The following is a 230,686-nucleotide window of genomic DNA, read 5'->3' on the forward strand; positions in this document are numbered from 1 at the left end:
ATAAAAGATGGCATAGCTTTTTTCTACGATGGTCGTTGCGATATCCATAACACCCTCACAAAATTAAACAGATATGTATACCAATCGGTATACTACTCATATATACTGTTCAGTATACCAAATATTATTATAAAAACTTTAGGTTACTTCCTTATTGAATGAGTTTGAGTTGTTCAATTTGTGTTTTTCAATAAGGGGTTTAAAACAGTTTGAGGACACTATGATGCCGTTTATAAATTGGAATAAATTGAAAGGTCAATCTGAAACCTGTCCAAAACGTTTGCCTGTATGGATGATAGCGACTGCTTGGTTAGGAGGAACGATAGCAACCGCAACGCTTGCTTTGGTTGGTAATTGGACGAATGCTATCATGATTTTAGGCTCATTCGGGGCAAGTTGTTTGCTACTATTTGCCTACCCTAAAAGCCCTTTTGCTCAGCCAAGAAATGTCATAGGCGGTCATTTTATAGCAACATTAACAGGGTTAGTCTTTATGGGATTGTTCGGTATTCATTGGTGGAGTATGGCGTTCGCTGTCGGTACAGCCATTGCGTTCATGCTTCTATTAAGAGTACCGCATCCTCCAGCGGGTTCAAACCCTCTCATCGTTATGCTTGGCACTGTTCACTGGCAGTTTTTAGTTACCCCGACATTGATTGGCTCGGTTATTCTGGTCTTAGTCGCTCTTATTTATAATAATTTAGGTAAGGGTAGGCAATACCCTACTTATTGGTGGTAGTCATTCAAGCGTTAGCGGGATCGAGGAAAGTAGTAGCGAAGGGTTTGATTATTCTTCAAACCTCAAATAGGTTCAGGAAAAACGTAAGCCACCTTTTTATATGCCATAAAAATGACACTCATTCTATAATCTAACGTACATTATAGTATGAAAAATATGTAGCGTGCGGTGCAGCGGCGCGAAACCCACGGTTTAAGTTTAGACTATTATACTTAGACTATTATACTCAGAGTATTACTATATCTATTTGGTGGATTACACTTCGCTAACATCACCCTACAAAACGTACAAAAATATGGAAGCAAGTGTAGCGTGCGTCCCACGCATCAAAGGTATATGAAATATCTTTCAAGCCCGCTTCGGGGTGGATGCCTATCGTTGACATTTAATAAAGTAATAATAGAGTATTACCACGATAAATATCTATAAGAACTCGATGTTACCGCTAGCCCTGACATGAGCGGTATCCTGACGACGTCAATGGCGATGCAGACTGTGGCTTGAGGCAGTGTCGAGGTAACAGCAATGACTCAAGACATGATAGTCTGCACGCCATTGGCTAGGCAGATACAAGCGGTTGGCAGGAAGTGCTACTTTATTATGTTCCGTCTTCTATAGTTAAACCTGAGTTATAAGAGACCTCTAAAAATCCGTGGGTTACGCTTCGCTTCACCACACGCTACAACTATTGCCCATTAAAATACAGTGTTGACTATAGCTATTTTATTAATCTAGAGACTTAGCTGTCTACGTTCTCTTTGATTAAATTTAAATCCGGTAAAGGTGGTAAATCCTCTAACTTTTCAAGACCAAATGCGTCCAAAAACTCAGGCGTGGTGTGTAATAAGGCAGGGCGACCAAGTGTTTCTCGATAACCTTTTTCTATAATCCAGCCTTTATCAAACAATTGTCTAAGAATGTTACTAGAGACAGTCACACCGCGAACTTGCTCGATATCACTACGGGTCACGGGCTGTTTGTATGCGATGACGCTCAGGGTCTCAAGTAACGCTTGGCTGAGGTGCTCAAGACGTTGCGGGAATACTTGCTGAATTAATCCACTAAACTCACTGCGAATTTGCAATCGATAACCGCTGGCCGAGTGATTAAGGGTCAATACACCAGTGGTCAGTCGTTGCTCTAGCACAATAAGTGCGGTTTCAAGCTCCTGTTTTGATAGCGTCAAATACTTTTTGAGTTGGTTGGCGGTCAGCGGGGTTTCTGAAGCATGTAATAACACCTCGATTCGTCTACTTAGCTGGTCATACCGGTTAAACTCTGTGATTTTAAGGTCAAATGTGTCAATGCTTGAATCATCAGCGTGTTCAGCAATGGGTTCAGAGTTCTGTTGATTCTGTGGCTCAACATCAACATTGAGGGCTGAGAGCATTTGTTCAGTGTGGTCGTTGGACGTATTGTGATTGGACATACTCATCCCAAATCTATTTGTAAAATCAGTTTCCATGATTTCTCATGGCTTTTTATAACTTTTTTTAGTTTTCTAAAAATTTCATAATGGTAGGTAAGCTAACTTAAGCCACCCACTGTAGTTTTAACGTAGAAAAGGTATATGTCGTTTCAGTTGTGAACGAAAAGTCGATATCTTCTGCGAGATTTGTGCTATTACTCTTGTTTGCATTGTGGTTTGTATCGGTTTTTTCTGTGGTTTCGTTTCCTAAGATTGCTTTTTCGTCTGTTTCTTGGCCGGTTGTCTCGGGTACAATATCGATTAAATGCCGTTTCATCAATTCTAATACGGCAACAAAACTAACCACTACCCCAAGCCGACCTTGTTGGCTGTCCAAAAGTTCAATAAATGACTTCTCTCCGGTTTCATTTAGCTGCCGGCTAATGCTGGCAATACGGTCGGATAAAGGTACGGGATCTATTTTAATATTGTGGGTCTGGTAGTCTGGCTTCAGCTGCATTTTAAGTAGACTTTCTACCAATATTTCAACAGGGTAGCTTGGTAATTCAGCGGCCATAACGTCAGAGTCCGGCAGACTTGCCATTGCTAAAAAGACATCACGTTCTAAGCGTAACAAAGTATCCAAACGCTTACTAGCTTCTTTGATTTGAGAATAGTCCTCTAAACGTGAAATCAACTCAGCTTTGGGGTCACGCGCATCTTCCACCTTTTCTGGCGCTGGGAGTAATAGCTCAGTTTTAATGGCAATTAGAGTGGAAGCCATGAGTAAATAATCGCCCGCTAATTCGAAATGATCGGCATCTAATTCATTGATATAGGTAAGATACTGCTCAGTAATGGGCAGAATAGCGGTTTCGGTAATATCAAAATTGTTCTTTTTGACCAAGTACAATAAAAAGTCAAGCGGCCCTTCAAACTGCTCTAACCAAATGGCAAAAGCTTGAGGCGGAATGTACAAGTCATCAGGCAAAGTTTGAACAGGCGTGGTGTAGATGCGAATGCTAGCGTTGTTTATGGCATCCGAATTGACCTTTGCATTAACTTCATTAGATGAAGTTGCGGGCGAAGTTGTACTGGGAGCTTTGATATTTTGTAGGTAAAGGTTCAATTGCTAGTTCCGCTACTTTAGCTTTGCTAGAGGCCGAATACCTATAGCTCGGCGGGTTTTATCCAATTGGTTACGGCTATGTCGACGGGCTTTTTCCGCCCCCATTTGTAGTATTTCTTCTAACTCTTTTGGGTTAGCCATAAGCTCAAAATAACGCTCACGGAATGGGGCAATTTCGCTGTTAATTTTCTCGAACAAAATTTGTTTCGCGTCTCCCCATGCAATGCCCGCTTCAAACTGAGCTCTAAAGTTAGCCACTTCTTCTATATTAGCAAAGGCTTTGTAAATCTCAAAAATAACCGAGTCATCTGGATTTTTGGGTTCTTCTGGTGCTTGCGAATTAGTAACGATTTGCATCACTGCTTTACGTAACTGCTTTTCGGGGTCAACCTGTGGGTTGTATTCACCGAATAGGGGAATGGTATTGCCGTAGCTTTTGCTCATCTTACGACCATCAAGCCCCGTTAATAACGGCATATCATCGTCAACTACGGCTGATGGTAAGGTAAATAAGGGTTTATATTTATGGTTAAATGAGCCAGCGATATCACGGGCCATTTCGATATGCTGAATCTGGTCACGCCCAACAGGAACGTGCGTGGCGTTAAACATCAAAATATCGGCTGCCATTAATATGGGATAGCCAAATAGCCCCATGGTAATATTGTGATCCGCATCCACATCTTGTTTTTCAAGATTGGCATCAACTGCCGCTTTGTAGGCGTGAGCTCGGTTCATTAAGCCTTTTGAACATGAACAGTTTAAAATCCACGCTAACTCTTGAATTTCTGGTACATCAGATTGACGATAAAATACGACTTTCTTAGGATCTAAGCCACAAGCCAGCCAAGTAGCGGCAATGGCTTTAGTTGATTCATGAATTTGTTTCGGATCAAAGCATTTAATGATCCCGTGATAATCCGCCAAAAAGAAAAACGTTTGATCGTCATTATTAACGCTATCTAGTGCCGACTTAATGGCAGGTCGTATTGCCCCAACATAGTTGCCTAAATGGGGCGTACCCGTGGTGGTTACTCCCGTTAAGATGCGCTTCGGCAGTGCTTTTTCTTGGGTATTATCTTGTTGGGTATTGTTTTGAGCTATGTCACTTGTCATACGTTTCTCGATGTCTTAAAAGAAGTTATTAAAGTATAAAAATATATAGGGTTTCAAGATGCCGTTAATGGTTTAATATGATTGTTGCATCATTATTCAGCGAATATTTTACCGGCCATCATAGGACATCTGAAAGGTTAAGCGAATTTAGCTAGGCAAATCAGCCAGCCAAAAAAAGATAATTATAACAAAAATCCCTGCTTATCGATTTATCCAATCTAGGTTTATTAAATTAGGTTCTTGTTAATAGACCTTATTTATAATAGTCTGTTGTGCCAGTTTCATTATTTTTGTAACGCTTATGAAACCACATCCATTGACTAGGGTCGATGCGAATAAGTCCCTCAAATAACTCATTAATTCGCGTGGCATCGGCAACTTCATCTGAACTTGGATAGTTTTCTACCACAGGGGTAACGGTCACGTGGTAATGCGGGCGTTTGCCCCGTGGTAGGTTATCAGGGGTTTGGCGGTAGGTATGCAGCGCCATAACTGCGGGTGGATTTGATTTTTTACCGAGCTTAGCGAGCCGTCTTGGTGCGGTAATAGTAGCAGCGGGAATACCAAAAAAAGGTGCCATTACGCCATGTTTGAGTCCATAATCTTGATCAGGCGAGTACCAAATTACCTTTCCAGATTGAATGCGACTGACCAGCTTACGCATGTCCCGATGTTCAATTTGCTCATCAAAAATATGGCGACGCCCATTGAATATAAACCAATCAATAAGTGGGTTATTTTGCGGCCGATAAACACAATCCACAGGGGTAAACTGGGTCATTAACCGTCCGCCCAAATCGAGCATCGTGTAATGGGCACCTAATAATAGCACCGCTCGGCCTTCTTTTTGTGCTGTGATAAGGTGTTGTATACCTGAAATAGACAGGGTGCGGGTAAACACATTTGGTCGATACCACGCACATAAGGTTTCAAATAAACCGATACCTTGATTGACAAAAACTTGCTTTGCCAAGCGTACTCTGTCTTCATCTGACTTTTCTGGGAAAGCGAGATTTAAATTTACCAAAGCGATGTGTTGGCGACTTTTTGATAAATGGTACACTAAAATGCCCAGTTTACGACCTAGCCAAAACTGCCATCGCAGGGGTAGATATATCATTGGTAATAAAATAGCAGCAACCAGCCAAATTGCCCAAAATTTAGGTAATAAAAAAGCAGGTTGAAAAGGTTTTTTTTGTGACTTTGAGGTTTGCTTGTGATTCTCCGTAATCGTCGGCATGCCTTTAGGGACAGGTTTAGAGTTAGCGGTGGTTTGGTAGGTAGAGGCTACAGATGGAGTAATGGTTTTAGTTGTTGGCTTAATAGAGGGATCTATAGCAGGGGTAATAGCCAGATTATCAGACCTTGGCTGCGGTTTATATTGTTTAACAGAAGAGTCGTTTTTTGGATTATTTCTTGGGTTGGGTTGCGACTGTGAGGTGTTATTAGTGTCTGACATAATAATCTGCTTGTTAATTACAATTGAGATGGTGTGCCATAAGACTGCAATTGATATAGGTACTGCTGCCGGATAGGTGTTGACGCATATTAAAACAAATACTGAACGGCTAACCTTAATAGCTACTAAAACTTACGATTAAAACAGAATAAAGAGTAACGTTTAGATAGAAATTAAGCTAGGGCGTGTCCTCATTTTGAAGATGGAGATAAAAATAAGATAAATCGCAGTCAGACAAGGAAAATAATAGGTAAATATCGAGATATTTCCCCGTTATTTGACGTTGTATGACAAGATTTAACTATTTTTAGCCCATTTAAATGCAATTGTACGAATTGAGAACACGCCCTAATTAAAACCCTATCATAGCATTGAATTTAAAGGTCAATGCTATGAGTTTTTGAGGATATGAATATTGGAGACAATTTAAATATGTAAAATAGCTGTTTTTTTCACTGTAGAAAAGAGGCTAAATTTTACGTTGCTAGCTATCGGGTATTAATTGTCTAGCGCATCCCAGCGTTCAAGCTTTTGCATCATCTCTTTATCAATTTCAGTCAGTCGTTCACTGGCTAGTGTTGCGGCTGCTAAATCTTCAGTAAACCATGATCCATCAGCCAATTTTTCTTGCAACTTAGCTTGCTCTGCTTCTAAGTCAGCAATCTGTTGCGGTAGGGCATCAAGTTCACGCTGTTCGTTATAACTCAGCTTCCGTTTGGCTGCTGGGGCAGATGTTTTCTTATGTGCCGCTGTTGTTTTATCGCTATTAATATTGCTATTTGATGGTTTACCCGACTTAGCATGCAGACTTTCTTCACGTTTTCTTTGCATTAAATAATCTTGGTAACCACCCACATATTCTTTAACAATGCCGCGGCCTTGGTCATCTTTATCAAATACCCAAGTCGAAGTAACCACATTGTCCATAAAGGCACGATCGTGACTAATAAGTAAAATGGTACCATTAAAGCTGGCTACTGACTCTTCAAGTAATTCTAAAGTCGCCATATCCAGATCGTTGGTTGGTTCATCCAGAATTAATATATTAGCTGGTTTTAATAGCTGCTTAGCTAATAATACGCGGTTACGCTCACCACCAGAGAGAGCTTTCACAGGCGTGCGAGCACGCTCAGGTGCAAATAGAAAGTCTTGCAGATAACTCATAATATGGGTTTTGCGACCCCCAACTTCTACAAAGTCAGAGCCTTCAGAGACGTTTTGCGCCACACTGGCTTCTAGATCAAGTTGATCACGTAACTGATCAAAAAATGCGATTTGTAAATTCGTACCAAGCGTCACACTACCTGTTTTAATGATTTCATCATCAGACTGGTCTAAAATTGCTTTAATTAAGGTGGTTTTGCCGACACCATTTGCGCCAATAATACCAATCTTATCACCTCGAATAACAGTGGTGTTAAAGCCATGTACCAGAACATCACCATCGTACTCAAGATGCAAGTTTTTAACCTTACACACCAGTTTGCCACTTTTCTCGCCACTTTCCATAGTGATATTAACGTTACCCACTTTTTCACGGCGCGCCTTACGTTCTTCACGCAGTTGTTTTAACTCACGCACACGTCCCTCATTGCGGGTACGGCGGGCTTTAATACCTTGGCGTATCCAAACTTCCTCTTGAGCGAGTTTTTTATCGAAGTTAGAATTGTTTTTCTCTTCTGCTAGGAGCTGTTGCTCTTTTAACTCTTGATAGCGGGCGTATCCTGTGGCGCCTTGAGTCACGTCATAGCTGGTTAGCTTACCTCTATCAAGCTCAATAATACGGGTGGAAAGCTTGTCTACAAATGCTCGGTCATGGGTTACGAATAATAGGGTTAACCCTTGCCAATCTTTTAAAAACTGCTCAAGCCATTCAATACTATCAACATCTAAATGGTTGGTTGGCTCATCAAGGAGTAAAATGTCTGGTTTAGTGACTAAGGCTCTAGCCAGTAGAACACGACGTTTACGTCCACCAGAGAGCGAGGATAAATCGTCCTCTGGATCTAGCCCCATTGTGGTAATAAGCTGACGGGCTTCACGCTGTAAATCCCAACCATGCACCGCATCAATATCATGTTGCAAATCTGCCATTGCTTCGCAGGCAGTCATATCGCCGTTTGCACATTCATCTGCTTTTTTATCATAAGCGATAAGCAATTCCGCGGTCTTTTTGTCTCCACCCATGACAATATCTAAAATACGCCCATTACTTTCTGGAACGTCTTGCTCTAGCATCGCTATTTTAACGCTGCTATTGATAATAACTTCACCACTATCAGGCGAAATACGACCGTCAATTAGCTTAAATAGGGTAGACTTACCCTCGCCATTACGTCCTATTAAACAAACCCGCTCACCTGACTCAATACTAAGGTCAATACCATCGAGTACTGGCGCAACGCCAAAAGCTAAGTGGATGTCTTTTAAATGAATGAGTGCCATAAATTTCTTATTACCATTGTTATATAGATCAATATATGAAAAGCGATATGCTAAAATTTGCCACAGTATATCATGGAGGTGGCAAACCATCAGATGAGATTGTTAGTACCTGTTGCTTAGACTTAATTTTGCCATTAATTAATAAAGAATACATCTTAATAAAAAAGAGACCATCATATGAAAAATAATTTTGACAATGACATTGCTGATCTGCAATCTAAAATTGCTTATCTTGAGATGACGGTAGACAGTTTAGATTTAGTAATTGCCAAGCAAGATAAGCGTTTGCAAGAAATGCAGCGTCAATTGCAATTGGTATATAGGCACATCAATGCGCAAAGCGATTCTGAAATAATGCCCTTTGATGTCTCATCAGAGATACCTCCTCACTTTTAGCAGGAGCTACGCTACTACTCGCAGGGGTTACCACCTCATTACCAAAAGTGACTACTAACCTGTTTGTGACTACTAACATTGTTTTAGAAAGTATTGAACCTAGAACTTTTAAAGAATATTGAAATGACCAGTCATCTTAAATGATAAGTTTTTTATGGGTTAATGTTTATTATCAAACAGTGCTATATAAATTAACGCTTTAAAACCTAATGTTTAATAAAACACTGTCTAACAAGTATTTAGCATTTATGTGTGCTAATTGCCATATTACGTTTCTGGAAAAAATAAGTTATTTCAAGGTGTTGCGTTTATGTTGACACTCGATTAATATTGGCGAATCTAAATCATTTAAGGTTAAGCGTAATAAATACTATGCAACTTTATCGATAGATTTTGATTCACTTATTATATCACCCTTTATTTATATTCCCATAAATGGAATTTCGGAGAATCTAATGCGTTCAACTTTCTATATAAAACCTCTGGTTACCGCAATGACTGCATTATCCATTGCTAGTATTACTCATGCTGCTGGCCTTGATCGTTCAGGCCAAGATGTCACGGCGTTTTTACAAGAGGGTACTTATGCTGAAGCGACTTACACTTATATTGATGCTGATGTCACTGGTGTCGATAGTAGCGGTAATAAAATTGATGATATCGCTGAAGAATATGATTTCTTCCGCTACGGTGTTAAAACTGATGTGAACGATACCTTTAGCGTTGGTGTTCTATATGATGAGCCGTGGGGTGCAGCAGCAGACTACCTAGGTAATAACGACTTCATGGGTCCAAATAATGTTACCTCAGAAGGCGTTATTAAAACAGTTGCTGATACAGGTGTGAAAAACGTAACTAATAGTATCGGAGCAGTAGAAAGTTTATTAGCGAGTACGAACAATCCTGTTGAGCAAGGTGTATATCAAGCTGCATTAGACACATTAAATAGTTCACTTAAAAAGTTTTCAGATCTTCAAGTGAATCCAGATGCCACAGAGTTACAAACTTTTGTTCAAAGCAGTCAAGGCAACCTAGCAGGCTTAGATGCTAAGATAAGCAGTTTAGAAGGAGCAGGTTTATTGTCAGCAGAATCAGCTACTACTGCGAAAAAGTTATTAGAACAAACCAAAGAGGGTTTAGCAACAGCTGGAGCTGGTTCTGCATATGCACAAGGACTTGCTCAACAAAATCAAAATGCTGATATTGAAGGTACAAACGTTGAAGTACGTTCAAACAGCCTGTCTTTAATTGGCGGTGTGAAATTTGGTTCTAACAAAGAGTTTCAAGTATATGGTGGCCCAGTAGCACAGCGTATTCACGCTGATGTGAAATTAAGAGGTCCTGCTTATAAAGCAGCGGGTGGTTATACTGCTCATTTGCCAGCTAATCAAGACTATGGTTTTTTAGCTGGTATTTCTTATAGTAAGCCAGAAATTGCTTTGAAGGCAGCTTTAACTTATCGCTCTGAGATTGATCATGATATGAATCTTGCCGAAACTCTACCAGGTGCTGTTGTCAGAGGCAAAAACCCAACTGCTAGTAGTAAATTTGAAATAACTACACCTCAGTCAGTTAATCTTGACTTTCAAACAGGGGTTACCCCGACAACTTTAGCTACTGCTAAAGTACGCTGGGTACCGTGGAGTGATTTTGCTATTACACCTACTTTATACAATGATGTTTCAAACTTGAACTTAGTGGATTACAGTGATGATCAGTGGCAAGTCGAATTGGGCTTGGCTAAACGACTTTCACCTAAACTTGCGGTTTCAGGTAATGTTGGTTGGGATAGCGGTGCAGGTAACCCAACAACATCACTTGGTCCTATCGAAGGGTATTACAGTGTTGGCGCAGGTGCTAAATACAACCTTGACGAAAACTGGGCAATTTCTGCCGGTGGTAAATATCTAATGTTTGGTGATGCTGATGGTGCTCTACCTGATCGTAGCGTAGCTAGTAAATTTGAAGACAACGACGGCTTTGTGCTTGGTGTAAAACTATCATATCAAGATAAATAACTTATTGGCTATATTCTTATATAGATATAGTTATCCTATAAACTGGCTTTTAAGCAACCAACATCAAAGTGTTGGTTGCTTTTTTATTGCTGATGATCAATATATATAAGTAAAGTTGAGTCTTACTGGAAATACGCTTGTTGGTATTGAATATTTAGCTAAAACATACATTTATAGTCGTTGCCATTAACTTCTTAACAACGTCTTTACCCTTCTCGAGGCTCTAATATACCCCTAATATCTAAAAAAAAGACCTTGCATTGCAAGGTCTAATATTTATCAAATAAAGTCAGAACTTAACTATTATTTCAGGTTGAGTTCCATCTCTTTAAACTTCGCTTTAATTTCTTTGCTCGGCTCAGCGGTTGCCAAACTGACTACTACGATAGCAATTGAGCTTAAGACAAAGCCAGGAATAATGGCATATAACCAACTGTTTAATGCTGTACCATCGGCAGTTTCAAAGCCACCATATACCCAAACAATGACCGTTAAAGCCCCGACAATCATACCAGCTAATGCACCATTGCGGTTCATACGGTTCCAGATTAGACTTATGATAACCAGTGGGCCAAATGCTGCACCAAAGCCTGCCCAAGCGTTAGATACAAGTCCTAGAACGGAACTATCTGGGTCAGATGCTAACAGAATAGCAACCACTGCGACAAGAACGACTGAAATACGCCCAACAAATACTTGACGGGTTTCTGAAGCTTCGCGGTCAAAGAATAGCTTGTAAACATCACGAGTCAGTGAGCTTGATACCACTAATAGCTGCGAAGAAATTGTGCTCATAATAGCGGCAAGAATAGCGGCTAATAAAAATCCAGACACTAATGGATGGAACAAGAAGTCAGTAAATACTAAGAAAATGGTCTCAGGATCATCAAGTGTCATGGCTGTTTTCTGTACATAAGCCCGACCAGCAAACCCTGTCATTAAGGCACCAATAAGGCTCACAATCATCCACGCCATACCAATATTACGGGCAGTAGGCACATCTTTTACCGATCGAATGGCCATAAAACGAACAATAATGTGGGGTTGACCAAAGTAGCCTAATCCCCATGCCATCAATGAAATAATACCTAAAAATGTCATACCGCTAAATATATTTAGCATTTCGGGGTCAATATTGCGAATGGCATTTGTGGTCGCACCAACACCGCCAAGGTCTGTAAAGGCGACAATAGGAACGATTATCATAGCAAATAACATGATAATACCTTGCACAAAGTCAGTGGTTGATACTGCTAAAAACCCACCGAATAAAGTGTAGGCGACAACAACCCCTGCAGTTACCCAAAGACCTGTGCTATAACTCATACCAAGCGCACTATCAAACAGTTTACCGCCACCGACTAAGCTTGCAGCAGTGTATACCGTAAAGAATAAGATAATAACAATTGCAGAGATAACTCTAAGAAGATGTGATTTATCCTCAAAGCGATTGGCAAAGTAATCAGGTAAGGTAATGGCGTTGTCTGCCACCTCAGTGTAAATACGAAGTCTTGGCGCAACAATCAAGTAGTTCATAAATGCACCGATGGTTAAGCCGAGTGCAATCCAGATACTAACCACACCCGAGCTATACATATAGCCAGGTAGACCAAGTAACAGCCAGCCAGACATATCTGATGCACCGGCTGATAAGGCGGCAACACCTGGGCTTAGGTTACGTCCACCCAGCATGTAGCCTGATGTATCTTTATCTTGTTTAAAAAAAGCCCAAATACCAATACCAATCATTAATAGAAAATATAAGCTGAGCGATATGAGCACGCCTGTTGAAATCCCATTCATAGTGAATATCCTTAAATTGCGAATTTTGCGAACAAAAAAACCATTATGTTTATATAGGCATAATGGTTTTTGTATAAAATAAATGAGTTTAAACGAAAGTTTAAAACGATATAGCACCAACCCTATAAAAAAATGGCAAATTTTACCGCCTTTTACCTGCTCAATATTAGCAACCACATTTGGTAACTACATACTGTAACTTTCGGAAATATCCCAGTATTATAAAGCAAAAAAATACAAAATACGAATGACTAACAAATATGAAGATAACTTATCAGTCAATTTAAAATAAGTAAGCACTCAAACTATTTAATGATTTTACTAAAAAAGGATGTGGCTGACATTCTCCTATATAGCATTGGGATAATACTCGATTATTTATACGCCGTTAAACTAGATGCATTTAGTCCATATATATTTAAGTTAGGTACATTAAAGATTAAAATCTAACTCCCTTACCGATGACCATTTAAAGTATAGAGTTAATCAATAGGAGATAACAGTTGCATCAAGGCATCTACACTAGCAGAGCGAGTTAGGCTTGGATTAATAACTACTCCTAAATAGCGCTGCAATTCTAGACTGTCGTCTGCCATATCGATACATGATATTTCTTGATTAATTAAAGTTTGTGGCAATACGGACCAACCCAAACCAACCGATACTAACATTCTAATGGATTCTAATGGATTGGTTGTCATGGTGGCGTAAGGTTTTAAATTTTGTTTGGCAAACTCAGCCAATGTAATCTGACTAGTAAACGTATTGGCAGCAGGGAGTATAGCGGGGTAGTGGGCTAGCTGTTCAAGGGTTACCTCGGTTTTGTGCGCTAAAGGGGATAATGTACCTGTTACAAAATATAAGGGGTCAGACCACAAGGTATGATAGGTCAAACGCTTGTCATATACTGGAGGAAGCGTTAAAAAGGCAAGTGATAATTCGCCATCTAAAACCGCTTTGTGTGCCGTTTCAGAGTCAACAAAGTGAACTTCCAATTGAACAGAAGGATAAGCCTGAATAAATTGCTTTAACACTGGGGGTAGATGGTGTAAGCCAATATGATGGCTAGTGCCAATGACCAGTTTCCCTGAGATGGTTTGTTGTGAGTTTTGAATATTTATCTTGAAATTATCATAGTCATCGAGCCAGCGTTTGGCATGAGGTAATAGCTCGTTAGCGGCTGCCGTTGGTACAATACCACGACCAAGCGTATCAAACAGTGTCACTTTAAACTCGTCTTCTAAGTTCTTGATACGTTTGCTAACGGCAGGTTGGGTAATAAATAGTTTTTCCGCCGCACCGGAAATGCTACCAGTTTGCATGACGGTTATAAACGTTGTTAAATTTGTAGTATTCATGATTAACCCAGAATTTGTGAGTTGGAGTTTGATAAAATAAAGTTTAGCTATAGATAAAAATCATCAATTATTATTATATAACTTAGCTGTTATAATCTCAATAGAATGTAATATCAGGGTTATAAAGAATTTTGAATGTCACATTAATGACTATTATGAAACAAAATAATGACTTTTGTGGTCTTTAAAAAGAATTATTTAATAGCCTCAATATATTCTTAATTGAGCACTAAATCTTGGCTATTCATAATTCTATTTAAAACTTAGTTTTTTAATATTCTAACTAACTCGTTTCTTGTTACCCTTCAAGCTAACTTTTTTAATAAAGCTTTAAACCCTATTGAACAAATTACAAGTGATAGGTAAGTTACAAGTGATAGGTAAGTAAAGTAACAATATCTTTTGATAAACAGTCTATTAATAAAAAATACCATATAGCTTTGTGCATTTCTTTGCCGTGTTATGTGAGTTAATAAGGTTGCTTTAAAGACAGTCTTTTTCAATCTGACTTTTCAACTTAACGTTCCATTTAATCAGATACTCAATTACGTTTATAGTCTGTAGTTTTTTAAATCATAAAAGCCAGCAAGGATAGTTTTCATGTCAGCAACAACTTCGACTACGCCAAAAACTCTTTATGACAAACTTTGGGATGCGCATCTCGTTAGTAAACGTGATGATGGTTCAAGCTTAATTTATATTGACCGTCATCTGCTACATGAAGTGACTAGCCCTCAAGCATTTGAAGGTTTAGCATTAGCAAATCGTGATCCATGGCGTTTGTCAGCTAATATTGCAACGCCTGATCATAATGTGCCGACAGTTCGCAAAGAGCGACTAGAAGGTGTGAGTGGTATTAAAGATCAAGTCTCACGCTTGCAGGTAAAGACCTTAGATGATAACTGTGCCAAATTTAATATTGCTGAGTTTACGATTAATGATGTGCGTCAAGGTATCGTGCACGTTGTAGGGCCAGAACAAGGTTTAGTATTGCCAGGTATGACAGTAGTATGTGGCGATTCACATACCGCAACTCACGGGGCATTGGGCTGTTTAGCGCATGGTATCGGCACGTCAGAAGTTGAACATGTCCTTGCTACCCAGTGTTTAGTGCAGAAAAAATCAAAAAATATGCTCATTCGTGTCGATGGTAAGCTGGGTGTAGGTGTTACTGCTAAAGATGTGGTACTTGCTGTTATTGCTAAGATAGGCACTGCAGGTGGTACGGGATATGCAATAGAATTCGCCGGAGATGTATTTGAGAACATGAGCATGGAAGGTCGTATGACCGTGTGTAATATGGCGATTGAAGCGGGCGCACGTGTGGGAATGGTTGCGGTAGATGATACGACTATTGAATACGTTAAAGGCCGCCCATTTGCGCCAACCGCTGAACAATGGGAACAAGCAGTTGCCTATTGGAATACGCTTCATTCTGACGAAGGCGCTCATTTTGATGCGATTGTTGAAATTGATGGTAGCAAAATTGCACCTCAAGTATCATGGGGTACTTCTCCTGAAATGGTAGTCGATGTGACGGACAAAGTACCGACATTAGCTGAAGCCCAAGATGACGTGCAGCAAGAAGCTTGGGAGCGTGCGTATGAATATATGGGCTTAAAAGAGGGGCAACCGATTACAGATATCAAGCTTGATCGTATTTTTATTGGGTCATGTACCAACTCTCGTATTGAGGATTTACGCTCAGCAGCTTCGGTTATTAAAGGACGTAAAGTCGCTGAAAATGTGAAAGAGGCGATAGTAGTAGCAGGTTCTGGTCAGGTAAAACAACAGGCTGAGGCTGAAGGCTTAGATAAGCTCTTTATTGAAGCAGGTTTTGAGTGGCGTGAGCCGGGGTGTTCAATGTGTTTGGCAATGAATGCAGACAAACTTGAGCCACAAGAGCACTGTGCCTCAACCTCAAACCGTAACTTTGAAGGACGTCAAGGTAATGGCGGACGCACGCATTTAGTCAGCCCTGCGATGGCGGCTGCAGCAGCGCTGGCAGGTCACTTTGTAGATGTGCGTAGCTTTTGATTAGAGGTTTTAAACGCATTGATAGCTATAACCGTTAACCCCTTTCTCGTCCAATTTAAGGAAAAATTATGCAAGCCTATAATACTCAAAAGGGCATCGTTTGCCCACTTGATCGCTCCAATGTGGATACGGATCAAATTATTCCAAAGCAGTTTTTAAAATCAATTAAACGTACAGGTTTTGGTGTTAATTTATTTGACGATTGGCGCTATTTGGATGAAGGCGTACCTTCTATGAATGGGGCTCAAGATCAAAGTAAACGTCCTATTAATCCTGATTTTGTATTAAACCAGCCACGATATCAAGGGGCGACAATCCTATTGACTCGCAAGAACTTCGGCTGTGGCTCCAGCCGTGAGCATGCACCTTGGGCTCTATCAGAGTATGGGTTTCGTACTGTCATTGCGCCAAGTTTTGCTGATATTTTTTACAATAACTGTTTCAAAAATGGCATGTTACCAATCGTATTGCCAGAGGCGCAAGTGGACAGCTTATTCGAAGCCTGTTTTGCTAATGAAGGCTATGAGCTAACTGCTGACCTTGAACGCCAAGTGGTCATTACGCCAGAGGGTATAGAGTATCCTTTTGAGGTTGATGAATTCCGCAAACATTGCCTATTAAACGGGTTAGATGATATAGGTTTGACACTTCAACAGAGCGATGCGATCAAAGCTTATGAAGAAAAAATGCAACAAAAAACGCCTTGGGTATTTAAAGAAGTAAAGGCTTAGGTAGCAAGATATTAAAATTAACATATAGCTATTAAGGTTATAGCAATTAAGTTTATATTAGAAGTTTATGACATAAATTAAGTCGAATTAGGGTAATAATATGGCCACTGTACTAACGCTAGCGGGTGATGGAATTGGCCCAGAGATTATGACACAGGCTGTTAATGTGTTAAAAGCTGTGAATGATAAATTTGATTTAGGAATGACTTTAGAAGAAGGAGATTTGGGAGGGGCAGCTATCGATAGAGCTGGTGTTCCGTTACCTGATGATACTTTAGAAAAAGCACGAGCTGCCGATGCAGTTCTATTAGGTGCAGTAGGGGGTCCAAAATGGGATGGGATTGAGCGTAGTATTCGTCCTGAACGTGGTCTTTTGAAAATTCGTGCTGAGTTAGGTCTATTCGCAAATTTGCGCGTGGCAAAGCTCTTCCCGCAGTTAGTGAACGCCTCTAGTATTAAGCCTGACATTATTTCAGGTCTTGATTTGTTGATAGTACGTGAATTGACAGGGGGTATTTATTTTGGGGAGCCACGTGGCATTCGTACCCTAGACAATGGTGAGCAGCAAGGTTATAACACCATGGTCTATAAAACCTCTGAAATTGAGCGCATCGGTAAAGTAGCGTTTGATTTGGCACAAGTTCGCGCCAAAGTACATGGAAAACCTGCAAAAGTATGCTCAGTGGATAAAGCCAATGTATTAGAAGTGACAGAGCTTTGGAAGCAGACCATGACTAAACTGCAAGAGTCTCAGTATTCAGATGTCGCTTTAAGCCATATGTATGCTGATAATGCTTGCATGCAGCTTATTAAAAACCCAAAACAGTTTGATGTGATGGTAACCGGTAATATGTTTGGTGATATCTTATCTGACGAAGCTGCTATGCTAACGGGTTCTATTGGAATGTTGCCTTCTGCCAGTTTGGATGAAAATGGCAAAGGTATGTATGAGCCGTGTCATGGTAGTGCGCCTGATATTGCAGGTCAAGACAAAGCCAATCCTTTAGCGACTATCTTGTCAGTGGCAATGATGCTGCGTTATACCTTTAAACATGAAACGTCTGCTACCGCAATTGAACAAGCCGTTAGTGATGTTCTAGATGATGGTTTACGCACGGGTGATATTATGGATAAAGATGCCACAGGTCTTAAAGTCGTTGGCTGTAAAGCAATGGGTGAAGCGGTTCTTGCCAAATTGAGTTAAATATTCGTATTTGGTTTTTTGAGTATAATCTCGCAATGATAACTTTACTATAAGTGGAATTAGAAGCTGGAATGAAAAGCTCGACTCTTTGGGTTTGGGCTTTTTTAATAGTCCTGTTATATTTGCCCAGTTTATGAGTTTATCTATTGCACCTGACTTTATTATTGTAACTTCTATTGTGCTAACCCAATAGGAATTAAACGATATAGTGAAGAATATTCGTGAATCAAAGTAAGGCTATACGATTACAAGGTTATCCTCGTTTGCTGTACCCGCCTCAAAATACATAGATGATCTACCTAACCTCGGTTGCCTTTTAATTATTTTAGTTTAGACTAGCTCGATAATAGTGCCCCAGTCTATAACATTCCAACTGATTAGGAGAAGAGATGTTCACTCAGTCGCCTGTAACAGACTTTATTAAAACAAATAGTAATCTAAAATCTAAGTTACGCCATACTAAACTGACAGGTATTGTGGTAGTGATATTAATGACAGGCATGGCTTGTTCAGATACAAGTGGTAATGTAAGTGCACAAGAAAATGCACAAGAAAGTGTCGATGCTAACGTGCAAGACTCAGCCCAACAAGTTGATGCCACTCAGCCAGTAAATAAGCAAACTGCTGGGAATCAAGCATCTGATAAACCGGAAACAAAGGATCAGGGCAGCACAGGTACCATCAATGCAACATCAAATAATGTATTACCTACACTGGAGTACTCTACAAGCAATTTGTCTGAAATTTCGCAGAAAGTAAACAGCAGTGAGTGGCAGGCTGGAAGTGAGATAAATCAAACGATTGGGACTAAACTACAGGCCTTATTAAACTGGAACAATCACGGTGTTGGGGCAGTGGATGGAAAGTGGGGTAAAAATACACGCAAAGCCATGCAAGCATTTCAAAAGGCTAAAGGTTTAAACGTTACCGATACTTTGAATCAAGAAACTTGGGATGCGTTAAATGAAAATAGTAATTTGGTTAATCAGCCAGTTTTAGTGAACTACACGCTCAAAGACGCAGATGTGAATATAAAAACGACTAAGATTCCTACAAGTGCTGAAGCAAAGGGAAAACTTGAAGGCATGTATTATGAGAGTGTACCAGAAGCAATAGCCGAGAAATTTCATATAGATTTAGACTACTTAAGACAGCTCAATCCAAGTATTAAGTTTAAGTCGGGCGAGACCATTACCGTCTATAATCCAGGTAATCCAAACACCACACCAATCAACCGTGTGGTAGCGGATAAAAATAGTGAAACGTTATTTGCCTATGATAAATCGGATAATATGGTTGCCAGTTATCCCACAACAGTTGGCAGTACTGCGACACCATCGCCTAGCGGTACTCATAAAGTGAAAGTGAAAGTCCATGAGCCTAATTATACTTATACGGCAGATGATGGCAGTCAAACTATCCTTCCGCCTGGTGCAAATAACCCAGTTGGCTTGGTGTGGATAGGGCTGACAAAGCCATCATACGGCATTCATGGTTCGCCAGATCCTGAGCGTATTAGTCGTCAAGCGTCATCGGGCTGTGTGCGGTTAACTAATTGGGATGCTTTGGCGTTATTTGATGTTATCGATGATAATGCGACCGTAGAATTTAAATAGAATGTAAATAATATAACCGCCAGACCAAAAAACCGCTAATTAATTTAGCGGTTTTTTAATGGTCTAGACAAGTGATATGAATTAGATTAGGTTTTACCACGATAAGTAATGCGACCTTTAGTCAAGTCGTAAGGAGTCATTTCGACTTTAACTTTATCACCTGTCAAAATACGAATGTAGTGCTTGCGCATCTTACCAGAGATGTGAGCCGTAATTTCATGCCCATTCTCTAGGCGAACTTTAAAAAGCGTGTTAGGAAGGGTGTCAATGACTTCGCCTTCAAATTCAATAATATCGTCTTGTTTTGCCATAACTGTGTGGGTGTACCCATAGTAAGAAATTTGTAGGTCTAAATTATACGCCATGCGCCTTTATTAAGCAAATTGCTTATGTTCTAAACCTGGGCTAATTGGTTAGTTTAAATTGGCAAGTTTAGCCATTGCGGAGTTAGTGGCATCTTAGGAAGTAGACTTTGAAAGCGATCTGGGTAGTAGGCATTAATAAAATACAAACCATCAGGTGAAGCAGTGGGCGGGGCAATAGTACGGTCGTGAGCATTTAAAATACGAAGATAGTCATCAGGCTTTAATTCGCCCTTTCCAATAGCGAACAAAGTGCCCATTAAGTTGCGAACCATATGATGTAAAAAGCCATCTGCTTGTATGTCAAAGACAATAAACTGCCCATGCTCAAATAAAGTAGCATGATGAATATTGCGAATAGGCTGGTTGGATTGGCAGGCAGCGGCTCTAAAGCTTGTAAAATCGTGTTGACCGACAATATACTGAGCGGCTTCTTGCATTTTTAGCAAATTAAGAGGTTCATGAATGTGAGTAACGTGATGGTATAGCATGGCAGGGCGTTGCGGCTGATTTAAGGTAATGTAGCGGTAACGACGAGCAATTGCGCCGAAACGAGCATGAAACTCATCAGGCATAGGCTTTATCCATCGTAGCGAAATATCAAATGGTAATAAACTATTTACCCCACGCAGCCAGTTATAGACAGTTCTAGAAGCGGTAGTTTTAAAGTGCGCGAGCATGTTACCCGCGTGTACGCCAGCATCAGTACGACCTGCAGCCACCACTTCAATGTTTTCATTGGCAATCTTACTAAAGGCCTGTTCAACCACCGCTTGGACGCCCAATACTTCTTTCTGCCGTTGCCAACCTCTATAGTTAGATCCGACAAACTCAAGTCCGATCGCATAGGTCGTCGATTTTTTCTCAGAGTCATTAGCATGAGTGGCTGTCAGATGGGTAGATTGGCCGTTGTGTGGGTCGGTTGTCATAAATAGTATTCTTAGGTCGCAAAGTTTAAGGGGGTAACAGTATAGTCAAAGGCAAGGTAAAGAGTGACAATGTAGACCTAGCTAGATGTACTCAATGAGGTGGGGCGCCTTCTACCTCAATTATCTGCTTCCAACTATAGACTATAGATAAGTATTTTAGATAAATAGTTTAGATGCAGACCCTAGAAAGTATTCATTTAGATAACCCTATATTCGTTTTACTAATGCTATAAGTCCAGCGTTGGCGCCGCCGGGTAGGAGTATCATACGCTAAGTGCAACCAAAGTAAACGAGCATAGATAGCGGGAATGGTTAAACGACCCGCTGAGAATACATGATGTTCATATTGCCAGCTGCCAGCCGCATAAGCATCGCTGACACCGCCATAAGGGCATTGAGTGGTCGTAACCAGTATATGCCCATTTTTGTATAAGGTATCCATTGTCTTGGCTATACGGTCATTATAAGGTAGATTTCCAGCGCCAAAGCCGATTAATATAATGCCGGTCGCTGGTAATTTAGCTAGTGTCTCAAGTTGGGTAACAAACCAGTCTGGATTGTTAGGCACACAATAAATAGTAGGGATAATGGCTGTTTTAGCCGTCAATACTATATCAGGTAGTTTGGTTTTTTTATCATTTATCCAGTGCTGTCGTCGAGTATCGGGCAGTGATTTTAGGTAGCTATTAGCGGGGTAGCCGGCTCGGTTATGTCCCGTAAATGCCATCAAATCATGACTATGAATCTTTTGAACGGTTTGTGCAGGCCAAACTTCGCCAGCAAAAGCAATGTGAACACCTGACTCGCCATAAGCGGCAATACCTAATGCATCCTTTAAATTTACCCAAGCATCACTATGTTCGTCAATGGTGTAGTCATGAATGTCATCAGCATTAAAAAGCGGTTTCATACTACCAGTCAATACAATGCAAATATCTGAGCCTGAAAAAGCTTCAGCTAAAAAAGCCCCTAAATAACTCAAGGTATCAGTACCAGTAATAATTATAAACTGTTTATAGCGTTGACTGTATTTTGATAAAATTAACTTAAAAAAATGTACAAAATCTTCAGGCGTGAAATGGCTACTGTCTTTGACAGCCGTGTTGTCTAAGATATCGACTTGTTGCGAAATGCGTTGCCGCATGAGTTTTAAAAGCAGGGGGGTAAATGTTGGCGCAGGTAAGGTAGATAATGGTTTACCATGACTGCCAAAAGTGCCGCCTGCATATATCAGCTGAACCGAAATTAAGTCTTGATGTGACAAGGATATTGGTGTACTTACTTGATGTGCATTGGTCATATTTGAGTTCTATATTTTCAATATTTGACGATATGATGTGGCTGTATGTAGCTGTGTTCTAAACATATGGGCTGGATTTTTAGTAGCTGCTTTTTAACAATAGTATAGCGCTTCTATTTCATCGCGAATACCAAAATTAGCAATAAAGAAATGCTAAACAATTACCGTATTAACTTGACGTTGTATACCCGCTTTAATAAATATAATCTGACTAATGTTAGAGCACTAACTAGGTCGGTACTCTGACTAGACACAAGACTATATAGACTGTAGTCTCGCTCTTTGTCATAAGTTTACATCGAGCGTCTCTGCTCGCTAGCCTCGCGCTCATTATTCTAGAGACTTTAATCATGCGAATAGTGTAGTATTTTAGATATTGTTAGAAAAAGAGATATTTTAAATTTAATATCGACGTTCCTAAAAATAAAAGGTATAAAGCAGCAACTCTATACCTTTTTTAAGCTAACGTCTTTGATTTGTAGTTATATAGTTTGTAGTTATCTATAGTGTACTCAGTGTTAGTACCATTGTACTGTTTTTTGATTAAAAAAGATGATGGAATTCGCCAGACTTGCTGAGGGTTAACGGCATTATTTTAGCTAGTAATGTATTCAATGTAATCTATAAAGTATCCGTTATGCCAGTTATTGAATTAGCTCTACGCACACATACAGAATACAATAGATTAGTTCATGCGAGTCAAAATATCTTCAGCAAGTGTTTTTTGGGTGATACTGGCGTCACTTTGCAAAATCTCGTTGATTAAACGTTTTGCACTATCGTATTCACCAAGTTCAAGATATTGCTGCGCTAAATCTAGCGTAATTTGGGAGTTGTCTAAGTCCTGTACAAAATCGAAAACCTTTAAGAAATCAGCATCATCAATCTCTTTTACAAAGGATGCTTTATCTGCAACTGCACTATCATTATTTTCTAGCGTTAAATCAGTAGGCTGGCTTGACTCTTGTGCATGCACCTCTAGACCCATATCTTTGTCTGGCTTTTGTGCAAGCTTAGATATTGAATCAGCCTCCTGACCCTCATATTGAAAGTCTAATCGGTGGTTGTCATTAAGCTGAGAGCGTGGCGCAGATTTTGAGCTTTCAAAATTTGTGACATTTGTCTCACTATCTAACCCATCACTATTAAATCTATCATTATTCAATCTATAAGAGGGGTTATGAGTTTCCTCATCAAAATTTAGTGAGTCATCTTTATTATCATTGCCAAGACTCAGACTATGTGCATCTTTGATAAGGTTGACTGCATTATGATTTGCCTGAGCAGTATCAATAGGCGTTGATAATTCAGTATCTGAAGCATCATTCTCCAATGAGAATGCAAACTCATCAGCGTTTGAAGAATGAGGTTCTAACGTGTCGAGAATTGACAGTTCAGAGGTTAATTTGTCAGCTACTAATTTATCAGTTACTAATTTATCAGAGCTGGGCGTTTCAGGCTCGCTAAGGTGAAGCTTAGATAAGTCTTCAATCTCAAGTTCAAAATTATGACTCAAATTTGTGTCAGATTTTGCGTCAGGGGTAACAAGATTATCAGCATTGCTGTTATCTAGCTTTTGTATAGAGCTGCTACTTAAGAGAGTGTTTGAATCCTTTACAGCGCTTACAGAAGGATTAGTAATATTGTCGTCAGTTAGAAATTGCGACTCAAGATCATCAAATGATAAGCTGGATTCTTCGGCATCCGCATGGTCTATAGAAGCCAACACTTCAAAGTTGTTTAACTCTGAATCTGCGGTAAAGTCTAAAGACGATTCAGGCTTTACTTGTTCATTGGCAAAATGCGGTATAGCTTCAGAGTCTTTGAGATTTGCTTGCAGGTTAGCCTCTTCATCAAGCATAACCTTTAGATTTTGGGCTTGTTGTAGCGTCACTGCATCCGCTTTTAACAGAACCTGATCATATAGTTTGTTGAATTGATCAATATTATTAGTGACAGCATATACATTTAATAGCTTGAGCATTAAGGCGCTGTTGTCAGGTTGCTTTAAAAGTCCAGCTTTTAATTCTTTAATAGCATTATCGTAGCGTTGCTGATTTATGAAATCTTGAGCGATAACTAAGTGATCAGCTTGTTGTTTGATCTGCGGTTTTAGCGTCTCGTGCTGCCTCTTTACATGTACAGGGTTTGACGCTGGTTTAGTTGGTCTAGTACGTCGTGGCATTGGTTTTGGTGTCGCTTTATTATTCTGGCGCACACGAATTAATAAAAATACCAAAAAAATAAGCAAGGCTATCAACACGTAATTTGAATTCATAAGAGCTCCCTCGTCGAGAAATAGAAAAAGCAACTGGTTATATTCTTTTCGACGAATTTTTATTATAAATAGTGTAGAACTAGGTTGTGAAAACTTGAAATATAGAAATGTTTATATTTATAGACGCTATGAGCCTTTTACTAGCTGTTTATAAGTCTAATTGTTTGTTTTTAATTATCATGTGGACTTAACCCTTATCTACAGATTCTTTAACGTTTAGTAGCCTTGTGTTATTTATAGACACCTTGCAGGCGGGTCATAAAACACCTCCAGTGCTGTGTTTAATACCTGTATCGATAGCACTAGTTTCGTTATTACCTCTATTGTCAGTTGCAATAATAGCATTACCGGATAGCACCTCTTTGATATAGTCATCAGTATTTATTTGCGTTGATAGAGATTTAGCGTTACCAGCATCCGTTTTTTTATTTAAACCATCATCGCCTCTTACACTATGACTATGATTTAAAATATTACGGTCTTTTAAATCATAAGTATTTTCTGCAAATACCGTGCCACTTATTGGCTTAATTCGGCGAGTGACTTGCACATTTAAAGTTTTTGAAGATATTTCTTCACTGGACGGTTTTAGTGCAGACATAACCTCAACTGCTTTAGGAGCAAAAATAGTGACCATATTCTCATTTTGGCTATAGCTACTCATAGAAGGCGTAGGGTGCTGGTTCAAACTTACACTATTTGATACTCGTCTATTTTTATTAACTGTTGCTTTATTACGCGACTCCTCTTTGATTGATTCATATTGAACTGCGTTTGCTTTAATAACAACCTTATTACTTGGCTCACCATTCACTTTATGATGCAGATCATCAATACTTGAGAAAAGTCCACTATCAGTGTCTAAGCTCACAAAAAGGTTGCTAGGCGTTTTTTCTGTAGCAAAATCTAAACGTTTATCCAATGGCTGAATGGGTAGGTGTGTTAGCGTATTTAAACTGTTTATGTCAGCCGGCGATGCTTTTAGATTTTTAGCATTCGCTGTAATAACTGTGCCGACTAAGCCGTCCGAACTAAATTTACCTAAGCTAACGTTACCTGATTTAAATAAAGGGTTAGGTACGGTTTTTAATACCTGCAATTTTGTTGGTACAGAGTCTGGTTGTAAGTGCTTGAAAAATTTCGTTTTATTATGTTCGTCTAGTGATATCGCTTGATGTTTTCGACTTTCAAGACTTTCAAGTAGTGACACAGATTCTAAAGCATCGACTTTAAGGGACTTTACTTTTGGTGGCTTTATTAAGGGTTTCGTCTTTGCAACAAGCATGGGTTGCACATGTTTTTTATTGTCAACTGGAAGCAAAGAAGGTGGTGCCATTTTTTTGACTTCAAGCTTTTTGACTTGAAGATTGGCAAATTGGGACGGTACATTTTTTTTCTTACCACTGTTAACCTTCAGTTGTTTTGCCGAAGAAGGCTTGAAAGACTTAGCTAGTTCTTGCGAAAATGTAGATGACTTTAGAAGTGGCGATTGCAATAGAAGCGGCGATTGCAACTTGGGTAAGGATGCAATCAGTAAAGGTTGAGGTTTAGATAAACTCGTCTTATTCGTTAGGCGCGGCAAAAGAGTTTTTGGAACGAGTTGTAGTCTTCCATTATCATTTAAAACCAGAACAACATCTGCAAAGGGCTTAGATATAGGCGTGGAGGTAGTCAACACCAGTCTCCCAGCATGTTTTGAGCTGGCTTCAAAATGAGCACGAATAGGTAGGTCGTACTCCATTTGTAGCTGCTGATATAGAGACTTATCAGCAATAGAGACAGAAAATTTATCAAGCGTGATGTCACTGACCTCAATACTTGCTGAAAGAGGCTCATATTGCTTGGAATAAATATTGGTATGACCAATAGTGGCAGCAAATGTAGACTGAGCCATTAGCAACACTGAAATAGATACGGAGAGTGTTGCAAGACGAGTCTGTAGTGTTGTTTTACGAACCATTAAGTGCCTCTTATCTTGACACTTTAAAACTAAAGTGCTCATCCAAATAGTTAAATCCATTAGGATTTAAAAATGAAAATAGTGAATCGTTAGTATCCACCGTATAGTTATAACAAAATAGGCATTTGTTTACTATTAAAAATGTAAATCGAAGCTATATTATAATTTTAAGGATAAAAGACGATATTAACCGACTAATATTTGGTTGCAGATAGTTGTAGAGAATTGACCCACTTAATTGCAAGTTTAGGGCACTCTAAGTTGGCTCAATTCTAGGGTTAAATCCTAATATAGTTAGTTCAGCTTTAGATCATTCTAGCTTTATTTACTGTAGATATCGTTGCTTTACACTTACTTATTATAAATAAATTCTGACCATCAAAAATGTCTTTTGTATTAAAAGGACAGATTCATGTGTTGAGATGCCACCTAAGCCAGCGTCGATGATATAATCCATATCTATATATTACAGTAAGACGCCATTATATTAAAATTTAACCCCTGTGGCTTAATCTTCTAACCTCTTCAATCTGAGTTAATGCTATGCAATTTACCCTACATAAGACCGCAACGGGCGAATCTCGTGCGCGCCGAGGCACCGTAAAACTTGCTCACGGTGACATAAGAACCCCAGCCTTTATGCCAGTAGGCACCTACGGTACAGTAAAGGGTATGTTACCACGCGACATTGAAGCCATTGGCGCTGATATTATTTTGGGTAACACCTTTCATTTATGGCTGCGTCCAGGCACTGAGGTTATCGACAAATTTGGCGGTTTGCATCAATTTATGAACTGGAATAAGCCAATTCTCACTGATTCTGGTGGCTTTCAGGTCTTTAGCCTAGGCGCAATGCGTAAAATTAGCGAAGAAGGCGTCGCGTTTAAATCACCTATTGACGGGGCAAAGGTCTTCTTATCGCCTGAAAAATCGATGCAAATTCAATACTCTTTAAACTCCGACATCGTCATGCAGTTTGACGAATGCACCCCCTATCCTGCCAGCTTTGGGGAAGCACAAAAATCACTGGAGTTATCTTTACGCTGGGGCAAACGATGCGTAGAAGAGCATAACAAACTGGGTAACAGCAACGCTTTATTTGGCATTGTACAAGGCAGTATGTATGAAGACCTGCGTCGTCAATCAATGGATGGCTTACTCAAAATAGGCTTTGACGGCTATGCCATTGGTGGCTTATCAGTAGGTGAACCCAAAGACGAAATGATAGGCGTGCTCAACTATATGCCAGAGCTTATGCCAGCGGACAAACCTCGTTATTTAATGGGTGTGGGCAAGCCAGAAGACATCCTAGAAGCCGTGCGCCGTGGCATAGATATGTTTGACTGCGTCATGCCGACCCGTAACGCGCGCAACGGTCATTACTTCGTCACTGGCAACCCTGAAAACCAAGGTGTGGTGCGTATTCGCAACAGCCAATACCGTGAAGACGATACGCCACTAGATCCAGAATGTGACTGTTATACCTGCCAGAACTTTAGCCGAGCTTACCTATATCACCTCAACAAATGCAAAGAAATGCTTGGTGCCCAACTTGCTACTATTCATAACCTACGCTACTACCAGCGCTTAATGGAAGGCATTCGTGACGCTATAGATAACGATACCTTTGATGAATTTGTGGCTGATTTTTATCACAAACGCGGTCAAGAGGTTCCGGCTTTAGAGCTTGAGTAATCGTTTACAGTTAGCCTGACTGTTTTCGAATAAGTCTAGAGCAGTGGTTGACTTGTCGGAGCCAATCCCGCTTTCGCTATTATCTTGGTTTACACTGTGGCGTGCGCTAATGGCAAGTGCCGTTCCTGCTGTCACGATATCGCCACTTACCAAGCGCACGCCACAGTGTAAACCAAGGATATCCGCTACAATCGGGGCTAAACCGCATCTCAAATCAACCATCCTCAATCTATAGTCAGCGAACTACTAAACGGTTACAGTGTTAACCTCGTTTAGCCTACTCGCGTATCATATTGCTACTTGCACTCGGTTGCCTTGTAACCATTTTAGACTTCTTTGACTATATTTAAATGTAAAGCGTACTCAAGCCGAGCGCCCTAAGAACTGTTTAATATCATGACTTTAGGTCTCTATAAAATCATACCTTTCTATAAAACAGCCTATCTTTGTAAACCTTTTATTTGTGACATTTGCACTCGTTTTCCTCGATAGACTAGGTTATATGCTTTCTATTATTTTAATTTTTCCTTTGATATTTTAAATATTATGTTATAACATAACTAAATGATAAGCATTCTTATCTATTCAAAAATAGCCAATAATAGGTTGTGAATACAGACTTTAAATTTAAATTATTAAAGGTATACCATCATGCAAGTCTTAAGCTCATTAAAATCCGCAAAAAACCGCCATCCGGATTGTCAAGTCGTCCGTCGTCGTGGACGGGTATTTGTCATCAATAAGACAGATGGGCGTTTTAAAGCAGTGCAAGGGAAGAAAAAGAAATGACTACAAGATTTCAAGAAAATTGCCATGCGTGCTGAGAATACATACGGATGACTCATTTGCTGCTAATATCTACTTAGCTACGACCTTGATCCATTTGCGGTAATTGTCAACACACCCTAAAAGAATTTGATTTGTTTGTTGATTGTAAGGTAAAACCAAAGTTAATCAATCAATAAGCATATAATGATGAAATTAATTAATACTATGCTAATTAGTACCTTTAGTGTATGTATGCTGACTGCTCCAGCTTTTGCGAAAACTTATAAATATACCGCTCAATGTAATATCCAAGTGATTAACCCTAAGATTGCTCCAAATCCACCTCCTTTGCGTGTAACAGGTTCAGGTACTGGGAATACATCAGATGGAGCTTGTTAAGCTGTCAAAAAAGATGCAACTCAAAAAACTCCTCGTGGCACATATGCTAGACACTGCAAATGCACTCCTGCATAAAGGATTAGAAAAATGATAAAATATTATGAAATTGTAAAAAGTATAATTATCGCTCCAATTTCAATTCCAAATGATGAGCTGAATTTTAAACTTGATGTATTACATGACAAAGAAAATGGTTATTTTAGTCGCTTATACCGCTTAGAAAATTATAATTTAACCCCATCTTTTGAAAACAAAGATTTAACTGCTACTGAAGCTATATATGTTTTAGATAATCATTCAATCTTAACACTAGATAATAAGTATCATAGCGAAGTAGAAGATTGTTTAAACTTTTCCCTCCAAGAAATTAGTAAAACATTTGCTAATTAATTATTTAAACCGCCAAGCATGGCGGTTTTTATTGGTTAATAATTGTGTTACATACTTATGCCTCTATCTTGATTTGGGTTTATCTCATTTTGGATTTCCCTAACAGTTTGGTAAGTAAATCGTTCTGTTGTTTGTTGGTGTTCTGATAGGTTTCGGCTTTCGTCCCTTTCTTGCTCGCTATGTAAATCTCGCCCTTTTCTTCTAGGGCGTGTTGACATATAGCAAGAAATTGATAACTATATTTAATATGAATAGACTAATATTAAGTGATGCCCAATGGGCAAAGATAGCCCCACATTGTGCAGGTAAAGACACTGACCGAGGTAGAACAGCGGCAGATAACCGACTGTTTATCGAAGCCGTTCTATGGATCATCCGTACTGGCAGTCTATGGTGAGACTTACCGCCTGAATTTGGTAACTAGAACAGTGTCTATAAGCGCTACCGTAGATGGGTAAAAAGTGACAGGTTCAGCAGCTCTAGAGGCGGTATGACGACTAAAATCATGGCAATGGTTTATGCGTTAGGCAACCTCGTTGATTTTACCCTATTAAGAAGACAACAGCATGACATGGCTGGTGTTGAACCCTTAATCAAACACAAAGAGTTTGGTACATTAATTGCCGATAGAGCCTCTGATGCCAATTGGTTACTAGTTGAATTAGAAGCTCGTGGTAGCAAAGCTGTCATACCTCCTAAATGCCCTCGTTTAAAGCAACGAGATTTCGATAAAGAGAGGTACAAATGGCGTCATTTGGTTGAGAACTTCTTTTGTAAACTTAAAGATTTCAAGAAAATTGCCATGCGTGCTGAAAAGACGGATGACTTGTTTGCTGCTAATATTTACTTAGCTACGACCTTGATCCATTTACGGTAATTGTCAACACACCCTAAAAAAATTTGTTTGTTTTCAAGAAATATGATTCAATCCCTTCGTTTTTTTGAGTAAATCTCCAGCAATCTAAATTGATATAAATGTAACCTATTTTTAATTCTTAGAATGGGAGTGATAATCTATGCCAGGAAGTGAGTTAACAAAAGGTATGCCGCCCAACCCTAATAATAGCGGGAATGGTGGTGGCTCGCGGATGCAGGGCTTTTTAAAAGGTGTTGAATGGTTGGGGAATCTATTGCCTCATCCTGTTATTTTATTCATTTGGATGTCTGTACTCTTGTTAGTACTTTCTGCAGTGTTATCTTATTTTGGCGTATCTGTCATTGACCCACGTCCAGAAGGAACTTCTGGACGTAGTGAAGAGGGTATGATTTATGTGGTCAATTTGCTTAACGGAGAGGGTTTAGCCCGTATCGTTGAAAATCTAGTTACCAACTTTACTGGGTTTGTACCTTTGGGTACAGTGTTAGTGGCGTTACTGGGCGTTGGTATTGCTGAACACTCAGGTATGATATCAGCCGCTCTACGTGGGCTGGTAATGAATGCACCTAAAAAGGTCGTCACAATAACGATTGTGTTTGCAGGTATCATGTCAAACACCGCTGCAGAGCTTGGCTATGTGGTACTTATTCCTTTGGCAGCCATGATTTTCCATTCACTCGGTCGTCATCCATTGGCCGGTCTTGCAGCAGCTTTTGCTGGTGTTTCTGGTGGTTATAGTGCCAACTTGTTATTAGGTACAGTAGATCCGTTACTGTCAGGTATTACTCAAGAAGCAGCACGTATTATTGATCCTACCTATACAGTTGGCGCAGAGGCAAACTGGTATTTTATGATAGCAAGTACTTTTTTGATTAGTGGAATAGGTTACTTCGTTACAGATAAAATTGTTGAGCCAAGTTTAGGGAAGTATAATCCTAATGATGCCGATGATAAGTCAGTGCTAGAGACTCATATTGAAGAAGTCAGTTCAGTTGAGAAAAAAGGTCTTATCTGGGCAGGGCTGAGCATGTTGATATTTTGTTTGTTATTGGCGTGGACGATTGTGCCCTCTGACGGTATCTTAAGAAACCCAGAAACAGGTCTGGTATCAGGATCTCCTTTTTTACATGGCATTGTGGTATTTATCTTTGTTTTCTTTGCGCTACCAGGTTATATATACGGTAAGATAACTGGCAGTATAAAGTCGAATCAAGATGTGGTTGATGCCATGAGTAACGCAATGAGCTCGCTGAGTATCTATATTGTATTGGTGTTTTTTGCTGCGCAGTTTACCGCTTTTTTTAAGTGGTCAAACTTAGGATCGGTCATGGCTGTATCTGGTGCGACATTTTTAAGTGATATTGGCTTAACTGGCCCATTATTATTGATTGGTTTTATTATTATTTGCGGCTTTGTGAACCTGATGCTTGGTTCGGCTTCTGCACAGTGGGCTGTTACCGCACCAATCTTCGTACCTATGCTGATGTTGACAGGCTATGCGCCTGAGATGATACAAGCTGCTTACCGTATTGGTGATTCTACAACAAATATTATCACACCGATGATGAGCTATTTTGGTCTTATTTTAGCGGTAGCCATGCGCTATAAAAAAGACACTGGCGTGGGGACATTAATGGCAATGATGTTACCTTACTCACTGTTGTTTCTCATAGGGTGGACAACGCTATTCTGCATTTGGGTCTTTGTGCTGGGTCTTCCAGTGGGTCCAGGATCCGAAACTTTCTACCCAGCACCTTAGTCAAGCCATCATACTCATCACTGCATGTAGTTGATTGAATGAGTAAGGTGTCGGCATAGATGGTAACTATTAGCTACGGTTACCAGTCTTTATTTATTCATAATATTAAAGCCCTTACAGCGATCTGTGAGGGTTTTTCTATATTTTCTTCCTTCTTATTCTACTCACTATCACTTTGTAGCAGGACTTATAACTTAGGTTAGGTATAGGTATCTTAGTTAAAATTTATCAGGAGTGTATACTGGGATTGAGTTTCAATATATTGACCCTATATAAATTCTACACAGTTAGATAATCAGGTTTAGTTTAATTTAAATATCTAACTGGATTTGAATTATTTTTATGAAAAATTTCCTTAAATACTAATACTAATACTCATATTAATATTAATACTAAGCTTAAAACCGATACTTAACGAAAAGTCCTACTTTACCTCGTATAACGTATAATGCTGTGACTAGACATAAGACAGCTTAGCCAAAAGAATGACAAGCTTTCTAAGGAGAGTAAGATGGAGAGTACCAAAAACAACTCTAATGAAAATAAGGCTAAAGGCGATGATCTTAAAATTACAGTGACACCCCGTCATCCGCAGAGCCGTTTGGATTCAGATTGGCTGTTTTTGTATGAGAAACTGCCTCCCAATCAGTGGTACTCCTCTGACTACGCCTATAAAACGTCGGGGTGGCTCAATGTGCATACTAATATTCGTAAGCGACAGCGTATATTAAGGCAGCTCAGTGAAGAGTATTTAATGGGAGCATTGAATTGGGACAATTACCGTGCACAGATTTTAGAACGAATTGGCATTCATGTGCTGAAATTACACCAACACCATAGTGTCGAAGATCATGGTTTTTTCCCTGAGTTTGTGAGCAGTTATCCGCAATTAAAAACAGGTTTTGAAATACTGGAACGAGATCATGTGAGGTTAAATGCCCTGCTCGATGAGCTACAAGGTTTGAACGATGAGCTGGTTAAAGCTAAGGTTGAAGACAAAGCACTGGCTGATCGATTGCATCAAAACTTAATAGCCGGCACTAATTTTTTATCACAGCATCTAACAGATGAGGAGGATTTAGTTGTGCCTATACTGGCTCTAAGAGAGGGTTAATGACTCCATATATGGTATGAATAATTCTTCTCTATAAAAGCCCTGCACTGTGCGGGGCTTTTTATGTTTGGATAAATTTAGTTTAGCTTTTCTAAGAGCATGGCATCACCGTAACTAAAAAATCGGTATTGTTGTTCGATAGCGTGTTGATAGGCTTGCTCGATATTGTGCTTACCTGCAAAGGCAGAAACCAGCATGAGCAGGGTGGATTTTGGCAGATGAAAGTTAGTCAGTAGGCTATCAATAACGCCAAATTTGAAGCCAGGGTAGATAAAGATATCGGTGTCGCCCGCCCACGCTGAGATTTGTCCGTTAGAGGTGGCTGTTTTTTGATAAGCAGTCTCTAGTACTCGAGTAACCGTCGTGCCAATGGCGATAACTTTATGGCCATTTTTATGGGTTTGGTTTATTAAGTCTGCGGTATCCTGAGGTAGATTGGCATATTCACTGTGCATGGTGTGATTGAGTAGATTATCAGTTTTAACAGGCGCAAAAGTACCGGCTCCCACATGTAGCGTAACAAAGGCGGTATTGATACCTTTGTCTGCAAGCTCAGTCAATACCGCATCGTCAAAGTGCAGACTGGCAGTTGGTGCGGCGACGCTTGCAAGCTTGGCGGGGTCATGAAATACAGTTTGATAGCGCACGTTATCCGTTTCATCTGCATGACGCTCGAAGTAGGGCGGAATGGGTAATTCGCCGTATCGCTCTAAGTCCGCTAAAATCGAGTTTTTGAAACTTAAGATAAATAAATTCTCATGACGACCAATCATCTGACATTCGATGTGACCATCAGCCAGTAGTAAGGTTTGCCCAAGTTTAGGGGCTTTACTTGCTCGCACATGACATAACGCGACATTTTCAAAAACGTGACCTTCGTCATTTTTTGTATAGTCATCTTCATCGGTTAAACGCTCGACCAGAACCTCTACCTTACCCCCAGTATCCTTTTGACCAAACAATCGTGCCTTCATTACTTTGGTATCATTAAAGACAATCAAGTCACCTGCATTCAATAAGTCTGGTAACTGGGCAAATTGCTTGTCTTGAACTTCAAAGTGGGGTAAGGGATTGGCAGGTAGGTACAACAATCGAGAGGCACTGCGCTGATCAAGCGGGTAACGAGCAATTAACTCATCTGGTAGGGTGTAATCGTAGTCGTTAACACTGAGGAAGGTTTCATGTTGGACGGAGCTCTGTTTAGAGTTTTGATCGTTGGATTGGTCATTTGTCTGGGTCATAAGCGGTCTATAAATACGGTTGAATATAATCAAAATTAGGTTAAATTTGTGGTAATGGATCAGCGTTAGTTTAACAGAATTGGGAGGTTTTTGAGGGAGGTTTGAGCGAATGCTGCTCAGTTTCCAAGCTTTTAACTTTTGATATTACTTTACTATAGAGCTCCTTAACTATAGAGCTACTTAACCATGGAGCTACTTCAAGATAGAGCTTAAATTAATTTCAGTATGGGGCGTTGGAGAGTAAGGGTATGTTGGAAGACTACAATCCAAACAAATCCGGTTGAGTTTTAATATCATCAAGGGCGGTCAGATTAGAATAAGTGACGCCAACTAAGCGGATAGGTAGATGACGGGGCACATCATCCAGCAGCTTTGCTAACCAATAATGAGCAGATTCGGCAGTTGGGAAAGGAGTGTGCAGGGTGTGCGAACGGGTAATCTGCTGGAAATCGGAATATTTAATTTTTAAAGTAATGGTATGGCCACAGCGTCCTTTTTTACTCAGTTGAGCGAAAGCATCGGCATTTTGCGCAAATATCTGTTCAAGTAAGGTAGCTGTGTCACTAATATTGTCACGAAACGTGGTTTCTGAACCCACAGATTTGTGCTTGCGTTCAGCTTTGACAGGGCGAGAATCTTGACCATGAGCAATCTCAGAATAGAATCTGCCCCGTTTACCAAATTTTTGCACTAAGGTTTCTACTGACGCTGCTTTTAAATCAGCCCCATTATGTATGCCTACATCATGCAATCGTTTTGCGGTTGCCCTCCCTATTCCATGAAAACGCTCAATAGGCAATGCGTTAATAAAGTTTTCTGCTTGCTCGGGTGTAATGACAGCGATACCATTGGGTTTATTAATATCAGAGGCAATTTTGGCGAGCATTTTATTAAATGAAATGCCGGCGGATGCTGTGAGCTGGGTTTGCTCAAATATCTGCGACCGTAACCAGTTAGCCATTAACGTAGCTGATCCATGATGTGATTTTATGCCAGTGACATCAAGATAGGCTTCATCAAGTGATAATGGCTCAACCAAGTCAGTGAGACTCAGCATTATTGCTCTAATCTGCTGACTAACACTACGATATACTTCAAATCGTGGGCGCACAAAAACGGCTTCTGGGCAGCGTTTTTTAGCCTCATAGCAGGACATCGCAGAACGTACGCCAAACTTACGTATCTCATAACTTGCCGCTGCAACTACCCCACGACCATTCGGGTTACCTCCTACTACTAAGGGTTTTCCTCTAAGTTCGGGAAAGTCCCGCTGCTCAACACTAGCAAAAAAGGCGTCCATATCAAGATGGATAATTTTACGCTGTGGTTGAAACGGAACATTGGGGAGTGAGAGACGATGTGAAGAGGTTGATTCGGTCATATAAACATCATAAATACTTAGCAGAAATAACGCCAATTCTATGTAGTAATACTGTGTTAAGAACTTCGATATTCATTATATTTCACGATATTTATAATGATACATTTTTTCCTTCAATACATTATCGTAACATAAGATAGTGCTAAATTTGGGTAGTGAAATTACGACCTATATCGTATAAGAATTTATCCCATAGGTTATATGTTTTTAACCAGATAAATAAGCTTATATGATAAGAAAGCTTATGTGATAAAGGTTATAAAAAAGTTAATATGACATACCTATAAAGTCTTATCAACAGGGTAAGTTTATCTATACTCGATTCGGTAAAACTCCATTCAATGCCTAGGGCACCTTATTAAAAGAGTCTTACTGACAAGGCTGCAATGATAGATGGTTCATTATAAAGGCCTTAGTTATCAGCTTAGAATCCTAAGGCCGTATATTAACGGATAGTTGATAGTAGTTAAATAATAAGCCGGTTGACCCGTTAACTTGGTAATGAAATTGCTCATGAAGCAACTGATCAGATTGGTAATTAGTCGCGCTGGCTACTAATTACTTTACCTGTATTAGCATTCACTAAAGCGACATACTCACGTGCGGTTTTAACTACTTTAATTTTATAGACGGGGGTTGTTTTAATAACATCGAACTCTGCCTCAATAACATCCCCACTTAAACTTCGAGCAGCAATGTCTATAGCCTTATAAAGATTAATTTTGGTATTTTTTAAGGCATTATATTGTCGAATGTCTTCCTTATCTAACTTATCTTTATCAACACCAAGCACCTTACCGGTAAGAGCGTTAATTTTGACCTCATAGCTTGTGTTATTAGATAAGAACTGTATCTCATATTTAGCCGCATCATCGTCAAAGTCAACACTGTTAAGGTAGCCTTTAGCACTTTTCCTAGCAATATTAATAGCTTCGGTGAGCGTAATTTTGCTACTTTTTGATACGCCTTGGGCAGCATTTACTTTAGGTGCAGTAGACGCTGCTAAGCTTGGCGTTGCCAAGATAGACATTAAAAAGATTGAGCTAGCAAGTACCGTTAAGAATTTCATAATTAGGCTCCTCTATAGATAATCAATTGTAATGAGGGAAAAGCTTGTCTAGTGCAAATGTAAATCTGGAATATTAGCCATCTTTGTTTCAGTAATCAGAATTTAGGAGAGGTTAAATTCATTCAGAGCTGAATAGTAATTAGGCTTTTTTTAATATCAGTAAGCTTTGATATTAGCAAGTAACTAGAAATGATAAAGTATGTTTTACCAGCATTTTTGTTAACAATCTGAGAAGAGTGTAACCATGAGACCAGAAGGACCAAAAGATATCTCTTTATCGTTAACGAAGCACCTGAATTTAAGCTTTTATCTTACGTCAAAATTATCAAAATGCATGCCAAGTGATCAATATCGATGGGACCAATAGTTAATATGATATTAGTGTCTCACAATAAAAAACCCTCACAGAATATATTCTGTAAGGGTTTTAAATATTGGTACCAGTGGTCGGACTCGAACCGACACGCTTTTAAAGGCAACGGATTTTGAATCCGTCGTGTCTACCAATTCCACCACACTGGCATGTAGGGTTAGTACCTGTTTACATTAGAACAAATCAGGACACTAATAAGTCATCAAACTATAAAACAAGGGACTATAGAATAGAACTATAGAACATGAAACGGTGTAGGAGGCGTATTATAACAACTTATTAGATTCGGTCAAGCAATTTTGACAAACTGCTACCTTAACTTATAAGCCTCAACCGACAAAAGCACGTTCAACCACATAATCGGCTGGCTCGCCCATACGTGGTGATACCGTTAAGCCATATCCCTCTAAAATCTTAGAAACATCATCATTAAATGGCATGCTACCGCATATCATGACTCTATCATCTTTAGGATTCATTACCGGTAAGCCGATATCTTCATACAATTTACCAGACTTCATCAAGTCGGTAATACGGCCCGTGTTACGAAAATCCTCACGTGTCACTGTAGGATAGTAGATAAACTTTTCACTGAACCATTCGCCAAATATTTCATCGTTTGGTAAGGTTTCTTCAAACAGCTCACGGTATGCTAAGTCACTAACTCGGCGCACCCCATGACATAAGATGATCTTATCAAACCGCTCATAGACCTCTGGGTCACGAGCTAAGGATAAAAAAGGAGCAAGCCCTGTGCCTGTTGCAAGCATGTATAAGTGTTTACCTGGCAATAGGTCATCAATAACTAACGTGCCTGTTGGTTTTTTACTAATTAATAATTCATCACCCACTTGAATGTGTTGCAATCGCGAGGTTAGTGGTCCATCTTGTACCTTAATCGAAAAAAACTCTAAATAATCTTCATAATTGGCACTGGCGATAGAATAAGCACGGCTTAACGGACGTCCATCTACCATGATACCAATCATGGCAAACTCGCCATTCCTAAAGCGCAAACCAGCATGGCGAGTGGTTTTAATAGTAAATAATGAGTCGTTCCAGTGGTGCACATAGGTAACTGTTTCGGTTAAAAATTTAGACATGTGGGCCTCAATAAATAATGATCGCAAAGTCGAATCATGAATTAGCGATTAAGTGCTTCAATAACTTTAAAATATATATTAACAACTTTAATAAGTTGTACTCAATAATGCGCTATACCTTAGAGTGGAGATAGAGCAGTATAATGAGAATGATAATTATTCTTAATATAAATATTGCATATCATAACAAATTATTACTTATAATAACCTCTATAAGGATAAAAAAGGAGTGTCAATATCATAATAAAATGGAATAACTTTTGATAAAGAAACCATAAGCAAGTAATCATTAAATAATTTACCCATAGTAGAAAAAGAAGCTCTTACTATATTCATGAACATTAAAGGTGTTAATGAATATAGCAAAATTTATTTAACTTAGAATGATATAGCTTTGCTTCTCTATGGGTCTGATCTGCATTTATAAGTCCAACCTACTATAAGTCCAACTTACGTGCAGGCAGGCCCCATTGATTGGTGTTTGGGTGCGTATCTTGACACGTCCAGAATAAAATTATAAGGCTACCAATCAAAGGTATAATCGATATTAAATACCACCATCCAGATTTATTAATATCATGCAAACGTCTTATGGTTACTGCAATGCTGGGAATGGCAAAGATAATACTAACAATACTGACGATAACTTCGTCCATATCAAAAATAGTATCAATAACTGCGGCCACCAATACAAAACAAGTGGCGACTAAGGTAAAGTACCAATACTCTTTACGGCGAGCACGACCGCTAAAATTTGTAAAGTTTCTCAACGCTTTTTTAAACCAATCAAATATTGAGTAACGCTCTTCTGTTGCCCATTTTTCGGTTGCAGCGTTAAAAGCAGGGTTTAGTGGTGGTGGAGTCTGAGGGTTATGATTCATAGGGTTTATCTCTCACGCTTAATAAGTTTATGATTAATATGACATTATATATATTTGGATATAAATTATACTATGTAACTTGCGTATTCTTGCACATTAATGTTGTCAAACTATCATACAGACCACAATATAATTTATGCTTAATGAGAACATAGATTACCCTGCCAAAGCGAGCAATAATGTCAAAAACCGCCGCCAATCCTACTATAAGTAGCATTGTAGTAAATAGCGAAAAAAGTAATATGGGAGAAGATAGCATGGAAGAAGAGAAAGTTGAGGCAGGTGTTTATAGCCCTGTTATCGGTATTCATCTCTCCCCTTTATCCCAAAAGTTTGGTATACCGCGACAGTCAAATTTGGTCGCTGTACCGAGCTGTATTAAAATATATGCCCCCTACGATACGCCTGAGGCATTTATTGGGATTGAAGGCTTTAGTCATCTGTGGATTACTTGGCAGACGCACCATAATAGAGTACAAAACAGCTTTAAGCCTTGTGTTCGTCCGCCCCGTCTAGGAGGCAATGATAAGCGGGGGGTATTTGCGACCCGCAGTACGTATCGTCCCTCCAGTCTAGGGCTTTCTGTGGTAAGACTCACTAAGGTAGAAGTAATTAATGGCAGTGTTATTCTATATATCAGTGGCGCTGATATGGTGGATGGTACGCCCATTATTGATATCAAACCCTACGTGGCTTATAGCGATATAATAGCAAATCCTGTTAGTGGGTTTGCAGCGGATAAGCCGATCAATAAAAGGGTACAAATTAGCGACATGGCTCAAGCACAGTTTGAGGCGTTAACTGCAAAAATTCTGCAAAAAGGCAGCAACAAGCATAGTTCCAGCAGCAAAAACAACCTTAATAATAGCATTTTGCAAAGCGACTCTAACTATACATCTCAGCTTTTGCCGTTTGATATGAAGATGATTTGTCAGCTCATCTCTCAAGATCCACGTCCAGCTTATAAGCAAAACGATACTGGGCGCGTGTATGTAATGCGGTATAAAAACGTCGATGTTCACTTTAAAATGGATTATGATGCGAACGGTAATGAGCGAATGCTGATTTTAGCGGTTTGTGAGTTGAATGAATTAACAGAAGCATCACGTTAATAGAGTTTACCTGGTGGATTTGAGCTAATATTTAATACTGTCATCTTGTTTTATTGAATGAAGACAGTGCATTAGGAATATTAAACGTTATTCTAGAGTGGATATTCAAATCGCAATTAATTTATCTAACCGAATCATTAAAAACCGGTTATGCGACTCATATTGAAAAGCAGAGTTCAAAAGAAGAGTAAAAAAAATTAGTAAATACCAACATCAACCTCTTAACTTAATAAAGTTGCCTATATGCCCATTCCTAATTTTTCATTGACAGTTGATTTACGCTGGTGTTTGGACGAGCTTCTGGCAGATGGGGTTATTGATCAACGCAGTTATAATCTTGTGATGACCAGTGGTCGTTTTAAACAGGGTAAAAAGGGCAGACACCCATTACAAGTGATTGCTGAGTTTTCTTTACCCAATAATTTAGATGGCTCTATAAATAAACCGAAAAATCTTGATTTACCTTGGCTTGATAGATGGCTTGCCGCTAAAGCAAATATGCCGTTAGTGCGTATTGATCCTTTGAAGATTGATGTGCCAAGTGTGACCAAAATTATGTCATACGAATACGCCCGCAGTCAGCATATTTTACCTATAGAGGTATTAGAGCACTCTGAAGAGAGCGTTAATGGAAAATCAGGGGAGGTGGTCATAGGGACTGATCAACCTTTCTATACTGACTGGCACAAAAATATTGCTCATATTTTAAAACCCAAAACATGTCGCACAGTTTATGTGAGTCCCGCTCAGATTAATCGTTTTCGCCAAGAGTTTTATCATGTGACGCATGCTATTGCTGGTGCCAACGATGCCAATAAGCGAACTGCTTCTAATATCTCTAATGTAGAGGCGCTACTACAATTAGGAGATAGCACCAATACAAATCATGATGCAAATGATCAACACATTGTTAAAGTAGTTGATTGGTTATTGCAATATGCCTTTGAGCAACGTGCGAGTGATATTCATTTGGAACCGAGACGTGATATAGGCAAAGTGCGCTTTCGTATTGATGGTGTGTTACATACAGTTTATGAGATGCCAGCCGTAATTATGACTGCAGTAACAGCACGTATTAAAATTTTGGGTCGCTTGAATGTCGCTGAAAAACGCAAGCCTCAAGATGGGCGATTAAAAACGCGAACACCACAAGGCATGGAGACCGAACTTAGACTATCCACTTTACCGACAGCCTTTGGCGAGAAGTTGGTTATGAGGGTGTTTGATCCCGAAGTATTGGTTCGTAGTTTTGCTCAATTAGGGTTATTAGGTAAACAGTTAGAGACATGGGAGATGTTAACGGCTAGTCCTAATGGTATTATCCTAGTCACTGGCCCCACAGGATCGGGTAAAACCACGACGTTATATAGCACGCTGAAACAGCTCGCAACCGAGCAAGTCAATGTGTGTACTATTGAAGACCCTATTGAGATGATAGAACCGGCATTTAATCAAATGCAAATAAATACAGGAATTGATCTGCATTTTGCTGATGGTATTCGATCCCTAATGCGTCAAGATCCTGACATTATTATGGTTGGAGAAATTCGTGACCATGAAACAGCAAATATGGCGGTTCAAGCCTCTCTTACCGGCCATTTAGTGCTTTCAACCCTCCATACCAACGATGCCCCAAGTGCGCTGACACGTTTGCATGATTTGGGTGTACAGCCTTTTTTAACCTCAGCAACTATCTTAGGCGTGGTGGCACAGCGCTTGGTAAGAACGCTCTGCCACCATTGCAAAACCAGTCGTGTAGCCGATGAAAATAGTGAACTTGCGATCCAATGGCGTGAGCTGGTAAGCCCTTGGAAGGCAGAAATGCCCTCAAGGTTTTATCATTCTGTAGGCTGTGAGCATTGTCGAAACACAGGGTATCAAGGTCGTGTCGGTCTTTACGAAATGATGCCAATGAGTCACGAACTGAAGAAGTTAGTCGCAGATGATGCCAAGTTAAGTGATATTAAAAATCAGGCTTATAAAGAGGGTGTACAGCCATTAAGATTAGCTGGCGCAAAGCGAATATTAGAAGGTGTTACGACGATGGAGGAAGTCATGCGAGTTGTTCCTTTGAATTAGTTACAAAATTTTTAATTATTTATAAAGTTGGTCAGCTATAGCACTTTTATTTTTGTTTCCTTTATTTTTACTTCCTTGATTTTTTACATAATAGTACCGATTATTAAATTATCTACTCATTATCTTGCTAATTAATAATGTCTATTGAGCTATCTTGTTTAAGTCCTATTGATAAGGTAGTTGTTCATTAACAATGTCAAGATAACCGTATTTTAAGTTAACTGCATAAAAAAGAGTTCCTATGTTTACAGATAGCCACTGCCATTTAAATCGTCTTAATTTGGACAAATATGAAGGTCAAATCGAAGGTGCGATTACGGCCATGATTGATGCAAAGGTAAGCCGCGCCATGGCAATCATGTGTGATTTTAAAGAGTACGACGAGATTTATGACATCATTACTGCTTATGACAATACTGATGGTAAAGATACGTTGAATCTTGGTATGAGCGTGGGTATTCATCCTTGTGAGGATATAGAGACGTTAAAATCTGCGACAGTGGAGCGCATCGTTGAGATGGCGAATCAAGCGCATGTTTGGGCAATTGGCGAGACTGGATTAGATTATTATTGGAGTGATGAGAATATCAAGGAGCAGCAAGCTAGCCTTGCTAGGCACATTCATGCCAGTCAAACCCTTAAAAAACCGCTTATCGTTCATACACGTGATGCAAAGAAAGATACCATTGATATTTTAAAGTCTGAAAAAGCAGAACATGGCATTATCCACTGTTTTACTGAAGATTGGGAAACGGCTAAAAAAGCACTTGATTTGGGTCTCTACATCTCATTCTCTGGTATTATGAGCTTTAAAAATGCCCAAACTCTGCGTGATGTGGCGCTTAAGGTGCCGAAGGACAGACTGCTTATCGAAACAGATAGCCCTTATCTTGCGCCAATGCCTAATCGAGGAAAGCCTAACGAGCCTGCCTATGTGCCGTACGTTGCTAGTTGCTTAGCAGATTTATTCAAAATGGATGTTGAAGAGGTGGGGGTACTGACCACAAAAAACTTTGAAGAATTACTAGCACAAGTTTCATAAAATAGGTATTCTATGTACGTATGACCCAACAGTCATACCCTTTTGTGTTAGGGGGTATGACATTCACTTAATTTTTTTGAAACCAATAATTGTCAGATTCGTTTTAAAGGGCATTAAGATCTAGGAGATTGCATGAGCAGGCAGCAACAATTTAAAATACGTGAAGAAAATATCTTAGCTACTGCTGAACAACTCTTATTGGAGGCGGGCAGTGGCGATATTACTCTTGACAGCCTTGCTGATCAACTGGACCTAGCTAAAGGTACCTTATACAAACACTTTTCTAGTAAAGATGAGTTGTATCTGCGTATTATTATTCGCTATGAGCAGCAGTTATTTGAAATAAACAAAGTTGACGACTGTGCTGCTGCTGGTGTTTCCCGTATGATTTTGCAGCAGCTATTAAATCCGCAAAAAGCATTGCTATTTAACCAGATAGAAGAGCGATTAGCAGCATCGGCGACAGGTTTGAACCGTATGTTTGGCGAGTTATATGAAGTTAGACGGGCACGGATGAAACGTTTGATAGATATCATTAGTGACTACTTAAACAGTCAAAATAGCGGGCTGACTACTCGAGATTACCTGTCAACTATTTGGGCAATTGGTCAAGGGGGAGCTAGCCTTTTAAACTCTAGTTTTTACCAGCGTTACCTCGGCCGTCGTGACACCCTTCGCCTTGCTTTAATTCAGCAAATCCTTGATCTACCCAAACAATATCCTAGCCGTAATGAAGAAGATAGTGATAAAGCAGATTTTGTGCAACAGCTAGACTCAGAAACCACCGCACATCGCGAGTTAAGTAAACAGTCGTATTAGTTATCGTCTTGGTTAATTGCCTATAAACCGACCCATTTCTATCGCCTCACAAGTGCTTTTCCACTGTTTATATAACATTTATATAGACAGTCAATAAGTGCAAAGGTACATGATGTGAAAACTGTGAATAACTCTAATCTCATACAACCCATATCAGAATCAATTCGAAAGCCGAATCGGCAATCAAGTCAACAATCAAATCAAAAAGGGTTTACCTTAATTGAAATGATGGTGGTTGTGGTTATATTATCTATTTTTGCAGGCATGATGACATTGTCAGTTGGAAGCACTGAATCTCGTAAAAACCGTGCATTTTATGAGCATATGATTGATAGCTTAGAATATGTTAGGTTATTGTCTGCTGAGCGAATGCAGCCAATGGGATTGGTTCTTCAGGCAGATAATCAAGGTCAGGCACACCCTGTTATTGTTAAATTAGATAACGCTTATGCTACCTTTGATTCTGCAAATAATACGCGTACTTCAGGCGGCTTAAGTGGCGACGCAACACCAAAAAATAGCATGGAATTATCAGCAATGTCGTCAGGTGTGACTAAACAACCACTCCCAACTTGGCAAGTTGCTGAAGATATCTCATTACCTGAGCTACCTCCCGAAGTGTCTATTGATATCACGAGATTAGACGTGTCTTCTTCAGGTCTGGCCAATCAAAACAGTAGCGAATCTAACCAACCATTACAGCCTTGGTTTATGGGAAGTGAGGTACCGCAAGCGTTATGGTTTGGCACTGGAGAAGCGGCGCCTGTAACAATTGAGATGAGGTACAACGATCGGTTGATTGGCGATGCCATTACTTTATTACCAGATGGTAGACTTAGCATAGGCGAATAAGCTATCGTCAGCAGACTTCTAAACCGCTACAAGGCAAAGTGGGCGCAAGTACTACAGTTGAGGCTTAGAGAGCTTCAAGCTGTAACACCTAAAGAGTGGTTCGACTATATTTAGAGCATGTTATATATCGAATTATGGCAGTGCCTATTTGTGAAAGTTCATCTTTGTGAAAGTTCAACATGTCTAATTATATAGTGATACAGCTGCTATTTTAATGCAGCGCTAATCATTCATTAGACAGTAACTAATAAGGTAATAACTAATAAGGCAATAAATGTGATGCCTCTAAATGTAAAATATGACTTAAAACAGCAAAGTGGCTTTACGTTAATAGAGGTAATGGTGGCACTGGCTATTTTAGCAATGGTTGCTGTGGTTGCCAGTCAAGCCAGTGGCACCTATCTGCGCTCTGTTGATAACCTCAAAACACGTACATTGGCACATTTTGTGGCACAAAATGCAGCCGCTCAATTACAAATAAATCCGCAATGGCTGCAAACACCTCAGCAGTCCACAGTGACAGAACAAGGTAGACAGTGGCAAGTTACTGTGACACCCAAGCCAATCTCTGACGTGATCGGGAAGGGAGTTGCTAGCCCATATAGTACATTGCAAGATATAGTTAGACCTGTTCTGATTCAAGTTGCACCGCTAGATAGTGAAACTAATAAGGTGCAACACTCAGTGACCGATTTGACCATATTACTCAGTAACCCTGAGGTAATAGGACTTAATGAAACGGCACTGCCAAAAAGTGGGCTGAGTGATGATAATTAGAGTAAAAGGTAGGGGTTTTGATCGAGCTCAAAAGGGGTTTACCCTTTTAGAGCTCATGGTGGCAATGGCAATATTTGCGATATTGGCTGTCGCAGGCTGGCAGGTTTTTGACAGTATTAGCCGCAGTAAAGAGCGGGCACAAATGCAGGCAGATGTATTGACGGATCTACAGTATGCCTACCAGCAAATGCAAAGAGATATGACACAGGTGGTGGCGTATCAGTTGGTCAATACTCCGCTTGGTACTACCATGGCGGATAATGCTATTGGCATGACTGAAGATTCTCAAGCCTCCGCTATCAACGGCTTCACTTTACAAGACAATAGGTTAAGTTTTATACGCTTTGCTGACCCAGATCCTCGTTATGTGCAGTCGGCAATTCTAGAACGTGTGGTTTATAGTTTTAGCGATGGCAATTTAGTACGTGAGCGTTATAGGAATTTAAATAGTGGCATTGATGACATGGATAGTAATCTTAATAGAGGCTCTAATCTAAGTAGTGAACAGCCGCTAAAAAGTATTATTTTACAAGGTGCTAGTGCCGGTCAATTTCAAGTCCTATTACCACAGCCGGCGAGTCAATATCCTCATACTGATAAAATCAGTGGTAATCCGCAAGTTGTTAATACCAAAACAAATGATGACAATAATGAGACTCAAAGAGAGGCTAAAATAGAAAGCTCACCTGCCCTTCCTAAGGGTGTTAGTGTGAGCTTTAGCACAATAATAGGCAATGTTGACGCACCAATACATTGGGTCTTTGCTCTAAGTAATGCACCACCCTCTACCGATCCTATAAAATCAAATAATCAGTAGTTTTTAACACCATGATTGACACCTTCAGCTCAAATTTATTCCAATATGCCCAAAAACGTTCGCAAACTGTCATAATTAATTACGCAGTAAAAGTTTATGCTTATTAAATCGCTCCAAATTCAGACCGGCAAATATGGCCCTACTAGGCAAAGCCAGCAAGGCGTTGCGTTATTAACCATATTGCTTTTGGTAGTGGCTATAACGGTTGTGGCAGGGTCTATGGTTGCCAGTCAAAGAATATCAATTCGTCAATATGACTTATTAAAAACTCAAGATCAGATATTGCAGGATGTCAGAGCAGGGGAGAGTTTGGCAGCTGCTTTGATTGCTGCAGATAGCAAAGTAAATATGAATGATAGCTTATTGGATGCTTGGGCTCAGCCTTTGCCCACCACCGCTTATGGTCAGCATAATATAACCCTACATATCCAAGACGCGGCAGGGCGGTTTAACCTTAATAATCTTTATCATAACGGTAGTGTGGATGTGGTGGCAGTTGACATATTTAAGCGTCTGTTAGTACAACTCGGCCTAGAGCCTGAGTTAGCTTATGCCGTTGTTGACTGGCAAGATCCAGACTTTGAAACCTCAGCGGAAGGAGGGGCAGAGTTAGACGCCTATAAAAATATAGGGGGACTGGCTGGAAGTAATGTTTCATCAAGCGGTTCAGGGGGGCAAATAACAAGCACACTTGCCACTATCAGCAACCAGCCGTTTATAAGTACAGAAGAAATTATGTCTGTTCGTGGTTTTAATTCAGAAAAATTTAAAAAGTTACAGCCTTATATTACCGCTGTTCCTTATTATTTACCAATTAATGTTAATACCGCTAGCCCTCTGCTATTAAGTGCCTTGTTTAAAGAAGCTCAGTTAGAAGCGCTAGATGAATTCCACAAGCAAATTCAAGTAACCCCTGCGACAAACATTGAGGAGGCATTAGAACAGCAGCCTTGGTCAAGTATGTCTAAAGAAGAGTTAGATAAGGTGAAGCCTATGTTGGATGTTAGGAGTCGTGCATTTAAAGTGTTAATTGATGTTGCGGTTGAAGACACGGGAAAAAACAAGGGGAATGATAACAACCAACGTTCACACAAACATCGTTATGCGACGACTACCATTAGCAAGATAGACTTAAATCAGAGCGTGCAACAGGACTCACAAGCAGGTGGAGAGGAGGCTAAAGTAGAAGACAGTAAGCAGAAGGAGCCAGATATTGCAGACAATAGTAAATTGAGAATTGGCGTATTTGGCACTAGACTATTGACCTACCATCCCGTATTTTAAGTGATGCTCTTTGTGAAAATATCCTATCTTTGTCAAAACGGCTTCATTCTTTTTATCAACTCTCTAATGCTAACGCAATACTGTAAAGCTATTGAAGATTGCCTTATTCATCTTTAAAGCGAGTTTCTTCTGTTGAACGCCAGTTTTCAGCCCCATAAAATAACATTTGCGCCTGCCTAGCACATTTAGTTAACATCTCTTGTTTTTTAGCTTCTAGCGCATTGACATCAATATCTTCATCGTGTGTTTGCGAATAAGTTAAGTCTAACCAGTCAATTATCCAGTTTAAGAATAAGTTTAGTCCTGCTTCCGCTAAAAGACGTCGGTCATGATCGTTAATGTGCTGAAAGGCAGGTTGTAATCCTAGGTCTGCTCCCATGATTTGTGCAAATAGAGACACTTGAGCTTTAATGGCATTGCGTACTGCTTCAGAGCCACCAAAGCGTTCACTGACTAAAAAATGCCAGTAGCGGGGATGCTCGTCTATTGAAGCAAAAAACAGTTGAATACTGGTTGCTATCTGGCGGTCATAGCTACGGGTACGCCCCATATGTAACCCAGTACGCAGAGTAGATAAAGCTTCACCTAGCTCTTCTTCAACTAAGCATCTACCTAGTACTTCCATGTCATCGAAATGACGATAAAAGGCAGTTGGAACGACCCCAACTTCTCGGCTAACTTGGCGTAAGCTGATGGAGGCAAAGGATTGACCCATCATACATAAATCAAGTACCGCATCAAAAAAAGCTTCACGGGTTTTTTGTTTTTTCTGTTCACGGGTATTCATTGTCGTGCTCATAGAAGTTTCATCTTTATTTAGTCAGATATTTTTTATTCAGATATTTGAATATGACACCCCATTAGATATCAATGCACTGGATATCGATGAAAGTGTAGAATAAATCAAGCGCATATTCTTGGCGTTACAATTATTATAGATATTAGTTATAGGTATTAACTCATTTTTTAATATTGGTAAAAAAGCGAACACTAAACGTAGGCTCGCCTATGTATTTTAAAAAAAAGTAGATAGGTTACCATACTCCGCCACCAATTCCATTTAAATCTTGAGCAAGTTTATAGGCTTCATGATCATTCATACCTGTGATGTAGTCTAATATATTTAAAGCATTATCATAGACGTCGTTATTAAGCTCACGGTGCAAGGTATGCATATGCTGATTAAGCAATTGTATCAAGTGTTTTTGCTCAAAGTGTGGTGGCTGATTGTTAAGAGGGAGCAATGCTAAGGGCATAAAGGCATCAAGTAAGGTCTGTAGGCAACGATTTGCCATGAGCTCCATACGAATTTTGCTAGGATGTGCAAAAATTTGCTGTGACGCCATTTTTTTGGCTTGCGAAATACCATCCCTTACGCTGGGTTCACAATGATCAAATAGACTGCCTTGCAGCTCTCCTGCTAACATAGCGTCAGCATGTGTTATGAAGGCTTGGGTCACTTTATCCACTAATCGCATCATTGCACGACCTCGTAAGGCCGCTAATTTTTGGGCGATAGGTGCACCTCTGGTCACTTCTGGTGGTGCGCCGCGGTTGCCGATTAACTCAAGCATCAAGGGTTCGACATCTCGATATTCCAGCATATTTAGATGAATACCATCTTCTAAATCAATTAATGCATAGCAAATATCGTCTGCGGCTTCTAATAAATAGGCTAAGGGGTGTCTAGCATAGCCTTCATGACTCGGAGAGTAAGGTAGTTTCAGCTGACTTGCCAACTTATCTAGTAGGTTGGCATCGTTGCTAAAGCACCCGTACTTTTTTACTGATAGGGTGCTTATAGGTGCTTTTGTTAGATATGGCCTATCATCGGTTGTTATACGCTGAGCTGAGTGCTGATGAGTAGATTCAATAGTATTACTATGAGCCGCCAACCAAGGGTACTTCATAAACGCCCCAAGTGTTGCACAGGTAAGGCGCATACCACCTCGATCAGGGTGGTGCTCATTGCGAGTTATGATTCTAAAACCTTGGGCATTGCCTTCGTAGCCTTGTAAATCTAGGCGTTGTTCAGGAGCCATCAGTGCTAGATATTGATTCTGGTTGGGATGATTGAACCAATCACGTATGGCATATTCCCCAGCATGACCAAACGGTGGGTTACCTATGTCATGGGCAAGGCAAGCAGCTTGTACAATGACCCCAACATCCCCAATAGTGACACCACGCGGTAGGCCATCGGATAATTTTTCTTGTAGCCTTTCAGCTGCCATCATACCCAGTGAACGTCCAATACAAGAGACCTCAAGTGAATGGGTAAGACGGGTATGAATTCCCATTTGCTTGGTTAGTGGATGCACTTGGGTTTTTTGGTTTAACTGGCGGAATGACTGTGAAAATATAAGCCGATCATAGTCTTTATGAAAGGGTGTACGAGATTTCTCATGCGATCTATCTTTTCTAATATTACCCAAGCGGCGGTCGGTTAATAGATATGACCAGTGTTTATTGGATGGCAGCGTGGCTGGATTGAGCTCATTGATTTTATTATTTAAATAGAGGCTGGGTTGAGTCATAAGGCACCAAATTGAACTGTTTCTATTATCTTTATAGTATTTATGTTGATTAGCATAACAGAAAACTGGCAACCAGCCTATTAACACATTTTGTTAACGCAGGGGTTAACTCAATAGGAATATGAGTTCTTTAACAACGCCTATCTGACAGATAGGCATCATAAATGAACTAATGACAAACTATAAGACATAAGATTAAGATGCCTTATGACACTTGTGTAAGATTTCTTTGCTGTCTAAGGTAATGTTTCCAGTAGCTTGGGCAACAGGAACTGCTGATAAAAGAGCAGTGTCATTATCTATCTGCCAAACTAAACCATGACCATCATCAAGACCAATTTCGCTGACAAAAGTATTTTGTGTTGAATCGGTATCTATTGCGGATAAGTCATATTCAATACCCTCTATTAAAAGGTGTGCTGTTTTTGGCGTACTGTCGTCATGATAAAACGCAGAGATCTCCAATTCAGGCTCGCACTTAAACTTAATGCGATTATCATCATGATGATGACCTGCATGATCATGGCTGTCATCAAGGTGCTCTTCACCTTCATGATGATCGTGCTCATCATGCATATGCTCTTCATCTTCATGATGTTCGTGCTCATGATGCTCACTAAGTTCATGACCCTCCTGCTCATTACTCTCAGTAGGTGTTGTGGGTTGGCATCCTATTAAAGCCATCGTCAGTGCTGTACCTAATAAAGCAGTGCGCATTGAACAGACTATTTGTGTGGATTTAATCATACGGTAATTCCAAGTTAAAAGAGTATATTAAAGGTATGTTATAATATAACAAGTCAATCATAAAATAAAGCCCATGTTATTTAGCTTCTTATTGCTCAACATGGGCTTTATAAAAAATGGCTTTGTAAAATGTTAGAAATGTACGTCACAGCTATACGTTAAATCTAAAGTGCATCACATCGCCGTCTTGCACGATATATGTTTTACCTTCTAGGCGAGATTTACCCGCTGCCGCAGCTCCCTTTTCGCCGTTATATTCTATAAAATCTTCATAAGCGATAACTTCCGCGCGAATAAAGCCACGTTCGAAGTCCGTATGAATGACCCCAGCAGCTTCTGGTGCAGTAGCCCCCACCTTGACTGTCCACGCGCGCACCTCTTTTACCCCAGCGGTAAAGTAAGTTTGCATGTCGAGTAACTTATAACCAAGTCTGATCACTTGATCTAAACCGGCTTCTTCCATCCCCATATCATCTAAGAAGTCTTTTTTGTCGTCGTCGTCGAGCTGGGCAATCTCTGCTTCAATTTGATTGCAAAGAGGCAAAACTATGGCATCATCAGCTTTAGCATAGTCGCGAACAGCATCAAGATATGGATTGTTTTCAAAGCCATCTTCGCTAACATTGGCAATATACATGGTCGGTTTTAAGGTAATTAAACCATAGCTTTTGATAAGCTTTTTTTCATCTTCATCAAGGTTTGCTGCACGAGCTGCTTTACCTTCTGCTAAAAGAGGCTCGATTTTATTAAAAACATCTAAAGCAGCCTTAGCGTCTTTATCATTACCTTTGGCTTTTTTGGATAAGTTAACGATGGCGCGCTCAACCGCTTCTAAATCCGCTAATGCAAGCTCAGTATTAATGGTTTCAATATCATCAATTGGGCTAACTCGACCGTCAACGTGTACAACGTTGTCATCATCAAAGCAGCGAACCACATGAGCAATGGCATCTGTTTCCCGAATATTAGCTAAAAATTGGTTACCCATACCTTCGCCTTGCGATGCGCCTGCCACTAAACCGGCAATATCTACAAACTCCATAGTCGTTGGCATTACCCTTTCAGGTTGAACGATCTCAGCCAATTTATTTAGACGAGGGTCGGGGACTGGCACGATACCCACGTTTGGATCTTTTGTACAAAACGGAAAGTTTTCGGCAGCAATCCCCGCTTTAGTGAGTGCATTAAATAGGGTTGATTTCCCTACATTAGGTAGGCCGACGATGCCGCAATTAAAGCCCATGTTGTCTCTCTCTTAAATAATATGTTGATATAAATTAAAGCTTAAAAGGTCATATTTCGGTTTTAGCAAAACAATATGGCCTAAAAATATGTCGTATTGTAGCAAAATTAACTTGAGGCGTGTCTTCAATTAGGGGGTGTGAATAGAGGGTGTGAAAATAATCGTGATGTATGTCTATATCATTCGTCTCTATTTTAAAATTTTAAAGGTAAAACAGATCTTTTTAATATTGACACAGACTTTAAGTTTAGACAAAGTTTTAGGGGCGAATTACAGTTTTTCTTTTTGGTAAAAGTCAGCTACCAACGGCTATTCCTAAATGAGAAACAGCCCAAGCTAGAGCGGTCATTGAATGCAAGTTTAAATCTTGAAGTTCGGTCAGTTGGCTATTTTATATAAGTTAAGTTTATACGTTAAATTAGATTTAACTTCGATTTAAATTGGATGCGAGCTAATTTGCATCAGTTTTACTTTCTAATAGATTATCTTCTACTACCTTGTTTTCTATGAGACCAATCATGACTCCCATGTTTTTATCGTCCTTTTTGTTAATATCAGGGGCATATAACGCAGAGGCAACGCCGCCATCTAAAAACAAGGCATTGGGGCAGTTTAATTGTTCCTTAAAGTAATGTGCAAACTGGTAAAAGTTAACCAGCTCACTGCTGGTCACAAAGCTCACGTTACCGTCATCACAAACCCCAACACCGTTACGTATTTTTTTTGAGGCGCTATTAGGGTTGAACTTTGGATGAATCATGCCATCTATTACCAACATAGGTCCAGATTGAGTGGCATACAAGGGGCGAGCTACTTTATTATCAAGCATGGTATGCAGTGTATTGCTTTCAGTAATATATACTTTGCCAGTTTTATCCCACCACAGTACGCCATTTGGCATCATATGAAAGTTACCCGCACCTTGATTTAAGTTTAACGATAATATTTGTTGACCATTAATCACTGTGTAGCCAATTGGGGCAAACTCGCGGTTATACATGCCCGCATTAGTGGCAAATTTAAGCTGAGTATCTGACTCTAAATCCTCTATCAGTTGATCAAAGGTATAAAGTGGCTTCAGTGTTTTATCAATATCAAAGGGTGCTCCATCCATTTTCCACTTGCCAGATTTCCAAAATAGTTTTAGCGACAAAGGGCTTTTTGATTTACTTAAATTACTTTGTGATATTGTGCATAGCGAATGTTCAAATGGCACAGACTTAGATTGACAATACTGCTCTACGCTTTTTGACTCATCATCTTTAATCGCTATTTTGACAAGTCTGTTAACTTTTGTATCATTACAGCCTGTTAGGATTAATGTAGCGTTAAACAGTAGTGTCGCACTTAACAAACAGAAGCGACCCCTTTTGGCTAGAGGGTTTCGCTTAGTTTTTCTGGCCATTAGTTGTTTCGTTTTGACACTGAATTCGATACTATGCATAATTTTTCAGGCCATCGTCAGGATCTTTGTTTTGGTCACGGGAGTCTTCATTATAAGCCACATAGGCTTCGTTGTCGGCATTAAAACTATTAGGATCGGCCATTACCCACATTTGATTATAAATATTGGCGCGTGCACTGGTGTTTAGTAGGGCCCCTTCATCCATAAAGTAGAAGAATTTCGAGAGCAGTTTAATGGTGCCATCATTCATGCGTCTTGCCACATGATAGGCATGCAAATCGTCTGGATGTGATAGTCCCACTGCGCCCACAATATTGGCCAAAGATTTAAGTGTATTGTGATGAAAATTGGCAACACGCAATGATTTGTCAGGCACATCTAATGCTATTTGCCGATAAGGATCTTGAGTAGCGACGCCAGTTGGACAGGTATTGGTATGACATGATCGTGACTGAATACAGCCAACAGCAAACATAAATCCTCTCGCTGAGTTACACCAGTCCGCGCCAAGTGACAACATCTTGGCAATATCGAATCCTGATACAATTTTGCCGCTGACTCCTACCTTAATTTTATTGCGAATGCCAGCACCTACAAGCGTATTATGAACAAATAAAAATCCGTCGATAAGTGGCATTCCGACACTGTCCATAAACTCAACAGGTGCGGCACCTGTGCCCCCTTCTGCACCGTCCACCACAATAAAATCTGGATAATTATCTTCTTCAATCATGGCTTTAACAATAGCCATAAACTGCCAAGGTTGTCCGATACATAGTTTAAATCCGACAGGCTTGCCACCTGACAGCTCCCGAAGCTGTTGCCAAAAATGAACCAGCTCACGTGGAGTGTTAAAAGCGGAGTGGTTAGCCGGCGATATGCAATCTTCTGCCATAGGAATACGCCGAGTTTCAGCTATTTCTTCGGTTATTTTCTCTTTAGGAAGCACGCCGCCCTTGCCTGGTTTTGCTCCCTGAGATAGTTTGATTTCGATCATCTTGACTTGGGGTTCAAGCGCATGTGTCTGAAATAACTTAGGATCAAATTTTCCAGTATTATCGCGGCACCCAAAATAGCCAGTGCCAATCTCCCAAATTAAATCGCCACCAAATTTGCGATGATAAGGGCTAATAGCGCCTTCTCCAGTATCGTGAGTAAAGCCACCAAGCTTTGCGCCGTGATTTAGCGCCATTATTGCATTAGCTGACAAGCTCCCAAAGCTCATGGCTGAGATATTAAAGACAGACATCGAATAAGGCTGCTTGCATCGCTCCCCGCCAACAGTAATACGAAAGTCGGTATTTTCAAGTTTATGGCTGGTTTGTGATTGTAAAAACCACTCTTTATCGGCAGCATATAAATCATCCAAGGTACCAAAGGCATTGGTATCACTGATATCTTTTGCACGTTGATAAACTAACGCGCGCTGCTGCCGAGAAAATGGAACCTGCTCTTTATCGTCTTCAATAAAATACTGACGGATCTCTGGGCGGTAATCTTCTAAAAAGTAGCGAATATGTCCTGCTATGGGGTAGTTAGACAGGACGGCATGTGTGGATTGAGCGATATCATGAATACCAACGGCCACTAAAAAACCACAGAAAATCGCAAGCCACCATTCAGCAAAGATAACACCCACCACTAAGCCAATAACAACTGCAAAAAATAACCCGTAGCGTTTAAAAAAGCTAATTTGATAGGTACGTTCGCTATTATTCATGCTGTCTTGTTTTGGGTTTAAATCGGTACGTGATTTAGGCATGATTTATCCTTAACTCTCTCAAATCAAAAGGTAGTGGTGACTATTTATTTTAATAAAATATATTTCAAAAAATGTGTGCCATTAAAGATGCAGGTCATTCAAATAAGACGGTAGCAGTAAGGCGCTTATTAAAAATCTTTCAAAAAAACGGAATTAAAAAGACAATGAAATGTGTCTAAAATGCATACTTTACCATCATGATTTAAAAACTTTAGTATGATAATGTTTCGGATTAGACTATGTAAGCAATTTTTTCCTATCATTTATAGGCGATGAACCGTTATAATAAGCCTCAGTTTGAAGACACCGTTTAAAACCTATCTTAAGTAACCGTTTTGAGGCATAAGGTAGAGCAGCTGTTTGTGATGGATGTTATTACTTTCGTTACTATTTTATTTAGCAACGGCTGATAATCTGGCACTTAACTTTTAATCTAGCACTTAACTCAATGATAGGTAATAAGTTCCTCTCAACTATTTAAACAATAATAATCTTGATTCATTTATCTTATAGGAGCATAGCATGGCTATCGAACGTACTCTTTCAATTATCAAACCTGATGCAGTGGGCAACAACAAAATTGGCGCTATTTACAGCCGTTTTGAAGAAGCGGGTCTAAAAGTCGTAGGCGCTAAAATGCTACACCTTGATGATGAAAAAGCAGGCGGTTTTTATGCGGAGCATAAAGAGCGTCCATTTTACAATGATCTAGTGTCTTTTATGACTTCAGGTCCTGTTGTTGTGTCTGTTCTTGAAGGCGAAAATGCCATTGCTAAGCATCGTGAAATCATGGGGGCAACTAACCCAGCCGAAGCTGCCGACGGTACTATTCGTAAAGACTTTGCTTCAAGTATCGATGAAAATGCAGTACATGGCTCGGACTCTGCAGACTCTGCAAAGCGTGAAATTGCATACTTTTTTAATGATGACGAAGTTTTAAACCGTACTCGTTAATCTTATAGCTTGCAAAATGACATATCTTTGTATTATTTGTAAAGTGCAGTTTGCATAAATTAAATGAACCGCATCAAACTTGCGTAGTTTACTACTAATTAAGTTTACTACTAATTAATAGGTATTGGGGGCGCACTTGTTTTTTGTTGCTCCTTTCGTTTCTATACTCAGTATTTTGGGCAAGATATTTTGATAGGGTATAAGGTTGTTTTTAGAACGGCTAAGCAGTTGCTTAGCCGTTTTTATATGTTTACTGTTAATCCAGTCAGCTTGTTCTATAACAGTCAGCTTGTTTTATAAGTAGGTATCTTAGTTTGTATACAAGGGTTTGTTGCCATTTATATGATGAAGAGACAGCCTATAATTTCTTGTATGGCGTATAAATATAAAGAAATTATGAAATTATAAAGAAACATAGTCTTGTATAAAGCTAACTATGCTAACTATAAAGAAACATAGTATGGTTATATGCGATATAATATGTTCTTAACATTTAGTCTTTCAGTAAACGGGTTAGATAATTTATCATGACCAAAGTAACAAAAATAAGCACAGTATCTCTTCCGGATAGAATGAATGATGACGGCAGTGAGGCTGTAAATGTCATTAATCCACAAGACAGCAGAGTCAATCTACTGGGTATGGGTCAGGCAGAGCTGAGCGAATATTTTAATACGCTTGGCGAAAAGCCATTTCGTGCTACCCAAGTAATGAAGTGGATTTATCAGCATGGTATTACTGACTTTGATCAGATGACCAATCTATCAAAAGGGCTAAGAGAAAAGTTAAATCAGAGTGCCAAGGTAACGCCTCCTGAAGTCGTGCATAAACAATACAGTGAAGATGGTACTCGTAAATGGGTATTCAAGGTAGCAGGTGGGTCATTAGTTGAAACTGTACTAATCCCAGCAGATGACAGCAAAGTAAATGGCCGGAAAACATTGTGTGTATCATCTCAAGTTGGCTGTGCGCTAGACTGTCGTTTTTGTAGTACTGGCAAGCAAGGTTTTGAGCGTGATCTGACTGCGGCTGAAATAATTGGTCAACTTTGGGTGGCTAATGCATCGTATATGGAAGGGGTAAATAGTACTGAGTGGCAAAACTCTGTGACGAACGTCGTCATGATGGGTATGGGCGAGCCCTTGCTAAATTATCAGCCTGTTGTTAGTTCAATGAGTTTAATGCTATCAGATCATGCGTACGGTTTATCCAAACGCCGAGTAACCCTCTCTACTTCTGGTGTGGTACCAAAGATGTACGATCTTTATAAAGACATCGACGTTGCATTGGCGATCTCTTTGCATGCTCCCAATGATGAATTGCGCAATGAACTTGTGCCGATTAATAAAAAATACCCATTGAGTGAGTTGATTGCTGCTGCCAAGGCCTATGTTCATGATAATAACCCACGCCATAAAAAGCATGTAACCATTGAGTATGTCATGCTAGATGGCATTAATGACACTGATGAACATGCCTTACAACTTGTGGATTTGTTACACGAGCTACCTAGCAAAATTAATCTTATACCTTTTAACCCGTTTCCGCATGCACCATATGAGCGCTCCAGCAACAACCGTATCCACGCATTTAGTAATATTTTAAACAATGCAGGGTTTGTATGTACTATTCGACAAACGCGTGGCGATGATATTGATGCCGCCTGTGGTCAATTGGTTGGGCAAGTTGCTGATAGAACCCGTCGTTCACAAAAATGGCAGGAGAGCATTGAAGCTCGCAAGCTGACACTCAATGAGTAATTATCATTAAATATGCATGACTAAATTAGGTAATCAATGCACTATATACTCTCTGTTTATTTGATAATAATGGCTAAGCTCAAAACATTGGTACTATTTTAGTTATAATCTTTAGTAAACTAGGGTTGCAACACTAAGTGTGCTTAGATTAAGATGATTTGATTTGTAGCTATAGTGGAAGATAGCAGTTTCAATATAGTAAGTTTAATATAACAACAGAGTATGTCCTTAAAATATAGAACAAAAGTATGTGTAAGCATTCTTAAGCATAGCAGGTCTAAAGGATTATTATTTTAGAGTTGGTATAATAAAAAAGGTGTTAAAAAGATAATGATGGGTTCTACTGACAATAAGAGTAGTAGTAAGCTAGGCCTAGCTCTCTCCAATCAGGATGCGGCTAGAGTCAACCACATGATCATGGTCGTATTGTCGTCACTGAGCGTGGGCTTAACAGCGTGTCAGTCAGCCCCTAGTGTTGACGCAAAAAGCTTAAGCAACATAAATTATTCTGTGGGTAATGGGCAAAATTCAGGTTTTAAGGCAACCGATCCTGATAAAATTGCTGAAGTTCGTACCCGCATGGCCGCCCAGTATATTCGTGATAATGAATTAGATGCAGCGCAGAGACAGTTAGAAAAAGCATTTTCAGCCAATAATCGATATGCACCCGCTTATGATATGATGGGCGTTTTGCTGCAAAAGGAAGGCAGCAGTGTCAATCTTAAAAAGGCGGATTCGTTTTTCAAAAAAGCACTGGCTATTGACCCTGATTTCATGCAAGCACGTAATAATTATGGCGTTTATTTATCGCAAGTTGGTCGAAATGAAGACGCTCTTAAGCAATTTGAACTAGCAGGGGCGGCGCTTGGCTATGAAGGCCGTATTGGCGCACTGGAAAATCTAGGACGTACTGCGCTGAAGGTAGATAATAAAACTTTGGCTACCCAAGCTTTTGTGCGGGCACTTGAAGGTAATCGTAACAGTTTGGTCGCTCATATTGAACTGGTAGATCTATTGATTGATAGTAACCGTATTGAGCAAGCACAAGACTTGTACGATGAAACACTCATCCTGCTTGCAAAGGATGCCAATAAAATACCCCGTATTCTATTGCAAGGCATTAAACTTGCCCATGCACAAAATAATAGATATACCCAAGAAGAACTATCGCAACAGCTTTTGGCTGACTTCCCACTGAGCGAGGAAGCAACTCAGCTAAAAGGCTGGATTCGTAACCCAGAGGCACCATGGAAATAAATAATCGAGCGTCATTAACTCCCAAACATTCCGACACAATCAAATCAGCTACTGACTCTTTTGGACAGCAGCTTAAGCAGGCTCGGGTTAGCAAAGACTTGAGCCTCGATGATGTGGCAGGCGAATTATTTATTTTAAAACGCCACCTTGAAGCCATTGAAAGTGAAAGCTTTTCCGAGCTACCTCAGCTTGCCTTTGCTCGGGGCTTTGTGGTGAACTATGCTAAATTCCTAGATTTAGATCCAGATCAAATTGCGGAGAGTTTTAATCGTGCTTATCCAGATAACCTGAAAAAGAAGAGCGTTAACGATATTGAGTCGCCGCTTAGACCAATGGGTACATTGCAACGAGAGGGCAGGCGCTCTATTCGTTTTAATCCATTATTGGTTATCGGTTTGGTTGCATTAATTGCTTTGGCTGTCTTTTTGATTCGTACGGTAACCAGTGCTGAAGATGCCAATGCGGTCAAAGGTAATAGTGCCGCTTTAGTGGATGATCTATCAGATACTGAACAATCGGCAGGTGCAGCGCTTAGTACAGGAAGTGCAGTTAATTTAGACAGTAGTGGCTCGGCATTGAATCTGAATAATAGCGAAAGCAATGTGGAAAAAAATGCTGAAGCTAATGGCACAAATATCAGCAGCAATACTACCAATGATGATCAAGCAGTCAATGCTGATGAAGCCAATTTAGAATTTTGGATTATGGGTAATACTAACGTTAACGTTACCGATGCCGATGGCAACCGTCTGTTAACGGGTCAACAAACTCGCGGTGCCTATAATTTATCTGGTAAGCCACCTTTTAAAGTTCAGATTGATAATGTTTCTAGAGTGACCCTTAATCTAAATAAACAGCCTATCCAGCTGAATAAGTTTGCTAAAGACAATAAAGCCGATTTTACGTTAGCACCTTGATAATTTAGAGATCAATAACTTTTTACTAACTTATCACTTAGTAATTAAAGAGGGTAACGACATTAATCAGTTCTTGAGTTAATCGGAACTTAAAAGGTTAAGGTCGTCACTTGATAGCTCTTATAATTAATGGCGCTTATTGAAGTTTGTATGTAGCACTTATTATATTTATAGCGCTTATGAAATTAGTATATTTTTATACAACGCAGTCAACAGGGCATAATAAAACCCCCCAACCTAATTTTCAGTCAACTGAGAAGCATTATGTCAACATCCTCTCCTATCAAACGTCGTAAAACCAAAAAAATATATGTTGGTAATGTCGCCGTTGGTGGCGATGCGCCCATATCTGTGCAAAGTATGACCAATACAGACACTTGTGATGTCGATGCCACAGTGGCACAGATTGAGCGATGTGTGGACGCTGGTGCCGATATGATGCGAGTGTCTACCCCGACTATGGAAACGGTAGAAGCTTTTGCAGAAATTCGAAAGCGCAGCAGTGTGCCATTGATTGCGGATGTGCATTTTGATTATAAAATAGCCTTGGCTGTTGCTAAGGCAGGTGCTGATTGTTTGCGTATCAACCCCGGTAATATTGGTAATGACGCAAAGGTTCGGGAAGTGGTAGCCTGTGCCCGTGACCACAATATCCCCATTCGAATTGGTGTTAATGCCGGCTCACTTGAAAAAGATATCCAGCGTAAATATAAAGAGCCAACAGGTGAGGCGATGGTAGAGTCAGCCATGCGCCATATTGATCTTTTGGAACGCTTAAACTTTGATCAATACAAGGTATCGGTTAAAGCCAGCAATGTGTTTTTGACATTAGATGCTTACCGCTTGCTTTCACAAAAAATTGATAATCCATTACATTTAGGGGTAACCGAAGCGGGTATATATCGTACTGGTACGGTTAAATCTGCTATTGCACTTGGTGGTTTATTGCTAGATGGTATTGGTGATACCATTCGTATCTCTTTAGCGGCCGAGCCTGAAGATGAGATCAAAGTGGGTTTCGATATTTTAAAGTCGCTTAATATTCGTGCTAATGGTATTAACTTTATTGCTTGTCCTAGCTGTTCACGTCAAGAGTTTGATGTCATTCGAGTAATGAATGAGCTTGAGGCACGATTAGAGGATGTACGTATTCCAATGGATGTATCGGTTATTGGTTGCAAAGTAAATGGGCCAGGTGAAGCTAAAGAGTCAGACATCGGAGTGGTAGGTGCATCGCCAAACTCATTGGTTTATTTAGAGGGTGAAAAGAGTCATTTAATTGATACGACGACGCTTGTAGAAAATATTGAAAAAATGGTGCGTGAGCGGGTAGCACATGCAGAAGCAAAAGCTGCCAGTGAAATATTAAGAGTAGATGGTAGTTCAGGCTTATAATTCAGTAACGTACTAAGCTGGATAAATTCAAACTAAGCTGGATGGATTCAAAGGTGGACAGACTTTAAGCTGTACATGATTTAAGATAGATAAATACTAAGATTGATAAATTATTACCTTGATAGATCTGGAATTAGTTAATGTTAAACCATCTATTATTATTTAATGACATAGTTTGACTACCTAATAGTGTAAAAATAGACCTATATATCTAAATAAAATACACATAAGATTTTAAAATTAAAAACTGAGTAAGAAGTATGATTAAGTCAATTAAAGGCTTCAACGATATTCTCCACATTGAAACATCAGCTAGCCGCCCTAGCAGTGAGTGGCGACGGTTAGAAACGGTACTGCGTGGTGTTTTAGACCAATACGGCTATGAAGAAATGCGTCTGCCAATAGTTGAAGAAACACAGCTATTTGCACGGGCTATTGGCGATGCGACAGACATCGTAGAAAAAGAGATGTTTAATTTTACGGATAAGTCTGATCCACCCACCCATATTGCATTGCGTCCTGAAGGGACAGCTGGTGCAGTGCGTGCCGTCATCGAACACAACTTATTGCGAGGTGATACACCCAAACTTTGGTATATGGGGCCTATGTTTCGTTATGAGCAGCCACAAAAAGGGCGCTATCGTCAATTTCATCAGCTTGGTGTAGAAGCATTTGGTAGTGAACATGTCGATATAGAAGCCGAATTGATAGCGATGAGCTATTTAATGTGGAAGCGACTGGGCATAGATCATGAGTTGACTCTACAAATAAATAGTTTGGGTGAGTTGGATGAAAGGCGGGCGTATCGCACGGCATTGGTTGAATATCTAAAGGATAGAAAGGATGATTTGGATGACGATAGCAAACGCCGTCTAACCACTAATCCCCTACGTATTCTAGATAGTAAAGATCAAAACACGCAAGCGCTACTCGCAGCTGCACCTCGTTTAGATGACTATTTAGGTAATGAAACCGCCGAACATTTCGAGCAGTTAAAAAGCTATCTTGATGCTTTAGGCATCCAATACGAGATTAACCATAACCTCGTACGTGGATTAGATTATTATAATAAAACGGTATTTGAATGGGTTACTGATAAGCTTGGCTCTCAAGCTACCGTATGTGCTGGCGGCCGTTATGATGGACTGATTGGTCAGTTGAAGTCTATAGGGAAACCGAATGATACATCCAAACCTGTAAAATCAGAGCCTGCCGCAGGTTTTGCCATTGGGCTTGAGCGCCTGTTATTATTAATCCAAGCTGTTGCGCCAATGGCTCCCACTACACCATGTGATATCTTTGTAGTAGTGCACCCTGAAGTATATTCAGAGGGTCTGCAATATGCGCAATCTCTAAGAGAGGCGCGTCCAGAGCTACGTGTAAAAATGGCGAGCGCCACAAGTCTCAAATCACAGATGAAAAAAGCAGATAAGTCTGGTGCTAAACTGACAGTGATTTTAGCGCAAGATGAAGTTGCAAATCATCTTATTAGTGTTAAAACAATGGAAACAGGTGAGCAGGAAAGCCATGCTACCCTATGGCTACATAGCGCTGAAAATTTTGTACTTTAAAAGGCCTAACTCAAGTCTTTTTTAGTGGTTTTAATAATTGTTTCAATATCGTTTAAACAATGATGTAGTTTGTATATTAGGTTAGGTAGAGTTATGGCTAAAAGTCCAAATCCCGTATCGCCACAACGTGATGCAAATGTCGATCAACAGGCTATGCAAAAACTGAAGCAAAGTGCTGGCTACATTATCGGTGCCATTGCTATTGCATTAGCTGGGTACTTTGGATGGGTTTATCTGCAAAGCGCTAATGTAGATCCAGATACCGTTGCTGCAGAAAAATATGCATCTATTGAACAGTCTAATGAATCGATACGATTGGCTCAAGATCCCAGCGTGCCCTTAGATGCTGAAACGATTAAGCAATTAAATAAAGATATTGATGCTTTAGTGGCAGAACACGGCTCAACGGTATATGCATGGCAAGCGCTGATGCTTAAAGCAAGAAATGCAACAGATAGTAATGACATGGATGTGGCAATAGCAGCTTTGAAACAAGCGCTTAGCATTGATCTAGATGATCCAGGGTTACACGCAATTACTCAGCTACGCTATGCTACTGTTTTGCTTGGTAGCGGAAACATTGAGGAAGCAATGAAACAAGCCTCAACGGATGTACCGTTATCATTTGAGGCTAGCCAGCAAGAGTTGCTGGGTGATATTTATATGGCTAAGAATCAAAAGGATGACGCCATTCGTTCTTATAAAAATGCTTGGAGTATGCTAGTAAAGCGCCAAGAGGAACGTCCTACACTTCGTCTAAAGATTGAAAGCTTAGGCATTACACCTGAGTCAATTGAACAACCACCCAGTATAGTTAATCAAGCAGAGTTGCCAAACGTTTCTGACGCTGCTAATGCTAATGTAGATGCTACAGAGTCTGAAATGAATTAGCAGTAATTGTGCTTGCCTAGACAAGATTGTTCATTCCCCCCTTAACTATCTTTTATTTGTACTATTATTTAAGTGAATGAGAGTTAATGATTAGGATATGCCGTAGTATATAACGCTAATTTTTAATTTAACCCATCTGATCCTTATTGTTATTTATTAAAACAGAGCCGCATATGTATAAAGACAAAACTAAAAAATCGCCTAACCATGTTGCCATTCAAGCTTTTAAGATAGCCTGTTTATGTGGTGCCATTGCTTTAGCCAGTGGTTGTGGTAAGACCATAAAACCAGAAGTTAACAAGCCAACCAAGCTGATGCAGCTTGAGCAGTCTTTGAATATTGTGGCGCCTGTTGTATCCACCTCTGTTAATGGAAGCTCTAAACTAGCAGACGTTGATCGATTTGAAGTTGGATTTAATGGTCAACAGATTGTAGCGGCATCTGGTTCGGGTAATATTGATAGCTATAATCTTTCAGGTAATAAGCTATGGAGTGTTAATATTGATGAGGATATCGTTGGTGGCGTAAGTTTTGACGATGCCAGCAATACGGCCATAGTGTCAACAAAATCTGCACGTGTCATTGCCATTAATACCACTGATGGCAAAATTAAATGGCAAGCTAAGCTCGATGGTACAGTACTTGCGCCAGTACTGATTCATAATAATCGTGTCATATTGTCTGGTAATGATGGCAACATGCATGGCTTATCATTACAGAATGGTAATCCGATATGGCAGTTTTCTACCCAAACGCCTAGCATTAGCGTGCGTGGCAGTGCGAAACCAGCTCTACTTGATGCTCGTACAGCTGTCTTAGCAAGTGCGGATGGTCGTTTACATGCGGTGGATATTGAGACAGGTATTCCTAAATGGTCTCGCCGCGTTGGTATTCCATCAGGAGCTAGTGAAATTCAGCGTATGACAGACATTGATGGTACCCCAACCGTCCAAGATGGTCAGTTATTCGCAGTTACTTATAGTGGTCAGTTAATTGGTTTTGATTTAAATAGTGGGCAGGTGTTATTTTTACAAGATACTGCCAGTAAAAATAGCTTGGCCGTGGGTGGCAATGCTGTCATTTCAACTACCCTCGATGGAATGGTTCAATCGCACAATCGTCAGACTGGTCAGTTAATATGGAAAACCGATGCGTTAGCCTATCGCCAGCTGAGCAACCCTGTTTTCATTGGTAATTATATCGCAGTTGGTGACTTGGAAGGTGTTGTGCACTTCCTTTCTCCAGAAGATGGTCGTATTGTTAGCCGCATAAGTACGAAAGGTGCTATCAATCAGTTACAGGCTGAGTCGGGTTATTTATTGACCCAAACTAAGTCTGGACAAGTCAATGTTTGGCGTTTAGTGCGTTAATCTAGCCTATAAAAACTAAGTTCTTGTCAATGATGAGCACATACCCTCGTATTGCAAAAAGATGAACGCCTCAGAATGATTTCTGGGGCTTTTTAAGCTTTGATTTTAAGCTTAATTATTGTACGCAAGACTTTTGTAGAAAATCATAATTGAATGAGGCAAGATTTAATTACCTTCCGCTTTATCAATGACCAACACCACAGGCTCTAAGTCATTCATATATAAGTTGGTATCTAAGTCATCAAAGGTTAAGGGAGCGTGAGGCCAGTTCTTAAAATGTTTGTCTTTATTTTGTGTTGAATGATATAAGGAGTTTGGGGGCAGGCTTATTTGCGGTACTGTAGTCATTGCCCCTTTCGCAGTAAGAAAGTTAGCATTATAAAAGGGTCGCACTGTGAACCATTCAATGTAATGAGCCGGTCTTAAATTTGGCATATTCAGATGTACAAAGTCACTGGGTGTTTTTATAACGTGCCATTGGTGTATGGGGAAGCTGTCCGTTAACCAAGTGGGTTTTACGAATGTTTGATGGGATGAGCTATTTTCTGGTTGAAAAAATCTACCTTTTAAAATGACAAAGCGTTTATCGATTTTAACTGTCTCGTGGAAGTCCATATCAACCCAGATACTACGAAATTGCTTGGTTTGCATATGAGTCATCTTGCGTTCAAGATTGTCTCGAGAGTTGATACCTACCCAATTGACGAAGTCGTAAGGTGGCGACCCTAAGTAAAACTTTATCGTCAGTTCCCAGTGCTCTACCTCGTTAGTATCATGATTGCGTAGGATGAAGTCTAACTCGCCAGTGGTTTGTTTCTCACGGTATAGCTGTATGTTGTGTGCGAGAACCTGATAGGGATGTCTGTTTAATCGATAACCATCTTCTAACCAAAAATGTAGCAAACCCTCAAAATGAAAACCAAGACGATAGGGGCTTGGACGTGACATTAGATATCGGGTTAATACCTTGTATTGCTTTGTATTGTCTAATTCTTGTAAACGGTTTTCATAATTTAGATAGTTTTGCTGCCAAAAGCACTCTTTATGTACCTCTATATTAGGAGAAGGCGTATTTGGATTAGGCGAGATCCAATGGCGTAAGGCATCAGGACATGCGATGGCAAAAGCTAAGTCTCTAACAAACGGGCGTTTGTACTGGAGCCAAGGTTGCTGCGGAGCTGTATTCATATTGGCATAGCTTTGTTAAGGTTAAGCTATGAGTATAACAAGAGAGTCGCTATACACAATAGCTATACCTTGTATGAAAACAACTGAAAATAATCAAACTTAACCCATTAATGCCAATACAGTCTAAATATTATGTCAGAAAACGCCACCAATCCCAGTGCCATCAATACCATCACAACGAATGCCAATACTACGAGTGCCTTTGCTCTAATCATTGATACTGAAACTGATCAAGGGCGTGATCCACGACCTATACAAGTGGCGACAATAGAGGTGCATAGCGGTTATGAATGGATGTCTTACTTCAATAGTGGTCGCCCTATATCGCCTTTTGTCACTAAAATCCACGGAATTACTAACGAAGATGTGGCTGGTATGGAAGCCTTTGATTTGAAGAGATTCACGTTGGCAAACTATCTCATAGGCCATAATGTGCGCTTTGACTGGGGGGTAATAGGGCGACCGAACGTTAAGCTGATCTGTACGGTTCGTTTGGCGAGAGCAGCCTTTCCTGGATGGCAGGGGTATTCACAGTCTAAGTGTATTGAACAATTAATGGGTAAAGATAAAGCGGCTGCCATGACTGCGGCGGCGCACGATGCATTGGGAGATGCGCGTATGTGTTATTTGCTATATAAAGCTTGCTGTGAGCGTTTGCAGTTTGACTATACAGATTTTGAGACCGCACACAAAATATCCAATACTGCTAATCCAATCATTAAAATGCCCTTTGGTAAATATAAAGGGCAATTGATTAGTAGTGTACCCCTCAGTTACGTAAAATGGATGCTAGCTAATATTGATAACCTGACACCTTCTTTATATTCTGCTCTACAAAAGAGGGTAGCGGATGAGAAGGCAAACGACCGTTAACCGATATAATTAAATGATAAGGCTGAGAAAAGGAGATAACCACAGGTTGTTATAGATTAGGACTGTTTCAAATTGTTTTTTTATGATAGTTAATTTAGCTTATTGACCATGATTTTCTATCCAATCAGTAACCATACCCCATAGTTTAGGTGCTTTGGCATAGGTTTTACGACTAAAAAAGGTCATGTGCCCTATATGCGGTAATCCTAATGCCTTAGGATGTATCCTGTGTTTTTCAACCGGCATAGCGGGAAACACAGCTAGCATATCGTCTACGTTTTTAGCATTGGCAATATCATCGTCAGTAAAGTTTAGCCATAGTGCAGGTGCTGAAAACTCATCATAATAATGGGTGAATATCGTTTTGCCAAATGCCGTTTTCACATAACCTTTACCATTGCACCAGTCTCTCCACTCCTTGGCAACCCCTGAAGGTAGCGGTTCGCCCATACCAAATTTGTCAGATGGGGTATAGCCAAGTAGTAGGTTGCTTATAGGAATAGCACATTGCATGAAAAACAGAGCTTGTGCCTTGAAAGGGAAGTCCATATTTTTAATACGCCCTGAAGAGCAAGCAATATTTACAACAGAGGTTATGGCTTGATAATTAGGCATGAGGCCAATGAGTTGTCCTCCAGCGCTGTGACCGATCAGATGATATTTTGCATTTGGGAATTTATCTTGTAGTGCCTCTAAGATAGCCGTTTCATCATGACGACCCCAGCTGATTAATGTGGCATCACATTTAGATAGTGGACAAGTCAAGGAGTCGCCAATGCCTTCGTTGTCATAAGTAATGACACCAAACCCTTGGCTCGCTAGATAGGTAGCAAAACTATTATAAAATCCACGTTTTATTCCGGTTGCAGGTGCTATCATGATGACATTTTTAATGTGGTCACTTTGAGACTCTTTGGGCAGATATAAGGTTGCCGCTAAAGGTTGATTACGTCCAGTTATGACGGTTAACTGAAAGTTGTCTACCTCATAACTGATAGGTTTCTCTTTGATTTTGGCCATGCTAATTTCCTTCTAGCGGCTGCATACAATTAAAATTATCTGGTCTAAGTGTCGTTAATTCTAGTCAGTAGCCTAGTTGTTGTTAAACTGAACTATAGTTGGTTAACGTTTAAACCGCTACGGTGTTACCTAGATGTACTACGTATATTATAGTCGCTAGGTCTCCTGCTAGCGAATTTAGAATCCCTTGATTATAAACATTCAGATAGATAAATGTGACAACCACTACCTGTGTTATTATAATTAGTCATTATTTTGAACGACCAAGCAATTAGAAAGACCTATTCCATTTAAAATAACTGTCTGAAAATAAGTCAAACTAAAAATAATTTTAAAACTCAATTAATGAAGGTAATTTTTATATATGGCAAAGATTTCTAAAACAGCTGCCAACCCAGTTGAAAATAAAGCGATTACCAGTAAAGATGTTGAGCGTGTAGGAGAGGTAGTGGATAAAGCCTCGATCAATCAACGTCTGGTTGCGGTGTACTGTGGTTCTCGTATTGGTAATAATCCAGTATATGAAGCATCAGCTAGAGAGTTAGGCGCTGCTTTAGCAAAAAATAACATGGGACTGGTCTATGGCGGTGCCAGTATTGGTCTAATGGGTGCAGTAGCTGACACGGTTATTAAAGGCGGCGCCAATGCAGTAGGCGTAATACCTACCTTTATGCTTGATTACGAAGTGGCACACGAGGGGCTCACGAGGCTACATCTTACTGATACTATGCATACGCGCAAAGCCATTATGGCAGAATACGCGGATGCTTTTATAACCCTGCCTGGAGGATTAGGGACATTAGAAGAAATCATGGAAATTGCCACTTGGCGCCAGCTTTATCAACATGAGAAGCCAATGATTATATTAAATATCAATGGATTTTATGACCGCATGATTGAGCACTTAAAGCATACGGCTGAGCAAGGATTCATGAAGCCTGAAGACTTAGAAAGGTTGGTGGTATGCAATGATATAGAATCTGCAATAGGTTTATTAAATAAGTATGTGAACATTGAAGACTCTATAGATATTGACAAGATTTAATGTTATATCATAGCTAGGGTTATATAGATAAGTTGACATATTATAGCCCTCTTTTAGTTGATACGTTGTCATGTGAAGTTACCACTCTGGACATAGCCTGTGGAAAGTTACGCTCAAGGGCCAGGGTCTTAGATAACTTATCAATATCGGCTTTGGTCGTATACTGTAAGTACTCCCAGTTATGCCGCTGTCGGGCAGGCTCAAGTGTCGCATTAGAAGGCAATAAATTTTGCTTGTTAAATTGATTACATATGTAATCAGCGGCCAATAGTGCAGAGGACGCTTTTACGTTTTCTGCACGAGCATAGTTCATATCAGGGTAGAGGCTGACATCGGCAACTCGCAACGTATCATTTTCTCCAGGAATTTGCTGCCCACCATATAATGCATTGTTAGTGGGTTTTGCCGTCGCAAAGTTAGGAACGAATTCACTGACTTGGTTAATTGCACGTTGACTACGTTCATGCAGTTTTTCAATATCCCAGCCTGCTTCAATATAATCCAGATAGGTAGGTTTGAGTTTGGGCTGAGCATCGTTTTGTTTAGTGGTCACTAGACCATCATCAAATAAAGTGACATCTTTGCCCATGCTATGAATTTGATAAAAACCATCAGGGTAAGGGGTAAGCTGTACCATCCCATTGGGTGTGCCCCGTTTACCGTGGATAATAATTTCTGGAAGTCTCATAGAGCTATTGACCCTATTATCTTCTTTAGCGTGCTCAGAGTTGTCCCAAAATGCAACATAAGAAGCTTTAAACTCCACCATGCGTTTGGCTGGGACTCCCACCATATTATCAATCTCGCCTGTTCTAAATCCGCAAGCATTAATAAGGTAATCAACAGTTATGCTTTGTGGCTGATTATTTGCAGGCTTGACATAAAAACTATTATCTTTCTCATGTGTTTTTAGATAGTTAATTTGCCATTTTGAGCAGGAGTTTTTCGAATCCTCTCCTTGAGCACGCACACTGGTTACCCGTGCATTTAATAATATTTTTGCATTTGAATAATGGCTTAACGCAATATGAGCAGAGGCAGCTAGTCGGAATATATTCCATCCATATTCTCTGACAGCCACAACTGGATATTTAAGTTTATCTAAGTCTAGTTGCCGTGCTGCCGCAGCTACCCACTCATCCGTTTCATGAGGGTGGGTATTACTTGTTAAAGGTATGTCAGGGTTTATTAGCCTCTCTAAGTCCTGGCGTTGATATAAGCGAAAGTAATCTTCAGGATTACCTAGTACTTTATTATCAGGGTCAGTAGCAATCATTTGACGATATACATCAGTCAACAAATGCAGACGGGGTAGTAGATCTTCAGGGTTACCGTTGTCGCGTAAGGGGATAGCGATAATCGTTGGCCTTACGTCTATACTATAAGGATACATGCGTAACATATCGACTGATTGTTTTAACAGCTCGATGCAATCTTCATCAGGAATTTCTCGATATAGGTTTCCACCTGCATGTAAGTGGCACATAGGCGGGCCATCGATTAAACTGGCTTTGGTTTCGAATAAGTAGGTTTGAACCCCCAAAGCTGCTAAGCGAATAGCAATGGTAGACCCAGCAACACCGCCACCAATAATACCTACCGTAAAAGGATGGTTACTGGTGTTTTCAAATGAGTGGGGCATATTATTAGAGTTATTCAAAATTTTATCTATCATTATAGTTGAGTCAGTGCAAAGGTTTAAGGTGTCATTAGGATAACAAAAATGGATTAATATAACTGTTGCTACATAGTAGAGTACGATTGATTAATGGTGGCATATATAGTGATATGCAAGCGCTACTAAAGTATAAAAAATAGATGTAATAGTTTTATATTTCAATGAGATGATGATGAAAAAAAAGATTACAAGACGATCTCGAAGGCAGATTAGCTTTAAAGATAAACAGAAAAGTCAGTTAATCATTGGTCTAGGTTTCTATGTCGTGCTTGCCATTATGGCAATGACTGGCAATCTTACATGGTTGATAGTGGGTTGGTATGCCTTTATTGGCGTAGTAACTTATGGGGTATATGTAAAAGATAAAAGAGCAGCAATACATAGCAAGTGGCGTACACCAGAAACGACTTTGCATCTATTGAGTGTGCTTGGAGGTTGGGTAGGAGCAATGGTTGCGCAAAACATACTGCATCATAAGACCCAAAAGTCTGAATTTCGTCTGGCCTATTATTTGACGGTAATTATTAATTTAGCAGGCCTGCTTTATATTACTGTTGACGGTAATATCTCCCGTTTTTAATTATTTTTAAATAGGTTGAGCCTATTTTAAGTAGATTAAGAATAAGTAAAGCCCGTGTTAAAAACGGGCTTTATATCTTGGATAAAATATAAATCAGTAGTCTTAAACTTGCAGGGCCTACTATTTATCATACTTGTACTTATTTTTGCTAACTACTTTAATGTTTGCATTTTGTATCGCTTATTCAATAGGGCTCTTTGCTAACACTGGTTTTATAAGATTGTTATAGAACTTTCATAGCACGGTTAGATTTTAGACTCAAAATAAGCGCTTGTCGTAGGCAGTTTAAGAGTAGCCCTTATGTATGGCATTGCGCTTACCCTCTAAAAATAGCATATCAATAACCACAAGCGCCACCCCCAGCACAATACCCATGTCCGCAATATTGAAAATAGGATAGTGCCAGACGTCGGCATAATGTACATGAATGAAATCAACTACTTTGCCAAGGCGTATGCGGTCAATTAAGTTACCAATAGCGCCGCCCAAGATTAAAGCAAGACCAAGGTTCAAGAGCTTGGCCTGACGAGGGGCTTTTCTTAGATAAATAATCAGAAAAATCGACATTATCAGTGCCAGACCAGCGAAAAACCACTTTTGCCAGCCGCCTTGGTCAGCTAAGAAGCTAAAAGCGGCCCCATAGTTATATGCCAGTGTCCAGTTTAGAAAAGGCTCAATAATGGGTACAGGCTCATGGAATGTGAGTTTGCTTTGAGCAATCCACTTTGTCCACTGGTCAAAACCGATAACGATAAGCGATAGCACATACCAGAGCAGTGCTCCACTATGGTTTGGCACCAGTTTAGATTGCTTAGTCAAGCTTGGCGACCCTGTTGCATAGGCAGGCTTTGGGTCTGTATTATTAGAGCTTGATGTATTAGGCCTAGTAGTCTTACTAGGCTCTATAGAATTAGGCATAATGACGAACCTCTCCAGGACCTTCGATATTGCTGACACAACGTGTGCAAATCTCAGGATGGTTGCTGTCATTACCCACATCATCACGCACATGCCAACAGCGGATACATTTGATGCCTTGTGCTGAACTAACGTCTACGCGAAGATTATCTAAGTCAGTTTCATCTCCAGACAGCTCATCAGAAAGCTTATAGAGGCTTGCAGAACTGGTAATTAATACAAAGCGTAACTCATCTTCAAGTTTAGCCAAGCTGTTATATACGTTGCCAGCTGCATGAATAGTTACTGCTGCTGATAAGTTGGCATTAATGCGTTTTTCTTCACGTGCCGTTTCAATCACTTTGTTGATAGCATCTTTGGCTTCTAAGATTATTGCCCAGTCTGCTTCACTGATCTTATCCATGGTAAAGTTAGGTAATTGATACCACTCTTGGGTAAACACATAAGCGTTATCGCCTGTCGCTGTGTCTTTAAGCAAGGCTTCCCATGCTTCTTGAGCTGTAAAAGGCAAGATGGGCGCAATCCATCGTAATAAAGCATGAGTGACGTGATACATTGCGGTTTGAGCGGAGCGGCGTGGTTTGCCATTTGTCATAGTCGTGTATTGACGGTCTTTAATAATATCTAAATAAAATCCGCCTAAATCTTGTGAACAGAATGCCGTCACTAATTGAGTCACTTGATGGAAATCCATCGCATCATAAGCGGCAATAATGTCCTTTTGCACTGACTGTGCGCGCAGCATAATATAACTGTCAAGACTGACTAGCTCGTCCATAGGTAGGCTGTCTGTCTTTGGATTAAAGTCATCAGTATTGGCGAGCAAGAAGCGTACTGTGTTACGAATACGGCGGTACATGTCTGTCGCACCTTTGAAGGCCTGTTTACCGGCATTCATCTCGTAGCGATAATCGCTTGATGCGATCCACATACGCAGCATATCGGCACCAGTTTTATTAATCTCATCTTGCGGGTTGATGATATTACCTAGAGATTTACTCATCTTACGGCCGTTTTCATCAACGACAAAGCCATGTGTTAGCACTTGTTTATAGGGTGCTCTGCCATACATAGCTTCTGAGGTCAACAGCGAGGTTTGGAACCATCCTCTGTGCTGGTCTGAACCTTCTAAATACATGTCAGCAGGATGGGCTAAGGCGTCATCTTGTTCAAGTACGGCAAAATGAGTGGTTCCTGAATCAAACCACACATCTAAGGTGTCCGTAGATTTAACATATTGTTTGGCATCCTCACCAATAAATTGCTCAGCATCGGCATCAAACCAAGCTTCAACGCCACCTTTCTCAATAACTTGCGCGATATCTTCCATCAACTGCAAGGTATTGGGGTGTAGCTCATCGGTTTCTTTATGGATGAAAAATGGGATAGGCACGCCCCAAGTACGCTGGCGTGAAATACACCAATCAGGACGGCCCTCTACCATAGATTCAATGCGGTTTTGCCCCCATGCTGGTGTCCAAGTAACATTAGGAATGTCCTGCATGGTTTGCTGTCTTAGCGTGCTGCCACCGTCACTGACTTCATGGTCCATACGGATAAACCACTGAGGCGTCGCACGGAAGATAATCGGTGTTTTATGACGCCAGCAATGCGGATAGCTGTGTTCCATTTTATAATGTTTAAGTAGCAGTCCGCTTTCATGCAGTGTCGCAATGATTTTTGGCTGCGCTTTATAGATATGCTCACCGACGAAGACTTCGGCGGTATCTAAATACACACCGTTACCCCCGACAGGATTCACAATAGGTAGGTTATAACGTAAGCCTACAATGTAGTCATCCGCACCATGTGCAGGCGCTGTATGCACTAGTCCTGTACCACTCTCAGTCGTCACATGATCTCCAAGAATAATCGGTACTTGACGCTCAGCAATAAGAGGATGTTGCGCTTTAATTAACTCGAGCCTATCACCCTTTAGAGTGGTAATAAAACCCTCATTAGTTAGACCAAACGTCTCTAACGCCTTGTCAACTAAATCAGTGGCTAATATTAAATTGCCTTTACTGGTTTTAACAATACTATATTCAACGTCTGCACTGACTGCAATGGCTTGGTTAGCAGGCAGCGTCCAAGGGGTAGTAGTCCAGATAACGGCAAACGTCTGCTCAGTATTGCCGTCCGGTAATAGCTGCGATGGGTCGACTATCTCAAATGCTACATAGATAGCATCCGAAGTTTTATCTTCATATTCAACCTCCGCTTCTGCAAGGGATGAGCTGCAATCAAGACACCAGTTTACAGGTTTCATACCCCGTGTAACGTATCCGTTAGCATAGATTTTTCCCAGAGCGCGCACGATATTAGCTTCTTGATGAAAATTCATAGTGAGGTAGGGGTTTTCCCAATCACCAAACACGCCAAGACGTTTGAAATCAGCCATTTGTAAGTTAACTTGGCTGCGCGCATATTCGCGGCATAAGCCTCGAAACTCAGTAGCAGATACTTTCTGACCCACTTTACCGACCTTAGCCTCTACTTTTTGCTCAATCGGTAGACCATGACAGTCCCAACCAGGCACATAAGGTGCATCATAGCCTGAAAGTGTTTTTGACTTAATAATAATGTCCTTTAGAACTTTATTGACCGCATGACCCAGATGGAGTTGCCCATTGGCGTAAGGAGGGCCATCATGCAAAATATATTTGTCACGGCCCGCTTTCGCTTTACGAATTTTGCCATAAACATCATCAGCTTCCCATGCTTTCAACCAGTTAGGCTCACGTTTGGCTAAATTACCTCGCATTGGAAAAGCGGTATCGGCAAGATTTAGGGTATCTTTGTAGTCTTTGGTTGGCGCATCAGTTTTATTGTCAGTCATAGTACGGTCTTATATATTTTGATTAATTGATTAAAATTAGGATAAGGTAGTTAGCTGTCATAATATTAAAAGCTATGTGCAAAACAGTCATAGATATTCATAATATCAAGATTGTTTCTCAACTTGCCGCATATAGCTATAAAAAAAATGGAAAAGGCATTATAAAATAAAACCCTAGCTAATGGGGTGTTAAGAGTCAACAATCTCAAAGTGTGATTTATTGCTAAGTGTCATTTATCGCACTGTAATATGTTCTAATCATGAGTTATTTCATAATGATTACTCTCTTATGATTCGGCTGTCTTTATTATCAGGATGACCATCAATTCTTAGCCATCTACCCATCACTTCAGCAAGTTCCTCTATGCCTTCTTTTTTGAGTGAGGAAAATAACTGAATGGAAAACGATAGGCCTAATTTGTCCATTTCACGTTTGGCATTGAGTAATACATTTTTTGCTGGTCCGTATTTAAACTTATCAGACTTGGTCAATAAAACATGAACGGGTAGGTTACCTGCTTTTGCCCACTGTAGCATTTGTTGATCAAAAACTTTTAACGGGTGACGGCTATCCATCATTAGGACTAAACCTGCCAGACTTAAACGTGATATCAAGTATTTTTCTAGTTCAGTTTGCCACTCAATCTTCATTTTCTCCGGTACGGCAGCATAGCCATAGCCAGGCAAATCAACGATGCGAGTATCAGGATTACCAATACTAAAAAAGTTTATCATTTGCGTGCGTCCTGGAGTTTTAGAAGAACGCGCCAGTTGACGTTGATTGGTTAAAACGTTAATAGCAGATGACTTTCCCGCATTTGAACGCCCGGCAAAAGCCACTTCGTACCCTAAGTCTGGCGGGCACAATTTGAAGGTAGGTGCTGACAGCATAAATTCGGTTTGCTCTAGGCGTTTTCTAGGCGATAAATGAGAGAGATCCTGTTCTATAGTGTCTGGTTGGGTATAGTCTGGTACTTTGGTCATAAGGGGTCTCAAATTTCATGGGCTTTGATGCTGGAAGATCGATGCTGCGATTATGAGCAACTTGTTTTTTATGGCAGACCATTACTATTATAACGAGTCTTGCGCCGTAATGATAATATAGTCAACCATATCGAAAACTATTGTAGACGATCCTGTTTGCTGATCATTTTATTTAACGATTTTAAATAGCGATAGGTCTTTCAGTATGTTTTTGATTTTAATTGTATTAACGTTGACTTTTTTTTCGGTACCGGGTGTGAGATATATCACAGATATTTATCACACCTTATCAAAATGTCACAAACTCATCACATCATAGACATTGAAATTACATTAAATGATGCCATAATCTTAATAAGAATGAGTTTATAGTTGTTTACTGAAAAATGGTTAACTTAAATAGAATTAGCGCTTTAAACTTTTCACTCATTTAAGCTTTAAATATATCCACTTAAATTTAATGATCTCCCTCACTTAACAACTCTAAGTTTTACCTAACCTAAATTGGTTATAACGTATAGACTCTAGCCATTAATGTTTAGAAATATAATTTTAATAGATCAGGAGGATAGCCATGTTATCCGAAAAAAAGCTACCTGTATTGTTTGCAGGTCTCCTTCTAGCGACTCCTTTGCTGGCAAATGCTAATATTGCACAAAAGTACGAGGAAAGCTGTGCGACCTGTCACGCCACTGGTGCGCTAAACGCTCCAAGAACGGGTGATACTGCCTTGTGGAAAAAGCTTAAGTCTCAAAAAGGGATGCCTGCGCTCGTTAGTTCAGTGAAAAATGGTATGCCTCAAATGCCGGCAGGTGGGTTATGCAGTGATTGTAGTGATGCTGATTTTCGGGATTTAATTGAGTATATGTCCAAATAGATAGATTTGAAACTATATTGTTAGATATTTTTGGACATTGATTTCATTAACAAAAGCCCTGATAATATCAGGGCTTTTGTTAGTTATGCTTATTATGCAACGGTTTTAGACTGTATATTCAACAAAAGCCTCGGATTAGTGTTACCTTAAGGTAGCTATTTTTACTAAACTATTGCTATAATAAAGTCCTTAATTATTCTTTGTGGGTAGTTATAACCTTATTGATTATCGTCTATTGAGCGTTAAGCTTAAGCCTAAATGATGTTTTTTGTTATTTTTAGCTGAATAGACATTAAGTTTTAACTACTAGCTACCGCCTTAAAGATTTTAGTAGGATTAGACTACGATGAAAAAATTGCTCGCTGCCACCAGCCTATTTTTTGCCAGTCTCAGCGCCCATGCGGTTATTGCTGTTCCACAGTATGACATTGAAGCAGGTCAAAAAATTGTGGAGACCAACTGTGCTGCATGCCATGGTTTAAATGGCATTAGTATTGTACCGTCACAGCCTAACTTAGCGGGTCAAAATGTACGTTATTTGTATAAGCAACTGACAGAGTTTAGAACAGGTGTGCGTATAAACGGCATTATGGCTGCACAGGTTTCTGGCCTTTCTCAGCAAGATCTAGCTAATGTAGCCGGCTACTATGCGGCCCAAAAGCCTTGGGGAGCATTCGCTGGCAATCCAGCTACTACTGCGGAAGCAACTAAGATTTATTTAGGTGGTGATGGCAAGCGTGGGGTCATACCCTGTTCAGGTTGTCATGGCCCTAAAGCTGGTGGTAATGCTTATGCAGCCTTTCCACGTTTGGGTGGACAGCATGCAGAATATCTGGGGATTCAGCTAAAGATGTTTCGTGCTGCTGGTCGTGAAGATGATGCCACAGATGCACAGAAGCGTGTTAATGACACTGCGGGCATGATGCAGACGGTTGCTTCTAAATTATCAGACCGAGATATTAGAATTCTTTCTGAATATTTAAGTGCCGTTCATTAATCGATTGCTGTTATGAATAAGTTATTTGTAGACGACGCTTTTATAATATTGGCTGAGTTTATAGATAGACAAAAACCCCGTTAATCGGGGTTTTTGTTATTATGTTTATCATACATATATAAACTTGTAAATTGACTGGTTTACAATGAACAAAATAGCAGCCAATCCATACCCAATAACTTGTATAACAAAACAGCTTTGATGAAAATATTTTCAATTAAAGGGCACAAAATCAAGCACTAAAAATAGGACTAAAGTTCGTAGACTTAATGTGTTGAGTCGTGCGACTAAGGTTCTTGTGTAAGGTATCCCTATTACAAAATTTTATAGCAGTGGATGTTACCATGCATAACCGTATAGCTTCTCTTTTTATAGCCGCGCTTCTACCTTTATTATTATTTGGTTGGTTTACACCCACATCAACCGGTCAGATTGACTTTTGGCTCATGTGGTTAGTGGCCATGTTTGCCGTAGGTTTGCCATTATTATATGCCGAGCTCGGACTTGCATATCGTAGTCAACAAACCCCAGCTATCGGGATTCAAACTTTAACGAGGCAGGCAGACACCAGTACCGTTTGGCGTAATTTTGTTTGGTTAACTGTAGTGATGGCTTTAATAATCTCTGCACTGAGTATAGACGCTGTTGCCAGTAATTTATTAGACACTATGGCTAAGATAGGCATTGTTATGGAAATGCCAGATTTTGCTTTATCATTGGCTATGGTGGTTATAGCAGGAATATTGAGCCTAATCGGCGTGTCAACCTTGTTCGCAGCAGTGTTACTTCTTGCCTTATCTTTTGTCATTGCTGCTGTGACTAACATGCCAGATGTTGCTTTTAACATGACTGAAGCAACTTTAGGAGAGTGGGCTAGAGCAGTGATACTAGCTTTAGTTAGTGTGGGCGTTGGCACGGGATTGTATTGGTTTAATAGCCCGCTAGTAGGCTCTCTGAACCAAAGAGAGGAGACAACGCCATCAAGTCGTGTTCAACAAATTGCCTCAAAAAGCGTTTTTCCCATTTGGCTAACACAGCTGGTCATCGGTAGCATTGCATTGGTATTTACCAAAGCTGCTTTGTCCCCAGTAGCGATGCTAACTTATGCTCTTGGCGTGCTCGCATCGGCAGCGTTTTTGATGCATTATGCCAATACACAGTTGGCAACTCGCTTTGGACGGTTTGGTATTTTTATAGCCGCTATTATAAATATAGTGATTACCATGATATTAGTGGTGGCGGCCAAGCCGTCTATATTGAGTCTTTTGTTGGTTTTCATTAGTATAGTAAGTGCGCTTATCTTGGCTATATTTTCAGGTTGGAAGATGAAGATTAGCCATATGCGTAAGTCTTTAAACTTCGGTTCTGAAGTAGTTTACAACCTTTGGCGGGTGGCCATTCGAATTCTGGCACCTCTACTTATTATTGTGGCAGCTATTGGATGGCTTATCTCATGAGGGATACTAAGGTCGAAAAAATACCCATAAGTTTGGCTTATGCACCAACTGATCACGAACATCTTTATATAGAGTGTGAGGTTAATAAAGGTACACAGCTAATGGATGCATTAACCCAAACCGGTTGGTTGGCCCAGTATCCTGAGTTGGCAAAGTGGTGCGAAGAAAATAAAAATGAAGGCAAGATTGATAACAAAGCGTGGCGAGTGGGTGTTTTTTCTTATAAAAAGCCTTTAAACTATGAACTTCAATCACATGATAGAGTTGAGGTATACCGTCCCTTAACTATAGATCCGATGCGTAAGCGTAAAAAAAGAGCGACTCAGCAATAGCAAAAAGTCTGCTCTTTTAGAGCTTCTCATCAATCTTAATTGAACCCTAGCATCCTATGTTTATTCACACTGGATGCAGATGCAAGTGAACAAGACCACGTCAGGCAACATTATTGGCTTAATTAAGTCTGGAGCACCATAGGCATAATTTTGTTAAACGATAGGTTATTTAGATGTAGGAAGGGTTTCAATCCCTTCCACTCGTGTGACAATTTTGGTGTCATCAAAGTAAATAATTAAATGTTGGCTTGCATTTTGAACGGCTTCTTTGCCGTCTCGCTTGCCATACGTACCAGGGGTATAATCATAGATATAGTCCCAGCGGTTTGGGGCAAGAGTATCGCGCATAGCAGGGCTACCTAGTAGGTATAACACTTGATTTTGTGACATGCCCACTTGTATTTTCTGAGCCTGAGTTTGTGTGATAGGGGTGCCTTGAGGTAAATCAATTTTATATACACCAAAAACGGAACAGCCAGATGCTATTAATGCAAGAGACAACGTGGTTGAACAGAGTGTTAATTTTAATAGTTTCATAATTTTATTTTCTTAAATATACAAGTTTATTGATATTAACGTAAAATTTCAACAGATAATATATGTGATATATCACGATGAAAACATTATTGGAGAAGCAATTACATCTCGTGATTGATAAGGTAGTGTCAAAAATTGTGTAGAAGCAAATCATACGTCAATTACTTGCAATTGCCTACCATTTGCGACATTATTTATTAAATTCTAACATTAAATATTATTAAGCCCAAAACCAAAACCAAAAGATAGGGATTATAATGAATACAAAGTTTACTAATCAAGATTTACGTAAGGCAGGCTTAAAGGTTACGCTGCCACGTATTAAAATACTTGAGCTGCTTGAAAGTGCTGAACATCACCATATGAGTGCGGAAGAAATTTATAAAGCACTTATTGAGCAAGGTGAGGAAGTGGGTCTTGCAACAGTTTATCGAGTTCTAACTCAGTTTGAGCAGGCGGGTATTGTTGAACGTCACAACTTTGAGAATAATTTATCTGTCTTTGAAATTACTCAAGACGACCATCATGATCATATAGTATGTGATATTTGTGGCAAAATTGTAGAATTTCACAATGAAATAATTGAAGAACAACAACTTAAAGTTGCTAAAGAAAATGGGTTTAAATTATCTGCTCATTCACTTGTGCTTTATGGTATTTGCAATAGCGAAGAATGCCAAGCTTCTGTTCAATAGTGTAGTGAAGCCGTTTAGAGGAAGATAAATAACGATATAGATGTTATAGCCCATTCATATTTGCCGTTATATTGCAGTAGCGGTTTTATAGCTGTCAGTGGGCTTATAACCTTTAAGTTGCGGGGGCAGAAAAGAGATTCTAATTTAGTAGTAGATTCAGGCCTTCTCAATCAACCACACAATTAAATGCTGTTATTTTTAGTATTTGTAGGCATTATCATAGGCATTTAAATGTGGGCACTAATAGAATATTAGAATCCAAGGTTTTGACTGTTTTTAATGTATATAATTTTTAATGTGTATAATTAAGAGAAAAGTTATCCTCATCTTCACTACTTAAGCTTTCAGCGCGTTTACTCTCTAATTTAATTTTTAAGCGTAGATCGTTGCTAGAATCTGCATATTTAATCGCATTCTGGTATGAGATACTGCCATCTTCAAACAAGTCAAATAATGCTTGATCAAAGGTTTGCATACCGCGTTCACGTGAACGCGTCATCAATGCTTTGATCTCGTGGATTTCCCCCTTACGTATATAATCACTGATAAGCTGCGAGTTCAACAACACTTCAACGGCTGCACGTCTGCTATTGCCTTCCACAGTTGGAATAAGTTGCTGTGCAACAATAGCCCGAAGGTTTAATGATAAATCCATATACAGTTGACTGTGTCGATCAGAATCAAAAAAATGAATGACTCTGTCAATAGCTTGATTCGCATTGTTAGCATGGAGTGTGGCAAATACTAAGTGGCCCGTTTCAGCATATTGTATGGCATAATTCATGACTTCACGATTACGAATCTCGCCAATGCAAATGACATCTGGTGCTTGACGTAATGTGTTTTTTAGTCCAGTTTCAAATGAGTCAGTATCAATGCCAACCTCACGCTGAGTAACGATACAACCTTTATGCTCATGCACAAACTCGATAGGATCTTCAATAGTAATAATATGGCCACGTGAATGCGTATTGCGATACCCTATCATTGTCGCTAGCGTGGTTGATTTTCCTGTACCAGCTCCCCCCACTATTAATACAATGCCTCGTTGCTGCATTGCTATATCATTTAAAATAGACGGTAAATGGAGTGTTTCAGTCGTTGGAATGTGCGTCTCTATTGTTCTCAGAACCATGCCGGCAAGCCCACGTTGGATAAATGCACTTACCCTGAAACGCGCCGTATTTTGTAGAATGCTAATGGCAAATTGACACTCCTTGGTTAGTTCAAATTCCTGAATTTGGTCGTCTGACATGATGCTTTTAATAAGTGTCATGCACTGGTTGCCCGTTAAGGGCTGCTTACCCACAGGGGCAATTCTTCCGTTAATTTTAATAGAAGGTGGTACACCAGCTGTGATAAATAAATCAGAACCTTTTTCATTTATCATTAATAGTAAGAGTTTTTCAAGATCCATAAAGTGTTTTCGCAAAATTCAGTAAAATGTTTAATAAAAGGTTCAGTAAAAAGTTTACGGTACTAAATATCGCTAGGTCGCCTATATATTTCACAAGATAATATAGTTAAAGCTATGTAGTCAACAGTGATACGATACGGTTGCTTTGCGAAAAGATATCATGTGAAAAGTTCGGGTTGTTTAGCGTATCTTCTAGCGGTTTCTTTGGTAACCACATCTCTTAGCACTAGGTTTTTTAGAGTTTGATCCAACGTTATCATACCATCGCTTGCACCTGTTTGAATACTTGAGTACATTTGAGCAATTTTATTTTCGCGTATTAGGTTACGTATGGCTGGCGTACCAAGCATAATTTCGTGAGCAGCCACACGACCTCCGGTTTTTCTTTTTAATAACGCCTGTGATACAACAGCTTGCAATGACTCCGATAACATGGCTCGAATCATATCTTTTTCAGAGGATGGGAAAACATCGATAATACGGTCAATAGTCTTGGCGGCAGAATTGGTATGCAACGTACCAAATACAAGGTGGCCTGTTTCAGCCGCGGTTAGTGCCAGACGTATGGTTTCCAAGTCCCGAAGCTCGCCTACTAAAATAACATCAGGATCTTCACGTAACGCTGAACGTAATGCGGCATCAAATCCTAATGTATCCCTATTAACTTCACGTTGGTTGATTAAGCTTTTATTAGGGTTGTGAACAAACTCAATAGGGTCCTCAATGGTTAGAATATGTTCTTTCCGGGTTTTGTTAATATAGTCAATCATCGCAGCCAGTGTGGTTGACTTACCTGAACCAGTAGGGCCGGTAACTAAGACCACGCCATTTTTGAAATTGGATATAGTTTTAAAAATCTCCCCCATTTCAAGCTCTTCCATGGACAACACTCTGGAGGGAATTGTACGGAATACCGCCCCAGCGCCACGGTTTTGATTAAATGCATTAACCCTAAACCTTGCCAGTTTAGGAATGTCGAATGAAAAATCAATTTCTAAATACTCTTCATAATCTGAGCGTTGTTTATCATTCATAATATCGTAAACCAACCGACGCACAAGCTTATGATCCATAGCGGGCATATTTATTCTTATCATTTCGCCATCGACACGAATCATAGCAGGCATGCCAGCTGAGATATGTAAGTCTGATGCATTATGCTTATAGGCGAAGCGCAGTAAGTTTTCAATACTGACTGAATCATTAATGGACATACAGGCGTTCCTTTTTATGGTTATAATTCAACAAGTATTTATAATATAGTCAGCGAACTACTAAACGGTTACGGCATTAACCTCGTTAAGCCTACTCCAGTAGTACTTGCACTCGGTTGCCTTGTAATCATTTTAGACTTCTTTGACTATACGATTTAAGTTACGGTCAACTAAAGGGTTTTTTATATTAGCTTATAAAGGGATAAGGTTGGTCATATCTGTGCTAAATTAACTAACGCTCTATATCCTAGCGATTAAACTCTTTAGTCTCCTGCATCATGAAAGAGCATTCGCCTTATCACGCTTTTTTATCATATCAAGCTTGGTTTTTTTTGTCAGATAGTTTTTAATATAAAGCGGCTTGAATGTGGTTGTGATGCACGACATTATTTTTTAAAAACATAATCTAGAGAGTAAGGATATTCATGTTATTAAAGATATGGACAGACATAGATTTCAAATTTAGTACAAACTAATTAACTAGTTTTGTTGTTATGGGATCATTTTCTCATCTTATTGAACGGGTTGACTTAGCGGCAGAGTAGTAGGTAGCGTGTTAATTATAGTGAATTGTATACAAATATTGACACTATTTGATAGATAGATAAAGCCGCTTTCATGTATCTTGATGATTTAACGGTTAATTTGGGGTATTAAATGTCTGATTGTGAGCTGATTAAAAATTGGAACTTAGTGCGTGAGAAGGTCAAACAGGCAAGTTTGGCTTCAAATAAGTCGGACGTTACGCTACTTGCTGTGTCAAAAACCAAGCCTGTTGAAATGATTGAGACACTTTTGCGTGCGGGGCAAACAGATTTCGGAGAAAATTATTTGCAAGAAGCGCTAGGTAAAATCGCTGCTTTAAATACTATGTTAGAAGATGACACTAATGATAAAAATCACGTAGTGTGGCATTATATTGGTAAGATTCAGCGTAACAAGACACGAGATATTGCTGAAAATTTTCATTGGGTACACACCATTGAGCGAGACGTTATTGCCAAGCGTTTAAATGACCAGCGCCCTGAACATTTACCTAAGTTGAATGTATTGATTCAAATCAATATTGATAATGAAGAGAGCAAGTCAGGCTGTAGGCCTAACGAGGTAAACGCACTAGTAGACGCTATTAAAAGCTATGATAAACTTAGCTTAAGGGGACTAATGATTATCCCCTCTAAAAGTGGTTTAGGTGTTAATAACAGTGCATTTGAACGGACCAAACAATTATTTATGGCTATTGCGGATAACCATCCTGAGCTGACCACTTGGGACACCTTAAGTATGGGTATGAGTGCTGATATGCAAGAAGCCATAAATTATGGGTCAACTATGGTTAGAGTCGGTAGTGCGATATTTGGTGCAAGAGTCTAAGCTTAGAATACATGAAGCGCTTCATAACATAATCATAAATAGTCCAAAAAAATAAATCGCCCACAAAAAGTAGTCCAAAAAAAGAGCCTAGCACAAGCTCTTTTTTTATGAACTATTCAGGGTAAGTGCTAATCTTCAATCGTCCATCCGTTAACCAATGGGTAGCGGCGTTCACGCCCAAACGCTTTATGGCTGACTTTTGTGCCTATAGCGGCTTGGCGGCGTTTGTATTCGCTATTATCGACTAAAAGGATGATTTGACGAACGATGTCGGCATCGAAACCTTTGTCAACAATTTCGTTATAGCCTAAATCTTCATCGACATAGTGCTTTAGAATAGTGTCTAAAGTATCGTAATCTGGTAGGCTGTCTTCATCTTTTTGGTCTGGACGCAGCTCAGCAGAGGGTGGTCGGGTAATGACGCGTTCAGGAATGACGTCAGTGTCCTCTAAGCGGTTACGATAGTTGGCAAGGGCATATACTTGAGTTTTATACACATCTTTTAATACATCAAATCCGCCAGCCATATCGCCATATAAAGTGGCATAGCCAACTGCCATTTCTGACTTATTGCCAGTAGTAATAACCAGATGGCCAAACTTGTTTGATAGGGCCATGAGCACCATACCCCGGGCACGAGCTTGAATATTCTCTTCTGTCGTGTCTGCTTTAGCTTTATTAAATAAAGGCGCTAAGGTATGGCGAATACCATCTACCGCATCATGAATAGGGCACACAGTATATGAGACATTTAGCCTACGAGCCTGAGCTTGAGCATCTTCAAGGCTGATTTGCGAGGTATATTCGTATGGCATCATGACCGCATAGACTTTGTCGGCCCCCAAAGCATCCACTGCAATACAAAGCGTCAGTGCTGAATCAATACCACCTGATAGTCCTACTAATACACCCTCGAAACCAGAGTGATTAACATAGTCACGTAGCCCCACCACTAAGGCTTGATAAGTCTCAGACTCCGCACTAAGATTAATAGGTGCTTTAGATTGAGTGTCAAAACTCCCTTGATTAATATTATAGGTGGCATATAAAATATGTTCTAAGAATCTAGGGGCTTCGTGTGCAATGTTACCATCTGCTTGCATAACCAAAGAACCGCCATCAAATACCAAGTCATCTTGTCCGCCCACACAGTTAACGTAGATGAGTGGCAAGGCATTACTCTTAACCCGTTCTTGTAACATAGCTTTACGGATATTTTGCTTATTCGCTTCATAAGGTGACGCATTTATAGTAATGACTAAGTCTGCACCTTGATCTTTCAATGCTTTGATTGGCTCTTCTTGCCATAAATCTTCACAAATTAATAATCCGATAGTTACGCCTTGATAGTCAAATAAAACCTGATTACGACCTTTATCAAAATAGCGACGCTCATCGAATACCCCGTAATTCGGTAAATACTGTTTGTGATAAAACCCTTTTTGATGACCATTGTGTAAAATGGCAGCAGAATTAAAGGTACCGTGATAATCTATATGTGGGTAACCGACAATCATTACAATATCGTTGATATCACTTAGTGAACTTAAGGCAGACTTTACCCGATCAGAGAGGCTGGGACGTAATAATAAGTCTTCAGGTGGATAGCCAAGTAGTGATAGTTCGGGAAAAATGATGACATCAGCACCCTCTTTACGAGCTTGAATAGCCAGTGAACGCATTTTTTTTACATTCTTGTCAATGTCGCCCACCATAAAATGGGATTGAGCTAAAGCAAATTTTAGTGAATCGCTAGCATTAGCAATGTTGTTATCATTAAGCATTATGAAATCCTGTTAATTTTAAGCGCTAAATAATCAAATCACTTTATATAGTTTTTTTTGAGCAATATTAATATTAGAGTTAATAGCGCTGTATTGATGAGATAGAATAATCGTTATATACAAATATAAAAAATAAGCGGCGAAACATACGCCAAACACAGTCTAATCAAGTACATTCCAATCAAATATAGTCCAATAATGTCATTATAATATTGAATTTTTTAGCTTATTTGATACAAAATGTCTTGCAATAAACGAGATATACCTCTTTAGTATAACATCAAAATTTTCATATACATCCAGTGACTGTCTACTTATAGGGCTAATTATAGCCAGTTTTAAGTGAACATAAAGCAATAGTGTATGTTAAGGCTAGATATAATAAGCTGACGAATATAATTTAATATAGCCTTATCCTTTACCTTAGTTTGGCGGTTTAAGGGTTCTATTTATATTGTTTTATTTTAACTGGCCATTTTAGTAGTGCTATTTTGACAGACTATTTTCAATGATTTTATGCTTATCAAAATGATGTTAAGAGAACTATACACATTTTAACCCTATAAATTGGTTAAAGATTTAAGGAAACAAATATGCTGCCCTTTATAATTACCTTATTAATGATCTGGTTTATCATGTGGGCATTTTTTAAATTTATGTATCCTAAACCGCCTAAAGCTTTTATGCCAAAAGAAGGTGATGTCGTGATACCTAGAGAGTGTGATTACTGTGGTTATCCACTGGCTGAATACCGTGGGGTTTTAGAGACTAAACCTGATACCAGTATTACAACAGAGAAACGCACTGAGTTAAAGAGACTAGATGAAGAATTGAAAAGCTATGCAGCAAAGAGTCTGGGGGCTAACGAAATTAAAGCCGCTATGCTAAAAGGTAAAAGCCGAAAACAAAAGAAAGAAATAAGATTGGCTCATGAGCAAAGACAAAAACAGCGATTTAAAAAAGAGCAAGAAATTAAAAAAATTACCTCATGGTTTTTCTGTAATTATGAGCACCAAACTAAATATCATGAGTCCAAAAGGCGGACTGATAATACCAACACCTATGCCAATGCCAATATTAATGAGAGTGACAACCAACACAACCCTAGTAGATAATAGGCATTATTAAAAATCAATATATTTAATATTTGGCTGTTTAGTTTAGATTGGACTGTTTAGCTGTCTAATAGTGTACTAATTTTTCTGTGATTGAACAGCCTAAATTAGGCTGATAGGGTGGCTTTAATCCTTTAGTTCTTTAATCATCTTATCGATAAGGTAATTGGCCTGCCTGTTAATCTCTTTCTCATTTGAGCCTTCTTTTTTAGATTGCCGTAGTTGTTCAAAAAGATTTAGACAGCAAAGTACTAATAAATTTTCATGTGATAAATTAGGAGCTTGTTGGCGTAGACCACTAATAAACTCATTAATATGGTTTGACGCTGTTTTTAACTCATTCTCTTCACCGGTGGGGCAGTTAATAGTATAGACTTTACCTGCGATAACGGTGTCAATAGCTACAAATTGAGACTTGGATTCTGGTTGATTTTTTAAGGGGCGCTGGGGTGTTGAGTCTACTGATTCGATTTTGACCTCAGACTTTAATGATGATTGGATGATATCAGATGTTTTGTTCGATTCGGTCTGGGGTCTGACTATCTGAACATCATTCTCTAATGTTGTATTAGCATTAGGGTTGTTAGACTGATTAGAATTTGACGGCTCAATCTTATTTAATTCTGAATTTGACATAGGGTTCTCTTTAAAAGGTAAAAAACTGAATAGCTTGAAATTTATAGTTTGGGCTCTTTAGTTATTAAACTTATAAATACTTAAATCTGTCATTTTGAATATTACACTCTATTTAAAAAATAATTTAGCATTATCTGAACAGCTAAGCCCAGATATAAGATATAACCAAGATATAAATACTATAGTCAGCGAACTACTAAACGGTTACAGTGTTAACCTCGTTAAGCCTACTCTAGTAGTACTTGCACTCGGTTGCCTTGTAACCATTTTAGACTTCTTTGACTATATGGAAGTGTTTTCACTCAATGTACACTGGTATAAATTTCATAATACTTGTATAAATAATAATATAGGCTTTTTGAAGTGGTCTTAAGCGTTTGGATTGAGCTTTAAATCAGTGAATGAGTGTATTGATCATTTAAAATGACAACCACGCTGTAACCAAAAATTAATCTGTTGTTTGATCAATGCGAGTCAATCGCTCTAAAACTACTTTAGTATGCTCTGCTGCAGTACGATTCTTTTCAAGTAATACTTCATTGGCTTGTTCTAATGCGGCACACTTTTTTACCAACGCGCTATGCTTATCATTTAAGTTATGATGTGCTTCTGCTAAAGTTTGGTACTCTCGATCAAGCGTGGTCAGTTTTTCTTTTAAAGTGTCGCATTCTTGAGCACTGTGTTTATATTGACTATTTATGTCAGACAGTTGCTGTTTAACGTGGTTGAACTGGGCAATATTTACTTTAGGTTGAGACTTAAAAGTCTTAAGTTCATTCTTGGTGCTTTCATACTGCTCACGCAAATTTTGTATGGTGGCATTAAGAGTTTGTAACTTGGTAATTAATGAATCAGTCATGAGGCAATCGCTTATAAGTTGTTCTGTTTAAATCTTAATTAAAGTTTATAAGTATCTTCCCTTTAATAATGCCACAGATGCCCGCATCATATCTAGCGTTAGATGTTAATGAATGTTTATTATTGAGTCAAAACGAAACAATTTATATAAATGCAATTTAGAAGAAGATAAGCAGGTAGTGTTATAAACTGACATAGACTTGCAAAATGGAGTGCCAAACTTATCAATTCACAAGAGCCTATAACTATAGGCTACATCATTCGTTTATCGAATAATCAGAAGAGCGGGTAAGTTAGCAACTTATTACTTTATACAGCATATTAAAAAATTTAGGATAAATAATGCGATGAATGACAATATATCTGGTTGGAATGATTGGACAATAGCGTTTGCAGATTGGTCAGATGCTAGCATAAGTGAGTTACACGGACTGATGACTGGGCTGATGACAGTTTGTCAAGCACCCACTAAAAAAGAAGATTGGGAACGCTTATTAAGTGAGCTTAGCTTCACTTTGCCAAGTGATGAGGCTATGATCCTATTGACTGAAGAGGCGGAAGATACGTCATTTCAGTTACGTGATAAGGATGATGCCTATCAATACTTGCCACTGGTACCTGACGATGAACATGATTTATATGAGCGTATTATCTCACTTAAAGAATGGGCAAATGGTTTCATGACAGGTTTTGGGGTTACAGATTGTACGCTGACCGAAGAAGAAAATACTATATTGTCAGATTTAGCACACATCTGTAGTATTAGAATGAATCCAGATGAAGAGTTTGAAGGGGGTGAGGAGTCTTTCTTATATTTATACGAGTTTGCCCGTATGGTCCCGGTTAGTCTTGCCACGCGGCCTCGTAAAGTTATGTTAGAGTTACCCTTGATTGCTGGATTATCAGTCAACTCTAAAACGGCCTTCGAGATTGAGAAACAAGGTGTTAAACCAAAACCAAGACCACATGTTATTGAGGCGATGAATCGCAATAACCCCTCATGATTGTTTGCTATAAAACTATTTTACTGATCTGTTTATTAGTCTAGCTTTATTTAATTAGAAATTTGGATTTTTGAAGTTGATATGCATTTTCGAGATTAAGATATGAGTGATCCCAACCAAACGATACGACCATTCAACAGCCGTGTAAGTGCGGATATACCTCGAAAAAGTATTGACTGGCTGACTCGTTTAATCGCCTTTGATACCGTCAGTCGTCACTCTAATTTGGCGCTTATTGAGGACGTGAAATCTTATTGTCAACAACTAGGTCTAGCACCATTATTAACCTTCAATCAGGACAAAACCAAAGCGAATTTATTCGTGACAGTTCCTGCTGGCGATGACGCTACTATTATTAGTGGCGGCATCGTGTTGTCTGGGCACACCGACGTCGTACCGGTTGAGGGGCAAGCGTGGCAGTCTGACCCTTTTAGTGCAGAAATTCGGGGTAATAAACTCTATGGCCGCGGTGCATGTGATATGAAGGGGTTTATTGCTTGTGCATTACATCTACTTCCTAAAGCAGTGTCGTATTCTCAAGCAGGTAGGCTGGTTAAGCCTTTACATTTGGCTTTTTCATTTGATGAAGAAGTAGGGTGCTTAGGTGCGCCATTACTACTTAAAGACATCAGTGAGCGCGGTATAAAACCTGATTACTGTATTGTTGGTGAGCCTTCATTAATGAAAATGGTAGTGGCACACAAAGGAATCAATGTGTTTCGTTGTACTATACACGGAAAGTCTGTGCATTCATCGCTTACCCCGCAAGGGGTTAACGCCATTAGTTATGCGTCTCGTTTGATAACATTTATTGATGAGCTAGCGACTCATTTGGCGGTAAATAGGCAAGATGCTTCTTGGTTTGACGATCAATTTGATGTGCCATTTTCAACCTTGTCTATTGGGACTATTAAAGGCGGTACGGCTACTAATATAGTGCCAAATTTATGCGAGTTTACATTTGATTACCGTAACCTGCCCACCATGAATACTGACGATATACTGCCAAAGATTAAAGCAAAAATTGCTGAGTTAACTGAGCAGATGCAAATGGTCGATGTCCAGACCGGCATAGAAATTGAGCATCTTGAAGATGTACCTGCTATGCAAGAAAAGGATAGCGCTGCTCTACAAGCTCTGATTGCAGGTTTGGTGCATGAGTCTGCACGCCATAAGGTGGCTTATGCTACTGAGGGCGGTCAGTTTACTAATGTGGGTATTCCAACGGTCATTTGTGGCCCAGGCAGTATTGAGCAGGCTCACAAGGCAAATGAGTTTGTTGAGCTAGAGCAGTTAGATCAGTGTGACGAGTTTTTGCATAAATTACTTGATACCCTAACGTTGAGCTAATCATGATTCTTTATTAGAGCATTAAATGCACTTATTAAGCAGATAGCTTTTTAAGTAGATACCTTTGGTAATCCAGCGATAAACTTATCTTTACTATTTCTATAAGGCGATGCTTTATGAGCTTAGCCGTTTTTTTGGTTTTCTTTTTTAGTACCTTTTTGATATCAGCCACTCCTGGCCCGAATATGTTATTGGCTTTTCAACAGGGGCTAAATTATGGTGTTCGCTATACTATTTGGACTTTAGGTGGACTAAGCTTTGGTCTATTTATTCTGCTTTTGTCTGCGCTATTAGGTATTGATATTATTAGTCGACAGTTTCCTTGGCTTCTCATTGTCATTAAGGGGGGTGGTGCACTTTACTTGGTGTATTTAGGTATTCAAGCTTGGCTTCATGCATCAGATAATGTTGGTTTTGATATCTCATCAAAGTCGGTTGCAGCCAAACTGTTGAAAACACCATGGCAAAGATTTCGTCGCGGGGTCTGGGTGTCATTATCAAACCCAAAAGCTATCTTGTTTTTTGCTGCCTTTTTTCCAAAGTTTATAAACTTCAATGCGCCTTTATTGCCACAATATGCCCTGTTGACTCTAGGCTTTTTTGCCAGTGAAACCAGTTGGCAGATTGCTTATACGGTAGGTGGTAAGAAGCTAGCGAATTGGTTTGGCAGTGGCTCGCGGTTATTGTGGTTGAATCGAATATGTGGCATTATTTTTATATTCATTGCAGTCGCTATGTTCTGGGAAGTGGTTGTAGATATTGTTTGATAGCTTACTTGTTTAATAGCTGATGCTCTGTATAACCAATCCAATTTAAAGACTATACAGAGTATAAGCTGAGAGAGCAAAAAGGGAGGCGTCAAATAGATTCACAGTCTATCAGTCGAAACATCAATCTATGTTTCATTTATGAGTCCTACGAGTCGTATTTAATTGGCACAGACTAGCCTAAAACATCTATTAGCTCGCCACGTACCATATGTGGGCTGACATATTCGGTAATATTAACCGTAACCAGCTTGCCCATTAACTCTATTTTTTGTTGTTCTGTCGTAGTAAACAATACAGAACGTGTATTATCCGCTGTACCCAGCAATTGGTCGTCATAACGGTCTGCAACATCTTCAACTAGCACTCTTACGGTTTTACCCACCATGTCTTGCGTTTTTTTCAACGTGGATTCTAAGATAACTTTTTGAAACTCTGCTAAGCGTTGCTTTTTAGTTGAAAGGCTCACATCATCTGGAAGTTCAGAAGCTGGAGTGCCGGGGCGTTTAGAATAAATAAAACTATAAGAATGATCAAAATCTAATGCTTTGGCAAGATTTAAAGTATCTTCAAAGTCGTCTTGAGTTTCGCCTGGAAACCCAATAATAAAATCACTTGATAAATGAATATCGGGACGTACTTTCTTCAGTTTATTGATTTGATTGATATAGACATCAATGGTATGGTTGCGCTTCATCGCCGCCAATATCTTATTTGAGCCACTTTGAACAGGAAGATGTAAATGTGAAACCAACTGTGGCAATTTCGCATAAGCATCGATAATATCATCAGTAAACTCAAGGGGATGACTGGTGGTATACCGAATACGCTCAACACCATCAATGTGGGCTACATAGTGCAGTAGTTCAGAAAAACGGCAGATACTACCATCGTCTTTTTCGCCACGGTAGCCATTTACATTTTGACCCAATAGGTTGATTTCTCTGACACCTTGTTGAGCGAGACTGTCAATTTCAGTTAATACATCATCTAAAGGGCGTGATAATTCCTCTCCGCGAGTGTAGGGCACAACACAAAAAGAGCAGTATTTTGAACATCCTTCCATGATAGAGACAAAGGCTTTAAAGCCGTCAACTTTAGGCTCAGGTAAAAAGTCAAACTTTTCAATGCTAGGGAAAGACACATCGACGGTACCAATACGGTTTTTCGGCTTGATATTTTTTTGCTTTTTTGATTGATCATATAGTTCTGGCAAACGGTGTAACGTTTGTGGTCCAAACACCATATCAACATAGGGTGCGCGCTTCTGAATATTATCGCCTTCTTGCGAGGCAACACAGCCGCCCACCCCAATCACTAAATCAGGATTTTTCTCTTTTAATTTGCGCCAGCGCCCAAGTTGCGAGAACACCTTTTCTTCTGCTTTTTCGCGTATAGAGCAGGTGTTCATTAAAAGCACATCTGCTTCGTTGATATCATCAGTCACAATCATATCGTGAGACTCGCCAAGCATATCCCCCATCTTTTCAGAATCATAGACATTCATCTGACAACCTTGAGTTGCAATGAACACCTTTTTCTTTGGTAGCCCGCTTTTTCGTACAGGCATACTTTCACTATTAATATAGTCAGACTTAGCGTTAGCCTCAGTTGAATTAGTGATAGTTTTAGGGTCAAATAGGGTAGCACTCATATTAAGCAGTCCAAGGTTATGCATTGATTTAAATGACGTTGATAAGTGGGGTTTATATAAGTTGATAATAAGCTACGGTCACATTAAAGTTAATATAAGTCTATTCTTTAAAATGTGTTTAGTGGGCATAGTTATGTCACTAACCATTATACCATAAGCCTAACGACATAGAATGTATCGCTCGATATACTACACCTGAAAAGTAAAACTTAGTTTTTAAAACACAGAGTTTTATTTTTAAAAAGCAAACAGCAACATCAGCTTACATAAAGCATTTTGGTGTATGATGGTTTGTTGCCTATAATCTATAGAGTACGTCCACAATTTAACCAATTATTTTAAATTATACTTATCAAACTCATCTAAACTCATAATAAGACTGTATTTATGTCAAAAATGAATCCATTATCTAATAATTACCGATTATCTAAACGTATTGGTAATGTCGCCGAATTCAGCATCTATGGCGCTAATACATCAAAAATCAACTTTAATAAACAATCTTTTTATCACAGTCAAGCTGCTTATCTAACTTCCCACCTAAACTTAAATGCTTACCTAAAAGAGGCGGGGCGTTTGTGTGGTTATATGGCCATGACGATGGCGTGCTTAGGAACAATAGGCGCCACTCAACTTGCTCATGCAGAACTAACCTTTGGGTCTTCTAGCAATCAAGAAAGCAGTAGCCGCTCGCAAACGGCCTATCCGAGCTCATATTCCAGTTCAAACTCAAATGCTTATCAAGGTTATGATAATACTAGTAGCAATACTGGTATTGGTTACTTTAATGAGGCCTATGATGCTGCTAAACAAAGTGATACCAGTGCGCTTTATAGATATGAGCAGATGATGAGTGGCGGTTTATTTGCGATGTATCCTGCCTATTGGCGGCTGGATAAGGACTTATCTACTTTAAACCCTGGTGTGGTATCCGGCTTTGCTCGCCAATATAGGGGTAGCGTGATGGCGGAGAAGTTGGCAGCAGATTATGCCGAAGTTAAGGCACAAGCAGGCGATTATGCTGCGGTGCGTCAAGTGGCAAACTTAGTCGCTAATGCAGATGGCAGCGAGAAATGTGCCATTGCTTTAGGGTTTAATAACGGCGGCGATGCCATAAGGGCGATATCTTTAAAATCTGATGTGTGGCTTGCAACAAAAAAACAACCCGCTCTATGCTCTCAACTCGCATCGGAGATGAATAATAACCCCATGATCAGTAATACAGATCGTAAAGAGCGCTTGATTCGGATGTTGAGAGAAGGGCGTACTGGAGACATTATTAACCTGTCTCGATCTTTAGGGGTTGCAGTGGATTATGCCACCTTAGGCGAGATACAACGTAATCCAAATTCTTTTTTAAACCGTTATGCGAATGAGCCTTATAGCGAGTTAAATCAATATCTATATTTGTATACGCTCGGACGCATCGCTGATAAGTCCTATCGCGAAGCTGCTATTCAGCTAGATTATGACTTACGTCAAGATAATCAGCGCCCACAAAAATTATTAAGTGACTCAACCCGCCGCTATGCTTATCGTATATTGGGTGTAAAGCGGATGAATTATAATACTGATGATGGGTTTAATGATGAGGCGGTAACTTGGTTTCGCAATAGTCTAGGGGAGTCATTTAACTTCGAAGAAGCCGAAGATTATGCTCATGCTGCTATTCGCTTTAGCCAATGGGATGATTTAATCAATGCCATTGGTAGTATGGATGCGGCTACTCAAAAGGAGGATATTTGGCAATATTGGTTGGCACGTGCCTACGAATTATCAGCAAAAAATAAAAATAAAAGTTTGGCACGTAAAATCTACCAACGTTTGGCTAACAATAATGACTATTATGGCTTCTTAGCTCAAGATAAAGTCGGACAGCGGTTCAATGTTGCTAAAAATAGTGCTAATACATTGCCGAGTGTATCAAATAGTGACACCAGCCGTATGCTTAAAGATCCTCATTTTGCGCGCGCCTTTGCTTTATATAACTCCAGTGCAGATCGTAGTTTTGCAAATAGAGAATGGAACTGGGCCGTTAAGGTAGCTCGTGACAACCGAGATACGGGTATGATAGTAGCAGCTGCTAAACACGCTCATGATATGGGCTGGCTAGATCGTGCTATATATGCCATAGACAATACCGATAGCGTTTATAATTATGCACTGTCACATCCAATGCCGTATCAAACATCTGTTGTTCGTTATAGCCGTCAGGTCGGTATTGATCCAGCTTGGGCTTATGGCATTATGCGTCAGGAAAGTCGATTTGTAAGCTCAGCTCGCTCTGGAGTTGGTGCCAGTGGCTTGATGCAAATTATGCCAAATACTGCCAAGTATATTGCTCGTAACTTAGGCGAATCTTACAGTTCTTCACGTGCTAATAGTGGTGATACCAACATTCGTTATGGCACATGGTATATGAGCGATATTATGAGCAAGTTAAACAATCAACCGGTATTAGCGACTGCTGGGTATAATGCTGGACCGAATAAGGCAAAACGTTGGCAACCTGTTTATGGTTCAATGGCAGCAGATCAATATGTCGAAACCATTGCCTATCCAGAAACTCGGGACTACGTCAAGAAAGTAATGGAAAACGCAACTATTTACGGTAGCTTACTTGGCTCAGCGACACCTATTTCCAAGCGTATGGGGGCAGTACCAGCAAGTTACTGATAGAGGCTTATAGTTATGCTTTAAGTTTGGTTTGAGTGATTGGTTTGAGCCGATATCTGAAAGGTGCTACACTTTTAGAAATGTTATGATATCTTAATGTTTTAGTACTAAGAAATTTTTAGTATTAAAAACATTGTACTACTAATATTCTGCGCCTCCTATGAGTGATCTATAAGTCTATCTATAATAGATTATGCAGAAATAGTTTATGACGATATGGGCTCCTTATATCAAGTATAAACTCAGTGATTTTAAGCGAGCGAGTCTGAGCACGCTTAGATTATTTAGTGCTTTTATGATTAACTTAATGATATATTACGACTGAAAATTTAAGGCTTACAAGCTTTAATAAGACTTTTAGAAAAGAAGTTATGACAAGAAAGTATAAAAACTACCTGATCATATATTAACTTTTCTTAACCTACGAGTTTTAACCCACTAGGAGAATTACATGAAACAACCTGTTCGCGTTGCCGTAACTGGTGCTGCTGGTAATATCAGCTATGCTATGCTATTTCGTATTGCTTCAGGCGAAATGCTTGGTAAAGATCAGCCCGTTATTTTACAGCTTTTAGAAATTACCCCAGCACTTGATGCTCTTAAAGGGGTAGTTATGGAACTTGAAGACTGTGCTTTCCCACTGCTTGCTGGTATTGTACAAACTGACGATGCTAATGTCGCTTTTAAAGATGCAGACTATGCATTACTCGTTGGTGCCCGTCCTCGTGGGCCTGGTATGGAACGTAAAGACTTATTAGAAGCTAACGCAACTATTTTCTCCGCTCAAGGTAAGGCACTAAATAGTGTTGCTAGCCGTGATGTAAAAGTATTGGTTGTTGGTAATCCTGCAAATACAAATGCTTTAATTGCACAGCGTAATGCGCCTGATTTAGATCCACGTAATTTCACAGCAATGACTCGTCTGGATCATAACCGCGGTATCGCTCAGCTTGCAGAAGAAACCAATAGCACGGTTAATGATATTAAGAAAATGATCATTTGGGGTAACCACTCTTCTACCCAGTATCCAGACCTCAGCCAGTGTACAGTGAATGGTAAGCCAGCACTTGACCAAGTTGATCGTGATTGGTATGAAAACAGCTATATTCCAGACGTTCAAAAACGTGGCGCTGCTATTATTGCTGCACGTGGTGCGTCTTCAGCAGCTTCAGCGGCTAACGCAGCTATCGCTCATATGCGTACTTGGGCTTTGGGTTCTGAGGAGAATGATTGGGTATCAATGGGTGTTTACTCAAATGGCGAGTACGGTATTGCTGAAGGCTTAATCTATTCATACCCTTGTACTTGCAATAACGGCGATTGGAAAATCGTTGAAGGTTTGGATGTATCATCTGATTTTTCAAAAGATAAAATGCAAGCAACGGAACAAGAGCTTACTGAAGAGCGTGATGCAGTAGCACATTTGTTGCCTTAGTAAGTAAAAGTAAATAGATATTAAAAGTTTTTCATAGTAAAAGAGCCTGCGTAATTGCAGGCTTTTTTTAATAAACTTAACCAATCTTAAGCTTATTCTATTACTACATAGCTGTAACACAAACCTAAACTATTTCATCATTTAAAATAGGTTTTTTTTGCTAAGATTAAACCAGTTCAGCTAGTCATTTTAATTTTAGGCATTTTAATTTTTGAAGGAGAGCAACATGTTAGGTGAGCCTGACTATACGATTAATGATTTATTTGCACAACTTGGCTTAGATAGCTCGGATGATGCAATCGATAAATTTATAGCCGAACACCCACTGGATAAGGATCAAGAGCTAGTAAAGGCAGATTTTTGGACTGAAAAACAACGTGCGTTTTTGCAAGAGGAGTGGACACTTGATGCGGCTTGGGTGGAAGTTATTGATGAGCTAAATGTACGGCTGCATCCTTCCGCCTAACTATAGTAATGCTTAGTCTATTAAGGCGGCTAAATTTAGCTATGCAGTTTTATAATCAAGCCAATCAATCCCATTGACCTTACTAGACTAGGTTAATAATAAAGTTAAAAAAAGCCCTCTCCTATGTGAAAGGGCTTGGAATTTCTGACTTTATAAGTGTTAATTTCAAAATATACAATATCAAGGTTAGTGTTAATTCAGTTAAAACTTCATTACTTGAGTAGAGTGTTGAACATTCAAACATTGAATTGATGGCGTCTGTTTTTTAGGCAATATGCAGTGGGGTTTTGAATGCTCAACAGACTCTAGTTATAGTTGCTACTGGTACCGAAAGAAATAGTGCCCCCATTTAAACTAGCGCGCTCAATCGTAACGTTGTTTCCAGAAACTGAGTTTACTGATGAGACATTTAAAAGGTTCGCATCATTTTTATAAAGTGAGTTATAACGTCCTAATACTTTTTTAACATAATTTTTAGTTTCTCTAAATGGTGGAATGCCACCATATTTATCAACGTTACCTTCGCCAGCATTATATCCAGCGACTACGTACTCAACTTTGCCTTTAAACCGTTTGGTAAGCCACGCTATATATTTGGCAGCGCCTTCAATATTTTCGCTAGGATTCCACGCATTGCTGACGTTAAAGCGACGGGCTGTTGCTGGCATCAACTGCATTAAACCTTGTGCGCCTACTGGAGAACGAGCATTTGGGTTGAATGCTGATTCTGTGTGCATCATTGCTTTCATTAATGCTGGGTCAACCCCATGCCTTGCAGCGGAAGCACGAATAAGATGGTCGTAGTTATTACGGTTAGAGCTAGGACTTGGCGAACCAAAACCACTATAATGAGCAGGGGCATTTGCAGAGTAATTAGAATTTGATTGAGCTTCGGAGTTTGGGTAGTAAGTTACTTTAACTTTTTGAGTGAATTTATCAAAGTTGCCAGAAGGGTTCACATTGGTAAGTAGAACCTGACCAGAGTTATCTTTGTAAACATACATATTACCTGCATAGGCAGGGATAATGATAGTTGAAATTAGGATACTGCCAAATGTTAAACGGCTCAAGCGGATGCTAATTTGGTTCAATAAATTCGTCATAGTCACGTGATAAAACCTCAAAATATAATTACAAGCTAAGTACCACACAATCATCAATGTAATGAGAAGATAAATTAGTTTTTCAAAATAGCTGATTTTTTTACTATCACACTATTTTTCTTACTATTACCCTATCATGATGGTGTGGAGTTGCAATATAACATAATTACTTATACTCAATCTAACCATTGAAATAATCTGTATCTTATCTCATTCATTTTAGCAAGATTCTGTAACATTAATAAATTGCCGCATTAATGAATTATCTTTGATTAAACATCTTATAAAGTTTGACAGACTAATATGACAATTTAGTTTTAAACATGTGCTGATAATGCATTTGGTTATAAAAAGTGATTTTATAAAATTGCCGCTAAAAACAGAGGTACCCACACAGCTGTCACTAGACCATTAACTGCCAGTCCGAATGCTGCATAACGACCCGCAGTGTGGCTAATTTGCCATGCTTCAACCGTACCAAATGCATGAGCAGCCAGACCCAAAGCTAATCCTTTGGCTCTATCATCTTCTACATGCTTAAATAAGGTTTTAGCGACTGCTCCACCGAGTAGACCTGAAACAATAATAATTAAATTAGCCATTGCCAATGGTGCTTGAATGATTTCAGCAATGCTCAAACCAATTGGTGTAGTCACAGAGCGACTGGCAAACGCTAAAATAGTATCGTGACTTAATGAAAACCCATAAGCCATGCCCATAGGTAGAAGGGCGCCTATGACACTAGCGATAATCACGATTAGGGTTAGCTTTTTAACAGGTAAGCTTTTAAAGTTCATTGTGGCTATCGGGATAGCAAGTAAAACAGTTACATAGCCCAATAAACGGTCGAATACGGGTTTAGAGACGGCATAATAGTTATTGTAATCCCAATTTAATATAAACAAGAAAGCATTAACCAAGACTAAGGCGGTAATTACCATGGGTAAGCCAGAAATACGCTTAGCCAAAATACGTGCAATAACGTGGGCAAAAAGCGTCAACAAAATTGCAGCGAATAGCACAGTATAAGTTGTGGAATTGGGCATCTGTACAATAGCGTTCATAGTAAGGCCCCTCTCTATTGATTGTTATCTAAGGTGGAGTTAGAGGGAAGCTCATCATTATTATCTTGCCGCCCTAACCAAAGATTTGCAAGTTTCGCCAGTCCCCATAGGGGTAGTAAGGTACTAACAACCATAGTAATTAGGATGCCCCAAAACTCGTTACCCAAGGCAAACAGCAGTAAACCAGCACCAGCAGAGACAGGTAAGAACGCAAACCCACTGTCTACTAACAATGTATTACTGGCCTGAGTAATCCAATGCGGTAGACCAAAAATAAATCGCCAAATAAGTAGAATGATGAACATGGCTATCATGCCAACAATATTTGCGGCACTTGCATAGCCCAATGCCTGACAAACTAACACTGCACCCTCGCGTACCACAATAACCATAGCGAGTGTCAATAAAATAGCAAGAGACAGTGCCATAGGTTTTTTTGACTTTGATGGTTTGTCAGATGGCGTTGATTGTTGAGTATCTACAGAGTTATTTGAGCGGGTTGCATTCGTCATAACCCATCCTTAAAAGAGTGGTATATGTTTAAGATTAATGACAAAGTAAGTCCTATATCATAGTGATGCTTATTGAGCTTAGCAATAGTTATAGAGTAGTGAATGATTTAGTTTCGAGGTTATTCTGATAATTTATTGACTAATAATACAGTATGATACACTACTATGATGCTGTTATTGTCCAGATCATTGGTTAAGACTAACTGCCTATATCAGGTTTTTTATTGACTCCTCTTTAATAATCTTAATTATAGTCTTGATTATAATGCTCATTGAACTAGGGTATACCCTCATAATATAAAAGAAGATATACCCTAGTTTGTGCTTATCTGCTTTAAGATATTTCGTTTTATTGTGAATAGCGAGTTAATATGGATACTGCTTAAAAGATCACTTAAAAAATATCGTAAAAAAATACAGCGAGCAATTTTATTGCTCACTGTACTACTCAGGTTGAATGTTAAGTCAGATTGAATGTTAAGAAGTAGATTGAATTTAAAGGGGGTGTTATAGAAGATATTAGTTTAATAGTATATCTAGCTCTTTATCTTTAAATGCTATTAGGTTTAATAATTTTTCTTCATTTGCCATCCATTTTCAATCATTGTTAACACATATTAATACATAGATAGTTGTAAGTTACTCTAGGCTAAGGTCTGTATCGCTATCTTTGTCTGCAATGTTAGCATTATCTAACTGAGGCAGGGTAGGTACTGCTTTTTTAGTTTCATCAGCATTTATTCGCTTTTCAAAAGGCTCTAGTAACGGCATCAATAACTGTGCCTGAGCTTTTGGTAACACCTCCAATGGGTCAATATTGGCTTGACCTAATAGCAGTTGCAGGGCTTCTTTAGGCAATCTAAGCGTAAGTAGTTCATGACCCTCTTCATCATAACCTTCCTGCTCAACAACGTCGAGTTTATAGAGCTCATTTTTGAGATTACCTGAATTAAAAGGTAGTGTCAGCTCAAAGGTGTGCAGTTTACCGGTTAATAGTTGCTGGACAGCGGTATGTAGCATGCTCATGCCAAGGTCTTCTTTGGCAGAAACATATACTCGGCTAGGAACTCCCGGTTTTATATAATTGATACGAGCAGGCTCATCGGTCAAATCAATTTTATTATAAACATTAAGAATAGGCACATCATTACCAATTTCGGCCAGAACTTCTTTGACGGCGACAATTTGCTCATGCATATCTGGACTTGAAGAGTCAATAACATGAAGCAATAAATCTGCTTCAAGCGTTTCTTCCAAAGTAGCATGGAAAGATTCAACTAATTCATGAGGTAAGTGACGCACAAAACCAACGGTATCAACCAGTACCACACGCCCAACACCCTTCCAGTCTAAGCGTCTTAGTGTTGGATCTAGAGTGGCGAATAATTGGTCAGCTGCATAAATCTCTTCATCACATAATTTATTGAATAATGAAGATTTGCCTGCGTTAGTGTAGCCAACCAATGAGATAGTTAATACATCAGATTTTTTACGTTTGGAGCGCCCTTGAGCACGAGTTTGCTTTACTTTATCGAGTCTGGATTTAAGTTGGTTGACTCTAACTTGTAGTAAACGACGATCCGTCTCAAGTTGAGTTTCACCAGGCCCACGCAAGCCAATCCCTCCTTTCTGACGCTCTAAATGCGTCCAACCACGTACTAAGCGAGTTGCAAGATGATTAAGCTGCGCAAGTTCAACCTGTAGTTTACCTTCATATGTGCGGGCTCGTTGGGCAAATATGTCTAAAATAAGGCCGGTACGATCTAACACACGGCACTGGCATATTGATTCAAGATTTCGCTCTTGAGAGGGGCTTAAACTGTGGTTAAAGATAACAATATCTGCGTCATGCAGGCGCACTTGCTCAGCGATCTCTTCTGCCTTACCAGAGCCAACAAAATACTTAGCATCTGGTTTTGATCTTGAGCCACCAACGATGGCTAACTGATCTGCGCCTGCTGAATCTACCAACAGTTTAAATTCTTCTAAGTCATCTGGATCCGCCAATTGTCTAATTTCTAAATGAACCAATATGGCTCGTTCTCCACCTTTGTGTCTTTCAAAATACTCCAAAAATATTCACCTATTTTTCATGTTTTATGGGTTAGTCTATTAGTATAGATACTATTTTAATTGATTGGTAATACAAGCCCTCAGTTTACAAATTGTACTTTATTGCGTTGCAATTTAAAGTGCTGAGGGCTATATCAAAGCATGACATACTGCCTAGAAGCTTATAACTTATTAGCCTACTACCTTAATAGCTTTATTAGCATTTATTAAGCTAAGTGTCTAATACATTAAACAGCGACTTAGACCAAACAGTTACTAATCACTAAGGTAGTTAAATAATTAAACAGAAACTAAGCAGGTTATGCAATGCTAGATTTTATTAAATCATTGTCTCTTTATGCAGGCTTTTTGAATTTATTAAAAGGGCTATTAAATAAATCGATACAAAAGTAATATAAAAATGAGTGAACGACTGGGAACTGAAATGCTTTTTTTGTTATACTTTTTTCTCAAAAAAATTTGCACCCTCAAAGAAATCATACGAATTAGTGCATTTGGAGATGTCAATTGTTTAAGGTTATCGGTAAGCCGTTTAAACGGGCTAAAGTTATTTCGGGTATCGCGGGTACTTTGATTGGAGGGTATAGGGCTGCTACTAAGATAGACGGTTGGAAAGAGCCACGCCGTGACATATTACCGAAGTATATTCAGGCTTTTTGTCGCAACGGTGCTGGGGCATTCGGAGTCAAAATAGTAGAAGTGGAGCCGGTGCCAAAAACTCATGCTTTATGGGTATCAAACCATATTTCCTGGATGGATATTCCGGTAATTGGTAGTGTTAGTCCTGCTTTTTTCTTATCCAAGGCAGAGGTTGTCAAAATGCCTGTTTTTGGGCCACTCGCTAAAGTGGCGGGCACGTTATTTATTCAACGTGGGTCTGGAGATGCAGGGTCAGTTGCCTCGCAAATGGCAGAATTTTTGCAAAAAGGCTATTCGGTTGTATTCTTTCCTGAAGGAACAACGACCGACGGTACGAAAGTTAAGAGAGTTCATGGAAGATTGCTGCAAGCCTCTATTGATACAAATATTCCAATTCAACCGATAGTCATCTGTTATTTAAATGAGGACGGGCAGCTTGATGATCAAGTCCCTTATTTTGGTGGTATTGGTTTGAAAGAGAGCTTATTTAAAGTAATGGATAGCAAACCTATAACAGCATATGTTCTACCACTTGAGCCCATTTTACCTGAAGGGAAGACATTTCGTGACCTAGCTAAAATATTGCAAGAACGTATGAATAATGGCTTAGCAGATCTACATAGCCGTGTGGTTAATAAACAGTAGCCTCTATTAATAATAGATTTAGTAAAAAAGCTTTAGTAAAAAGAACTAGATGCTTAAGCGTTTTTAAACTTAAAACCCTGATCAAAACATTTGAAGCTTTTGACTTTCAATGCTTTAGTTGATGAGGTTGTCCCAATATAGATTAAAACCTCGCTTGAAATAGGTAGCGAGGTTTTAATTTTACGTAAGAAGCTGACAATACCGTATAAATATACGCTATGGCGAAGGATTGGGTTGCTGCTTATGAATGTCATCAATAGCATCTAGTATATCTTGAGTTAATTCAATATTTATACTGTCAATATTGGCTTTAAGTTGCTCAATATTGGTCGCCCCAATAATGTTACTGGTTACGAAGTGACGTGAGTTAACAAAGGCCAGTGCCATTTGCGCCATGTTTAGGCCGGCCTCTTTAGCAATTTTGGCATATTGTTCAGTTGGCCATTGTGCCTCATCGGTAATATAGCGTAAATAGTTGTCGTAAATGGTTAAGCGTGCCCCTTCAGGCCGACGACCACCGAGGTATTTACCCGATAGCACCCCAAACCCTAGGGGAGAGTAGGCCAGTAGTCCAATATTTTCTCGATGCGATATTTCAGCCAACCCAATTTCATAGATACGGTTTAGAAGGCTGTATGGGTTTTGAATCGTTATCGGAGCTTTTAAGCCATTTTTTTCAGCCTCCCATAAATAGCGCATAACGCCCCAAGGGGTGTCATTAGACAAACCGTAAGCTCTGATACGACCTTTTTTAATTTCATTATTTAATGCTTCAATGGTTTCTAAAAAAGGCGTCAATTGGCTTAAATCTTGATCCGCCATGTCTTGTGTATAGCCACGTTTGCCAAAGCAGTTGGTTCGACGTTCTGGCCAATGTAGTTGGTAAATATCTATATAATCGGTTTGTAATCGTTTGAGGTTGCCCTCTATTGCTTCACTGATATGTTTGGCGTTAAAACGAGTTTGACCTTCCCTTAAAAAACTTAAGGGAGATATTTTGCTGGCGAGAACGACATCTCTGCGTTTTTGTGTTTTGGCAAACCAAGTGCCCATAAAGCGTTCTGTATCTCCAGTTTTTTCTTTGTCTAGTGGAGAGGGGTACATCTCAGCAGTATCCCAAAAGTTAACCCCATTTTCTAGGGCAAAATCCATTTGTTGATGAGCGTCTGCTTCTGTGTTCTGTTGACCCCAATTCATAGTGCCTAGGCAGATCTTAGAAACGTTATCGCCTAATTGAGGTAAAGTGGTGTATTTCATATCACAATCCTATTTCTTAGTTACTGTCTATTTTGAAGTATAGACGAAATCCTAGAGGAGTTGAAAACCTACATAATTTGTAGGCCAGTTTGACCTGAGGGGGTTACTCTGAAAATCTGCACTTTAAACAAAATGGATTGGCCGGCTAAGGGATGGTTAAAATCAACCTCAATATCGTCTTCATTCACTTTACTGACAACCCCTGGCAAGGTGTTTTTTCCTTTATCTTCAAACTCCAGCATCATACCAACTTCTGGTTCAGCATGGGTCGTCACAAATTGAGCCTTACTGAAGATTTGCACATTGTCTGCATTCCACTCCCCAAATGCTTGTTCTGGTTTGAGATGAGATGTGCGCATATCGCCCGCACGTAAGTTGTTTAGCACCTTTTCAAACCCTGGTAGTAAACTACCATCGCCGATAGTGAGACTTACTGGCTCACTGCGCATAAAAGTGGAATCAATAATAGTCCCATTTTCGAGCGAAACTTCGAAGTGCAGTACTACTTTACTCCCTGTGGTAATTCGGATGTCTTCACTTGGGGTTACAAAGTTAGTATCTTCATTATTAGAGGAAGGGGTACTAGAAGGATTATTAGACAGTGAGTGGCTCTGCTGCTGCTCTAATTCATCTTTGTCGTCAGTCATATTAATATCGCTTATGGTTAAACAGTTACAAAAAATTTTGAAAAATACTTTGTTGATTAAACTAAGTTTATCACAAACCTAATGATTCATAGGGTTATCAGGACATAAAGATATCCTGCCATAAGGGTACTACTCTCTAGCCCTTGCTAATTAAAGTTTAAAATCAAACTTAAGTGTCCATCAAATAGATTTAAATTGCTTTAAGCATAGAAGTAAATCTAGGAACACCTACAAAGAAAACGGATAATAAGCAGTGCCCTTATCCCATTACGAAGAACTAATTATGAAGAACTAGTTTGAACCTCACTTTAATGCAATTTAACGGTAATAAACTAGCCAAAATTTATATGAATATGTTATCGAGTGTCATGTATGATAGTTAATAACTGTGCTAGTTTAACTGTGCTAGTTAATATTAATTAACAGGCTATTGATGATAGTGAGTAATTTTTCGGGATACCTTTTTATTTATACGTTATACCAAATATGTTATATCAAACATGCATTCGCATCCGCTATTTTTAAGATTAGTTAAATAAAAGTTTGTTTGTCGCTCATAATGCATATGAAATTATGAATAAGGGTTACAGCATATTTTAACCACAAAACAAAAGTATCATGCACTTGAATATTTTAGTTAAAGTCTATAGAATGTAGTGTCCGAAAATTGGGGATACCGAAGCTTAAAATAAGCATGTCGTTTTATTTAAAACGTAGAATATATGCCATTTTAAAGCTGAGGATGTAATGCCCATTTTTTTGTATTTAACAAACGGGAGAAGGATGCCTTATGGCAACAACTAACCAATTGATTCGAAAGGGTCGTAAAGTATTAAAGGAAAAGTCTGGCGTTCCTGCGCTACAAGCTTGTCCTCAACGCCGCGGTGTATGTACTCGTGTCTATACCACCACACCTAAAAAACCAAACTCAGCCATGCGCAAAGTATGTCGTGTCCGTTTAACCTCAGGATTCGAAGTATCGAGCTACATTGGTGGTGAAGGTCACAACTTACAAGAGCATAGTGTTGTACTAATCCGTGGTGGTCGTGTAAAAGACTTACCTGGCGTACGTTACCATACGGTTCGTGGTGCACTTGACTGTGCAGGCGTGAAAGACCGTAAGCAAGGTCGCTCAAAGTATGGTGCTAAGAAGCCAAAATCTTAATCAGCACATCAACTATTATTATGCATAGGTTTGGTGTGGCATTAGCTCACATACCACTATGCAGTAAGGCTGGCTGGTAACCTTTATTAGTAATAATGAATAAGTTAAATCATGACTAATGAATAGTGTTATGAATGCCAGACAACCCTGAAGACAAGGAAATTTATTATGCCAAGACGTCGCGTCGTCGCTACCCGTGAGATCCTTCCAGATCCTAAGTTTGGTAGCCAAACTATTGCTAAATTCATCAACCATGTAATGAGTCATGGTAAAAAATCTACTGCTGAACGTATTGTTTACGGTGCATTAGAATTGGTTGCTGAAAAGCGTAGCATTGAAGATCCAGTTGCATTCTTTGAAGAAGTGCTTGAAAACGTTCGCCCAATGGTTGAGGTTAAAGCTCGCCGTGTTGGTGGTGCTACGTATCAAGTTCCTATGGAAGTACGCCCCTCCCGTCGTACTGCTTTAGCAATGCGCTGGCTTGCTGAGGCTGCTGCTAAGCGTTCTGAGAAATCTATGGCACACCGTTTAGCCGGTGAGCTTGCTGATGCTCATGAAGGTAAAGGCGCTGCTATGAAGAAACGTGATGAAGTTCACCGTATGGCTGATGCTAACAAAGCGTTTTCTCATTATCGCTTTTAATTTGAAGCTTAATCAAATCTTAACTAAAGTTTTGATTAACAGTAAGTCCATGTGTTGCTTAGGTTTTGTTAACTAAGCAGCACATATTTAAGATCATTTTACAAAATTAGCTGTTGATAGTTTAGTATTATTAGCAGCCATCTTATCATTACATTACCAGTCGGTTTATTATCCTGCCTTTTTGGTAAACTGAATATTTCGATGGTAATGTGAGTAGCTGAAACTTAAGTAGCTAAGATGTATATAGCAATGTAATAAGTAGCTAAGTAGCAATAAGAGTTAGGATATTAAGTGTAATTAAAGAGTTTGCGTAGATGAATAACTATCATAAAGTTAAGCTGGCATTAAGTTAAGTTGGTTGACTTAGATAATCTGGCAAGACTACGAATAATGATAACGAGTCAGTACTTGATAATTCAGTGATTGACAATAAAGTTAGCCGGTTATCGTAGCTATTAAAGCGGTCATAAAAACGTCATCCTAAAACGCTATTCTAATAAATTACATATTAATAAATCTTGATACGAAATAAATTTATAAAGACATTCCATTAGGAAACTATTATGGCACGAACAACCCCCCTAAACCGATATCGTAACATTGGTATTTCGGCCCACATTGATGCTGGTAAAACGACAACTACAGAACGTATTTTGTACTATACTGGCGTTAGCCACCAGATTGGTGAAGTGCATGATGGCGCAGCCACAATGGACTGGATGGAACAAGAGCAGGAACGTGGTATTACCATTACATCTGCTGCAACAACATGTTTCTGGTCTGGAATGGCTCAACAATTCCCTGAGCACCGCATCAATATCATTGACACCCCAGGTCACGTTGACTTCACGATCGAAGTAGAACGCTCGATGCGTGTGCTTGATGGTGCGTGTATGGTTTATTGTGCGGTTGGTGGTGTGCAGCCTCAGTCAGAAACGGTATGGCGCCAAGCAAACAAGTATAAAGTACCTCGCTTAGCTTTTGTGAACAAAATGGACCGTGTTGGTGCGGACTTCTATCGTGTAGTTGAGCAGGTTAAGACACGTCTTGGCGGCAATGCTGTACCAGTTGTTATCCCAATTGGTAAAGAAGATAACTTTGAAGGTGTGGTTGATTTAATCACTATGAAAGCTATCTACTGGGATTCTGAATCTCAAGGTATGAAGTTTGAAGAGCGTGATGTTCCAGATGAATTAATGGATAAAGCTCTTGAATGGCGCAGTAACTTAGTTGAAACTGCTGCTGAAGCCAACGAAGAATTAATGAATAAATATCTAGAAGGCGAAGAGCTTTCAGATGATGAGATTTATTCGGCGATTCGTCAGCGTACTATTGCTAACGAAATTATTCCAATGCTTTGTGGTACCGCCTTTAAAAACAAAGGTGTACAAAAAATGTTAGATGCTGTTATTCGTTATATGCCAGCACCTCCTGATGTTCCTGCTATCGCTGGTATTCTTAACGATAAGGATGAAACTGAAGGCACTCGTGAAGCCTCTGATGAAGCACCTTTCGCTGCACTTGCATTTAAAGTTATGAATGACAAGTTCGTGGGTAATTTAACGTTTGTACGGGTTTATTCAGGTGTTATCAAACAAGGCGATAGCGTTTACAACCCTGTTAAGATGAAACGTGAACGTATTGGCCGTATTGTTGAGATGCATGCAAACTCTCAGAAGACACTTGATGAAATACGTGCGGGCGACATTGCTGCTTTAGTTGGTATGAAGGATGTTGGTACGGGCGACACTTTGTGTGATGAAAAAGAAGCCATTACCTTAGAGCGTATGGAGTTCCCAGATCCAGTTATTAGCCTTGCAGTTGAACCAAAAACCAAAGCTGACCAAGAAAAAATGTCTACAGCCCTTGGTCGTTTGGCAAAAGAAGATCCATCATTCCGTGTGCATACGGATGAAGAGTCTGGTCAAACCATTATTAGCGGTATGGGCGAGCTTCACTTAGAAATTCTTGTTGACCGTATGAAGCGTGAATTTAAAGTAGAAGCTAACATCGGTGCACCGCAGGTTGCTTATCGTGAAACAATTCGTGCAACTGTTGAGCAAGAAGGTAAATTTGTTCGTCAGACAGGTGGTCGTGGTAAGTTCGGTCATGTTTGGTTAAAACTTGAGCCACTTGATCTTGATGGCGATGTAGATTATGAATTCGCTGAAGAGGTTGTTGGTGGTGTTGTACCAAAAGAATTCCATGGTGCTGTTGATAAAGGTATTCAAGAGCGCATGAAGAATGGTATTTTAGCGGGTTATCCAATTGTTGGTGTTAAAGCCACATTGTATGACGGTTCTTATCATGATGTGGATTCTGATGAACTATCGTTCAAAATGGCAGGTTCTATTGCATTCAAGAAAGGCTTTATGAATGCTAATCCTGTCTTACTTGAGCCCCTTATGAAGGTGGAAGTTGAAACACCTGAAGAATATATGGGTGATATCATGGGCGATTTAAACCGTCGTCGTGGTATGGTTCAAGGTATGGATGACTTACCAGGTGGTACTAAACAAATTCGCGCTGAAGTTCCTTTAGCGGAAATGTTTGGTTATGCTACTAACCTTCGTTCGCAGTCTCAAGGCCGTGCTACATACTCAATGGAATTCCAGAAGTATGCAGAGACACCTAAGTCTGTCGCAGAAGAAATTATGAAAAAATTCAATGGTAAAGATGACGACGACTTGTAGTCACTAATTTTTAATGTAGGCGAATGCGTATAATTTGAGTTAGTTAAGTTCCTGATCTTAATGTATGATATTTAAATTGATTTATATTTTTATAGCTAATTAAGTATCAGGGGCTTGTTATTTAACCCTATTTTCTTATATTATTTGCCTCTACTTTTATATTTAGTAATACTTAGTTTTATAACTATTAAATCAAACAGACGTTTTTTAGTCTATTCAGTTCTAATCTATTTAAGAATTTGATTGCTAAAACTAGTCTCAATTATATTTAGATTTTAAGAGGACACACTCATGGCAAAGGCCAAGTTCGAACGAAACAAACCACACGTAAACGTAGGTACAATCGGCCACGTTGACCACGGTAAAACGACCCTAACAGCCGCTATAGCAACCGTAGCAGCAAAAACATCAGGCGGCGAAGCAAAAGACTACGCAGCTATTGACAGTGCCCCAGAAGAAAAAGCACGTGGTATCACAATTAACACCTCACACATCGAATATGACACAGAAGCACGTCACTACGCCCACGTAGACTGCCCAGGTCACGCAGACTACGTAAAAAACATGATTACCGGTGCAGCACAAATGGACGGCGCAATCTTAGTCGTATCAGCCACAGACGGCCCAATGCCACAAACCCGTGAACATATCTTGTTATCACGTCAGGTAGGCGTACCATACATTTTAGTCTTCATGAACAAATGTGACATGGTAGACGACGAAGAACTATTAGAACTAGTAGAAATGGAAGTACGTGAACTACTATCAGACTATGACTTCCCAGGCGACGATACCCCAATCATCAAAGGCTCAGCCCTAGAAGCTCTAAACGGTGGCGACGGCCCATATGGCGAACCAGCCGTACTAGAACTACTCAATACCCTTGATACCTACATTCCAGAACCAGAACGTGACGTAGATAAGCCATTCCTAATGCCTATCGAAGACGTATTCTCAATCTCAGGTCGTGGAACCGTAGTAACCGGACGTGTTGAATCAGGTATCGTAAAAGTAGGCGACGAGATTGAAATCGTTGGTATCAAAGACACTCAAAAAACCACCTGTACAGGTGTAGAGATGTTCCGTAAGCTACTAGACGAAGGTCGTGCAGGCGAGAACTGTGGTGTACTACTACGTGGTACTAAGCGAGAAGAAGTACAACGTGGTCAAGTACTAGCAAAACCAGGTTCAATCACACCGCATACCAAGTTTGACGCAGAAGTATACGTATTATCAAAAGAAGAAGGTGGTCGTCATACTCCATTCTTAAATGGATACCGTCCACAGTTTTACTTCCGTACGACTGACGTAACTGGTGCCATTCAGTTAGAAGAAGGTACAGAGATGGTTATGCCAGGCGATAACGTAGAGATGGGCGTAGAGCTTATCCATCCCATCGCTATGGACAAAGGTTTACGCTTCGCTATTCGTGAAGGTGGCCGTACGGTTGGTGCTGGTGTTGTATCTACTGTTAAAGACTAATAGTAGAATCGCTAGTCCTCTAGCATAAGTATGATGAAACCGCTTCCTTTGGAGGCGGTTTTTTTATGAGTTCTGCTGTCTGTTATAAATCCATTTAATTAGCGAGATAAGAGTTGATAGAAGATAGGGTCGCTTCTATCAATGGCATAGTTTAATTATATACATTCTAAAGTCTGGAAAAGTCTTTCAAAAACGTAAATTAAGTTTACTCTCTAGAAGAGCATTAAATGAGCAGATATAATGAATAAGATTTTTAGCATAGGCTTGCCATCATAATATCACTGCGCATTAAACATGTTTCATCCATTATTTCTACTATATTGAGTGGGGTATTTTTTCGCTATTGTAAAATAGATAGAGTTGATTCAATGTAAACTGACCAACATTATGCATAGTGTCTTTGCCTTAATGTTTCATACATGCAAAGTGCGCCAGCAATAGCCACATTCAAACTTTCTTGTCCATTTGGTTGGGGTAGAGCGACTGGTGTAGCAGATTGCATGATGGCATCGCAAACGCCTTGGCCTTCATGCCCCATAACCCATGCTACAGGACGGTTTAGATTCTGATTATAAATAATATTATCAGTATGTGAGCTCGTCGCATAAACCGGTAGACGCAGATAAGACAGCACCTCATCTTCTTCAATTCCTTCATAGATGGTTAGGCCAAACTGAGCACCCATACCTGCCCGCATGGTCTTGGGCGACCAAGCTTGAGCACCTCCTTTGGTACAGATGACTGTTTTAATGCCAACAGCTGCGGCGGTACGCAATAGGGTTCCAACATTACCATTATCTTGTACATCGTTTAGTATTAAACAATCAGTTGTAATGGGCGACTTAAGTGCATTAAGACTGTGCTGAGGTACATTAACAACAGCCATAATTTCAACACCATTGCCTAAATTTGAAATACTTTGATACACACTATCACTAACAACTGTTAACTTTCTGTCAATATTATAGGTGGCTAATGAGGACAATAGTGATTGCACGTCAGGATGTGACAAACCCGTATATGAAATAACAATATGTTCAGGAAAATGTTTGGCTTGTAGAGCAGCTTCTATTAAATGAACGCCTTCTAAGACAGTTTGGTTTTGCTTTTTTCTTTGTCGAGATTGGGTTAACAGTGCTTTAGCAAGTTTAACGGTGGGGTTTTTATCGGAAGTAATGACAGGGTTATTCGAAAACTTATTTGTCAGCTCGTTAATCATTATTCAATCCTATAGGTAGATATAAACACTTTTTATTAAAATAATCTAACGTTGGCAAACTCGCAAAACTTAATATTTATAGCGTTTTTACTCGTTTTTCACGTTATTTTAATTATAAGAATCGATACCAAATTGGTGTAAAAAAGACCATGAAAACAGTCATGGTCTTCTAAGAGGTCCAGGGGCGATGTTTTTGTCAGCTAATTATTTTGTCAGCTAATTATTTTGTCAGCTAATGACTTTGTTAGCTAATGACTTTGTTAGATAATTATTAGGGCAGTTATTAATGAATACGATCATGAGTGCCAACAATCTGAACACACATATGAATTCAATTGTCAGTACACTCATTGGTAGTAGAATTAAAGGTTAATGAGTATTTTTATGAAGCTCTTTGACACGATTTACTTCATTTTTGGCACCCAAAACTACTGGTACACGTTGATGAATATTATTTGGTTCAAAGTCCATAATGCGCATGACGGCATCTGTAGAAGCACCGCCAGCTCGTTCAATCAGTAAACTCATAGGGTTTGCTTCATACATCAAGCGTAGCTTACCGGGTTTACTAGGATCCTTTGTATCGTAAGGATACATGAATATACCACCTCGACAAAGAATTCGATGCACGTCGCCAACCATTGCGGCAACCCAGCGTGTATTGTAATTTTGCTTTCTTATGCCACTTTTTCCGGCGACCAGTTCATCAATGTACTGCTGCATTGGCTTTAACCAAAAGCGGTAGTTAGAGGCGTTGATGGCATACTCTTTTGTATCGACATCAATACTGATGTTCTTTTTAACCAATATAAATTCTGATGTTGTCGGATCAAAACTAAACATGACAACACCGTCATCTTTAGTCTCGGCACTATCATTATTTTTATTGGCAAAAGTAAATACTAACATAGCTGAAGAGCCGTACAATACGTAACCTGCAGCAATCTGTTCGGTTCCTTTTTGCAGGAAGTCTTTATTTTCAGCCACTTTACCTTTATTGTTGTAAGGTAGGATTGAAAAAATAGTTCCTGTCGGCATATTAATATCGATGTTTGAAGAGCCATCTAAAGGATCAAACAAAACCAATAATTGACCGTCTTTGTTTGCAGCAGTAGCATCATCTAGTTCCTCACTCGCCACACCAGCACAGTTTTCATTAGCAGTGAGTGCCTGTAATAATAGATCATTGGCGATGACATCTAACTTCTTTTGCTGTTCGCCTTGTACGTTCTCAGCACCTGATTCGCCATGTATATCCGCTAAGGCACCTTTACGCAGTAGCTCAGTGATTTGAGTACCAACTTTGGTAATCGTAGAGATAACATCAATAACCGCTTTCGTTTGAGCTAAGTTGTCTTGTGAAGTGGTTCGTTTTTTTTCCTCAAGCAACTGATTAAAGTATTCGTTAAGCGTGGTCATTAGTAAGTCCTTAAAATTATTTTAGTCGGGATATGGAATCTGCAATGTAGGTAGACAACTCATAGGATAGTTTTTATAACGTTTTATAAATAGGTTAGCGCAATAAATTTGTTGCATTTACTTTTTGAATGCTCTTAAATCCGCTAAACTATATCAGATTAAACTAATATTTATAATGTGTAGAGTTTATCAAAAATAAGCTTGCTTTACTCGTAAAGCTTATGAATATTCTAGTCTTTCTCCATGACGTCATTATTAATTGCAAGCTGACATAGGATACCTCTCATCGCCATGACTGACTTAACAGATATTGCCACCGATAATAAAATCCAAAATACCTTTGATGCGACGACACGAAAGCTTAATGCCTCACTTAGTAGACCACAGCTTAATGAAGATGGGCATATAAGGCATTTTTTAGGCATAGAAGGATTGAGCCGTACCCAGTTAAAATCTATCATAGCAAAAGCGGAGACTTTCTTTGATGACAATGGGCAGCTTATTAACAGTCCAGAGCTCGAAGGGTGTACGGTAATGAACTTATTTTTTGAGCCATCAACTCGCACTAGAACGACTTTTGAGGTTGCTGAAAAAAGGTTAGGTGCAAATGTTCTGAATATAGATATTGCCCGCTCAAGTACAAAGAAAGGCGAAAGTTTACGTGATACATTATGGAACTTGCAGGCGATGACGGCCGATATATTTGTGGTTCGCCATTCGGCTTCAGGGGCAGCGCACTTTATGGCCACAGAGGTAACCCCAGAAATTGCTATCATTAATGGGGGTGATGGATGGCATGCTCATCCAACCCAAGGCATGTTAGATATGTTAACGATACATCGTGAAGCGCCAAGACCTTTTGAACACCTATCGGTAGCCATTATTGGTGATATTAAACATTCACGAGTGGCACGTTCAGATATCAGTGCACTTAAAACACTAGGCGTTAAAGATATTAGGGTCATTGCGCCAAGAACCTTATTACCAAAAGGTATCGAACGTTATGGTGTATCGGTATTTGAGGATATTGACGAGGGTGTAGTGGACTGTGATGTTCTTATGGGCCTACGCATACAAAATGAGCGTATTGGTTCGCCCCTAATGGCAGCATCGAATGAGTATTTCAAAAAGTATGGTATAACTCCAGAGCGAGTGGCTAAGGCAAAACCAGATGCCATTGTTATGCACCCAGGACCAATGAACCGAGGGGTGGAAATGGCATCTAGTGTAGCTGATGGTCCTCAATCCGTAATTTTAAAACAAGTAAATAATGGTATTGCAATACGAATGGCTGTGCTATCAATGGCAATGCAGGGTCAACGTGAGTTTCAAGCCAAACATTTATAATAGCTCATCAAAAGCAGTCTGTAGTTTGATGGGAGATAAAGACTCATAAAGCGTTATTTGATAATGAACAATTATTTGGAAATACCATGCTAAATTTATTACCAAAGAATCTAAAACATCCTAATGTTGAGACTAAAGCAGATCACTGGCTACTACCCCCACTTGTTGATTTATGTGCTCGTCTGCGTGAACCAGGTCAGCAACAACATGGTACTTTAGAGAGTGAAGGAAACGCGGCACGTGCTAATGGGTTTTTACACGTTGTTATACCCCCAGATACAGATCCTATTTTAGAGAATGGATCCTTACTTAAAGGCCTACGTGAAAAAGCATTACAGGATGGCGGTATTTATCTTCACGTTCTAGGTGCTTTAACCGCAGGGCTTGAAGGTGCTCGTCCTGCTAATGTCGCAGGGTTAAAACAAGGGAGGTGTATCGCCGTTTCAAATGCAGGGAGACCCTTTGAAAATGATTTAGTATTACTTCGTACACTCGAATATGCCGCTACGTTTGATTTAAAAGTATTTTTCTATCCCGATGAGCCAAGCCTCTCTAAGGGTGGTGTTGCTCATGAGGGGTATATTGCATCATTCCATGGCTTACAAGGTATTCCATGGTTGGCTGAAACAGTCGCTTTATCCACTCAATTATTAATGGTAGAAGAAACGGGTATATCGGCACATTTTAGCCAGCTCACTTGTAAGTCTTCGGTAGAGCTGATTCGCTGGGCAAAGGATAAAGGTTTACCAATCACTTGTGATGTAGCAATGCATCAGCTGCACTTAACGGATGATAATTTAGAAGGTTTTAATGCAAAAGCTTTTGTACTACCGCCGCTGCGTAGCAATACAGATCAGCAGGCATTACGTGAAGGGCTAAAAGATGGCACAATTGATGCGATTTGTAGTCATCATGAGCCTTTAAATGATACCGCAAAGCAAGCGCCATTTGCAGAGACGAGACCAGGCATTTCAAACTTTGATACGTTTATGGCATTGGGCTGTAAGTTGGTTAAAGAAGGGGTACTCACACCTGAACAATTAGTCCATAAAATATGTATTGCGCCCGCTCGCATCGCTGGTATTGAAGATACCTATAAGAGGGTAGGCGGTGCTGTATTAGTTGATCCAAATCTTGAATGGCAAGTAACCCGTGAGACCATATTGTCAAAAGGTAAAAACACACCTTTTTTGAATCAAATCTTAAAGGGCAAAGTAGTGGAGACGTACTTTGAATGAACCGCAACATATTAGTGGTTCGATTAAAGCGGTTGCTGGTTATGAAATCGTTAAAGGTGCAGGAGCAATATTAACGGCGCTTGCTCTATGGAGGTGGCACAAGCAGTTATTGGCATTTATAAATACAGCCAATAGCGCTTGGATAAGCGGTTTTGGCTCCTTATTTGAGTCACAGATAAATAGCTTGGTTCTTCTTGCTCAACGAGCTGCACAAAACTGGCAACTCTTTATGGTAGTGATCTTTGGCTATGCCTCTCTCAGATTTATTGAAGCTTATGGTCTATTGAAAGATAGAACATGGGCGTACTGGTTTAGTGTGCTTGGCTATGGATTGTTCATCCCTATGGAGGTTTATTACCTTTTTGCGCGCCCTTTTGATTGGTTTAAGTTATCCATTTTGCTACTAAACATAATAGTCGTGTTTGTTGTATATCAAAATATGCGTAAAAAAGGTCTAATTTAATCGCTTTAATTTAACATTCAGAAATAACTTTAATTGACTTGATCCCTACTATAATAATTTAAGTAGCGTCTTAGCCAGCTCTAGTGCCCAATATTCATAGGTTATTGCGTTGGGATGGAAGCCATCTTTAGCAAACATATTTTTAGCTTCTAATCCGGCTTTAGCAAAGTCGATATCTAAATAAGTAACATGGGTATGAGCTTGACACACTTCTTTTAATTTGCAATCCAGTAGATCGGAAATTGCACCAATATATTTGTTTAATGGAAAGCTGATAGAGGGAAAATGCCCCATCGGAGGTAAGCAAGAAAAAATAATATTTTGCGCTTTAAATTTTCGCTTACCTATTGCGATAATCTCTTCAATTTGCTTCTGCCACTGCTCAAGCGCCACATTGCTTGTGGTGTCATTAGCCCCAATGATGACGACCATCATATCCACAGGGTTGACAGGTATTGGTAATATATAAAGTCGATATAATAAATCCGAGCTAGTATGTCCAGATGTTGCATGTAGTGACCATTTAATATGGTCATATTTGGTTTTTAATTGCGTAGAAGTTGACAGATTTTTAAGTAAATGCCCAGTTATAGCCTCTTCTTGCAAGTCTACCCCAACGCCTGCCGCCGCAGAATCGCCAACTATCATTAAATTTAGCGTTTGCTTATCTAGGGTTTCACTCTCTAGTATTTGACTGCTTAGGGTTTGACGATTTAGCGTTGGGCTATCGGATAAGCGACTTACAACTGACTTATCTTTAGTTAAAGTCAATAACCCATGTCGATTACCCTCCGCCTCGGGTAATCGAAGGGCGGTTTTATTTAGCTTGCGACCTTGATAGAGATATATGGGAGCCAGTAATATGTCTTTAGTTTGCATCATGTTTTGCCTCGATTACCACCCTGTTAGCTGGCGGATATTTTTTAAATCCTGATGGACAAGTAGCTTACCATCAACAAATACATCACGTAACAGATTTGCTGCCTCATCTTCTAAAGTATCTTCTTTGACAGTGGTTAGATTACCGCTATCATCTTGCACCAATGCCAATCTACCTTTTTTTGAGCGTTTGGAACGACTCGTAATGGGGTCTTTAAATATATCTTTCCATTGTCCATTTATTTTTATTGCACTGGCCTTCATTGCCCAGCTCATGGTGTCACGATTTACTTGTTGTAGTAGACCTCCGCCCATGCCAAATGTGACATTATCGGCACTGAATCCTGCATTCATTATAGTCTCTAATATCTTACCAAGGCTTTGAGGGTTAATACCGTCGCCTTGAATAAGCCGCACATAATCAGGCAATACTTTAAAACCCTTACTATTAACGCGATAACCAAACTTAACGGCAAGACGTTCCAGTGCTTCACGAACAACTTTGGCTGGATCTCCACTGTCAGGGCGAATCACTAAAGTGCCACCCATCGTTTCGACTTTATCTTTTAATGCGTCGCCCCAAATGTTATCAATAGCATTCCATAAATCATAACTATCCGAGACCACAGCAACAATATTACCTTCTCCGCCAAACTGATCGAGCATATTAGCAAATGCTTCTTTCTCAAAGTCGCGCCCCCAAGCGGTCATGGTACTGTGTTCAGCGGCTGGAATTGAAAAAGCAGGCATTTCTTCATCCATGCCGTACCAACGGCTAGCAGCAACTAAAGCACTCATACTATCAGTGCCAGAAAAGTTAACCAGGTGAGCTAGGCTACCTAAAGCCACAGTTTCTAAACTAGAGGCACCGCGCGCGCCAAAATCATGTAGCTTGAATGGCAACCCTAAGGTGCTGTCAGCGGATTTTTCAAGCGCAGCTTTGATGACGGTTTTACAATAATAAGAGATACTTGCTACCGTAGAAGGATACCAAATAGCACGAAGCAAGGCTGTTTCAAGGTAGCTTGGTAGCCAGTAAAACTCAGGGTCGGTGTTTACAATCTGGCATACCACGTTTGATACTGGAACAATACTGCCTTCTGGAACGGCTTGAATGCGAACAGGCAATAGGCCATCATGCTTGTCTACCAAACGCTCCCATCCTGCACGATTAAAAGGCAAGCCATGCGCCTTAATAACCCGCTCAGCGTCATCTATATCGGAGGTGGTAATGGGTGTTTGCAAGTATTCTTTGATAAAAGCTTGTAAACCAAAAAAAACAACATCATGATCGCCTTTTCTGGCCTCAACGTAACTTGACATATACTCACTTTTTGGTGGGTATTGTAGCCAGTGCGAGGTTTTATAGCTGTCGGAGTTTAAAATTAAATTATTAAAATTACTGGTATACATTGAAAAGACCCTATTTTATTTTGATTACTTATTCAAACTCTTGTTATGAATAGCGGTATATTGGTTTATTATACAGAGACCATAATCCCGCCGAGGCTACAACCCTACCATTTTGATAATAATGGCATAATGATCTTCAAACATTTTTTTAGCTTCAAGCTCTGCAAGAGGTAACCAGAAAGCACGTAGCGCATCATCTCCACCAGCTACTTCAGGTAACCCTTTCGGATCATTTTTAAGATGAAAAAAATATGCTTGAGTTATCGTTCGTCCACGAGCAGAGCGATAAGGGTCATCGAAGGTGTGTTGGCTGTGCAACGAGCGTCTTAAGGCTAATTCCGATACCTGTAGATGGGTCTCTTCTCTGAGCTCTCGAATACAGGCATTAAAAAGCGTTTCCTTTTGATCAATAAAGCCTCCAGGCAGTGCCCATAAGCCGCGACCTGGCATGTTGCGACGCTCAACTAAAAGAATATGACCTGACTGTACTACCACTGCATCCGCTGTCATAAATGTGGGTGGGTAGGGTGTATCACGCCAAGGTTTTTTATAGTTGTCTATAAACCAAGCTTCTTCTTGGAGGTATTTAAACTCAGGCGTTTTCTTGAATTTCTCAAGCACTGCGCGGGTTGAATCAGGTGTACGCTCTGGTGTAGGGGTGGCGCCCATTAGGTAGCCATCACGAATCGGCGTTGAGGATAGTTCTTTATGGTTGGGAACAGATATGGATTTCCAATGCGGAAATAGTGAAAGATAATAAGATGAGCTGTCTTTCGAGTGTCCAATAAGAGCGATGTCATCCCGCAAATCTCCAGTAACTGAAAGTACAGCTTTTTGTACATATTGTAGCCATCGGGTATCGTTGTACAAAGCGTCATCTAATCCAACGCAGTGGATACGTGATGATTCAGATGCAGAATAGGCGCCTTTAATCATTTGTGCACGCTCTTCCACGCTAAAAGGATTGCGCAGACTTCGGGGCAAATTTGCTGAGCCTATTAGAATAATCACATTATCTGCACGCTTTAAAGCTTCATCGATCACAGACATATGCCCTCGATGAAAAGGCTGGAAACGCCCGATAAATACAAGATATTTAAAATGCTCATTTTCAAGAAGTGTATTGTCTGTATTATCGCCTTCCGCTAATTTAATCATAGTACAAACTCCTGCAAGACAAGTTATAAACACGATTTGTGCTTATTATTCTAATAATGATGTGGTGTTAGGCATGTGCTACGTGCGCTAATAGTGACACAGCCAAGTGCATACTGACAACTAAGAAACGTATATAAGCGGTTATTTATGATATAAAATCAGCTGGTAAACCACTTATAAACATAAATTTTGATGTAGGGTTCGTTGGAGAAGCACAATGTTAATATCGAAAAAATTACTCAATAGACCTATTAAAAAGATAGCTATAGTGGCTGTCGGTATAATGTTAAGCCTATCTGCAAATGCCTATGATGCTGCTGATAAAGTGAGTATAGAACAAAAAATTGAGGTTATTCATACCTCTGCGAAGAGTTTGGATTTTGAACCCTTAATCAATATGATGCCAGAGAAAGTGTTGCAATATATGGCGTTAAAGGCAAATATACCTGCCGCAAGACTTAAGCAAATCATGATAACAATGTCTAGCTCGCTTATAGATCCTAATGCTGACATTGAGTACGTGGCTGATTTAGACAGTGCTAAAGTATTTACCTCTAAAGTAGGACGTGATTATCTCATTATTCCTACTCAGTTCAAGATGATAACGGATGATGAGATCAATCAGCTTACAGGCAACTTACTGGCTTTTGAGGATGAAGGCGCGTGGTATTTGATGCGAGTAGAGGGACAAAATCATCTTGATATTATTGCCGAAATTTACCCTGATTTAACGGATTTAGAGTTATTTGAGACGTCATCACGCAATTTTTCCAGAGAGTAAGTTAGAGAGTAAGTTATTGCCAAGAGGTAAACTGATATTGTCACACTCATTTATTTGGCTAGAACTAGAACATACCTTCTGACTCTATGGTTGATTGATAGCTGAACTCAAATAATTTCGCTACAAGGCGGCTGGCCGCAGATAGTATAATTCGTACATTCAGTAAGGTTAAACTTATAGGATTTATTTGAGACAGCCTATAGCTTTGATAAAAGCTTACAAACATGGCTGCGCAACAAACTAAGTATCGCCCCCTAAAGCATATTAAGCCATAGTATCAATCTTAGTGACTAACAGCTGGTTGATTTTAAGGTTTTCGGTATCTACAATTTCAAATCTAAACCCTGAGTGCTCGAAGATGTCGGCTTTTTTGGGTATCCGACGTAGCATGAACATCATAAATCCACCAATGGTTTCATAGTTTTCGAGTTTGGGTAGGTTAAACATGCCCAAGGTCCGAATAACATCTTCAATCGGTGTCATACCATCTATTAACCAAGAGTTATCTGTACGTTGAACAATTTGTTGCTCATCAATGGTTACCAATTTACCCATGACGATGCTCATCACATCTTTGAGAGTAATGACCCCCATTATCAGCGCATACTCATTCACAATAACGGCGAAGTCTGAGCCAGTCGTTTTAAAGGTTTCTAGTACGTCAAATAATGACAAGGTATCCGGTATAAATAGAGTAGGGCGTAAAACTGATTTGTTACTAAGATTAACCTGCTGCTTCTTTAGCACGAGTGCTAAAAATGTACGAGATTCAACATAACCTATGGTTTGCTCTAAATCATTGTCGAGACAAACCAAAAATTTATGATGAGGTTGATCCATCATGATTTCTACTATGGTGTCATGCTGCTCATTGGCATCAAAGTAAATTATTTGTTCTCGAGGGGTCATTACCGAGGTAACCGTGCGTTGCTGCATCTCAAAGATATTCTCAATCAAATGGTGTTCTTGATGCTTTAAAATCCCCGCTTCTGCACCCGCATCCATAACAGCATAAATGTCTTCTGATGTCATGTCATTTTGGCGTATGGTTGAGATGCCAATTAATTTAAACAGCAAGTCTGCGCTACCATCAAAGACCCAAATAAGAGGCTTAAAAATAAATATAAGAAACATCATTGGCCGCACTGTTTTTAATGCAATTTCTTCAGATTTTGACATAGCAAAGCGTTTGGGCATTAAATCAGCAAGCAAGACAAAGGCACTTGTGACAAAGATAAAAGACAGCGCCGAAGAAACGGCGTCATTGGCAATAATAGTTTGCAAATAGGGACTAATCGCTGATTCGCCAACCACGCCTGCTAAAATAGCGACGGAATTTAAGGCGATTTGTACAACGGTTATAAAGCTACCCGGATTATCTTGCATCGCAATAACGTCAAGGGCTCGGGTATCTCCTTCCTTGGCTAATATTTGTAGTTTGATTCGGCGGGCTGAAGCAAGTGCCAACTCAGAACTTGAGACAACGGCACTTATGGCAATAAGCAAAAAAATAGAAATTAAGGCACTAAATAAGCTCATGAGATTAAACTCGAATACAGGCTAGTAAAATATCAGCAAATACATTGTAAAGCTGACTTTTATACTTGGCCTTAAAGTTATAAATTGGTTAAATTTAAAGGAAGATGAGAATATTTGTTCAAGCAAAGGTGGATATCATAGTCGCTAAACTTACTGCTGGCGAGCGAATAAAAGTAATACATGATGTGTGATCAAAATTTCTTATTCTTCCTGAGTCTTTATTAAGGCAAGTGTCGAAAGTTGATATATTGTTGTTAGATATAAAGTAACTGAGCAAGCGCTTAGTTTATTGAGCTTACTTAATTGATAAATAATGCAGGGATAGTTTTACTGCGATATTGTTGTATTATAAGCTATTTTAATTGTATTAAATTTCAACTGTGTTGTTCAATCCATTTAAGTACAGTTGGCCAGACTTCTTTAGCTGCATTTAAACTAACAATAAGTTTGGTGTGATCATAATCGGCTAAGTTACCATTTGCTATCGAAAACTCTTTAAATTGATTGTTAGGGTTCTCAAAGTCATTCATATACTGTTCGCAACAAATAGGCGGTGCTATAAAGCTATCTCCTTTGGCACAAATTGAATAAATAGGTATGGAGATATCTATCATATGATCACGATAGTCAAAACTCTCGCCTCTGTGTTCAGGAAGGCTGCTGGCGTAATTCTTGTTTAGATTCCATCGATACCACTGCTTCATCGTGTAATGACTTTCATTGATAGGACCCATCTTGAATCTTTTAGCTGGCAGGTATCCTAGTGTTTTTGTTACATAGTTCAACGTCAGTATTTTTGCATAACACTTAGGATTTAGTACGGCGCCGTAAGCTTGGCAGGCAAACATGCTGATACTGTTTATGCGTTCAATATACGATTTGTTTTTTGCTAAAAACATAGTTAAGCACAGCCCACCACCGCTATGTGTAATACAGTGCAGGTTTGTTATATTTAAGTCATTGAACAGATAGTCAAAAGTGGCGTCAATGTCATAGTGTGCAACCGTTTCAAAATTAAAATCATCTTTAGGTATGGCGCTTTTTCCTCGCCCTCGCCACTCCATGATATAGCAAGTGTGCCCAAACTTTGTCAGATAGCTTGCAATACCCATACATACTCTTTTATCAGAGAACGCCCCGTGGAGTAAAAGTACGTTTTGTGATTTATCTGTACGATTTGACGGTAGGTCATCAGCAACTTGCCAGACAGCGATTTGCTGCTCATCTTTAGTGGTAACAAGGGTTAAATTTTCATTTAGCATAGACAAGGCTCGTATTTTTCAATCCCTTTAGGCGGGGCGCATGGTTGTACGTATTGTTTTAAGCATTGCTCACATTTAGCGTGGTATTCAAAACTTTTCAAGGTTAAGGTTTTATAATGAGCTGAGACTGTATAAAATGAAGCGTAAGTATCATTATACGTGATGAACAACGGTCTTGAATATTTCATAATCGTCGTCATTATAAATATAACAATCTATACATCCACTGATCTAAAAATACTATATTAGTAAAAATAATATATATAGATAAAATTCATTTTTTATTATTTTATCTCTCAATTCATCAACCACTTAAATAAATGAGGTCATGACATGACTGACAATACGCAAACGTCTGCTCTAGATATCGAGCAAACAGAGTTTCAAAGCAATATTACTATTACGCCCTCTGCTCAGGACTACTTAGCAGAATTGTTAGCGAAGCAAGAAACCGATGGGATTGGTGTGCGCATATTTGTTGAACATCCTGGCACCCCAAGAGCTGAGTGCTGTATGGCGTACAATCAGCCTGGCGAGGAAGATATGGCAGACTTGCAGCTTAAATTTGAGGCATTTACCGCGTTTATTGAAGCCTCATCTGTGCCGTATTTAGAAGATGCGGTGATAGACTATAACAAAGACCGTTTTGGGGGTCAGTTGACTTTCCGTGCGCCTAATTCCAAAGTGCCAAAAGTGGGCGAGGATGCCAGTGTGGAAGAGCGGATAAATTATGTATTACAGTCTGAGATTAACCCAGGATTGGCCTCTCATGGAGGTAACGTCCAGTTAGTTGAGCTACTTGATGAAGAAGACGTTGGTTTGACAGCAGTATTGAAGTTTGGCGGAGGCTGCCAAGGGTGCTCTGCGGTAGACTTGACGCTACGCCAAGGGGTAGAGGTGCAGTTAAAACAGCAAATACCTGAACTGATGCAAGTGGTTGATGAAACAGACCATACTAAAACGGAAAACGCATATTATAAATAAGGCTAGATTTTAGTTCACTGTATTTACGTTTGATCGTTAAACAACTTTGGTGGGTTTGAAATTGAGTAGTTCTAAGAAATTTGACAGTCAAATTTAAAGTTTGTGAATAAGTTTTGCGACTTAATTGTCATTTTATTCTTGTTTGTCTGTTATGACGCTTCATTTTATTTAATCGGTCGTGCATTAAATAGTTAGTTCGTTAAATTAGTAGCATTAGCTCACTATTCAACTATTATTTTCACTATTGGACTATTATTTGAGTAGCAGGCAGATATATTAGCAAATTGAGAAAGAATTATTATTTTATGTTATAACATTATGAATAATTAATCATCATTTTTACGAGTAGGCTGGGTTATTATAGGATAATCCCAGCCTTTTATTTAAATTTTGTATTGGCAATTTCATAAAGTAAATTATAGCTGAAGTCGTTATAGTCATCGTACTGTTAAATGGTTATACGTCAGCTATGCGTAGGTAGGTTTAGCTAGTAGCTAGTTATAAAAGCGGGTGCAGCTAGAAATGTTAACGCTGAAATCGTTGAGAGCTACTTTAACTATAACCGCTTTATCAATTAGCACTATTATTATATAAGGACATACGATGAGTAATACAAATAGCCAACACCGCTTGGAGACTTTAGCCGTTCATGCAGGATATAGTGTGGAACCCACCACTAAAGCAGTTGCTGTTCCAATTTATCATACCAGCTCGTATGCTTTTGATAGCACGCAACATGGTGCTGACCTGTTTGATTTGAAAGTGCCAGGCAATATTTATACCCGAATTATGAACCCAACCAATGCGGTTTTAGAGGAGCGAGTCGCTGCCCTCGAAGGGGGAATAGGTAGCTTGGCAGTTGCTTCTGGTATGGCGGCTATCACTTACGCTGTACAAACCATTTGTGAGATGGGCGATAACATTGTTGCGGTATCCACACTATATGGGGGTACTTATAACTTTTTCGCCCATACATTACCTCGTCAAGGTATTGAAGTTCGCTTCTTTGATCATAGTAATCCGGAATCTATTCGGGGCTTAATCGATGATAAGACAAAAATGGTATTTGCTGAAAGTATCGGTAACCCTCTAGGTAATATTGTTGATATTACTGCTGTTGCTGATATTACGCATGAATTTGGCGTGCCTGTTGTGATTGATAATACGGTAGCAACACCAGCTCTGTGTCGTCCATTTGAGTTTGGTGCTGATATTGTCGTACATTCTTTGACTAAATATATGAGTGGTACAGGTACCTCTATTGGTGGTGCTATCGTTGATAGTGGCAACTTTGACTGGGGCGCTTATCCTGACCGTTTTCCATTGCTAAATGAACCCGATGTCAGCTATCACGGCGTTAATTTCGTAAAAGACATTGGTGCAGCAGCGTTTATTGCCCGTGCTCGGGTGGCGCCATTACGCAATACAGGTGCTGCATTAAGTCCATTGAATGCATTTGCTATTATGCAAGGTATGGAGACGCTGAGTTTACGTATGGAGCGTCATGTTTCCAATGCAATGGCGATCGCTGAGTACCTAAAAAGTCATGATAAAGTCGCTTGGGTGAAATACGCTGGACTGTCAGATCATCCTGAGCATGAGCTGGCAAGAAAGTACATGAAAGGGTCGCCCTCTGGCATTTTGACATTTGGGGTTAAAGGTGGACGTGACGCGGGCGCCAGATTTATTGATGCCCTTAATTTGATTACTCGTTTGGTAAATATTGGTGATGCGAAGTCTCTAGCCTGTCATCCTGCGACTACGACCCATCGTCAGCTAGACGAAGCTGAGCTTGCTAAAGCGGGTGTGAGTGAAGATATGATTCGCTTATCTATTGGCATTGAGCATATTGAAGATATTAAAGATGACTTAGAACAGGCCTTAGCTAAAGTTTAATATTCAGCTTAAGATGACCGTTAATTTTAGCGATAAAATTAGGGTCTGTTGAGCATTTGAATGTTCAACAGACCCTAATTGGTAGTTAAATAATATAATTCAATGATAATCATATTATTGAGCGGCAAGTTTCTTTTAATGGATACCCTTTAATAGATAACCTTACTATTTATAGCTTCTGTTTAAATTTTTAATATTGTACGTTATCTAATAGCCGACACCTTATGCTCTAAGTACACGTTTTGCAATATCGCGATATTGCAGTGGTGTTAACCGAGGCCCAAATTGCTTAACCACTTGACTGGCAATTTCGCCCGCTAATTTCGCACACTCCGGTATGGTGTATTGCTGAGATAGTCCGTATAAGAATGCACCAGAATAATTATCACCAGCACCATTGGTGTCAGTCACTTTTGCAACGGTTGGGGTTGCTACTTTCGTGATCGATAAGTTTTTATCTCTTTTTCGCTCACATATAACGGTATCTTCTGGGCCATTTGTGACAACAGCCAATTGACAATAATCCATTAAGGCACGCGCCGTGGCTTCAATTTGTTTTTTACCGGTAAATAGACTGGCTTCATCGTAATTACAGAAAATAGTGTCAACACCAGTGCCTAATATCTCAAGTAACCCCTCCTTAGCAAAGTTAATAACAGAAGGATCGGCAAAGCTAACCGCAATTTTAACGTTATTGACACCAGATTGATGTCTTAGCTTTTTAATAGCAGGGCGAAGGCTATCCGACATTGCCATATAGCCTTCTAAATACAACCAGTCACTTTTTGTTAACACATCAAATGAGATGTTATTTTCATCAATGCTGCTTGAGGTTCCCAAGTAAGTCTGCATCGTGCGTTCCCCATCCGGAGTAATGGCGACCACGCAAGACCCCGTAACACCCCCTTTAAAAATAGATTTTGGAGACGTGTCCACACCAGCATTATTTAAATCTTTTAGATAAAACTCTCCAGGTTGATCATCTCCTACACGGCATGAATAGAATGGCTTACCACCAAGACTAGCGAAGGCATACATGGCGTTTGCTGCTGAGCCCCCGCCTGTTCTTTTGGATGGTTTTAAGCCTTGAACTTGAAATTCCTTTAGAAGGCGACTTTGTTCTTGTAGGCTTGCTAAAGTCATACTACCCTTGGTTAGTGACTTATTTTTTAACTGCGCCTCAGTGAGTAAGAACTCATGATCTACTAAGGCATTGCCTACTGCCATGACATCATACATAGTGTTTCGATTTCCATTTGGTTATTTTCATGATAACTGTCTAATTTTTTTAAAAAGTCACTAAAGATGTACTTTATTGTATTTTTTCAAAAATAATTGCAACTAATTTGCAATTATCTGCTATTCGCAACAAATATGCTAGAAAACAAGTATAACTGTTAATCTCACATTATTTTATTGGGTATTGGTGGAAACAATTTAGTATCTAAATCAGTTAATAAAATTAATATTTATGGTTAGTGATTTTAAACAGCATTCTATCAAGTGTATGTTAGTTTTTTAGCTCTGTGTGTTAGTTTTGATTTTGTTTTTATTGCTTTGAGGGCTATCTTCCCATAATAATTATCGATTTAGAAAGCAGCTTTGTGGAACATATTTTATAATATAGCAATTACCCATTTTAATTTAATATTTTTATCATAAACAATAATGGTTTGTTAAATTATTGATTCAATTATGTTTTTAAATTGTTTAAAAAATATACAAATTTAGGGAAGCCATTGAACCGTTTGGTTTTAAGCTTATCAAGTTTTGAGTTATTCACAGAGTTATCCACAGAGAGTGTGGAAAACCTTTGTACACCTTGAAAAATATGGCTTCTAAAGGTTTAGTTTCGACTGTGTGTTACAGTTTGAGATAAGATATATTAGCTTCTCAAAATATCTTATTAAGAGTTTCTGGCCTGTTTCACGACATAGTGTATGGAATACTAATCTTGAACGATTGGGTATTATGGTAGGCAAATTTAGCCATATGGAAAGTGAAGCATAACTTTCGAAAAATGGTTATTTAGTAATAGGTATATGATCAATACAAGTAGTATAACGATAACTGATTAGATTACGGCGCATCTCCCATTCTCTTTCTTTATCCATAAGCTGACTCGCAAAATACAAAGGGTTACTCGATTGTTGATTAATACTATCAAGTACATTCATCAGTGCCTCGCTTTTTTCATACTGGGAGGGAGCATTAGGAGCATTATAAGAGCCATCAAATAAATCAAATTGTACCTCATTTGAGCTATAGATATCAGATAGCATCACTCCTGCCTTTGCGTAGTTAACCCCCTGTTTATAAATACGATCAATTACTGCAGTTGCAGCGCTTAACATCAGCCGAGTATCAGAGGTGGGTGTAGTAAACTGATATTGGCCTGAGATAGGGGTGTAACGAACAGACTTAACAAACGGGCTGTTTTTAGCAAATATGATTAGGGTACGGCATAGGCCATTTTGTTGTCGGAGTTTGACCGCTGCTTTGGCAACATGTTCACAAATGGCTTCGGTTAATGCGGGTTTATTGGATATACGCTGCGAAAATGAGCGGGAGGATACAATTTGCTTTTTTGCAACAATAGACTCTATTTCTAGACAAGATTGTCCATTAAGTTCACGGCAAGTCCGTTCTAACACTACTCCAAATTGCTGACGTATTTTTCCGGTTTCGCAAGCTGCCAGTTGTTGAACATTAAAAACTCCTATAGCGTTCAGCCGTTTGGCATAGCGTTTCCCGACACCCCATATGTCACTCACATCCGTAATTTGCATCAACCTATTGATCCAATTTGATTGAGTTAACACGCATATCCCACCGGTTTTAAGATATTTCTTAGCGGCGTGATTGGCAAGCTTGGCTAAGGTCTTAGTCGTACCAATCCCTACGCTAACCGGAATACCTGTATGTTTTTCCACTGTATTTTTAAGAAGTTTTGCGTAGGCCGATAAATCCTGCATAGCAGTAGGGTAGTCTGCTAAATATAAAAATGCTTCATCAATAGAGTAAATTTCAACAGTAGGACAAAGCTGCTCTAACGTCGCCATCACACGTTGTGACATGTCGGCATATAGGGTGTAGTTAGAACTAAACACAGTAACGTTATTGGCCATGCAAAAGTCCTTAACTTGGAAGTAGGGAACAGCCATTTTCAACCCAAGCGCTTTTGCTTCGGTAGATCGTGCAACAACACAGCCATCATTATTGGAAAGAACAATAACAGGTTTATGTTTTAGATCAGGCCGAAATAGCTTTTCACAGTTGGCATAAAAGCTATTACAGTCTATTAGAGCATACATAAAACCCCCGTTTAAGCCATTAAAAAAAGATTGTTATAAAGTACAACTAAAAGCCATGAAATTCATTAAACATAGTGCTTGCAGCACTTGCATTCGTTTTGTAGAAGGTAGTGTTTTGACTGATAGCTTACAGACTACAAAGATGGTTATATAAAGCTTAAAGACTCTACTGGGATACTCGAAAGCTTTATAGAGAAAAACACAATATAGGCTAACAGGCTAACAAATATCGGGTAAGATTGAATAGTCTGATTCAGAGTTACACGACATATAATGACGTGTCTGGATATTAGAAGCGTTAAAAAAATCAATATTGAGACAACTAAAGAGACTGTAAGACTATAAAAAAGGAGATTGTAACGTGTCACTTACGTTTCACGTCAAATGTGTACTCTCTTTACTGGAGCTGTTTATATAAGATTTTTTGTATCAATCTGTCGAGGTTGATTGTAGATAGGCTCTAGTCAACAAACTACAGGGATCGATATTAGTTAGTTTCAAATGCCCATAAAAAAGCATGCATATCGAATATTAAGATAACTAACATTAGCAGATAGACAACTCAAGTACAAAGATAACCTAAGTAGAAAAGGGTCATATAATGAAAAAGATTTATTTGGTACGACATGGGCAGAGTATCACGAATGCTGGCGGGGCTTTGCAACCCAACCCACAAATACAGATCACTAAGTTAGGAAAGCGTCAAGCGGAAGAAGTGGCAGATTGGATAATTCAAACACTGGGCAGTAACGTTGACTCAATTAACATCTCAAAATTCATACGCACAAAGCAAACCGCGCAACCTTTAATAGACAAAACAGGCGTGCAGCCAAATGTTATAGACGGACTTGAAGAGTTTGATTATCTAAGCTTTGCCGCATTAGATGGGGTGGCTTTTGCAAAAAGATTGGAGGAAGCGGAGGCCTTTTGGGCTCATAAGGCGCCTGATGACCTGCATGGTGCAGATGCAGAAAGCTATCGAAATTTGGTGTAATGGACAAAATTCAGGCTAAAAACGAGCGGTTAGTCTCTAATGGACAAAATTCAGGCTACCGCGCAGAGTATGTAATTAAAAAGTTGTTAATAAACTTAAGCTTACGTTGTTTATTAAGCCCATTATGACTGCTTAATTGGCGTTTTAACTCACTAAACAAACCTTCTAGAGAATTGGTTGTATTTGGGATGTTTAAGTCACCCAATTCCCTATAAGTAAATAGCCAATCACTATTTACTCGCAAGCTTCTATAGGCACTTCTAAGACGCTTATGGGTGTACCAAGTCTTACCAGTATCTGTATTGATACTACGCTCATTTAAGTAGCCCTCATGAGTCAAATACCAGCTATCTAAGTCTTGAATGAAGGTTGTCTTATCATAATCCTTTATGTTTAAAGCGAGCTGTCTGAGTGCAATACTAGCGATATTTTGAGGTCGGAGAGTTAAGTATCGAGTGATGATCTGTAGCTGATGAAACTGGCACATTTGTATGGGAATGTCTTTAAATAAAGCATTAAGACCTCGTCTTCCATCGCAAGTAATGCTTGTAATATCAATACCTTGTGATTTTATATACTCTATTCCTAGCTTATACAGCGAGTTAGTTTCATAATGAATAATGCGGTGGTGCAATACAGCTTTGCTTGTATAGTCGATAAATACCATTAAGCCAAACGTTCTACCAAAGTAAGTAGCGTCCATCACTATGTTTGCACAAGTAGGTAGCTTATTAAGTGGCTTTAGTTCAATTGTATCTAGTCGCCTTTGTATGGTCTTTATGCTATAGCCATACTTATGAGCAAGTTGTTTATAGGTCTGCTTACCTTGAGTATATTCTTGCCACAATGTTGAGTTATTGAGCCTTTTTCCACCTAAAAACTGCCGATTACAAATAAGGCATTTGTACTGCTGTTTCCCTGATTTATAACCATTCTTTTTTGTGTGTTTTTTACCACAAAAAGGGCAGTTTTTTGATTCATGGCTTTCAATCCTTGTAAATACATATATTATATAGCTTTAAACGGGGTGTCAGCCTGAATTTTGTCCATTACACCCGAAATTTCTATAATCGCGTTGCAAGTGTCTTAGCGCATTTCAAAAGCTTGCCTGCGGGCAATCATGTGGTATATACGCATGGGCTATGGATAAGTATGCTGGTTTGGCAGATATTGGGCCAGCCGCATGAAAGCAACTTGGATATGCGGAAATTTCGTCAATTTGAATTGTCTATCCGTGCCAAAAACTGTGAAGTATTTTGTTTAACCCTTGCAGGTAATGATTTGCTTGAGTGTTTACCTCCAGCGATTACGAAGGTACGTACGTGTGATGGCGATAATAGCGACCTTTCTGCCAAGCTGTAAGGATGGGACAGATTATAGTTTTATTCACACTAACATACTAATATTTACTGCGATTTTGCCCACCACGCCCACGTTTGATAGACCTGATAATGTTAATAACCACACCAAACACCTCAAAGTCCGCCTCAGTACCAATTGGGATATCGGGGTAATCGGTGTTGTGCGCGATGAGACATGGCGACGGCTCAAGACGTAACTCTTTAACCGTGAAATCGCCATTTAACATGCACACCACTATATCCCCACTCATGACCTCAATACTACGATCTACAATTAGTAGGTCGTCAGGATAAATGCCGGAGTCAATCATAGAGTCGCCACCCACTCTCACTAAAAAAGTGGCATTTGGATGCTCAACGCACAGCTCATTTAAATCAATACTAGCTTCTACATAACCCGCAGCTGGAGAAGGGAATCCTGCTGCTACGTGCTCTATAAAGTAGGGCAGCGGTTGAAAGCTTGTAGGAAGTAATGTGCCAAGTATCGTTGTTTTCATAAAGTAAACCCTTTAGCTATTTAGCCTTTTAATGTGATTATGCATTGTATTTTTGACTCAATAATCACAGTTATGAGTGGAGGGTCGTCCAAAAGTCAGTGTATATACACAAAGTTTCAGGCAATAGTTCGATAGTGGTCAAACTATACCTGAGAAGCTACCTTAAAACGCGACTACTTTTACGCTCTTAGTTAAAGCCAACTTAATAGTAGTATGCAGGGTTTATAAAAATATAACGCTATTATTGAGCAGTTTAAATAGCCTTTATATACAAGATGCGTTAATCTAGGCAGTTAATATTTTAAGCCAATTATTTTAAAATAGCTATTTATTGTTTATTCATAACCTTCCTTCTTTTTTATAGCGCGAGTTAGCTCATCTTTAATACAGTTGATACAGTTTATTTATAGCTTGTTTATTAGAGGTGGTGTAGACGTTATTTAGAACAGGTCGTCAAAATTTATCAAAATAATAGTCGAGATTATATGATCAATATTACTAACACTATCCTGAACAACACCGTGAACAATACCACGAGCAGTACTATCAACACTGAGTCCACTAATGACATCAGTGTTATCCACGCTATGCCTGATTTAACCTTACATCCAAGTTTTGAGCTGGTTGAACATCGTAGGATTGAGTCATTGCAGATTGACGTGCTGATTAGTAAGCATACCCAAACTGGCGCTATGCATTATCATCTTGCGCATCCGAGTAATGAAAATGCATTTTTGGTTGGTTTCCGTACGCAGCCAATGGACTCAAAAGGCGAGGCGCATATTTTAGAGCACACAGCATTATGTGGCTCGGCTAAATATCCGGTGCGTGACCCTTTTTTCTCTATGATAAAGCGCTCCTTAAACACATTTATGAATGCGATGACTGCAGCGGATTGGACAGCGTATCCTTTTGCGACGCAAAATAAAAATGATTATTTTAATTTATTGTCTGTATACCTAGATGCGTCATTTTTTCCAAATATTCATCCGCTTGATTTTGCACAAGAAGGCATTCGTATAGAGCTTGATGAAAACGATAAGCCGCAATTTAAGGGTATCGTATTCAACGAGATGAAAGGGGCAATGAGTGGCGAGATTGATCAGCTGTATCATGCTGTAGCTCATCATTTATTCCCGACAACTACTTATCATTATAACTCTGGCGGTGACCCAGCAGATATTCCAGATTTAACACATGCTGAGCTGGTTGAGTTTCATCACAGCCATTATCATCCCTCTAACAGTGTACTAATGAGCTTTGGGAATATTCCAGTCGCTGAAACGCAAAAAAAATTACACCAAGACGCACTAAGCCAGTTTGAAAGTGGTAAGAAACATGACTCACGCTTGGAGCAACGGTTAAAAGCGCCAATAACAGCAATTGAAACATATACAGTTGATGAGTTGCGAGAGGCACAAACGCATCATGTAACGGCATGGCTTTTACCGACCATCACTGATCCACAGCAGCGTCTTGCACTGCGCTTGCTTGAAGGTGTGTTGATTGAACATGCCGGTTCTCCTTTGCGCGAGTATTTGGATAGTCATCCACTTGCTACAGGGCCAAGTCCACTATTAGGGTTAGACGACAGTCATTTTGAAATGGTTTTTTATGCGGGTGTACGTGGCTCAGAACCTGAACATGCGGAAGCAGTTGAGCAAGGTATTTTAAATTTACTGACACAAATTGCCAGTAGTGAAATTGATGCCGAGGCTATTGAAACCATCTTGCATCAAATAGAGATTGATCAACGACATATTGGTGGCGATAGCATCCCTTATGGTCTAAATCTTATGCTAGAAGGTTTTAGCACGGCTATTCATGATGGTAATCCAATTGATATTTGGGAAGTTGATGAACACTTACTTTGGCTCCGTGAGCAGGTAAAAGATCCAAACTGGCTACCCCAGCTATTAAAAAAACATTTGATTGACAACCCACATCGTGTTCGCGTGACCTTAGTACCCGATGAAAAGAAATCAGGGGATCTGGCTGCAGCAGAGCAGGCACGTCTTGATGCCATTGAAGCAACTCTTACGGCAGAGGATAAGGTTAAGCTTAAACAGCAAGCGATAGATTTGGCCAAACGCCAAGCGGCAGAAGATGACTTGAGTTTACTGCCAAAAGTAGGGATTGAAGATGTCCCAGCATCAGTAAGCTTTACCTATGGTAAGCAGGTTGCAACTACCTTGGCCGGCACTGAGAGTGTATTGTATCAATACGAAGCAGGCACTAATGGCCTGTATTACTATCAAGTTATCATGTCTTTGCAAGATCAAGACGATATCATCAATCACCCCCTACTGCCTATCTACTTAGGTTTGTTGTCGGATCTTGGGACAGATACTTTATCAGCTCGTGAGTTTCAAGCGGTACAAGCGGCCCACTCCTCAGGGGTAACTGCGCGTATTAGTCAACGAACCTCTACGCATGATATTGATACATTGACCAGCTACTTTGTTGTGGCAACTCGAGCCTTAAATCGTAAGCCTGAAGCCATTGACTTGGTTAAACAAGTACTTGAACACAGTGTCTTTAGTGAGCATGATCGTATTAAAGAGTTGTTGCAGCAAAAGCAATCAGGATGGCAGTCTCGATTGGCTAGTGCAGGGCATGCCTATGCTATGCAAACAGCCAGTCGCCGTATGAGTCGTCAAGCTGAGCTTGAGTATGTGAGAAGTGGCTTACCTGCCCTAAACGCGCTCAAAGAGTTTTTGTCACATGCGAAAGAAGACAGTGGTAAATGGGATGAATTAGCCTCCGCACTTATGGCCTTGCATCAACGTTTAGCTGCATTACCTAAACACGCCTTAATTGTGTGCGAAAAAGAGCAGACTGAACGCTTAAAAGGGTTGATTGAGCAAAGCTGGCAGACTTCCTCATTTATGGTAAATGAGCAAAGTAAAACCGCCATTGAAGGCAATATACCCTCTGAATACACGCAGCTAGAGTTGACACGAGCTAGTGAAGCACATTTAGATAAGGGAGAGTCTGATAGCGGGGGTTTAACGGCATTAAAGACAGAGCAAAATCGTCAAGCTGATGATGTCGCATGGCTGGTTGCAACGAACGTCTACCATAATGCGTCTGTTTATCCAGCAGTAACTGCGGGTCATCCAGACTGTGCTGCTTTAATGGTACTTGCCCCCTATTTACGTAATGGGTATTTGCACAGTGCAATACGTGAGCGTGGGGGCGCTTATGGGGGCGGTGCAGGCTATGATGCAAATGCGAGCGCATTTAAGTTTTTTAGCTATCGTGACCCACATTGTGCCGAAACCTTCGATCATTTTATACAGAGTATTGAGTGGCTACTTAATACCCCGCAAACCTCTGAGCAATTAGAGGAGGCCATTTTAGGCATTATATCTAGTATGGATAAACCCGGTTCTCCAGCAGGTGAAGCCGTTAAATCTTGTTTTGCTGATTTACATCAACGTGGAGAAGCATGGCAACAAGCAATGCGTAGTAATATATTGGCAGTAACCATTGAAGACTTAAAAAGAGTCGCTGTGACCTATCTTAAAAACAAGCCATCTTCCAAAGCAGTTTTGGCACCTTATGATAAAGAAAGTATCGTCGTAGATCTTGGATTTAAGGTGGAGAGGGTAGCAGGTTAAGCTTTTTTAACGCTATACTGTGACAAGTATTCTTTGTCTACTATAAACAATCAGTAAGATAGCCATAATAAGAAAAAAGGTAAGCCCAACGTCGGCTTACCTTTTTTTATTATGGATGTATGGTTCAGAGTTTTATGATTTTATATAGTCAGCGAACTACTAAACGGTTACAGTGTTAACCTCGTTAAGCCTACTCTAGTAGTACTTGCACTCGGTTGCCTTGTAACCATTTTAGACTTCTTTGACTATAGCGCTAAAAAATAGGTTGCTAGACTGAGGTGGGTTATTAGCTGCTCATTCATTAACAAAACATTATTCACGGATACCTAATTCACGTTCGCCGCATATTTTTTCCAATACGGCTAATTCATCTTCTAAAAACTGTAAAATATGTTGTACTTTTGGTAAAGCCTGACTGCAAGCAGTAATGCCAAACTCTATGCGATCTAAATAACTTGCTAAGGTTATATTCAGCGCCTGACCGTCAAATAAAACAGAGGCAGGGTATAAAGCTTGAAGCTTAGCGCCATTCCAGTACAATGGCTTCTTAGAGCCGGGTACATTAGAGATAATAAGGTTGAATCCGGGATTATTTGGCATGGCACCAGTGATTAGCTTCATAAACTCTAAAGCATAAGCAATGATGCTGTAGTTTATTACTTGGGGTTGGTTCATACGTCCAAAGCGTTGTTTACCATTGTTCATGCTGTCACTGATGGTCTTTACGCGTTGTAATGGGTTGGTTAAATGCGTTCCCAAATTACACAGTAAAAAGGACAGCTGATTTCCTGATGCACTGTTATCTTTTCGCAAAGAGATTGGCACAAATGCGATTAATGGTTCTAGCGGCAGCTCTTTTAAAGACAGCAAATATTTGCGTAATGCACCAGAACAAACGGCCAGTACGATATCGTTTAAACTGACATCCAAATGAGTAGCAACGTGTTTGAATCTAGATATTTCATAAGACTGAGCCACGAAGCGTCTCGAGCTTGATATACGCTGATTGAGGATAGACATTGGTGCTTGAGAGGTTGTCACATAGCTGGGTTTATTACGCTCAACGAAACTACGTTTGAGTTCTTTGGCAACTGGCAATGCAGTGCGCAATTGTTCTTTAATAATTTTACGTGCAGAGCGCTCAGCTGGAATTAGGGCATCAACTTGGTGTCGATGGCGCATCATAAGTGACCATAGGGGCAATGACATGACTTCATTGGGCGATTGTGATAATGACTTTTGCACGAGTCGCATAGCTGCAATACCATCTACAAGGGAGTGGTGGATTTTGAGATACAATGCGAATCGTTCAGGGCGCCCTTTAACCTCAGGCTCAATGCCTTCAATAATATGACACTCCCATAGTGGACGAGCTCTATCAAGTAGTCGCCCGTGCTCTTTTGAGATATAAGAGAGTAACTCACGTACCTGCGAAGGTTTTGGTAAAGCAATGTGCCTAAAATGATGCTCTACATCAAAATCTGAATCGGTTTTCCAAAACGCTAGGTTATGTAGTACTTGGTTAAAAGGAAATGTTGGAGGGACATCAGAGGTTTGCATTTGGCGTACAAGTGAACGCACGAAAGCAACATCTGCGTTTTTAGGTAGTTCAAATAAAAATAGACCACCAACATGCATAGGTTGCTTGCGATTTTCAAGCAACAAAAATAATTGGTCTAATACGGTCAGTAAACGCATAAACATCCTTTGCAGATAAACGACTAAACGGTTGTCGTCATATAGATATCACTTTAAATGAGTAAGATAAAAGTAGAGAAGGAGTTGTTAGTCTGTAGAGTCCTATCATATTTTTAGTAGACGTTTTAATGACACAAGGTTTTATGACACGAGACTGCGAATAATTGCAGCAATACATTATAGACGTATTACTTCTTGGTCTTTGCCATGAGTCGTGTTTTTCTACAGAAAATGAACTAAGATATATAAGGTCAGTATTATAGCAAATCTGTTGTGGTTTTAATTCACTGCTTTTATATAAAACCCAACAAATATTGAGAATATTAACCCTCTAAACAAAAAAATTCATAACAGACTTCTCAAAGTGAATCCTCTATAATCTAAAACGACTATATTTTAATATGATTTTTATAAGTTAAATTCCAGGATATAAGTATGAATTCGTCAAGACAACTTTTGCTAGGTACAGGGGTATTCTTAGGGGGCGGTATATTGCTCTTTGCAATGCTACAACAGGGTGGCGGCTCTGCCAATAATCCAATCATTGATACGTCTACTGAGAGCAGTGCCAACAGTGCTGACACTGTGAGTAACGGTAAGCCATTGCAAACGCTAACAGCTGATGTGCAAACTGAAGAACGTATTTTGGCACAAAAACGCTTGGAGCGTGAATCTAAGGTAGCTGAATTAGATAAGCGTACTAAGGAGTTTTTGACGGAACAAGAGCGTGCTGAAGCTTTAGCCATGGAAAAGGCCCGCCTCGAAAATGAAAAGTACCGTACCAATGCTATTGAACCTGTGATGGATGAGCCAGTATTGGAAAACCAAACAAGTTCAGTTGTCAAACCTGTCGTCCAAGCCAGAAAGGCTGAACCTCAAACTAATGAGCAGCCTACAACTGCTTCTAGCTCTGCACAAAATAAGCCGGTTCAGGCATCAGTTAAGCCTAGGCAGACGACAGACGCTAATGAGAGTGCTCAAGCCAATAAGGCTGTAAATACCACAACCAAACAGCAACCCTCAGAAACAAGGGGTAAAGCACCTAGGAGCTCTAAGGAATATACGGTACAAAGGGGCGATGGTCTGATTAAAATCGCCAATCGTTATAATGTACCAGTAGAAGCCTTATCGCAAGCTAATAACTTATCAGCCAACGCCACTTTGAGAACTGGTCAAAAGCTGATAGTCCCTTCTGCTAGTCAAGTAGAACGTTTGATTCAAAATGATAATGCTAAAAGTACGGTTACCTCTAATAGTAACAAAGCAAAGGATACCAGGGCTAAAGCAGAATCTGAACCTAAAGCAACCTCAGCGCCCACTCGTCAGCTTGGCTATAAAGTGAAGCGGGGAGATGGTCTGATCAAACTGGCACGCCAATATAATGTGCCCGTTGAAGCCCTTGCAGAAGCTAACAATATGAGTGTAAAGAGCTCGTTACGAGTGGGTCAAACGCTGACAATTCCATCACGCCGTCAGGTTGCAAGGCTGCAACGTGAAGCGGAACAAAAGCAAAAAGCCTCTGAGACTAAGCGCGAAGCACAAATGCGTTTAGCTGAAGCCCGTCGCAAAGCGGCTCAGGGTGAGGCTAAAGGGACATTTGGTGTCCAAGTTGCGCTCGCTGATAATCAAGAAAAAGCAGATGCTATCGTTAAAAAAATGCGTGCTGCTGGGTACTCCGCCTCTACCAGTAAGACGGATCGCGGGGTTAGAGTTATTGTTGGCCCTGAAAAAGGTAAAGAAGCTGCTTTGGCTCTTAAAGATAAAATTAATGCGGACTCTCGTACAGATGTTAATAATGCATGGGTGTTATATTGGCGCTAGGACTATTTGATGTGCTTTAAATTTGTCGGTGTTTAGAATTGAAATAGACTCCTGAATAACTTCTTTTCAGATAAGGTCATTACCACTTAGTTATGCTTATTAAACACGACACAAGTTGTCGTGTTTTTTTATATGAGGATGGTTATATGGTTATTAATACACCATAATTACCGTTCAAAATGAGTGAACGGTTACTCAGTGTCAATATATAGTCAGCGAACTACTAAACGGTTACGGCGTTAACCTCGTTAAGCCTACTCCAGTAGTACTTGCACTCGGTTGCCTTGTAACCATTTTAGACTTCTTTAACTATAGTAGTCAATGTTTTAAAGAGGCTATGTGTTAGGTAAATATTGGGTACATTGGGCTACTTCAAGTGTTGTTTTCTAAGAGAGATGTTGTGTGGATATAGTGGTATTAGGTTTTATGGTTGTCGCTGCCATGATTTTTTTAATCAGTATAGTGTTTCAGCGTCGTCATAATAATCGTAAGAGCAAACCAGTTCGTGGTGATGATTTACCTATCTGGCCGTTTACACCCATGCCAATCATGACGGATAGTGAGGTACTATTTTTCGCTAAACTACAAAAAGCAATGCCAGACTATTTTATCTTTAGCCAAGTTCAGCTCTCACGTATCATCGAACCAAGTGAAGAGGCAGGCAGTGATAGAAGCTTTTGGTTTAATAGAATATGTCGTCAGAGTGTGGATTATGTGTTAGTGGATACCGACGCGCAAACCACGTTACTTGCTATCGAGCTAGACGACTGGACGCATGAAAGTCAGTCAAGATTAAAAGCGGATGAGAAAAAAGATAAGGCGCTAGCAAGTGCAGGTATTCCGATTTTGAGGTTCCATGCTGAGCGTCTACCCAGTGTAGAGGTCATACAGCATGATATTGATGCGGTGTTACGCAAATATCCTAGAAGCACTGTTAAATGAGTTACCGCCTAATATAGGTAGTATTATTAATATCTGGGGTTAAAAAACGGCTTTTTCTTATTGGATATAGGATGCCTATACTGAATTAAAAATCGCCTTTATTTGAAACACACTTTTTTAAGTTAACTAAAGAAAAACCCCGATTAAGCGCATGGCTTAATCGGGGTTTAAGGTATATGGTGGGCCGACCGCGACTCGAACGCGGGACCAATTGATTAAAAGTCAACTGCTCTACCAACTGAGCTATCGGCCCTGAGACACGTATGAAAAAAGCATTGCTTTTCTAGCTTCGCAAGTTAAACTTCCTTAATTTGAAGTTTATGAAGGCGTTAAAACAATATATACAATGTTAACAGTACAAGAGAATTTTCTGTGAAGAAAGAATTCTAAATATTTAACTAAAATGGTTAAAGACATCAATGTCTTAAAAACATAAGGTTAAATCACAAATAAGCGATTTGATAACTGCTTAACGTGGAAGCACATTATACTTATCAACAATAAGATTGCAAGGGCTAAAGTAAATTAAGCCAAAATTCTTTTATCATTCATGCTTTAACTAAAGAAAAACCCCGATTAAGCGTATGGCTTAATCGGGGTTTAAGGTATATGGTGGGCCGACCGCGACTCGAACGCGGGACCAATTGATTAAAAGTCAACTGCTCTACCAACTGAGCTATCGGCCCTGAGCGACATTAAAAATTAAGAGAGAATCCTTTGAACAGAATTGCCTTAAACTTAATACCTCAAAGGTGTCTAAAAAAGCATTGCTTTTTTAGCTTCGCTAGTGAAATTTCCTAAAAGAAAACTTCAAAGGGATGTAACAAAATAAGGGTATTGATAAACCATACGGTTATATCAGGTTACCGATACTGTGTATCCGCTTAACGTGAGAGCACATTATACGCCTCAAAAATGAGAATGCAAGTCTAAATATTAAATTTATCCATATTTTTATAGTACATCCTTTATAACTCAATACTATTAATCATATCTCTAAACTTTTAAGCATCTTTATAAACGTTCAAGTATCTTGCTAAACAATACTGAGCTGTCAGTTAATCACGAGAAAGGGCTTCGACAGGATTAAGCTTGGCTGCATTACGAGCAGGTAGAAAACCAAAAACAATCCCTATTAGTGTGGAGCAAACAAAAGCAGCAATAATAGAGGTAGGAGAATATATAACCTTAAAGTTATCAGAACCAATACTATTAATGCCTTCACCAATCATAAAGGCCATGAGTACCCCTAGGCTACCGCCAAACACGCAGACTAATACAGCTTCAATTAAAAATTGCTGCATGATGTCACTTTGGCGTGCACCTACCGCCATACGAACGCCAATCTCATTGGTACGTTCTGAGACCGATACTAGCATGATATTCATTACCCCGATCCCCCCTACCACCAAAGATATAATAGCGATAGAAGATATAAGTAGGGTCAGGGCTGTAGTGGTAGATTCAATAGTTTCGCGAATTGAGTCTAAATTTTGGATACGAAAGTCATCGGTACCGTGGCGGCTAATCATTAGCTCGGATATGGCGGTTTCTGCAGCACTTGAGGAAATATTATCATTTATGAGTGCAACAAAACGCTCAATATGGGAGCCACCCTGAATACGTGACATCATCGTGGTATAAGGCATATATAGGATAGGAGTGTCGCTTGCTTGACCAAAGTCATTTTCATTTCGTTCAAGAACGCCAATCACTCGGCTAGGTACGCTGCCAATCAGCATAACTTCGCCAATAGGATCATCATTGTTAGCAAAAAAAGTATCTTTAGCATCGCTGTTTATGATGATGTCTTGTACTCGGCGGTCAATACTCTGCTGATCAAAACCTTGGCCAAATGCTAAGGTTTCGCCGGTGACTTGTAAGTAGTCTTTACCCACGCCGCTAATAGTGGAGGCTTCTTCAATATTGCGATAACGCACATTGGCGTTGGTATCAAGTTGTGGACTAACACTAACGATGTAAGGTTGATCAGCCACTGCCTGTGCATCTTCTGGTGTTAAGTTATCATCGTTATAACTGCGTCTAGGATCACCATAAGGATAGCCATCTATTACTGTGATGGTGTTGGTGCCAAGGGCACTAATACTCGCTAAAATCTGCTGCTGAGAGCCTTGCCCTAAGCCTACGATAGATACGACAGAAGCAATACCAATAATAATACCCAACATGGTCAAAAGAGTACGCATTTTATGGGCACGCATCGCCAAAAGTGACATTTTAAAGGCTTCGGCTAGACGGTCAAAAAAAGAGCCAATAGCGCTTTTTTTTGAAAAGTTACTGTTTTTTACTACGGTATTATTCTTGGAAAACAGTGTCTTTTCAGTGTGTTGATTGGTCAAGCTAGTATCTTGATCCGTAGTGATGGTTTTGGAGGGTGTGGGTGCGCTATCGTGCTCGTTATGATAATCCGCTATGATACGACCATCTTTTAGCTCAATGACTCGCTCAGCTTGATCGGCGATAGAAGGGTCATGCGTTACCATAATAATGGTATGACCTTGACTATTTAAGTCTTTTAGAATGTTCAGTACATCTTCGCCCGACTTGCTGTCAAGTGCACCAGTAGGTTCATCGGCTAAAATAATATCTCCGCCGTTCATCAGTGCACGTGCCACAGAAACACGTTGTTGTTGTCCACCCGATAACTGATTAGGACGGTTATATAGCTTGTCGCCAAGCCCTAAGTCAGTCAATAGCTGGTCGGCACGTGTCATTCGAGCATCACTATTCATACCAGCGTATACAGCAGGGACAGCGACATTATCGCGCGCACTAATATCTCCCAGTAAATGGTAGCGCTGAAAAATAAAGCCAAAGTGTTCTCGGCGCAGCTTAGCCAGCTCATCGGCCTCAAGCTCTTCAACAGACTTGCCAAAGATAAGATACTCGCCTTCATTGGCTTTATCCAGACAACCTATGATATTCATTAGAGTAGATTTTCCAGAGCCTGATTGACCGATAATAGCAACCATTTCGCCCTGATATATAGTCAAATCGATGCCATGTAAAACACGAATGGTTTGCTCGCCTGCTGGGAACTCTCGGACGATATTAGACAGCTGCATAATAGGAGCAGCAACATGTCCAGTCTTTGAACTCTGTACCTTTGATACTGTCACACCTGTGCTTTTATTATTACCGTCATCGCAGGTATAAAGGCTATCAAGGCTATCTTCTTTTCGTACATATGGCGGCTTAGAGGATGTCATAGAAAATTCTTCAGTTCAGGATGTCATAACCTAGTTTGATTTTTAGCACTAATATTGTTAGAAGTAATATAATGATAGTTGGCAGTTTGATGTGAGCCGATGTGTATTCGGTCTGTGCCTTTAATCGTTACATTCGAGGTCGGCCTTTGCGTTGTTCACTATCCGGGTTACTACTACTTTCAGCAATAATGACCGCCTCACCTCGTTGTAAACCACTTAAAATCTGAGCATTGACGCGATTATCGATACCTACTTTTACCGGTCTTTCCTCTACGCTACCATCCTTGTTTAATACACGTACATAATACCCCATCCCCGTACTGGATTTGACTGGTATGCTTGTATTAGCACTGTTGTTGGCGACTCGTGCTGGGGCAGTTTGATTTATATGTCCTGAAGCCGAATTATTTGTGTTATTAGAAGGCACACCCTTTTTAATTGCGGCAGAAGGGACCAATAACGTATTTTTGGCGCTATCGATGACAATGTATACTTGAGCCGTCATATCAATACGAAAGCGACGCTCTGGATTAGGTACTTCGATATAACCAACGTAGTAAATAGCTGAGTTTGTTGAGCTCGTGTCACTTATTTGCTCAGGTGCTGGCTCAATGGCAGTCAATACGGCATCGTACTTTTTATCAGGGTTACCAATAGTATTAAAATATACTGGCATACCAGCTTTGACATTTATGACATCTGCCTCAGAGATTTGCGCATTGATTCGAACTGTGGATAAGTCAGCAAGTGTAACAATAGTCGGGGCAGACTGATTGGCGTTAACGGTGCTCCCTTGTTCGGTTACGACAGCGACTACAGTGCCATCCATAGGTGCACGTATGGTGGTATAGCCTAAATCTGTCGTAGCGGTATCCAAATTGGTTTGCGCTTTTTGCAGATCAGCTTGGTTACTGGCAATGTTTGATTGTGCAGTAATAAGAGCGGCTTTAGATGTTTTTATGGCTGCTTGTGCATTAGCAACTTGTGCTTTCGCTGTTTCAACGCTAGTTTGGGCATTATCTAGCTCTTGTTCACTAATCGCCTTAATAGCTAGGAGAGGCTGTAACCTTTGATAATCTGATCGGGCTTGTTTTAGCTCTGCTTCACGACTGGCAAGACTAGCGTAGGCACTTTCTAAATCGGCTTGACGACTCAGATATTCAGCTTTTGCACTCTGTAACCCTGCGCGGCTCTGCTCTAGTGATGCTTGCTGGTTAGAGAGGGTATTTCGCTGTGTTACTTGGTCAATTTGAGCGATTAGGTCGCCTTTTTTGACTTTATCACCCACATTCACATAAAGCTTGGTTACCTCGCCCGATACTTGAGCACCGACATCGACTGTATTAAGCGCTTTTACTTTGCCTGATGCCATAACATTATTTTCAATATCGCCTTTTTCAGCAACGGCAGTAATATAACTTGGTGTGTCTTCTTTGGGCTTAAAACGATTATAAGCCAGCAGTGCCAGAGCAAGAACAACGAGCCCAACAATGAGCCACTTTAAAATAGTTTTGCAATTTTTAAAAATAGAAGTAAACGCCATGCTACAACCTAGTATTAGATTTTAAATATAAACATGATACCTTATTGACTAAAAAACACTATGGTTTAAAGTTTAAGAAAAGTTACTACAGGAACAAAAGAAGATGGATGCGGATGTATAGAGTTGATTTAATATCCTCTAACTATATTCAAAAATGATTATCTTTATCTACATTTATCAGTTGCTCATATTGCAATACATTAAAGTGGTTACTGTATTTTAACATTGAGAATAGTGTAAAATAATTTTATATCATCTGCTTAGAAAAGTGATAAAGTTCTAATTGAAGAATGACAAAAACCACCAACAATGAGTTGAGTTGACTATGGAACACCAAGACGCTAAACAATTAAAATTAACAGATGACAAAAGACATCAGGCAGTTCATGAGTATTTATTTGAGTTGGTCCGATCCGAACCACAGCTATACTATGCTTCAACGGATGAGGTTGCCCATCGATTAGTTGACATTATTAGAGAGCGTGCCGATGACATGAGTATCGAAGAGCAAAAGCTTCTAAAGAGTCTAACCGTTACCGATATTGATGAGATATTAAGCTTCCATTCACGTAAAAAGTAGCGGGAATATAATTGCGGTAGTAGATATCGATCGAAATACGTTTTTTAAGTAAAATTTGCAAGATGTCTTGAAGCAAAAAACTGGGAAAAGTTATGCAAATAACTTTACTCCAGTAACTCGTAGGGCTGCTTGTAAGATAAGCTCCCAAGCAGGCTGACGAATAACCCCTTTAACGGCTTTATCACATTGGTACAAAATATCTGACCAATCTGCAGTAGAGTGGGGAGAGTGCCTACGACAGGCGTTTTGAAATAGCGATTGTTTATTGCGCCATATACCAATACTCTGAGGATCTTGACCATCCATAAGCTGCATTATTAAGCGCATATCTTTATTAATGGCCCATAGCACCAAAGGCGTTGGTTCGTCGGTTGCACGTAACTGCTCTACTATTCTAATAACCTGTGCTGTATTACCAGCGAGCATCGCATCTGATAAATCAAAAACACTGTATTGGGCATCGCTAACCAGCGCATTCTGCAATGCTTCAACGTCTACATTCACGAGATTTGTAGGCATGTCAGGGGTAATTTGACTTATTTTGTCGGCAAATAAATAGGATAAGCGCCACAACGCTTGGTAGGCACTTAATAAATGATTCTCAGTTTGTAGCATTAGAAACTGCCAAGCATCGGAGGTTAAGTTCAATCCGAATCTATTGGCGTGAATTGACAACAGATGCTGCCGCTGATTTTCATTGTAAAGATTACAGTCAATAACGTTACCCAATTTGGCAAATGGCACAAACCATTTGCTGGATTGGCCACGCTTGTCTATTTTTGCAGTCAGCCACAATAGGCAGTTGTCGTTATTGCCACCCTGAGACTCTAAAGCAAAGGCCTCAAGCTCATCCTGTGTATATTTGTCTGGCTTATGGTTACCAGTCACGACAACTGCTGTGGCATCATCAAATAAAGATAAGCTGTTAAGCTCACTGAGTACATCTTGCCATGATTTAGGTGATAACAGATCAACACGTTTAGTCATTAAGCTTTGTGTTCGCCATGTGCTACGCATGGCATCTATTAACCACTGATGTAGCAAAGGCTCATCACCATGCGCTAACCACAAACCTGAAAGGTTATAACGTTCGCTGGTCTGAGCATTAGCGATTTTTGGATAAATATTAAGAAAGGTATCTTGCATAACTTAATCAGTTCATCTGTGTGGATGATGGCGTTGAATTGGTTTTTTTAACAGACTCAGCAGTCGGTGCCGTGGATATAGTGTGAGGTGCAACTCTAGGCAAGTTTAGTGCTACGTATTGGTCTGCAATGCGTTTTGCCAGACTGTCATAGAGCCAGTCACGAATTTGCTCCCCCTGTTGATCTTCTACACTCACGGTTGCCTCGTTAAACTGATAACTGCGCTCTACCTGAATAGGGTTTTTAACCGTTATTGGCTTACCAATTTGACCTTCAATATTACTTAGGGTTTGGTAAGTTACATCGGCCGATAATACTAGACGCACTTCGGTTAACACCCCCACGAGCTCATATTTTTTAAAGCGAATATTATCGACAGTAATGGCTGCGGTATACTGTTGGTTTGAATCATTAATTTGACGACCAATATCATCTACAACATTAACACCAACCGCATTGAGGCTCTGCTTAAGCGGCTGTTTTAAATAAAAACTGCTACTGTCATCTGGTAGGTGTAATGCGGTACTACTTACCACGTAGCTCATAGGCGTTTCGAGACCACGCAAGTGAAAGCCGCAACCTGTTAGCAATGTTGGGGCAAATATTAAGGCTGATAGGCAACTGGCTTTAAAGAAGGAACACAACTTGCTATCTCTTGCTTTTAACGCTTTAGTGTCGACTACTGCCTTTAAGATTTTCATTTATCCGACCACCACAATGTTCACTAATTTATTAGGTACGACAATTTCTTTCTTAATCTCGCCCGTTAGATACTTAGAAACGCTATCAATGGCTTTAGCTTGGGCTTTTAGTGATTCTGCATCACTGTCTGGCGCAACTTCCATCTTGCCTCGTACTTTTCCATTGACTTGCACTACCATGGTAATAGTATCTTGTACTAAGGCAGATTCATCAAGCGAAGGATATACAAGTTTAGTGGTATCAACGCCTAACTTTTCAAGTAAATGTTCAGCAATATGTGGGGCGTAGGCAGACAACATAGTTAGCAAGGCAACAATGGCTTCGTGTTGCACGGCAAGCGTTGTTTCTACCGCTTGGCTTGTGTCAGCTTTATAAGCACTTAACTCATTGGCAAGTTCCATTAAGCTAGATACGGGTGTATTTAAAGACAAACGCTGACCTAGGTCATTATCAATTTTAGCAATAGTTTCATGTGTCTTGCGTCGCAGAGCTTTTGACGCTTTATCAAAACTATTATGTAAACTTGAAACAGCGGGTAGGTCTTCGCCAGACAGGTTGTTATTATCTAATACTTGTAAATGGTCGGTTACGCTACGCCATACTTTTTTCAAAAAGTTGTATGGTCCTTTTAATGAATCATCTGACCACTCAAGGGTTTGATCTGCAGGTGCCGCAAATAGTGTGTAGAGGCGAACAGTATCGGCACCGTATTCATCAATAGTGGTTTGTGGATCAACCCCATTGTTCTTAGATTTTGACATTTTCTCAATCTTACCAATAGTGACAGGCAACCCATCTGCTTTCAAAGTAGCATTAATTGGCTGACCACGATCATCATAATTGATGTCAACATCCTCTGCAAAATAGTAGGTCTTACTGCCATCTTCATTGTCACGATAAAGAGTACCCGCCAGTACCATACCTTGGGTCAGTAGATTCTTAAAGGGCTCATCGCCAGACACTAAGCCTTCATCTCGCATTAATTTGTGATAAAAACGGGCATATAATAAGTGCATAACTGCATGCTCAACACCGCCTACGTACTGGTCTACAGGTAACCAAGTATCTGCTGCCGACTTATCGACCATTTGAGTGTCATCATTTGGGCTGGCAAAACGAGCATAATACCAACTAGATTCCATAAACGTATCAAAGGTATCGGTTTCACGCTCAGCCGGACCCCCACATTTTGGACAGGTAGTATTAACAAACTCGGGTATGTTTTTTAGAGGATTACCACGGCCATCGGGAACGACATCAGTCGGTAACTTAATTGGCAGATCAGACTCATCAACGGGCACGTTACCACAATATTCACAATTAACCATTGGGATTGGGCAGCCCCAATAACGTTGACGTGATACACCCCAATCTCTTAAGCGATATTGGATTTTGCGATTGGCTAGGTCCTGCGGTTCAAGCCTTGCAAGCATGGCCTCAAATGACCCCTCAAAATCAAGACCATCAAATTCCCCTGAGTTAACTAAAATGCCACGCTCCGTATAAGGTCCTTCATGGTCTTCGGGAGTTTTAATAACCCTCTTAATTGGTAGGTTGTATTTGGTGGCAAATTCATAATCACGTTCATCGTGTGCTGGCACAGCCATGACCGCCCCTGAACCATAGCTCATAAGCACATAGTTTGCCACCCAGACAGGCACTTCTTTGCCAGTTAGTGGGTGAGTGACTGTCAGTCCTGTATCCATACCAACTTTTTCAGCTTGTGCTATGTCTGCTTCAGCAACCGAGCCTTTTTTACATTCTTCGCAGAATGCCGCAATTTCTGGATTCTGTTCAGCAGCCAGCTTGGCTAAACGGTGTTCTGCAGCAACTGCCACATAAGTGACACCCATTAACGTATCTGGACGGGTGGTAAACACGTCTAAGGTACTGATATCGTCACGGTTTTTATAAGGAAAGTGCACTTCCATCCCTTGACTACGGCCAATCCAATTGCGTTGCATTGTAATGACATCGCTTGGCCATTGTCCTTCGAGCTTATCTAAATCATCAAGCAGCTCATCAGCATAGTCAGTAATCTTAAAGTAATACATGGGTATATCGCGTTTTTCAACTGGTGCACCACTTCGCCAGCCTTTTCCATCAATAACTTGCTCGTTTGCGAGCACCGTGTTATCCACTGGATCCCAGTTAACAGTAGCCAGTTTTTTATAGACTAAGCCTTTTTTATAAAGCTGCAAGAAAAACCACTGCTCCCAGCGGTAATATTCAGGTGTACAGGTAGCAAATTCACGTGACCAATCGATAGATAAGCCGAGTGTTTTAAGCTGACCACGCATGTTATCAATGTTAGCAAACGTCCATTTAGCAGGGGCGACTTGGTTGGCAATGGCAGCATTTTCGGCAGGCATCCCAAAGGCGTCCCAGCCCATTGGCTGTAATACAGTATCGCCTTTTAAACGGTAATAACGGCTTAACACATCGCTAATGGTGTAATTTCTAACGTGTCCCATGTGTAGCTTGCCGCTTGGATATGGGAACATGGACAGCATATAACGGGTGTTAGTATGTTTGATGTTATTATTGATTTCAAAACGCTTGTCAGCTGCCCATTTCGCTTGTTGTTCTGCCTCAATAGCTTGAGGGTAGTAATGGTTCGGATTGGCATTGGTATTACTGTTTGGGTTCATACTGCTTGGATTCATATGGTTTAATTGGTCTTCTGTCACTGTATTACGCGTGTTAGTCATAATGAAATTGGCTCAAAGTTATAAATTATAGTGTGAAAGAGGAATTGACGATTTTATTAATACTATTTTAGTTAAAAATAATAGGCAGAATTTGATACGATAGGATAGCGCAAATTGACTAAAATTGCGATGTTATGAGCCAATTATAATGAGAGATTGGTTTGTATCTTTATTACTTTTTTGGTGGATATGGCGGATTCAATTTTTTTAAAACATGTCAGTAATATCATTATGTTATGAGTTTTAATATAAAGGAGCGGTAATGAGCATCACAATTTATGGTATTAAATCCTGTAGCACCATGAAAAAAGCAGTCACTAAACTAGATGAGATAGGCGTGCCTTACCAATTTCACGATTATAAAAAGCAGGGAATTGATATCGAAAGCGTTGAGCGTTGGGTAAATAAGTTAGGAGTGGATAAAGTACTTAATAAACGTGGTACGACATGGCGGAAGCTTTCTGAGAAACAAAAACAAGCAGCTGATACCAATGTGGATGATGCCATTGACTTATTGGTTGATAATACAAGTATGATTAAACGACCAATTGTTGAAGGAGACTATAAAGGTAAATCTATTTTGCTTTGTGGGTTTAAAGAAGAGGATTTTGAGTCAACATTTGCCTCTTAGACATGTCCAAAACGGAGTAATTATTTAGAAAGTAATTATTTAGAAAGTAATTGAGAAGCCCTGGGTTAAAATGCTCTTAGCTCAGGTCTAAAAACGCTAACAATAAACCAAACTGAACTGACTATCCAAAGAATTAAAACATACAACCTGATTTGTTCGCTATTCCAATCTAACGTAAACCAATCAATTAAAAAAAATGCCTTCCATCCTTCCACCCACTTCGCACCACCAAAGCCGATTATCCACCAACTAAATAGGCTATGTAGTATAAATATCAGTGACCAAACAGAGAGAGACATTCCTCAACCCTTCTTATAAACTTACCGCCTTTAACTATTAACTATAGTAAAGCCTATACGAGCTCTGAATTTAGGTCACGGCTAATTAATGTCCCCACACCTTCATTGGTAAAGACTTCAAGTAAGGTAGCGTTTGGAACTCGGCCATCCACAATAACCGCACTTTTGACCCCACTTCGTACCGCATCTAACGCGCATTGAATTTTGGGTATCATCCCACCAGATATAGTACCATCTTCGATTAGCGCATCTACTTTTTTAGGGGTTAGACCTGTAACCACTTGTCCGCTTTTATCCAATACACCCTTGATATTAGTCAACAGCATAAGCTTTTCAGCCTGCAAAAACTCAGCTACTTTGCCAGCCACTAAGTCGGCATTGATATTGTAACTATTGCCGTCATTATCTACACCGATTGGTGCAATAACGGGAATAAAGTTTGAAGCAATCAACATTTGAATGACATCTTTATTAACGCTAACCACTTCACCCACAAAACCTAAGTCAACTTCAGTAGAGAGACCCTCACTGTCAGTTTTATTCATCAATAGCTTTCTTGCTCGAATAAGATTCGCATCTTTGCCGGTAAGTCCAATCGCACGGCCTCCGTGTTTATTAATAAGGCTGACAATAGACTTATTAACACTACCACCTAGGACCATTTCAACGACATCCATAGTAGGTTTGTCCGTTACTCTCATACCATCAATACGATTTGATTGACGACCCAATTCTTTTAATAGGTTATCCACTTGAGGTCCGCCACCATGGACTACGACAGGGTGCAGGCCTACCGTTTTTAACAGCACAATGTCACGCGCAAAAGAGCTTTCGAGTTCGGGGTCAGTCATAGCGTTTCCGCCATATTTAACGACAATGATTTTATCTTCAAAGCGTTGAATATACGGTAAGGCAGTGGTAAGAACTTGGGCAGTGGTTTTTGCTTCGGCAAGGTTTAATGACATATTAGACTCTGTTTATTATCTTGAAGAATTGTCGGTTTATTATATGAGATATAAGTTAGGAGCTATAGAGTTTATGAGTTACAGACTGTATTAAACAAGACCTTTTCAATCAAAATCTTTCAGTAAAAGGTATGCTGTTAATAGACTTTAATATTTAGGGGCTTATATTCAAAGGCTATGAGGTTTAACAGCGCCTATGTGTAAAGGTTGTGATTGTTTATCAGTCAACTTTGTAGTTAAGTAAGTCTGACTATCACTGGTTATGATTTGGGGGTATTTTAAAGTAATAAAACTATTTTACGCTGTTGCGGGAATGTTGGCTATATGATTGGCTAAATTACTGTCTAATGATTCACATAACATAACAAAATAGTGTTGGATGTCTTTTAAATCAGATAAGGAGTTACCAGCAAAACGAACCGTCAAGCAGTTGCTGGTATTTGATTTACGTATCACGCCAAAGCCGTTTGGGAAATCCAAGCGAATGCCATCAATCGTTGTTAAGAGGGTGTTTTTGGGCAGTCCAAATTTGCTAGCTTTATTAATTAAAGCTGTTTGACAGTGCTCAGTAAAACTATGATGAGATTGATTGGGTAAACAATTCTTTTCTAGTGTTTGACACAAGTTTGAAAGTCTAGATAAAAGGACATTGTCATCAGATGAATTAACACGATTTTTGACTCTATAAAAGGTTAGTGGCAAATACACATCGGAGGTACTTACCATATTTGGTAGTTGTTCAATGATGCAGGATAAGCAGTTTGGTAACTGTTGAGCTTCAGGTTGAGTTTGTGAATACAGCTTCGTATCATGTGCCTCATGCAAAGACTGAGCTATGAATTGCTGATGTGATTGGTGTTTAGGCTTACAGTTTAACCAGTTTATTAAACGCAATGCGGCATACATGGCATCATCATGCAAAGTAAAATAACCATCATTAAATAAAAAATGACCAGATAGCTCGCCTGCAAATAAGGCTTGATTATCAGTGGTTTTATCTGCCGTTTGCAGTGCTCTACGCATTAGGCTGCTGCCTGTTTTAGTCATTTGGGGCGTTGCCCCTATTTTCTCAATGAGCTTGGGCAAGTGGTGTGAACACTTAACATCAAAAATGACTGTTTGGTGATGAGGATTATTAGACCTCTCCACACCGTCAAGGGCAACTAGAGCTAATAAGTATAAAAGATGATCTGGCGCAATTACTTTGCCTTGATTGTCCACGACCATTAAGCGGTCTCCATCCCCATCAAACGCTAAGCCAATATCGGCTTGATGAGTTAAAACTGCCAAACTCAATTCGTTGAGGCGTCCAGATTCTGTTGGATCAGGATTTCCTTTAGGGAAATTACCATCTGGGTTGTCATTAAGCACAATGACCTCTGAGCATAAGCTTGGATGCTTGGTAAAAAAAGCATGAGCATAAGGTCCAGTCGCTCCGTTTAAACAGTCGATGACAATTTTAAGCGGGTCAGAAGGGGTTATATTTGAATCTGATTGGATATGGACTTGTTCAATGGCACGTACGGTCATGTTGATATAGTCATCAGTGACTTTTGACTTTGTTAGAACCGTTAAGTATGGCAAGTTATACTCAAAGGCCTCAAAATCAGTCGCTTTATCAGCAGGGGCATTCTTATTTATGGTTGCAGTTTGCAAATCTGATAATTGAGTATACAGCTGCTCGATATATGAGCTGCTCGGTGATTCGCCAAAGAGTAGCCATTTTAATCCATTAATATGTCTCGCTGAATGACTTGCCGTTGCAATAAAACCATGCCCTTCATACTGATTTGCCCAAAACGCCATCATAGGAGTGGTAACCAATCCAATCCAGACCACATTTATCCCAGATTGGCTAAAGGTATGTGCAAATTTTTGTGCAATTGCTAGACTACCTTGGCGTGTATCATATCCGATAACAACAGTGGGTCTCTTGGTATTTGAGCTTTCAGTAGTAAGGTGCTGAGTGTTTATTTGCTTAGTTTTTAGAAGTAAGTCATTCGCAAACACGCGGCTTAAATCCCAGACAAACGCATCGGTAAACAAGGTATATTTACCGCGAATATCATAGGCTTTAAATAAAGCACGTTGAGCCGAATAGGAATGCGATGACAAAATGTTCTCCCACACTACATAATATGTAACGAATAGTTTCAATCATAGCTTTAAAGTGTTACTTAATAAAGTATAAAGCGTTAAGATTGGTTAACCTGTTTGATATACAGGACAGGAGGTAATTAATGCTGATTTACTATAGTCAGCGAACTACTAAACGGTTACGGCGTTAACCTCGTTAAGCCTACTCCAGTAGTACTTGCACTCGGTTGCCTTGTAACCATTTTAGACTTCTTTAACTATAACAAAAAAACGACCTATTTATTAAATGGGTCGTTTTGAAGGGGGTAAGTGTTTGAAGTTACAAGACAATTTCTTTAGTGCTGTTTTGAATGAAGTATGCTGTCCAATACATTGCGCAAAAAAAGCATTGTCGAAACCGTTAAGTTTACTTACTCTTAATAGTTACACGTGCTTTTAGTAATTACATGTGTTTTCAAGTTGGTTTTGCAAAATACTCGATGGCTATTTTCTACCAGAATGTCCAAAGCCACCTGCACCGCGCGCACTTAGTTCATTAAAATTATCAACAATCTCAAACTTAGGGCGTACGACTGGCACTACCATATATTGTGCCATGCGCTCTGCTGGTTTTAGTATAAAATCCCTGTCACTTCGATTCCAGACGCTAACCATTAACTCGCCTTGATAATCGGCATCAATAAGCCCCACCAAGTTACCCAGTACAATACCATGTTTATGACCAAGCCCAGAGCGTGGCAGGATAATACCTGCATAATTAGGATCGGCAATGTAGATCGCCATACCCGTGCCAATTAGTTGTGTTTCGCCTGCTTTAATAGTGATAGCCTCATCAATACAAGCACGCAAGTCAATCGCAGCTGAGCCATCTGTTGCTCGAGTCGGCATGGGAAAATCGGGGTCGTTGCCAATTTTGGAGTTTAAGATTTTAACTTGTACGGAGTTCATATGTTTTCTCTCATCTGATAAAAAATATTTTGATTAAGGCTTTAATCTGGATATGGATCAGCGAAATTTTAAAAATCGTTACTTAAATAAAACTGACAGGTTTATTTTCTTAAAATAGACGTCATACTTTAAAATCGGTAATCGGTAATCGGTAATCGGTAATCGGTAATAAGCTATAATATTAGAATGCTGGCAAGTCCTAAGAATGACATAAAGCCGACAATATCGGTTACTGTGGTCAAAATGACCGATGCTGAAAGGGCAGGGTCAATATCCATACGCTTCAATAGTAAAGGAATACTAATACCAGCAACATTTGCCGCAGTCATATTGATGGCGATCGCACAACCGATGACTAAGCTAATTCGGGCATCCTGAAACCAAAGCTGAGCAATACCTGCCATAATGAGCGCCCAAATAATCCCATTAATTGCTCCAACCCAAAGCTCTTTATTCATTAACCAAACTCGGTTCGATCCCCCGATTTGACCCATTGCTAAACCGCGAATGACTACTGTCAGAGTCTGGCTGCCAGAGATACCCCCCATACTAGCCACCACCGGCATTAAGACAGCCAATGCAACCACTTGTGCCAATACTGCTTCAAACTGACCGATGACAGCCGCTGCTAATAAAGCCGTTAATAAATTTATACCAAGCCACACACTTCGGCTTTTCGCACTACGTAAAATAGGGGCAAAAAGTTCTTCATCATCACTCACACCGGCTAAGTGTTTCATGGTGCTGTCAACATCATCACGAATAATTTCCATAATGTCTTCAGCATTAAGCTGACCTACCAGTTCACCGAAGCTATTCACAACAGGTGCGTAACGAATATCTGATGAACGAAAGACGGCGGCCGCATCTTGAATATCCATGCGATCATTAATAGTAATCGCAGGATCAATCCACTGCTCAACCATAGAGTGTTGCGGGTATTTAATTAAATCAACTAAGCTTAGTAGTCCGAGCAACTGATTGCTTGTGTCTACTACGATCAGCTCTTGAGTTTGATCATCTAATAAATCTTCATCTTCGCGCAAGAATTTTTGGACTTGTTCTAACGTAATATTGCCTTTAATTTGGATGGTGTCTGGATCCATATAGTCACCAACTTCATACTCTTCATAAGTATTTAATTGGTTGACTTGCAGACGAATATCATCATCAAGGTTCGACATTACCTCTGTGCGAACTTTGTCATCAACGGTATCTAAAATCTCAGCAATATCTTGCGCATCAAGATCTTCAGCGAGGATTTCAATTTCACCGGCTAACATATTTTCCATCAGTGACGGCCGAATATCACCTTCAACCTCGGCAAGAACCTCACCTTTTATTTCAACAGGAACTTGTGACCAAATTAGCTTGCGGTCGTCACCAGGGAATGATTCGAGTAGGTTGGCAATCTCATATTCTGATTGCTCATTTAAAAATTCTGCTATGGATAATAAGTCATGATCGGCTACTAAACTTTGCAGATAAATGAGTTTGTCTTCAGCGCGGTCATAACCTTCGGGGGGAATATCTTGCTTGAATGTTTGCTCAGAATTGCTTGACATACGCGCCCCTAATGAGTTGATAGAAAAAATGAGTTAAAAATAAAAATGACAGGAGTGACTCCTGCCATTTTGAGGTTATTTTACAATATTTTTATAGACTTGCATGATTAATCTTTGGTTAAGTTTTAGCCTTTACCAAGCCTTTATTTCTTTTTTAAAAGCGCTTTAATATTTGCCATGTATTCAGCAGCAACAACTTGGGGGTCGCGTTCGGCTTTTTTCTTTTTGGCATTGGCTGGCCAATCTAAGTGCTCTTCAGGCATCTCTTCTAAAAAACGGCTTTGTGTTGTTGTACGCATTTGGCCACCACCGCGGCGCTGGGCTGCCAAAGTTAGGGTTAACTCACGGCGAGCACGGGTAATCCCTACGTACATCAAACGGCGTTCTTCTTCAATAGTCTCTCCGATAATAGAGTTTCGATGGGGAAGTAGCTCCTCCTCTAAGCCCATTATGTAGACAAAATCGAACTCTAGACCCTTGGCGGCATGCAATGTCATCAAGTTTACCTTGTTGGTATTTTCTTCCTCTTGCTGTTGTTCAAGCATATCAAGCAATACCAGTTTGCGAATAACCGCATCAATAGTTTTGTCATCATCGTCTTCTGCACGGTTAATAAGCGCTTGGATGCTGGTGTACAACACCTCAATATTGTCAATCCGGTTTTTTTCTTGCTGCGGGGTTTTGGAATCCGAACGTACAAAATCGATATAGCCCGTTTCATCGATCAACTGGCGCACTAATGGCACAGGATCGGGGTGTTGGTCAAGCTCGCGCGTATAGTGCTCAATAAATTCGCCAAATTCTTTAAGAGTGCTATACGCCTTTATTGGTAATACATGACCAAGCCCGCCATGAGTACAGGAGGCCAGTAGTGAGATGCTATGCTCTTGGGCGAATAAGCCTAACTTTTCTAAAGTGGCCGGTCCTAGCCCCCGCTTTGGAGTGTTCACAATACGTAAAAATGCGCTGTCATCCTCAGGGTTTAGTATCAAGCGTAAGTAGCCCATCACATCTTTAATCTCACTGCGTGCAAAGAAAGATTGACCCCCTGAGAGTTTGTAAGGCACTTGTAGTTGTCGCAGCTGTGCCTCTAACATACGCGCTTGGAAGTTACTGCGGTATAAAACAGCATATTGCTCCCATTCGTTACCAAAGCGCAGTTTATGAGTCACAATCTCTTTAGCGACTCGCTCAGATTCATCATCATCATTACGACAATTAATGATACGAATCTTCTCGCCTTGCCCTTTTTCTGACCACAGCGCTTTATCAAATAAATGCTCATTATTCATGATGACTTGGTTAGCGGCACTTAAAATACGATTGGTAGAACGGTAGTTTTGCTCAAGTTTAATCACTTTTAGCTTGGGGAAGTCCTCTTTGAGCAGCGCCATATTTTCTGGACGTGCACCACGCCATGCGTAGATAGATTGGTCATCGTCGCCGACCACCGTAAACTTACCCAAAGGGCCTACAATAAGCTTAATCAGCTCGTACTGGGCAGTGTTGGTATCTTGATACTCATCGACTAGTAGATAGCGAATACGGTTTTGCCATTTATCGCGTAGCTGTGTATTCTCACGCAATATTTTGGCAGGTAAAACAATTAAATCATCGAAATCAACAGCATTATAAGCCCGCAAGTTGCGCTCATATAACGCATAAAGCGTAGCAAATATCATGTCTTCAGGGTCATCAAGCGTCTCCATCGCTTTTTCAGGTTCGATCAAGTCATTTTTCCAATCGGAGATAAACTTGATGGCTTTACCAACAAGCTCTCGACTCTCAGCGCCTGATAAATTATCACGCATCATAAGTTCCATCAGTAGCCGCTTACTGTCGTCGGCATCCATAATAGAAAAATTACCTTTTAAAGGCGTGTGCAGCAGCTCATAACGTAAAAACTGTAATCCGAATTGATGGAAGGTTGAGACAGTTAGTCCGCGTATTTTTTCTTTGGGCATCAAAGAGGAAACACGCGCCTTCATTTCACGTGCGGCCTTATTGGTAAAGGTTACCGCCGTAATACGATCCGCAGGAATATTACATTGTTCGATAAGGTACGCTATTTTTCGCGTGATAACTGACGTTTTACCTGAGCCTGCACCCGCTAGAACGAGGAGGGGACCGGACACATAGGTCATGGCCTCTTGTTGTTTGGGATTGAGCTTGCTCATGGTGCACCTTTAATTTGATTTTTGACTAGATGAAATATGGTTTGTTGATTATTTATACTATTCATATTGTAGCGAGTGGTAAAACTATGCTCTTTGCAGTAAGTCGTAAAACTTTGCCTATTAAATAAAGGTCATAAGTCACAGAGTGGTTATTATAGGTGGTAAAGATGAAATCACAACTGCTTTATATAAGACTATCTATGAGTGATCACCATTACCAATGCTAATGAACAGGAAAGTAAAAGCTAGGAGACTTGTTACCTAGAATGCATTAATTGAAAAGTACTAATTTTGAAATCATAGTGACGGGTGGTTATACAGATAAATACATAATCCTTAAAGTCTCTCATCTCATAAAAATTTTGAGGCATTAGAAAGTAAAAACAGGATTTGAAAAATTAAAAAAGCCAACCACAATAATCGACTAGCAAGTCGTATCTTTTTGGTTAAAACACCTTACAAAGGTTAAGGATATTTAATATAATCAAACTAGACAGTTAGAAAGTAGAAATAAACTAACTGTTGGTTATTAACTTTTAAGCCTAATCTTATTTCAGTTATTTTAGCGCTTTATCTATCATTTAAATAAGTTGAGGATACTATGATTAAACGTCAAGCATTGATATTAGCTGCACTGGCTGCTGGTTTAAGCATAACCCCTGCAATGGCAGAAACAGCAGGCACTTGGACGGTGGGCGTGGGTGCTGGATATGTCGACCCAGAAAGTGGTAACGGCTCATTGGCTAATGGGACATTGGCTGTGGACGTTGATTCTGATGTGCGTCCTACAATCACTGGCGAATACTTTGTTGCAGATAATATTGGTGTTGAGCTATTAGCAGCTCTGCCATTTCATCACGATATCGATTTGAAAGATGGAGATGGTAATATCATTAAAGCTGAGACACAACATCTGCCACCAACGTTATCGTTACAGTATCATTTTGATGGTCTAAACTCTTCAGTTAAGCCCTTTGTTGGGGTAGGTGCAAACTATACAACGTTTTTTAAAGAACGTATCTATTTAGGTAATGGTAATGACTTAGAGATTGATGATAGCTGGGGCGTGGCAGGTCATGTGGGTGTTGACTTCAAAATCAATCCAACAGACGCCGTTCGTTTAGATGCTCGCTATATTGACCTTGAGCCAGATGTAGAGTTGAATGGTGCTGATATTGGTACAGTAGAGATTAATCCTTGGGTATATGGCATCTCTTACGTCAAACGTTTCTAATTCAACAACGTTTGGGAAAGTAATGGATATTGACGATTAATTTCATTAAAAGCTCAGTCTGTTCAGAACTGGTCGCGTTAAAAATCCCCGTACAATTACGGGGATTTTTTTATGTCTAAAACTAGTAGCTGAAACCCTTTCATTCAAGTAAAGGGCAACCGCAACCAAGTGTACGTGCCATACGAGTATGCTAAACAAGGTCAACACTGTCACTGATTTGAAAGTATTCGGCTATTAAAGCAGCGATTGCGCAAAGCCGCTCGTTGAAGAGTATAATGTTACAGGTTAGGTTATAGCTTATTTAACTGCTTAGCGGCCTCTAAAGCAAAATAAGTAAGAATACCATCAGCACCAGCACGGCGGAACCCGATGAGCGATTCCAGTATAACTGCATCAGATAACCAGCCATTTTGTATGGCGGCTATATGCATAGCGTACTCGCCAGATACTTGGTAGGCGAAGGTAGGTACCCCAAAGGTATTTTTGACTTCACGAATTAAGTCTAGGTAAGGTTGGCCGGGTTTAATCATGACCATATCAGCCCCTTCATTAATATCCATAGCCACCTCATGCAAGGCTTCGGCACGGTTACCAAAATCCATTTGATATTGTTTTTTATGACCGCCTTTTAAATTGCCGGCACTGCCTACCGCATCACGGAAAGGGCCATAATAAGCAGACGCATATTTGGCGGAGTAAGCCATAATACTGGTATTCACAAATCCCTCTTCTTCAAAGGCTTCACGTATCGCTAGTATTCGCCCATCCATCATATCACTTGGCGATATAATGTCAGCGCCTGCACGGGCATGAGCTAAAGCTTGTTTAACTAAGACCTCGACAGTAGCATCATTAACCACATAACCACTTTCATCTATCAATCCATCCTGACCATGAGTCGTGTAGGGATCTAACGCCACATCTGTCATGACCACCATATCGGGTACTTCTTTTTTTAGAGCACGTACCGCACGGCACGCTAAGCCATCTGGATCATAGGCAGCTCTACCGTCTTCTGTTTTTAAACTCGCATCAATAACTGGAAAGATGTCTACGGTAGTTACGCCCTCATTAAGTAGTGCTTTGGCATGCTCAATCAACAAATCGATGGACAGACGTTCAACACCCGGCATACTGGCCACAGCTTCACGCTGATTCTCACCGTCTAATACAAAAACAGGCGCAATAAAATGCTTGGGGTGTAACTCAACTTCACGAATCATAGCTCGAACGTTGTCATTAACCCGTAGGCGGCGTAAGCGAGTGTGAGGGAAGGTACGATTAAAGGTATAACTCATGATTAGTCCTAATTAATAAAAAACATATAAAAATATGATAAGGATTATGGTAGCCGTATTACTTATTTTATCTATTGGGTGGCAAGGACTACCTACCCACATAGCTATTATAGTATAGCGCAGCAGTGGGTGTGTTTTGGATGCGAGAAATGATACAAGTTTATAACTTATTTTTAACTAAGGCGATATAATGATAGCTATCTAAAATTAACCAGTTTTATGCTGTAAAAAAAGAATAGATGCCTCGTATATTATCGACGTCTAGGTTATTTATTAAAGGTTTAAGGCACTCAGATATGTATAAAAAAAATAATGGGCTGTTTCCACATTCTTCAATAATGACATCGTTTAACGATAGCTTAGATGATGAACAGAAACAAATAGATGTTAACGAAAAACCCCAAATAGCTATTGCCAATGAAAAAAATCAAGCAAAGACCCTTAACCGTAGGTATTTTTTAGGTCTAACCTCTATAGGCATTGCTAGTATGGGCGTATTGGGAACAGGAACGCATAGAGCTTTTGCCTCAACCTTAATGCCAGAAACTTTAGACTGCCTATCACCAACCATAACCACACGGTTGTTTGCAAGCTCAAATACTGGTGCTGATGCGTTACGCAATAAGCGTAGTTTGCAGCGGCTGGCGTGTGCAGGGTTTAAAGTACAAAATCCTGAGATTACCGGCCGTCAATATTTACGTTTTGCAGGTACTGATAGCCAACGCATGAGTGATCTTCAGAATATTGCGACTGGTGCCATCGAGGCCCCGAAGCTTCTCTTGGGAGTACGCGGCGGCTACGGTGCAATACGATTGCTCGAGCATATCGACTGGCAGACCTTAGGCAGAATAATGCAGGATCGGGGCAGTATACTAGCAGGATTTAGCGATGTCTCTGCCATACAATGTGCTTTGTTAGCTCAAGGTGGGATGAGTAGCTTATCAGCGCCGATGTTATATAGCGAGTTTGGCAAAACTGAGCCTGATAAAATCAGTTGTCAAGGCTTTGTCGATGCTCTTACTGCGCCTAATCTTACTCTTGAGTTACCGCTGCAAAAAAATATTGAATTCAGCTCGAAACCTATCTCAGGAATGCTATGGGGGGGTAACTTAAGTGTGGTTTCTGCACTGGCAGGCAGTAAATATTTACCTCAACCTGAGGGCGGCATTGTATTTTTAGAGGATGTGGGAGAGCAGACATACCATATTGAGCGCATGCTTTATGGTTTATTCTTGGCAGGTACTTTTAAAAATCAGCAGGCTATTGTGTTAGGCGCTTTTAGTAATATAGGTGAGGATAGCTACGATGCACGGTATGACATGAGTATAGTGATAGAACAGTTACGCCGTATGACAGGTTTACCTGTTTATACTGGATTGCCGTTTGGGCATGTGGCTCGTAAGCAGAGTTTTCCAATAGGGGCTGTGTGTACTTTAAACCATGATGATAAAGGGCTGGCCCTTGAATTTAGCGGCTATCCTGTTATTGAAAAAAGTCTGATTCATACAGAAGGATTGTGGCGCTGATTTATCATTGAAATGTTAGAGCGTTGTATGTTTGAAATCCTGATGTTTAAAATGCTTTTGCTTGAAAGTCGGTCAATTGTTCTGCTCCTGTTTAAAGCAATTTATCTAGAGCGGCTTTAGCGTTTATTTTTCATATTACTTATTTGTCTATTGCTGATTTTGCCTATCCTATAGTGCTCTTATCCATATTGCTGTTAGCTATATCCAAGGTACCTAAAGCTAGAACCATATTAATGATATAACCGATTATTAGTTACAATATTTAATTTATATTAAACTGACCTATTTATACTACTTACATCTTATATAAAAGGAACTTTTATGAAAAATCTTAGTCTCTGTCTTATTGCTGCTCTGACTTTAAGTGCCTGTGCAAGCACAACGCCTGATACGTCCAGCACTCATCAATACCCAGAACGTATGCTCGGGGCAGAAACCTATCCGGTTGAAGCAGTATTGCAGAAAGTTGCGACGGAACTTGATATAGCATTCAAGGCTGAGACAGATGGGACAACTCTACAGATTTCAATGATTGGCGATGAAATAGGACAAACAACTTTTAATAATGAATCTGTACGTTATAAAGATTATAAAATGGTGTTTTTGTTAGATAATGAGCCTTTATTCGTGATGCCTGCAACGATTTATTATGATACTGCGCCATATCGTTATAAGGGGGCTAAAACTGCTGATAGTGCTATATCTGAAGTGGTCAAAAATACTGATTTACCTAAATACGCTATTTTAGATAGTCAAGGTATTTATGCCGATGAGATTGTCTATAAAGATGAGACAAAAGCTGAACGTGTGAGTCGCAATGTGTTTCATTGGTCATTGACTAAAGCCAGTGATACGACGGCTTGGTTGTGTGAGTCAATTGAGTCAGACGCTATATCATTGGACTATGATGAATCCGGCAAAGCTTGCTATGAGATTGATAAAAAAGGTAACATACTTGGCGGCACTGCAGAAATGGCTGATCCTTTTGGGGATGAAGAGGATATTTTAACCTATGATATTATGTTCAACAGATCCTAGATAACATTATACAATGCTGACTTGATCATAGAGGGTAAACTGTGCGGCTGTTAACTGGCTGTTAATGGTTGCCAATGAGTTAGCATATCAAGTTTAGCATGGACTTATTAAACACTCTATTCTGGCCTAAAAATCAATCTTTTAGGCTTTTTGTGAATATCGTAAACCCTCAAACAGAAAAAAGGCTTCCAATTGCTTGGAAGCCTTTTGTTCTTGAATATGGTACCCGGAGCCGGACTTGAACCGGCACGCTCGTTAGAGCGAGGGATTTTAAATCCCTTGTGTCTACCAATTTCACCACCCGGGCAAAACTTTTATCACAAGCTGTTTAATGTTTCTAACAACTCATCAAGTGCGCGTATATTATCATAAATCGAATATTCGTCAACACATAATTTGGAGGCTGGGGTCGGAATCGAACCGGCGTCCACGGATTTGCAATCCGCTGCATAACCACTCTGCCACCCAGCCATTTGAGGTGAACTATAATATCAAATAAAAACTAAAATACAAGTTATATTTAAAAAATAAAAAAAGAAGTCATAGTTTGTGATTAAAAAATTAAATGACAATTTAATTATACAGATAATTTACTATCAAAACGTATCACATTCTGATTATTTGCTTGTCATCAGTTACAATATACTTAGTTGATTCAAACTTAAAGACTTAATTAGAATCCAGCTAAATGAACACGCTTATTGAAATATTTTCCATTAATAATATTTAAAATCTGGAGCTCTACATGACCGATGTAAATACGGCCACAGTGTTAAATGGCAAAGCCTTAGCGCAACAAATTGAACAAGACTTAAGTGTGCGCGTGGCAGCTTTAAAGCAAAAAACAAACCGCACACCTATTTTAGCAACTATTTTAGTGGGTGATGATCCAGCGTCTGCCACTTATGTGCGTATGAAAGGTAATGCGTGTAAGCGAGTCGGTATGGAGTCAATGCGAGTTGAAATGCCAGAGAGTACTTCAACTGAAGCGTTATTGGCTAAAATTGAGGCGCTTAATAATAACCCTGATGTGCATGGTATTTTACTGCAACATCCCGTTCCAGAACAAATTGATGAACGTGCTTGCTTTGATGCTATCGATTTAGCTAAAGATGTAGATGGGGTAACGTCATTGGGCTTTGGGCGTATGAGCATGGGCGAGCCCGCTTATGGTTCTTGTACACCTCAGGGGATTATGTATCTACTTAAGCACTATGGTGTTGATTTTTCAGGTAAAAATGCGGTCGTGGTGGGGCGCAGTGCTATTTTAGGTAAACCAATGGCGCAAATGCTATTAAACGCTAACTGCACCGTAACCATCTGTCATTCAAAGACTCAGAATTTAGCAGAGAATGTCGGCCGTGCTGATATTATTGTTGGGGCTGTAGGCGTACCAGAGCTTATTAAAAAAGAATGGATCAAACCGGGTGCTATTGTGGTAGATGCAGGTTTCCACCCTACTGACAACGGTGGTGTTGGCGATATTGAGCTAACCGGTATTGAGTCAATCGCTTCAGCTTATACCCCAGTACCAGGCGGTGTTGGTCCAATGACAATTAATACTTTAATACGTCAAACCTTAGAAGCGGCTGAGAAAGCGACCAATCAGTAATTAAAAAGTTAATTACGACAGGTAGGATAAGCAGGTAAGATGTTTTACTCGCTAAGCTAAATGAAGAGATAAGCGATGGCGCAATTAATAATGATACAAGTTAATTATATTAGCAAAGCTACTATCGCTTATCTGTCTTGCTTATAGGTTATGCTTATCTATTTTTCTCATCTAAGAGGACGAAGAAAGCTAAGCAAGTTTTCATAGCATGGCTTCATTCAATACAGATCTGAAGGAGATGATGTGCGTGGATAATAACAGTGCGTGGCATAACCGAATACAAGCGTTAGGCGTAACATTGGTAGATATCGGTCATTATCTAGCCCTGTTGTTGATTGGTGTGGTGGTAATATGGGCGGCAGGCGCTGAGTTTATTGGTATTCTACATAACGGTAAAGCAGAGCTTAAAGACATTTTAATGCTGTTTATTTATTTAGAACTGCTTGCTATGATAGGTATCTATTTCAAAACTCACCGTCTGCCAGTGCAGTTTTTGATATATATTGCCATTACCGCCTTATCGCGACATTTAGTTGTAGATGTGCAGGCTGTGTCAGATACTTTCCATTTATGGTTGCTAATGACCATTACCGTTGCAATTTTTGTATTGAGTTTGGCCGTTGTTCTTCTGAGCTGGACAGCGTATCAGTTTGGTCGTCCAGAGGATAATGTTCATAAAGGTGCCCCAAGTAAACGCAACGAATAGGCCGTTACGAGAGCAAGAGTCAGGGTGTGTCGGCATAATCTAAATAAGGGTAAATGCTAAGATAAGGTTTTATAACCAACCAGATTTTCGGAACTGACGATACAATATCAAACAGGTCGAAATAATAATGGTAATGACGATAAAATATGAGTACTCATAATGTAGCTCAGGCATAAAATCAAAGTTCATACCATATATTCCTGCTACCGCAGTGGGTACTGCTAAAATACCTGCCCAAGCAGCTAACTTACGTACTACCTCGTTTTGTCCCATGTTTACCATGGCCATATAGGTATCCATAGCCACACTTAACATCTCATTTAGCCCATTTACCGCATCAATTGCGCGTAACAGGTGGTCATTAACATCGCGAAAATAAGGCTTTGCCGTACTAGGAAAAGTGGAAACAAGTTCATTTTTTTTATGATTGATAAAAAAGTTGCAAATCTCTTGTACTGGCATCATTACCGCGCGCATATGTACCAGTTGCGACTTTAACATATATAAGCTTTTAAGCGTCTCTTTACTAAATTCATAAGAGAAAATATTACGTTCTTGCTCAAGCAGATATTCGCCTAAACTATCAGTAATAGGGAGGTAGCTGTCCACCACATAATCTAGGACTGCGTGCATGACAAACACTGGGCCCATCTGCATTTTCTCTGGTCGTTTGTGGCAGTAAGCTCTAACGGGTGCAAAAGATTGTGAAGCTCCAGTACGAATAGTGATGATGTAGTTAGTACCCATGAGCATTGAGGTTGTACCATAATGGATATGGTTGTCAGCTAAAAGTGCTGTACGCACCACCACGAATACCGTATCATTTCCATAGTTCTCAATTTTTGCGCGTTGGCTTTCATTAAAGGCATCTTCCAGCGCCAATTCGTGAATATCAAATGCCTGCTGAACTGTTTTAATGGTCGCGATATTGGGGTCATAAAGTCCAAGCCATACAAAATTACTGTCGTCCGCTAAATTTTTACTAACATCCTCTAACTCGATTTTCTCAATAAACTCACCTGTTTTACGTGAATAGACACAACAGTTTACTATCTCGTTAATACCTGAGCGTTCAAAATCTTCCACCCGTTCGGCATCGGGGTCATATACGCGCATCGTAGATGACATGAACTTGCGCACCCCTTGTTCATTACCTAAGAACATTTTTTGGTCATTAACTGAACCCTTAGGTTTTTTTATGCTGGTGGGGCTGAGTATGGAGGATTTTTGCTCTGGCATAATTGACTCTCAATTAACTCTCAAATGAACAAGGCAAAACTAGATTATGAGACCTTTTAACACTAAAAAGCGTGACACTAAAATATATACCCACGGTTGATGACACGTAACCTTATATTTTAATAATACGATTTTCATAATACGATGTGGCGTTATTTTTATAGGGCATACTGTTTTAAAGTCTCTATATCTACCAATTCTAGTAGGCTTTCATGACAAGCCTCTAATTTAATTTGTGGTGCCATATTATGGTCTAGTGCATCCAGCCAGCGCAATGCGCAAATGCACCAGTAATCACCCGGTTGCAATCCATTGAAGCCAAATTCGGGGATGGGGGTAATGAGGTCATTGCCAGTTTTGGCTGAAAAATTCAAAAACTCACTAGTCATTTTTGCACATACCGTATGTTGACCAATATCTTGCGGTCCTGTATGACAAAACCCGTTACGATAATAACCAGTAACTGGGCTAAAACAACAGCTGGCTAGGGCAGTGCCTAAAACATTTCTTTGATTTGACTCGAGGTCAAGATGATTTAATGACATAAGCTATTCTCTCAATTCTAGTGTAAGGGTTGTTAAACTTTTGGCAGCATTTAAAGTCAAAATATTAACACATGCGTTGATATTAAGACGATATTGCCCATAATTATTAAAAACTACCATTTACTGTTAAAGTAATTGTAAACGGTTACCATAGTAACCTTGCTGGCTGTATAAAGGTACTATCTGCACTTGGTTGTGTTATAACTATTTTAGATTATCTTAGCTATATCATTAAATTATAGGAAAGCTGTATGTATAGTCAGCGAACTACTAAACGGTTACGGCGTTAACCTCGTTAAGCCTACTCCAGTAGTACTTGCACTCGGTTGCCCTGTAACCATTTTAGACTTCTTTGACTATAAGTTTACGTTTTACAACTTATGCTTTTAAAGCCTGGTTATGGTTATCAAATTTCAGATTAGTTGTGGGTTTCTCTAGTCGAAAGCTATGGGCTATGCTAGACTTAATTACAATAGACCACTGGCTTGTTTAGGGACTGTATATAATTCAGCAGTACCTATATGATGCATGATGTGAATGCTATAAAGCTCTTGAAATTTAACTCTATCTAATAGTGTTGTAGTCAAGTTAGCTGGGTTACCGTACAGCCGCCGCAAAAAAAAGCATTTTTTACACTGTTGAAATTTAGCTATAAGAGTTAAACTGGCAAAGGGTAAACTTAAACTGGCTAACTATTGTGATAGTAAACGCAATATTTTTCATTTTAACGAGTACAAATACACTTTAACTAAATTTAACTAAAGATTTGGTCATGGCGTGTCCGCTTGTACAGGTTCTATTGGTACAGTGACTGTCGCCCCCAAACAAGGATTACTTGTGTCTGATAGTTCTATTTCTTCTAGTAAAGCTCAAATTCAGTCTTCCGATAAACTATCCCATGTAGCAGATATTGATAATATTTGGTTATTGCCTGATGGTGTTAGCGATCTATTATCTGAGGAAGCACAAAAGCAAGAGTGGCTGCGTTATAATCTTACCCGATTATTAGTTAGCCGAGGCTATGAGCTTATTTGCCCGCCAATGATTGAGTTTACCGAATCTTTATTAGGAAATGCATCTGAAGATTTAAAACGTCAAACATTTAAAATTATTGACCAGCTGTCTGGCCGGCTCATGGGTGTACGTGCTGATATAACCCCGCAAATTCTACGTATTGACGCTCATTTAAACAAACTTAATAAAGCCGATGAGATCGCACGTTATTGTTATGCAGGTCATGTTATTAGAACCTTACCCAATGGGCTTTTTGGTTCACGCACGCCATTGCAATTGGGTGCAGAGATATTTGGTAGTGACAGTTTAGATGCAGATATAGAGCTAATTGATGTGCTGTACTGTTTAATCGACAGCTTAAATCTAAAGCAGCATTTGCATATTGATATTGGTCATGTGGCTATTTTTGCACGTTTAAAAGAGTTGGCGGGTTTATCTGATCAAGATGCCTCGGTCATAATAGATTTGTATGCCAACAAAGCATTACCAGAGCTAAAGCAAGTGTGTGCAGGCTTGACTATGGGCAATGATTTTTATCAATTGGCTGTCTATGGTCATGATATGTCCGCATTAAAAACAGCGCTCTCAGATACCGCTGTTAACGACGCGATGATCAAAAGTGCTGTCAAAGATGTACAGGTTATGGTTGCCCATATACAGAAAACCTATCAGGTTAACGTCAGTGTTGATATCACTGGCCTTGGCTATCATTATCATACTGGCATCGTATTTAATGCTTATTTTGAAAATGAATCACAAGCAGTGGCAAGAGGTGGTCGTTTTAATGGTGAGCATGTTAATTCTGCTGGTTATACACCAACCACTATTGCAGAAGCTCTACCATCGCGTAGTGCAACTGGCTTTAGTTTAGAAGTCACTCGCTTACAACGTTATATCAGTATTAATAAAACCAAGTTGGTGTTGGTAAGCTTTAAAGATATGCAACAAGTATTTGCTGAAAATAATACCAAACTAAGCACAGAATTAGACACTAAAATTAGTGAATTACGTGATTTGGGTCACAGAGTGGTGCGTCCATTAAGTGAAAAAGATGTCCCACATAATGTAACAGACCAGTTGATTTTAGATGCAGGCGAGTGGGTTTTAAAAGCAGTTTAGTGATGAACGCCATTTTAAGTCATACGGCTGAGCAGTATGTCTTAATGACAATGATTAGATATACTGATTATTTTTATAGTTCAATATGAGTGGGTAAGGATTTGTTATGGGAAAGAATGTTGTAGTACTTGGTAGCCAATGGGGCGATGAAGGTAAAGGCAAGATTGTGGATTTGCTTACCGAAAAAGCGTCTGCTGTAGCGCGTTTCCAAGGTGGTCACAACGCTGGTCATACTTTAGTAGTAGACGGTAAGAAAACAGTTCTGCATCTTATTCCATCAGGTGTTTTGCGTGAAGGCGTGACCTGCTTTATCGGTAATGGGGTGGTATTGTCGCCAGAGGCACTGCTCATTGAGATGAAAGAGCTAGAAGCCAATAATGTGCCAGTACGTGAACGTCTCAGAATCTCGCCAAATTGTCCTCTAATTCTACCTTACCACATTGCGCTCGACCAAGCCCGTGAAGCTAAGCGTGGTACTGGTAAAATTGGTACGACAGGCCGCGGTATCGGTCCAGCCTATGAGGACAAAGTAGCTCGCCGTGCCATTAAGCTTGCTGATCTGTTTCGTAATGATTTAGATGAAAAATTACGTAACTTAATTGACTATCATAACTTCCAGTTAACCCAGTACTACAAAGTGGATGCCATTGATTTTGATGAGACTTTGGCGCTATGTCTAGAGTGGAAAGATGAGTTAAAAGATCTAATCTGTGATGTGACCGAGGAGCTAAATCAGCTACGTCTAGCAGGTAAAAACCTAATGTTTGAAGGGGCTCAAGGTACGCTACTTGACATTGACCACGGTACTTATCCCTTTGTAACTAGCTCCAGTGTGACAGCTGGTGGTGTCTCGACAGGTACTGGTATCGGCCCATTATACTTAGACTATGTGCTTGGCATTACTAAAGCTTATACCACGCGTGTGGGTAGTGGTCCATTTCCAACTGAGCTATTCGATGATGTTGGTGCGCACTTGGCTAAAGTAGGTCATGAATTTGGCGCAACGACCGGCCGCGCTCGTCGTTGTGGTTGGTTTGATGCTGAAGCCCTTCGCCGTGCTGTGGTATTAAATTCACTATCTGGAATCTGCTTAACGAAGCTTGATGTTCTTGATGGATTAGATGAAATCCGTATCGGCGTAGGCTATGACTTACCAGAAACTGAATGTGCTGGGGCGCATGATGGTGAGTTCTATGAGTCGGTAACACCGAGATATGAAACGCTTCCAGGCTGGAAAGGGTCAACAGTAGGTGTTACTAAATATGATGATCTACCAGAAGAAGCTAAAGCGTATATTAAACGTATTGAGCAATTAATTGATTGCCCTGTAGATATTATTTCAACGGGTCCAGATCGTGATGAAACTATCGTATTACGTGATCCTTACGATGCTTAATATAAAATATTTACGTTTTTTGTTTAAAACCTAATTATGCTAAGCCCTATATTATGAACAATGATATAGGGCTTTTTGTTGTCTGTTAATTTCATTATCCTTAAATTTGGGGGATTATTAGCTTTAAAGCCTCTTAGCTTTAGTGGTTATAAACTCAATTACCTTTAATTTGCCTGCGATTATGATATTCTATAGCCAGATAATCAAACTATAACTGTTAAGTTAATATTAATAATTCATATGATAAAATCTACCATATCTCTATACTTCTCAATATCTGAGTAGAATTAGAACCTGTTTACTCAACTAATAACTGTCTTCACTAAAAAATATAGGCCAAACAATGTTATTAATTACCCTTAAAAAAGTATTATTAAGCGCCTCTTTTGTTCTATTATCATCCGCTATTTTATTACCCACATCTGCATTCGCAGACCAAAACTGTGATAACCCAAATAACGATTTTGATGGTCTATATTGCTTATCAAAAGTATACCAAGAAGCGGATAAGGAGCTTAATATCAGTTATAGAGCATTAATAAAGCAGTTGAATAGCAGTCAGAGAGCAATATTAAAGCGAGGGCAGCTTAGCTGGATGCGCGATCGTAACGATAGCTGTAGCCGATATTTAGATGACAGCTTTTTAGTAAATATGGACTGTGCAACCAGTATGACCACAAGCCGAGTAAACTTTTTAAACGATCGTTTACGTGAGTGTAATGCGGGAAGCTGCCGCACTAGCCGACTTGACGATTAAACGATTAGACTAAGTCGAAAATAGTCCTACTAAACTGATTCGATTTTTAATACTTTATTTGTTTTCAAAGCCTTATGCGATTTAAAAACTGCATAAGGTTTTTTGCTATATGATGGTCTATCGTAAACATCAAAGTGATAAGAGCGAAGGATCAAGTATGCAAGAATTGTATTTGGAAGATATAAACGTAGGTGCTAAATAGCCCATTAAAAAATATACTGTGACTTGCGTAGGTATGAAAGCATATGCCATTCAGTATGATATGACCCGCAGCCTTTTCATTTAGATGACGAAGCAGCGAAAGATACTTTTTTAAGGGTCTTGCAGCCAGTGGCTGGCATACCGCAAGTATTACCATGTGTCTTATGATAGAAAGCATTCCCATTGCGACTGGATTAATTAGTGCAGGTGGAGAGATTAGCTAGCCGATACCCACACATACAAATGACACGCTATAGTCAAAGAAGTCTAAAATGGTTACAAGGCAACCGAGTGCAAGTACTACTGGAGTAGGCTTAACGAGGTTAACGCCGTAACCGTTTAGTAGTTCGCTGACTATACAGGTTAAAGCAGAAGTAATTAGTATTAAGTCGTCGCGCTCTAAACCTAATCGCGGGGTAGTGGTCATAAAAGTAGATACAATCAATCAAGATAACGAGTATGCACAACGCTTAACTTGTACAATGGTGGCTTTTAGCCGTCATAAAGACGAGTCATAACCATGTTACATTTAACTTTTTTAGGTACTTCAGCAGGCGTCCCTACCAAGCAGCGCAATGTCACGGCATTGGCGGTTGAATGTATAAACCCCTTTACCTCAAGGAGCGGGCAATCAAATAACTCAAATAAGCCTTGGGTATTGGTTGATTGCGGGGAAGCCACCCAACATCAGTTGCTTAAAACCAATATTAGTAGTCATCAGCTAGCAGTCATTTGTATTACCCACGTGCATGGAGATCACTGTTACGGTCTACCAGGATTACTGGCGAGCATGGCAATGTCAGGACGAACAAAGCCTTTGACTCTCATTGCGCCTAAAGCGATTGAAGATTTTCTTGACGCCGTTAAGCATGCTACAGACTTGCATCTGCCTTTTGCTATTGAATTTATAAGTACAGAAAGTCTATGTGAACTCAAAAGATTAAGCGCTCCTTCACTAGTAACCATACAATTATCAGCGACTCATCGGATTGATATCGACGTAACTCAACTTTCGCATCGAGTACCCTCCTATGCCTACAACATTATTCAAACGGTGCAAACTATTAAACTAGATACTGACAAGCTTAAAAATGAGGGTATCGAACCTAGTGCTACATGGGGTAGGTTACAGGCAGGACAGGACGTTATTTTAGACAATGGGAAGCAGTTAAAATCAGCTGATTACACCAATCGCATGACTCAGCGAATAAAAATAGTTGTAGCAGGCGATAATGACAACCCAGAACTACTTTTAGATACAGTTCAAGATGCCAGTCTTTTAGTGCACGAAGCCACTTATACCCAGCAAGTTGCTGATAAGATCATGTCACGAACGGATGCTTTTGACCCTATGCATACAACGGCCAAACGTATTGCAAGCTTTGCAGAGTCTGCGAACTTACCAAATTTAATTTTGACGCATTTTAGCGCCCGTTATCAACCTTTTGATAATCCAGATTCCAAAACGGCTAATATGGCGGACATTCGTTTGGAAGTAGAGCAATTTTATAATGGAAGTCTATGGCTGGCTCAAGACTTTGCTCAGTATGAAGTTAGTGTAGATGGTGTTGAGCTATTGCCGAGTTATTAAATCTATAATAAATACTGTCAAAATATGACTGGCGGAGGCTGAGCAACCTATGACAATGACGATTCGATATAGAAAACAGACGGATTTACCTAAATTAGTCGAAATATTTGAGCAGTCGATTTTAGCGATTGATGAGTCGGTTTATTCTAAGGCTCAAAAAAAAGCGTGGGCAACCGTTGAGACAGGCTTAGCTCTACCCGAAACGTTTTGGTGTGAGCGTTTTACCCGCACCCAACCCTTGGTTGCGGTGAACGAGTCAGGCGATGTTGTTGGTTTCATTGAATATCTGACTTATGAAAATCAGCTAGGAGAGTATGACCCATTGAGTGGTTATATCGAGGGGCTGTTTGTACATCCAGATTATCAAAGAAGGGGTGTTGCTCAAGCATTGTATGATGAGGGGGTGGACAATAGACTGGGTATCGGCGTGAAAAATATTTGGGTTCATGCCTCTAAGCTTGCCTATGCTTTTTTCTTAAAACAAGGGTTCAACGTGGTTGAAGAGCAAGCTATCAAGCGGGACAACGTTATATTAGAGCGTTATTTAATGTCTAAACGTGCTTAGAGTTCTTATCGTACTTAGAGGTCTTATAAGGCTGCATCGTTTTTAGCTAATAAATATTGACCCACCCAATATCTGGAAAATTGATAGGCGACTCGGCCCGAGCGGCCACTACGGCTTGATGACCACTTCAGTGCCTCAGCACGTATGTCATCCGTCCATTTAATGCCTTCCGCTTGTAGATAATGAGCGGTAATCTTCAAGTAAGTCTCTTGGTTCATAGGATAGAACGATAGCCACAACCCAAAACGATCAGACAGTGATACGGTCTCATCAATCGTTTCGTACGGGTTGACCTCATCGGTTTGACCGTCATAGATGTTGACGTTGTCTTTCATTAACTGAGGCATTAAATGGCGACGGTTACTGGTAGCATAAACCAAGAGTTTATCCTGTTCAGAATCAAGGGCGCCATCGAGTACACTTTTTAGGGTGCGATAGTTCTCATCTTGCCCATTAAATGCCAAATCATCGCAGTACACAATATAGCGGCAAGTAGAGTTTTCTGGTAACTCGCTAATCGCTCGACGGATTTTATCTAGCATTTGTAGGTCATCTCGTGCGACCTCAATCATGCGCAGCCCTTGGTCTTTAAACTCATTTAATAACGCACGAATAAGTGAGGATTTACCAGCACCGCGAGTACCTGTCATTAATACATGATTAGCAGGATAGCCTGCCAAAAACTGCTTGGTATTTTGAGTGATTTTAGCTTTTTGAGTGTCAATACCAAGTAAGTCATTCAAGCTTAGTGATGAATTGACATTAATTGGCTCAAGAGAGCCTTGTGTTCCGCCCACCCAGCGGTAAGCCAATTGATTCGGGTCAATATGTGCTTCAGGAGTTATATTCTGCTGAAGGTATTGCACTAATAGCGAAACGAGTTGGTCGTTAACAGGAATAGTATTTTCTGTGTTTTGCATAGTTGTTCAATCTAGTAAATAATGAAAGTTTGTCGTTTTGTTTTTATGATAGATATTGTTTTAATTATAAAATACTTTTATATAAAAAAGCTTTTAAAAAATAGTGCCAGTAATAAGTTATCAATGCAAGATGATTTAAAGTTGGTATCAAAAAGGGTCCATAACGATCAATTATTAATACGCAATAAAATTGTAATTTTTAAGTAAATACTTATAGTGGAACATGTCTATATAACTCATCTGATAAGTAAAAATCATAGGATAGGAACACTGTGCAAAACACCAATAATGAGCGAATAATTGCCGATGACAATCAGTCAAATAATTACTAAGCAGTCAGCGTACGCGACACACAACAAATTGATTCAGCAGGTATTAGAGGCGGTAACTGCTGAGCTTACTAACGATGGTTTTTTGGATATAGTGCATGGTCGTTTAAGCATTGAGAGCGCAAATTTTGATCTGAATGAGCTGATTTCAAGTGGCTATGAGGGGCTGAGCAGTGCCCGTATTGAGCATCAGTATGTTATGATTAAGTGGTCACTAGTACATAAATCCAGTATGGCAGATTGCCGATTGTTCAATGCGCTTAAAAATCTAGAGCAGTTGGCAAAAGTTAATAAGCAAACGGATACTGACCTTGCCATCATACCAATCCTATCCCGCTCACAAAAAAAGATCCTCTTTAGTCAGCAACAGTGGCAGCTGACAATCTGTGTCATGCCGTATTATAAATTAGGTAGCTTGAAAGACTATCTAAACAATAACACTTTAACTCATACTCAAAAGTTATCACTTATTATGGCTTTAGCAAAAGTGCTATCAAAATTACATGAGGCTGGTTGGGTGCATGGAGATATTAAGCCTAGCAACTTTTTGATTCAAGATTTAAGCCATGAATCTGGGTCTGGCGCTGGGTTTACTTTTTCTGTTTGCTTAAATGATTTTGGCTGTGCACTACCAATCAATAGTATTGGTATGGTCAAACATGAGGGTTTACGTGGTACACCAGCTTACCTAGCACCAGAGTGTTGGCGAGATAATAAAATCAGCATCCAAAGTGATATATATGCGTTTGGTGTCACGGTATTTGAGATATTTATGGGAAAAAGACCTTTCTCGATTGGTTCTAAAAGTAGGGACAGAATAGAAGATAGATCTAGAGCGTGGGCAATGGCGCATTGCCAAGAAGCAATCCCTTTATTGATAGATGAATGGCAAATATTTCAACCTATTATAGATAAAGTTTTAGCAAAGAATACAGCATATAGATTTCAACAAATGTCTCAATTTTTAATGGCATTTGACTCACTTGTTAGTCAATTGAGTTATAATAAAAAGGTATAGAAAAAATTAAATAATTAATAAAAAGTATATTCATCAAAAGGCTTACTATGTTTCTAGTAATTAAAAATGATACGATTAACTTGCAAGATATCAGCAGAATATCAAGGCAGAACGCAACAATTTTTGTTTATTTCATTAGTAAAGAACAGCCTGCCACCTATCATTTTGATAATGAGGGCGATGCAACAGAAGTAGAATACAAGGTATTTAAAAATCTAGAAGAAAATGGACTGGTTGTTTAAATGCGGATTGTTTAGCGGTTTGCAGCTTTGACTATTCTAGTGTAACAATATGGTTTTAATATATTTTAATAGAATAGGGAGGTGCAACTTAAAGTCAGTTACACTCCTTTTCTTTTTGTGAATGATACCTTACTCTTATTACATTTTTTTCTCATATCGCCTAGCTTATATCCCATAGCTTATATCCCATAGCTTATATCACATAACCTATATCACATAACAGTGTCATAAATCTGTGCTAATTTTATAGTATCTGCCAAATCTCTGTTTAGAGGGTTGCGTTAAATATTATTTATATGAGTACGAAACATCAGTGCTGATTAGAGTAAGAGTGGATTTGTATTATAAAACGCTAGATTAAGCATTAGAAAAACGAATAATTATAAGCAGTTAAACTATATAAGGAGTTTAAGCATGAAAAAACATGTGGTTATCTTTGAAGCACGTGGTGGCTCTGATAAAAGTAAGTACGGTTATCGCCGTGATACATATCCAATTATTCAATCCCTACAGTCACGTGGCTGGACTGCAGAGGTCATATTTTACACTGATGAAAATCGTGGGGAGATATATCGATATACGATAGATAAAGCAGATGCCTATGTTAGCCGCATTAATCCAGGTAACCTTAAAGATGAAACAGGCTACTTCCAAATGTTACGAGAATTAGTACACCAAGGGGTTAAAGGCCTGCCACATCCCGATGCCATGCTTAATTATGGTGCAAAAGATTCGGTTGAACGCTTAAAAGGTACGGCATTAGTGCCAGAGGATGTGTTTTGTTATTACGACTATGATGAATTGAAATCCAGTTTTCCTAAATCTTTGGCAAAAGGTGAGCGTGTTTTAAAGCAAAACCGTGGTTCAACGGGTGAAGGTATTTGGCGTGTCCAACTCGTCGAGCCTAATGAGTATGAAGGGGTAGACGAGATACCAATAGATGCTGAGGTAAAGTTAACTGAGGCACGTGACAACCATGTTGAATATAAAAGCTTAGGCGAATTCATTGAGTTCTGTTATCAGTACCTTGAAGGTGATAATGGCTTAGTATTAGATATGCCTTTCTTACCCCGCATTAAAGAAGGCGAGATTCGCGTGTTAATGCTGCGCGACAAAGCAGTGTCAGTTGTGCACAAAAAACCCGATGAATCTGCCGATGCATTCTCGGCTACTTTGTTTTCAGGTGCAACCTACCGTTATGATAAACCGGAACAGTGGCAGGAGCTGGTGGATGATGTGGAAAGTAATCTTCCAATGTTGCAAGCTCGCTTAGGCGGTTATGCATTGCCCTTGATTTGGACCGCTGATTTTATTCTAGATACTGATAAAATGAATGGTAAAGATAAATATGTACTCGGTGAGATCAATGCGTCATGTGTCGGTTTTACAACCCATTTAGAGCTCTCTGAAAATATTGCTGATGAAATTATGAATTTGATTGAAGCAGAAAGAGTGATTAACGATAGATTTCCAGCCTTTAGAATCTAAAATAGCTTCTATTTAATGGTTTATGAGTTGTTTTTATACCGTGATTGAGCTGAGATTTATCACGGTATTTTTTCATACTTTATGATTAAATTAAGCTATTAAGAATAGGTTGAGTACTAAGCTTCAATCAGCTCATCTAAGTTTGTTTCGATGGTGCTTTTAATTTTAGGGAGTAAGGCACTGAGCAAAAAACCAACCTTACCATTGAGTTCAATATGATTAGCAGTGGCAACCAAGGTGCCATCAAAACCAGAGCGTTTAATACTCACTATGTCTCTGTCATTTTGTCTGTTTAAATGACAGGTCATTCCATAGTCTTTTTCAACAATTGGCATTAATTTATCGACCAAACTTCTGGTTTTTTCAATGCCTAGATTATGTTTACGCTCTATATTTAACTTGCCCATTTTTAAACCTTATCAATTAAAACCTATCTATTTTATCACAGCCTATATTAGTGAAAGCTTAACATCATTTCCACGTCTTCAATCGTTAGGTTTTTAAACAACCTTTGCTCTTCAACAGGCATACGATTCATGTGCTCTTTAATGGTCATGTGTAAGTTTCGGGCAATTTCTGAGGTTGACGCATAATACAAAGTCGGCTCTGTTTTAAGCAGTTTTTGCAAATGAGTTTGTATGATGCGCCGTTTTATATCCGTATCAGTTTGCTCTGTTTTAATTTGTTTATTATTGGTCATAGCCACTCACTCGATTTTTTTAAAATGCTAACTTAGAACTTATAAACTCTTATTATAATGTAATAACAGTCGTCTATTTTGAATGATATAGAAAATTTAACAAAAACGAAAAAGCAATAAAAAACCCGCTACAGAGAGCGGGTTTCAAATTAGGTTTGAGAAATACTAACAAAATCAATGTTATAAATGGTGGGGCTGGAGAGACTCGAACTCTCACACCTTTCGGCGCCAGAACCTAAATCTGGTGCGTCTACCAATTCCGCCACAGCCCCATTTTATACATTCTGCATCTTGAAGATGCTTAATGGGTTAGTGCTTCTCAGTGGTTGGGTATTATATAGATTTTATTGAGCTTGGCAAGCTATTTTTGTGAATTTTTAGCATTTTTTTGTTTTTAGCGACTTATTTATCTTCTAGCTGGTTGAGCCAATCAAATAATTTCTCCTCTAAGCTGTCAAGTTGATTTATTCTTTCATTGCGTTTAATAATGTCAGCCTCTGGGTATTCATAGTCCTTAAGTTTGCTTTCTTGAATATTTCTATAGCGCTGGATAGCCATCAGCAATAAAGAGATATCTTGGGCATCAAAATTAAGCATTTTAGGTCAGTCCTTAACTTAAATGATAAAAAGAGAGGGGTAAAAACAGACAAGCAATACACTTTCAGATCTTCAATGTGCCTTAAGGTTATTTTTGTTAGACGGTCTTTCAACACTTAGAAAACATATATAGATATTAAAATGCTGATATGTCTTATAGAATAATAAACAAACCGCCAAGCTATTAGAAAATAAAATGTGCATTCCTGCATGGGAAGACGAGCTTTACTACTTAATCAGACCACTAAATTGGACAACCTAATTAGTTATAAATCATCTAATCCCAGCAGTTTTATTTTACGGGTTAAGGTATTGCGGCCCCATCCTAATAATTCAGCAGCTTCGCCTCTACGGCCCTTCGTATATTTTAAAGCAGCCTGTAATAGGACACGCTCAAATTCAGGGGCAGCTGTCTGTAAGATATCAGTTTTACCGGAATCTAATGCTTGTTCAGCCCATGCGGTTAGTAACTGTTGCCAACTTGGCGCAGCTAATTGCGTAGCAGGCAGCTGTGTAGTAGGTAAATGTGCATTGGATAAGAAACGACTGTTTGAGCTGCTATTTATAATGTCTTTCTGAGTTTGAGTGTGTGTACCGGTTGCATCGGAGGCTAACTGACGATATATGCTTTCTTGGTCAAATTGAGTGGCAACAAGGTCAGTCATGGACTGTTGTGCAAATTCGGTCAGCTCGGGCGGTAAATCTTCAGTTTTGACCACATTACCGATGGCCATCACTGTGATCCAGCGGCAAGCATTTTCAAGTTGTCGTACGTTACCGGGCCAATCAAAAGCTTGCATAAGATACATAGCCTGTTCGGATAATTGCTTTTGTTCGGTATCCATTTCAATTGCGGCACGATGCATAAAGAAATCTACCAGCTCTGGTACATCATCGCGGCGGGCTCGAAGCGGTGGCAAAGGTAGGCGTATGACATTTAGCCGATAAAATAAGTCTTCACGGAACTTCCCTTCTTTGACTAATTGCTCGAGATTTTGATGAGTAGCGGCGATTATGCGTACATCTACTTTAATAGGTTGTTGCCCCCCTACACGAAAAAACTCGCCATTTGCCAACACCCGCAAAAGACGGGTTTGAGTGCTAAAAGGCATGTCGCCAATCTCATCTAAAAATAAGGTACCACCATCTGCTTGTTCAAACCGACCTTGACGTAGTGTGGTAGCACCAGTAAACGCGCCTTTTTCGTGACCAAAAAGCTCTGATTCAATTAAGTCATGTGGTATGGCTGCCATATTAAGGGCAATAAACGGTCGTTTAGATCTTGGAGAGTGTTGATGCAAGGCACTGGCAACCAACTCTTTACCGGTCCCAGACTCACCAGTAATGAGCACCGAAATTGGTGATTTAGATAACCTGCCTATTGCTCTAAATACGGCCTGCATTGGTAAAGATTGTCCGATGATACGGATGTTGTTTGTGGTAACTTTATTTTTTTGAGGCTTGTTAGGCGCTCGTTTTAACTTAGATGAGTTTGGAGTACTTTGACTTGTATTTTTAGGAATAGGTACTGTTTGTTCAATAGCTGCTCCTGCATTCTTGTTTATAATAGGGGTTGTGTCACTGCGTTTATCTTCAGTTAGGTAAGTGCTTGGATCAAGGTTTATATCTGAATTTGAATCAATATCAGCACTCACTGTGTTGATGGCTTTTTTTATAACCGTGACTGCCTCATCTAAGTCAAAAGGCTTGGGTAAATACTCAAATGCACCGGTTTGGTAACTATCAACAGCAGAGGTCAAATCAGAGTGTGCTGTCATTATCACAATTGGGACATTAGGAAAATGAGTATTTACCCATTCGCTAAATGATAAGCCATCCATCATTGGCATACGAATATCGGTTAAGATAACGTCAGGTAATGCAGCGCTATCATTTGGTTTTTGCAGGGCATCATTGAGTTTAGCCCACGCCCCTTTAGCGTTTGCAAATACGATAACGTTTAAGCCAGCATCGTTAAATGTGTCTTCTAGAATCAATCTAAGTGCGGGGTCATCGTCTATCAACCATAGCGTATTTTTTTCTGTCATTTTTTGTCCATATATAGCTTTCTTAGTATCCACTTTCATTTAATACGGTTTAATTAAACCCGTTATTTAACTTATTAAACATCAAAATTTAAACATCAAAAATTTCATTTTATACAGGTTTATTTTTGCTGTTTAAATGGCAGATAAATCCAAAAGCTGGTATTACCAGGTTCTGAATTTACTTCGATAGTACCTTGATGCTGATGAATCATTTCTTGAACCAAAGCCAAGCCAAGTCCTGTACCGTTAGCACGCCCGCTAACCATTGGGAAAAATATTCGATCCATCATTTGTGGGTCTATGCCAGCACCATTATCATGCACACCGATTCTAATAACCTGACGGTGGGTAATGCCATCAATTGTATATTGGTGTTCAACCCGAGTACTTACGGTCAATGTTGGCTTATTATTTTTATCAACGGTACGACTATCAATGGCATAGGTGTGTTCTAGCATGGCTGCATAGGCGTTATTGACTAAATTTAAAAAGATTTGAATGAGTTGGTCTTTATCTGCAACTAAATCGGGTAGCGATAAATCGTAATCTCGCACAATATGCACATCAGGGTACTGTGTGTGAGTGAGTAATAATACATGCTCAATGGGTTGGTGGATATTGACTGTATGCCAATTTGGCAGTTTATTGGAACCCAGTAGTTGCCCAATAAGGTCTGTAAGCCTATCTGTCTCGTTAATCACTATATTTGCGTAGGTGCTTAGCTTTGTAGCATCAACCATTGTCATGTTTTCACTCATGTTACCATAATGGGTAATAGCGCTAATTGATGGGTCGGATTTTAAGACTTGTAAAAGATCTTTTTGTAGTTGAGGTTGCTTTCGAGTCTGTTTGATAAGTAGCTGTGCGGCCCCGCGAATGCCAGCCAAGGGATTTTTGACTTCATGGGCAACGGCGCGCAGCATTTCTCTAGCTATTTCGTGCTGTTGTTGTAATTGATGCTCTTTATCGATGCGACTTTGTCGGTTTTTCTCCCATACTTCAATCAAGAACCCCGTTTTACCATTTTGCTCAACGGGTGTCACGCTGTAGTCTACACAAACAGGGGCGATGACTCCTTTGACTTGTCTATTATATTCTATAAAAGGTTGTTGGAAGCTTTTTGCATTAATAAACTTGATGTTTAAGTTGCTGCCACTATAATTTGTGGTTATTTTAGTTTGAGAGGGAGAGGGAGAGGGAGAGGGAGAGTGGGGAGGTATCCTTGAGCGCATATCCGTAATATCTTCATTATGCGCATTGATAGGCAATAAAATATCTAACACATTTAACCCAATTAGGCGGGCTTGACTGGCAGAAAACAGTTGCTCAATTTGTGTGTTTACCCAGCGTATAATAAATGAGTCATCTACCCATATAACACCAGTATATAGATGCTGGAGTATGGAGGAGGTATCAGGCATATCGTGTGAGGTAGGTATCATTTAACTATCATTCAGCTATTAGTTTGTAATTGTGTTATAGGTTACGTTGTGTCGGTTCTATATGAATTAAGGTTTTACTTGCGTTTTCTCATTTAGGTCATTGGATTCAATTCAATTTAAAATTGCTGTTGAAATAACCTCGTATGAAGCAGCATTCGCCTCCTACTTACTTTTGTTGCTAAACGTCGAATTGACTCGACTATAACAGTATTTAAACTATATTTGAATTGAGGAGCGAGCAAAGTTAGTAATTGACGTCTGAACGCAATGTTTTAACATAGGATAATCATATCTTTTCTGCACGTATTAATATGCTCAGACATCATTTAGCAGACGGAATTTACTGCTTTACATAATAACCTGTTATGTAAATGTATGAATAATCTTTATATACTGGTATAGAGATGCAAAAGTTCGTACAATGCGCAACAGTTAATGGTGTTTAAAATGCACACCTTATTTAACCTCATTTTTTATTGATAAGTATTTATTTATGCCAAGCCAACGCCACACAGATTCGGTTTCTATTTTTATACCAAATAATTTACTTGAGTCTTCTCAAACAGATTTAAATAGTTCAACTCAGCCCCAATCGGCACAAAATGCTGCCTACCATCATAAAGCCAATCACAATCAGAATCGTAGTATTGAGCAATCTGGTCACAAGCTTATGATGAACAACGATTCAATCGAGCCAACTTTAATAACCCCTAAAGTTGGCTTTGTGTCACTCGGCTGCCCTAAGGCACTTGTTGATAGTGAGCGCATTATTACAGAGTTAACTCGTGATGGCTATCAGGTTGCTTCGGATTATGCTGGTGCTGACTTAGTGGTAGTGAATACTTGTGGCTTTATCGAATCCGCTGTTAAAGAGTCATTGGACGCGATCGGAGAGGCAATAAACAGCAATGGTAAAGTCATTGTTACAGGCTGTTTGGGCAAGGATGCTGACAAAATACGGGATATGCATCCTTCGGTATTGGCAGTGACAGGGGCGCATGCGTATCAAGAGGTAGTTACCGCAGTGGCAAAGCATGCCCCTATGCCAACCCAGCTTAGAGATAAAAACCAGTATGACCCTAAGATTGATTTGATTAATGATGCAGGTGTAAAGTTGACGCCAAGTCATTATGCGTATCTAAAAATATCAGAAGGGTGTAACCACCGCTGTACTTTCTGCATTATTCCAAGCCTACGTGGTGATCTGGTATCGAGGACTATAGATAACGTCATGAATGAAGCTGTAGCCCTTCAAAAAGCAGGGGTTAAAGAGCTATTAATTATTTCCCAAGATACCTCAGCATATGGGCTGGACTTAAAATACAGAACTGCTTTTTGGAATGGGATGCCGCTTAAATCGAAATTTTATGATATGTGCCAGGCGTTAGCGAAATTAGGCATTTGGGTGCGCCTACATTACGTTTATCCTTATCCTCACGTAGATAAGGTTGTCGAACTAATGGCAAAGCCTACTGATAAAGGCGGTTTATTGCCTTATTTAGATATTCCTTTACAGCATGCCAGTCCAGCTATCTTGAAGGCTATGAAACGGCCAGCTCACAGCGAAAACACCTTGGCACGCATCCAAAAATGGCGTGACATTAATCCTGACATTGTTATTCGTTCTACTTTTGTGGTGGGTTTTCCAGGTGAAACGGAAGAAGATTTTGTATACTTGCTTGATTGGTTAAAACAAGCGAGATTAGATAGGGTAGGCTGTTTTACTTATTCTGAGGTTGAAGGTGCAGTGGCGAATGATCTGCCAAACCCAGTACCAGAAGCGATCAAACAGCAGCGTTATGATAGGTTTATGTCGGTACAGCAACAAATTTCCGAACAAAAATTACAAGAAAAAGTCGGCAAAACGATGACTGTGTTGGTAGATGATATTGATACGCAAGATAATATTGCTATTTGCCGAAGTTACTCTGATGCGCCTGAGATTGATGGTCATGTCTACGTCGACGGCATTGTTGTTGCGGGAGTGATGCAGGTAAAAGTAGGCGATATGTTGATGGTAACCATAGATGAAGCCAGTGAGTATGACTTGTTTGCTTCTTATAATAGCGGGTTAATCTGAGACGATTGGTATTAAAGGTGCTGTATCTTCTTAACTGTACTGTATGTCTTATTAATTAGAAGTGATTCTAATGCATTCTAACCTTTAAGGAAGGTATTTTGATTTATAAGCGCTAACCTCTTAATTATAGGCTTAACTACAGGCGAAATTCAAACCTTTAATAAGTGTTGTGCAAGGTTTAATACTTATATTTAACAGTTAAAAGTGTTAACGGCTAAATATTGCTATATGCAAACTCAGTTTTTTGATAAAATTAGTTACATTTGGTTTTAAGCTATTTAGTTAATAGCAAGCCAGTAAGAATTTTTAGCAGATCTGAAAGTGGTCATAATAAGCCCTAACAATAAGATTAGCTGAGTATAACGTCCTTATTCAGCTTATTTTGATACACTCAGTCTTTGTTCAAGTTAGAATCATTTTAATGCTCAGAGCCACAATTACGTTATAGCGCCATTTTTAATCTAAATTGATAACAGAATAAACGACGGTGTACCATTTCAATAAGAATGATTAAACGTGAATAAGCTAGCGCCCAGCAACGCTGAGCCCTTCAAGTTTTGCATCCCTTTAATCGCTTACTAAAATATACTAAAAAGGTGTCCTATGTCTGATAAAAATCCTCAATATTCACGTATTTTGCTTAAGCTATCAGGTGAAGCATTAGCTGGTGGCAAAGGTATGGGTATTGATACTGCCGTTTTAGATAAAATGAGTCTAGCAATTGCCCATTTGTGCGGGTTAGGGGTTCAGGTTGGTATTGTGGTTGGCGGTGGAAACTTGTACCGAGGTAGTCAGCTGCAAAAGGAAGGGTTAGTGGGACGAGTAACCGGTGACCAAATGGGTATGCTCGCCACGGTAATGAACGGTCTTGCGATGCGTGATGCACTAGAGCGCCGCAATATCAACACACGCTTAATGTCGGCTTTGCCAATTGGTGAAGTGACTGAAAGCTATAGTAGCCGCAATGCAATCCGTTATCTTAAAAATGGGGATGTCTGTATTTTTGTGGCAGGTACGGGTAATCCGTTTTTTACCACAGATACTGCAGCATGCTTACGAGGTATTGAAATTGAAGCAGGCGTTATTTTAAAGGCCACAAAGGTTGATGGTGTTTATGATAAAGACCCTAGTATTCATAATGATGCTAAAAAGTACGACGGTTTAACCTTTGATGAAGTCCTTGAGCAAAAGCTTGGGGTTATGGATTTAACGGCAATTGCATTATGTCGTGAGCATAATGTACCGCTGCAAGTATTTGATATGAACAAACCAAACGCACTATTGAATGTCATTATGGGCGAAATAGAAGGCACTAAAGTATTTCACTAGTCTATGGCTTCAATGAGGGCATGTATGATTGATGACATACTTGCAAGCACCATCTTGCAAATCACAAAATTGTGATGACACGCTGAATGCGATAGATTTTTTGGTGGTAATAAGGTAGTAGTTTGTAAAGGCTTGAAGACTCGCCATTTTTACCCACGCATTTTTTATTAACTCATTGTTTACTCACTGATGATTTAGCAGTGTTAAGTAGCAGTTTTCGGGGTTAAATAGTTAAACCCTAGTTGTGAAACAGGTTAAACTCAGAAATTATTTCATACTGTATAGAATCAAAATAAGGAATCAAAATGATTAATGATATTAAAAAAGACGGTGAAGACCGTATGAAAAAGAGCATCGAAGCTCTTGAGAATGCGTTTAGTAAGGTACGTACAGGCCGTGCACACCCAGGTATGTTATCTAGTGTGATGGTTAACTATTACGGGTCAGATACGCCCTTAAACCAAGTGGCCAGTATAAATGTTGAAGATTCACGGACACTTTTAGTTCAGCCATTTGAACGTTCAATGGTAGAGGCTGTTGATAAGGCCATTCGCGAAGCAGACTTAGGGTTAAACCCAAGTAGTGCCGATGTCATTCGTGTACCCATGCCAGCATTAACGGAAGAAACACGCCGTGATATGCAAAAACTGGCACGAAGTGATGCAGAAAATAGCCGCGTCTCTATCCGTAATGTACGCCGTGACATGCTCAATGACATTAAAGAATTAGCAAAAGAGAAGGAAATCAGTGAAGACGATGAACGTCGTGCAAGTGATGATATTCAAAAGTTAACGGATAAGTATATTGGCATAATCGATAGTAAGCTTGAAGTCAAAGAAAAAGAGCTAATGGAAGTCTAATTATATTTTAAACTAGGTTAAAACGTTTTTTAAAACAATATGTTATTTCAATGGTCAGTAAAAAGGTTGCTATGAAACAATCGCAAACGTCAGCACAGCAGCCAGATAAAGGGGCTATTCATCCCGTTGAAGTACCACAGCACATTGCCATTATTATGGATGGCAATAATCGTTATGCGAAAGCGCGTGGTATGCCTAAAGGTCAAGGGCATGTCGCTGGAAAGGATGCATTAGACCCCTTAGTTGAGTATTGTTTAGAAGTTGGCGTTAAGGTACTAACCGTATTTGCTTTTTCAAGTGAGAATTGGCAGCGTCCGCCTAGTGAGGTTGCGCTTTTGATGCGTTTATTGGAAGCCACCATACATGAACAAATGCCTAGAATGAACAAATACCGTACTCGCATACGATTCATTGGAGATAGAAGTCAGTTAGATGCTGATTTGCAAAAGTTGATGGCCGATGCCGAAGCGGAAACTGAGCATTTCGATGCTATGACAGTGGTTATTGCCATTAGCTATGGTGGGCAGTGGGATATTGCCAATGCTGCTAAAACGTTGGCTAAACAAGTCGAACAAGGTGTATTGTCTGCAGATGACATCAATATTGAGTTGATGAATGCAAATATGCAACTTGCCGATGAACCACCTGTAGATATGCTAATTCGTACAGGGGGCGAATATAGAATCTCTAACTTCTTACTTTGGCAGTCCGCTTATGCAGAATTATTTTTTACGGATACATTATGGCCAAACTTCAACGCTAACGAGCTTGGTAAAATGATTGATGAGTTTTCAGGGCGTCAGCGCCGATTTGGCAAAACCAGTGAACAAATTGAGGGCACTATAGAATAATAGACAATATAGATTAAAGGTTGCGCTTTTAACACCCTAGTCTTAAGGGCACTTACTTTCTTTATTCTATTTCTGTCATTACACTAGATTCTAGAAGCTAGTAAGCCAAAATTTAGCAATAACAATATTGCTATATTATCATCTAAGGTAAACAATTATGTGGATACGCATCAAGACAGCAGTAATTCTCATTATTATTGTTGGTATTGCTCTTTTTGCAAGCGAATCGCCATATTTGTTTGTGCCTCTACTAGCAGTAGGTGTTACGATAGCCGCCCATGAATGGACAAAGCTGATGCCAAGATGGGATAAAGCTTGGGTATTTGTGTTGCTTGTTTTAACCCTAACCATGTTAACGCTATTAGCACCACAAATTTGGCCCATGTGGTGGTTAGCTTCGGTGGTAATATGGCTGATGGCATTTTCTTGGGTTACTAAATACCCGGTATCAACGGGTTGGTATGGTAAACGTCTTTCTTTAATGGGTGTCGTTATTTTGACTGGCGCTATTACCGCTATGTTTTATTTATGGCAGCAGTCACCTTGGTGGCTCATGTATGTCTTTATGTTGGTCTGGTGTGCAGATAGTGGTGCTTATTTCGTGGGTCGCAAATTTGGTCGTCGAAAAATGGCACCCAATGTATCTCCTAATAAAAGTGTGGAAGGTCTTGTCGGCGGTTTATTAACAGGGCTCACAGTTGTTATAGCTATTAGCTTATTTAAGCTTAATCTATCTGGGTTAGTTTTAGTATCCTTTGTTGTACTGTCTGGGATAACCATTTTGTCTTCTGTATTGGGCGATTTATTCGAATCGATGCTAAAACGTCGCGCTAATGTAAAAGACTCGGGTACGATACTGCCAGGTCATGGCGGTATACTTGATCGAATTGACTCATTATTGTCAGCCACGCCCATATTTGCTTTTGGTTTTTGGCTTTTAAGACAGGCAGATATTTTAGTTTAGAGGTAGGTATGCTGTTTATGTTGTTGTTTAATCGATTAAATGTTTGAGCGTAGCAAAAACAACTCAGAATAGTTTTTTTTGGCTATTCTATGTAACTTTATATTTATCTTATTTATCTTTTTACATTTAAGAAGGTGTTTAATTATCAAATTATTAACAGGTAATCTATGACCGAACGCATAGCCGTACTCGGTGCAACAGGCTCGATTGGTGACAGCACACTTGCACTTTTGACGACTTACTCTGAACGCTACGACGTTTATGCTTTATCGGGGTATAGCCGTTTAGATAAACTTTTTAAGCTGTGTCAGCAATTAAAACCTAGCCGTGTTTGTGTCCCCGAAAATAAGGTAGATGAATTTTCAAAGCGGCTTCAACTTGCAAACTTAAGCTGTGATGTGGTTGGTGGTCAGGCTGGTCTTAATGATATTTGTCGTGATAAACAGGTGGATACAGTAGTAGCAGCTATTGTTGGTGCAGCAGGCTTAGCCTCTACATTAACTGCGGCTAAAGCTGGTAAACGTATCTTGTTAGCCAATAAAGAAGCACTGGTCATGGCAGGGACATTATTAATGCAAGCGGTGCATGACAATGGTGCAACGTTGTTACCGCTAGATTCAGAACATAACGCTATATTTCAGTGCCTGCCACAACAAATACAGCAAAAAAATACTCGAATCCATGATTTGAGATACGGGGTAAAAAAACTTTGGTTAACGGCATCTGGCGGGCCTTTTTTAAATAAATCTTTTGAGGATATGCGAGCGGCAACCGTTAGTGAGGCAGTTAATCATCCCAATTGGTCTATGGGACAAAAAATATCAGTAGATTCAGCGACTATGATGAATAAGGGGCTTGAACTTATTGAAGCCTGTTTTTTATTTGATCTGCCAGAATCAAAAATTAATGTGGTCATTCATCCGCAAAGTATCATTCACTCTTTAGTAGAATACGACGATGGTAGCTTTTTGGCACAAATGGGTAGCCCAGATATGAAAACACCTATTGCGCATGCACTGGCTTATCCCGAAAGAATAGCAACAGGGATTGAGTCTTTAGATTTATATAAATTAACGTCACTTGATTTTATCGAGCCAGATTTAGAAAAGTTTTCGTGTCTAAAGTTAGCTCGTAATGCTATGCAATCTGGTCAAGTGGCTAGCATCCAGTTAAACGCAGCGAATGAGGTAGGAGTGGCGGCATTTTTAAACCAGCAAGTTTTGTTAACGGATATTGCACTGATAAATGCAAGAGTTTTGGACAAAATGGCTACTGATATTAATAACACTTCTCAAAAACTGACAAGTCTGGATGAAATTATGCATATTGATGGGTTGGCAAGAACCCATGCTAAGCAAGAGGTAGCTGCATGTCGGACTTGATGATATTTATGTTGTTTGTGCTGGCTTTTATCGCAGTACTTGGTCCTCTCGTAGCACTGCATGAGTGGGGACATTATATTGTCGCACGTCTTTGCGGGGTAAAAGTTTTAACCTATTCGTTAGGTTTTGGACCTAAGCTTGCCAGTTGGACCAGCAAAAAATCGGGTATTAACTATCGTATTTCTGCCTTACCACTTGGTGGATATGTCAAAATGCTTGATGAGCGAGAAGGCAGTGTTGATGATAGTGAAAAACACTTAGCATTTAATAATCAACACCCCTTAAAAAAGATTGCTATCGTTGCTGCTGGTCCAATAATGAACTTTATTATTGCCATCACATTATTTTGGATATTGTTTTTAGTACCAACGGAACAGCTTAATACGCGTATCGGTTCCGTACTGCCTGAGTCGCCAGCAGCAACAGTAAACCTGCCAATAGGCGATAAAATTATTGCTATTGATGGTCATGAGGTACAGACGTGGGAAGAGATTAATTACCGACTGGCCGATCGTATGGGCGAGACGGGCAAAGTGGCCATTTCAGTGGCTAAGGTTGATGAGGTTAATGACAACTCACTCCAGCCTGCTAATCGCCAAACTGATCGCAGTAATCATAACAATGTAAACACCTATGATACAACCACCTATGAGGCGCCAATTGTAGAGTTTATGCAGGGGAGTCAGGTAGGAAAAGACACATTAAGTAGTATCGGTGTATTGCCTTGGCGCCCACACATCGAGCCTATTATTGGACAGCTATCGCCTGAAGGTGCCGCTGTTCGACAAGGTATGAAAGTTGGCGATAAGATTTTAACGATTGATGCTATACCAGTGAATGATTGGTTCGCTGCAACCCGTATTATTCAACAGAATCCAGAAAAGCTTCTTGACTTTAAGGTGTTGCGTGATGGTCAAGAAGTCGATTTGAAAATTATGCCGCAAGGGCAGAAAAGCAGTACAGGTCAGATAATAGGTAAGATTGGTGCAGGCATTAGCCCAATAGAGGTTAAGGTACCTGACGACTACAAATCTCTGATTGCCTATGATCCTATAAGTGCGGTTGGCAAAGCATTTGCTAAAACTGGGCAACTTGCCAGCATGACCTTAAGCTCAATGGGTAAAATGCTGACAGGTAAAGTAGGTATTGATAACCTTTCTGGTCCTATTACGATTGCAGTCATCAGTAAACAGAGCTTTGATATCAGTTGGGAGCAAGTTTTGTCTACCGCTGCCATCATTAGTTTGAGTTTAGCGGTGCTTAATCTGCTGCCTATCCCTGTATTAGATGGAGGGCATTTACTGTACTACCTCATTGAGTTAGTGCGGGGCAAACCCGTTTCGGAACGAATGCAGATTATTGGGTTTAATGTGGGTTTCTTATTTTTAATTGGTTTTATGATATTGGCAATTACAAATGATTTCAGTCGTTATTTCTAATCTGGCAGTTTTAGCAAAGCAACGCTTCAAGTAAAAAATGCGTTGATGCGTTAACAGAATAGACTAAGATAGACTGATTAAATCATAGTAAATTGTCTTAAATTTAGTAAGTAATTTGAATCACGGATTGTATGTATGCAAACGTCTTTATCTAGAATGGCTCTATTAGCCGCAACACCATTATTAACCGCAGTAATTGCTGTATCGGCTCAGGCTGCGGACACTGTGGTTACCGATATTAACTTTATAGGTCTTCAGAGGCTGACGCCAGAGAGCTTATATCCTTTATTGCCTTCTGCGATAGGCGAGGTAATGACTGATGATGATCTTGCGCAGAGTATCAAAGCCCTATACGCCACTGATGATTTTGCCAATATTCAAGCCACGGTAGATGGCGGACGTATTACTTATCATGTTGTAGAGCGTCCTATTATTGCTGAGGTAAATTTTGAAGGTAATAAACTGATACCTAAAGAGGGCCTAGAGGAAGGTCTTAAGTATGCTGGAGTATCGGTCGGTGATGTTTTAAAACAAGCGACATTACAGAATGTGGCAAATGAATTGCAACAGCAATACATCAGTCAAGGCTATTACAACAGTAATATAGATGTCAGCCAAACGTTGCTAGATGGCAACCGAGTTAAACTAGATATTAAGTTTATAGAGGGTAAAGCCGCAAAAGTAGTCGATATCAACGTTATTGGCAATGAGTATTTCAGCGATGAAGATATTAAAGATGTCTTTGCGGTAAAAGAAAAGTCTTGGACAAGACTGCTTTCTAAATCTGATAGATATGCCAAAGAAAAACTAGCCGCTAGTTTAGAGAATCTAAAGTCTATGTATATGAACGAGGGCTTTGTTAACTTTAGTGTCGACAATGCTGTCTTAAATATAAATGATGCCAAAGATAGCGTATTTATTGAGATCAGTATTTCAGAAGGCGAACAGTACAAATTTGGGAATGTTAATTTCCTCGGTAATCCTAATTATGATGTTCAAAGCTTAAATGAATATGTTGATTTTAAAACAGGCGAACAGTATTCCCAAGCTAAGTTAGAGGCGACTACCAGTGCGCTACAAACCTTTTATGGGAACGATGGTTATTATTTTGCTCAAGTACGTCCTGTTCCGCGTATCAATAATGCGGAAAGAACTGTTGATATCGATTATTTTATAGACCCAGCACGACCAGTATATGTTCGAAGAATTAATTTTAATGGTAATACCAAAACTGAGGATGAGGTGCTACGTCGTGAGATGAGGCAGCTAGAAGGAGCGCTGGCTTCTAATGAAAAAATTAATGCCTCTCGTGTACGGTTGATGCGAACAGGCTTTTTCAAAACAGTCAATGTTGATGTTAAGCCTGTGCCAAATACACCAGACCAAATAGATGTTAACTTCTCGGTTGAAGAGCAACCATCAGGTAGTTCAACAATTGCTGCCGGTTACTCACAAAGTGGCGGTGTTACCTTTCAGTTAGATTTTAGCCAGCGAAACTTCTTGGGAACAGGTAATCGTGTCAACGCTGCGTTGTCTCGTTCGGAGACTCGTGATTCATATAGTCTAGGGTATACAGATCCTTACTTCACCGAAAACGGCGTTTCACAAGGCGTTAGTGCTTATTATCGAAAAACCAAATATGACGACAAGAACGTTAGTAATTATGTGACTGACTCGTATGGTGGCACACTAAATTACAGCTATCCTATTGATGAAACAAAGCGACTTAGTGCGGGTGTAAACTACGATAATACCGAAGTACGAGGTGGCCAAAACATGGGTATCTCTAATGTCTATGAGATGATTGAAGATGGCGCTGAGGTAACCAACTATGCAGATGTTGATAGAACTTCTTTCAACAATGATTATGATACCTTTAGTCTGCTCCTAGGTTGGGATTATAGTTCACTAGACAGACCCGTGTTTCCTACAAAAGGTATGAACCATTCTGTTAATGCAACGTTAGGATTTGGCGACGAGAATTATCAAAAGGTGGTTTATAAAGGTAACGTCTATTACCCCGTTTATAAAGACTTTGTTGCACGTGGTTATGCAAAACTTGGTTATGGTAATGATCTGCCGTTTTATGAAAACTTCTATGCAGGTGGGTATGGCTCAGTGCGTGGTTTTGAAGCGTCAAGCTTAGGGCCGCGCTCTGTCATTTTTAGCAGCTTAGATAATGCTATTGATGGTAAAACAGCTTATGTGGAAAGGGTAGGTGGTAATGCGTTAGCCAACATTGGCGCAGAATTAATACTACCTATGCCCTTTAAAGGTGACTGGGCAGATCAGGTACGTCCTGTATTATTCGTCGAGGGCGGTCAAGTCTTTGATACCTCTGATAAAGAAGATAAAAAGGTTAAGTATGATAAGAATACTGCTAAATTCGTTGAATCAGATGAGGGTGCGCCGCTATTGACTCAAGACAATGAAATGCGCTTTAGTGCGGGTGCAGGTATTACATGGTACACACCAATTGGTCCAATTTCACTAAGCTATGCCGTGCCGTTTAACGATAAAGAAACGGATAAAACAGAGCAAGTGCAATTCCAGATTGGTAGTACGTTCTAGCAATGTGTACGCAAAAGGACGCTACGCAAAATGCTAAAGTTCTATTAAGCACTATTCTTGAAGCTGTCATGGTACGACAGCCAGTTTTGAATATTGACGATATCTCTGGCGTAGCGGAGGGGAAAAAACTGACGGGTGTGGGTAGTTTAGTCAAAGCTGATTCTCAGCAATTGAGCTTTGTCTCAAATGCGGCATATATAGAAGAACTACCCCATACAAAGGCAGCTGCAGTCTTTATTACTACTGATATGCTAGACAAAGTCCCGCAGGAAACTATTGGGGTTATTGTATCCTCGCCTTACTTGGCTTATGCCAGTGCGACTCAGTTATTTGATCGATCACATCAGCAGTTGGGTGAGCAGCAATCACTCCCCCTTATTCATCCTACTGCACAAGTAGCATCGAAGGCGGTAATAGGTAAAAATGTTTCAGTAGGCGCGTATAGCGTTATTGGCGATAATGTGCGTATCGGAGCTGGTACAGTCATTCAAAGCCATGTTTATCTGGGCGACGATGTTTTAGTTGGCAATAACTGTGTTATTAAATCTCATGTCAGTATTGCTCACGATTGTCAGCTAGGTCACCATGTTCGTATTCATGCTCATGCTAGCATAGGTTCTGAAGGCTTTGGCTTTGCACCCACAGCAAACCCAGCAGTAGAAGGATGGGAGCGTATTGCTCAGCTCGGCAAAGTTATCATTGGTAACCATGTGCGCATTGGTAGCCACACGTGTATAGATCGCGGCGCTATTGAGGATACTATTATTGGTAATCATGTGATTATCGATAACTTAGTACAGATTGCACATAATGTTCGTATTGGTGACGGCACTGCCATTGCAGCAAAAGCTGGGATAGCGGGCAGTACCACTATCGGAAAACGCTGTATCATTGCTGGTGGTGTGGGTATAGTGGGGCATATTGAGATTACCGATGACGTGACTTTAACGAGCATGACAATGGTTACTAAGTCTATTAAAAAGTCAGGCTCTTATTCTTCAGGAACGGTGGCTATGCCTTCAATGGACTGGCGTAGAGCTGTGGTTAACTTTAGAACCATGGGCAAGAAGAATAACTAGATTACACTGACAGGTGCACTATAAATTAAAACTCACTTTTTGTGGTCTCAAGCCTAAGGTTAATGTTAAAATCACAGCCTTAGTTATGGGCATGCTAATACTAGATGTATGCAAGAAGTAGATACAAAATTATAGACAAATAATGATGATGATTTTCAAGGAAGAATAATGAGTAAAGATACCCTTAAGGCAAAAGAAAGTAGTAACTCAGCAAATGTTCTAGATAAAGATATCATGACATCTGATGATAACTTGGCACTTGAGAAAGCTGGTGTTACATTACCCATGGGTTATAGTCAGTTAAAGCATTACTTACCACATCGCTATCCATTTATGTTGCTTGATAGAGTCATATCATGTCGTCCTGGTCTCTCAATAACGGGTTATAAAAACGTCACTTTTAACGAGCCATTTTTCCAAGGTCATTTTCCTGATGTTCCGATTATGCCAGGTGTGCTAATTGTAGAGGCGTTGGCTCAGCTTTCAGGCGTACTTGGTTTTATCAGTAAAGGAAAAACATCAGAAGACGGATACTTATATTTATTTGCTGGCGTAGATAAAGTCCGCTTTAAGAAGCAAGTAGTGCCAGGCGACCAGCTTATCTTAACGTCTGAGTTGACCATGGAGAAGCAGGATATTTATAAGTTTAACTGCCGGGCTTATGTTGATGATAAACTCGCTGCTTCAGCTCAAGTTATGATTGCTCGTCAAGCGATGCCTTCTAGTAAAAGCGCTATCTGATAGACACGTTCAGCAATATAGAGCATCGAATTGAATGCTCATATAAATCAATTATTTTACCAATCTAATAGGTTCGTTCTAAGATGCGTATACATCCCACAGCAATAATATCTGATACCGCACAAATACATGAAACTGTCACTATTGGACCTTATTGTATCGTGGGTGATAATGTGAGTATTGATGCTGGTACTAAGCTATTACGGCATGTAGTAATCAGTAAAAATACACGTATTGGTAAAAGTAATACGATATATCAGTTCGCAAGTATTGGAGAGGACTGTCAGGATTTAAAATATGCGGGCGAGGAAACATGGTTAGAGATTGGTGATAATAATAATATTAGAGAGTTGTGTACCTTTCATAGAGGCACAATACAAGATAATTCTCTGACTAAAATTGGCAGCAATAATCTATTTATGGTAAATACTCACATTGCTCATGATTGTGTCGTAGGGGATCATAACGTCTTAGCCAACAACGTAGGTGTCGCAGGACACGTTCATATTGGCAATAATGCGATTATTGGCGGTAATGCTGGCATTCACCAGTTTTGTCGTATCGATGATTACAGTTTAATCGGTGGGGGCAGTCTCATTTTAAAAGACGTTGCTGCTATGACTTTGGTGTCTGGTAACCCTTCGGGGTCTCACGGGCTCAATATAGAAGGTATGCGCCGAAAAGGCTGGTCTAAAGAAACCATAAACATACTGCGTAAAGCTTATAAGATTATTTTTAAGTCTGGAAAAACCACTAATCAAGCAATTGACATTTTAACCAATGAGTATTTACCTAGAGAGCCTAAAGTTAAAATGCTTATAGATTCTCTAAAAAATAGTAAGCGTGGAATAGTACGTTAATAGACTGATTATTTTGTGTATAAAAAAGCCATAACCCTCTGTTATGGCTTTTTTATGTTTAGTAGCTTGACTTTTAAACTCGTTTGAAAGAAACTTGTTTTCTAAACAATGTAAATACGTATTGCTAATAAGTTTATAAAAGTATAATGTTTGTAACACTGTATGAGCACGTGTGCTCATTTAATTTTCATTATCTAAATGAGCATTAGGCCTAATAATTAATCTTTTTATAAGCCAGTCTTTTATAAGCCAGTATAGTTGCAAAATGCCATAGATGGTCAGAGGAAATAAAATGTCAAACAAACAAAACCATGCCCAGTGGGGGTCAAGCTTAGGCTTTGTATTAGCTGCAGTCGGATCAGCAGTTGGACTAGGCAATATTTGGAAGTTTCCATATATGGTTGGTGAGAGCGGGGGCTCTGCTTTTGTCCTGGCGTACCTTATTTGTATTGCCCTTATCGGCTTTCCCATTTTAGTCGCAGAATGGATGATTGGACGACGTGCTCAAAAAAACCCAATGGACGCTTTTACCGATGTTGCTAAAAAAGAAGGTGCAAGCAAGATTTGGGGTATCGTTGGCCTAGTAGGTATCTTAGGTGGATTTTTAATCTTATCTTTCTACAGTGTGATTGGCGGTTGGGCTCTAAATTATATTACTAAGTTGGCATCAGGTAGTTTTGTAGGGCTAGACGGAGATGCAGTAGGCGAGACATTTAATGCCATGTTAGCCTCTCCAGGCACGTTGACCATATGGCATACAGTATTCATGATAATAACCGCTATTATCGTCGCTATGGGAGTTTCCAGTGGTATCGAAAAAGCAGCTAAAATCTTGACGCCTTTATTAGGTGTTTTGCTTTTAATTATCGTGGCTTATAACGTTGTCAGTGGTGGTTTTGGCGATGCTGTAGTCTACCTATTTTCGCCAGATGTATCAAAGCTGTTAGGGCCTGAAAGTGGTAGTATTATTTTATCAGCTCTTGGTCATGCATTTTTTACGCTATCATTAGGTATGGGTATTATGGTCGCCTATGGTTCATACTTGGGCAATAATGTCAGTCTTTTAAGTATGGCTCGTACCGTTGTCATTTTAGACACGGTTATCGCCTTAGTAGCCGGCTTAGCGATTTTCCCAATTATTTTTGTGAATGGAATGGATCCTGCTGCAGGGCCAGGGTTGATTTTTGTTAGTTTACCTATTGCTTTTGGTAGTATGACAGCGGGCACTATCCTAGGTACATTATTCTTTTTACTCATTACCTTTGCAGCATTAACCTCTTCAATCTCTTTATTGGAACCTTCAGTTGAATTCTTAGAGGAGCGGACATCAATGAGCCGTACGACTTCTACAGTTGCTGCGAGTGTATTGATATGGTTATTAGGTATTGCCGCCTTACTATCATTCAACTTATGGTCTGATGTTATGATTATGGGTAATGGTATCTTCGACTTCTTAGATAAGTTGACAAGTAAGTTCATGCTACCTTTGACTGGTCTAGCAGCCATTGTATTTGCTGGATGGGTCATGAATCAAGATAAGATAAAAGCTGAGTTAGGTTTATCTGACGGTGCATGGAAACTATGGCAAATTATTACAAAGTTTGTTGCACCAATTGGCGTGACTATTGTTTTTATTACTTCTTTAATGGGGTAGACCGCAGGTTATCGTTTCTCGCATAACCAAAAGACCCAGGCGATGTTAGTGAAATGTACTAACATCGCTTGGGTTTTTTATTATCCTAAAATAAAACCTTCTAAGATGGTGGCAAATTTTGACATGTGATGTGGCTATAAAATAGCGGCATGAATGAAAACCCCAACTATCAACAGTTGGGGTTTTTTAAACTTAAATTAAATAACACGCTAATTACTAGCTTGATGTACGAATAATACGTAGCATACGACGTAAGGGTTCAGCAGCGCCCCATAGAAGTTGGTCACCTACTGTAAATGCTGCAAGATACTCTGGGCCCATATTTAGCTTGCGTAAGCGTCCAAGAGCGACAGTAAGGCTACCTGTAACCGCCACAGGTGTTAAACGCTGCATGGTCGCTTCCTTATCGTCTTCTACTAAGTCAAGCCATTCATTACCACTACTTTTAAGTGCAGCTTCGATTTCATCAAGAGGAATATCTTTTTTTAGTTTTATTGTAAGTCCTTGAGCATGACAACGCATAGAACCGACACGAACGCACAGGCCATCAATGGGAATAGTATTGTCGCCTTGGTTACCAAGAATCTTATTGGTTTCTACACCGCCTTTCCATTCTTCACGAGATTGCTTATTGTCAAGTTGACTATCAATATATGGAATCAAGCTACCAGCCAAGGGCACACCAAAATGCTGAATAGGGAAATCCTCACTACGCTGAGCATCAGCAATTTTTTTATCAATGGCTAATATTGCGCTTGCAGGATCAGCAAGCTCATCAGCCACCACATTATGTAGCATTCCCATACCATTAATTAGCTCACGCATATTATTTGCGCCCGATCCGCTTGCCGCTTGATAGGTCATGGCTGAAACCCACTCAACCCAGTCTCGATTAAATAACTCGCCAATAGCCATTAACATTAATGACACGGTGCAGTTACCGCCAATGAAATCTTTAGTACCTTTTTGCAAAGCATCATCAATAACCGAGCGGTTGACGGGATCTAAAATTATAACGCTGGACTCTGCCATTCTCAGGCTACTGGCGGCATCTACCCAATAACCTGTCCAGCCAGAACGACGTAAAGGCTCATGTATAGCGCTTGTGTAGTCCCCGCCTTGACAGGTAATAATGACATCACACTGTTTTAAGGCATCAATATCATGAGCGTCTTTTAGAGTTTTAGTGGCATCCGTATGTTTAATACCCTCAAATATAGGCGCATTACCGCCAGCATTGCTGGTTGAAAAGAAAATTGGAGTTATACCAGAAAAGTCGCCTTCTTCAACCATACGTTGCATAAGCACAGAACCAACCATGCCACGCCATCCCACCAAACCTACTGTTAATTGACTCATAGAACTATACCTCATGAATTGGTCTTAATATATCTTGCACTTTACCAGCATAAATATATCTTATTTATATAATGTAGCATTTTGCTTACATTAGCTTATATGTTTGTTGTAAACTTTTAAAAGCCAGCTTAGTTTTTGCAAAATTAAATAAATAATCTCTAAAAGAAAATAGTAAATAAAGAAAATTACTTACAATGCTCACACATTACTTATGTTCATCAAGCATTTATTTAATGTGCAACCAATTACCTTGCCTTGATATGATGAAAAATGCAAGCCTAAAATAGGACTTATGCTGTAAAAAAAATGAAAAACTCTTAAAAATAAACTAAAAACATAGGCCCTATTTTAGATACGAATCTTTAAATGATCTACTTTGTAAATTCTTAGATTAAGTTATCTTAACAAATCCAATAATATCTATTGTTCAACCTGCCCAATAGATTAGTATGAATTATATCTAAATTGTTTTAAACTATTTTAACGTTATACTTAAGTTCCATGCGTTAGATCAATATTATTGTTTATATATTACGTTAAATTAATGGAATCGTTATAAATCAAGCACTTAAAGATACATTGCAAAAATAAGCAGGCACAATAAAACCTCAAGTAATTCTACTTGAGGCTGAAACTTTTGTACTTAACCTAAATTCTAGATAACCCCCTATAACCCCTTTAAGTTTAGCGACTTATCCATAATCTGACACGTTCTTTAAAGTAGGTTTATATGGAAACCAATAAGAAGCTCATCATACACCCTCTCAATTAATAAGCGTTGATTCAGTAAGCAGGCATCTAAAGGTTCAGGTTGCCATCCCTTGTTTTAAAGGCTCTCTATCATCGATATTATTCAGGTTGTTGACATCACAGCCAGTGCTGAGGATAACGAATCCGTCTTGCCCCAAGTCATAGAGAATTAAAGCAACTAAAATCATAGCAACTAAAATGCTACAGCGATACAAATAGAATATGGTGTCGTTAACAAAAGAGGAAAATTATACTAAAAACCTTTGGGTTAATAAAACCCAATAAGCAGCCCCGATAGGGATGTTAGTGTCATCAAAGTCATAATTTGGGTTATGGATTGAGCAAGCACCAGGTCCCCCTGTGGCTTCCGTACCATTGCCAATAAATAAATAACACCCTGGTACTTCTTGTAAGAAAAAGGCAAAGTCTTCGCTGGTAGTCAAAGGTTTTATATCAGTAAGTGTGTTATCTTTCCCAATCAACTCCTGGGCTACTTTGCGAGCAAATTGAGTCTGTTCAGCGTTATTCATGAGCACAGGGTAATGAGTGATAAAATCAAAACTAACCGTCACACCATAAGCAGCTGCTTGATGGTTTACCATCTCTTGTATACGGCTTAACAATGTTTCGTGTGAGTCAGGGTCTAAACTTCGAACATTTAGTTTTAATACGGCAGTATCGGGGATGACATTATCGGTATGACCTGACTTAAATTCCCCGACCGTAATCACTCCCGTTTTTAACGGGTCAATATTACGAGAAACAATAGTCTGTAGTCCCATAATAATTGCCGCGCCTGCCACCACAGGATCACTTGCCAAATGAGGCATTGCACCATGGCCACCTTTGCCATGCAACGTAACATCTATACGGTCTCCAGATGCCATCAATGCCTGTTCATTAAAACAAAGCTGTCCTGGCTTATAGCCTGGCATATTATGTATGCCAAATATTGCATCGCAGGGAAACTTTTCAAACAACCCTTCATCTATCATGCGCCTTGCCCCTGCAAGTCCTTCTTCAGCAGGTTGAAATATTAAATTAAGCGTGCCATTAAAGTCTGCGTTTAATGCTAAATACTCGGCTGCTGCCAATAGCATGGCGGTATGTCCATCATGACCGCAAGCGTGCATTTTTCCTTCAAGTTTGCTAGCGTAGGGTAAATCAGTAAGCTCAGTTAAGGGTAGGGCATCCATATCGGCTCGCAACCCTAAGCTTCGGCTACCATTGCCTTTTTTAATTTGACCGACCACACCTGTACCGCCTAGTCCTCGAGTAACCGTATAACCCCAATCTTCAAGATTCTTTGCCACTAAATCACTGGTACGAAATTCTTCATAGCCGAGTTCAGGATGTTGGTGAATGTCATGACGGATTTTGATAAACTTATCTGCCGTTTGTTCTAATTCCATTAGCAAGGGGTGCTGATTCATATAAACTCTCCATTTAATATATAGTGCCTGCTTAAAAGCTTCGTTTATTTATAGCTTAAAGATTTCATGGCTTAGTACTTATTAAGTTAAGGCTGAGCTATTCTATGGTCTAATAATTTTAATCTAATACTTTTAAATAGTTACTTATTTCAAAAGTTACTTATTTTAAAGCCTTATTGCCAGTTTCTTCCATAAACCAAACCGCAATGATTGATAATAAAACGATAAACATCATATACCAAGCTGGAGCAACAGGGTTACCTGTCGATTCAATAAGCCAAGCTATAGCGGGCTGGGTTGTGCTACCAAATATAATAGCCACTCCTGCATAGGCAACAGAAAGTCCAGTAGCGCGAATTTTTCTATCAAATAATTCAGGAACAGCGACCAAACAAGCGCCGCCACTTAATGCCGTAAATCCAGTCAGAACAAAGGTGGTTATCATCAGGGATGACAATCCAATATTATTCACCAAGTAATTAAAGAGGGGCAAGGATATAAGGACTAATACAACCCGTGGCCAAAACATTAGATTTTTTCTGCCAAATTTATCGCTAAGCCAACCTCCTAATACTGCAAACATTAAAATGGCGATACCAGAAACCAGTGTGGCTGACATAGAAATGGCAGGACTAAGCTTTAAGGTGGTTGTCGCATAAGTATTCATATAGATAGAGACATACAGGGGCACTGTGATACCAGCAATTGCCCAAAACGCTATAAAAATCTTACGCCAAAATTCACCCGTCTTAACAACCGAAGGGAGGTAGGATTTTTTGATCTTTGTTGAGTCAGTTTTATGAGTAGACGTATGAACATTGGTAGACGAATTGAGGGTATTAGTAGGCGAAGGCATGGTATTTACATCATTTTCATGCAAAGTCTCAGCCATATTATTACGTAAATATAAGGCAATCGGAATCAGTAAAAGTGTCAAGAAAAAAGGTACTCGCCAACCCCAAGCAAACATATCTTCAGTACTCAAAGATAATATCATTATTATCCCAAAACCACCTGCCATAATGGCTGCAAAGCCCTGACAAGCCAGTTGCCAGCTTCCAAATAACCCACGTTTATGCGAGGGTGCGCTTTCGATTAAAAAGGCCGAGGAGGGGCCTACTTCACCCCCTAACCCAAATCCCTGTAATAAACGACACGTTAAGACAATAATAGGGGCAGCAATGCCAATACTGGCATATGAAGGTGTCAAAGCCAATCCTATAGTACCCACAGTGATAAAAAGAATCGTGAGTAACAGGGCGATTTTACGCCCTTTACGGTCAGCCACAATACCTAAGATAATACTGCCAAGTGGGCGAGTGATAAAACCAATACCAAATACGGCTAATGACAGCAATAAGCTAATGAAGGGATCGTCAGAGGGGAAAAAAGCTTTACCAATATAAACCGCAAAAAACGCATAGAGTACAAAATCATAAAACTCTAAAGCACTGCCGATTACGGCCGCAGTAACGATTTTTTTTGAATTAGGGCCATCAGGTAAACGGCTAGATACAACGGTTGACATAATTTATTCCTTAAAAATAAAAACTTCCTGTAACAAGGAGTGAAACTAGCAATACCAAATTCTGTAGACTATGTGCTATTACTAGTTTATATTTCACCCACAGTTTAATGTCATGCAATTACCAATGTATAAACCTCACTTTAGTCAAAATCTTTGTCAAAACCTTCGATCTTTATATGTTCTTTAAAGATACCGATTTTTATAACAAATTCGCTAAATAGAGCGAGCAAATAACGATTGGCGAAGGTATTGCATTAAGTCACCGCAGCACGAACCTTAAATTTCTCATTTCTCCATTCTTCGTTTTGCATGACCTGCTTAAGTTCTTGTACCGCCGTCCAAATATCTTCGTAACTTAAGTATAAAGGAGTAATACCGAATCTTAGGACTTCAGGTTCACGATAATCCCCAATGACACCGCGGGCAATCAATGCTTGAATAATGGCATAGCCCTCTTTATGCGCAAAGCTAACATGACTACCACGGAAATGGTGGTCTTTAGGGGTAATTAATTCTAAGCCAAATTCACCACATTCTTGGGCGACTAAATCCATAAATAAATCGGTTAATTTAAGCGACTTTTTACGAACCTCTTCCATAGTAGTAGCCAAGAATATATCCAAGCCGCATTCGATCAAGCTCATAGACACAATACTTTGAGTGCCACATAAAAAGCGCCGTATCCCTTCTGCAGGCTCATAACTATCTTCCATCGCAAAGGGTTGCTTATGACTCCACCAACCAGAAAGCGGTTGCCAAAATTTATTTTGATGCTTTGCATTTACCCAAGCAAAGGCAGGGGAGCCGGGACCACCATTTAGATATTTATAAGTACAGCCAATAGCATAGTCACTATTAGTCTTATTAAGGTCTATCGGCACCGCCCCAATCGAATGAGATAAATCCCAAATTACCATCGACCCATGCTTATGGATGAGCTGATTGCATTGTTCCATATCGTATAGATAACCGTTACGGTAATTTACTTGCGACAACACCGTGACTGCTACTTTATGGTTAGTTAATACCTTTTCCAAATCGTCAGGATCCTCAAGAAGTACTATCTCATAACCTTGATTAAAATAGTCGATAAACCCTTGTACGATATAAAGATCGGTTGGGAATACATCTCTTTCAACAATAATAGCTTTATGATCAGGAGCGACTTCGGCTTGGTTTTTAATAGCCGCTGCCAATACCTTAAATAAATTGACACTGGTTGAATCTGAGACCACCGTCTCGTTGGGGTTGGCACCCATTAACTGAGCAATCTTATCACCAAGCCTAGTCGCTAAACCCCACCAGTCCGCTTTATTCCAGCTGTTAATAAGATCTATTCCCCATTCTTTTGAAATGACTTGCTCGGCTTTTGCAAGGGCGGTTTTAGGCTTTGCTCCCAGTGAGTTACCATCTAGATAGATAACACCAGAAGGCAATACAAATTCATCTTTAAATTTTGCAAGAGGATCTTCGTTATCCCATTCACGGCATTGTTCCTGAGTAATCATATTTCTTAACTCCTGTTGATAAAAAAGTGTATAAATTAATACTAGCATTAAATAATTCGTCAATCTTCCTATTATCATGTATTAAATTCATTAAAATTAGGATAGTATTCTAAATATATTTTATAAATTAGGATGATATTCAATAATGAACATCGATGTGATAGACCACAAGATTTTGAAGCATTTAAAGAAAAATGCCCGATTAAGCAATCAAGAGTTGGCGGAGCTAGTGAATTTATCCGCTTCAGCTTGCCATCGGCGGGTCAAGATTTTGGAAAAGCGTGGCGTGATTGAAGGGTATCAGGCTAAGATAAACTACGAAAAATTAGGAATGAATTTTTTTGCTATTGTAGAAATTAAACTATCGCAACTCACCGAAACTGATCATCTACATATGCTTGAGCAAATTAAGATGTTTGAAGAAGTGATTAATGCTTATATTGTCACAGGCGAATCTAACTATATTTTATATATCATGACAGAAGATTTAAATTCGTTTTCAAATCTTGTCATCAATAAACTTAACAAAGTTAGTGGCATTATGAGTATTAATTCAAAGATTATTTTGGATAAAGTGATTCAAAAATAACGATTGAAACTGGGATTAATGTGGGCTTATTACAATTAAATTATCAGTATTTATTATCGTTATAGTTGTTCATCTCTTCATGATAGATTGGTTTAGTTTAAATGACAAATAGTAAAATTTTATGGTGTAATGGACAAAATTCATGCTGACACCCTATCTAAAGCTATATACTACCTGTATTTGCAAGGATTGAAAGTCATGAATAAAAAAACTGCCCTTTTTGTCATGAAAAACACGTCAAAAAGAACGGTCACAGAAAAGGTAAACAACAGTACCAATGTTTAAGCTGTGGTAGGCAGTTTTTAGGGGGCAGACGACTCAATAATCAAACGTTATGGACAGAATATACCCAAGGTAAGCAAACCTATAAACAATTAGCAAACAAATATGGCTGTAGCATAAAAACCATTCAAAGACACTTAGACAAAGTCGATATTAATTATCGTATCAAGCGACCAAAGCAAGCTAATATCATTATGGATACCACGTACTTTGGACGCAAGTTTGGTCTCATGGTCTTTGTAGACAATACCACCCAAGCTGTTTTACATTACGGCATAGTTGGTCATGAAACCAACCAAGACTACAAACAAGCCATAGACCACTTAAAAGCCTCAGGCATTGAGATACAAAGCATTACCTGTGATGGAAGACGAGGATTAAGAGCGTTATTTAATGATATACCTTGTCAAATGTGCTAGTTTCATCAAATACAAATAGTGACCCGCTACCTGACTCGTCGACCTAAAAATATAGCGAGTATTGAGCTCAGACAGCTTGCTCTAAAGCTTACAAAGCCCGATAGTAAGTCGTTTGTCACTGCCTTGGATGACTGGTATTTGACTCATGAAACCTACTTAAATGCGCGTAGTGTGAATGAAAATACGGGTAAAACTTGGTACACTCATAAGCGTCTTAGAAGTGCTTATCGTAGCCTACGAGTTAATAGTGATTGGTTATTTACTTACCAAGAATATGAGCATTTAGATATAGCAAATACAACCAATACTCTTGAAGGTTTGTTTAGTGATCTTAAACGGAAATTACACAGTCATCATGGACTAAATGAGAGCCGTAAGTTACGGTTTATTAAAGACTTTCTAACGTCAAAGTCTCTCAAATAGCATGAATTTTGTCCATTACACCTATATTTCACATAGTAATGGTTCTATAAACTCTAAAGGGCAAATACTATTAAATCACTCACATTGTTATTGTGCAATAAAATATAAAAGTGTACTTATATCTTTTCTAAGATATCAACGTCATTTAATTAGCTAATTTGAATAGTTGAAGCGTTACTCTTGCTTTCCCTATTGTCTAGACTCAGAGTTTGGTGTAATTTGAGTATTTCTTTGTAATGAATATATAAAAAATTAGAGCGGAATATTATGCTGATATACAAACCTGTCATGAGAACCATATGGGCTTATTATGGTTGACATTATGCATCTGTTTTTTCAAATACTGGCTGGACTCGTTATATTTTTGACAGTATGGGGGTTGTTACCTTTAGACCATTGGTGGGTCAGAGCTACAGATTTTCCGCGAATTCAATTTTTAGTTTTAGGCGTAGTTAGTTTAATAGGGATGAGCTTTTATTATGGCAGTTGGCAGCGCTTAGATTGGATAGTGTATGTTAGTTTATTGCTGGCAATTCTATATCAGCTTCGAAGGGTTCTACCGTATACACGTATTTGGAAAAAAGAAGTCAGAATGGCAAAGTCTATAGCCAATGCTACCCAACTAAAAATCATGGTATCAAACGTATTGACGCCCAACAACAATACTCACGCTTTAATAAATCTAGTTCTTACCTATAACCCAGATGTACTCATTACTTTGGAATCAGATCAAAAGTGGCAAGATGCGCTAAGCGTTATCGAAAAAGATTATCCTTATAGTGTAAAAGTACCATTAGATAACTTATATGGCATGCATTTATATTCAAAATGTGAGCTTATTAATCCTGAAGTTAAATACCTCCTTATCAATGATATTCCTTCCATTCATACTCGTATTAGGCTTAGCAATGGTAAGATAGTTTGGTTGTATTGCCTACATCCTATGCCACCGAGTCCTACAGAAGCGGATAAATCTACTACTAGAGATGCAGAATTATTAATGGTAGGTAGGCATATCAAAGAAAATAATCAAATGGCAATTTTAGCAGGTGATTTAAATGATGTGGCGTGGTCAAAAACGACAAGAATGTTCCAACGTGTCTCTCAGTTATTGGACCCTCGTATAGGCCGTTTTTTTATTAACACATTTCACGTCAATTACCCTTTCTTACGTTGGGCATTAGACCATATTTTTCATAGTCCGTGCTTTACTCTAGTTGACATTAAACGTTTGCCATCAATTGGCTCAGATCATTTCCCTGTATTAACCACGTTACAATATGAGCCAAATGTTCAAGAGGAACAAGCGAATAATGCGCCAGTTGCGCTGGAAGTGGACGAAGAAGAAACAAAAGAGAAAATTGAAGAAGGACTTAAGGAAGGAAGGGCTATATCAAGAGAGAATAAATCAAATGTAAATCTAGCAGAGACGTTGTAAGCAAATGCTTACATTAATTTGGGTTTTTGACCGCTAGTCAACGATGAGTAATCGGCTTAAAATAAGCTCATCAACACAAGGATGACAAGGATGAAGGTGTTGATTATATTACAATAAACTAGTACTGCCCTATATCTAGTTTGCATCAAAGATGTATGCCATTGCCCTGTGGAATATGAGTCTTTACTTTGATGTTTGTAATATACTTCACTCAGGACGAGTAACAACGGAAAAGCATAATAACTACAAGTACCGCACAAAACCCAAGTCTTTGCCCTAGGCTTGGGTTTTCTTTTATGCGGCTATATATATTGTACAATATACCCTATTATATAATTTCTAATTAGAAGGCTTCGTCTGCTAACTTTTCTTTATACAATTCGTCGTAAACCTGCATGGTTTCACTGATCATTTGCCGCATAGTAAATTTATCAGTTATAGAGGGTCTTATGACATTTTCAAGATGTCCTTTGATTACTTTACATAGGGTATTTGCATTGTAATCTCTAACCAAACCTTGTGGATAGAGCGGTTCTAAAATCTCACTAAAAGCCCCTTTGTCCCAGCCAACGACTGGGGTGCCAAGATGAATCGCCTTAAGTACATTCATACCTATTGATTCGGGCTGATTGGCTAGTGCCAAAACAATATTTGATGCCGCTAGCCATTCTCGTAAATCATTACGCTTAGACCCTATGAATGTAAATTTATCGATTAGCTCGAGCGCCCATATCCTTTGATGAAACTCCTCAAAAACCACACTATGACGCGCGTCATCATCATCCATAACGATGATATGAAGGTTAGGATACTGCTCACCTAAGTTCCCTATAATATCTACAAGCCACTCTTGACCATACTCGTGACCAACAATAGTTGGAAACAAAAGCCACTTTTTATTTTCAAGCTCTGGATATTCACTAAATGTGCGCATCAGCCAGTAGACCGAGGGATTATGTCTATAGGGATAACTACGGGTGTCAACACCGCGATATATGCGGGTTATTTTTTTGGGTGGTGCTTGAACCTCAGCCAGACTTTTAACTAAATATTCTGTCACACTGTCTGAAACTGTGATAATACGGTCAACATTAAATATGGCTTTGCCATAGTTATTAAAGGGATAAAACCCATACATCGTTGAGATGAGCTTAGGTTTATTTTTTAGCCGGATACTTTTTAAAGCCCAGTATAAAACCCAAGCTGGGGTTCGTGAATGTACATGTATAATGTCAGGATTATATTTTTCAATGAGAGCGCGAAGGGGAATAACCTGACGCAATGATACCCATGACTTTTTAGTAATTTCAAGTTTGTGGTAGATGTTTCCATCACGTTTAAGACGCTTAACTAACTCTTCATCCTCATCAGCGGACGCAATAATAATTGAAGTATGTTTCTGCTTCACTAAAGCACGACCAAGATGATAAATACCACGTTCGGATTCATCGTGCTTTAAAGAAGATAATAAACGCATAACTTTCATAAGGTATTTTGCTTATACAAATACGGTGGAATATGTAGGATAATTAATCACGCCCATTGTCAGGCAAAATAGAGCAAAAAACAAGCGGGCATATATGCCATCAAAGTAGAGATAATAAAATAGCTTCAGTTATCAACTAAATCAATCATGGCTATACCCTTTAAAAAGCTTAATTACTCGGGAAGAGGGGTAGATTGGCGTTTATATTTTTTATGAAAAGAATTCATCAGATATTACGTTTTTTTTGAAGATGGGTAGCCGTTGGCAGTACTTGCTTTTCGCTTAAGTACTTCCAATAGCGCTGGGGTAAGTATTGCTTGTGCAAACGGGGGTTTTTACGTTCTTTAATGTTAACATTAGTAAAATAGCCCTGCCAAAATCGCTGATACCGCATTTCATCTTCACTATGAATACTTGATGGGTTACGTAGGACACTATCGTCAATATCGCTAATGGTCTGAAGAGGGGCAGGACGGTTGGGCATCGATTCACTCATATCAAAATAGATACCGTAGTGTCTATTGATATCATAGATAGCCCAGTTTTGATCCTGATAACGCTGGCGGAAGTGTTCACCAATTAACGGAAGTACATTGAAATCAGGCTCAACACGTGCGAAATATATATCGTCTTTTGTATGCTCAAACCGAACAAAAGCTTCCATACGATGCTTTTCACGGCCCACAGATTTTACGGTTTGAGAAAGCTCTAGAACATCTATGTTTCCCAAGTCTTGCAAAATATTTCGATTGGGATAGTCGATAGCGTATTTGACGATGCGAAACAGGGTGGTGCCTATATTGTCTTTTTCGGCTAAAAATCCCCATAATAATTGTCGCATACCACTGCGACCAAGCAGAGCTTCTAGTTTGACGAATACTCGCTGCGCTTTTATCGTATCAACTGGCACCGTAAAGGCGTCGTCAATCAAGGAAGGCTTATAACACCTATGATCAACAAGTCTTAATACAGGGGTATGCTGTAAACTATGCTCATAAACGTAAAATACAGCACTTAACCACCCCTCAAAGCTTGATTCGTAAACGACAAGTACAGAGTTACCCTGAGAGGGTGATTGCTCATTATGATTTATTAAGTAATTTGTCACAGTATGAGGCGTCATCATTTGGGTAAATTTAAAGCGTATGCTTATATTGGTTAATATAGCAGCTGATTTAATTGATAAGTAATTATTTATATTATGATGATAAGAATGAGAACACGCTTTAGCTATTCAACATCATAAATCCGTATAGGATCAAAATAGAGCCAGTTGGCCACTACGCTCATCTTTAAACTTTGTTTGAGTTTGTGCCAGCACATATTGACGAAAGTTATCGCGAGTCAAGTGGGCAAGATGCTCATTTTTACCTGTTGTCGCTATAAAGTATTTAGCACGATTAACAGCAGCGCCCATTTTTTTTAAATGCTCTAGGGTAATTTGATTAAATTTGCGTGCTTTGATGATTTTCTTAGCCGTCTTAATGCCAATACCAGGTATTCGAACAATGGCTTCGTAAGAGGCAGTTTGTACGTTTACAGGAAAGTGTTCACGATGGCGGATAGCCCATGCTAGCTTAGGATCACATTCTAAATCCAAGAATGGCTCATCAGGTTCAATAATTTCATGAGCAGCAAAACCATAGAAACGCATTAACCAGTCGGCTTGATATAGACGGTTTTCTCGAACCATAGGCACAGGTGTACCTATTGCGGGTAAACGACTATCAGATAACATCGGTACATAGCCTGAATAATAAACACGCTTGAGCTCATACTTTTTATAAAAGTGGTCAGAGAGTTGAATCACTTGTAAGTCGGTTTCGTTACTAGCCCCTACAATCATTTGGCTTGTTTGCCCTGCTGGCACAAACTTAGGTGTTTTTTTATGCTTTTTTCGACTTTCTTTGATGGTAATAATTTCATCTTTCACAGTTTGTAGGGGTGCTTGGAGGGCCGCATGACTCTTTTCAGGCGCTAATAAGGCAAGACCAGACTTTGTGGGGATTTCAATATTAGCACTTAAGCGATCAGCATATAGACCGGCTTGATACAACAATTCTTTACTTGCGCCAGGGATGGTTTTTAAATGAATATACCCATTGAAGCGTTCACGTGTTCTTAATAGCTTGGCAACCTCGACCAAGCGCTCCATAGTATAGTCGCCATTTTTGAAAATACCTGAGCTTAAAAATAAACCTTCGATATAATTTCGGCGATAAAACTGCATGGTTAACTCGACGACCTCTTCAACAGTAAAAGCCGCTCGCGGAGTGTCATTACTTTTGCGAGAGGTACAGTAAGCACAGTCATAAATGCAATGATTGGTTAACAGTATTTTAAGTAAACTAACGCAGCGTCCATCTTCGGTATAGCTGTGGCATATGCCAGTTTTAGAGGCATCACCTAGTCCACCCCCTTGATTTTTTCGATTTCCACCCGAAGAGGAACAAGATACATCATATTTGGCTGCATCTGCTAAGATATTAAGTTTACCTTGAAGTCTGTCGTAATTGACTGAAGCCATATTTGCCTATAATAAACTGTTTTATTAAATTTATCATAGCAAAAAAAAGATAAAAAATGAGTGTTAAAGATAAGATGTTCAGTAATAAACGACAGCTAGTGTCGTTAAAATTTTGACGGCTGATTTTTTGGCTAGTGTTCTAAGCTAATGGTTTAAATGTGATGCATTTAATATAAGACTACTTTGTATTGTGGGTATAAATGGACATTAAAAGTCCAAAGCCTGCCATGAGTGTGATAACTGCTGTCCCACCATAACTAATAAGTGGAAGAGGGACACCCACTACAGGCAAAATGCCACCAACCATGCCCACATTAACAAAAACATATACAAAGAATGACAAAGCAATTGCTCCCGCAAGCAATCTGCCGTAAGTATTTATGTGCACATAAGCGATAAATAAAGATCTTGCTAATAAACAGGCATAAAGAAACATGAGCACGCTAACGCCGGCAAGACCGAACTCTTCAGAAAAAGCGGCGATGATAAAGTCAGTATGGCCTTCAGGTAAAAAATGTAGGTGAGACTGGGTACCTTCCAAATACCCTTTACCTGTTAACCCCCCTGAACCAATGGCTGTTTTAGATTGTGTGATATTCCATCCCGCACCAAGCTTATCAACATCGGGATTGATTAACGTTAACACCCTTTGCTTTTGATAGTCGTGCATCAAAAAGCTCCAGCCAATCCATACCAATGGAATCATCATACCAATAGCAGAACCTATCATCCACCAAGGCAACCCAGCCAAAAATAAGACAAATATGCCACTGGCAGCTACGAGTAACGAGGTACCCAAATCGGGTTCTTTGGCTATTAGAATTACAGGTAGCAGTATCAGTGCTAAAGTAGCCATCACTGATACAATATTGGGAGGTAGCTCACGTCTAGATAGATACCAAGCGCACATCATTGGCATGCCAAGCTTCATAAACTCTGAGGGCTGCACACTGCCGAAACCAGGAATCCGAATCCAACGTTGGGCACCCATGCGTACTTCGCCTATAACCTCTACCAGTATCAGTAGAAACATACCTGCAATGTAAAAGACTGGGGTAAAGTTTCGATAGACAGCAGGGGGTATCTGGGCCATAGTAATCATAACGATAATAGCAATACCGTAACTGACCATTTGCCTAGTTACCATGCTGGTGTTTTGTGTAGAAGCACTATATAAAATGGCCAGTCCGATAAAGCATATAGTTAGTAAAATCAGCATTAACCATGGATCTATATGAATTCGTTCCCATATGCTAGGGGTATCATCTCTGCCAAAATGGTGGGTTTGTCGAGAAAAACGGTATTGTTGTTGCTTTGACATAGGTTGATTTAGACCTAGCAATAAAAAGTGGAACTAAAACTACTCACTATTTGGCTTCAATTTGCCTAAACACCAGCAATGTTTTAGTAATAAGTGGAACGATATAGTTTAACGTGACTTTAGTAAATTTGATAGTATCAAGTAGTTAAGAGGGGTATTAGTTAGTCTGATGGATGTGCCTATTGTATACACTTAATTCTAAGATATCATTAAGACATATTAGTAAGACATATTGAGAAATTTTTAATTAGAAGGCTGGACATATTTGTTGTTGAGATATGTCGCCAAAGTGGTCAATTTAGTAAACAGCGTACAACATTGAAATTGGAAAACCAAACTTATGACATTGATTTCACTTATAGAGTCAAATTTTGAAAAAATACAAAGCAGTTGTCATTCCCAGCAGGTCAAATATGCATCAATAACATTAGTTGGCTTAGTTACTGCTATATGCAGTGTTCAGGAAGCGACGGCAGAGATCACTTATTCACAGCTGCCAAAAGCTAATATCGAAGAAAGTAGACAAATAACACCCGTATATGCGACTTCAAATAATCCTGCCGTAGCAAACAGCAGTAATCCAGTCAGATTAATGAATATCGATAGTGGGTATGACCGTGTTAGTGGCAAGGATTTTGACAGTAACGAAGATAGTATTGGTCAGCTTATCAGAAAGGCTGAAGCAACACGTTATGATAAATCCCTTAACATTGAACAACGTACCCGGATCAAACCCTTTAATAATTCTCAGCAATATGATGGTAGACAGAATCAAATTATAGACCGTTTAGATTTTTCTCAGTGGTTAAATGCCTCTTCTTACCGAGCAAATCAAGTCAAAGAATACAAAAACTTTTTAAGCGGGTTTGTCGGGAGCAGAAATGTTCCTCCAATGGAGCAACTTTTATCTACGGCACGCAGTTGGGCAGACTGTGGGTATGAACCTTATCAAGTACCCCCGCGTGAGCTTTGGACCAATATAGTTTTGACTCTTAGAGTGTTTAATGAGCTTAAGTCTCAAGGCATATTGCCAGCAAGTACTGAGATACGTTCTGTGTATCGTTCGCCGGGTCTAAATGCTTGTGCAGGGGGAGCGGGTTCAAGCAAGCATATGACCAATGGTGCGATTGACGTTTGGGTACCAGAGTACAATGATGAGCCTTGGTACATAAACCCTATGAAAGACAGGCTTTGTCAATTTTGGGCAACTCAAGGCGAGTCCTACAATTTAGGTTTGGGTATGTATGCGACTGGTTCTATCCATCTTGACACCCAAGGTTACCGCCTATGGGGGGCGCAGCATACTGAATTTGGCTCGCCATGTCGTTACGTTAATCAATAGACTATAGAGAAACTGACTGATAGCTTTAAAGTATTAGCTATAAACTAAAAGAAGGTCTAAGTATCAATAAATACTTAGTCCTTCTTTTAGGGCGTGTCCTCAATTCGTACAATTGCATTTAAATGGGCTAAAAATAGCTAAATCTTGTCATACCATGTCAAATAACGGGGAAATATCTCGATATTTATCTCTTATTTTCCTTGTCTGACTTCGATTTATCTTATTTTTATCTCCATTTTCAAAATGAGGACACGCCCTAGTTTATAGCTTAGCTTTCACTCGGCGCTATTTGTCGTATAGTAACGGCTTTTATCGCTCCGTTCTGATTCGCTAAGTTTAATTTTATCTTGTAATAAAAACTCCATGAGCGCTTTTTGCGCATGCAATCTGTTTTCGGCTTCATCCCAAACCACTGAACGGGGATCGTCAAGCATATCATGTGATATCTCTTCACCGCGATGTGCTGGTAGGCAGTGCATAAATAAAACGTCAGGATCTGCTTTGTCCATTAACGAGGGTGTTACTTGATAAGGCGCAAAGCGACGTGCACGGGTGCTTTGTTCATTTTCCTGTCCCATACTTGCCCAGACGTCGGTTACTATCAAGTGAGCATCCTTTGCTGCATCCTGTACATCTTCAACAAGCGTGACACAGTGCTTAAACTTATCAAGGAGCGCTTGATTGGGCTCAAAACCATAGGGTGCCGCAACTCGCAGCTCAAAACCAAACTGATGTGCGGCGGTAATGAAGGATGAGCACATGTTGTTCCCATCACCTACCCAAGTAACGGTTTTATCTTTGATGCTACCACGATGCTCATAGAACGTTTGCATATCTGCTAAAAGTTGGCAGGGATGGAAGTCATCTGTTAACGCATTAATTATAGGCACTGAGGAGTATTCAGCAAATTTCTCGACGATATCATGACCAAAGGTGCGAATCATAATAATATCCACCATACTTGATATCACACGGGCAGAATCTTCGATAGGCTCGCCACGGCCAAGTTGTGTATCTTTAGGCGAGAGAAAAATAGCCTGACCACCGAACTGGCCTATACCAGTCTCAAATGAAATACGAGTACGGGTTGATGATTTTTCAAAAATCATACCCAGAGTGCGTCCAACAAAGGGCTGATAAATCTCCCCAGCGTGCTGCATTTTACGCAGCTCGCAAGCACGTTTGATAATGCCCTCAAGCTCGGCAGGGGTTAAATCAAGTAAAGTTAAAAAATGACGCACACTCATGATGGTCTCGTTTCATTAAAAGTTGTTATTTAAACTATTTAAACTTACAGTATAGCGAACTTTTTGGCTATGTAAAAAGGGTAGGTGTAAATTTTACCCTAGGGTATGTCTTGATTTAAATTGTGAGGATAAAAATGAGACAATACAAGGCAAGGCAAAATTGGGTTGAATAGTCATCATTATATTTAATCCTAATGTTAACGAAGTAGTGGCTTGTTTTAAACGAAAATAGCCAATGATATAGTCAAAGAAGTCTAAAATGGTTACAAGGCAACCGAGTGCAAGTACTACTGGAGTAGTGGAGTAGGCTTAACGAGGTTAACGCCGTAACCGTTTAGTAGTTCGCTGACTATAGGTTGTAAATACAGGTTCTCAATTAGATATCAGAGAAAGCGTGTTAGAAATATAACCATTTTAATCCATGAAGTGTGAATTACTGTAAAACAGCACGTGCTCTAATATATGATGGGCTAAATGTTAAAAGTCAGCTGATCTGTCGTAACGCACGAGGCGTCATTCTACACATCAGCTCATAACCAATGGTATTTGCGGATGCTGCAATCTCATCGACAGCTGGCTCACTATCATCAATCTCTCCCCACAAAGTAATACGGCTATTTATTTGAGCTTCAGGTACCTGACTAAGATCAATCGCTATCATATCCATAGCCACACGCCCTATAATTGGGCATTTGACTTTTTCAGTACCTACCTCAACACTGACCCATGCGCTTTCATTAACGACGCGGGGATAACCATCGCCATAACCAATGGACACAATGCCTTTTCTGGTTGGTTTATCGGTAACATAAAGGCTACCATAGCCGATGCTAGTGCCAGTGGGAATATGATGAATAGCCATCAATGTTGCCCTAAGGCGCATGACTGCTTTTAAGTTTAAGTGTTTTGCAGTTTTGTTTTTAAGAGGCGAGCTACCATATAGCATAATTCCCGGGCGTACCCAATCATAATGGCATTCGGGGAAATTAAAAATAGCTGCCGAATTGCATAATGAGGCTTTTATACTGGGCGATACGTCACGGTGTAGTTGCTTTAAAACACTATTAAATGTGTCGATTTGCTCAGCATTTAACGGGTGGTTGGCATCATCGGCATTGGCGAAGTGTGATGTTAATATCAGTTTATAGCCGGCATCGTACAGTTTTTTTGCCACAGCAATTATGGTATCTGGCTCAAAACCTAATCGATTCATACCGGAATTCAGCTTTAACCATAAGGTACGGCTAGGTGAGTTTATGTGAGGCAAGTGGTCAATCGCCCATCTAACTTGTGGCCAATGATGAATTAGATTTTGGCAGTCATTATTTAATGAGTCATGCCATTCAGCTTCACTAAATACGCCTTCAATAATAACTAATGACTTTCGCCATCCTAAACGGCGTAGTTGTCTGGCCTCTTCAAAACAGGCGACCCCAAGCGCATCGGCTTTATCAAGCGCAGGCAAAATATTTTCAATACCATGACCGTAGGCATTGGCCTTAACCATTGCCAATATCTTTGATTTTGGCGCCCTGTGTTTGACTTGCTGTAAGTTATGAGTAAGTGCGGACTGATTAATATCTATGGTAGCTCTACGCATGGAAAACACTCACTAAAAGAAATCTCAAAAGGTAGTTCACTTAGATGGACTTAAATAAAATAACTTGAAGGTCAAGGTAAAGCCCTTATCCCACCATGCGCCAAACGACAAACATTACGGCAATAATATAAAACAGTGGTGATAACCAGCCTATGACCTGCGTCGCAATAGCCGTATTTATAATAAAACCCGCCAGAGCGAACCAATCTCGACGTCTATCATTTAACATATCCGCTCGGATCTGCTGGATTTCACGCAGCTGCGCATCTTGACGTGAGCCTGAGGACGCCATGCTTTGCAAACTTTGATCAATAAGTTTAGGTAGCTGGGTTGTTGATAGCAGAAGCTCAGGTAGTTGCTGTCGGAATTCTTGCATTTTACGGGCAGGGTCGAGTTGTTCTTTAACCCAACTGGTCAAAATAGGCTTTGCAAGTGACCAAATGTCCAAATCTGGGTACAAATCTCGGCCAAGCCCTTCAACATGTACAAGAGTTTTGAGCAGTAGCATCAGCTGCGGTGGTATGCTCATATGGTGCCGACGTGCAATGTCAAGAATTTGCATCAATACACCTGCAAAATCAATCTCATTGATGGGTTTTAAAACCATAGGGCCGACAGTCCGACGCATGTCGCGTGTCAGAGCGTATTTATCAGTGTTAGGAGGAATCCATCCTGCGCGGCTAACAATATCAACTAGGGTAGAGAAGTTATTGTTCATTACGGCAAGCAACATTCGAGCCACAATCATTTGATCATCTGGCGATAGTTCTCCCATAATGGCACAGTCTAGACCAATATAACGAGGATGATAGCAATAAGGTTCAGGTGTATCGGCTGGCAAGGTTTCTACAAAGACATTACCAGGGTGCATATCAGCGTGGAAAAAATTATCTCTAAAAACCTGAGTAAAAAAGATGGTAAGCCCTTTTTCGGCTAAGGCGGCTCGGTCGTATTTTAACTCATCGAATACATGGGTCTGAGAGATAGGGACACCAACGATGCGTTCCATTATCATTACATTTTTAGAGTCGTCATAAACCTCTGGTACGTACATCATGCTTGAGCCCAGAAAATTATTGCGCATTTTGGTCGTATTGGATGCCTCAAAGGTTAAATCCAGCTCGTTAAGCATTATCTGTCGATAATCTTCGACAATATCTATAATCCTTACTGCCCGAGCCGCTTCAATACGAGCAGATGCCCACTGTGCCAGTTCGCGAAGCAATTCAAAGTCTGCAATAATTTGCTCACGTATTGTTGGACGTACTACCTTTACTACCACTTCACGACCATCGTGCATTGCAGCCGTGTGCACTTGGGCGATTGATGCCGCTGCCAAAGGCTTAACATCAAAGCGTGAAAATAGAGTGTCTATGCGCTGACCAAGGCCGTATTTGGGGTCTTCAATCTGGGCAATAGCAATTTCAACATCAAATGGTTTTACACGGTCTTGTAGTTGCACAAGTTGAGCAATGATAGCAGGTGGTACCAAATCGCGCCGTGTAGAAAGCAGCTGTCCTAACTTTAAAAATAAGGTACCCATTTCTTCAAGCGCAAGCTTAACGCCGTTGGGATGGTGTTTTTTACCCCACGCCGATGGGTGTGTTTTAATGAGTTTAGCCACCGATTGTAGTTGTGGGTTGTCCTCGACAGGTAAATGAGTATCAAGGCGATGTTTAGCAGCAATGCGCCATAGTTCCCGAAGGCGTTTTTGATGAGATAAAAGCATGTCGAAGTGGCCCGTATTGGAGTAACGAATAAATTATCTGACTAATGGAATATAGAAGGTCGTTGTTTCAGCATTTGAAATAGCCTTATTTAATACCATACCCAATAGCAATGTAATCAAGTAACCAAGAACAAATGAACATTACAAGGCGGTATTGTAACTTAATATAACAACTTAGCCATTAAGCTGATAGGCGTTAACAACGCCAATGTTATGTTTGGTTTTGGTCAAACGCCCTATGTGAGTCATTACCAATGTAAAAAGAAATATGATAGCACGGGTATACGGATTTAAGAATGGGTTACTTAACGTCATAGCCAGTTTGTGCCACCTAAAATGGGGTAATAAAATAAAAAGCCACCTCGATTTAGAGGTGGCTACTTCAAACATATGATTAGGTTGGGACCTGATTTATTGACGGTTATTATTAAATTTTGCCTGCTCAGCTTTTATTAAGGCAAGTCGGGCTTCTTCACGTTCTACATCGGCACGAAGTTGTAAAATTCGTTGTTTTAAATCATTTGCTTCAGCTTGCATTTCAGGGTCTGCGCTGGTATTTCCAGCTACATCATTAGCCCAATCTGCCACGTCATTGAGCGTGTGCTTAGCAGTTTGAGCGACATTACCTTTTAAATGATGAATTAACAAACCAATTTGACTTGCTAACGAAATCCCTATAATTGGTTCAAGTTGACTGGCAATATCAGGATCAAACCCTGATATTAACTGTTTTACATGCATTAATATTTTGTAGTCGCCTTCGATAGGCAAATTTCCCTCTGGGCCACGTATCAAGTTTAAAAGCTCAGCAACATTAGCGACTTTAATAGTGCAGTCTGGTTGAATGTGTCCCACATCTGCTTGATTGTGCCATGCTTCAACACGCTCATTATTCTGAGGAGAGCTGTATGGGGCGGAACCTTGGGGTTCAAACACACTTTTTTTAACGGTACTCACAGGCTCAAGTCTTATGTGATCGTCATTAAACAGCACATCAAGGCTAAACTTTGGAGTATGCATATCTAAACGCAGAACTTTGCCAGACAAAGGATTTAAGCCCGATTGTGTAATGTGATCACTACGTATGGCAAGGTTAATAAGCTTTTCGACACCTGCTAAAATTAATACGGTTATCATAAAAATGCCTAGAGTTGAGTCTTGAGGTTGTTTAGTGTGAAAATAATTATTTTTTGAAGCCGCGATGCACAGCAACAATACCAGCGGTTAAATTATGATAGTCACAATTTACAAATCCAGCATTTTCCATCATGTTTTTTAATGTGGTTTGATCGGGATGCATACGTATTGACTCCGCTAAGTACCGATAGCTTTCTGAATCATTGGCCACAATTTTGCCCATAAGCGGCAGGGCAGTAAACGAATAAATATCATAAGCTTTTGAAAGCGGTTCAAAAATAGGCTTTGAAAACTCTAAGATTAGCAGACGTCCGCCCGGCTTAAGTACCCGATACATCGAGCGTAGAGCCGCATCTTTATCGGTGACGTTGCGTAAGCCAAAGCTAATGGTTAATAAATCGAAGCTTTCATCTTCAAAGGGTGCTAATGTTTCGGCATTTGCCAGTATAAAATCAACATTATTACAACCTGCGTTAATTAAGCGTTCACGGCCAACGTCTAACATAGCTGCATTAATATCTGATAACACGACCCTACCAGTACGTCCAACTTCTTTGCTGAACGCTTTTGCTAAGTCGCCCGTGCCGCCTGCAATATCTAAAACTTGTTGACCAGCACGTACCCCAGATAAGCTGATGGCATATCGTTTCCATAGGCGATGAATACCAAAAGACATCAAATCATTCATGATGTCATATTTTTTAGCAACAGAGGTAAATACATCAGCAACTTTAGCTTGTTTCTCAGCTTTTTTGACTTTTTTATAGCCGAAATGTGTTTCTTCAAGCCCATCTTTATCAGACGTATGAGGGTTGTTTATGTCATCTTTTGGGTTGAATTTAGGAATGTTATGTTGTCCGGTGTCTGCGCTTAAACCATCTGTTGTCATAGAGTTACCACGAGCTGATTGTGAATGGGTAGTTGAAAAGGGGCGAGTTGCTTGTTGCCCTTGAGGTTTGCCTTCAGGTAAATCGGCAACATCACTAAATTCATCGTTTAGTATAGTTGATTTATTTTTTGTGTGATTATCTGTCATATAGTGGCTTTCTGTTTTTTGAGTAGAGTGACTGTCTGAAAGGTAATGATTTTCTTGAATAGATGAACTTTCTTGAATAGACTGGCTAACATTTTTTTGGGCGCTGATTTCGGCTGAGTCACTGGTGTTCACATCAGGAGGCAGTGAGCTTGAGCTTTGTTGCAGTACCTGCATAACCTTAGCATTTAATATATTTGTATGTGCAATAGAATCCTCGACCAAAATATTCAGTGAAGCTGAGGATTCATCTGTCCTTTGATATGAACTTTGATGTTGATTTTCAATTTGTGTGTTTATGCCCTCGTCGTGCGAGGGGGTAGAGACCTGCTTATCAATTTGACTCATTGCCAATCCAGAGATAATTTGTTGAATATAAGTTTTAGTTCAAAAGTTAAAGGCTATTACTTGTTACTTGTTTAATGTATTGATTATTTAATGATCTTGCATTAATAATATTTTAACGACATGGTTTGAAGCTGCAATATTTTATTGTAGATAACTTGTTTAGTTTAAGGGCTGACAGCTTTTACATTTTATGAGTTGAAACTGACTAAATCTCTGCCAACTGGTAACTGATTATCTAGATAATATGCCACTTTTTCTGCAAAATCATGAGAGTTTGACGATCATTTATCATTTTTCTACCCTCAGATCTTACCCTCAGAGTCTAAATGAGGATAGGATGTTGCTAAGTTTGTTTAGATTTTTAATTATCTTAGCAAAAGCGAGACGGTATCACTTTGCTTATGTTGTTGGCTTTTATGATAGATACTATGATACACCAAATCGATTGATTTGGTGTTATTGTATTAATGGGTGATGAATAACAACATTCTAACAAATAATTAGAAAAAGGGACTGTTTTTATAGTAATAGTTTTATAATGATAGTGCCTAAAGATCATGGGCATTAAATATAGAAGAGCCCTTTTTTGGCAATCTATTTTAAAGTTTGCGCTTAGTAGTGCTCGTTTAATGAACGTCTTCTATTATCTCAAGTTCACGCTCACAAAATGGTTCAATAAAATGTCCCACACTTTTGAGCGGTTTCATCGCTGCAAATCCTGCTGCAATAAAATCATATAGGCTGTGCAAATTATATTGATAGGCTTTCTTTTTGGTCAGTTTAAAGGCTTGTTGCAGTACAAATGAACTGAGGTATTTATCTGTGCGATAGCAGACATCTTTTAAGTCTCGGATTTGTTCACGTCTTGCTTCTGGTTCGTCAACTGTTTGATATGCTGTCAGCATGTTCTGTTCATTGACTTCAAGATTGTTGTCTAAAAGCCATTTAGCAATATTCAGGTCAAGTTTAGTTGACGTTATTGCCGTTCGAATCCCCAAAACACCCGTTTCAAGTGCTGATGATGGTGCATACTTTTCAAGTTTTTGCGCTTTGGGCACAATGCGCTCAAGTTGCTCAGTTAGCTCTTTCAGTGTATCACCGCCATATAGATGCTCTAAAAAGTAATCTGCCATTGGTTGATTCTTTCGCTCTGCAAAAAGCTTTGCATGGGTTTTACGGATGCGATCTTTTTGCCATGATTGGACATGTTCAAGTTTCACAGCAAGTTCAGGGTTGCTATGATGGGGCAATTGTTTGTATTCTTCTATATAAGTACTTAAATTAGATAAAGCAGACATAACACCTCTGTCGTTTTATTTGTGTAAATTTGATTTTTATTCATGTATAAATGATTTGTTTGTTATCTTTTTATGTCATGATGATTTGCATAAGCATTGAGGTAAGACAAGCTATTTGGCGCTGCAATAATACCTTAAGCATTATTTAAACACTGATTTTGTTAAAAATAAGCATGTCTACTATTTGCACAATACATTAAATGACATGTCCAATCTATCTTATCTGTTGAGATTTAGTTTCAGCGGTAGATTAAGCGGTCTCGAAGCGTAATTTCCGATATGATGTTAAGAACGCTAATCTTATGAATATCTTCTATAGTCTAATCACTTAAAATAATAATAAAACCTAAAAAAGGAAAATAGGATGTCTAAAACAAATCAGGAAGAGCCTAAGTCAATTCAAATAGATGCTGATCCGTTAAGTCAGTTTCACATGAGTGAAGATGAGCTAAGGTTTGAGCTTGTTAAAGCCCAGTATGCGCTCCGAGAAACAAGACAAGTTGGCCAAGCGACAGGTTTATTAGTACTAATAAACGGTATGGAGCTTTCTGGGAAAGGCGCAGCGGTTACTCAGCTTAGACAATGGGTTGATCCAAGATTGTTTAATGTGGAGGCAACGATTGGCTTAAAACCTGCATTGTATGAGCCAGTTTGGCAGGCCCATGTTTCTAAGTTACCAAGACATGGGAACATTACCGCATACTTTGGCAATTGGTATGCAGATTTGATAACAGGTGCTCTGACATGCATGAAACATGATAAAAATAAAACAGAAAACGGCGAAGAGAGCTGGGAATACTTTTTAAAAGAACAGTTACAAGTACTGGCGGAGTTTGAAGCAGACTTAAAAGCCAATCATACAAAGATTTTAAAATGTTGGTTTCATATTGATGAAGAAACCTTGCAACAACGACTGAAAGATAACTTAAAAGACCCAACTTGGCTTTACCATATGGATTGGCAAGATAAAAAGATGGTAAAGCGTTTTAATGATATTGCCAAGATTATACTCAGTCAACAGTCCGATTGGCTAATTATTGACGGTAGTAATGACCGAAGTGATGAAAAATCTAAAAACAAAAAGCACCATAAGGCACATAACCATGAAGCGAGCGTTCAGTTTTGTCATGAAGTGCTACATGCGACACAAGCAGCGTTAGTGAGTAGCCAGCAAAAAGATAGCCTCCATGCATTAGGGCAAGGGGTTGTGAGAAATATTAACGCCGCTTTTTCATGGAAAGATGTGCCAGACAAATTAACAGATATAGATGATCCTGATATGGATAAATCGGACTATCATCAAGCGCTTGCAAAGAAACAAGCGCGTATTGCTGAGCTGTTGCGTGCCCGCAATTCACAAAATAATAAGGAAGGTAAAAGTTGTAAAAATACGGGTAATAATCATCACGTTATTTTTGCTTTCGAAGGCATGGATGCTGCAGGTAAAGGTGGGTCTATTAAACGTTTAGTATCACCACTAGATCCACGAGAATATCAAATTTATAACATTTCAGCACCGACACAAATTGAACTGCAATATCCTTATTTATGGCGGTTTTGGAATAGATTACCTCAGTTTCAACCATCCATGAAAGAGGAGCGTTTAAGTCGCGTGGCGATATTTGATAGAACTTGGTACGGTAGAGTACTTGTAGAGCGGATTGAAGGTTTTGCCAGTGAAGCTGCATGGCAAAGGGCTTATGAAGAAATTAACCGTATGGAGCGAGACCTTGCCGATAAAGGTACCATTATTATCAAATATTGGTTAGCTATAGATAAACAAGAGCAACTCGAGCGCTTTGAAGAAAGAAAAGAGACACCACATAAACAGTTCAAGCTCACTGATGATGATTGGCGAAATCGCGATAAATGGCATGATTACGTACAAGCCGCAGCGGATATGTTGGCATTGACCAACACCAAATATGCGCCTTGGCATGTCGTGGCGACCAATGACAAACGTACTGCCCGTTTGGCCGTGCTAGATCATGCCATAAAGCAGTTAGAGAGGGTGGTTAATACATAAATCTAAAAATATTGTTTCAAGTTATATCAGAGGGTAGTATAATTATGACATAACTATGACAAAGGATGTCACTCTTAGTCAAAATGTAAATCGCAGCCATATATAATATTCTAAAAAGAAGAATAAAGCTGTTGATTCGCTTATTGACCAAACTAAAAGGAATTTCCCAAGTTTGCTGGAACCCCGTGGCTTATATAAAGTACGGGGTTTTATTTTATTCACACTGATTTGGCTAACAGACTATTATGCTTCCAAAGTCATCTAACCCAAAAGCGCCCAGTTTTAAAGGTTCAGTAAGAGCCAATTGGTTTTTTGGTTTATTACTCATAGCCGTAACTGCTTATTTTCTAAAGTGGGGTGTAACCTATACCAACCATCATCAAACAACCCTTTTTCTGGTGGCCACCCTCTTTGGTATATTCATGGCGTTTAATATAGGCGGAAATGATGTTGCCAACTCATTTGGCACCTCCGTCGGAGCAGGTACATTAACTATCCCACAAGCCTTGGCTGTTGCTGCAATATTTGAGGTATCTGGGGCTATCATTGCCGGCGGCGAAGTCACGGATACTATCCGTAAAGGCATTGTAAATCTTGATGGTCTTCCCGTTTCCGCAAACCAATTTATTTATGTCATGTTATCAGCATTGATAGCAGCTGCATTCTGGCTATTATTTGCCTCAAAAAAAGGTCTACCTGTTTCTACTACCCATTCTATTATTGGCGGTGTTGTCGGTAGTTCAATCATTATGGGGATTCAGATTGGTGGCACGGAAGTGGCACTGTCAACGGTTCAATGGGAAGCAGTGGGGCATATAGCCATATCATGGGTGTTATCTCCTGTACTTGGTGGGCTCTTAGCCTATGTATTGTATGGTCAAATAAAATTAAATATTTTGGCTTACAACGATCGTGCAGAACAGCGCTTAAAAGAGCTTAAAACCGCCAAAAAAGCCCTTAAGAAGCGTCATAAGGAGTTTGTCAGTCAGTTGTCTGAATCTCTACAGCTTTCATATACATCTGCTATGGTTCGTGATCAAGAGATTTATAAAGATGAAGATACAGAAAAAGAAGATTTAGAAACTGACTACTACCAAGAACTTTTTATTATTGAAAATGAACGCAAAGAGCTGGATATGCTGAAAGCTCTACGTAACTGGGTACCTTTAGTTGCCGCACTTGGTGGCATGGTTATGACTGCAATGGTAGTCTTCAAAGGGCTCAAGAATGTCGATATGTCTTTATCAACATTGCATAGCTTTTTGATTATTATTATGGTTGGTGCATTAATTTGGTTAACCATTTTCATTTATGCCAAGAGTATTAAGGGTAAACAAAAACAAGACTTAACCCGCGCAACTTTTGT

General features: G+C 39.6%; 185 protein-coding genes, 6 tRNA genes and 2 pseudogenes (2 of these 193 running past the window's edge). 95 read left to right on the top strand and 98 right to left on the bottom strand.

What is annotated here, in order from left to right; translation table 11 throughout:
• On the bottom strand, positions 1 to 48 hold the start of the coding sequence (locus tag AC2SLN_RS01365) for a TetR/AcrR family transcriptional regulator (protein WP_486548871.1). Its footprint begins 498 nt before the window's first position; the window shows 48 of its 546 coding nt (coding positions 1-48); it begins with the start codon at positions 46 to 48; its stop codon lies off the left edge, out of view.
• Positions 49 to 223: 175 nt separating this feature from the next.
• Between AC2SLN_RS01365 and AC2SLN_RS01370 the strand changes: the two genes are divergently transcribed.
• A complete protein-coding gene (locus AC2SLN_RS01370) occupies positions 224 to 739 on the top strand; it encodes an HPP family protein (protein ID WP_486548870.1) in 516 nt (171 codons plus the stop codon).
• A gap of 739 nt (positions 740 to 1,478) precedes the next feature.
• Here the strand turns inward: AC2SLN_RS01370 and scpB are convergent.
• The 5 genes from scpB to AC2SLN_RS01395 form a co-directional block, all read right to left on the bottom strand.
• The gene (gene scpB / locus AC2SLN_RS01375; RefSeq protein WP_495057378.1) at positions 1,479 to 2,024 is read right to left on the bottom strand and encodes an SMC-Scp complex subunit ScpB; all 546 of its coding nucleotides are present in this window, start codon (positions 2,022 to 2,024) and stop codon (positions 1,479 to 1,481) included.
• A 247-nt stretch (positions 2,025 to 2,271) separates the two neighbouring features.
• Positions 2,272 to 3,183 carry a segregation and condensation protein A gene (locus tag AC2SLN_RS01380; protein ID WP_486548943.1) on the bottom strand — a complete coding sequence of 304 codons (912 nt, stop codon included), beginning with the start codon at positions 3,181 to 3,183 and terminating at the stop codon, positions 2,272 to 2,274.
• Positions 3,184 to 3,288: 105 nt separating this feature from the next.
• Entirely contained in the window at positions 3,289 to 4,392 is a 1,104-nt protein-coding gene (gene trpS / locus AC2SLN_RS01385) for a tryptophan--tRNA ligase (protein ID WP_486548868.1), read from the bottom strand.
• 253 nt (positions 4,393 to 4,645) lie between these two features.
• A complete protein-coding gene (locus AC2SLN_RS01390) occupies positions 4,646 to 5,632 on the bottom strand; it encodes an LpxL/LpxP family acyltransferase (RefSeq protein ID WP_486548942.1) in 987 nt (328 codons plus the stop codon).
• 717 nt (positions 5,633 to 6,349) lie between these two features.
• Positions 6,350 to 8,296, bottom strand: coding sequence for an ATP-binding cassette domain-containing protein (locus AC2SLN_RS01395; protein ID WP_486548867.1), 1,947 nt, complete (start codon positions 8,294 to 8,296; stop codon positions 6,350 to 6,352).
• A gap of 177 nt (positions 8,297 to 8,473) precedes the next feature.
• On the opposite strand from AC2SLN_RS01395, the gene AC2SLN_RS01400 reads away from it, so the two are divergent.
• Positions 8,474 to 8,692, top strand: coding sequence for a SlyX family protein (locus AC2SLN_RS01400; protein WP_486531519.1), 219 nt, complete (start codon positions 8,474 to 8,476; stop codon positions 8,690 to 8,692).
• 494 nt (positions 8,693 to 9,186) lie between these two features.
• A complete protein-coding gene (locus tag AC2SLN_RS01405; protein ID WP_486548941.1) occupies positions 9,187 to 10,710 on the top strand; it encodes an outer membrane protein transport protein in 1,524 nt (507 codons plus the stop codon).
• 303 nt (positions 10,711 to 11,013) lie between these two features.
• Here the strand turns inward: AC2SLN_RS01405 and putP are convergent, their stop codons facing one another.
• Both putP and AC2SLN_RS01415 read right to left on the bottom strand, forming a co-directional pair.
• Positions 11,014 to 12,513 carry a sodium/proline symporter PutP gene (putP, locus tag AC2SLN_RS01410; RefSeq protein ID WP_486548866.1) on the bottom strand — a complete coding sequence of 500 codons (1,500 nt, stop codon included), beginning with the start codon at positions 12,511 to 12,513 and terminating at the stop codon, positions 11,014 to 11,016.
• A 482-nt stretch (positions 12,514 to 12,995) separates the two neighbouring features.
• Positions 12,996 to 13,871: a LysR family transcriptional regulator gene (locus tag AC2SLN_RS01415; protein WP_486548865.1), complete on the bottom strand. Its 876-nt coding sequence runs from the start codon at positions 13,869 to 13,871 to the stop codon at positions 12,996 to 12,998.
• Positions 13,872 to 14,471: 600 nt separating this feature from the next.
• Between AC2SLN_RS01415 and leuC the strand changes: the two genes are divergently transcribed.
• The 4 genes from leuC (at position 14,472) to AC2SLN_RS01435 (ending at position 19,459) form a co-directional block, all read left to right on the top strand.
• A complete protein-coding gene (gene leuC / locus AC2SLN_RS01420; RefSeq protein ID WP_486548864.1) occupies positions 14,472 to 15,908 on the top strand; it encodes a 3-isopropylmalate dehydratase large subunit in 1,437 nt (478 codons plus the stop codon).
• Between the two features lie 68 nt (positions 15,909 to 15,976).
• Positions 15,977 to 16,639: a 3-isopropylmalate dehydratase small subunit gene (gene leuD / locus AC2SLN_RS01425; RefSeq protein ID WP_486548863.1), complete on the top strand. Its 663-nt coding sequence runs from the start codon at positions 15,977 to 15,979 to the stop codon at positions 16,637 to 16,639.
• Between the two features lie 100 nt (positions 16,640 to 16,739).
• On the top strand, positions 16,740 to 17,843 hold the full coding sequence (gene leuB, locus AC2SLN_RS01430) for a 3-isopropylmalate dehydrogenase (protein ID WP_486548862.1): 1,104 nt from the start codon (positions 16,740 to 16,742) through the stop codon (positions 17,841 to 17,843).
• Positions 17,844 to 18,232: 389 nt separating this feature from the next.
• Complete coding sequence (locus tag AC2SLN_RS01435) at positions 18,233 to 19,459, top strand: L,D-transpeptidase family protein (protein WP_486548861.1); 1,227 nt, start codon at positions 18,233 to 18,235, stop codon at positions 19,457 to 19,459.
• An 86-nt stretch (positions 19,460 to 19,545) separates the two neighbouring features.
• Here AC2SLN_RS01435 and infA read toward each other — a convergent pair whose 3' ends face one another.
• From infA to AC2SLN_RS01460, 5 genes are all read right to left on the bottom strand, one after another.
• The gene (gene infA / locus AC2SLN_RS01440; protein WP_486531684.1) at positions 19,546 to 19,770 is read right to left on the bottom strand and encodes a translation initiation factor IF-1; all 225 of its coding nucleotides are present in this window, start codon (positions 19,768 to 19,770) and stop codon (positions 19,546 to 19,548) included.
• Positions 19,771 to 19,877: 107 nt separating this feature from the next.
• Positions 19,878 to 20,750, bottom strand: coding sequence for a tRNA pseudouridine(38-40) synthase TruA (truA, locus tag AC2SLN_RS01445; RefSeq protein ID WP_486548860.1), 873 nt, complete (start codon positions 20,748 to 20,750; stop codon positions 19,878 to 19,880).
• Positions 20,751 to 20,943: 193 nt separating this feature from the next.
• Complete coding sequence (locus AC2SLN_RS01450; RefSeq protein ID WP_486548859.1) at positions 20,944 to 22,050, bottom strand: asparaginase; 1,107 nt, start codon at positions 22,048 to 22,050, stop codon at positions 20,944 to 20,946.
• A 685-nt stretch (positions 22,051 to 22,735) separates the two neighbouring features.
• Positions 22,736 to 24,328 (bottom strand): FimV/HubP family polar landmark protein, encoded by a 1,593-nt coding sequence (locus AC2SLN_RS01455; RefSeq protein ID WP_486548858.1) that lies wholly within the window; start codon positions 24,326 to 24,328, stop codon positions 22,736 to 22,738.
• Positions 24,329 to 24,584: 256 nt separating this feature from the next.
• Positions 24,585 to 26,288 carry a type IV pilus assembly protein FimV gene (locus AC2SLN_RS01460; protein ID WP_486548857.1) on the bottom strand — a complete coding sequence of 568 codons (1,704 nt, stop codon included), beginning with the start codon at positions 26,286 to 26,288 and terminating at the stop codon, positions 24,585 to 24,587.
• A 543-nt stretch (positions 26,289 to 26,831) separates the two neighbouring features.
• Here AC2SLN_RS01460 and tgt point away from each other — a divergent pair.
• Complete coding sequence (tgt, locus tag AC2SLN_RS01465) at positions 26,832 to 27,983, top strand: tRNA guanosine(34) transglycosylase Tgt (RefSeq protein WP_486548856.1); 1,152 nt, start codon at positions 26,832 to 26,834, stop codon at positions 27,981 to 27,983.
• Here tgt and AC2SLN_RS01470 read toward each other — a convergent pair.
• A complete protein-coding gene (locus tag AC2SLN_RS01470) occupies positions 27,969 to 28,205 on the bottom strand; it encodes a hypothetical protein (RefSeq protein ID WP_486548855.1) in 237 nt (78 codons plus the stop codon). The two genes, tgt and AC2SLN_RS01470, sit on opposite strands and share 15 nt — an antisense overlap.
• Positions 28,206 to 28,634: 429 nt before the next feature.
• Here AC2SLN_RS01470 and ykgO point away from each other — a divergent pair, with 429 nt between their 5' ends.
• From ykgO to AC2SLN_RS01500, 6 genes and pseudogenes are all read left to right on the top strand, one after another.
• Positions 28,635 to 28,772: a type B 50S ribosomal protein L36 gene (gene ykgO, locus AC2SLN_RS01475; RefSeq protein ID WP_011961143.1), complete on the top strand. Its 138-nt coding sequence runs from the start codon at positions 28,635 to 28,637 to the stop codon at positions 28,770 to 28,772.
• Positions 28,773 to 29,003: 231 nt separating this feature from the next.
• A complete protein-coding gene (locus AC2SLN_RS01480) occupies positions 29,004 to 29,150 on the top strand; it encodes a hypothetical protein (RefSeq protein WP_486548854.1) in 147 nt (48 codons plus the stop codon).
• 87 nt (positions 29,151 to 29,237) lie between these two features.
• Complete coding sequence (locus AC2SLN_RS01485) at positions 29,238 to 29,540, top strand: hypothetical protein (RefSeq protein WP_486548853.1); 303 nt, start codon at positions 29,238 to 29,240, stop codon at positions 29,538 to 29,540.
• Positions 29,541 to 29,787: 247 nt separating this feature from the next.
• Positions 29,788 to 30,417 (top strand): annotated as a pseudogene (locus AC2SLN_RS01490) (transposase).
• A 139-nt stretch (positions 30,418 to 30,556) separates the two neighbouring features.
• Entirely contained in the window at positions 30,557 to 32,176 is a 1,620-nt protein-coding gene (locus AC2SLN_RS01495) for an AbgT family transporter (protein ID WP_486548852.1), read from the top strand.
• Positions 32,177 to 32,687: 511 nt separating this feature from the next.
• The gene (locus AC2SLN_RS01500) at positions 32,688 to 33,290 is read left to right on the top strand and encodes a hemerythrin domain-containing protein (RefSeq protein ID WP_486548851.1); all 603 of its coding nucleotides are present in this window, start codon (positions 32,688 to 32,690) and stop codon (positions 33,288 to 33,290) included.
• 77 nt (positions 33,291 to 33,367) lie between these two features.
• Here the strand turns inward: AC2SLN_RS01500 and queA are convergent, their stop codons facing one another.
• From queA to AC2SLN_RS01530, 6 genes are all read right to left on the bottom strand, one after another.
• Positions 33,368 to 34,531, bottom strand: a complete 1,164-nt coding sequence (gene queA, locus AC2SLN_RS01505; RefSeq protein WP_486548850.1) for a tRNA preQ1(34) S-adenosylmethionine ribosyltransferase-isomerase QueA — start codon at positions 34,529 to 34,531, stop codon at positions 33,368 to 33,370.
• Between the two features lie 259 nt (positions 34,532 to 34,790).
• Positions 34,791 to 35,912, bottom strand: coding sequence for a DNA polymerase IV (gene dinB / locus AC2SLN_RS01510; RefSeq protein ID WP_486548849.1), 1,122 nt, complete (start codon positions 35,910 to 35,912; stop codon positions 34,791 to 34,793).
• A 538-nt stretch (positions 35,913 to 36,450) separates the two neighbouring features.
• Complete coding sequence (locus tag AC2SLN_RS01515; RefSeq protein WP_486548848.1) at positions 36,451 to 36,981, bottom strand: PepSY domain-containing protein; 531 nt, start codon at positions 36,979 to 36,981, stop codon at positions 36,451 to 36,453.
• 435 nt (positions 36,982 to 37,416) lie between these two features.
• Positions 37,417 to 37,503 (bottom strand) — tRNA-Leu (locus AC2SLN_RS01520).
• Between the two features lie 180 nt (positions 37,504 to 37,683).
• Positions 37,684 to 38,457 carry a ferredoxin--NADP reductase gene (locus AC2SLN_RS01525; RefSeq protein ID WP_486548847.1) on the bottom strand — a complete coding sequence of 258 codons (774 nt, stop codon included), beginning with the start codon at positions 38,455 to 38,457 and terminating at the stop codon, positions 37,684 to 37,686.
• A gap of 437 nt (positions 38,458 to 38,894) precedes the next feature.
• Positions 38,895 to 39,338, bottom strand: a complete 444-nt coding sequence (locus AC2SLN_RS01530) for a DUF805 domain-containing protein (RefSeq protein ID WP_486548846.1) — start codon at positions 39,336 to 39,338, stop codon at positions 38,895 to 38,897.
• 242 nt (positions 39,339 to 39,580) lie between these two features.
• Here AC2SLN_RS01530 and tsaA point away from each other — a divergent pair, with 242 nt between their 5' ends.
• From tsaA to gspK, 8 genes are all read left to right on the top strand, one after another.
• Positions 39,581 to 40,450, top strand: coding sequence for a tRNA (N6-threonylcarbamoyladenosine(37)-N6)-methyltransferase TrmO (tsaA, locus tag AC2SLN_RS01535; protein WP_486548940.1), 870 nt, complete (start codon positions 39,581 to 39,583; stop codon positions 40,448 to 40,450).
• A gap of 243 nt (positions 40,451 to 40,693) precedes the next feature.
• On the top strand, positions 40,694 to 42,529 hold the full coding sequence (gene tfpB / locus AC2SLN_RS01540) for a type IV pilus assembly ATPase TfpB (RefSeq protein WP_486548845.1): 1,836 nt from the start codon (positions 40,694 to 40,696) through the stop codon (positions 42,527 to 42,529).
• Between the two features lie 241 nt (positions 42,530 to 42,770).
• Positions 42,771 to 43,571, top strand: coding sequence for a TatD family hydrolase (locus tag AC2SLN_RS01545; protein ID WP_486548844.1), 801 nt, complete (start codon positions 42,771 to 42,773; stop codon positions 43,569 to 43,571).
• A 132-nt stretch (positions 43,572 to 43,703) separates the two neighbouring features.
• A complete protein-coding gene (locus AC2SLN_RS01550) occupies positions 43,704 to 44,390 on the top strand; it encodes a TetR/AcrR family transcriptional regulator (protein ID WP_486548843.1) in 687 nt (228 codons plus the stop codon).
• A 114-nt stretch (positions 44,391 to 44,504) separates the two neighbouring features.
• Positions 44,505 to 45,242, top strand: coding sequence for a prepilin-type N-terminal cleavage/methylation domain-containing protein (locus AC2SLN_RS01555; protein ID WP_486548842.1), 738 nt, complete (start codon positions 44,505 to 44,507; stop codon positions 45,240 to 45,242).
• 279 nt (positions 45,243 to 45,521) lie between these two features.
• Complete coding sequence (gspI, locus tag AC2SLN_RS01560) at positions 45,522 to 46,019, top strand: type II secretion system minor pseudopilin GspI (protein ID WP_486548939.1); 498 nt, start codon at positions 45,522 to 45,524, stop codon at positions 46,017 to 46,019.
• Positions 46,009 to 46,836 (top strand): type II secretion system minor pseudopilin GspJ, encoded by an 828-nt coding sequence (gene gspJ, locus AC2SLN_RS01565; RefSeq protein ID WP_486548841.1) that lies wholly within the window; start codon positions 46,009 to 46,011, stop codon positions 46,834 to 46,836. Before gspI ends, gspJ begins: the two co-directional genes overlap by 11 nt.
• Positions 46,837 to 46,932: 96 nt before the next feature.
• Positions 46,933 to 48,120 carry a type II secretion system minor pseudopilin GspK gene (gene gspK / locus AC2SLN_RS01570; RefSeq protein ID WP_486548840.1) on the top strand — a complete coding sequence of 396 codons (1,188 nt, stop codon included), beginning with the start codon at positions 46,933 to 46,935 and terminating at the stop codon, positions 48,118 to 48,120.
• A 103-nt stretch (positions 48,121 to 48,223) separates the two neighbouring features.
• Here the strand turns inward: gspK and AC2SLN_RS01575 are convergent, their stop codons facing one another.
• The 6 genes from AC2SLN_RS01575 to AC2SLN_RS01600 form a co-directional block, all read right to left on the bottom strand.
• Positions 48,224 to 48,919 (bottom strand): TetR/AcrR family transcriptional regulator, encoded by a 696-nt coding sequence (locus AC2SLN_RS01575; RefSeq protein ID WP_486531705.1) that lies wholly within the window; start codon positions 48,917 to 48,919, stop codon positions 48,224 to 48,226.
• Positions 48,920 to 49,154: 235 nt separating this feature from the next.
• On the bottom strand, positions 49,155 to 50,657 hold the full coding sequence (locus tag AC2SLN_RS01580) for a deoxyguanosinetriphosphate triphosphohydrolase (RefSeq protein ID WP_486548839.1): 1,503 nt from the start codon (positions 50,655 to 50,657) through the stop codon (positions 49,155 to 49,157).
• Positions 50,658 to 50,852: 195 nt separating this feature from the next.
• On the bottom strand, positions 50,853 to 51,404 hold the full coding sequence (locus AC2SLN_RS01585; RefSeq protein ID WP_486548838.1) for a hypothetical protein: 552 nt from the start codon (positions 51,402 to 51,404) through the stop codon (positions 50,853 to 50,855).
• Positions 51,405 to 51,555: 151 nt separating this feature from the next.
• The gene (gene ychF / locus AC2SLN_RS01590; RefSeq protein WP_486548837.1) at positions 51,556 to 52,647 is read right to left on the bottom strand and encodes a redox-regulated ATPase YchF; all 1,092 of its coding nucleotides are present in this window, start codon (positions 52,645 to 52,647) and stop codon (positions 51,556 to 51,558) included.
• Positions 52,648 to 53,098: 451 nt separating this feature from the next.
• Positions 53,099 to 54,052 carry a phosphodiester glycosidase family protein gene (locus tag AC2SLN_RS01595; RefSeq protein WP_486548836.1) on the bottom strand — a complete coding sequence of 318 codons (954 nt, stop codon included), beginning with the start codon at positions 54,050 to 54,052 and terminating at the stop codon, positions 53,099 to 53,101.
• Between the two features lie 31 nt (positions 54,053 to 54,083).
• Positions 54,084 to 55,814 carry an FMN-binding glutamate synthase family protein gene (locus tag AC2SLN_RS01600; protein WP_486548835.1) on the bottom strand — a complete coding sequence of 577 codons (1,731 nt, stop codon included), beginning with the start codon at positions 55,812 to 55,814 and terminating at the stop codon, positions 54,084 to 54,086.
• Positions 55,815 to 56,336: 522 nt separating this feature from the next.
• On the opposite strand from AC2SLN_RS01600, the gene ndk reads away from it, so the two are divergent.
• The 8 genes from ndk to bamB all read left to right on the top strand — a co-directional run bounded on the left by ndk (position 56,337) and on the right by bamB (position 65,929).
• Positions 56,337 to 56,768 (top strand): nucleoside-diphosphate kinase, encoded by a 432-nt coding sequence (ndk, locus tag AC2SLN_RS01605; protein WP_486548834.1) that lies wholly within the window; start codon positions 56,337 to 56,339, stop codon positions 56,766 to 56,768.
• A 545-nt stretch (positions 56,769 to 57,313) separates the two neighbouring features.
• Positions 57,314 to 58,528 (top strand): dual-specificity RNA methyltransferase RlmN, encoded by a 1,215-nt coding sequence (gene rlmN, locus AC2SLN_RS01610; RefSeq protein WP_486548938.1) that lies wholly within the window; start codon positions 57,314 to 57,316, stop codon positions 58,526 to 58,528.
• 330 nt (positions 58,529 to 58,858) lie between these two features.
• A complete protein-coding gene (locus tag AC2SLN_RS01615) occupies positions 58,859 to 59,785 on the top strand; it encodes a tetratricopeptide repeat protein (RefSeq protein ID WP_486548833.1) in 927 nt (308 codons plus the stop codon).
• Positions 59,776 to 60,702 carry a RodZ domain-containing protein gene (locus AC2SLN_RS01620; RefSeq protein ID WP_486548832.1) on the top strand — a complete coding sequence of 309 codons (927 nt, stop codon included), beginning with the start codon at positions 59,776 to 59,778 and terminating at the stop codon, positions 60,700 to 60,702. Before AC2SLN_RS01615 ends, AC2SLN_RS01620 begins: the two co-directional genes overlap by 10 nt.
• Positions 60,703 to 60,966: 264 nt before the next feature.
• Positions 60,967 to 62,097 (top strand): flavodoxin-dependent (E)-4-hydroxy-3-methylbut-2-enyl-diphosphate synthase, encoded by a 1,131-nt coding sequence (gene ispG / locus AC2SLN_RS01625; protein ID WP_486548831.1) that lies wholly within the window; start codon positions 60,967 to 60,969, stop codon positions 62,095 to 62,097.
• A gap of 260 nt (positions 62,098 to 62,357) precedes the next feature.
• Positions 62,358 to 63,668 (top strand): histidine--tRNA ligase, encoded by a 1,311-nt coding sequence (gene hisS, locus AC2SLN_RS01630; RefSeq protein WP_486548830.1) that lies wholly within the window; start codon positions 62,358 to 62,360, stop codon positions 63,666 to 63,668.
• A gap of 93 nt (positions 63,669 to 63,761) precedes the next feature.
• Positions 63,762 to 64,559 (top strand): YfgM family protein, encoded by a 798-nt coding sequence (locus AC2SLN_RS01635; protein ID WP_486548829.1) that lies wholly within the window; start codon positions 63,762 to 63,764, stop codon positions 64,557 to 64,559.
• Between the two features lie 173 nt (positions 64,560 to 64,732).
• Positions 64,733 to 65,929, top strand: coding sequence for an outer membrane protein assembly factor BamB (bamB, locus tag AC2SLN_RS01640; protein WP_486548828.1), 1,197 nt, complete (start codon positions 64,733 to 64,735; stop codon positions 65,927 to 65,929).
• A 165-nt stretch (positions 65,930 to 66,094) separates the two neighbouring features.
• Here bamB and AC2SLN_RS01645 read toward each other — a convergent pair whose 3' ends face one another.
• Positions 66,095 to 67,117, bottom strand: coding sequence for a DUF1853 family protein (locus tag AC2SLN_RS01645; protein ID WP_486548827.1), 1,023 nt, complete (start codon positions 67,115 to 67,117; stop codon positions 66,095 to 66,097).
• Between the two features lie 132 nt (positions 67,118 to 67,249).
• Here AC2SLN_RS01645 and AC2SLN_RS01650 point away from each other — a divergent pair, with 132 nt between their 5' ends.
• Positions 67,250 to 67,990 (top strand): 3'-5' exonuclease, encoded by a 741-nt coding sequence (locus tag AC2SLN_RS01650; protein WP_486548826.1) that lies wholly within the window; start codon positions 67,250 to 67,252, stop codon positions 67,988 to 67,990.
• A gap of 99 nt (positions 67,991 to 68,089) precedes the next feature.
• Here AC2SLN_RS01650 and AC2SLN_RS01655 read toward each other — a convergent pair whose 3' ends face one another.
• Positions 68,090 to 69,010, bottom strand: coding sequence for an alpha/beta hydrolase family protein (locus AC2SLN_RS01655; protein ID WP_486548825.1), 921 nt, complete (start codon positions 69,008 to 69,010; stop codon positions 68,090 to 68,092).
• Between the two features lie 364 nt (positions 69,011 to 69,374).
• Between AC2SLN_RS01655 and AC2SLN_RS01660 the strand changes: the two genes are divergently transcribed.
• Positions 69,375 to 70,055, top strand: a complete 681-nt coding sequence (locus tag AC2SLN_RS01660; RefSeq protein WP_486531721.1) for an LOG family protein — start codon at positions 69,375 to 69,377, stop codon at positions 70,053 to 70,055.
• A gap of 40 nt (positions 70,056 to 70,095) precedes the next feature.
• On the opposite strand, the gene AC2SLN_RS01665 is transcribed toward AC2SLN_RS01660, so the two are convergent.
• Positions 70,096 to 71,715 (bottom strand): FAD-dependent oxidoreductase, encoded by a 1,620-nt coding sequence (locus tag AC2SLN_RS01665; protein WP_486548824.1) that lies wholly within the window; start codon positions 71,713 to 71,715, stop codon positions 70,096 to 70,098.
• Positions 71,716 to 71,905: 190 nt separating this feature from the next.
• Between AC2SLN_RS01665 and AC2SLN_RS01670 the strand changes: the two genes are divergently transcribed.
• Positions 71,906 to 72,313, top strand: coding sequence for a DUF1294 domain-containing protein (locus AC2SLN_RS01670; RefSeq protein ID WP_486548823.1), 408 nt, complete (start codon positions 71,906 to 71,908; stop codon positions 72,311 to 72,313).
• Between the two features lie 285 nt (positions 72,314 to 72,598).
• Here AC2SLN_RS01670 and lspA read toward each other — a convergent pair whose 3' ends face one another.
• From lspA to yihA, 3 genes are all read right to left on the bottom strand, one after another.
• Positions 72,599 to 73,231, bottom strand: coding sequence for a signal peptidase II (lspA, locus tag AC2SLN_RS01675; protein WP_486548822.1), 633 nt, complete (start codon positions 73,229 to 73,231; stop codon positions 72,599 to 72,601).
• On the bottom strand, positions 73,224 to 76,070 hold the full coding sequence (ileS, locus tag AC2SLN_RS01680; protein ID WP_486548821.1) for an isoleucine--tRNA ligase: 2,847 nt from the start codon (positions 76,068 to 76,070) through the stop codon (positions 73,224 to 73,226). The genes lspA and ileS overlap by 8 nt, the downstream gene beginning before the upstream one ends.
• A 279-nt stretch (positions 76,071 to 76,349) precedes the next feature.
• The gene (gene yihA / locus AC2SLN_RS01685; RefSeq protein ID WP_486548820.1) at positions 76,350 to 77,054 is read right to left on the bottom strand and encodes a ribosome biogenesis GTP-binding protein YihA/YsxC; all 705 of its coding nucleotides are present in this window, start codon (positions 77,052 to 77,054) and stop codon (positions 76,350 to 76,352) included.
• Between the two features lie 574 nt (positions 77,055 to 77,628).
• Here yihA and AC2SLN_RS01690 point away from each other — a divergent pair.
• The 4 genes from AC2SLN_RS01690 (at position 77,629) to AC2SLN_RS01705 (ending at position 80,717) form a co-directional block, all read left to right on the top strand.
• On the top strand, positions 77,629 to 77,931 hold the full coding sequence (locus AC2SLN_RS01690) for a c-type cytochrome (protein ID WP_486548819.1): 303 nt from the start codon (positions 77,629 to 77,631) through the stop codon (positions 77,929 to 77,931).
• 346 nt (positions 77,932 to 78,277) lie between these two features.
• On the top strand, positions 78,278 to 78,928 hold the full coding sequence (locus tag AC2SLN_RS01695; RefSeq protein ID WP_486548818.1) for a c-type cytochrome: 651 nt from the start codon (positions 78,278 to 78,280) through the stop codon (positions 78,926 to 78,928).
• Positions 78,929 to 79,272: 344 nt separating this feature from the next.
• The gene (locus tag AC2SLN_RS01700) at positions 79,273 to 80,385 is read left to right on the top strand and encodes a hypothetical protein (RefSeq protein WP_486548817.1); all 1,113 of its coding nucleotides are present in this window, start codon (positions 79,273 to 79,275) and stop codon (positions 80,383 to 80,385) included.
• Positions 80,382 to 80,717 carry an RnfH family protein gene (locus tag AC2SLN_RS01705; protein WP_486548816.1) on the top strand — a complete coding sequence of 112 codons (336 nt, stop codon included), beginning with the start codon at positions 80,382 to 80,384 and terminating at the stop codon, positions 80,715 to 80,717. Before AC2SLN_RS01700 ends, AC2SLN_RS01705 begins: the two co-directional genes overlap by 4 nt.
• A gap of 165 nt (positions 80,718 to 80,882) precedes the next feature.
• On the opposite strand, the gene AC2SLN_RS01710 is transcribed toward AC2SLN_RS01705, so the two are convergent.
• Entirely contained in the window at positions 80,883 to 81,254 is a 372-nt protein-coding gene (locus AC2SLN_RS01710; RefSeq protein ID WP_486548815.1) for an outer membrane protein assembly factor BamE, read from the bottom strand.
• 257 nt (positions 81,255 to 81,511) lie between these two features.
• On the opposite strand from AC2SLN_RS01710, the gene fur reads away from it, so the two are divergent.
• Positions 81,512 to 81,949, top strand: coding sequence for a ferric iron uptake transcriptional regulator (gene fur / locus AC2SLN_RS01715; RefSeq protein WP_486548814.1), 438 nt, complete (start codon positions 81,512 to 81,514; stop codon positions 81,947 to 81,949).
• Between the two features lie 292 nt (positions 81,950 to 82,241).
• Here fur and AC2SLN_RS01720 read toward each other — a convergent pair whose 3' ends face one another.
• Positions 82,242 to 83,366 (bottom strand): PilT/PilU family type 4a pilus ATPase, encoded by a 1,125-nt coding sequence (locus tag AC2SLN_RS01720; protein ID WP_486548813.1) that lies wholly within the window; start codon positions 83,364 to 83,366, stop codon positions 82,242 to 82,244.
• A 158-nt stretch (positions 83,367 to 83,524) separates the two neighbouring features.
• Complete coding sequence (locus AC2SLN_RS01725) at positions 83,525 to 84,580, bottom strand: type IV pilus twitching motility protein PilT (protein ID WP_486548812.1); 1,056 nt, start codon at positions 84,578 to 84,580, stop codon at positions 83,525 to 83,527.
• A gap of 657 nt (positions 84,581 to 85,237) precedes the next feature.
• On the opposite strand from AC2SLN_RS01725, the gene AC2SLN_RS01730 reads away from it, so the two are divergent.
• Complete coding sequence (locus AC2SLN_RS01730; protein WP_486548811.1) at positions 85,238 to 85,954, top strand: YggS family pyridoxal phosphate-dependent enzyme; 717 nt, start codon at positions 85,238 to 85,240, stop codon at positions 85,952 to 85,954.
• A gap of 128 nt (positions 85,955 to 86,082) precedes the next feature.
• Here the strand turns inward: AC2SLN_RS01730 and AC2SLN_RS01735 are convergent, their stop codons facing one another.
• On the bottom strand, positions 86,083 to 87,738 hold the full coding sequence (locus AC2SLN_RS01735) for an NAD+ synthase (RefSeq protein WP_486548810.1): 1,656 nt from the start codon (positions 87,736 to 87,738) through the stop codon (positions 86,083 to 86,085).
• 593 nt (positions 87,739 to 88,331) lie between these two features.
• Here AC2SLN_RS01735 and AC2SLN_RS01740 point away from each other — a divergent pair.
• Positions 88,332 to 88,853: a hypothetical protein gene (locus AC2SLN_RS01740; protein ID WP_486548809.1), complete on the top strand. Its 522-nt coding sequence runs from the start codon at positions 88,332 to 88,334 to the stop codon at positions 88,851 to 88,853.
• A gap of 126 nt (positions 88,854 to 88,979) precedes the next feature.
• Here the strand turns inward: AC2SLN_RS01740 and zapA are convergent, their stop codons facing one another.
• Positions 88,980 to 89,489, bottom strand: a complete 510-nt coding sequence (zapA, locus tag AC2SLN_RS01745) for a cell division protein ZapA (protein ID WP_486548808.1) — start codon at positions 89,487 to 89,489, stop codon at positions 88,980 to 88,982.
• A gap of 448 nt (positions 89,490 to 89,937) precedes the next feature.
• Positions 89,938 to 90,348, bottom strand: coding sequence for a hypothetical protein (locus AC2SLN_RS01750; protein ID WP_486548807.1), 411 nt, complete (start codon positions 90,346 to 90,348; stop codon positions 89,938 to 89,940).
• Between the two features lie 346 nt (positions 90,349 to 90,694).
• Here AC2SLN_RS01750 and AC2SLN_RS01755 point away from each other — a divergent pair, with 346 nt between their 5' ends.
• From AC2SLN_RS01755 to AC2SLN_RS01765, 3 genes are all read left to right on the top strand, one after another.
• Entirely contained in the window at positions 90,695 to 91,351 is a 657-nt protein-coding gene (locus AC2SLN_RS01755) for a UPF0149 family protein (RefSeq protein ID WP_486548806.1), read from the top strand.
• Between the two features lie 102 nt (positions 91,352 to 91,453).
• Complete coding sequence (gene argE / locus AC2SLN_RS01760; RefSeq protein WP_486548805.1) at positions 91,454 to 92,701, top strand: acetylornithine deacetylase; 1,248 nt, start codon at positions 91,454 to 91,456, stop codon at positions 92,699 to 92,701.
• 116 nt (positions 92,702 to 92,817) lie between these two features.
• Positions 92,818 to 93,468, top strand: a complete 651-nt coding sequence (locus AC2SLN_RS01765; protein WP_486548804.1) for a LysE family translocator — start codon at positions 92,818 to 92,820, stop codon at positions 93,466 to 93,468.
• Between the two features lie 175 nt (positions 93,469 to 93,643).
• On the opposite strand, the gene miaB is transcribed toward AC2SLN_RS01765, so the two are convergent.
• Positions 93,644 to 95,122 carry a tRNA (N6-isopentenyl adenosine(37)-C2)-methylthiotransferase MiaB gene (gene miaB, locus AC2SLN_RS01770; protein WP_486548803.1) on the bottom strand — a complete coding sequence of 493 codons (1,479 nt, stop codon included), beginning with the start codon at positions 95,120 to 95,122 and terminating at the stop codon, positions 93,644 to 93,646.
• 588 nt (positions 95,123 to 95,710) lie between these two features.
• Here miaB and AC2SLN_RS01775 point away from each other — a divergent pair.
• The 3 genes from AC2SLN_RS01775 (at position 95,711) to AC2SLN_RS01785 (ending at position 99,699) form a co-directional block, all read left to right on the top strand.
• Positions 95,711 to 97,798, top strand: a complete 2,088-nt coding sequence (locus tag AC2SLN_RS01775) for a lytic transglycosylase domain-containing protein (RefSeq protein WP_486548937.1) — start codon at positions 95,711 to 95,713, stop codon at positions 97,796 to 97,798.
• A 451-nt stretch (positions 97,799 to 98,249) separates the two neighbouring features.
• Positions 98,250 to 99,233: a malate dehydrogenase gene (locus tag AC2SLN_RS01780; RefSeq protein ID WP_486531901.1), complete on the top strand. Its 984-nt coding sequence runs from the start codon at positions 98,250 to 98,252 to the stop codon at positions 99,231 to 99,233.
• Positions 99,234 to 99,459: 226 nt separating this feature from the next.
• Positions 99,460 to 99,699, top strand: coding sequence for a DUF2789 domain-containing protein (locus tag AC2SLN_RS01785; protein WP_486548802.1), 240 nt, complete (start codon positions 99,460 to 99,462; stop codon positions 99,697 to 99,699).
• 305 nt (positions 99,700 to 100,004) lie between these two features.
• Here the strand turns inward: AC2SLN_RS01785 and AC2SLN_RS01790 are convergent, their stop codons facing one another.
• From AC2SLN_RS01790 to hflX, 4 genes are all read right to left on the bottom strand, one after another.
• The gene (locus AC2SLN_RS01790) at positions 100,005 to 100,802 is read right to left on the bottom strand and encodes a lytic transglycosylase domain-containing protein (RefSeq protein WP_486548936.1); all 798 of its coding nucleotides are present in this window, start codon (positions 100,800 to 100,802) and stop codon (positions 100,005 to 100,007) included.
• Positions 100,803 to 101,161: 359 nt separating this feature from the next.
• On the bottom strand, positions 101,162 to 101,866 hold the full coding sequence (locus AC2SLN_RS01795; protein ID WP_486548801.1) for an LrgB family protein: 705 nt from the start codon (positions 101,864 to 101,866) through the stop codon (positions 101,162 to 101,164).
• A gap of 14 nt (positions 101,867 to 101,880) precedes the next feature.
• Positions 101,881 to 102,294, bottom strand: a complete 414-nt coding sequence (locus tag AC2SLN_RS01800) for a CidA/LrgA family protein (RefSeq protein WP_486548935.1) — start codon at positions 102,292 to 102,294, stop codon at positions 101,881 to 101,883.
• 723 nt (positions 102,295 to 103,017) lie between these two features.
• On the bottom strand, positions 103,018 to 104,451 hold the full coding sequence (gene hflX, locus AC2SLN_RS01805; protein WP_486548800.1) for a ribosome rescue GTPase HflX: 1,434 nt from the start codon (positions 104,449 to 104,451) through the stop codon (positions 103,018 to 103,020).
• Positions 104,452 to 104,958: 507 nt separating this feature from the next.
• On the opposite strand from hflX, the gene AC2SLN_RS01810 reads away from it, so the two are divergent.
• Entirely contained in the window at positions 104,959 to 105,735 is a 777-nt protein-coding gene (locus tag AC2SLN_RS01810; RefSeq protein ID WP_486548799.1) for a lysophospholipid acyltransferase family protein, read from the top strand.
• Positions 105,736 to 105,951: 216 nt separating this feature from the next.
• On the opposite strand, the gene AC2SLN_RS01815 is transcribed toward AC2SLN_RS01810, so the two are convergent.
• Positions 105,952 to 106,992: an aldo/keto reductase gene (locus AC2SLN_RS01815; protein WP_486548798.1), complete on the bottom strand. Its 1,041-nt coding sequence runs from the start codon at positions 106,990 to 106,992 to the stop codon at positions 105,952 to 105,954.
• 68 nt (positions 106,993 to 107,060) lie between these two features.
• On the bottom strand, positions 107,061 to 107,639 hold the full coding sequence (gene fkpB, locus AC2SLN_RS01820) for an FKBP-type peptidyl-prolyl cis-trans isomerase (RefSeq protein WP_486548797.1): 579 nt from the start codon (positions 107,637 to 107,639) through the stop codon (positions 107,061 to 107,063).
• 790 nt (positions 107,640 to 108,429) lie between these two features.
• Between fkpB and rpsL the strand changes: the two genes are divergently transcribed.
• From rpsL to tuf, 4 genes are all read left to right on the top strand, one after another.
• The gene (rpsL, locus tag AC2SLN_RS01825) at positions 108,430 to 108,804 is read left to right on the top strand and encodes a 30S ribosomal protein S12 (protein ID WP_486531893.1); all 375 of its coding nucleotides are present in this window, start codon (positions 108,430 to 108,432) and stop codon (positions 108,802 to 108,804) included.
• Positions 108,805 to 108,972: 168 nt separating this feature from the next.
• Positions 108,973 to 109,446, top strand: a complete 474-nt coding sequence (gene rpsG / locus AC2SLN_RS01830) for a 30S ribosomal protein S7 (protein WP_486531892.1) — start codon at positions 108,973 to 108,975, stop codon at positions 109,444 to 109,446.
• A gap of 563 nt (positions 109,447 to 110,009) precedes the next feature.
• Positions 110,010 to 112,139: an elongation factor G gene (gene fusA / locus AC2SLN_RS01835; protein WP_486548796.1), complete on the top strand. Its 2,130-nt coding sequence runs from the start codon at positions 110,010 to 110,012 to the stop codon at positions 112,137 to 112,139.
• A gap of 291 nt (positions 112,140 to 112,430) precedes the next feature.
• Positions 112,431 to 113,621 (top strand): elongation factor Tu, encoded by a 1,191-nt coding sequence (gene tuf, locus AC2SLN_RS01840; protein ID WP_495057350.1) that lies wholly within the window; start codon positions 112,431 to 112,433, stop codon positions 113,619 to 113,621.
• 385 nt (positions 113,622 to 114,006) lie between these two features.
• Here tuf and AC2SLN_RS01845 read toward each other — a convergent pair whose 3' ends face one another.
• Together AC2SLN_RS01845 and AC2SLN_RS01850 are read right to left on the bottom strand one after the other, a co-directional pair.
• Complete coding sequence (locus AC2SLN_RS01845; protein WP_486530167.1) at positions 114,007 to 114,840, bottom strand: TrmH family RNA methyltransferase; 834 nt, start codon at positions 114,838 to 114,840, stop codon at positions 114,007 to 114,009.
• A 369-nt stretch (positions 114,841 to 115,209) separates the two neighbouring features.
• Positions 115,210 to 116,259 (bottom strand): class 1 fructose-bisphosphatase, encoded by a 1,050-nt coding sequence (locus tag AC2SLN_RS01850; protein ID WP_486549504.1) that lies wholly within the window; start codon positions 116,257 to 116,259, stop codon positions 115,210 to 115,212.
• Between the two features lie 291 nt (positions 116,260 to 116,550).
• On the opposite strand from AC2SLN_RS01850, the gene AC2SLN_RS01855 reads away from it, so the two are divergent.
• The 3 genes from AC2SLN_RS01855 (at position 116,551) to AC2SLN_RS01865 (ending at position 119,307) form a co-directional block, all read left to right on the top strand.
• Positions 116,551 to 117,606 carry an aspartate carbamoyltransferase catalytic subunit gene (locus AC2SLN_RS01855; protein ID WP_486549505.1) on the top strand — a complete coding sequence of 352 codons (1,056 nt, stop codon included), beginning with the start codon at positions 116,551 to 116,553 and terminating at the stop codon, positions 117,604 to 117,606.
• An 86-nt stretch (positions 117,607 to 117,692) separates the two neighbouring features.
• A complete protein-coding gene (locus tag AC2SLN_RS01860; protein ID WP_486549506.1) occupies positions 117,693 to 118,844 on the top strand; it encodes a dihydroorotase in 1,152 nt (383 codons plus the stop codon).
• The gene (locus tag AC2SLN_RS01865; protein WP_486549507.1) at positions 118,837 to 119,307 is read left to right on the top strand and encodes a DUF2127 domain-containing protein; all 471 of its coding nucleotides are present in this window, start codon (positions 118,837 to 118,839) and stop codon (positions 119,305 to 119,307) included. Before AC2SLN_RS01860 ends, AC2SLN_RS01865 begins: the two co-directional genes overlap by 8 nt.
• A gap of 48 nt (positions 119,308 to 119,355) precedes the next feature.
• Here AC2SLN_RS01865 and AC2SLN_RS01870 read toward each other — a convergent pair whose 3' ends face one another.
• The 3 genes from AC2SLN_RS01870 to AC2SLN_RS01880 form a co-directional block, all read right to left on the bottom strand.
• A complete protein-coding gene (locus tag AC2SLN_RS01870; RefSeq protein ID WP_486549508.1) occupies positions 119,356 to 120,189 on the bottom strand; it encodes an SGNH/GDSL hydrolase family protein in 834 nt (277 codons plus the stop codon).
• A gap of 12 nt (positions 120,190 to 120,201) precedes the next feature.
• Positions 120,202 to 121,599, bottom strand: coding sequence for a nicotinate phosphoribosyltransferase (locus tag AC2SLN_RS01875; protein ID WP_486549509.1), 1,398 nt, complete (start codon positions 121,597 to 121,599; stop codon positions 120,202 to 120,204).
• 96 nt (positions 121,600 to 121,695) lie between these two features.
• A complete protein-coding gene (locus AC2SLN_RS01880; protein WP_486549510.1) occupies positions 121,696 to 122,757 on the bottom strand; it encodes a bifunctional nicotinamide-nucleotide adenylyltransferase/Nudix hydroxylase in 1,062 nt (353 codons plus the stop codon).
• Positions 122,758 to 122,974: 217 nt separating this feature from the next.
• Here AC2SLN_RS01880 and AC2SLN_RS01885 point away from each other — a divergent pair, with 217 nt between their 5' ends.
• Complete coding sequence (locus tag AC2SLN_RS01885) at positions 122,975 to 123,538, top strand: hypothetical protein (protein ID WP_486549511.1); 564 nt, start codon at positions 122,975 to 122,977, stop codon at positions 123,536 to 123,538.
• A gap of 264 nt (positions 123,539 to 123,802) precedes the next feature.
• Here the strand turns inward: AC2SLN_RS01885 and paeA are convergent, their stop codons facing one another.
• Entirely contained in the window at positions 123,803 to 125,077 is a 1,275-nt protein-coding gene (gene paeA / locus AC2SLN_RS01890) for a polyamine export protein PaeA (RefSeq protein ID WP_486549512.1), read from the bottom strand.
• 374 nt (positions 125,078 to 125,451) lie between these two features.
• The gene (locus AC2SLN_RS01895) at positions 125,452 to 126,339 is read right to left on the bottom strand and encodes an alpha/beta fold hydrolase (protein WP_486549513.1); all 888 of its coding nucleotides are present in this window, start codon (positions 126,337 to 126,339) and stop codon (positions 125,452 to 125,454) included.
• A gap of 333 nt (positions 126,340 to 126,672) precedes the next feature.
• Between AC2SLN_RS01895 and nfuA the strand changes: the two genes are divergently transcribed.
• A complete protein-coding gene (gene nfuA / locus AC2SLN_RS01900) occupies positions 126,673 to 127,323 on the top strand; it encodes a Fe-S biogenesis protein NfuA (RefSeq protein ID WP_486530154.1) in 651 nt (216 codons plus the stop codon).
• Positions 127,324 to 127,926: 603 nt separating this feature from the next.
• Positions 127,927 to 129,219, top strand: coding sequence for an O-acetylhomoserine aminocarboxypropyltransferase/cysteine synthase family protein (locus tag AC2SLN_RS01905; protein WP_486549514.1), 1,293 nt, complete (start codon positions 127,927 to 127,929; stop codon positions 129,217 to 129,219).
• A gap of 222 nt (positions 129,220 to 129,441) precedes the next feature.
• Here AC2SLN_RS01905 and AC2SLN_RS01910 read toward each other — a convergent pair whose 3' ends face one another.
• Complete coding sequence (locus AC2SLN_RS01910; RefSeq protein WP_486549515.1) at positions 129,442 to 130,458, bottom strand: adenosine kinase; 1,017 nt, start codon at positions 130,456 to 130,458, stop codon at positions 129,442 to 129,444.
• Between the two features lie 785 nt (positions 130,459 to 131,243).
• Positions 131,244 to 132,533 carry a Y-family DNA polymerase gene (locus AC2SLN_RS01915; protein WP_486549516.1) on the bottom strand — a complete coding sequence of 430 codons (1,290 nt, stop codon included), beginning with the start codon at positions 132,531 to 132,533 and terminating at the stop codon, positions 131,244 to 131,246.
• Between the two features lie 601 nt (positions 132,534 to 133,134).
• Between AC2SLN_RS01915 and AC2SLN_RS01920 the strand changes: the two genes are divergently transcribed.
• Positions 133,135 to 133,527, top strand: a complete 393-nt coding sequence (locus tag AC2SLN_RS01920) for a histidine phosphatase family protein (RefSeq protein ID WP_486549517.1) — start codon at positions 133,135 to 133,137, stop codon at positions 133,525 to 133,527.
• A 55-nt stretch (positions 133,528 to 133,582) separates the two neighbouring features.
• On the opposite strand, the gene AC2SLN_RS01925 is transcribed toward AC2SLN_RS01920, so the two are convergent.
• Positions 133,583 to 134,539 carry an IS256 family transposase, variant Zn-binding type gene (locus AC2SLN_RS01925; protein WP_486549669.1) on the bottom strand — a complete coding sequence of 319 codons (957 nt, stop codon included), beginning with the start codon at positions 134,537 to 134,539 and terminating at the stop codon, positions 133,583 to 133,585.
• Between the two features lie 110 nt (positions 134,540 to 134,649).
• Between AC2SLN_RS01925 and AC2SLN_RS01930 the strand changes: the two genes are divergently transcribed.
• Positions 134,650 to 134,889, top strand: coding sequence for a hypothetical protein (locus AC2SLN_RS01930; protein WP_486549518.1), 240 nt, complete (start codon positions 134,650 to 134,652; stop codon positions 134,887 to 134,889).
• A 37-nt stretch (positions 134,890 to 134,926) separates the two neighbouring features.
• Here the strand turns inward: AC2SLN_RS01930 and umuD are convergent, their stop codons facing one another.
• The gene (umuD, locus tag AC2SLN_RS01935) at positions 134,927 to 135,385 is read right to left on the bottom strand and encodes a translesion error-prone DNA polymerase V autoproteolytic subunit (protein WP_486549519.1); all 459 of its coding nucleotides are present in this window, start codon (positions 135,383 to 135,385) and stop codon (positions 134,927 to 134,929) included.
• A gap of 587 nt (positions 135,386 to 135,972) precedes the next feature.
• On the opposite strand from umuD, the gene AC2SLN_RS01940 reads away from it, so the two are divergent.
• Positions 135,973 to 139,008 (top strand): insulinase family protein, encoded by a 3,036-nt coding sequence (locus tag AC2SLN_RS01940; RefSeq protein ID WP_486549671.1) that lies wholly within the window; start codon positions 135,973 to 135,975, stop codon positions 139,006 to 139,008.
• A 312-nt stretch (positions 139,009 to 139,320) separates the two neighbouring features.
• On the opposite strand, the gene AC2SLN_RS01945 is transcribed toward AC2SLN_RS01940, so the two are convergent.
• Positions 139,321 to 140,706 (bottom strand): WS/DGAT/MGAT family O-acyltransferase, encoded by a 1,386-nt coding sequence (locus AC2SLN_RS01945; RefSeq protein ID WP_486549520.1) that lies wholly within the window; start codon positions 140,704 to 140,706, stop codon positions 139,321 to 139,323.
• Between the two features lie 435 nt (positions 140,707 to 141,141).
• Here AC2SLN_RS01945 and AC2SLN_RS01950 point away from each other — a divergent pair, with 435 nt between their 5' ends.
• Entirely contained in the window at positions 141,142 to 142,527 is a 1,386-nt protein-coding gene (locus AC2SLN_RS01950; protein WP_486549521.1) for a LysM peptidoglycan-binding domain-containing protein, read from the top strand.
• Positions 142,528 to 142,929: 402 nt separating this feature from the next.
• Positions 142,930 to 143,469, top strand: a complete 540-nt coding sequence (locus tag AC2SLN_RS01955; RefSeq protein WP_486549522.1) for a DUF2726 domain-containing protein — start codon at positions 142,930 to 142,932, stop codon at positions 143,467 to 143,469.
• Between the two features lie 177 nt (positions 143,470 to 143,646).
• Here the strand turns inward: AC2SLN_RS01955 and AC2SLN_RS01960 are convergent.
• The 4 genes from AC2SLN_RS01960 to AC2SLN_RS01975 all read right to left on the bottom strand — a co-directional run bounded on the left by AC2SLN_RS01960 (position 143,647) and on the right by AC2SLN_RS01975 (position 148,242).
• A tRNA-Lys gene (locus AC2SLN_RS01960) sits at positions 143,647 to 143,722 on the bottom strand.
• A gap of 357 nt (positions 143,723 to 144,079) precedes the next feature.
• Positions 144,080 to 144,155: transfer RNA gene (locus AC2SLN_RS01965), tRNA-Lys, on the bottom strand.
• Positions 144,156 to 144,527: 372 nt separating this feature from the next.
• On the bottom strand, positions 144,528 to 146,555 hold the full coding sequence (locus tag AC2SLN_RS01970; RefSeq protein WP_486549673.1) for a MacB family efflux pump subunit: 2,028 nt from the start codon (positions 146,553 to 146,555) through the stop codon (positions 144,528 to 144,530).
• 271 nt (positions 146,556 to 146,826) lie between these two features.
• Positions 146,827 to 148,242, bottom strand: a complete 1,416-nt coding sequence (locus tag AC2SLN_RS01975; protein ID WP_486549523.1) for a permuted SH3 domain-containing protein — start codon at positions 148,240 to 148,242, stop codon at positions 146,827 to 146,829.
• Positions 148,243 to 148,567: 325 nt separating this feature from the next.
• Here AC2SLN_RS01975 and AC2SLN_RS01980 point away from each other — a divergent pair, with 325 nt between their 5' ends.
• Positions 148,568 to 148,822, top strand: a complete 255-nt coding sequence (locus AC2SLN_RS01980) for a hypothetical protein (protein WP_486530144.1) — start codon at positions 148,568 to 148,570, stop codon at positions 148,820 to 148,822.
• Positions 148,823 to 148,912: 90 nt separating this feature from the next.
• Here AC2SLN_RS01980 and holA read toward each other — a convergent pair whose 3' ends face one another.
• From holA to leuS, 3 genes are read right to left on the bottom strand one after another with little or no spacing between them, the layout of a single operon-like run.
• Positions 148,913 to 149,968: a DNA polymerase III subunit delta gene (gene holA / locus AC2SLN_RS01985; protein WP_486549524.1), complete on the bottom strand. Its 1,056-nt coding sequence runs from the start codon at positions 149,966 to 149,968 to the stop codon at positions 148,913 to 148,915.
• A gap of 7 nt (positions 149,969 to 149,975) precedes the next feature.
• Positions 149,976 to 150,668 carry an LPS-assembly lipoprotein LptE gene (locus AC2SLN_RS01990; protein ID WP_486549525.1) on the bottom strand — a complete coding sequence of 231 codons (693 nt, stop codon included), beginning with the start codon at positions 150,666 to 150,668 and terminating at the stop codon, positions 149,976 to 149,978.
• Positions 150,669 to 153,320 (bottom strand): leucine--tRNA ligase, encoded by a 2,652-nt coding sequence (leuS, locus tag AC2SLN_RS01995; RefSeq protein ID WP_486549675.1) that lies wholly within the window; start codon positions 153,318 to 153,320, stop codon positions 150,669 to 150,671.
• A gap of 322 nt (positions 153,321 to 153,642) precedes the next feature.
• On the opposite strand from leuS, the gene AC2SLN_RS02000 reads away from it, so the two are divergent.
• On the top strand, positions 153,643 to 154,011 hold the full coding sequence (locus tag AC2SLN_RS02000; RefSeq protein WP_486549526.1) for a Spx/MgsR family RNA polymerase-binding regulatory protein: 369 nt from the start codon (positions 153,643 to 153,645) through the stop codon (positions 154,009 to 154,011).
• A 65-nt stretch (positions 154,012 to 154,076) separates the two neighbouring features.
• On the opposite strand, the gene AC2SLN_RS02005 is transcribed toward AC2SLN_RS02000, so the two are convergent.
• The 6 genes from AC2SLN_RS02005 to AC2SLN_RS02030 form a co-directional block, all read right to left on the bottom strand.
• The gene (locus tag AC2SLN_RS02005) at positions 154,077 to 154,310 is read right to left on the bottom strand and encodes a hypothetical protein (RefSeq protein ID WP_486549527.1); all 234 of its coding nucleotides are present in this window, start codon (positions 154,308 to 154,310) and stop codon (positions 154,077 to 154,079) included.
• A 53-nt stretch (positions 154,311 to 154,363) separates the two neighbouring features.
• Complete coding sequence (gene argB / locus AC2SLN_RS02010; protein ID WP_486530139.1) at positions 154,364 to 155,275, bottom strand: acetylglutamate kinase; 912 nt, start codon at positions 155,273 to 155,275, stop codon at positions 154,364 to 154,366.
• Between the two features lie 297 nt (positions 155,276 to 155,572).
• The gene (locus AC2SLN_RS02015) at positions 155,573 to 157,390 is read right to left on the bottom strand and encodes a phosphohexomutase domain-containing protein (RefSeq protein WP_486549528.1); all 1,818 of its coding nucleotides are present in this window, start codon (positions 157,388 to 157,390) and stop codon (positions 155,573 to 155,575) included.
• A gap of 465 nt (positions 157,391 to 157,855) precedes the next feature.
• On the bottom strand, positions 157,856 to 158,320 hold the full coding sequence (gene dut / locus AC2SLN_RS02020) for a dUTP diphosphatase (protein ID WP_486549529.1): 465 nt from the start codon (positions 158,318 to 158,320) through the stop codon (positions 157,856 to 157,858).
• A 173-nt stretch (positions 158,321 to 158,493) separates the two neighbouring features.
• A complete protein-coding gene (locus AC2SLN_RS02025; RefSeq protein ID WP_486549530.1) occupies positions 158,494 to 159,885 on the bottom strand; it encodes a magnesium transporter in 1,392 nt (463 codons plus the stop codon).
• 143 nt (positions 159,886 to 160,028) lie between these two features.
• A complete protein-coding gene (locus tag AC2SLN_RS02030; RefSeq protein WP_486549531.1) occupies positions 160,029 to 162,062 on the bottom strand; it encodes a UvrD-helicase domain-containing protein in 2,034 nt (677 codons plus the stop codon).
• Positions 162,063 to 162,663: 601 nt separating this feature from the next.
• Here AC2SLN_RS02030 and AC2SLN_RS02035 point away from each other — a divergent pair.
• On the top strand, positions 162,664 to 163,296 hold the full coding sequence (locus AC2SLN_RS02035; RefSeq protein WP_486549532.1) for an OmpW/AlkL family protein: 633 nt from the start codon (positions 162,664 to 162,666) through the stop codon (positions 163,294 to 163,296).
• Positions 163,297 to 163,586: 290 nt separating this feature from the next.
• On the opposite strand, the gene hemB is transcribed toward AC2SLN_RS02035, so the two are convergent.
• A complete protein-coding gene (hemB, locus tag AC2SLN_RS02040) occupies positions 163,587 to 164,594 on the bottom strand; it encodes a porphobilinogen synthase (RefSeq protein ID WP_486549533.1) in 1,008 nt (335 codons plus the stop codon).
• A gap of 296 nt (positions 164,595 to 164,890) precedes the next feature.
• Between hemB and AC2SLN_RS02045 the strand changes: the two genes are divergently transcribed.
• On the top strand, positions 164,891 to 166,120 hold the full coding sequence (locus tag AC2SLN_RS02045) for an LD-carboxypeptidase (protein ID WP_486549534.1): 1,230 nt from the start codon (positions 164,891 to 164,893) through the stop codon (positions 166,118 to 166,120).
• Between the two features lie 321 nt (positions 166,121 to 166,441).
• Positions 166,442 to 167,158: a hypothetical protein gene (locus tag AC2SLN_RS02050; protein WP_486549535.1), complete on the top strand. Its 717-nt coding sequence runs from the start codon at positions 166,442 to 166,444 to the stop codon at positions 167,156 to 167,158.
• Positions 167,159 to 167,378: 220 nt separating this feature from the next.
• On the opposite strand, the gene AC2SLN_RS02055 is transcribed toward AC2SLN_RS02050, so the two are convergent.
• Together AC2SLN_RS02055 and AC2SLN_RS02060 are read right to left on the bottom strand one after the other, a co-directional pair.
• Positions 167,379 to 167,465, bottom strand: a tRNA-Leu gene (locus tag AC2SLN_RS02055).
• Positions 167,466 to 167,555: 90 nt separating this feature from the next.
• A tRNA-Cys gene (locus tag AC2SLN_RS02060) sits at positions 167,556 to 167,629 on the bottom strand.
• Positions 167,630 to 167,903: 274 nt separating this feature from the next.
• Between AC2SLN_RS02060 and folD the strand changes: the two genes are divergently transcribed.
• Entirely contained in the window at positions 167,904 to 168,770 is an 867-nt protein-coding gene (folD, locus tag AC2SLN_RS02065; protein ID WP_486549536.1) for a bifunctional methylenetetrahydrofolate dehydrogenase/methenyltetrahydrofolate cyclohydrolase FolD, read from the top strand.
• 247 nt (positions 168,771 to 169,017) lie between these two features.
• The gene (locus tag AC2SLN_RS02070; protein WP_486549537.1) at positions 169,018 to 169,476 is read left to right on the top strand and encodes a phosphate-starvation-inducible protein PsiE; all 459 of its coding nucleotides are present in this window, start codon (positions 169,018 to 169,020) and stop codon (positions 169,474 to 169,476) included.
• 69 nt (positions 169,477 to 169,545) lie between these two features.
• On the opposite strand, the gene corA is transcribed toward AC2SLN_RS02070, so the two are convergent.
• Both corA and AC2SLN_RS02080 read right to left on the bottom strand, forming a co-directional pair.
• A complete protein-coding gene (corA, locus tag AC2SLN_RS02075) occupies positions 169,546 to 170,640 on the bottom strand; it encodes a magnesium/cobalt transporter CorA (RefSeq protein ID WP_486549677.1) in 1,095 nt (364 codons plus the stop codon).
• Between the two features lie 233 nt (positions 170,641 to 170,873).
• Entirely contained in the window at positions 170,874 to 171,260 is a 387-nt protein-coding gene (locus tag AC2SLN_RS02080; RefSeq protein ID WP_486530128.1) for a DUF2237 family protein, read from the bottom strand.
• Between the two features lie 852 nt (positions 171,261 to 172,112).
• On the opposite strand from AC2SLN_RS02080, the gene AC2SLN_RS02085 reads away from it, so the two are divergent.
• The 3 genes from AC2SLN_RS02085 (at position 172,113) to AC2SLN_RS02095 (ending at position 175,546) form a co-directional block, all read left to right on the top strand.
• Complete coding sequence (locus AC2SLN_RS02085) at positions 172,113 to 173,393, top strand: ATP phosphoribosyltransferase regulatory subunit (RefSeq protein WP_486549679.1); 1,281 nt, start codon at positions 172,113 to 172,115, stop codon at positions 173,391 to 173,393.
• 106 nt (positions 173,394 to 173,499) lie between these two features.
• Positions 173,500 to 174,789 carry an adenylosuccinate synthase gene (locus AC2SLN_RS02090; protein WP_486549538.1) on the top strand — a complete coding sequence of 430 codons (1,290 nt, stop codon included), beginning with the start codon at positions 173,500 to 173,502 and terminating at the stop codon, positions 174,787 to 174,789.
• A 343-nt stretch (positions 174,790 to 175,132) separates the two neighbouring features.
• A complete protein-coding gene (locus AC2SLN_RS02095) occupies positions 175,133 to 175,546 on the top strand; it encodes a lysozyme inhibitor LprI family protein (protein WP_486549539.1) in 414 nt (137 codons plus the stop codon).
• A gap of 421 nt (positions 175,547 to 175,967) precedes the next feature.
• Here AC2SLN_RS02095 and AC2SLN_RS02100 read toward each other — a convergent pair whose 3' ends face one another.
• Positions 175,968 to 176,174, bottom strand: a complete 207-nt coding sequence (locus tag AC2SLN_RS02100; protein WP_486549540.1) for a hypothetical protein — start codon at positions 176,172 to 176,174, stop codon at positions 175,968 to 175,970.
• 93 nt (positions 176,175 to 176,267) lie between these two features.
• Here AC2SLN_RS02100 and AC2SLN_RS02105 point away from each other — a divergent pair, with 93 nt between their 5' ends.
• Together AC2SLN_RS02105 and AC2SLN_RS02110 are read left to right on the top strand one after the other, a co-directional pair.
• Complete coding sequence (locus tag AC2SLN_RS02105; RefSeq protein ID WP_486549541.1) at positions 176,268 to 177,338, top strand: ribonuclease Z; 1,071 nt, start codon at positions 176,268 to 176,270, stop codon at positions 177,336 to 177,338.
• Positions 177,339 to 177,387: 49 nt separating this feature from the next.
• Complete coding sequence (locus AC2SLN_RS02110) at positions 177,388 to 177,903, top strand: GNAT family N-acetyltransferase (protein ID WP_486549542.1); 516 nt, start codon at positions 177,388 to 177,390, stop codon at positions 177,901 to 177,903.
• 23 nt (positions 177,904 to 177,926) lie between these two features.
• On the opposite strand, the gene AC2SLN_RS02115 is transcribed toward AC2SLN_RS02110, so the two are convergent.
• Complete coding sequence (locus AC2SLN_RS02115; RefSeq protein WP_486549543.1) at positions 177,927 to 178,823, bottom strand: ATP-binding protein; 897 nt, start codon at positions 178,821 to 178,823, stop codon at positions 177,927 to 177,929.
• Positions 178,824 to 179,129: 306 nt separating this feature from the next.
• On the opposite strand from AC2SLN_RS02115, the gene AC2SLN_RS02120 reads away from it, so the two are divergent.
• The 3 genes from AC2SLN_RS02120 (at position 179,130) to AC2SLN_RS02130 (ending at position 181,900) form a co-directional block, all read left to right on the top strand.
• Positions 179,130 to 180,170 (top strand): protein kinase domain-containing protein, encoded by a 1,041-nt coding sequence (locus AC2SLN_RS02120; RefSeq protein ID WP_486549681.1) that lies wholly within the window; start codon positions 179,130 to 179,132, stop codon positions 180,168 to 180,170.
• Between the two features lie 47 nt (positions 180,171 to 180,217).
• The gene (locus AC2SLN_RS02125) at positions 180,218 to 180,412 is read left to right on the top strand and encodes a hypothetical protein (protein ID WP_486530121.1); all 195 of its coding nucleotides are present in this window, start codon (positions 180,218 to 180,220) and stop codon (positions 180,410 to 180,412) included.
• Between the two features lie 414 nt (positions 180,413 to 180,826).
• The gene (locus AC2SLN_RS02130; protein ID WP_486549544.1) at positions 180,827 to 181,900 is read left to right on the top strand and encodes a Cj0069 family protein; all 1,074 of its coding nucleotides are present in this window, start codon (positions 180,827 to 180,829) and stop codon (positions 181,898 to 181,900) included.
• A gap of 116 nt (positions 181,901 to 182,016) precedes the next feature.
• Here the strand turns inward: AC2SLN_RS02130 and AC2SLN_RS02135 are convergent, their stop codons facing one another.
• The 6 genes from AC2SLN_RS02135 to AC2SLN_RS02160 all read right to left on the bottom strand — a co-directional run bounded on the left by AC2SLN_RS02135 (position 182,017) and on the right by AC2SLN_RS02160 (position 186,687).
• On the bottom strand, positions 182,017 to 182,307 hold the full coding sequence (locus tag AC2SLN_RS02135; RefSeq protein ID WP_486549545.1) for a polyhydroxyalkanoic acid system family protein: 291 nt from the start codon (positions 182,305 to 182,307) through the stop codon (positions 182,017 to 182,019).
• A 47-nt stretch (positions 182,308 to 182,354) separates the two neighbouring features.
• Positions 182,355 to 182,600, bottom strand: coding sequence for a hypothetical protein (locus tag AC2SLN_RS02140; protein WP_486549546.1), 246 nt, complete (start codon positions 182,598 to 182,600; stop codon positions 182,355 to 182,357).
• Between the two features lie 187 nt (positions 182,601 to 182,787).
• Positions 182,788 to 182,872 (bottom strand) — tRNA-Leu (locus AC2SLN_RS02145).
• A 130-nt stretch (positions 182,873 to 183,002) separates the two neighbouring features.
• Positions 183,003 to 183,197: a hypothetical protein gene (locus AC2SLN_RS02150; protein WP_486549547.1), complete on the bottom strand. Its 195-nt coding sequence runs from the start codon at positions 183,195 to 183,197 to the stop codon at positions 183,003 to 183,005.
• 266 nt (positions 183,198 to 183,463) lie between these two features.
• Positions 183,464 to 185,245, bottom strand: a complete 1,782-nt coding sequence (locus AC2SLN_RS02155) for a sigma 54-interacting transcriptional regulator (protein ID WP_486549548.1) — start codon at positions 185,243 to 185,245, stop codon at positions 183,464 to 183,466.
• A gap of 119 nt (positions 185,246 to 185,364) precedes the next feature.
• Positions 185,365 to 186,687, bottom strand: a complete 1,323-nt coding sequence (locus tag AC2SLN_RS02160; protein ID WP_486549549.1) for a two-component system sensor histidine kinase NtrB — start codon at positions 186,685 to 186,687, stop codon at positions 185,365 to 185,367.
• Between the two features lie 493 nt (positions 186,688 to 187,180).
• Here AC2SLN_RS02160 and rimO point away from each other — a divergent pair, with 493 nt between their 5' ends.
• From rimO to AC2SLN_RS02220, 12 genes are all read left to right on the top strand, one after another.
• Positions 187,181 to 188,767: a 30S ribosomal protein S12 methylthiotransferase RimO gene (rimO, locus tag AC2SLN_RS02165; RefSeq protein WP_486549550.1), complete on the top strand. Its 1,587-nt coding sequence runs from the start codon at positions 187,181 to 187,183 to the stop codon at positions 188,765 to 188,767.
• 603 nt (positions 188,768 to 189,370) lie between these two features.
• Positions 189,371 to 190,096, top strand: a complete 726-nt coding sequence (gene pyrH / locus AC2SLN_RS02170) for a UMP kinase (protein ID WP_486530113.1) — start codon at positions 189,371 to 189,373, stop codon at positions 190,094 to 190,096.
• Positions 190,097 to 190,401: 305 nt separating this feature from the next.
• Complete coding sequence (gene frr, locus AC2SLN_RS02175) at positions 190,402 to 190,956, top strand: ribosome recycling factor (RefSeq protein ID WP_486530112.1); 555 nt, start codon at positions 190,402 to 190,404, stop codon at positions 190,954 to 190,956.
• A 71-nt stretch (positions 190,957 to 191,027) separates the two neighbouring features.
• A complete protein-coding gene (uppS, locus tag AC2SLN_RS02180; protein ID WP_486549551.1) occupies positions 191,028 to 191,807 on the top strand; it encodes a polyprenyl diphosphate synthase in 780 nt (259 codons plus the stop codon).
• A 157-nt stretch (positions 191,808 to 191,964) separates the two neighbouring features.
• Positions 191,965 to 192,771: a phosphatidate cytidylyltransferase gene (locus AC2SLN_RS02185; protein WP_486549553.1), complete on the top strand. Its 807-nt coding sequence runs from the start codon at positions 191,965 to 191,967 to the stop codon at positions 192,769 to 192,771.
• A gap of 167 nt (positions 192,772 to 192,938) precedes the next feature.
• Entirely contained in the window at positions 192,939 to 194,153 is a 1,215-nt protein-coding gene (dxr, locus tag AC2SLN_RS02190; RefSeq protein ID WP_486549555.1) for a 1-deoxy-D-xylulose-5-phosphate reductoisomerase, read from the top strand.
• Positions 194,153 to 195,592, top strand: coding sequence for an RIP metalloprotease RseP (rseP, locus tag AC2SLN_RS02195; protein WP_486549683.1), 1,440 nt, complete (start codon positions 194,153 to 194,155; stop codon positions 195,590 to 195,592). Before dxr ends, rseP begins: the two co-directional genes overlap by 1 nt.
• Before the next feature lie 135 nt (positions 195,593 to 195,727).
• Positions 195,728 to 198,163, top strand: a complete 2,436-nt coding sequence (gene bamA, locus AC2SLN_RS02200; protein ID WP_486549556.1) for an outer membrane protein assembly factor BamA — start codon at positions 195,728 to 195,730, stop codon at positions 198,161 to 198,163.
• 2 nt (positions 198,164 to 198,165) lie between these two features.
• Complete coding sequence (gene lpxD, locus AC2SLN_RS02205; RefSeq protein WP_486549558.1) at positions 198,166 to 199,242, top strand: UDP-3-O-(3-hydroxymyristoyl)glucosamine N-acyltransferase; 1,077 nt, start codon at positions 198,166 to 198,168, stop codon at positions 199,240 to 199,242.
• Positions 199,243 to 199,410: 168 nt separating this feature from the next.
• Complete coding sequence (gene fabZ, locus AC2SLN_RS02210) at positions 199,411 to 199,983, top strand: 3-hydroxyacyl-ACP dehydratase FabZ (RefSeq protein WP_486549560.1); 573 nt, start codon at positions 199,411 to 199,413, stop codon at positions 199,981 to 199,983.
• Positions 199,984 to 200,066: 83 nt separating this feature from the next.
• Positions 200,067 to 200,843 (top strand): acyl-ACP--UDP-N-acetylglucosamine O-acyltransferase, encoded by a 777-nt coding sequence (gene lpxA, locus AC2SLN_RS02215; protein WP_486549562.1) that lies wholly within the window; start codon positions 200,067 to 200,069, stop codon positions 200,841 to 200,843.
• A gap of 292 nt (positions 200,844 to 201,135) precedes the next feature.
• The gene (locus AC2SLN_RS02220) at positions 201,136 to 202,497 is read left to right on the top strand and encodes a sodium-dependent transporter (protein WP_486549564.1); all 1,362 of its coding nucleotides are present in this window, start codon (positions 201,136 to 201,138) and stop codon (positions 202,495 to 202,497) included.
• A gap of 216 nt (positions 202,498 to 202,713) precedes the next feature.
• On the opposite strand, the gene asd is transcribed toward AC2SLN_RS02220, so the two are convergent.
• The 4 genes from asd to kynU all read right to left on the bottom strand — a co-directional run bounded on the left by asd (position 202,714) and on the right by kynU (position 209,075).
• The gene (gene asd, locus AC2SLN_RS02225) at positions 202,714 to 203,856 is read right to left on the bottom strand and encodes an aspartate-semialdehyde dehydrogenase (RefSeq protein ID WP_486549566.1); all 1,143 of its coding nucleotides are present in this window, start codon (positions 203,854 to 203,856) and stop codon (positions 202,714 to 202,716) included.
• Positions 203,857 to 204,854: 998 nt separating this feature from the next.
• A complete protein-coding gene (locus tag AC2SLN_RS02230) occupies positions 204,855 to 206,039 on the bottom strand; it encodes a M20 aminoacylase family protein (RefSeq protein WP_486549568.1) in 1,185 nt (394 codons plus the stop codon).
• Between the two features lie 160 nt (positions 206,040 to 206,199).
• A complete protein-coding gene (locus AC2SLN_RS02235) occupies positions 206,200 to 207,567 on the bottom strand; it encodes an MFS transporter (RefSeq protein WP_486549569.1) in 1,368 nt (455 codons plus the stop codon).
• Between the two features lie 254 nt (positions 207,568 to 207,821).
• Complete coding sequence (kynU, locus tag AC2SLN_RS02240) at positions 207,822 to 209,075, bottom strand: kynureninase (RefSeq protein ID WP_486549571.1); 1,254 nt, start codon at positions 209,073 to 209,075, stop codon at positions 207,822 to 207,824.
• A gap of 145 nt (positions 209,076 to 209,220) precedes the next feature.
• Here kynU and gigD point away from each other — a divergent pair, with 145 nt between their 5' ends.
• From gigD to AC2SLN_RS02255, 3 genes and pseudogenes are all read left to right on the top strand, one after another.
• On the top strand, positions 209,221 to 209,664 hold the full coding sequence (gene gigD, locus AC2SLN_RS02245) for an Lrp/AsnC family transcriptional regulator GigD (protein WP_486549573.1): 444 nt from the start codon (positions 209,221 to 209,223) through the stop codon (positions 209,662 to 209,664).
• 206 nt (positions 209,665 to 209,870) lie between these two features.
• Positions 209,871 to 210,788 (top strand): annotated as a pseudogene (locus tag AC2SLN_RS02250) (IS256 family transposase, variant Zn-binding type); the annotation flags it as partial.
• 310 nt (positions 210,789 to 211,098) lie between these two features.
• Positions 211,099 to 212,226 carry an endonuclease/exonuclease/phosphatase family protein gene (locus tag AC2SLN_RS02255; protein WP_486548773.1) on the top strand — a complete coding sequence of 376 codons (1,128 nt, stop codon included), beginning with the start codon at positions 211,099 to 211,101 and terminating at the stop codon, positions 212,224 to 212,226.
• A gap of 343 nt (positions 212,227 to 212,569) precedes the next feature.
• On the opposite strand, the gene AC2SLN_RS02260 is transcribed toward AC2SLN_RS02255, so the two are convergent.
• The 4 genes from AC2SLN_RS02260 to rodA form a co-directional block, all read right to left on the bottom strand.
• Positions 212,570 to 213,712: a glycosyltransferase gene (locus AC2SLN_RS02260; protein ID WP_486548772.1), complete on the bottom strand. Its 1,143-nt coding sequence runs from the start codon at positions 213,710 to 213,712 to the stop codon at positions 212,570 to 212,572.
• 226 nt (positions 213,713 to 213,938) lie between these two features.
• The gene (locus AC2SLN_RS02265; RefSeq protein WP_486548771.1) at positions 213,939 to 214,820 is read right to left on the bottom strand and encodes a TIGR03915 family putative DNA repair protein; all 882 of its coding nucleotides are present in this window, start codon (positions 214,818 to 214,820) and stop codon (positions 213,939 to 213,941) included.
• Positions 214,821 to 214,970: 150 nt separating this feature from the next.
• Positions 214,971 to 216,239 (bottom strand): putative DNA modification/repair radical SAM protein, encoded by a 1,269-nt coding sequence (locus tag AC2SLN_RS02270; protein WP_486548770.1) that lies wholly within the window; start codon positions 216,237 to 216,239, stop codon positions 214,971 to 214,973.
• Between the two features lie 178 nt (positions 216,240 to 216,417).
• Positions 216,418 to 217,560 (bottom strand): rod shape-determining protein RodA, encoded by a 1,143-nt coding sequence (rodA, locus tag AC2SLN_RS02275; protein WP_486548769.1) that lies wholly within the window; start codon positions 217,558 to 217,560, stop codon positions 216,418 to 216,420.
• A gap of 340 nt (positions 217,561 to 217,900) precedes the next feature.
• Here rodA and AC2SLN_RS02280 point away from each other — a divergent pair, with 340 nt between their 5' ends.
• On the top strand, positions 217,901 to 218,902 hold the full coding sequence (locus tag AC2SLN_RS02280; RefSeq protein ID WP_486548768.1) for a D-Ala-D-Ala carboxypeptidase family metallohydrolase: 1,002 nt from the start codon (positions 217,901 to 217,903) through the stop codon (positions 218,900 to 218,902).
• A 275-nt stretch (positions 218,903 to 219,177) separates the two neighbouring features.
• Here the strand turns inward: AC2SLN_RS02280 and argF are convergent, their stop codons facing one another.
• The 7 genes from argF to AC2SLN_RS02315 form a co-directional block, all read right to left on the bottom strand.
• Positions 219,178 to 220,149 carry an ornithine carbamoyltransferase gene (gene argF / locus AC2SLN_RS02285; RefSeq protein ID WP_486548767.1) on the bottom strand — a complete coding sequence of 324 codons (972 nt, stop codon included), beginning with the start codon at positions 220,147 to 220,149 and terminating at the stop codon, positions 219,178 to 219,180.
• Between the two features lie 484 nt (positions 220,150 to 220,633).
• Positions 220,634 to 221,749, bottom strand: coding sequence for an alanine racemase (gene alr, locus AC2SLN_RS02290; protein ID WP_486548766.1), 1,116 nt, complete (start codon positions 221,747 to 221,749; stop codon positions 220,634 to 220,636).
• A gap of 85 nt (positions 221,750 to 221,834) precedes the next feature.
• A complete protein-coding gene (locus AC2SLN_RS02295; RefSeq protein ID WP_486548765.1) occupies positions 221,835 to 223,478 on the bottom strand; it encodes an ABC1 kinase family protein in 1,644 nt (547 codons plus the stop codon).
• Positions 223,479 to 223,652: 174 nt separating this feature from the next.
• Positions 223,653 to 223,793 (bottom strand): hypothetical protein, encoded by a 141-nt coding sequence (locus AC2SLN_RS02300; RefSeq protein ID WP_486548764.1) that lies wholly within the window; start codon positions 223,791 to 223,793, stop codon positions 223,653 to 223,655.
• A 96-nt stretch (positions 223,794 to 223,889) separates the two neighbouring features.
• Positions 223,890 to 224,615: a ubiquinone biosynthesis accessory factor UbiJ gene (locus tag AC2SLN_RS02305; protein ID WP_486548763.1), complete on the bottom strand. Its 726-nt coding sequence runs from the start codon at positions 224,613 to 224,615 to the stop codon at positions 223,890 to 223,892.
• A gap of 46 nt (positions 224,616 to 224,661) precedes the next feature.
• On the bottom strand, positions 224,662 to 225,651 hold the full coding sequence (ubiE, locus tag AC2SLN_RS02310; protein WP_486548793.1) for a bifunctional demethylmenaquinone methyltransferase/2-methoxy-6-polyprenyl-1,4-benzoquinol methylase UbiE: 990 nt from the start codon (positions 225,649 to 225,651) through the stop codon (positions 224,662 to 224,664).
• A 971-nt stretch (positions 225,652 to 226,622) separates the two neighbouring features.
• The gene (locus AC2SLN_RS02315) at positions 226,623 to 227,294 is read right to left on the bottom strand and encodes an FFLEELY motif protein (protein WP_486548762.1); all 672 of its coding nucleotides are present in this window, start codon (positions 227,292 to 227,294) and stop codon (positions 226,623 to 226,625) included.
• Between the two features lie 364 nt (positions 227,295 to 227,658).
• Between AC2SLN_RS02315 and AC2SLN_RS02320 the strand changes: the two genes are divergently transcribed.
• Positions 227,659 to 229,320 carry an ATPase gene (locus tag AC2SLN_RS02320; protein WP_486548761.1) on the top strand — a complete coding sequence of 554 codons (1,662 nt, stop codon included), beginning with the start codon at positions 227,659 to 227,661 and terminating at the stop codon, positions 229,318 to 229,320.
• A 245-nt stretch (positions 229,321 to 229,565) separates the two neighbouring features.
• Positions 229,566 to 230,686, top strand: the 5' portion of a protein-coding gene (locus AC2SLN_RS02325; RefSeq protein WP_486548760.1) for an inorganic phosphate transporter. It continues 487 nt past the right edge of the window; only the first 1,121 of its 1,608 coding nucleotides appear in the window; its start codon is at positions 229,566 to 229,568; its stop codon lies off the right edge, out of view.

It is taken from the genome of Psychrobacter sp. CX90, assembly GCF_057396305.2.

Excerpts from the sequence above, each read along its gene's own strand:
- kynU (WP_486549571.1), bottom strand. The coding sequence starts at position 209,075 with ATGATTACTCAGGAACAATGCCGTGAATGGGATAACGAAGATCCTCTT.
- bamB (WP_486548828.1), top strand. The coding sequence starts at position 64,733 with ATGTATAAAGACAAAACTAAAAAATCGCCTAACCATGTTGCCATTCAA.
- AC2SLN_RS01975 (WP_486549523.1), bottom strand. The coding sequence starts at position 148,242 with ATGGCGTTTACTTCTATTTTTAAAAATTGCAAAACTATTTTAAAGTGG.
- AC2SLN_RS02315 (WP_486548762.1), bottom strand. The coding sequence starts at position 227,294 with ATGTCTGCTTTATCTAATTTAAGTACTTATATAGAAGAATACAAACAA.
- AC2SLN_RS01600 (WP_486548835.1), bottom strand. The coding sequence starts at position 55,814 with ATGCCTAAATCACGTACCGATTTAAACCCAAAACAAGACAGCATGAAT.
- AC2SLN_RS02155 (WP_486549548.1), bottom strand. The coding sequence starts at position 185,245 with ATGACAGAAAAAAATACGCTATGGTTGATAGACGATGACCCCGCACTT.
- AC2SLN_RS01635 (WP_486548829.1), top strand. The coding sequence starts at position 63,762 with ATGGCTAAAAGTCCAAATCCCGTATCGCCACAACGTGATGCAAATGTC.
- lpxD (WP_486549558.1), top strand. The coding sequence starts at position 198,166 with ATGTGTACGCAAAAGGACGCTACGCAAAATGCTAAAGTTCTATTAAGC.
- rpsG (WP_486531892.1), top strand. The coding sequence starts at position 108,973 with ATGCCAAGACGTCGCGTCGTCGCTACCCGTGAGATCCTTCCAGATCCT.
- AC2SLN_RS01655 (WP_486548825.1), bottom strand. The coding sequence starts at position 69,010 with ATGGCCAAAATCAAAGAGAAACCTATCAGTTATGAGGTAGACAACTTT.
- AC2SLN_RS01575 (WP_486531705.1), bottom strand. The coding sequence starts at position 48,919 with ATGAGCACGACAATGAATACCCGTGAACAGAAAAAACAAAAAACCCGT.
- AC2SLN_RS01405 (WP_486548941.1), top strand. The coding sequence starts at position 9,187 with ATGACTGCATTATCCATTGCTAGTATTACTCATGCTGCTGGCCTTGAT.
- AC2SLN_RS01450 (WP_486548859.1), bottom strand. The coding sequence starts at position 22,050 with ATGACCAATGCACATCAAGTAAGTACACCAATATCCTTGTCACATCAA.
- AC2SLN_RS01990 (WP_486549525.1), bottom strand. The coding sequence starts at position 150,668 with ATGAAAATCTTAAAGGCAGTAGTCGACACTAAAGCGTTAAAAGCAAGA.
- AC2SLN_RS02090 (WP_486549538.1), top strand. The coding sequence starts at position 173,500 with ATGGGAAAGAATGTTGTAGTACTTGGTAGCCAATGGGGCGATGAAGGT.
- gspI (WP_486548939.1), top strand. The coding sequence starts at position 45,522 with ATGCCTCTAAATGTAAAATATGACTTAAAACAGCAAAGTGGCTTTACG.
- ndk (WP_486548834.1), top strand. The coding sequence starts at position 56,337 with ATGGCTATCGAACGTACTCTTTCAATTATCAAACCTGATGCAGTGGGC.
- leuD (WP_486548863.1), top strand. The coding sequence starts at position 15,977 with ATGCAAGCCTATAATACTCAAAAGGGCATCGTTTGCCCACTTGATCGC.
- hisS (WP_486548830.1), top strand. The coding sequence starts at position 62,358 with ATGATTAAGTCAATTAAAGGCTTCAACGATATTCTCCACATTGAAACA.
- AC2SLN_RS01580 (WP_486548839.1), bottom strand. The coding sequence starts at position 50,657 with ATGACTCAACCCAGCCTCTATTTAAATAATAAAATCAATGAGCTCAAT.
- gspJ (WP_486548841.1), top strand. The coding sequence starts at position 46,009 with ATGATAATTAGAGTAAAAGGTAGGGGTTTTGATCGAGCTCAAAAGGGG.
- AC2SLN_RS01700 (WP_486548817.1), top strand. The coding sequence starts at position 79,273 with ATGCATAACCGTATAGCTTCTCTTTTTATAGCCGCGCTTCTACCTTTA.
- AC2SLN_RS02220 (WP_486549564.1), top strand. The coding sequence starts at position 201,136 with ATGTCAAACAAACAAAACCATGCCCAGTGGGGGTCAAGCTTAGGCTTT.
- AC2SLN_RS02005 (WP_486549527.1), bottom strand. The coding sequence starts at position 154,310 with ATGTCTCTCTCTGTTTGGTCACTGATATTTATACTACATAGCCTATTT.
- AC2SLN_RS02235 (WP_486549569.1), bottom strand. The coding sequence starts at position 207,567 with ATGTCAACCGTTGTATCTAGCCGTTTACCTGATGGCCCTAATTCAAAA.
- zapA (WP_486548808.1), bottom strand. The coding sequence starts at position 89,489 with ATGTCAAATTCAGAATTAAATAAGATTGAGCCGTCAAATTCTAATCAG.
- AC2SLN_RS01725 (WP_486548812.1), bottom strand. The coding sequence starts at position 84,580 with ATGTCCATTAATGATTCAGTCAGTATTGAAAACTTACTGCGCTTCGCC.
- AC2SLN_RS01775 (WP_486548937.1), top strand. The coding sequence starts at position 95,711 with ATGGCCATGACGATGGCGTGCTTAGGAACAATAGGCGCCACTCAACTT.
- AC2SLN_RS01480 (WP_486548854.1), top strand. The coding sequence starts at position 29,004 with ATGCTGACTGCTCCAGCTTTTGCGAAAACTTATAAATATACCGCTCAA.
- AC2SLN_RS01945 (WP_486549520.1), bottom strand. The coding sequence starts at position 140,706 with ATGCGTTTACTGACCGTATTAGACCAATTATTTTTGTTGCTTGAAAAT.
- miaB (WP_486548803.1), bottom strand. The coding sequence starts at position 95,122 with ATGAGTGCTACCCTATTTGACCCTAAAACTATCACTAATTCAACTGAG.
- paeA (WP_486549512.1), bottom strand. The coding sequence starts at position 125,077 with ATGAGCTTATTTAGTGCCTTAATTTCTATTTTTTTGCTTATTGCCATA.
- AC2SLN_RS01875 (WP_486549509.1), bottom strand. The coding sequence starts at position 121,599 with ATGTATACCAGTAATTTTAATAATTTAATTTTAAACTCCGACAGCTAT.
- AC2SLN_RS02115 (WP_486549543.1), bottom strand. The coding sequence starts at position 178,823 with ATGCAAAACACAGAAAATACTATTCCTGTTAACGACCAACTCGTTTCG.
- argF (WP_486548767.1), bottom strand. The coding sequence starts at position 220,149 with ATGAGTGTGCGTCATTTTTTAACTTTACTTGATTTAACCCCTGCCGAG.
- AC2SLN_RS01370 (WP_486548870.1), top strand. The coding sequence starts at position 224 with ATGCCGTTTATAAATTGGAATAAATTGAAAGGTCAATCTGAAACCTGT.
- AC2SLN_RS01550 (WP_486548843.1), top strand. The coding sequence starts at position 43,704 with ATGAGCAGGCAGCAACAATTTAAAATACGTGAAGAAAATATCTTAGCT.
- AC2SLN_RS01500 (WP_486548851.1), top strand. The coding sequence starts at position 32,688 with ATGGAGAGTACCAAAAACAACTCTAATGAAAATAAGGCTAAAGGCGAT.
- uppS (WP_486549551.1), top strand. The coding sequence starts at position 191,028 with ATGAAACAATCGCAAACGTCAGCACAGCAGCCAGATAAAGGGGCTATT.
- tsaA (WP_486548940.1), top strand. The coding sequence starts at position 39,581 with ATGGGAGAAGATAGCATGGAAGAAGAGAAAGTTGAGGCAGGTGTTTAT.
- AC2SLN_RS01860 (WP_486549506.1), top strand. The coding sequence starts at position 117,693 with ATGCTAAATTTATTACCAAAGAATCTAAAACATCCTAATGTTGAGACT.
- ileS (WP_486548821.1), bottom strand. The coding sequence starts at position 76,070 with ATGACTGACAATAAAACTGATGCGCCAACCAAAGACTACAAAGATACC.
- AC2SLN_RS02185 (WP_486549553.1), top strand. The coding sequence starts at position 191,965 with ATGTGGATACGCATCAAGACAGCAGTAATTCTCATTATTATTGTTGGT.
- AC2SLN_RS01950 (WP_486549521.1), top strand. The coding sequence starts at position 141,142 with ATGAATTCGTCAAGACAACTTTTGCTAGGTACAGGGGTATTCTTAGGG.
- AC2SLN_RS02000 (WP_486549526.1), top strand. The coding sequence starts at position 153,643 with ATGAGCATCACAATTTATGGTATTAAATCCTGTAGCACCATGAAAAAA.
- AC2SLN_RS01740 (WP_486548809.1), top strand. The coding sequence starts at position 88,332 with ATGCTGCCCTTTATAATTACCTTATTAATGATCTGGTTTATCATGTGG.
- AC2SLN_RS01650 (WP_486548826.1), top strand. The coding sequence starts at position 67,250 with ATGTCAGAAAACGCCACCAATCCCAGTGCCATCAATACCATCACAACG.
- AC2SLN_RS01585 (WP_486548838.1), bottom strand. The coding sequence starts at position 51,404 with ATGATTAAATCCACACAAATAGTCTGTTCAATGCGCACTGCTTTATTA.
- AC2SLN_RS02045 (WP_486549534.1), top strand. The coding sequence starts at position 164,891 with ATGTATAAAAAAAATAATGGGCTGTTTCCACATTCTTCAATAATGACA.
- AC2SLN_RS02100 (WP_486549540.1), bottom strand. The coding sequence starts at position 176,174 with ATGACCACTACCCCGCGATTAGGTTTAGAGCGCGACGACTTAATACTA.
- AC2SLN_RS01645 (WP_486548827.1), bottom strand. The coding sequence starts at position 67,117 with ATGAATACAGCTCCGCAGCAACCTTGGCTCCAGTACAAACGCCCGTTT.
- trpS (WP_486548868.1), bottom strand. The coding sequence starts at position 4,392 with ATGACAAGTGACATAGCTCAAAACAATACCCAACAAGATAATACCCAA.
- AC2SLN_RS01390 (WP_486548942.1), bottom strand. The coding sequence starts at position 5,632 with ATGCCGACGATTACGGAGAATCACAAGCAAACCTCAAAGTCACAAAAA.
- AC2SLN_RS02140 (WP_486549546.1), bottom strand. The coding sequence starts at position 182,600 with ATGACCAATAATAAACAAATTAAAACAGAGCAAACTGATACGGATATA.
- gspK (WP_486548840.1), top strand. The coding sequence starts at position 46,933 with ATGCTTATTAAATCGCTCCAAATTCAGACCGGCAAATATGGCCCTACT.
- AC2SLN_RS01710 (WP_486548815.1), bottom strand. The coding sequence starts at position 81,254 with ATGAAACTATTAAAATTAACACTCTGTTCAACCACGTTGTCTCTTGCA.
- AC2SLN_RS01525 (WP_486548847.1), bottom strand. The coding sequence starts at position 38,457 with ATGTCTAAATTTTTAACCGAAACAGTTACCTATGTGCACCACTGGAAC.
- AC2SLN_RS01670 (WP_486548823.1), top strand. The coding sequence starts at position 71,906 with ATGAAAAAAAAGATTACAAGACGATCTCGAAGGCAGATTAGCTTTAAA.
- AC2SLN_RS02160 (WP_486549549.1), bottom strand. The coding sequence starts at position 186,687 with ATGATACCTACCTCACACGATATGCCTGATACCTCCTCCATACTCCAG.
- AC2SLN_RS01395 (WP_486548867.1), bottom strand. The coding sequence starts at position 8,296 with ATGGCACTCATTCATTTAAAAGACATCCACTTAGCTTTTGGCGTTGCG.
- leuC (WP_486548864.1), top strand. The coding sequence starts at position 14,472 with ATGTCAGCAACAACTTCGACTACGCCAAAAACTCTTTATGACAAACTT.
- rseP (WP_486549683.1), top strand. The coding sequence starts at position 194,153 with ATGATATTTATGTTGTTTGTGCTGGCTTTTATCGCAGTACTTGGTCCT.
- argB (WP_486530139.1), bottom strand. The coding sequence starts at position 155,275 with ATGTCATTAAACCTTGCCGAAGCAAAAACCACTGCCCAAGTTCTTACC.
- truA (WP_486548860.1), bottom strand. The coding sequence starts at position 20,750 with ATGACAACCGACCCACACAACGGCCAATCTACCCATCTGACAGCCACT.
- AC2SLN_RS01750 (WP_486548807.1), bottom strand. The coding sequence starts at position 90,348 with ATGACTGATTCATTAATTACCAAGTTACAAACTCTTAATGCCACCATA.
- AC2SLN_RS01460 (WP_486548857.1), bottom strand. The coding sequence starts at position 26,288 with ATGGTTCGTAAAACAACACTACAGACTCGTCTTGCAACACTCTCCGTA.
- rodA (WP_486548769.1), bottom strand. The coding sequence starts at position 217,560 with ATGTCAAAGCAACAACAATACCGTTTTTCTCGACAAACCCACCATTTT.
- AC2SLN_RS02080 (WP_486530128.1), bottom strand. The coding sequence starts at position 171,260 with ATGTCATTAAATCATCTTGACCTCGAGTCAAATCAAAGAAATGTTTTA.
- AC2SLN_RS01915 (WP_486549516.1), bottom strand. The coding sequence starts at position 132,533 with ATGTATGCTCTAATAGACTGTAATAGCTTTTATGCCAACTGTGAAAAG.
- AC2SLN_RS01850 (WP_486549504.1), bottom strand. The coding sequence starts at position 116,259 with ATGACCACGCTTAACGAATACTTTAATCAGTTGCTTGAGGAAAAAAAA.
- AC2SLN_RS01755 (WP_486548806.1), top strand. The coding sequence starts at position 90,695 with ATGAATGACAATATATCTGGTTGGAATGATTGGACAATAGCGTTTGCA.
- AC2SLN_RS02150 (WP_486549547.1), bottom strand. The coding sequence starts at position 183,197 with ATGCTTAATTTTGATGCCCAAGATATCTCTTTATTGCTGATGGCTATC.
- AC2SLN_RS02050 (WP_486549535.1), top strand. The coding sequence starts at position 166,442 with ATGAAAAATCTTAGTCTCTGTCTTATTGCTGCTCTGACTTTAAGTGCC.
- alr (WP_486548766.1), bottom strand. The coding sequence starts at position 221,749 with ATGCGTAGAGCTACCATAGATATTAATCAGTCCGCACTTACTCATAAC.
- AC2SLN_RS01400 (WP_486531519.1), top strand. The coding sequence starts at position 8,474 with ATGAAAAATAATTTTGACAATGACATTGCTGATCTGCAATCTAAAATT.
- AC2SLN_RS01940 (WP_486549671.1), top strand. The coding sequence starts at position 135,973 with ATGCCTGATTTAACCTTACATCCAAGTTTTGAGCTGGTTGAACATCGT.
- hemB (WP_486549533.1), bottom strand. The coding sequence starts at position 164,594 with ATGAGTTATACCTTTAATCGTACCTTCCCTCACACTCGCTTACGCCGC.
- AC2SLN_RS01435 (WP_486548861.1), top strand. The coding sequence starts at position 18,233 with ATGTTCACTCAGTCGCCTGTAACAGACTTTATTAAAACAAATAGTAAT.
- AC2SLN_RS01845 (WP_486530167.1), bottom strand. The coding sequence starts at position 114,840 with ATGATTAACGAGCTGACAAATAAGTTTTCGAATAACCCTGTCATTACT.
- AC2SLN_RS01880 (WP_486549510.1), bottom strand. The coding sequence starts at position 122,757 with ATGATTAAATTAGCGGAAGGCGATAATACAGACAATACACTTCTTGAA.
- AC2SLN_RS02130 (WP_486549544.1), top strand. The coding sequence starts at position 180,827 with ATGAAAAAACATGTGGTTATCTTTGAAGCACGTGGTGGCTCTGATAAA.
- AC2SLN_RS01660 (WP_486531721.1), top strand. The coding sequence starts at position 69,375 with ATGGCAAAGATTTCTAAAACAGCTGCCAACCCAGTTGAAAATAAAGCG.
- fur (WP_486548814.1), top strand. The coding sequence starts at position 81,512 with ATGAATACAAAGTTTACTAATCAAGATTTACGTAAGGCAGGCTTAAAG.
- rpsL (WP_486531893.1), top strand. The coding sequence starts at position 108,430 with ATGGCAACAACTAACCAATTGATTCGAAAGGGTCGTAAAGTATTAAAG.
- holA (WP_486549524.1), bottom strand. The coding sequence starts at position 149,968 with ATGCAAGATACCTTTCTTAATATTTATCCAAAAATCGCTAATGCTCAG.
- AC2SLN_RS02280 (WP_486548768.1), top strand. The coding sequence starts at position 217,901 with ATGACATTGATTTCACTTATAGAGTCAAATTTTGAAAAAATACAAAGC.
- lspA (WP_486548822.1), bottom strand. The coding sequence starts at position 73,231 with ATGCCTAATTCTATAGAGCCTAGTAAGACTACTAGGCCTAATACATCA.
- AC2SLN_RS01730 (WP_486548811.1), top strand. The coding sequence starts at position 85,238 with ATGTCTGATTGTGAGCTGATTAAAAATTGGAACTTAGTGCGTGAGAAG.
- AC2SLN_RS02125 (WP_486530121.1), top strand. The coding sequence starts at position 180,218 with ATGTTTCTAGTAATTAAAAATGATACGATTAACTTGCAAGATATCAGC.
- AC2SLN_RS01690 (WP_486548819.1), top strand. The coding sequence starts at position 77,629 with ATGTTATCCGAAAAAAAGCTACCTGTATTGTTTGCAGGTCTCCTTCTA.
- corA (WP_486549677.1), bottom strand. The coding sequence starts at position 170,640 with ATGTTCTTAGGTAATGAACAAGGGGTGCGCAAGTTCATGTCATCTACG.
- AC2SLN_RS02105 (WP_486549541.1), top strand. The coding sequence starts at position 176,268 with ATGTTACATTTAACTTTTTTAGGTACTTCAGCAGGCGTCCCTACCAAG.
- AC2SLN_RS01470 (WP_486548855.1), bottom strand. The coding sequence starts at position 28,205 with ATGGTTGATTTGAGATGCGGTTTAGCCCCGATTGTAGCGGATATCCTT.
- ychF (WP_486548837.1), bottom strand. The coding sequence starts at position 52,647 with ATGGGCTTTAATTGCGGCATCGTCGGCCTACCTAATGTAGGGAAATCA.
- AC2SLN_RS01415 (WP_486548865.1), bottom strand. The coding sequence starts at position 13,871 with ATGAATACTACAAATTTAACAACGTTTATAACCGTCATGCAAACTGGT.
- AC2SLN_RS02230 (WP_486549568.1), bottom strand. The coding sequence starts at position 206,039 with ATGAATCAGCACCCCTTGCTAATGGAATTAGAACAAACGGCAGATAAG.
- asd (WP_486549566.1), bottom strand. The coding sequence starts at position 203,856 with ATGAGTCAATTAACAGTAGGTTTGGTGGGATGGCGTGGCATGGTTGGT.
- AC2SLN_RS02025 (WP_486549530.1), bottom strand. The coding sequence starts at position 159,885 with ATGTCAAGCAATTCTGAGCAAACATTCAAGCAAGATATTCCCCCCGAA.
- dinB (WP_486548849.1), bottom strand. The coding sequence starts at position 35,912 with ATGACCGAATCAACCTCTTCACATCGTCTCTCACTCCCCAATGTTCCG.
- AC2SLN_RS02295 (WP_486548765.1), bottom strand. The coding sequence starts at position 223,478 with ATGCTTTTATCTCATCAAAAACGCCTTCGGGAACTATGGCGCATTGCT.
- fusA (WP_486548796.1), top strand. The coding sequence starts at position 110,010 with ATGGCACGAACAACCCCCCTAAACCGATATCGTAACATTGGTATTTCG.
- dut (WP_486549529.1), bottom strand. The coding sequence starts at position 158,320 with ATGAACTCCGTACAAGTTAAAATCTTAAACTCCAAAATTGGCAACGAC.
- queA (WP_486548850.1), bottom strand. The coding sequence starts at position 34,531 with ATGACCCAGACAAATGACCAATCCAACGATCAAAACTCTAAACAGAGC.
- AC2SLN_RS01920 (WP_486549517.1), top strand. The coding sequence starts at position 133,135 with ATGAAAAAGATTTATTTGGTACGACATGGGCAGAGTATCACGAATGCT.
- AC2SLN_RS01695 (WP_486548818.1), top strand. The coding sequence starts at position 78,278 with ATGAAAAAATTGCTCGCTGCCACCAGCCTATTTTTTGCCAGTCTCAGC.
- infA (WP_486531684.1), bottom strand. The coding sequence starts at position 19,770 with ATGGCAAAACAAGACGATATTATTGAATTTGAAGGCGAAGTCATTGAC.
- AC2SLN_RS01885 (WP_486549511.1), top strand. The coding sequence starts at position 122,975 with ATGTTAATATCGAAAAAATTACTCAATAGACCTATTAAAAAGATAGCT.
- AC2SLN_RS01455 (WP_486548858.1), bottom strand. The coding sequence starts at position 24,328 with ATGAATTCAAATTACGTGTTGATAGCCTTGCTTATTTTTTTGGTATTT.
- AC2SLN_RS01870 (WP_486549508.1), bottom strand. The coding sequence starts at position 120,189 with ATGATGCAAACTAAAGACATATTACTGGCTCCCATATATCTCTATCAA.
- AC2SLN_RS02270 (WP_486548770.1), bottom strand. The coding sequence starts at position 216,239 with ATGGCTTCAGTCAATTACGACAGACTTCAAGGTAAACTTAATATCTTA.
- AC2SLN_RS01705 (WP_486548816.1), top strand. The coding sequence starts at position 80,382 with ATGAGGGATACTAAGGTCGAAAAAATACCCATAAGTTTGGCTTATGCA.
- AC2SLN_RS02135 (WP_486549545.1), bottom strand. The coding sequence starts at position 182,307 with ATGGGCAAGTTAAATATAGAGCGTAAACATAATCTAGGCATTGAAAAA.
- AC2SLN_RS02095 (WP_486549539.1), top strand. The coding sequence starts at position 175,133 with ATGTTATTAATTACCCTTAAAAAAGTATTATTAAGCGCCTCTTTTGTT.
- AC2SLN_RS01815 (WP_486548798.1), bottom strand. The coding sequence starts at position 106,992 with ATGAAATACACCACTTTACCTCAATTAGGCGATAACGTTTCTAAGATC.
- AC2SLN_RS01530 (WP_486548846.1), bottom strand. The coding sequence starts at position 39,338 with ATGAATCATAACCCTCAGACTCCACCACCACTAAACCCTGCTTTTAAC.
- AC2SLN_RS02320 (WP_486548761.1), top strand. The coding sequence starts at position 227,659 with ATGTCTAAAACAAATCAGGAAGAGCCTAAGTCAATTCAAATAGATGCT.
- umuD (WP_486549519.1), bottom strand. The coding sequence starts at position 135,385 with ATGAAAACAACGATACTTGGCACATTACTTCCTACAAGCTTTCAACCG.
- AC2SLN_RS01545 (WP_486548844.1), top strand. The coding sequence starts at position 42,771 with ATGTTTACAGATAGCCACTGCCATTTAAATCGTCTTAATTTGGACAAA.
- AC2SLN_RS02030 (WP_486549531.1), bottom strand. The coding sequence starts at position 162,062 with ATGAGCAAGCTCAATCCCAAACAACAAGAGGCCATGACCTATGTGTCC.
- AC2SLN_RS02305 (WP_486548763.1), bottom strand. The coding sequence starts at position 224,615 with ATGATAACCGTATTAATTTTAGCAGGTGTCGAAAAGCTTATTAACCTT.
- frr (WP_486530112.1), top strand. The coding sequence starts at position 190,402 with ATGATTAATGATATTAAAAAAGACGGTGAAGACCGTATGAAAAAGAGC.
- tuf (WP_495057350.1), top strand. The coding sequence starts at position 112,431 with ATGGCAAAGGCCAAGTTCGAACGAAACAAACCACACGTAAACGTAGGT.
- leuS (WP_486549675.1), bottom strand. The coding sequence starts at position 153,320 with ATGAACCCAAACAGTAATACCAATGCCAATCCGAACCATTACTACCCT.
- AC2SLN_RS02255 (WP_486548773.1), top strand. The coding sequence starts at position 211,099 with ATGGTTGACATTATGCATCTGTTTTTTCAAATACTGGCTGGACTCGTT.
- ispG (WP_486548831.1), top strand. The coding sequence starts at position 60,967 with ATGTCAACATCCTCTCCTATCAAACGTCGTAAAACCAAAAAAATATAT.
- fkpB (WP_486548797.1), bottom strand. The coding sequence starts at position 107,639 with ATGACTGACGACAAAGATGAATTAGAGCAGCAGCAGAGCCACTCACTG.
- yihA (WP_486548820.1), bottom strand. The coding sequence starts at position 77,054 with ATGACCAAAGTACCAGACTATACCCAACCAGACACTATAGAACAGGAT.
- AC2SLN_RS01485 (WP_486548853.1), top strand. The coding sequence starts at position 29,238 with ATGATAAAATATTATGAAATTGTAAAAAGTATAATTATCGCTCCAATT.
- AC2SLN_RS01720 (WP_486548813.1), bottom strand. The coding sequence starts at position 83,366 with ATGGATCTTGAAAAACTCTTACTATTAATGATAAATGAAAAAGGTTCT.
- AC2SLN_RS01790 (WP_486548936.1), bottom strand. The coding sequence starts at position 100,802 with ATGACGAATTTATTGAACCAAATTAGCATCCGCTTGAGCCGTTTAACA.
- AC2SLN_RS01800 (WP_486548935.1), bottom strand. The coding sequence starts at position 102,294 with ATGGCACTGTCTCTTGCTATTTTATTGACACTCGCTATGGTTATTGTG.
- rimO (WP_486549550.1), top strand. The coding sequence starts at position 187,181 with ATGCCAAGCCAACGCCACACAGATTCGGTTTCTATTTTTATACCAAAT.
- AC2SLN_RS01785 (WP_486548802.1), top strand. The coding sequence starts at position 99,460 with ATGTTAGGTGAGCCTGACTATACGATTAATGATTTATTTGCACAACTT.
- AC2SLN_RS01905 (WP_486549514.1), top strand. The coding sequence starts at position 127,927 with ATGAGTAATACAAATAGCCAACACCGCTTGGAGACTTTAGCCGTTCAT.
- bamA (WP_486549556.1), top strand. The coding sequence starts at position 195,728 with ATGCAAACGTCTTTATCTAGAATGGCTCTATTAGCCGCAACACCATTA.
- leuB (WP_486548862.1), top strand. The coding sequence starts at position 16,740 with ATGGCCACTGTACTAACGCTAGCGGGTGATGGAATTGGCCCAGAGATT.
- putP (WP_486548866.1), bottom strand. The coding sequence starts at position 12,513 with ATGAATGGGATTTCAACAGGCGTGCTCATATCGCTCAGCTTATATTTT.
- ykgO (WP_011961143.1), top strand. The coding sequence starts at position 28,635 with ATGCAAGTCTTAAGCTCATTAAAATCCGCAAAAAACCGCCATCCGGAT.
- nfuA (WP_486530154.1), top strand. The coding sequence starts at position 126,673 with ATGACTGACAATACGCAAACGTCTGCTCTAGATATCGAGCAAACAGAG.
- AC2SLN_RS01855 (WP_486549505.1), top strand. The coding sequence starts at position 116,551 with ATGACTGACTTAACAGATATTGCCACCGATAATAAAATCCAAAATACC.
- AC2SLN_RS01795 (WP_486548801.1), bottom strand. The coding sequence starts at position 101,866 with ATGAACGCTATTGTACAGATGCCCAATTCCACAACTTATACTGTGCTA.
- fabZ (WP_486549560.1), top strand. The coding sequence starts at position 199,411 with ATGAGTAAAGATACCCTTAAGGCAAAAGAAAGTAGTAACTCAGCAAAT.
- lpxA (WP_486549562.1), top strand. The coding sequence starts at position 200,067 with ATGCGTATACATCCCACAGCAATAATATCTGATACCGCACAAATACAT.
- AC2SLN_RS01780 (WP_486531901.1), top strand. The coding sequence starts at position 98,250 with ATGAAACAACCTGTTCGCGTTGCCGTAACTGGTGCTGCTGGTAATATC.
- AC2SLN_RS01765 (WP_486548804.1), top strand. The coding sequence starts at position 92,818 with ATGAGCTTAGCCGTTTTTTTGGTTTTCTTTTTTAGTACCTTTTTGATA.
- dxr (WP_486549555.1), top strand. The coding sequence starts at position 192,939 with ATGACCGAACGCATAGCCGTACTCGGTGCAACAGGCTCGATTGGTGAC.
- AC2SLN_RS01895 (WP_486549513.1), bottom strand. The coding sequence starts at position 126,339 with ATGCTAAATGAAAATTTAACCCTTGTTACCACTAAAGATGAGCAGCAA.
- AC2SLN_RS01615 (WP_486548833.1), top strand. The coding sequence starts at position 58,859 with ATGATGGGTTCTACTGACAATAAGAGTAGTAGTAAGCTAGGCCTAGCT.
- argE (WP_486548805.1), top strand. The coding sequence starts at position 91,454 with ATGAGTGATCCCAACCAAACGATACGACCATTCAACAGCCGTGTAAGT.
- AC2SLN_RS02260 (WP_486548772.1), bottom strand. The coding sequence starts at position 213,712 with ATGAAAGTTATGCGTTTATTATCTTCTTTAAAGCACGATGAATCCGAA.
- AC2SLN_RS02035 (WP_486549532.1), top strand. The coding sequence starts at position 162,664 with ATGATTAAACGTCAAGCATTGATATTAGCTGCACTGGCTGCTGGTTTA.
- AC2SLN_RS01620 (WP_486548832.1), top strand. The coding sequence starts at position 59,776 with ATGGAAATAAATAATCGAGCGTCATTAACTCCCAAACATTCCGACACA.
- AC2SLN_RS01515 (WP_486548848.1), bottom strand. The coding sequence starts at position 36,981 with ATGAAATTCTTAACGGTACTTGCTAGCTCAATCTTTTTAATGTCTATC.
- AC2SLN_RS01970 (WP_486549673.1), bottom strand. The coding sequence starts at position 146,555 with ATGCAGCTGTCTAATATCGTCCGAGAGTTCCCAGCAGGCGAGCAAACC.
- tfpB (WP_486548845.1), top strand. The coding sequence starts at position 40,694 with ATGCCCATTCCTAATTTTTCATTGACAGTTGATTTACGCTGGTGTTTG.
- tgt (WP_486548856.1), top strand. The coding sequence starts at position 26,832 with ATGCAATTTACCCTACATAAGACCGCAACGGGCGAATCTCGTGCGCGC.
- gigD (WP_486549573.1), top strand. The coding sequence starts at position 209,221 with ATGAACATCGATGTGATAGACCACAAGATTTTGAAGCATTTAAAGAAA.
- AC2SLN_RS01595 (WP_486548836.1), bottom strand. The coding sequence starts at position 54,052 with ATGGCCAGAAAAACTAAGCGAAACCCTCTAGCCAAAAGGGGTCGCTTC.
- ubiE (WP_486548793.1), bottom strand. The coding sequence starts at position 225,651 with ATGACAGATAATCACACAAAAAATAAATCAACTATACTAAACGATGAA.
- AC2SLN_RS01495 (WP_486548852.1), top strand. The coding sequence starts at position 30,557 with ATGCCAGGAAGTGAGTTAACAAAAGGTATGCCGCCCAACCCTAATAAT.
- pyrH (WP_486530113.1), top strand. The coding sequence starts at position 189,371 with ATGTCTGATAAAAATCCTCAATATTCACGTATTTTGCTTAAGCTATCA.
- AC2SLN_RS02300 (WP_486548764.1), bottom strand. The coding sequence starts at position 223,793 with ATGACGTTAAGTAACCCATTCTTAAATCCGTATACCCGTGCTATCATA.
- folD (WP_486549536.1), top strand. The coding sequence starts at position 167,904 with ATGACCGATGTAAATACGGCCACAGTGTTAAATGGCAAAGCCTTAGCG.
- AC2SLN_RS01980 (WP_486530144.1), top strand. The coding sequence starts at position 148,568 with ATGGAACACCAAGACGCTAAACAATTAAAATTAACAGATGACAAAAGA.
- AC2SLN_RS02120 (WP_486549681.1), top strand. The coding sequence starts at position 179,130 with ATGACAATCAGTCAAATAATTACTAAGCAGTCAGCGTACGCGACACAC.
- AC2SLN_RS02110 (WP_486549542.1), top strand. The coding sequence starts at position 177,388 with ATGACAATGACGATTCGATATAGAAAACAGACGGATTTACCTAAATTA.
- AC2SLN_RS01735 (WP_486548810.1), bottom strand. The coding sequence starts at position 87,738 with ATGCTTAATGATAACAACATTGCTAATGCTAGCGATTCACTAAAATTT.
- AC2SLN_RS01910 (WP_486549515.1), bottom strand. The coding sequence starts at position 130,458 with ATGTATGATGTCATGGCAGTAGGCAATGCCTTAGTAGATCATGAGTTC.